This window comes from Glutamicibacter protophormiae, from assembly GCF_016894325.1.
Taxonomy (GTDB): domain Bacteria; phylum Actinomycetota; class Actinomycetes; order Actinomycetales; family Micrococcaceae; genus Glutamicibacter; species Glutamicibacter protophormiae.
Map to the genome: position 1 here is coordinate 339,588 of NZ_CP069806.1, position 224,969 is coordinate 564,556.

Annotated in this window: 225 protein-coding genes, 7 tRNA genes and 2 pseudogenes (2 of these 234 cut by a window edge); 146 read left to right on the forward strand and 88 right to left on the reverse strand. The window is 63.3% G+C overall.

What is annotated here, in order from left to right; all coding sequences use genetic code 11:
• Positions 1-438, reverse strand: partial view of an HNH endonuclease signature motif containing protein gene (locus JQN66_RS01660; RefSeq protein ID WP_204676393.1) — the 5' end (the start) only. Its footprint begins 1,095 nt before the window's first position; only the first 438 of its 1,533 coding nucleotides appear in the window; it begins with the start codon at positions 436-438; its stop codon lies off the left edge, out of view.
• 188 nt (positions 439-626) lie between these two features.
• On the opposite strand from JQN66_RS01660, the gene JQN66_RS01665 reads away from it, so the two are divergent.
• From JQN66_RS01665 to JQN66_RS01675, 3 genes are all read left to right on the forward strand, one after another.
• A tRNA-Ser gene (locus JQN66_RS01665) sits at positions 627-714 on the forward strand.
• A gap of 348 nt (positions 715-1,062) precedes the next feature.
• Positions 1,063-1,428: a VOC family protein gene (locus JQN66_RS01670; protein WP_204676394.1), complete on the forward strand. Its 366-nt coding sequence runs from the start codon at positions 1,063-1,065 to the stop codon at positions 1,426-1,428.
• An 84-nt stretch (positions 1,429-1,512) separates the two neighbouring features.
• Positions 1,513-2,244 carry a response regulator transcription factor gene (locus JQN66_RS01675; RefSeq protein ID WP_204676395.1) on the forward strand — a complete coding sequence of 244 codons (732 nt, stop codon included), beginning with the start codon at positions 1,513-1,515 and terminating at the stop codon, positions 2,242-2,244.
• Between the two features lie 305 nt (positions 2,245-2,549).
• Here JQN66_RS01675 and JQN66_RS01680 read toward each other — a convergent pair whose 3' ends face one another.
• A complete protein-coding gene (locus tag JQN66_RS01680) occupies positions 2,550-3,590 on the reverse strand; it encodes an isopenicillin N synthase family dioxygenase (protein WP_204676396.1) in 1,041 nt (346 codons plus the stop codon).
• A 280-nt stretch (positions 3,591-3,870) separates the two neighbouring features.
• Here JQN66_RS01680 and JQN66_RS01685 point away from each other — a divergent pair, with 280 nt between their 5' ends.
• Together JQN66_RS01685 and JQN66_RS01690 are read left to right on the forward strand one after the other, a co-directional pair.
• The gene (locus tag JQN66_RS01685; protein ID WP_204677445.1) at positions 3,871-4,173 is read left to right on the forward strand and encodes a type II toxin-antitoxin system VapB family antitoxin; all 303 of its coding nucleotides are present in this window, start codon (positions 3,871-3,873) and stop codon (positions 4,171-4,173) included.
• A 43-nt stretch (positions 4,174-4,216) separates the two neighbouring features.
• Complete coding sequence (locus JQN66_RS01690; RefSeq protein ID WP_204676397.1) at positions 4,217-4,846, forward strand: LytR C-terminal domain-containing protein; 630 nt, start codon at positions 4,217-4,219, stop codon at positions 4,844-4,846.
• A 22-nt stretch (positions 4,847-4,868) separates the two neighbouring features.
• On the opposite strand, the gene JQN66_RS01695 is transcribed toward JQN66_RS01690, so the two are convergent.
• On the reverse strand, positions 4,869-5,561 hold the full coding sequence (locus JQN66_RS01695) for a DsbA family oxidoreductase (RefSeq protein WP_204676398.1): 693 nt from the start codon (positions 5,559-5,561) through the stop codon (positions 4,869-4,871).
• Between the two features lie 120 nt (positions 5,562-5,681).
• On the opposite strand from JQN66_RS01695, the gene JQN66_RS01700 reads away from it, so the two are divergent.
• On the forward strand, positions 5,682-6,398 hold the full coding sequence (locus JQN66_RS01700) for a YoaK family protein (protein ID WP_204676399.1): 717 nt from the start codon (positions 5,682-5,684) through the stop codon (positions 6,396-6,398).
• A 15-nt stretch (positions 6,399-6,413) separates the two neighbouring features.
• On the opposite strand, the gene JQN66_RS01705 is transcribed toward JQN66_RS01700, so the two are convergent.
• A complete protein-coding gene (locus tag JQN66_RS01705; protein ID WP_204677446.1) occupies positions 6,414-7,790 on the reverse strand; it encodes an amino acid permease in 1,377 nt (458 codons plus the stop codon).
• Positions 7,791-8,034: 244 nt separating this feature from the next.
• Here JQN66_RS01705 and JQN66_RS01710 point away from each other — a divergent pair, with 244 nt between their 5' ends.
• A complete protein-coding gene (locus JQN66_RS01710; protein WP_188948448.1) occupies positions 8,035-8,598 on the forward strand; it encodes a histidine phosphatase family protein in 564 nt (187 codons plus the stop codon).
• 12 nt (positions 8,599-8,610) lie between these two features.
• Here the strand turns inward: JQN66_RS01710 and JQN66_RS01715 are convergent, their stop codons facing one another.
• The 3 genes from JQN66_RS01715 to aceA all read right to left on the reverse strand — a co-directional run bounded on the left by JQN66_RS01715 (position 8,611) and on the right by aceA (position 12,855).
• Positions 8,611-9,675 (reverse strand): alpha/beta hydrolase, encoded by a 1,065-nt coding sequence (locus tag JQN66_RS01715; RefSeq protein WP_204676400.1) that lies wholly within the window; start codon positions 9,673-9,675, stop codon positions 8,611-8,613.
• A 158-nt stretch (positions 9,676-9,833) separates the two neighbouring features.
• Positions 9,834-11,471: a malate synthase A gene (gene aceB, locus JQN66_RS01720; protein WP_204676401.1), complete on the reverse strand. Its 1,638-nt coding sequence runs from the start codon at positions 11,469-11,471 to the stop codon at positions 9,834-9,836.
• Between the two features lie 79 nt (positions 11,472-11,550).
• On the reverse strand, positions 11,551-12,855 hold the full coding sequence (gene aceA / locus JQN66_RS01725; RefSeq protein WP_188948445.1) for an isocitrate lyase: 1,305 nt from the start codon (positions 12,853-12,855) through the stop codon (positions 11,551-11,553).
• Between the two features lie 862 nt (positions 12,856-13,717).
• Between aceA and JQN66_RS01730 the strand changes: the two genes are divergently transcribed.
• Entirely contained in the window at positions 13,718-15,205 is a 1,488-nt protein-coding gene (locus JQN66_RS01730) for a helix-turn-helix transcriptional regulator (RefSeq protein ID WP_188948444.1), read from the forward strand.
• 209 nt (positions 15,206-15,414) lie between these two features.
• Here JQN66_RS01730 and JQN66_RS01735 read toward each other — a convergent pair whose 3' ends face one another.
• Positions 15,415-16,074, reverse strand: a complete 660-nt coding sequence (locus JQN66_RS01735) for a dTMP kinase (RefSeq protein ID WP_204676402.1) — start codon at positions 16,072-16,074, stop codon at positions 15,415-15,417.
• A gap of 210 nt (positions 16,075-16,284) precedes the next feature.
• Here JQN66_RS01735 and JQN66_RS01740 point away from each other — a divergent pair, with 210 nt between their 5' ends.
• Together JQN66_RS01740 and JQN66_RS01745 are read left to right on the forward strand one after the other, a co-directional pair.
• On the forward strand, positions 16,285-16,683 hold the full coding sequence (locus JQN66_RS01740) for an alkaline phosphatase family protein (protein ID WP_204676403.1): 399 nt from the start codon (positions 16,285-16,287) through the stop codon (positions 16,681-16,683).
• On the forward strand, positions 16,608-17,012 hold the full coding sequence (locus JQN66_RS01745; protein WP_204676404.1) for a hypothetical protein: 405 nt from the start codon (positions 16,608-16,610) through the stop codon (positions 17,010-17,012). Before JQN66_RS01740 ends, JQN66_RS01745 begins: the two co-directional genes overlap by 76 nt.
• Positions 17,013-17,057: 45 nt before the next feature.
• Here the strand turns inward: JQN66_RS01745 and JQN66_RS01750 are convergent, their stop codons facing one another.
• The 5 genes from JQN66_RS01750 to JQN66_RS01770 form a co-directional block, all read right to left on the reverse strand.
• Entirely contained in the window at positions 17,058-17,729 is a 672-nt protein-coding gene (locus tag JQN66_RS01750) for an alpha/beta hydrolase family protein (RefSeq protein ID WP_204676405.1), read from the reverse strand.
• An 18-nt stretch (positions 17,730-17,747) separates the two neighbouring features.
• On the reverse strand, positions 17,748-18,335 hold the full coding sequence (locus tag JQN66_RS01755; protein ID WP_204676406.1) for a hypothetical protein: 588 nt from the start codon (positions 18,333-18,335) through the stop codon (positions 17,748-17,750).
• A 4-nt stretch (positions 18,336-18,339) separates the two neighbouring features.
• Positions 18,340-18,696, reverse strand: a complete 357-nt coding sequence (locus JQN66_RS01760; protein ID WP_188948438.1) for a VOC family protein — start codon at positions 18,694-18,696, stop codon at positions 18,340-18,342.
• 133 nt (positions 18,697-18,829) lie between these two features.
• The gene (locus JQN66_RS01765; RefSeq protein WP_204676407.1) at positions 18,830-21,385 is read right to left on the reverse strand and encodes an ATP-dependent Clp protease ATP-binding subunit; all 2,556 of its coding nucleotides are present in this window, start codon (positions 21,383-21,385) and stop codon (positions 18,830-18,832) included.
• A gap of 123 nt (positions 21,386-21,508) precedes the next feature.
• Positions 21,509-22,186 (reverse strand): response regulator, encoded by a 678-nt coding sequence (locus JQN66_RS01770; protein ID WP_204676408.1) that lies wholly within the window; start codon positions 22,184-22,186, stop codon positions 21,509-21,511.
• A 320-nt stretch (positions 22,187-22,506) separates the two neighbouring features.
• On the opposite strand from JQN66_RS01770, the gene JQN66_RS01775 reads away from it, so the two are divergent.
• Both JQN66_RS01775 and JQN66_RS01780 read left to right on the forward strand, forming a co-directional pair.
• Positions 22,507-23,691 carry a sensor histidine kinase gene (locus JQN66_RS01775; protein ID WP_204676409.1) on the forward strand — a complete coding sequence of 395 codons (1,185 nt, stop codon included), beginning with the start codon at positions 22,507-22,509 and terminating at the stop codon, positions 23,689-23,691.
• 320 nt (positions 23,692-24,011) lie between these two features.
• Positions 24,012-24,656, forward strand: a complete 645-nt coding sequence (locus JQN66_RS01780; RefSeq protein ID WP_239464102.1) for a malonic semialdehyde reductase — start codon at positions 24,012-24,014, stop codon at positions 24,654-24,656.
• Between the two features lie 88 nt (positions 24,657-24,744).
• On the opposite strand, the gene JQN66_RS01785 is transcribed toward JQN66_RS01780, so the two are convergent.
• Entirely contained in the window at positions 24,745-25,968 is a 1,224-nt protein-coding gene (locus JQN66_RS01785) for a hypothetical protein (RefSeq protein ID WP_204676410.1), read from the reverse strand.
• A 309-nt stretch (positions 25,969-26,277) separates the two neighbouring features.
• On the opposite strand from JQN66_RS01785, the gene JQN66_RS01790 reads away from it, so the two are divergent.
• Positions 26,278-27,552, forward strand: coding sequence for an NAD(P)/FAD-dependent oxidoreductase (locus JQN66_RS01790; RefSeq protein ID WP_204676411.1), 1,275 nt, complete (start codon positions 26,278-26,280; stop codon positions 27,550-27,552).
• Positions 27,553-27,648: 96 nt separating this feature from the next.
• Here JQN66_RS01790 and JQN66_RS01795 read toward each other — a convergent pair whose 3' ends face one another.
• Positions 27,649-28,503, reverse strand: coding sequence for an SDR family oxidoreductase (locus JQN66_RS01795; protein ID WP_204676412.1), 855 nt, complete (start codon positions 28,501-28,503; stop codon positions 27,649-27,651).
• 197 nt (positions 28,504-28,700) lie between these two features.
• Here JQN66_RS01795 and JQN66_RS01800 point away from each other — a divergent pair, with 197 nt between their 5' ends.
• From JQN66_RS01800 to JQN66_RS01830, 7 genes and pseudogenes are all read left to right on the forward strand, one after another.
• Positions 28,701-29,117: a LexA family protein gene (locus tag JQN66_RS01800; RefSeq protein ID WP_188948430.1), complete on the forward strand. Its 417-nt coding sequence runs from the start codon at positions 28,701-28,703 to the stop codon at positions 29,115-29,117.
• Positions 29,107-29,373 (forward strand): annotated as a pseudogene (locus tag JQN66_RS01805) (Y-family DNA polymerase); the annotation flags it as partial. The gene JQN66_RS01800 and the pseudogene JQN66_RS01805, both read left to right, overlap by 11 nt.
• Positions 29,374-29,492: 119 nt before the next feature.
• A complete protein-coding gene (locus JQN66_RS01810; RefSeq protein ID WP_239464103.1) occupies positions 29,493-30,638 on the forward strand; it encodes a tyrosine-type recombinase/integrase in 1,146 nt (381 codons plus the stop codon).
• Positions 30,639-30,679: 41 nt separating this feature from the next.
• Positions 30,680-30,970 carry a helix-turn-helix domain-containing protein gene (locus JQN66_RS01815; RefSeq protein WP_338029220.1) on the forward strand — a complete coding sequence of 97 codons (291 nt, stop codon included), beginning with the start codon at positions 30,680-30,682 and terminating at the stop codon, positions 30,968-30,970.
• 2,165 nt (positions 30,971-33,135) lie between these two features.
• Positions 33,136-34,545, forward strand: a complete 1,410-nt coding sequence (locus JQN66_RS01820) for an MFS transporter (RefSeq protein ID WP_239464104.1) — start codon at positions 33,136-33,138, stop codon at positions 34,543-34,545.
• Between the two features lie 208 nt (positions 34,546-34,753).
• Positions 34,754-35,746, forward strand: a complete 993-nt coding sequence (locus JQN66_RS01825) for a DinB/UmuC family translesion DNA polymerase (protein WP_239464105.1) — start codon at positions 34,754-34,756, stop codon at positions 35,744-35,746.
• A gap of 55 nt (positions 35,747-35,801) precedes the next feature.
• Positions 35,802-37,091 carry a glycoside hydrolase family 3 protein gene (locus JQN66_RS01830; protein WP_204676413.1) on the forward strand — a complete coding sequence of 430 codons (1,290 nt, stop codon included), beginning with the start codon at positions 35,802-35,804 and terminating at the stop codon, positions 37,089-37,091.
• A gap of 118 nt (positions 37,092-37,209) precedes the next feature.
• Here the strand turns inward: JQN66_RS01830 and JQN66_RS01835 are convergent, their stop codons facing one another.
• From JQN66_RS01835 to JQN66_RS01855, 5 genes are all read right to left on the reverse strand, one after another.
• Positions 37,210-40,473 carry a S8 family peptidase gene (locus tag JQN66_RS01835; RefSeq protein WP_204676414.1) on the reverse strand — a complete coding sequence of 1,088 codons (3,264 nt, stop codon included), beginning with the start codon at positions 40,471-40,473 and terminating at the stop codon, positions 37,210-37,212.
• A 380-nt stretch (positions 40,474-40,853) separates the two neighbouring features.
• On the reverse strand, positions 40,854-41,342 hold the full coding sequence (locus tag JQN66_RS01840) for an FBP domain-containing protein (protein ID WP_204676415.1): 489 nt from the start codon (positions 41,340-41,342) through the stop codon (positions 40,854-40,856).
• A gap of 383 nt (positions 41,343-41,725) precedes the next feature.
• Complete coding sequence (locus JQN66_RS01845) at positions 41,726-42,550, reverse strand: hydroxymethylpyrimidine/phosphomethylpyrimidine kinase (RefSeq protein WP_204676416.1); 825 nt, start codon at positions 42,548-42,550, stop codon at positions 41,726-41,728.
• 36 nt (positions 42,551-42,586) lie between these two features.
• Positions 42,587-43,201, reverse strand: a complete 615-nt coding sequence (locus JQN66_RS01850) for a hypothetical protein (RefSeq protein WP_204676417.1) — start codon at positions 43,199-43,201, stop codon at positions 42,587-42,589.
• 118 nt (positions 43,202-43,319) lie between these two features.
• On the reverse strand, positions 43,320-44,024 hold the full coding sequence (locus JQN66_RS01855; RefSeq protein WP_204676418.1) for a TetR/AcrR family transcriptional regulator: 705 nt from the start codon (positions 44,022-44,024) through the stop codon (positions 43,320-43,322).
• A gap of 336 nt (positions 44,025-44,360) precedes the next feature.
• Between JQN66_RS01855 and JQN66_RS01860 the strand changes: the two genes are divergently transcribed.
• Genes JQN66_RS01860 through JQN66_RS01870 form a run of 3 tightly spaced genes read left to right on the forward strand, consistent with a single transcriptional unit; the run spans position 44,361 to position 47,388 of the window.
• The gene (locus JQN66_RS01860; RefSeq protein WP_188948422.1) at positions 44,361-45,074 is read left to right on the forward strand and encodes a queuosine precursor transporter; all 714 of its coding nucleotides are present in this window, start codon (positions 44,361-44,363) and stop codon (positions 45,072-45,074) included.
• A gap of 60 nt (positions 45,075-45,134) precedes the next feature.
• Positions 45,135-45,830 carry an ABC transporter ATP-binding protein gene (locus tag JQN66_RS01865; RefSeq protein ID WP_204676419.1) on the forward strand — a complete coding sequence of 232 codons (696 nt, stop codon included), beginning with the start codon at positions 45,135-45,137 and terminating at the stop codon, positions 45,828-45,830.
• Complete coding sequence (locus JQN66_RS01870; RefSeq protein ID WP_204676420.1) at positions 45,820-47,388, forward strand: DUF6297 family protein; 1,569 nt, start codon at positions 45,820-45,822, stop codon at positions 47,386-47,388. The genes JQN66_RS01865 and JQN66_RS01870 overlap by 11 nt, the downstream gene beginning before the upstream one ends.
• Positions 47,389-47,439: 51 nt before the next feature.
• Here JQN66_RS01870 and tgt read toward each other — a convergent pair whose 3' ends face one another.
• Positions 47,440-48,738, reverse strand: a complete 1,299-nt coding sequence (gene tgt / locus JQN66_RS01875; protein ID WP_204676421.1) for a tRNA guanosine(34) transglycosylase Tgt — start codon at positions 48,736-48,738, stop codon at positions 47,440-47,442.
• A gap of 144 nt (positions 48,739-48,882) precedes the next feature.
• Between tgt and JQN66_RS01880 the strand changes: the two genes are divergently transcribed.
• Entirely contained in the window at positions 48,883-49,977 is a 1,095-nt protein-coding gene (locus tag JQN66_RS01880) for an FUSC family protein (RefSeq protein ID WP_239464106.1), read from the forward strand.
• Between the two features lie 2 nt (positions 49,978-49,979).
• Here the strand turns inward: JQN66_RS01880 and JQN66_RS01885 are convergent, their stop codons facing one another.
• On the reverse strand, positions 49,980-50,519 hold the full coding sequence (locus JQN66_RS01885; RefSeq protein ID WP_047118032.1) for an NUDIX hydrolase family protein: 540 nt from the start codon (positions 50,517-50,519) through the stop codon (positions 49,980-49,982).
• Between the two features lie 218 nt (positions 50,520-50,737).
• On the opposite strand from JQN66_RS01885, the gene JQN66_RS01890 reads away from it, so the two are divergent.
• Positions 50,738-52,165, forward strand: a complete 1,428-nt coding sequence (locus JQN66_RS01890; RefSeq protein WP_239464107.1) for an MDR family MFS transporter — start codon at positions 50,738-50,740, stop codon at positions 52,163-52,165.
• Between the two features lie 160 nt (positions 52,166-52,325).
• Complete coding sequence (locus JQN66_RS01895) at positions 52,326-53,102, forward strand: SDR family NAD(P)-dependent oxidoreductase (RefSeq protein ID WP_204676424.1); 777 nt, start codon at positions 52,326-52,328, stop codon at positions 53,100-53,102.
• Positions 53,103-53,126: 24 nt separating this feature from the next.
• On the opposite strand, the gene JQN66_RS01900 is transcribed toward JQN66_RS01895, so the two are convergent.
• From JQN66_RS01900 to JQN66_RS01935, 8 genes are all read right to left on the reverse strand, one after another.
• A complete protein-coding gene (locus JQN66_RS01900) occupies positions 53,127-54,026 on the reverse strand; it encodes a hypothetical protein (RefSeq protein WP_204676425.1) in 900 nt (299 codons plus the stop codon).
• A 76-nt stretch (positions 54,027-54,102) separates the two neighbouring features.
• Positions 54,103-55,116 (reverse strand): pseudouridine synthase, encoded by a 1,014-nt coding sequence (locus tag JQN66_RS01905; RefSeq protein ID WP_204676426.1) that lies wholly within the window; start codon positions 55,114-55,116, stop codon positions 54,103-54,105.
• 45 nt (positions 55,117-55,161) lie between these two features.
• The gene (locus tag JQN66_RS01910; RefSeq protein ID WP_204676427.1) at positions 55,162-55,992 is read right to left on the reverse strand and encodes a DNA-formamidopyrimidine glycosylase family protein; all 831 of its coding nucleotides are present in this window, start codon (positions 55,990-55,992) and stop codon (positions 55,162-55,164) included.
• Between the two features lie 54 nt (positions 55,993-56,046).
• Positions 56,047-60,711, reverse strand: coding sequence for an ATP-dependent helicase (locus tag JQN66_RS01915; RefSeq protein WP_204676428.1), 4,665 nt, complete (start codon positions 60,709-60,711; stop codon positions 56,047-56,049).
• Positions 60,712-60,750: 39 nt separating this feature from the next.
• Positions 60,751-61,044: a transcriptional regulator gene (locus tag JQN66_RS01920; protein ID WP_204676429.1), complete on the reverse strand. Its 294-nt coding sequence runs from the start codon at positions 61,042-61,044 to the stop codon at positions 60,751-60,753.
• Positions 61,037-61,501, reverse strand: coding sequence for a hypothetical protein (locus JQN66_RS01925; RefSeq protein ID WP_204676430.1), 465 nt, complete (start codon positions 61,499-61,501; stop codon positions 61,037-61,039). The genes JQN66_RS01920 and JQN66_RS01925 overlap by 8 nt, the downstream gene beginning before the upstream one ends.
• Positions 61,502-61,513: 12 nt before the next feature.
• Entirely contained in the window at positions 61,514-62,002 is a 489-nt protein-coding gene (locus JQN66_RS01930; protein WP_204676431.1) for a hypothetical protein, read from the reverse strand.
• Between the two features lie 47 nt (positions 62,003-62,049).
• A complete protein-coding gene (locus JQN66_RS01935) occupies positions 62,050-62,508 on the reverse strand; it encodes a 23S rRNA (pseudouridine(1915)-N(3))-methyltransferase RlmH (RefSeq protein ID WP_204676432.1) in 459 nt (152 codons plus the stop codon).
• A gap of 65 nt (positions 62,509-62,573) precedes the next feature.
• Here JQN66_RS01935 and JQN66_RS01940 point away from each other — a divergent pair, with 65 nt between their 5' ends.
• From JQN66_RS01940 to JQN66_RS01955, 4 genes are all read left to right on the forward strand, one after another.
• Positions 62,574-63,260, forward strand: a complete 687-nt coding sequence (locus tag JQN66_RS01940; protein WP_204676433.1) for a phosphatase PAP2 family protein — start codon at positions 62,574-62,576, stop codon at positions 63,258-63,260.
• Positions 63,261-63,684: 424 nt separating this feature from the next.
• On the forward strand, positions 63,685-64,419 hold the full coding sequence (locus JQN66_RS01945; protein WP_204676434.1) for an IclR family transcriptional regulator: 735 nt from the start codon (positions 63,685-63,687) through the stop codon (positions 64,417-64,419).
• Positions 64,416-65,354, forward strand: a complete 939-nt coding sequence (gene hutG / locus JQN66_RS01950; protein ID WP_204676435.1) for a formimidoylglutamase — start codon at positions 64,416-64,418, stop codon at positions 65,352-65,354. Before JQN66_RS01945 ends, hutG begins: the two co-directional genes overlap by 4 nt.
• A 5-nt stretch (positions 65,355-65,359) precedes the next feature.
• Entirely contained in the window at positions 65,360-66,643 is a 1,284-nt protein-coding gene (locus tag JQN66_RS01955) for a sodium/glutamate symporter (protein WP_204676436.1), read from the forward strand.
• 85 nt (positions 66,644-66,728) lie between these two features.
• Here the strand turns inward: JQN66_RS01955 and JQN66_RS01960 are convergent, their stop codons facing one another.
• Positions 66,729-67,700: a D-2-hydroxyacid dehydrogenase family protein gene (locus JQN66_RS01960; protein WP_204676437.1), complete on the reverse strand. Its 972-nt coding sequence runs from the start codon at positions 67,698-67,700 to the stop codon at positions 66,729-66,731.
• A gap of 114 nt (positions 67,701-67,814) precedes the next feature.
• On the opposite strand from JQN66_RS01960, the gene JQN66_RS01965 reads away from it, so the two are divergent.
• Positions 67,815-68,960, forward strand: coding sequence for a hypothetical protein (locus JQN66_RS01965; protein WP_204676438.1), 1,146 nt, complete (start codon positions 67,815-67,817; stop codon positions 68,958-68,960).
• A gap of 78 nt (positions 68,961-69,038) precedes the next feature.
• On the opposite strand, the gene pcaC is transcribed toward JQN66_RS01965, so the two are convergent.
• The 6 genes from pcaC to JQN66_RS01995 form a co-directional block, all read right to left on the reverse strand.
• The gene (gene pcaC, locus JQN66_RS01970; protein WP_204676439.1) at positions 69,039-69,440 is read right to left on the reverse strand and encodes a 4-carboxymuconolactone decarboxylase; all 402 of its coding nucleotides are present in this window, start codon (positions 69,438-69,440) and stop codon (positions 69,039-69,041) included.
• A gap of 15 nt (positions 69,441-69,455) precedes the next feature.
• A complete protein-coding gene (locus JQN66_RS01975) occupies positions 69,456-70,253 on the reverse strand; it encodes an alpha/beta fold hydrolase (protein WP_204676440.1) in 798 nt (265 codons plus the stop codon).
• Positions 70,235-71,638: a lyase family protein gene (locus tag JQN66_RS01980; protein ID WP_204676441.1), complete on the reverse strand. Its 1,404-nt coding sequence runs from the start codon at positions 71,636-71,638 to the stop codon at positions 70,235-70,237. Before JQN66_RS01980 ends, JQN66_RS01975 begins: the two co-directional genes overlap by 19 nt.
• A gap of 123 nt (positions 71,639-71,761) precedes the next feature.
• Complete coding sequence (gene pcaG / locus JQN66_RS01985; protein ID WP_204676442.1) at positions 71,762-72,340, reverse strand: protocatechuate 3,4-dioxygenase subunit alpha; 579 nt, start codon at positions 72,338-72,340, stop codon at positions 71,762-71,764.
• On the reverse strand, positions 72,341-73,174 hold the full coding sequence (gene pcaH / locus JQN66_RS01990; protein ID WP_204676443.1) for a protocatechuate 3,4-dioxygenase subunit beta: 834 nt from the start codon (positions 73,172-73,174) through the stop codon (positions 72,341-72,343).
• Between the two features lie 50 nt (positions 73,175-73,224).
• Complete coding sequence (locus JQN66_RS01995; RefSeq protein ID WP_204676444.1) at positions 73,225-74,421, reverse strand: 4-hydroxybenzoate 3-monooxygenase; 1,197 nt, start codon at positions 74,419-74,421, stop codon at positions 73,225-73,227.
• Between the two features lie 271 nt (positions 74,422-74,692).
• On the opposite strand from JQN66_RS01995, the gene betT reads away from it, so the two are divergent.
• The gene (betT, locus tag JQN66_RS02000) at positions 74,693-76,990 is read left to right on the forward strand and encodes a choline BCCT transporter BetT (protein WP_420870944.1); all 2,298 of its coding nucleotides are present in this window, start codon (positions 74,693-74,695) and stop codon (positions 76,988-76,990) included.
• 106 nt (positions 76,991-77,096) lie between these two features.
• Positions 77,097-77,894 carry an aspartate dehydrogenase domain-containing protein gene (locus tag JQN66_RS02005; RefSeq protein WP_204676445.1) on the forward strand — a complete coding sequence of 266 codons (798 nt, stop codon included), beginning with the start codon at positions 77,097-77,099 and terminating at the stop codon, positions 77,892-77,894.
• On the opposite strand, the gene JQN66_RS02010 is transcribed toward JQN66_RS02005, so the two are convergent.
• Together JQN66_RS02010 and JQN66_RS02015 are read right to left on the reverse strand one after the other, a co-directional pair.
• Positions 77,891-78,640 (reverse strand): IclR family transcriptional regulator, encoded by a 750-nt coding sequence (locus JQN66_RS02010; RefSeq protein WP_204676446.1) that lies wholly within the window; start codon positions 78,638-78,640, stop codon positions 77,891-77,893. The two genes, JQN66_RS02005 and JQN66_RS02010, sit on opposite strands and share 4 nt — an antisense overlap.
• Positions 78,641-78,744: 104 nt before the next feature.
• A complete protein-coding gene (locus tag JQN66_RS02015) occupies positions 78,745-79,938 on the reverse strand; it encodes an MFS transporter (RefSeq protein ID WP_239464108.1) in 1,194 nt (397 codons plus the stop codon).
• Between the two features lie 221 nt (positions 79,939-80,159).
• On the opposite strand from JQN66_RS02015, the gene JQN66_RS02020 reads away from it, so the two are divergent.
• The 6 genes from JQN66_RS02020 to JQN66_RS02045 all read left to right on the forward strand — a co-directional run bounded on the left by JQN66_RS02020 (position 80,160) and on the right by JQN66_RS02045 (position 84,362).
• On the forward strand, positions 80,160-81,365 hold the full coding sequence (locus JQN66_RS02020; RefSeq protein ID WP_204676447.1) for a thiolase family protein: 1,206 nt from the start codon (positions 80,160-80,162) through the stop codon (positions 81,363-81,365).
• Between the two features lie 30 nt (positions 81,366-81,395).
• On the forward strand, positions 81,396-82,067 hold the full coding sequence (locus tag JQN66_RS02025) for a 3-oxoacid CoA-transferase subunit A (RefSeq protein WP_188948391.1): 672 nt from the start codon (positions 81,396-81,398) through the stop codon (positions 82,065-82,067).
• Complete coding sequence (locus tag JQN66_RS02030) at positions 82,067-82,717, forward strand: 3-oxoacid CoA-transferase subunit B (RefSeq protein WP_204676448.1); 651 nt, start codon at positions 82,067-82,069, stop codon at positions 82,715-82,717. The genes JQN66_RS02025 and JQN66_RS02030 overlap by 1 nt, the downstream gene beginning before the upstream one ends.
• 93 nt (positions 82,718-82,810) lie before the next feature.
• Positions 82,811-83,593 (forward strand): IclR family transcriptional regulator domain-containing protein, encoded by a 783-nt coding sequence (locus JQN66_RS02035; protein WP_204676449.1) that lies wholly within the window; start codon positions 82,811-82,813, stop codon positions 83,591-83,593.
• Between the two features lie 10 nt (positions 83,594-83,603).
• Complete coding sequence (locus JQN66_RS02040) at positions 83,604-83,801, forward strand: hypothetical protein (RefSeq protein ID WP_204676450.1); 198 nt, start codon at positions 83,604-83,606, stop codon at positions 83,799-83,801.
• A 42-nt stretch (positions 83,802-83,843) separates the two neighbouring features.
• Positions 83,844-84,362 (forward strand): hypothetical protein, encoded by a 519-nt coding sequence (locus tag JQN66_RS02045; protein WP_204676451.1) that lies wholly within the window; start codon positions 83,844-83,846, stop codon positions 84,360-84,362.
• Between the two features lie 24 nt (positions 84,363-84,386).
• Here the strand turns inward: JQN66_RS02045 and JQN66_RS02050 are convergent, their stop codons facing one another.
• The 3 genes from JQN66_RS02050 to JQN66_RS02060 all read right to left on the reverse strand — a co-directional run bounded on the left by JQN66_RS02050 (position 84,387) and on the right by JQN66_RS02060 (position 87,773).
• Positions 84,387-84,938, reverse strand: coding sequence for a TetR/AcrR family transcriptional regulator (locus JQN66_RS02050; RefSeq protein WP_204676452.1), 552 nt, complete (start codon positions 84,936-84,938; stop codon positions 84,387-84,389).
• A 35-nt stretch (positions 84,939-84,973) separates the two neighbouring features.
• On the reverse strand, positions 84,974-86,197 hold the full coding sequence (locus JQN66_RS02055) for a saccharopine dehydrogenase family protein (protein WP_204676453.1): 1,224 nt from the start codon (positions 86,195-86,197) through the stop codon (positions 84,974-84,976).
• A gap of 67 nt (positions 86,198-86,264) precedes the next feature.
• Complete coding sequence (locus tag JQN66_RS02060) at positions 86,265-87,773, reverse strand: APC family permease (protein ID WP_204676454.1); 1,509 nt, start codon at positions 87,771-87,773, stop codon at positions 86,265-86,267.
• Positions 87,774-88,128: 355 nt separating this feature from the next.
• On the opposite strand from JQN66_RS02060, the gene JQN66_RS02065 reads away from it, so the two are divergent.
• The gene (locus JQN66_RS02065; protein ID WP_204676455.1) at positions 88,129-89,334 is read left to right on the forward strand and encodes a glycerophosphodiester phosphodiesterase family protein; all 1,206 of its coding nucleotides are present in this window, start codon (positions 88,129-88,131) and stop codon (positions 89,332-89,334) included.
• A 53-nt stretch (positions 89,335-89,387) separates the two neighbouring features.
• On the opposite strand, the gene JQN66_RS02070 is transcribed toward JQN66_RS02065, so the two are convergent.
• The 4 genes from JQN66_RS02070 to JQN66_RS02085 are packed head-to-tail and all read right to left on the reverse strand — an operon-like array spanning position 89,388 to position 91,843.
• The gene (locus JQN66_RS02070) at positions 89,388-89,894 is read right to left on the reverse strand and encodes a MogA/MoaB family molybdenum cofactor biosynthesis protein (protein ID WP_204677453.1); all 507 of its coding nucleotides are present in this window, start codon (positions 89,892-89,894) and stop codon (positions 89,388-89,390) included.
• Positions 89,881-90,363, reverse strand: a complete 483-nt coding sequence (gene moaC / locus JQN66_RS02075; protein WP_188948383.1) for a cyclic pyranopterin monophosphate synthase MoaC — start codon at positions 90,361-90,363, stop codon at positions 89,881-89,883. The genes JQN66_RS02070 and moaC overlap by 14 nt, the downstream gene beginning before the upstream one ends.
• The gene (locus JQN66_RS02080; RefSeq protein WP_204676456.1) at positions 90,356-91,588 is read right to left on the reverse strand and encodes a molybdopterin molybdotransferase MoeA; all 1,233 of its coding nucleotides are present in this window, start codon (positions 91,586-91,588) and stop codon (positions 90,356-90,358) included. The genes moaC and JQN66_RS02080 overlap by 8 nt, the downstream gene beginning before the upstream one ends.
• Before the next feature lie 3 nt (positions 91,589-91,591).
• Positions 91,592-91,843: a MoaD/ThiS family protein gene (locus JQN66_RS02085; protein WP_204676457.1), complete on the reverse strand. Its 252-nt coding sequence runs from the start codon at positions 91,841-91,843 to the stop codon at positions 91,592-91,594.
• A gap of 53 nt (positions 91,844-91,896) precedes the next feature.
• Here JQN66_RS02085 and JQN66_RS02090 point away from each other — a divergent pair, with 53 nt between their 5' ends.
• The 4 genes and pseudogenes from JQN66_RS02090 (at position 91,897) to JQN66_RS18660 (ending at position 95,212) form a co-directional block, all read left to right on the forward strand.
• Complete coding sequence (locus JQN66_RS02090; RefSeq protein WP_204676458.1) at positions 91,897-93,063, forward strand: ThiF family adenylyltransferase; 1,167 nt, start codon at positions 91,897-91,899, stop codon at positions 93,061-93,063.
• Positions 93,060-93,467, forward strand: coding sequence for a molybdenum cofactor biosynthesis protein MoaE (locus JQN66_RS02095; protein ID WP_204676459.1), 408 nt, complete (start codon positions 93,060-93,062; stop codon positions 93,465-93,467). Before JQN66_RS02090 ends, JQN66_RS02095 begins: the two co-directional genes overlap by 4 nt.
• Before the next feature lie 813 nt (positions 93,468-94,280).
• Positions 94,281-94,573, forward strand: a pseudogene (locus JQN66_RS18655) (DUF1016 N-terminal domain-containing protein); the annotation flags it as partial.
• Positions 94,574-94,588: 15 nt separating this feature from the next.
• The gene (locus JQN66_RS18660; RefSeq protein WP_338029221.1) at positions 94,589-95,212 is read left to right on the forward strand and encodes a PDDEXK nuclease domain-containing protein; all 624 of its coding nucleotides are present in this window, start codon (positions 94,589-94,591) and stop codon (positions 95,210-95,212) included.
• A 139-nt stretch (positions 95,213-95,351) separates the two neighbouring features.
• Here JQN66_RS18660 and JQN66_RS02105 read toward each other — a convergent pair whose 3' ends face one another.
• Entirely contained in the window at positions 95,352-96,308 is a 957-nt protein-coding gene (locus JQN66_RS02105; protein ID WP_204676460.1) for a helix-turn-helix transcriptional regulator, read from the reverse strand.
• A gap of 91 nt (positions 96,309-96,399) precedes the next feature.
• Between JQN66_RS02105 and JQN66_RS02110 the strand changes: the two genes are divergently transcribed.
• A complete protein-coding gene (locus JQN66_RS02110; RefSeq protein WP_239464109.1) occupies positions 96,400-96,948 on the forward strand; it encodes a DinB family protein in 549 nt (182 codons plus the stop codon).
• Between the two features lie 5 nt (positions 96,949-96,953).
• Here the strand turns inward: JQN66_RS02110 and moaA are convergent, their stop codons facing one another.
• On the reverse strand, positions 96,954-97,994 hold the full coding sequence (moaA, locus tag JQN66_RS02115) for a GTP 3',8-cyclase MoaA (protein WP_204676461.1): 1,041 nt from the start codon (positions 97,992-97,994) through the stop codon (positions 96,954-96,956).
• A 111-nt stretch (positions 97,995-98,105) separates the two neighbouring features.
• On the opposite strand from moaA, the gene modA reads away from it, so the two are divergent.
• From modA to JQN66_RS02155, 7 genes are all read left to right on the forward strand, one after another.
• Positions 98,106-98,906, forward strand: a complete 801-nt coding sequence (gene modA / locus JQN66_RS02120; protein WP_204676462.1) for a molybdate ABC transporter substrate-binding protein — start codon at positions 98,106-98,108, stop codon at positions 98,904-98,906.
• On the forward strand, positions 98,899-99,705 hold the full coding sequence (locus JQN66_RS02125) for an ABC transporter permease (protein ID WP_204676463.1): 807 nt from the start codon (positions 98,899-98,901) through the stop codon (positions 99,703-99,705). Before modA ends, JQN66_RS02125 begins: the two co-directional genes overlap by 8 nt.
• A gap of 28 nt (positions 99,706-99,733) precedes the next feature.
• Positions 99,734-100,504, forward strand: coding sequence for an ATP-binding cassette domain-containing protein (locus tag JQN66_RS02130; RefSeq protein WP_204676464.1), 771 nt, complete (start codon positions 99,734-99,736; stop codon positions 100,502-100,504).
• Positions 100,494-101,741 (forward strand): molybdopterin molybdotransferase MoeA, encoded by a 1,248-nt coding sequence (locus tag JQN66_RS02135; protein WP_204676465.1) that lies wholly within the window; start codon positions 100,494-100,496, stop codon positions 101,739-101,741. Before JQN66_RS02130 ends, JQN66_RS02135 begins: the two co-directional genes overlap by 11 nt.
• Positions 101,738-102,604 carry an NTP transferase domain-containing protein gene (locus tag JQN66_RS02140; RefSeq protein ID WP_239464110.1) on the forward strand — a complete coding sequence of 289 codons (867 nt, stop codon included), beginning with the start codon at positions 101,738-101,740 and terminating at the stop codon, positions 102,602-102,604. The genes JQN66_RS02135 and JQN66_RS02140 overlap by 4 nt, the downstream gene beginning before the upstream one ends.
• A gap of 257 nt (positions 102,605-102,861) precedes the next feature.
• Complete coding sequence (locus JQN66_RS02150) at positions 102,862-104,313, forward strand: HNH endonuclease (protein ID WP_204675546.1); 1,452 nt, start codon at positions 102,862-102,864, stop codon at positions 104,311-104,313.
• Positions 104,314-104,615: 302 nt separating this feature from the next.
• Entirely contained in the window at positions 104,616-104,975 is a 360-nt protein-coding gene (locus JQN66_RS02155; protein ID WP_204676466.1) for a DUF3021 domain-containing protein, read from the forward strand.
• 69 nt (positions 104,976-105,044) lie between these two features.
• Here JQN66_RS02155 and narI read toward each other — a convergent pair whose 3' ends face one another.
• The 4 genes from narI to JQN66_RS02175 are packed head-to-tail and all read right to left on the reverse strand — an operon-like array spanning position 105,045 to position 111,857.
• Positions 105,045-105,812 carry a respiratory nitrate reductase subunit gamma gene (narI, locus tag JQN66_RS02160; protein WP_204676467.1) on the reverse strand — a complete coding sequence of 256 codons (768 nt, stop codon included), beginning with the start codon at positions 105,810-105,812 and terminating at the stop codon, positions 105,045-105,047.
• Positions 105,809-106,507: a nitrate reductase molybdenum cofactor assembly chaperone gene (gene narJ / locus JQN66_RS02165; protein WP_204676468.1), complete on the reverse strand. Its 699-nt coding sequence runs from the start codon at positions 106,505-106,507 to the stop codon at positions 105,809-105,811. The genes narI and narJ overlap by 4 nt, the downstream gene beginning before the upstream one ends.
• A complete protein-coding gene (gene narH, locus JQN66_RS02170) occupies positions 106,504-108,141 on the reverse strand; it encodes a nitrate reductase subunit beta (protein ID WP_204676469.1) in 1,638 nt (545 codons plus the stop codon). Before narH ends, narJ begins: the two co-directional genes overlap by 4 nt.
• A complete protein-coding gene (locus JQN66_RS02175) occupies positions 108,138-111,857 on the reverse strand; it encodes a nitrate reductase subunit alpha (RefSeq protein ID WP_204676470.1) in 3,720 nt (1,239 codons plus the stop codon). The genes narH and JQN66_RS02175 overlap by 4 nt, the downstream gene beginning before the upstream one ends.
• 211 nt (positions 111,858-112,068) lie before the next feature.
• On the opposite strand from JQN66_RS02175, the gene JQN66_RS02180 reads away from it, so the two are divergent.
• The 3 genes from JQN66_RS02180 to JQN66_RS02190 are packed head-to-tail and all read left to right on the forward strand — an operon-like array spanning position 112,069 to position 114,386.
• Positions 112,069-113,301, forward strand: a complete 1,233-nt coding sequence (locus tag JQN66_RS02180) for an MFS transporter (protein WP_204676471.1) — start codon at positions 112,069-112,071, stop codon at positions 113,299-113,301.
• 9 nt (positions 113,302-113,310) lie between these two features.
• Positions 113,311-113,832 (forward strand): NUDIX domain-containing protein, encoded by a 522-nt coding sequence (locus tag JQN66_RS02185; RefSeq protein WP_204676472.1) that lies wholly within the window; start codon positions 113,311-113,313, stop codon positions 113,830-113,832.
• An 11-nt stretch (positions 113,833-113,843) separates the two neighbouring features.
• Entirely contained in the window at positions 113,844-114,386 is a 543-nt protein-coding gene (locus JQN66_RS02190) for a YaeQ family protein (RefSeq protein ID WP_204676473.1), read from the forward strand.
• Here the strand turns inward: JQN66_RS02190 and JQN66_RS02195 are convergent.
• The 3 genes from JQN66_RS02195 to JQN66_RS02205 all read right to left on the reverse strand — a co-directional run bounded on the left by JQN66_RS02195 (position 114,383) and on the right by JQN66_RS02205 (position 118,155).
• Entirely contained in the window at positions 114,383-114,592 is a 210-nt protein-coding gene (locus tag JQN66_RS02195; protein ID WP_188949549.1) for a DUF1653 domain-containing protein, read from the reverse strand. The genes JQN66_RS02190 and JQN66_RS02195 overlap by 4 nt on opposite strands.
• Before the next feature lie 1,696 nt (positions 114,593-116,288).
• A complete protein-coding gene (locus JQN66_RS02200; protein ID WP_188949547.1) occupies positions 116,289-116,549 on the reverse strand; it encodes a GlsB/YeaQ/YmgE family stress response membrane protein in 261 nt (86 codons plus the stop codon).
• A 253-nt stretch (positions 116,550-116,802) separates the two neighbouring features.
• Positions 116,803-118,155, reverse strand: coding sequence for an integrase core domain-containing protein (locus JQN66_RS02205; RefSeq protein ID WP_204675975.1), 1,353 nt, complete (start codon positions 118,153-118,155; stop codon positions 116,803-116,805).
• A gap of 186 nt (positions 118,156-118,341) precedes the next feature.
• Between JQN66_RS02205 and JQN66_RS02210 the strand changes: the two genes are divergently transcribed.
• The 5 genes from JQN66_RS02210 (at position 118,342) to JQN66_RS02230 (ending at position 121,890) form a co-directional block, all read left to right on the forward strand.
• Positions 118,342-118,854, forward strand: coding sequence for a hypothetical protein (locus JQN66_RS02210; protein WP_204676474.1), 513 nt, complete (start codon positions 118,342-118,344; stop codon positions 118,852-118,854).
• A complete protein-coding gene (locus JQN66_RS02215) occupies positions 118,855-120,231 on the forward strand; it encodes an SGNH/GDSL hydrolase family protein (RefSeq protein WP_204676475.1) in 1,377 nt (458 codons plus the stop codon).
• Positions 120,228-120,938: a hypothetical protein gene (locus JQN66_RS02220; RefSeq protein ID WP_204676476.1), complete on the forward strand. Its 711-nt coding sequence runs from the start codon at positions 120,228-120,230 to the stop codon at positions 120,936-120,938. Before JQN66_RS02215 ends, JQN66_RS02220 begins: the two co-directional genes overlap by 4 nt.
• Positions 120,939-121,004: 66 nt before the next feature.
• Entirely contained in the window at positions 121,005-121,487 is a 483-nt protein-coding gene (locus JQN66_RS02225) for a hypothetical protein (protein ID WP_204676477.1), read from the forward strand.
• Complete coding sequence (locus tag JQN66_RS02230) at positions 121,480-121,890, forward strand: hypothetical protein (protein WP_204676478.1); 411 nt, start codon at positions 121,480-121,482, stop codon at positions 121,888-121,890. Before JQN66_RS02225 ends, JQN66_RS02230 begins: the two co-directional genes overlap by 8 nt.
• 61 nt (positions 121,891-121,951) lie before the next feature.
• Here JQN66_RS02230 and JQN66_RS02235 read toward each other — a convergent pair whose 3' ends face one another.
• The gene (locus JQN66_RS02235; RefSeq protein ID WP_204676479.1) at positions 121,952-122,179 is read right to left on the reverse strand and encodes a hypothetical protein; all 228 of its coding nucleotides are present in this window, start codon (positions 122,177-122,179) and stop codon (positions 121,952-121,954) included.
• 161 nt (positions 122,180-122,340) lie between these two features.
• On the opposite strand from JQN66_RS02235, the gene JQN66_RS02240 reads away from it, so the two are divergent.
• From JQN66_RS02240 to JQN66_RS02265, 6 genes are all read left to right on the forward strand, one after another.
• The gene (locus JQN66_RS02240; protein ID WP_204676480.1) at positions 122,341-123,015 is read left to right on the forward strand and encodes a hypothetical protein; all 675 of its coding nucleotides are present in this window, start codon (positions 122,341-122,343) and stop codon (positions 123,013-123,015) included.
• 62 nt (positions 123,016-123,077) lie between these two features.
• Positions 123,078-123,695 carry a hypothetical protein gene (locus JQN66_RS02245; RefSeq protein WP_204676481.1) on the forward strand — a complete coding sequence of 206 codons (618 nt, stop codon included), beginning with the start codon at positions 123,078-123,080 and terminating at the stop codon, positions 123,693-123,695.
• A 57-nt stretch (positions 123,696-123,752) separates the two neighbouring features.
• Positions 123,753-124,610, forward strand: coding sequence for a M23 family metallopeptidase (locus JQN66_RS02250; protein ID WP_204676482.1), 858 nt, complete (start codon positions 123,753-123,755; stop codon positions 124,608-124,610).
• Positions 124,611-124,612: 2 nt separating this feature from the next.
• Positions 124,613-124,951 carry a hypothetical protein gene (locus tag JQN66_RS02255; protein WP_204676483.1) on the forward strand — a complete coding sequence of 113 codons (339 nt, stop codon included), beginning with the start codon at positions 124,613-124,615 and terminating at the stop codon, positions 124,949-124,951.
• Positions 124,952-125,413: 462 nt separating this feature from the next.
• Positions 125,414-125,599 carry a hypothetical protein gene (locus tag JQN66_RS02260; protein WP_204676484.1) on the forward strand — a complete coding sequence of 62 codons (186 nt, stop codon included), beginning with the start codon at positions 125,414-125,416 and terminating at the stop codon, positions 125,597-125,599.
• Positions 125,600-125,984: 385 nt separating this feature from the next.
• Positions 125,985-127,898 (forward strand): hypothetical protein, encoded by a 1,914-nt coding sequence (locus JQN66_RS02265; RefSeq protein ID WP_204676485.1) that lies wholly within the window; start codon positions 125,985-125,987, stop codon positions 127,896-127,898.
• A 120-nt stretch (positions 127,899-128,018) separates the two neighbouring features.
• Here JQN66_RS02265 and JQN66_RS02270 read toward each other — a convergent pair whose 3' ends face one another.
• The 8 genes from JQN66_RS02270 to tadA form a co-directional block, all read right to left on the reverse strand.
• The gene (locus JQN66_RS02270) at positions 128,019-129,326 is read right to left on the reverse strand and encodes an ISL3 family transposase (protein ID WP_204674441.1); all 1,308 of its coding nucleotides are present in this window, start codon (positions 129,324-129,326) and stop codon (positions 128,019-128,021) included.
• A 253-nt stretch (positions 129,327-129,579) separates the two neighbouring features.
• The gene (locus JQN66_RS02275) at positions 129,580-130,155 is read right to left on the reverse strand and encodes a DUF308 domain-containing protein (protein ID WP_204676486.1); all 576 of its coding nucleotides are present in this window, start codon (positions 130,153-130,155) and stop codon (positions 129,580-129,582) included.
• A gap of 531 nt (positions 130,156-130,686) precedes the next feature.
• The gene (locus JQN66_RS18690; RefSeq protein WP_420870946.1) at positions 130,687-130,947 is read right to left on the reverse strand and encodes a helix-turn-helix domain-containing protein; all 261 of its coding nucleotides are present in this window, start codon (positions 130,945-130,947) and stop codon (positions 130,687-130,689) included.
• Between the two features lie 688 nt (positions 130,948-131,635).
• Entirely contained in the window at positions 131,636-131,911 is a 276-nt protein-coding gene (locus JQN66_RS02285) for a MerR family transcriptional regulator (protein WP_204676488.1), read from the reverse strand.
• Positions 131,912-131,980: 69 nt separating this feature from the next.
• The gene (locus JQN66_RS02290) at positions 131,981-132,220 is read right to left on the reverse strand and encodes a hypothetical protein (RefSeq protein WP_204676489.1); all 240 of its coding nucleotides are present in this window, start codon (positions 132,218-132,220) and stop codon (positions 131,981-131,983) included.
• Positions 132,221-132,504: 284 nt separating this feature from the next.
• Positions 132,505-133,641, reverse strand: coding sequence for a site-specific integrase (locus tag JQN66_RS02295; RefSeq protein ID WP_204676490.1), 1,137 nt, complete (start codon positions 133,639-133,641; stop codon positions 132,505-132,507).
• Between the two features lie 119 nt (positions 133,642-133,760).
• Positions 133,761-133,848 (reverse strand) — tRNA-Ser (locus JQN66_RS02300).
• Positions 133,849-133,945: 97 nt separating this feature from the next.
• Positions 133,946-134,419 (reverse strand): tRNA adenosine(34) deaminase TadA, encoded by a 474-nt coding sequence (gene tadA / locus JQN66_RS02305; protein WP_188949545.1) that lies wholly within the window; start codon positions 134,417-134,419, stop codon positions 133,946-133,948.
• Between the two features lie 147 nt (positions 134,420-134,566).
• On the opposite strand from tadA, the gene upp reads away from it, so the two are divergent.
• Positions 134,567-135,214, forward strand: coding sequence for a uracil phosphoribosyltransferase (upp, locus tag JQN66_RS02310; protein ID WP_188949543.1), 648 nt, complete (start codon positions 134,567-134,569; stop codon positions 135,212-135,214).
• 119 nt (positions 135,215-135,333) lie between these two features.
• Here upp and JQN66_RS02315 read toward each other — a convergent pair whose 3' ends face one another.
• A complete protein-coding gene (locus tag JQN66_RS02315; RefSeq protein ID WP_204676491.1) occupies positions 135,334-136,851 on the reverse strand; it encodes a sensor histidine kinase in 1,518 nt (505 codons plus the stop codon).
• Complete coding sequence (locus JQN66_RS02320) at positions 136,848-137,588, reverse strand: response regulator transcription factor (RefSeq protein ID WP_047117977.1); 741 nt, start codon at positions 137,586-137,588, stop codon at positions 136,848-136,850. Before JQN66_RS02320 ends, JQN66_RS02315 begins: the two co-directional genes overlap by 4 nt.
• Positions 137,589-138,205: 617 nt before the next feature.
• On the opposite strand from JQN66_RS02320, the gene JQN66_RS02325 reads away from it, so the two are divergent.
• From JQN66_RS02325 to JQN66_RS02340, 4 genes are all read left to right on the forward strand, one after another.
• Positions 138,206-138,991, forward strand: a complete 786-nt coding sequence (locus tag JQN66_RS02325; protein WP_188949539.1) for a winged helix-turn-helix domain-containing protein — start codon at positions 138,206-138,208, stop codon at positions 138,989-138,991.
• A gap of 93 nt (positions 138,992-139,084) precedes the next feature.
• Positions 139,085-139,609, forward strand: a complete 525-nt coding sequence (locus JQN66_RS02330) for a SixA phosphatase family protein (RefSeq protein ID WP_204676492.1) — start codon at positions 139,085-139,087, stop codon at positions 139,607-139,609.
• Positions 139,610-139,797: 188 nt separating this feature from the next.
• Entirely contained in the window at positions 139,798-140,931 is a 1,134-nt protein-coding gene (locus tag JQN66_RS02335; protein WP_239464111.1) for a DUF1611 domain-containing protein, read from the forward strand.
• Positions 140,932-140,948: 17 nt separating this feature from the next.
• Complete coding sequence (locus JQN66_RS02340; RefSeq protein ID WP_204676493.1) at positions 140,949-142,565, forward strand: ABC transporter ATP-binding protein; 1,617 nt, start codon at positions 140,949-140,951, stop codon at positions 142,563-142,565.
• Here the strand turns inward: JQN66_RS02340 and JQN66_RS02345 are convergent.
• Genes JQN66_RS02345 through JQN66_RS02355 form a run of 3 tightly spaced genes read right to left on the reverse strand, consistent with a single transcriptional unit; the run spans position 142,562 to position 146,463 of the window.
• Positions 142,562-143,170, reverse strand: a complete 609-nt coding sequence (locus tag JQN66_RS02345) for a TetR/AcrR family transcriptional regulator (RefSeq protein ID WP_204676494.1) — start codon at positions 143,168-143,170, stop codon at positions 142,562-142,564. The genes JQN66_RS02340 and JQN66_RS02345 overlap by 4 nt on opposite strands.
• The gene (locus JQN66_RS02350; protein WP_204676495.1) at positions 143,167-145,497 is read right to left on the reverse strand and encodes a YhgE/Pip domain-containing protein; all 2,331 of its coding nucleotides are present in this window, start codon (positions 145,495-145,497) and stop codon (positions 143,167-143,169) included. Before JQN66_RS02350 ends, JQN66_RS02345 begins: the two co-directional genes overlap by 4 nt.
• A gap of 3 nt (positions 145,498-145,500) precedes the next feature.
• On the reverse strand, positions 145,501-146,463 hold the full coding sequence (locus JQN66_RS02355) for a heme ABC exporter ATP-binding protein CcmA (protein WP_204676496.1): 963 nt from the start codon (positions 146,461-146,463) through the stop codon (positions 145,501-145,503).
• A 219-nt stretch (positions 146,464-146,682) separates the two neighbouring features.
• Between JQN66_RS02355 and JQN66_RS02360 the strand changes: the two genes are divergently transcribed.
• The 6 genes from JQN66_RS02360 to JQN66_RS02385 all read left to right on the forward strand — a co-directional run bounded on the left by JQN66_RS02360 (position 146,683) and on the right by JQN66_RS02385 (position 154,822).
• Positions 146,683-148,596: an ExeM/NucH family extracellular endonuclease gene (locus JQN66_RS02360; protein ID WP_204676497.1), complete on the forward strand. Its 1,914-nt coding sequence runs from the start codon at positions 146,683-146,685 to the stop codon at positions 148,594-148,596.
• A 306-nt stretch (positions 148,597-148,902) separates the two neighbouring features.
• The gene (locus tag JQN66_RS02365; RefSeq protein ID WP_239464112.1) at positions 148,903-150,234 is read left to right on the forward strand and encodes an ABC transporter substrate-binding protein; all 1,332 of its coding nucleotides are present in this window, start codon (positions 148,903-148,905) and stop codon (positions 150,232-150,234) included.
• Between the two features lie 63 nt (positions 150,235-150,297).
• Complete coding sequence (locus JQN66_RS02370; protein WP_204676499.1) at positions 150,298-151,428, forward strand: carbohydrate ABC transporter permease; 1,131 nt, start codon at positions 150,298-150,300, stop codon at positions 151,426-151,428.
• Positions 151,421-152,302: a carbohydrate ABC transporter permease gene (locus tag JQN66_RS02375; protein ID WP_204676500.1), complete on the forward strand. Its 882-nt coding sequence runs from the start codon at positions 151,421-151,423 to the stop codon at positions 152,300-152,302. The genes JQN66_RS02370 and JQN66_RS02375 overlap by 8 nt, the downstream gene beginning before the upstream one ends.
• Entirely contained in the window at positions 152,302-153,720 is a 1,419-nt protein-coding gene (locus JQN66_RS02380) for a GH1 family beta-glucosidase (RefSeq protein WP_204676501.1), read from the forward strand. The genes JQN66_RS02375 and JQN66_RS02380 overlap by 1 nt, the downstream gene beginning before the upstream one ends.
• Before the next feature lie 88 nt (positions 153,721-153,808).
• The gene (locus tag JQN66_RS02385) at positions 153,809-154,822 is read left to right on the forward strand and encodes a LacI family DNA-binding transcriptional regulator (protein ID WP_204676502.1); all 1,014 of its coding nucleotides are present in this window, start codon (positions 153,809-153,811) and stop codon (positions 154,820-154,822) included.
• Between the two features lie 81 nt (positions 154,823-154,903).
• Here JQN66_RS02385 and JQN66_RS02390 read toward each other — a convergent pair.
• The 3 genes from JQN66_RS02390 to JQN66_RS02400 all read right to left on the reverse strand — a co-directional run bounded on the left by JQN66_RS02390 (position 154,904) and on the right by JQN66_RS02400 (position 155,786).
• A tRNA-Arg gene (locus JQN66_RS02390) sits at positions 154,904-154,980 on the reverse strand.
• A 90-nt stretch (positions 154,981-155,070) separates the two neighbouring features.
• Positions 155,071-155,655 carry a GNAT family N-acetyltransferase gene (locus tag JQN66_RS02395; RefSeq protein ID WP_239464113.1) on the reverse strand — a complete coding sequence of 195 codons (585 nt, stop codon included), beginning with the start codon at positions 155,653-155,655 and terminating at the stop codon, positions 155,071-155,073.
• A 54-nt stretch (positions 155,656-155,709) separates the two neighbouring features.
• Positions 155,710-155,786 (reverse strand) — tRNA-Arg (locus JQN66_RS02400).
• A gap of 318 nt (positions 155,787-156,104) precedes the next feature.
• On the opposite strand from JQN66_RS02400, the gene JQN66_RS02405 reads away from it, so the two are divergent.
• The gene (locus JQN66_RS02405; protein ID WP_204676503.1) at positions 156,105-157,937 is read left to right on the forward strand and encodes a phosphoenolpyruvate carboxykinase (GTP); all 1,833 of its coding nucleotides are present in this window, start codon (positions 156,105-156,107) and stop codon (positions 157,935-157,937) included.
• An 88-nt stretch (positions 157,938-158,025) separates the two neighbouring features.
• Here the strand turns inward: JQN66_RS02405 and JQN66_RS02410 are convergent, their stop codons facing one another.
• Positions 158,026-159,228: a multidrug effflux MFS transporter gene (locus JQN66_RS02410; protein ID WP_204676504.1), complete on the reverse strand. Its 1,203-nt coding sequence runs from the start codon at positions 159,226-159,228 to the stop codon at positions 158,026-158,028.
• A gap of 146 nt (positions 159,229-159,374) precedes the next feature.
• On the opposite strand from JQN66_RS02410, the gene JQN66_RS02415 reads away from it, so the two are divergent.
• Complete coding sequence (locus JQN66_RS02415; RefSeq protein WP_188949513.1) at positions 159,375-159,902, forward strand: PadR family transcriptional regulator; 528 nt, start codon at positions 159,375-159,377, stop codon at positions 159,900-159,902.
• On the forward strand, positions 159,899-161,011 hold the full coding sequence (locus JQN66_RS02420) for an alpha/beta fold hydrolase (protein ID WP_204676505.1): 1,113 nt from the start codon (positions 159,899-159,901) through the stop codon (positions 161,009-161,011). Before JQN66_RS02415 ends, JQN66_RS02420 begins: the two co-directional genes overlap by 4 nt.
• Positions 161,012-161,091: 80 nt before the next feature.
• Here JQN66_RS02420 and JQN66_RS02425 read toward each other — a convergent pair whose 3' ends face one another.
• The 4 genes from JQN66_RS02425 to JQN66_RS02440 all read right to left on the reverse strand — a co-directional run bounded on the left by JQN66_RS02425 (position 161,092) and on the right by JQN66_RS02440 (position 164,900).
• On the reverse strand, positions 161,092-162,267 hold the full coding sequence (locus tag JQN66_RS02425; protein WP_204676506.1) for a globin domain-containing protein: 1,176 nt from the start codon (positions 162,265-162,267) through the stop codon (positions 161,092-161,094).
• Positions 162,268-162,420: 153 nt separating this feature from the next.
• Complete coding sequence (locus tag JQN66_RS02430; RefSeq protein ID WP_188949506.1) at positions 162,421-162,873, reverse strand: RrF2 family transcriptional regulator; 453 nt, start codon at positions 162,871-162,873, stop codon at positions 162,421-162,423.
• A 113-nt stretch (positions 162,874-162,986) separates the two neighbouring features.
• Positions 162,987-163,457, reverse strand: a complete 471-nt coding sequence (locus tag JQN66_RS02435) for a hypothetical protein (RefSeq protein ID WP_188949505.1) — start codon at positions 163,455-163,457, stop codon at positions 162,987-162,989.
• A gap of 9 nt (positions 163,458-163,466) precedes the next feature.
• Positions 163,467-164,900, reverse strand: a complete 1,434-nt coding sequence (locus JQN66_RS02440) for a phosphomannomutase/phosphoglucomutase (RefSeq protein WP_420870951.1) — start codon at positions 164,898-164,900, stop codon at positions 163,467-163,469.
• A 146-nt stretch (positions 164,901-165,046) separates the two neighbouring features.
• On the opposite strand from JQN66_RS02440, the gene JQN66_RS02445 reads away from it, so the two are divergent.
• From JQN66_RS02445 to JQN66_RS02460, 4 genes are all read left to right on the forward strand, one after another.
• On the forward strand, positions 165,047-167,167 hold the full coding sequence (locus JQN66_RS02445; protein WP_204676508.1) for a RecQ family ATP-dependent DNA helicase: 2,121 nt from the start codon (positions 165,047-165,049) through the stop codon (positions 167,165-167,167).
• Positions 167,168-167,197: 30 nt separating this feature from the next.
• Positions 167,198-168,127, forward strand: a complete 930-nt coding sequence (locus JQN66_RS02450; protein ID WP_204676509.1) for a hypothetical protein — start codon at positions 167,198-167,200, stop codon at positions 168,125-168,127.
• A 122-nt stretch (positions 168,128-168,249) separates the two neighbouring features.
• The gene (locus JQN66_RS02455) at positions 168,250-168,408 is read left to right on the forward strand and encodes a hypothetical protein (protein WP_188949497.1); all 159 of its coding nucleotides are present in this window, start codon (positions 168,250-168,252) and stop codon (positions 168,406-168,408) included.
• Positions 168,409-169,173: 765 nt separating this feature from the next.
• Positions 169,174-169,341, forward strand: coding sequence for a hypothetical protein (locus JQN66_RS02460; protein ID WP_204677693.1), 168 nt, complete (start codon positions 169,174-169,176; stop codon positions 169,339-169,341).
• On the opposite strand, the gene JQN66_RS18695 is transcribed toward JQN66_RS02460, so the two are convergent.
• Complete coding sequence (locus JQN66_RS18695) at positions 169,270-169,527, reverse strand: helix-turn-helix domain-containing protein (protein WP_204676510.1); 258 nt, start codon at positions 169,525-169,527, stop codon at positions 169,270-169,272. The genes JQN66_RS02460 and JQN66_RS18695 overlap by 72 nt on opposite strands.
• Positions 169,528-169,636: 109 nt before the next feature.
• Between JQN66_RS18695 and JQN66_RS02470 the strand changes: the two genes are divergently transcribed.
• From JQN66_RS02470 to JQN66_RS02675, 42 genes are all read left to right on the forward strand, one after another.
• On the forward strand, positions 169,637-169,879 hold the full coding sequence (locus JQN66_RS02470) for a helix-turn-helix domain-containing protein (protein WP_204676511.1): 243 nt from the start codon (positions 169,637-169,639) through the stop codon (positions 169,877-169,879).
• The gene (locus JQN66_RS02475) at positions 169,876-170,112 is read left to right on the forward strand and encodes a MerR family transcriptional regulator (protein ID WP_204676512.1); all 237 of its coding nucleotides are present in this window, start codon (positions 169,876-169,878) and stop codon (positions 170,110-170,112) included. Before JQN66_RS02470 ends, JQN66_RS02475 begins: the two co-directional genes overlap by 4 nt.
• Before the next feature lie 334 nt (positions 170,113-170,446).
• Complete coding sequence (locus JQN66_RS02480; RefSeq protein WP_204676513.1) at positions 170,447-170,644, forward strand: hypothetical protein; 198 nt, start codon at positions 170,447-170,449, stop codon at positions 170,642-170,644.
• Between the two features lie 175 nt (positions 170,645-170,819).
• Positions 170,820-171,650, forward strand: coding sequence for a phage antirepressor (locus JQN66_RS02485; RefSeq protein ID WP_204676514.1), 831 nt, complete (start codon positions 170,820-170,822; stop codon positions 171,648-171,650).
• Positions 171,650-171,928, forward strand: a complete 279-nt coding sequence (locus JQN66_RS02490) for a hypothetical protein (RefSeq protein WP_204676515.1) — start codon at positions 171,650-171,652, stop codon at positions 171,926-171,928. The genes JQN66_RS02485 and JQN66_RS02490 overlap by 1 nt, the downstream gene beginning before the upstream one ends.
• Before the next feature lie 120 nt (positions 171,929-172,048).
• The gene (locus JQN66_RS02495; RefSeq protein ID WP_204676516.1) at positions 172,049-172,390 is read left to right on the forward strand and encodes an ead/Ea22-like family protein; all 342 of its coding nucleotides are present in this window, start codon (positions 172,049-172,051) and stop codon (positions 172,388-172,390) included.
• Positions 172,391-172,572: 182 nt separating this feature from the next.
• Entirely contained in the window at positions 172,573-172,755 is a 183-nt protein-coding gene (locus JQN66_RS02500; RefSeq protein WP_204676517.1) for a hypothetical protein, read from the forward strand.
• Positions 172,756-172,845: 90 nt separating this feature from the next.
• Positions 172,846-173,145, forward strand: a complete 300-nt coding sequence (locus JQN66_RS02505) for a hypothetical protein (protein ID WP_204676518.1) — start codon at positions 172,846-172,848, stop codon at positions 173,143-173,145.
• Positions 173,142-173,363, forward strand: a complete 222-nt coding sequence (locus tag JQN66_RS02510; RefSeq protein ID WP_204676519.1) for a hypothetical protein — start codon at positions 173,142-173,144, stop codon at positions 173,361-173,363. Before JQN66_RS02505 ends, JQN66_RS02510 begins: the two co-directional genes overlap by 4 nt.
• Positions 173,356-173,814: a hypothetical protein gene (locus tag JQN66_RS02515; protein ID WP_204676520.1), complete on the forward strand. Its 459-nt coding sequence runs from the start codon at positions 173,356-173,358 to the stop codon at positions 173,812-173,814. Before JQN66_RS02510 ends, JQN66_RS02515 begins: the two co-directional genes overlap by 8 nt.
• A gap of 263 nt (positions 173,815-174,077) precedes the next feature.
• Positions 174,078-174,914, forward strand: a complete 837-nt coding sequence (locus tag JQN66_RS02520; protein ID WP_204676521.1) for a lambda exonuclease family protein — start codon at positions 174,078-174,080, stop codon at positions 174,912-174,914.
• On the forward strand, positions 174,914-175,507 hold the full coding sequence (locus tag JQN66_RS02525) for a hypothetical protein (protein WP_204676522.1): 594 nt from the start codon (positions 174,914-174,916) through the stop codon (positions 175,505-175,507). The genes JQN66_RS02520 and JQN66_RS02525 overlap by 1 nt, the downstream gene beginning before the upstream one ends.
• Positions 175,508-176,011, forward strand: coding sequence for a single-stranded DNA-binding protein (locus tag JQN66_RS02530; protein WP_204676523.1), 504 nt, complete (start codon positions 175,508-175,510; stop codon positions 176,009-176,011).
• 9 nt (positions 176,012-176,020) lie between these two features.
• Entirely contained in the window at positions 176,021-176,320 is a 300-nt protein-coding gene (locus tag JQN66_RS02535; protein WP_204676524.1) for a hypothetical protein, read from the forward strand.
• A 125-nt stretch (positions 176,321-176,445) separates the two neighbouring features.
• On the forward strand, positions 176,446-177,006 hold the full coding sequence (locus tag JQN66_RS02540; protein WP_204676525.1) for a hypothetical protein: 561 nt from the start codon (positions 176,446-176,448) through the stop codon (positions 177,004-177,006).
• A 160-nt stretch (positions 177,007-177,166) separates the two neighbouring features.
• Complete coding sequence (locus JQN66_RS02545) at positions 177,167-177,613, forward strand: DUF3310 domain-containing protein (protein WP_204676526.1); 447 nt, start codon at positions 177,167-177,169, stop codon at positions 177,611-177,613.
• Entirely contained in the window at positions 177,610-177,954 is a 345-nt protein-coding gene (locus JQN66_RS02550; protein ID WP_204676527.1) for a hypothetical protein, read from the forward strand. The genes JQN66_RS02545 and JQN66_RS02550 overlap by 4 nt, the downstream gene beginning before the upstream one ends.
• Positions 177,955-177,958: 4 nt before the next feature.
• Positions 177,959-178,792: a hypothetical protein gene (locus JQN66_RS02555; protein ID WP_204676528.1), complete on the forward strand. Its 834-nt coding sequence runs from the start codon at positions 177,959-177,961 to the stop codon at positions 178,790-178,792.
• Complete coding sequence (locus JQN66_RS02560) at positions 178,789-179,241, forward strand: hypothetical protein (RefSeq protein ID WP_204676529.1); 453 nt, start codon at positions 178,789-178,791, stop codon at positions 179,239-179,241. The genes JQN66_RS02555 and JQN66_RS02560 overlap by 4 nt, the downstream gene beginning before the upstream one ends.
• Complete coding sequence (locus JQN66_RS02565; RefSeq protein WP_204676530.1) at positions 179,238-179,819, forward strand: hypothetical protein; 582 nt, start codon at positions 179,238-179,240, stop codon at positions 179,817-179,819. Before JQN66_RS02560 ends, JQN66_RS02565 begins: the two co-directional genes overlap by 4 nt.
• Positions 179,816-180,196, forward strand: coding sequence for a RusA family crossover junction endodeoxyribonuclease (locus JQN66_RS02570; protein WP_204676531.1), 381 nt, complete (start codon positions 179,816-179,818; stop codon positions 180,194-180,196). The genes JQN66_RS02565 and JQN66_RS02570 overlap by 4 nt, the downstream gene beginning before the upstream one ends.
• Before the next feature lie 97 nt (positions 180,197-180,293).
• Positions 180,294-180,974, forward strand: a complete 681-nt coding sequence (gene thyX / locus JQN66_RS02575; RefSeq protein ID WP_204676532.1) for an FAD-dependent thymidylate synthase — start codon at positions 180,294-180,296, stop codon at positions 180,972-180,974.
• 247 nt (positions 180,975-181,221) lie between these two features.
• On the forward strand, positions 181,222-181,407 hold the full coding sequence (locus tag JQN66_RS02580) for a hypothetical protein (RefSeq protein ID WP_204676533.1): 186 nt from the start codon (positions 181,222-181,224) through the stop codon (positions 181,405-181,407).
• On the forward strand, positions 181,404-181,619 hold the full coding sequence (locus JQN66_RS02585; protein ID WP_204676534.1) for a hypothetical protein: 216 nt from the start codon (positions 181,404-181,406) through the stop codon (positions 181,617-181,619). The genes JQN66_RS02580 and JQN66_RS02585 overlap by 4 nt, the downstream gene beginning before the upstream one ends.
• A 458-nt stretch (positions 181,620-182,077) precedes the next feature.
• Positions 182,078-182,356: a hypothetical protein gene (locus JQN66_RS02590; protein WP_204676535.1), complete on the forward strand. Its 279-nt coding sequence runs from the start codon at positions 182,078-182,080 to the stop codon at positions 182,354-182,356.
• Complete coding sequence (locus JQN66_RS02595; protein ID WP_204676536.1) at positions 182,353-182,928, forward strand: hypothetical protein; 576 nt, start codon at positions 182,353-182,355, stop codon at positions 182,926-182,928. Before JQN66_RS02590 ends, JQN66_RS02595 begins: the two co-directional genes overlap by 4 nt.
• 570 nt (positions 182,929-183,498) lie before the next feature.
• The gene (locus JQN66_RS02600) at positions 183,499-183,963 is read left to right on the forward strand and encodes an HNH endonuclease signature motif containing protein (RefSeq protein WP_204676537.1); all 465 of its coding nucleotides are present in this window, start codon (positions 183,499-183,501) and stop codon (positions 183,961-183,963) included.
• Between the two features lie 303 nt (positions 183,964-184,266).
• Complete coding sequence (locus JQN66_RS02605; RefSeq protein WP_204676538.1) at positions 184,267-184,488, forward strand: DUF7302 family protein; 222 nt, start codon at positions 184,267-184,269, stop codon at positions 184,486-184,488.
• Between the two features lie 263 nt (positions 184,489-184,751).
• A complete protein-coding gene (locus tag JQN66_RS02610) occupies positions 184,752-185,231 on the forward strand; it encodes a bifunctional DNA primase/polymerase (protein WP_204676539.1) in 480 nt (159 codons plus the stop codon).
• Between the two features lie 36 nt (positions 185,232-185,267).
• A complete protein-coding gene (locus JQN66_RS02615; RefSeq protein WP_204676540.1) occupies positions 185,268-185,633 on the forward strand; it encodes a P27 family phage terminase small subunit in 366 nt (121 codons plus the stop codon).
• A 70-nt stretch (positions 185,634-185,703) separates the two neighbouring features.
• Positions 185,704-187,395 (forward strand): terminase, encoded by a 1,692-nt coding sequence (locus tag JQN66_RS02620; RefSeq protein ID WP_239464114.1) that lies wholly within the window; start codon positions 185,704-185,706, stop codon positions 187,393-187,395.
• Positions 187,389-188,711 carry a phage portal protein gene (locus tag JQN66_RS02625; protein WP_204676542.1) on the forward strand — a complete coding sequence of 441 codons (1,323 nt, stop codon included), beginning with the start codon at positions 187,389-187,391 and terminating at the stop codon, positions 188,709-188,711. The genes JQN66_RS02620 and JQN66_RS02625 overlap by 7 nt, the downstream gene beginning before the upstream one ends.
• Positions 188,695-189,480 carry a VG15 protein gene (locus JQN66_RS02630; protein ID WP_204676543.1) on the forward strand — a complete coding sequence of 262 codons (786 nt, stop codon included), beginning with the start codon at positions 188,695-188,697 and terminating at the stop codon, positions 189,478-189,480. Before JQN66_RS02625 ends, JQN66_RS02630 begins: the two co-directional genes overlap by 17 nt.
• 65 nt (positions 189,481-189,545) lie before the next feature.
• Entirely contained in the window at positions 189,546-190,043 is a 498-nt protein-coding gene (locus JQN66_RS02635; RefSeq protein ID WP_204676544.1) for a hypothetical protein, read from the forward strand.
• A 55-nt stretch (positions 190,044-190,098) separates the two neighbouring features.
• The gene (locus JQN66_RS02640) at positions 190,099-190,998 is read left to right on the forward strand and encodes a major capsid protein (RefSeq protein WP_204676545.1); all 900 of its coding nucleotides are present in this window, start codon (positions 190,099-190,101) and stop codon (positions 190,996-190,998) included.
• 2 nt (positions 190,999-191,000) lie between these two features.
• Entirely contained in the window at positions 191,001-191,459 is a 459-nt protein-coding gene (locus JQN66_RS02645; RefSeq protein WP_204676546.1) for a hypothetical protein, read from the forward strand.
• A gap of 8 nt (positions 191,460-191,467) precedes the next feature.
• Positions 191,468-191,869, forward strand: a complete 402-nt coding sequence (locus JQN66_RS02650; protein ID WP_204676547.1) for a DUF6093 family protein — start codon at positions 191,468-191,470, stop codon at positions 191,867-191,869.
• Positions 191,866-192,246 (forward strand): hypothetical protein, encoded by a 381-nt coding sequence (locus JQN66_RS02655; RefSeq protein WP_204676548.1) that lies wholly within the window; start codon positions 191,866-191,868, stop codon positions 192,244-192,246. The genes JQN66_RS02650 and JQN66_RS02655 overlap by 4 nt, the downstream gene beginning before the upstream one ends.
• 13 nt (positions 192,247-192,259) lie before the next feature.
• Positions 192,260-192,619 carry a hypothetical protein gene (locus JQN66_RS02660; protein WP_204676549.1) on the forward strand — a complete coding sequence of 120 codons (360 nt, stop codon included), beginning with the start codon at positions 192,260-192,262 and terminating at the stop codon, positions 192,617-192,619.
• Positions 192,620-192,692: 73 nt separating this feature from the next.
• Positions 192,693-192,899 (forward strand): hypothetical protein, encoded by a 207-nt coding sequence (locus JQN66_RS02665; protein WP_204676550.1) that lies wholly within the window; start codon positions 192,693-192,695, stop codon positions 192,897-192,899.
• Positions 192,896-193,402: a phage tail tube protein gene (locus tag JQN66_RS02670; protein ID WP_204676551.1), complete on the forward strand. Its 507-nt coding sequence runs from the start codon at positions 192,896-192,898 to the stop codon at positions 193,400-193,402. Before JQN66_RS02665 ends, JQN66_RS02670 begins: the two co-directional genes overlap by 4 nt.
• Before the next feature lie 91 nt (positions 193,403-193,493).
• Positions 193,494-194,048 carry a hypothetical protein gene (locus JQN66_RS02675; RefSeq protein ID WP_204676552.1) on the forward strand — a complete coding sequence of 185 codons (555 nt, stop codon included), beginning with the start codon at positions 193,494-193,496 and terminating at the stop codon, positions 194,046-194,048.
• Positions 194,049-194,323: 275 nt separating this feature from the next.
• Here the strand turns inward: JQN66_RS02675 and JQN66_RS02680 are convergent, their stop codons facing one another.
• The gene (locus tag JQN66_RS02680; RefSeq protein WP_204676553.1) at positions 194,324-194,545 is read right to left on the reverse strand and encodes a hypothetical protein; all 222 of its coding nucleotides are present in this window, start codon (positions 194,543-194,545) and stop codon (positions 194,324-194,326) included.
• Between the two features lie 42 nt (positions 194,546-194,587).
• Here JQN66_RS02680 and JQN66_RS02685 point away from each other — a divergent pair, with 42 nt between their 5' ends.
• From JQN66_RS02685 to JQN66_RS02735, 11 genes are all read left to right on the forward strand, one after another.
• Positions 194,588-198,985: a phage tail tape measure protein gene (locus JQN66_RS02685; RefSeq protein ID WP_204676554.1), complete on the forward strand. Its 4,398-nt coding sequence runs from the start codon at positions 194,588-194,590 to the stop codon at positions 198,983-198,985.
• An 85-nt stretch (positions 198,986-199,070) separates the two neighbouring features.
• On the forward strand, positions 199,071-199,955 hold the full coding sequence (locus JQN66_RS02690; protein ID WP_204676555.1) for a phage tail family protein: 885 nt from the start codon (positions 199,071-199,073) through the stop codon (positions 199,953-199,955).
• Between the two features lie 2 nt (positions 199,956-199,957).
• Positions 199,958-201,091 carry a Gp37-like protein gene (locus JQN66_RS02695; protein WP_204676556.1) on the forward strand — a complete coding sequence of 378 codons (1,134 nt, stop codon included), beginning with the start codon at positions 199,958-199,960 and terminating at the stop codon, positions 201,089-201,091.
• Complete coding sequence (locus tag JQN66_RS02700; RefSeq protein WP_204676557.1) at positions 201,092-202,039, forward strand: hypothetical protein; 948 nt, start codon at positions 201,092-201,094, stop codon at positions 202,037-202,039. It begins immediately after the preceding gene.
• Positions 202,040-202,102: 63 nt separating this feature from the next.
• Positions 202,103-204,190: a glycosyl hydrolase family 28-related protein gene (locus JQN66_RS02705; protein WP_204676558.1), complete on the forward strand. Its 2,088-nt coding sequence runs from the start codon at positions 202,103-202,105 to the stop codon at positions 204,188-204,190.
• A 108-nt stretch (positions 204,191-204,298) separates the two neighbouring features.
• Positions 204,299-204,574, forward strand: a complete 276-nt coding sequence (locus tag JQN66_RS02710; RefSeq protein ID WP_204676559.1) for a hypothetical protein — start codon at positions 204,299-204,301, stop codon at positions 204,572-204,574.
• The gene (locus tag JQN66_RS02715) at positions 204,571-204,774 is read left to right on the forward strand and encodes a DUF7620 family protein (protein WP_204676560.1); all 204 of its coding nucleotides are present in this window, start codon (positions 204,571-204,573) and stop codon (positions 204,772-204,774) included. Before JQN66_RS02710 ends, JQN66_RS02715 begins: the two co-directional genes overlap by 4 nt.
• Complete coding sequence (locus tag JQN66_RS02720; protein WP_204676561.1) at positions 204,771-205,073, forward strand: putative phage holin; 303 nt, start codon at positions 204,771-204,773, stop codon at positions 205,071-205,073. The genes JQN66_RS02715 and JQN66_RS02720 overlap by 4 nt, the downstream gene beginning before the upstream one ends.
• A 73-nt stretch (positions 205,074-205,146) precedes the next feature.
• Positions 205,147-206,040, forward strand: coding sequence for a M15 family metallopeptidase (locus tag JQN66_RS02725; RefSeq protein ID WP_204676562.1), 894 nt, complete (start codon positions 205,147-205,149; stop codon positions 206,038-206,040).
• Entirely contained in the window at positions 206,040-206,237 is a 198-nt protein-coding gene (locus JQN66_RS02730; protein WP_204676563.1) for a hypothetical protein, read from the forward strand. The genes JQN66_RS02725 and JQN66_RS02730 overlap by 1 nt, the downstream gene beginning before the upstream one ends.
• Before the next feature lie 134 nt (positions 206,238-206,371).
• Complete coding sequence (locus JQN66_RS02735; RefSeq protein ID WP_204676564.1) at positions 206,372-207,124, forward strand: helix-turn-helix domain-containing protein; 753 nt, start codon at positions 206,372-206,374, stop codon at positions 207,122-207,124.
• Positions 207,125-207,399: 275 nt separating this feature from the next.
• Here JQN66_RS02735 and JQN66_RS02740 read toward each other — a convergent pair whose 3' ends face one another.
• From JQN66_RS02740 to JQN66_RS02755, 4 genes are all read right to left on the reverse strand, one after another.
• Positions 207,400-208,194: a hypothetical protein gene (locus tag JQN66_RS02740; RefSeq protein WP_204676565.1), complete on the reverse strand. Its 795-nt coding sequence runs from the start codon at positions 208,192-208,194 to the stop codon at positions 207,400-207,402.
• A 64-nt stretch (positions 208,195-208,258) separates the two neighbouring features.
• Positions 208,259-209,440 (reverse strand): tyrosine-type recombinase/integrase, encoded by a 1,182-nt coding sequence (locus JQN66_RS02745; RefSeq protein WP_204676566.1) that lies wholly within the window; start codon positions 209,438-209,440, stop codon positions 208,259-208,261.
• Between the two features lie 84 nt (positions 209,441-209,524).
• Positions 209,525-209,616: transfer RNA gene (locus JQN66_RS02750), tRNA-Ser, on the reverse strand.
• A 63-nt stretch (positions 209,617-209,679) separates the two neighbouring features.
• Complete coding sequence (locus JQN66_RS02755) at positions 209,680-211,770, reverse strand: prolyl oligopeptidase family serine peptidase (protein WP_204676567.1); 2,091 nt, start codon at positions 211,768-211,770, stop codon at positions 209,680-209,682.
• Positions 211,771-211,835: 65 nt separating this feature from the next.
• Between JQN66_RS02755 and JQN66_RS02760 the strand changes: the two genes are divergently transcribed.
• The gene (locus tag JQN66_RS02760) at positions 211,836-213,866 is read left to right on the forward strand and encodes an FAD/NAD(P)-binding protein (RefSeq protein ID WP_204676568.1); all 2,031 of its coding nucleotides are present in this window, start codon (positions 211,836-211,838) and stop codon (positions 213,864-213,866) included.
• 74 nt (positions 213,867-213,940) lie between these two features.
• On the opposite strand, the gene JQN66_RS02765 is transcribed toward JQN66_RS02760, so the two are convergent.
• A tRNA-Ser gene (locus JQN66_RS02765) sits at positions 213,941-214,028 on the reverse strand.
• A 62-nt stretch (positions 214,029-214,090) separates the two neighbouring features.
• Between JQN66_RS02765 and JQN66_RS02770 the strand changes: the two genes are divergently transcribed.
• From JQN66_RS02770 to JQN66_RS02790, 5 genes are all read left to right on the forward strand, one after another.
• Complete coding sequence (locus JQN66_RS02770; protein WP_204677458.1) at positions 214,091-215,068, forward strand: NAD(P)H-quinone oxidoreductase; 978 nt, start codon at positions 214,091-214,093, stop codon at positions 215,066-215,068.
• Positions 215,069-215,180: 112 nt separating this feature from the next.
• Entirely contained in the window at positions 215,181-217,415 is a 2,235-nt protein-coding gene (locus JQN66_RS02775) for a carbon starvation CstA family protein (protein WP_229777443.1), read from the forward strand.
• A 2-nt stretch (positions 217,416-217,417) separates the two neighbouring features.
• Complete coding sequence (locus JQN66_RS02780) at positions 217,418-217,609, forward strand: YbdD/YjiX family protein (protein ID WP_053797362.1); 192 nt, start codon at positions 217,418-217,420, stop codon at positions 217,607-217,609.
• A gap of 152 nt (positions 217,610-217,761) precedes the next feature.
• Positions 217,762-218,211 carry a hypothetical protein gene (locus JQN66_RS02785; protein WP_188949489.1) on the forward strand — a complete coding sequence of 150 codons (450 nt, stop codon included), beginning with the start codon at positions 217,762-217,764 and terminating at the stop codon, positions 218,209-218,211.
• Positions 218,212-218,275: 64 nt separating this feature from the next.
• Complete coding sequence (locus tag JQN66_RS02790) at positions 218,276-219,118, forward strand: aldo/keto reductase (protein ID WP_188949487.1); 843 nt, start codon at positions 218,276-218,278, stop codon at positions 219,116-219,118.
• A 62-nt stretch (positions 219,119-219,180) separates the two neighbouring features.
• Here the strand turns inward: JQN66_RS02790 and JQN66_RS02795 are convergent.
• The 4 genes from JQN66_RS02795 to tmk form a co-directional block, all read right to left on the reverse strand.
• Positions 219,181-219,255 (reverse strand) — tRNA-Thr (locus JQN66_RS02795).
• 82 nt (positions 219,256-219,337) lie between these two features.
• Positions 219,338-220,858 (reverse strand): alpha/beta hydrolase, encoded by a 1,521-nt coding sequence (locus tag JQN66_RS02800; protein ID WP_239464115.1) that lies wholly within the window; start codon positions 220,856-220,858, stop codon positions 219,338-219,340.
• 51 nt (positions 220,859-220,909) lie between these two features.
• On the reverse strand, positions 220,910-222,064 hold the full coding sequence (locus tag JQN66_RS02805) for a DNA polymerase III subunit delta' (RefSeq protein ID WP_204676569.1): 1,155 nt from the start codon (positions 222,062-222,064) through the stop codon (positions 220,910-220,912).
• Positions 222,061-222,714 (reverse strand): dTMP kinase, encoded by a 654-nt coding sequence (gene tmk / locus JQN66_RS02810; RefSeq protein WP_188949484.1) that lies wholly within the window; start codon positions 222,712-222,714, stop codon positions 222,061-222,063. Before tmk ends, JQN66_RS02805 begins: the two co-directional genes overlap by 4 nt.
• A 130-nt stretch (positions 222,715-222,844) precedes the next feature.
• Here tmk and JQN66_RS02815 point away from each other — a divergent pair, with 130 nt between their 5' ends.
• From JQN66_RS02815 to JQN66_RS02825, 3 genes are all read left to right on the forward strand, one after another.
• Positions 222,845-224,002, forward strand: coding sequence for a trans-sulfuration enzyme family protein (locus JQN66_RS02815; RefSeq protein WP_204676570.1), 1,158 nt, complete (start codon positions 222,845-222,847; stop codon positions 224,000-224,002).
• Positions 224,003-224,068: 66 nt separating this feature from the next.
• Positions 224,069-224,386 (forward strand): DUF2516 family protein, encoded by a 318-nt coding sequence (locus JQN66_RS02820; RefSeq protein WP_229777441.1) that lies wholly within the window; start codon positions 224,069-224,071, stop codon positions 224,384-224,386.
• Positions 224,387-224,513: 127 nt separating this feature from the next.
• Positions 224,514-224,969, forward strand: partial view of a phosphoglyceromutase gene (locus JQN66_RS02825; protein WP_188949481.1) — the 5' portion only. The gene runs 288 nt beyond the window's last position; the window shows 456 of its 744 coding nt (coding positions 1-456); its start codon is at positions 224,514-224,516; its stop codon lies beyond the right edge, outside the window.

Consider the following 224,969-nt stretch of genomic DNA (forward strand, 5'->3'; position numbering starts at 1 on the left):
ACGCATGGCAATCGCTGCTTCGGCGATGAAAGAGGACCTGACCGTGATCTCGTCAGCCAAATTGACGCCGTAGTACTTGGCGGAAAGCTGCTGGGCTTGATCGTCACCTTGATCGAGCAGGGACTCTTGGACACCCCGGCTGGTAGCTTCGCGGGCGCACATTTCCAAGGTGTCTGCCATGAGGGATGCTTCGGCTGCATCCAGCATGCTTCGAAGCCGACCGATGATTTCAAGGCGTTTCATTCCGTCTGCTGGCGAATCCGCTGGCGGAAGGTTGTATAAATCCAAGGCTGTCGAAGCGAATTTATTGAAGAACTTATGCTGGTCGAGCTCCCCATCCCACACTCCTCCTGAGCCAAAATTCATTCGAAGGCCAGGAGGATACATTGGTAGACGATGAGCATCATCGTCGCTGTGAAATACCTCTCTTTTGCTCATGTTATTGAGTATCCTCCCTGCCACGGACAGTTTGGAGGAGCCGGTTTCAATGTGGGGAAAGCGCGAAAAAACGCCAAATCTAGAGGATTACGATGTTGAGTGGAGTGAGTTTTGCCGGCGCGCTGCCTTCGATTCGTGATTGAGCGGAAATTTAGATATGCTTGATTCTGCTCCACGGAGCAAAATGAGGAGGATTCGCCTAGCGGCCTATGGCGCACGCCTGGAACGCGTGTTGGGTTAACGCCCTCAGGGGTTCAAATCCCCTATCCTCCGCCATTGGAAAGCCCCCGAGAAATCGGGGGTTTTTTCGTTTAATTCCACTTGCATGTGATCTCAGGAATGCGGGGTTCCCCGAAGCGAACCAGCATGGTCTTGGACTGTCAGCTGGTTTACTGGAACAACCCCTCACCGGCATGCTGACCCGAGCCAAGTGAGTCATCTGCTGGTTTCCATGCGATCCATGATTCTGCCCTGGAATTCCGGGTCTGGACAGCATCCAGAATGAGCATTTTGCCCGATTTGCCGACAACTTCCAGTTTTGGCCGCATTGGCGGGAGATCGGCGTATCATCCGAGGCGAAGGTGGACATCCAAGGTCTGCCGGTGGAGTGGGAAGTCGTGGGCCATGTCCGTAGTCATCAGTGAGATTGCCGTTGATTGCCAAAATCCAATGCTCGTTGCCAAGTTCTGGTGTGAAGTTCTGGGTTTTGAAGTTCGAGAGGAAGCCGTTGGTCTGGTGACCATTGGGCGGTGCGGAGGCGGGCCAAACGAAGTGGTTATCTGTTTCGCGCAGGTGCCGGAGAAAAAGAGCATCAAGAACCGGTTGCATCTTGACCTTAGGCCGAAAGATACTTCGCAACAGGACGAGGTTGACCGAGTGCTGGCGCTGGGGGCGCAATACGCAGACGTCGGTCAGGACGATGACGAGGACTGGGTCGTTCTTTATGACCCGGAAGGTAACGAGTTCTGCGTGCTCTCCGGTAGCATTTAGTCCACGCAGCGGTCTGTAACGTTAGGCCGCCGCGATCGCCTTAACAGGGGATTGGGGAAAAACGTGGTTGGGGAAATAGCAAAGGTGGTCGTCATTGAGTATGACGAGGCCGTGCGTGGAAAGATGACAACACTGCTTCGGCAGATCGGGTTTGCCATACAAGAGGAGTCCAGCGGGCAACGGGGTGTTGCGCTGGCCCAGAGGGCAAAGCCGGATCTCGTTGTCGTCGGCTTTGGCCTGCCCGATATCGACGGGATCGAAACGATACGCCGTGTGAGCGCCAATCTTGATGCGTACGTGTTGGCCGTGATGGACATCAGCGAAGAGATTGAGGTGGTCTTGGCGTTCGATGCGGGAGCGGATGGGTGTTCTCCGAAGCCCCTGCGTGAACGTGAATTCCGTGCCAGAATAGATTCGTTCTCGCGCCGGCAGGCCCGGATCAATCAGATGATCAGCGACAGGCAGGGTTCTGCCGTGAAAGTGCTCAGCCACGGCGCACTGCGACTGGACTCTTCAACGTGGGAAGTTCATCTGGACGGTGTTCCCATTGTCTTGACGGCTACCGAATTCACCCTCCTCCATGTGTTGATGCAGGTTCCGGGCAGGGTGCGGAGCAAGAAAGAGCTTGCCCGAAGGGTCAGTCTCGACAACGACGATCTTGAGCATGGCTATGTTTCCGACTCGGACGTTCGAAGTATTGAGGTGCACATAGCTAACCTCCGACGCAAGCTAGGTGACTCTGCGCGTTCTTCACTGTGGATTGAGACAGTCAGAGGGGTTGGATACAGATTGGTAAATGACCCCGGTTCATACTAGTGATACCTGTAGCCTTTTAAAACTACTCTTTAGACTTTCATATGCTTGATGCAATCTTGAGCTAATTGATAACACAGCTTAAGTGTGATCTTGCACAATGAGTCCCATGGCCGAAGGGCCTAGCGGGAACTATGAAACTGAACGATGGCTGGGTTTTGGGGGAATAGCCAAATCGCCTTGGGGGAGGCGTCGGGTAAGACAGAAAGCTCGCGGAAAACGTGAAGACTTCGATGCGGTGGCGCAATACCCCGTCGAAGTCTTCACGTTTATTTTTGTTTATCCGAGCTCTTCTTGAGCCGCTAAGGCTAGGCTGTGGCCCTGTTCTGGACCAGCTGCGGGTAGTGGATCGCGGCAGTCTGCGGATGGGCGCGCAGCCAACCCTTGAGGACATTGGCCCCGTATGAGGCGAGCATCGGGTTGTGCGGATCGTCGGAGACGCCGCGGGCGTCTGCGGCCAGCTCAGCCGGCAGCTCGACCTTGTCGATGACCGCGTCCAAGCGCGGGGAGTAGAAGAATGGCACCGAGTAGCGGTCAACGTTGGCTGGCGGGGCAATCACTCGGTGGATAGTCGCCATCAGGTAGCCGTCGGTGGCGACTTCGAGCATTTCACCCAGGTTCACGACGAGTGCTCCGGGAGTCGGAGGAACCTCGATCCATGAATCCTGGCCGTAGGGCTGTACCTGCAGCCCGCCAACCTGGTCCTGCAGCAGCAGGGTGACGAAGCCGTAGTCCGCGTGCAGGCCGACGCCCTGGTTTCCTGCCTCCGGCACGATCCCGCCGCCCACGTAGTGCACCAGCTTGCCCATCCAGGCTGGAGCCCCTGAGAACGGCTCGTCGAAGTAGTCCTCGCCAAGGCCCAGGCCCACGGAAATCGCGGAGAGCAGTTCGTGCCCGGTGCGGTTCATCAGCTCGGCCCATTCCATGGCGCGTTCGCGCAGCTGGGGGAAGTCTTCGGGGAACTGGTTGCGGCCCTGCAGATTCAAGTACGGCTTGTCGGCCGGCACTACGGCCAGCGGCTCGCGGTCCGGACCGTAGTCGATCTGTTCACGGGAATCGGCGCGGCCGCGGGTGATCTCGGTGCCCAAGCGGGTGTAGCCGCGGAACTGGGCGCTGTTGCGGTTGTCGAGCGCGATCTTCTCGTCGACCGGCTTCGCGAAGAACTCGGCAACCGTGTCCAGCAGTTCCTGATCCTGGTTGGCGCGTGAGGCGTACCCGACGATCTGGAAGAAGCCGACGCGGTGGGCAGCGTCGAGCAGTGTGGCAACGAACTCGGGATTGAACGTGCCATCGGCATTCCGGGAAGTGGAGATATCAAGGACTGGGATCTCGGTTACTACGTTGTTCATAACCCTAGGGTGCACCCGTTCGGTGGATTGTTACTATCTAAAATTACGCACCGTTCCGCCACGTTTCCGCCGTCGTAACAATCCTTGCCAAGGCCTGTTTCCGAGCGCATAATTTGCGCTTGCGGGGCCCGGTGGATGGATCTGCCTGTGAAGCGGATGCTTGAGGTTCTCGATTCGGCAACGTCCCGTTAGACGTGGATAATGCCCGATTCGGCGCCTGGGCCGGCGAACGCGTCGCTGAATCAGGTAATTTGTTACGCGGTTCCCTATGCTTGAAAGGGTGATTTTCCGAGCCGTGGGCGATTCGCGTCCGTACCCCGAGCACGAGCTGTCCAGCCCCCGCGACTGGAGCGCCGTCCCGCCTTCGCAGGTCAAGCTCGACCAGCTGGTAACCACCAAGTCAACGCTTGATCTGGAGACGTTGCTCTCCGAGGATTCAACGTTTTTCGGCGACCTGTTCCCGCACGTCGTGCGCTACCGGAACGTGCTGTATCTGGAGGACGGGCTGCACCGGGCGCTGCGTTCGGCGCTGCACCACCGGTCGGTGATCCATGCCAGGGTCTTGGATCTCGACGCGGATTAGGTAAGCTGTCGCCACAAAGGGTAGCTGCCTGAAAGTGGGTGCGATGATGCACGAACGCGAGGATCCTGCGACGTTGCGCGGGGCCCACATCGTTGGCGAGCGCGAGCTGAGCTTCGTGTCCAGCGCCCAGGCCAAGCGCACTGCCCGCAGGCGCCAGAACGTCATCTTCTCGATCATGGCCATTGCTGTGCTCGTGGCGTTCATCGCCGCCACGCTGTCCTTCACCGGAGTGCTGAAGATCGGCGGCAGGCCCACGCCGGTGCAGGCCGACGAGCAGCCGGCCGAGCAGATCGCCAACCCGGCCTGCCCCACCTCCATTTTCAACTACCAGGACCCTGCGAGCTTCAAGGTGCGCGTGCTGAACACGACCACCATTTCGGGGCTGGCGGGCAGAACCGCCGAGACGCTGAAGAATCGTGGTTTCCAGATCTCGGCGACCACCTCGGGGCTGGACAGGTACGAGGACAAGGTCGCCGTGGTGCTGGCCGGGCCCCAGGGCTATGCGCAGGCGCTGACCATCCAGCGCCAGGTGCCCGGCTCCGAATTCGTCTACGACGAGATGATGTACGGCACCGAGGTGGACCTGGCGCTGGGCACCGGATTCGAGAACCTGGTCAAGGAGCGCAAGCTGAACACCGCCCCGGGCACGCTGGAGTGCATCGCGCAGCAGTAGCGGGCCGCCGGCCCGGCGGGTGCTAGTTGGCTCCGACGGTTTCGGCGTGGACCTGGGTCAGCGCGTTGGCGAAGACCTCGGCCGGCTGGGCGCCGGAAATTCCGTACTTGCCGTCGAGGATGAAGAACGGCACCCCGGTGACGCCGATCTGGCGCGCCTGGGCGATGTCAGCGTTGACCTCGTCGGCGTAGCTGCCGGCCTCCAGCGCGGAGCGCAGCGCGGCGGCATCCAGCCCGACCTCGGCGGCCAGCTGCAGCAGGGTGTCCACGCTGCCGGTGTCCAGGCCCTTCTCGAAGTGCGCGGAGAGCAGCGCTTCCTTCATTTCGCCGCCCAGCCCCTGCTGCTTGGCATGCTCCAGCACGCGCAGCGCGGTGAAGGAGTTGGCGACCACCAGCTTCCCGAAGTCGTAGTTCAAGCCCTCCTCGGCGGCCTGGGCGGTGACGTGCTGCAGCATGCCCTCAACCTGGGCCGGGTCCATGCCCTTGGCCTTGGCCAGGTAGTCCAGCTCGCTGCCGTCGTAGTGCTCGGGCAGGGTCGGGTCCAGCTGGTAGGCGTGCCAGTAGACGTCGACGTCCTGGGCCAGGCCTGAGGATTCCAGGCCCGATTCGAAGCGGCGCTTGCCGATGAAGCACCATGGGCAGGCGATGTCGGAGAAGATGTCCACGCGCAGGCGCTTGGCGTCGGCGGGATTCTGGGAAGCAGCGGTTTCACTCATGCCCGTTATAACGCGCCGCGGCGCGCGGGCATTCCTTCGGCAGGGCGTTGCCTGCGGCACGGGATAATGGCAGCAGGCGGGAAACCGCAGTCGGGAACGGAAAGGGCGGGGCGGCGTTCGGTGGCCAGAAATCTGGGATGGCGCGGAATTTTCTTCGCGGGGGCGATCACCGCGATGGCGGGGTTCGTCGACGGCGTGGGCTTCATCCACCTCGGCGGCTACTTCCTGTCCTTCATGTCCGGCAACTCGACGCGTTCCTCGGCCGCCCTGCTCACCGGCGACGCCGGCGGCTGGGCCATGGCCATGGGGTTCGTGGGCAGCTTCGTGGGCGGGGTGGTGCTGGCGACCGTGCTCACCGCGCGGGCCGCGCGCTACCGCCGGCCAATCGTGATGTACCTCAGCGGCGCGCTGCTGGTCACCGCCGCGCTGCTCGGTTCGCTGGGCACGCTGGGTTTCGGCGGGGCCTGCCTGTTGGCGGCCTCGATGGGCGCGGTCAACGTCTCCTACACGCGTTCGGGGGAGGTGTCGCTGGGGCTGACCTACATGACCGGCACGCTGGTCAAGCTCGGACAGCACCTGGGCGGCGCGATCCTGGGGCTGCTGACCGGCTCTGACCGCGGCGCGGGGCGGCTGCTGTGGGTCCGCTACGCGGTGCTGTGGGCGATGATCACGCTCGGCTCGCTGGCCGGGGTGTTCGCCTACCTGCACCTGGGCCTGTCCAGCCTGTGGATCGCGGCCGGAGGCATGCTGCTGTGGGCCACGCTGGCCCTGGCCTCGGAACGGCGCACCGCGCAGCAGCCGGAAAACCCCTTCGGGGTGCGCCGCGAGATCCGCTAGCCTGCCGGCGGCCGCCTAGCGGCCGGTGGAGACCGCTTCCGAATCGCGTTCGCGCCCGTCCGCCGAAGGGCCGCCGGAGGTGCCGCGCACCGCGAAGCGGTAGACCACGGCCAGGATGGCCAGCCATGCGGCGCCGGTGTACAGGGCCACGCGGGTCTCGGCGCTCAGCGCCAGCAGCACGACCACGAAGACCATGAACGCCAGCGCGATCCAGGCGGTGGTCGTCCCGCCGGGAACCGCGAACTCGCGCGGGCCCTGTGGCGCGGCCGCGGTGTCCTTCTTCTCGGCCCGGCGCATCGCCAGGTAGGAGGCGAGGATCATGATCCAGACCCACACGGTCGCGAAGGTGGCGATCGAGGCGATGATGGTGAACAGCTGCTCCGGCAGCAGCACGTTGAGCACCACGCCGACCAGCAGCACGATGGTCATGACGACCACTGTCATCCAGGGCACGCCGTTGGAGGAGACCTTCGCGAAGGACTTCGGGGCATGGCCCTCGGCCGACATCGCGAAGAGCATGCGCCCGGCGCCGAAGGTGTCCGCGTTGATAGCGGACACGGCTGCGGTGATCACCACGGCGTTGAGCACGTGGGCCGCGGCAGGGATGCCCAGCGCGTCGAAGATCTGCACGAACGGGCTCGCGCTGCCGTCGATCTGGCGCCAGTCGAAGAGCATCATGACCACTGCCAGCGAGGCCACGTAGAACAGCAGGATGCGCCACGGCACGGTGTTGATCGCGGCAGGCACCGAGCGCGCGGGGTCGTCCGCCTCGCCGGCGGTGATGCCGATGGTCTCGATGCCGCCGAAGGCGAACATCACCACGGCGAAGGACAGCAGCAGCCCGGCGAAACCGTGGGGGAACAGCGTTCCGGCGGCCATCAGGGTGTCGACGCCGGTCGCGGTCTGCGAGTCGGGGGCGTTGAAGCCGAAGATGATCAGCGCGATGCCGCCGCCGATCATCGCGATGATGGCGCTGACCTTGATGATCGCCAGCCAGAACTCGGTCTCGCCGAACACCTTGACCTTCATCAGGTTGATCGAGGCAATCAGCAGCACCACCGCCAGCACCCAGATCCAGGCGGCGACGTCGGGGAACCAGAAGCCCATGTAGACGCCGAAGGCGGTCACGTCGGCGATGGCCACGATGGCCATCTCGAAGGTGAACGTCCACCCGGTGATGAACCCGGCGAAGCGGCCCAGGTAGCGCGAGGCGTAGTGCGCGAACGACCCGGAGACCGGATGCTTCACCGCCATCTCGCCCAGGGCGCGCATGACGATGAAGACGGCGGCGCCGCCGATCATGTAGGCGAACAGCACGGCCGGGCCGGCGGCTTGGATGGCGGCGGACGAGCCGTAGAACAGGCCAGTTCCGATGGCCGAGCCCAGGGCCATGAAGCGGATGTGGCGGGCGGTGAGCCCGCGGGCGAGGGATGCCTTGATTTCGGTCACGGTGAACTGCTTGGATCCTCATTAGGGGGTTGGGGTGCACGTGCTCCGGTGCCGCGGAGGGCCGGCGCAACGTACCAAATCGTACGGGTTCCGGCAAGGAGATGGGGTGAAATTGTGTCTGGGCAAACCCGTGGGATTGCCCACACCCGCCGGGCGCGGGGCACGCGCCGGTGGAAGAATGGTGCGCATGAAGCTGGGATTCGTCCGCCACGGACAGACGCAATGGAACCTCGAAGGCCGCCTGCAGGGAAGCAGCAACATCCCGCTGAACGGCACGGGCCGCGCGCAGGCCGCCGACGCGGTGCAGGTGCTGGCCGGCGGGAACTGGGACGTGGTCGTCTCCTCCCCGCTGGACCGCGCGCGGCAGACCGCGCAGATCATCGCCGACGGGCTGGGCCTTGAGCTGGGCCCGAGCTACGAGCTGCTGGTCGAGCGCGACTACGCGCAGGGCGAGGGCATGATCGAGGCCGAGGCGCTGGAGCGCTGGCCAGGGAAGATCGGCGGCGGCATCGAGCCGCTGGAATCGGTGGTGGCCCGCGGGCGGCGCGCCATCGAGCAGATCATGGAGGATTTCCCCGGGAAGAACGTCGCGGTCGTCTGCCACGGCACGATCATCCGCTACACCCTCTCGGATTTCGCCGGCTACACGCTGGACACCATCCGCAACGGCTCGGTGGCGGTGCTCGGGCAGGACGAAGCCGGCCGGCTGCGCCTTGAACTGGTCAACGACCAGGTGCCCGCCGCCCGCTAGGACGTCGTCCCGCTAGGCGCCCGGCACCACGCGCTGCACGCTGGCGGTCAGCTGCGAGTCGTGCTGTCGGTTCTTGATCGCCGCCAGCCACGAGCCCAGGTCCAGGTAGGCCCGGGTGCGCACCGGCGGCGCGGAGAGGAAGACGTCGTGCAGCGCGTCGGCCAGCCGCACCAGGTGCAGCTCGCGGCCCAAATCGAGGCTGCGCTCGGCGATCTGCTGGACGTTCAGCGCGACGTCGGACTTCGACGCGGCGTCCTGCCAGCGCGGCAGCAGGTAGTCCTTGGCCGAGAGCATCACCAGCACCGGCATCGCCAGGTCCAGGCCCTTCTTGACCTTCGCCTGCGCGTCGAAGACCGCTGAGATGAACCCGGTGGTGATCTTGAAGCCGTTGACCGGGCGCCAGGCCAGGTCGTAGTCCCATTCGCCCTCGAACTGGCTGGAGACCGTGCGGGTGTAGAAGCCCGGGTCGATGCTGGGCAGGAAGCGGTGCGGGTTGCGCGCGCTGGAGGCCTGGAACAGCTTGGACAGGGCAGCGCGCCCCAGCTCGCTGGCCTGGAATTCCAGCCACGGGCTGTTCAGCGCCAGCGCCTCGATCTTGTGCGGGTTCGCGGCCGCGTACAGCGACGCGCTCAGCCCGCCGGTCGAATGCCCCAGCAGCACCACCCGGGTGCCGGGGTGCGCGCTGGTGATGATGCGCAGCGCCGCGTCGAACTCCTCGAAGTACTGCTCCAGGTTGTTGGTGAATCCCGGGGAGGTTTCGGCGGCCATATCACGCTGGGCATCCAGCGGGAGGTTGCGCCCGTAGTGGCGCAGGTCCAGGGCGTAGAAGTCGGCGCCGGCGTCGCTGAGGAACCGCGCCAGCTCGTGCTGGAAGAAGTAGTCGGACCAGCCGTGCACGTAGAGGATCGACAGCCCGCGCAGCGGCGGCGCCAACCGCGGGAGTCGGGAAGGCCGGCGGTGGCGGACCAGCGTGGCGGTGGATCCGTCGAGCAGCGGCAACGTGCGCCGGGTGAATCCCTCGCCCAGGACATCGGGCTCCCACAGGTCCTCGGCCGGGTTTTTAAACTGGAACGCCATGGCTTCAGCCTACCCAGTGGCCAGCGCTTTCAGGGCGCGAAAAACGGCATCCACCCGCGGGAATGGTTACCAACGGATGAATGCCGCAATTCGTGGCCGATTCTACGAGGACGACTTGGAAACGAATCGGCCGGGTCTATGGGGTGGCGCCTGCGCGGCTAGCCTGCCATTTCCAGTACTGGAACCGGCATGTCCAGGTAGCGCAGGTAGGCGTTGCGGGTCATGAAGGTCGGGAAGTCGTCGCGCAGTGCGCAGGCTTCGAAGATCTCCATGGCGGATTCGAAACGGTCTCCCTCGAAGCGCTCCATGCGGTCCATGGTCTCCTCGGCCAGCTCCTGCACCCAGCGGCGGGTGATGATCTCGCCCTTGTCGGTGATGGCCGACTGGTGGATCCACTGCCACAGCTGCGAGCGGGAGATCTCGGCGGTGGCCGAATCCTCCATCAGGTTGCGCAGCACCACGGCGCCGTTGCCGCGCAGCCACGACTCAATGTAGCGGATGCCGATCTCGATGTTGTCGCGGATGCCCTGCTCGGTGATCTTGCCTTCCAGCCCGGCCACGTCCAGCAGCGCGGTGGCGGAAACCTGAACGTCTTCGCGGGTGCGGCCGATCTGGTTGGGGTTGTCGCCCAGCACCTCGGTGTACACCTCGCGGGCCACTGCCACCAGGTCCGGGTGGGCTACCCACGAGCCGTCGAAGCCGTCGGCTGCCTCGCGGGCCTTGTCCTCGCGCACCTTGGCCAGGTTGATCTCGTTGATCGAGGCATCCTTGCGGCTTGGCACGAAGGTGCTCATGCCGCCGATGGCGGTGGCGCCGCGGCGGTGGCAGGCACGCACCAGCTGCTCGGTGTAGGCCCGCATGAACGGTGCGGTCATGGTCACCGAATCGCGGTCCGGGAACACGAAGCGCGGTCCGCGGGAACGGAAGTTCTTGATGATCGAGAAGATGTAGTCCCAGCGGCCGGCGTTCAGGCCCGAGGAGTGCTCACGCAGTTCGTAGAGGATTTCCTCCATCTCGAAGGCCGCGGTGATGCATTCGATGTGCACGGTGGCGCGGATGGTGCCGCGGTCGATGCCCATCATGTCCTGGGCCATGTTGAACACGTCGTTCCACAGGCGTGCCTCCAGGTGGTTCTCCAGCTTCGGCAGGTAGTAGTACGGGCCGCGGCCGGCTGCCATCAGGCGCTTGGCGTTGTGGAAGAAGTGCAGTCCGAAGTCGACCAGCGAAGCGGACATCGGCGCGCCGTTCACCCGCAGGTGCTTCTCCGGCTGGTGCAGTGCGCGGGGGCGGACCACGATGGTCGGCAGCTGCTTCAGGTCGTGGGTGTCCAGCTTGTACTCGCGGCCGTCCGGTGCGGTGAAGTCCAGCTCGTTGTCGAGCACGCGGATCAGGTTCACCTGGTTCTTGATCACGTTCTGCCAGGTCGGGGAGCAGGCGTCCTCCATGTCGGCCAGCCACACGTTGGCGCCGGAGTTCAGTGCGTTGATTGCTGCCTTGCGCTCGATCGGCCCGGTGATCTCCACGCGGCGGTCTTCCAGACCCGGAGCGATCGGGGCGACCTGCCATGAAGCGTCCTCGCGGATGTTCCGGGTTTCTTCCAGGAACTTCGGGTCGCGGCCGTTGGCGATGCGGGCCCGGTTGAGCTGGCGGCTCTGCATCAGCTCGGTGCGGCGGTTCTCGAAACCCTGGTGCAGTGCGGAGAGGAAGTCCAGTGCCTCGCTAGTGAGGATCTGTTCCTGGTAGCGCACTTCGGTGGCGGTGATGGTGATGTTGTTCAGGGTGATCGGGGTGTTCATGACAGCGTCCTTAAAGCTTAAAAATGGTGGTGGTGCCGGCTGACGTCATTGTCAGCCGGCACCATCGACCCGTTAGGGTCTAATGGAATTGGCCTTCTTCGGTGGAACCGACCAGCGCCAGGGTGGAGGCGTTGGGGTTCAGCGTGGTGGAGATGGCATCGAAGTAGCCGGTGCCGACTTCGCGCTGGTGCTTGGTGGCGGTGTAGCCGTCAACCTCGGCAGCGAATTCGCGCTCCTGCAGCTCGACGTAGGCGCTCATGCCGTCCTTCGCGTAGCCCTTGGCCAGATCGAACATCGAGTGGTTCAGTGCGTGGAAGCCGGCCAGGGTGATGAACTGGAAGCTGAAGCCCATGGCACCGAGCTCGCGCTGGAACTTTGCGATGGTTGCGTCGTCCAGGTGCTTCTTCCAGTTGAAGGAAGGGGAGCAGTTGTACGAGAGCATCTGGTCCGGGAAGTCCTTCTTGACTGCCTCGGCGAACTTGCGAGCCAGCTCCAGGTCCGGGGTGCCGGTCTCCATCCAGATCAGATCCGAATAAGGAGCATAGGCCTTGGCACGGGCGATGCATGGCTCGATGCCGTTGCGGACCTTGTAGAAGCCTTCCGGGGTGCGCTCGCCGGTGATGAATTCCTGGTCGCGCTCGTCGACGTCGGAGGTGATCAGGGTTGCCGCCTCGGCGTCGGTGCGGGCGATGACGACGGACGGGGTGCCGGCGACGTCAGCTGCCAGACGTGCTGCGTTCAGGGTACGGATGTGCTGCTGGGTCGGGATCAGGACCTTGCCGCCCAGGTGGCCGCACTTCTTCTCCGAGGCCAGCTGGTCTTCCCAGTGGACGCCCGAAGCGCCGGCGGTGATCATGGACTTCATCAGCTCGTAGGCGTTCAGCGGGCCGCCGAAGCCGGCCTCGGCGTCTGCGACGATCGGGACCATCCAGTCCTCGACGGTCTGGATGCCTTCGGAGAACTCGATCTGGTCTGCACGCTGCAGCGCGTTGTTGATGCGGCGGACAACCTGCGGAACCGAGTTCGCCGGGTACAGCGACTGGTCCGGGTAGGTCTGGCCCGAGAGGTTTGCATCGGCGGCAACCTGCCAGCCGGAAAGGTAGATGGCTCGCAGGCCGGCCTTGACCTGCTGGACTGCCTGGTTGCCCGTCAGTGCGCCCAGTGCGTTGGTGTAGCCGCCGGTCGGGGTTTCCTCGGTGAGCTGCTTCCAGAGCTTCTCGGAACCGCGCTTGGCCAGGGTGTGCTCTTCCTGGACCCGGCCCTGCAGCTTCACGACGTCTGCAGCGGAGTAATCGCGGGTGACGCCTTCCCATCGAGGGTTGGTTGCCCAGTCATTCTCCAGGGCTGCGACGCGGTTTTCGATCGAATTCTCGTTGGTAGTCATGTTGCTGGCTCCTTCGCACAAGCTCGGTGTTCGTTCGGACCGGTGAACCCTGCGGTTTCGATCCGGTGAACTTCTTCGTGACACCAACTATTCCCTGCCTGCAACCCCTCCAACAGAGGTTTTCCGGAATAAGATTCAACGTTTTTCTCTTCTGTGAAATTTGTGCACTTCTTTCATCGATTGTGATCCAAAGCTCGAAAAATGGTTATTTTCCCACGGAACCACACTGAAGAAGTTCCGAAATTCCTCGAAATTCTGGTGTAGCGGAGGTCACAGGTTGGCTCCCCCGCGTTGCGATCCAATTCTTGGCATGCAGGTGAATTGGGGGTTGCCGGGCGAATCTCATGGAAATTCACCGCGGCTGGCGTTCTGCGCTACTCGTCGCGGCGCGCAAAAGGCGCGAGATTGCCGGGGAAGGCCACGAGGTGCCCTGCAGGGTATCGGGCAAGTTCGAGGCGAGTTCGGCGTAGGTGAAAAAGTCGATTTCTTTCAAAACTAGGCTTTTCGGCCGTTGGCACGGCGGTGGGTTGGATAAAGGGCGCCTTACGGCGATGCACCGGGGTGCCGGCGCGTGCGTCGGAACACCGGCTCCGCCTGCGGGGGGAATGCTGGAGTCGTGCTTGAACTTCCTCAGTCCGGGGTTGCCCGGAGTGCCCCGAGGCAGCCGCTTCCCCTGCTGCTATCGGGCCTGCTGATTGAGGCGGCGTCGGCGCCGCGCGGCCGCGGGGGTGCGCAGGCGCAACGGCTGTGCGGCGATAAATTTTCCGATAATTCGTTAACTTGGTGACGACAAGGCGGTGATTTAGGGTCATATGCCGAATTTTGCTGGAAAAAATACAACTTCTTCCCCTATTCTGAGTGTGTGACTGCTACCACATGGAACCGGGATGCCCGTGCTGACGGAACGGGCGGCGCTGAGGCGAACGACGAGCTCGACGTCATCGCACTGGGACGACGCATCCGCTACCTCCGCAAGGAGAAAGGCCTGACGCTTGACGATGTCAGTGCGTTGGTCGAAACTGCGCCAAGCCATCTGTCTCTCGTGGAGAACGGCAAGCGCGAACCGAAGTTGTCGCTGCTGAAATCCCTGGCTTCCGCACTGGGCGTGAGCGTCGACGACCTGCTCGGGGCTGAGCCGCCGTCGCGACGGGCTGCGTTGGAAATCGCATTGGAACGTGCGCAGCGCGGACCGCTTTACGCATCCCTGGGTCTGCCGAAGGTCAGGATTTCCAGCCGCTTGTCCATGGATGTGCTTGAATCGTTGGTCGGACTGCAGCGCGAATTGGAGCACCGCCTCGACGAACAGGCGGCCACTCCGGAGGAAGCCCGCCGGGCCAATACGCAATTGCGCGAAGAAATGCGCCAGCGCAACAACTACTACAAGGAGATCGAGCAGGAAGCAGGACGGATCCTGAAAGCCGCCGGGCACAGCGGCGGCCCGCTGTCGCACCACCGTGCCGCGGACATTGCCGAATACCTGGGATTCAGCCTGCGGTATGTCAGCAACCTTCCCCATTCGACCCGTTCGGTCACCGACCTGAAGAACCGCCGGATCTACCTCACCCAAGCCTCCCGCGTGGACCACGATCCGCGGTCGGTGCTGCTGCAGGCATTGGGCCACTACGTGCTGGGGCACCAGACGCCGGTGGACTATGCGGATTTCCTCTCGCAGCGCGTGGCGACCAACTACTTTGCCGCGGCGCTGATGATGCCGGAAAAGGAGACCACCGATTTTCTTCAGCGGGCCAAGAAAAACAGGGAGATTGCCGTGGAGGACATCCGCGACGCATTCGCGGTTTCCTATGAGTCGGCCGCCCACCGCTTTACCAATTTGGCGACGGAGCACCTGGGGCTTACCTGCCACTTCCAGAAGGTCCACGAGTCCGGGATCCTGCATAAGGCATATGAAAACGACGGGGTGAACTTCCCGGCCGACCATACCGGAGCCATTGAGGGGCAGACTATCTGCCGCTATTGGACCAGCCGTGTGGTGTTCGACGTGGCGGACAAGTTCCGCTCCTTTGAACAGTTCACTGACACGATCAACGGGACCTACTGGTGCACGGCTCGTACGGAGCGCCACTCCTCGGGGATGTATTCCTTGTCCATCGGCGTGCCTTTCGAGCATGTGAAATGGTTCCGCGGACGCGACACCAAGGAACGCTGCCAGTCCAAGTGTCCGGATGAAAACTGCTGCCGCCGTCCGCCGGCGGAGCTGTCTTCCATGTGGTTCGGCAATGCCTGGCCTGCGACGCGCGCGAATACGCACCTGCTCGCGGCCATGCCAACCGGCGCGTTCCCCGGGGTAGACGAAACCGAGGTCTACAGGTTCTTGGAAGAGCAGGCCTGAACCGGGTCGTACGATTGCTGTCCGGCAAATGCCGCCGGAACGGCTGGGCTGCCGCATGCCCGCGATCCGTTCGATCGAACAAGGGATGATGCCCGGTGGCTGGATTTCCGCTGCCGGTCCACCGCCGCACTGCTGTCGATGCCGGGCCGAAAACCGGGAACGAGGCCGGCGCATCGAGCCGGACCCCGAACGATTTGCCTGAGTCTCGGCTAGCTGGGACTCAGGGCCGGGTGACGCGTGAGCGCCGCCGGGTAGCCGGCTAGGAAACGCAACTCAGCAGTAATCTGCCGAATCGATTGCGACCCGTCAATGATGCTCCAGCCGTTGTCCTTGGCCAGCCGCAGATATTCGAGCCTGCTGGACTGCAGGTATTCCAAGGTCTCGAAGTCGTCCTCGCGCGAGGCGATGCGGTTGTAGGCGACCTTCGCCTCGACATCCAGCACCACTACCAGCGACCGCTCTACCGACTTGTGGGCCAGCCACGGCATGAGCAGGCCCAGCGGCTGGCCGCGCACCCTGCGAAGGACCAGTTGGCAGTACAGGTGCCGGTCCATGACGGTCAGGCCATTCAAGCTGCGTGCCCGCAACGAGTTGACTGCCACATTGGCCGTGCGGATGACCGCCTCGATGAAGTCCTGGGTGAAGGTGGGAAAGTCGAGTCCCCAGGCTCTTGAACGCCGTGTCAGCCAGCGCCGTCCCGAAACGTTTGCCGCGAATCGCGCGGTGAATCCGTCGCGTTCCAGACTGCTGGCCAGCGCTTGGGCGGATGTGGTTTTTCCGGCGCCATCGGTCCCCACGATGACCAGGGTACGTCGAATGCTGCCGGCGAGGATTTCCCGGGAAGCATCCTGCGGTGGAACTGGAACCATGGTTCTCCTTGGGGTGTGCGTTACTGCTTCCAACGACCGGCGGTCGCGTAGCGCTCCGCATTTTTCCTGTGGGTTTCATGTGCGGTTCAGCTCGGCGGTTCCGCGGCTTGCGCATCTCCGCGGATCTGCCTGCGGGTGATTTCAGGGAATTTTCCGCAGTTCCGTCTCATCATGCGACGTGAGGGGCTCCGGGTTGTCGAAGGCATCTCCATGAGTCGCACCACGTTCTCGGTCAACGGTCGCGAATACATCCACCAGGGCGACCCTGTCGTCGTCATCTGCATCGACGGCAGCGAGCCTGCCTACCACGAGGAAGCAATCAATGCCGGTCGCATGCCTTGGCTCAAAGAGCAGATTGAAGGCCGCGGCACCTCCTGGGGCGCACACTGCGCCATTCCGACGCTCACCAACCCGAACAACATGTCCATTGCCACAGGTCATCCACCGGCAGTGCATGGCATCTGCGGCACTTACATCCTGGACCCGTCCACCGGCGAAGAGGTTCTGATGAGCGATCCGAAGTTTCAACCGCGATGCCCGGGGCCGCGGATGTCCGCGAAGAGATCTACCGCAACAGCCCTGAGCTGGTCGACATGGTCGCGAACGTGATGTTCACCCGGCGTCCGGACGGTACGCTGCTGCTGGGCGACAGCCATGTGTATGGGAATACGGTGGACCCGTTCCTCGACGAGTGGTGGACAGATCGCCTCGTTGGCGAGATCGGCAAGGTGCTGGGGGCTCCGCTGCAGATCACCCAGCGTTGGCAGGGAGTGTATGCGAGCAGCGCGCTGACGAGCCTGCTGGTTGAGGAACCGGACGAGCAGACCCGCGTGGTGACGGTCACCTCGGGCATCGGCATGACCATGTCCTTCGGCATCGCCGCCGAGAGCATCGACACCATCTGTCCCGAGAACGCCAGCGCAATCGCCGCCGGCTAAACGCCTATTGGGCAGGCAGGAGCCCGTGGCACTGCAGGACGGAACCTAGCTCCGATGGCCCAAGACGGAGCGGATGAAGCGGGTCGTGGCTTCGGCAAGGCCCGCTCCATCCTGCTCCGGAGTGCGCCCCGAGCGGGCCACCTTGAACGAGTGGTCTCCGCCTTCGAACCAGACCAGTTCGGTCTTCTCGTTCAGCCTGGATGCCACATCCGCCATGATCTGCGGATTTGCGAAGGGATCACGGGTGCCTTCGAGGAAAAGCATCGGAACCTGCAACGCGTACAGGTGCTCGTCGCGAAGTTTCTCCTCTTTCTTCGGGGCATGCAGCGGGTAGCCGAGGAAGACCAGGCCCGCGGCGTCCATTCCCTCGGATACGGCCACGGATGCCATGCGTCCGCCGAAGGACTTGCCGGCGGCGAAAATGGGAAGATCGCCGGCGAGGTTTTCCGCGGCCCAATCGCGCACGTGATTCCATGCGGAGACAGCCGTCGGCGCCTTGTCCGGGAACTTCTTGCCGGCATCCATGTACGGGAAGTTGAACCGCAAGACGCTGCAGCCCAATGCGGCGACCGCCTGCGCGTACCCTGACATGAACGGATGGTCCTTGCCTGCGCCCGAGCCGTGGGCCAGGAGCACCAGTGCGGCAGGGTGTTCGGCAGCGTCCAGCAGGGCGCTGATCGCGCCGGATTCGACGGGTATTGAAAGCTCCAAGCTCATGGAACCAGCGTAGACGGCTCAGCCTGCCGCGTTAGCCGCCACCAGTTCCGCCTTGCGGAGCAAGGGGTGCTTGGCAAGTTCCTCGCCCAGCGCGTCCATGATCGCCCGCGCGGAGTCGCCGTTGAAGACGAACACCGGTCCGTCGAAGCGGAAATAGACATCCTCGTGCCAGCCGATGGTGCCGTCGCCCAGCGCGCGGTGCAACGCCAGCACGGTGGCCTCCAGGTCCGCATCGGATTCCTCGGCCAGCCGGGTGCGCAGCAATACGTATTCGCTGGTGCCCAGGGCGGTGCGCTCGCCGTCCACTTCCATCCATGAACCGCGCGCCAGCCCGTTGGCCATCAGCCAGCTGCTGAAGGCGGCGACCAGCTTTTTCATATCCGGGCAGGAGACCTCGAACTGCACATCGCTGGACAGCGGTTCCTCGTGGTCCGAGATCGCGGTGCCCGAAGCGACCACGCGCGCGGTGCACTGCGGCCTGGCGGCGGCTACCTCCAGCAGGGCCTGTTCCTGCTGCTGGCGCAGGCGGACGGTCATCGGCTGCGCGAAATGCACATCGATGCGGTGGCTTGCCGGCTCCGCGGATTTCTTGGAGAAAAGACCCATGGAACTAGTCCCCGTGGGGATCCGACAAGCAGAAGACAATGCCGAACGGGTCGCGCAGCACGCTCCACCCGAAGTCCGGGTCGTCCGTGTGCTCCTCGACCAGGGTGGCCCCGGCCGCCAGCAGCTCAGCGACTTCCTTGGCCCGGTCGGTTTTGGCTTCAAGATCCAGGTGAACCCGGTTCTTGCCGGGGGTCACCTCGTCGACCTGCTGGAATCCAATCCTGGCAGGGAAGCCCGGAACCGAGATCATGGTGAAGCCTGGATACTGCCCCGCGTATTCGCCGTGCAGCACCAGCCGCCACCATGCGGACGCGGCCTGCTCGTCCAGGGTATCGAGAGTGATCATGCCGATGTTCGCCATGAGTACCAACCTACCGGGAGGTGCGGTTCTTGGGTAGGGCAGCGCACCGGCAATTCTCCGGGCGGACAAAAGGCGGCCTGCGGAACCATTGCTGGTTCCCGCAGGCCGCCCCGGGCGGCTGCTGGCGCGGAGGCTAGCTGCCGAAGAAGTCCATGACCTTTTCCTCGGCCGCCGGCGGAGCCTGAGGCGCAACCTGCTTGGCGACCTTCAACTTGCCGTCGGCGTAGTCCACGGCGATGGTGTCGCCGGCGGCGACCGCGTCGTTGATCAGCAGGTCGGCAATCGCGTCCTGCACCTTGCGCTGCACCAGGCGGCGCAGCGGGCGGGCACCGAACTCCGGATCGTAGCCCTCGTCGGCAAGCCAGGCCACCGCGGCGTCGCTGACATCCAGCGAGAGCTCCTGGTCGGCCAGGCGCTCGCCGGTTTCGGCCAGCACCAGCTTGACGATCTGGCCGATCTCCGACTGGCTCAGCTTGCTGAACAGGAGCACCTCGTCCAACCGGTTCAGGAACTCGGGGCGCATGAATTCGCGCACCTTGCCCATCACCTTGGCGCGGATCTCCTCGGCCTCGCTGGCCGCGTTGGCGGAGGTGAAACCGAAGTTGCCGGCCTTGTTGGCCAGGTATTCGCCGCCCAGGTTGCTGGTCATCAGGATCAGCGTGTTGGAGAAGTCCACGGTGCGTCCGGCCGAGTCGGTCAGCCGGCCGTCATCGAGCACCTGCAGCAGCACGTTGAACACGTCCGGGTGGGCCTTCTCGATTTCGTCGAGCAGGATCACCGAGTACGGGTTGCGGCGCACCTTCTCGGTCAGCTGGCCCGGCTGGTCGTGGCCGATGTAGCCCGGAGGGGCGCCGATCAGGCGCGCGACGGTGTGCTTCTCGCCGTATTCGCTCATGTCCACGCGGATCATCGCGTCGGCCGAGCCGAACAGATTGGTGGCCAGTGCCTTGGCCAGCTCGGTCTTGCCCACCCCGGTCGGGCCGAGGAACAGGAACGAGCCGATGGGGCGCTGGGCGGGGGACAGGCCGGTGCGGTTGCGGCGCACGGCGCGGGCCACCGCGGCCACGGCTTCGGACTGGCCGATCACCGAGGCGTGCAGCGACTCTTCCAGCGCGGACAGGCGGGCCTTGTCGTCCCCGGAGATCCGCGAGGTCGGGATGCCGGTGGAGCGGGCGATGACCTCGGAGATCTGGGCCTCGTCCACCACGCGGGTGATGCCGGCGTCGCCGGCCTCCTCCGCGGCGGCGATGCGCTCGGTCAGCGCGGTGATGTGGTCGCGCCAGGCGCTGGCGTCCTCGAAGCGCTCCTCGCCGACGGCCCGGGCCTTGTCGCGCTCGGCATCGACCAGCTCGGAGCGCAGCCCCTGGACGTCCTCGGTGTCGCCGGCCGCGATGGAACGGCGGGCACCGGCGATGTCGATCAGGTCGATCGCCTTGTCCGGCAGGCGGCGGTCGGTCAGGTAGCGGGCCGACAGGCTCACCGCGGCCTTCAGCGCCTCAGGGGTGTACTGCACCTGGTGGTGGTCCTCGTAGGATTCGCGCAGGCCCTCGAGGATCGCCAGCGCGACCTCCTGCGAGGGCTCCTCCACGGTGACCTTGCCGAAGCGGCGGGCCAGCGCGGAGTCCTTCTCCACCTTGCGGAACTCGTCCAGCGTGGTGGCTCCGACCAGGTGCAGTTCGCCGCGCGCCAGACGCGGCTTGAGAATGTTGGCCGCGTCCATGTTGCCGGACTCGCCCGAGCCGGCGCCGACCAGCAGGTGCATCTCGTCGATGAACACGATGGCCTGGCCCTCGGCATCGGCGACCTCTTCCAGCAGGCCGGTCAGGCGCTGCTCGAAGTCGCCGCGGTAGCGGGTGCCGGCGAGCATGCCGGGCAGGTCGATGGAGATCAGCTGGGCGCCGCGGATCTGCTCGGGGACCTCGTCGGCCACGATGGCACGGGCCAGCCCCTCGGCGATGGCGGTCTTGCCCACGCCGGCTTCGCCGATGAGCACCGGATTGTTCTTGGTGCGGCGGGCCAGGATCTCGATGACCTGGGCCAGCTCCTCGTCGCGGCCGATGACCGGGTCGATCTGGCCATCGGCGGCCAACGCGGTGAGGTCGGTGCCGTAGCGCTCCAGCATGGAGACTTCGGACTCCTCGGAATCCTGGTTTTGCCCGGACTGGGCGCGCTGGACCTGTTCCATGGCTGCCTGCTGCAGCGACTGGCCGGTGATCCCGTGCTGGGCCAGCAGGTTGCTGACCGGGGATTCCGGGTTGAAGACGAACGCAAGGAACAGGTGGTCTGGGTCGATGTAGGTCGAACCGTAGTTGCGGGCTACCTGGTAGGCGTCGAAGAGGCTGCGCTGGGCGGCCGAGGAAAGACGCGTCGGCTTCTCCTGCTGCTCCTGGCGCTGCGGGAGGTGGGCGATGGCGTCCTTGGCCAGGGACTCGATGTCCGTGCCCATGGTTTCGAGGTGCGACCGGATCGGTTCGGTGCGCAGCAGCGCGACGAGAAGGTGGAGCGAATCGATTTCGTCGTGGCCGTGCTCATGCGAAATCGACGCGGCGGTAGTGACTGCCTCATGGGTGCGTGCGGAAAGCAGGCGGGTGATATCGATCGGCCGGGCAGCCTGGGCGCGCGAGGAAAGGAACCGGGAGAGGAATTCCTCGAACGAGCCGTTGTCGGGAGAGCCGAAGAATGCTGGCAAGTGAGCCTCCTAGTAGAAACTTGAGCGGTCTATGCTCATGTTCAACGTAATTTAAGCAGATCTATTCCCGACACCCTCCGGAAACGTTCGCGAGGAGGCCCATCTCACCTTGGGCGAAGCCGACTACTGGTCGCGTGGAATCTCGATGAGGCCCATGCGCGTGGCCGTTACCAGCGCCTGGACACGGTCGCGCACTTCGAGCTTGGAAAAGATTTTGGCCATATGCGTTTTTACGGTGGCTTCTGAAATTTTCAATTTTCGGCTGATCTCGGTGTTATTAAGACCCTTCGCCAAGAGGTTCAGAATTTCCACCTCACGCGCAGTGAGGCCGAGATCTTCGATCAGATCGCGGACTTCCTGGCTGGTGTCCCGGTACGCCGATTGAATCGCGGAGACGAGGTCTGAAGAAACTGAGGGGGAAATAGCTGCGGTGCCATTGTGGACAGCATGTATTGCGCTGATGATCTCTGCCGGTTCAGTGTCTTTAACCAAGTAGCCGCCCGCGCCGGCGGCAAGCACAGGCACGAGGTAGTCGTCGGATGAGAACGCCGTGATGGCAAGGATCGCAGGGCTGTTCCTTGCGGCCTTGATTTCCCGTGTAGCTTCGACTCCGTCCATCATGGGCATCTGCAAATCCATCAAAACAACGTCGACTTCATTGTCCCTGCAGAATTCGACAGCTTTTAATCCGTTATCTACAGATTGAAGCGTTACAATTCTCTGATCCGTTGCTAGGATTGTGCCCAAAGCATTCCGAATAAGGGGCTCGTCATCGACGATGAGCACTTTGATCTGTTCCATCAGTTTCCTTAGAAAGTCACTACAGGCCAGCTCCGGACTGCTCACTCGAACTATATAAGAATACTCAAACATGGGGTGTGTTATGAAGGCACTGAAGATGCTCGCAGTTGCGGCACTAGTACTCGCGCCGGTTACTGCAGTTGCAGCTCCGGCATCCGCTGCTACCGCTGGTAGCCAGATTGTTTCAAAGGGTGGCGCTGTCGCTACTCCGGCTGGTTGGGGCACCGACCTGTCGAACTGGTTCTGCAAGAACTACGGCCTGGCCTGCTAGCAACTTCTTCCGCTTGACTTCACCACCTAGCCAGTGAAGGATTCGGCGTATGAAATCAAGGCTTAAAGACACCCTGACCAAGCAGTTTGCTGGTCGGGGTGTCGTCGTTTGGGGCGGCGCTGCAGTGCTGCTGGCGATTTCGGCGACTGAGATCGTCACCATACTTCAAGATGGAATTATTGAAGCACCTGAGAGGGCGATCCGTGGAGCGCTAGCAGGCGTGGTTCTATGCGCGGCGCTGATTATAGGTCGTCGCTGGGTTGGCGCCTCATTAGGTATCTTTATTGCTTCAGCGTTCTTTTTCTTCGGGAATGGGCAACTCCTCGTATGGATGATGCTCTCGTCTGTAGCGTTCTCGGCATTGGCTGCAACTGCTTCATCCAAACATATTCGAGTCTGGTACCTGACGTTCTTCGTGGGTTGGATGGTGCAGTTCATTGCACGTGCCGGTGACGACGGGATCCTAATTCTCCTAGTGGCGCCCTTTGCAGCATTATCTTACGCGCTGACGCGGAGCATCTTCGTTTTGCGCGAACGGAATGCTAAGGCAGTTAAAGACATTGAAGAAGCTGACGATAGAGCGCAGCAAGCCATCGAGGCCGAACGTAAGAATATCGCTCGCGATCTCCACGACATCGTGGCCCACGACATCACTGTGGTCGCAATGCAATCCAAGGCCGCTAAATTTGCCAACGATGGCCAGATGGCTTTGGATGCCATTGATGTGATCGCGAAACTCAGTACGGAAACCCTGCACGACTTGCGCCTGATGCTCAACGTCCTGCGCACCGATGGAACCATGGCAGATCCGGCCGTGAGTGCTACCGACAAGCCCGCGGCGACGACTGTTTATGCAGTCCAGGGCGTCGAACTCTTTTCCCAGCGACTACGTGAGGCGAATTTTGTTGTGTCCTCGCACACCGAAGAAAAAATTTCCGATCTCCCTCGCTCGGCGCAGACTGCGCTGTATCGAGTCATGCAGGAGGCGACGACCAACGTCATCAAGCACGCCTTGCCGGGTGGCGAATGCTCGATCTCACTGACAGCTCACGGCAAGGAAGCAAGACTCAAAATCACTAATCAGATTGCGGATTCGACCATTGGCAAGCACTCCTTGCCACTAGGGGGCAGCGGACTCATTGGTATGGAGGATCGCATGAAGGCATTTGGTGGCAAGTTCAAAGCTTCGGAGCATAATGGTCGCTGGATTTTGACCGCCAGTATCCCGTTCTAGGCCTACCCTCCTACTAAAGTATGATTTCGCAATTCTTGCAGACGCGATAAGTTATAGATGTATCGGTGAAGACCGATCACCGGTTAGGTACTTGGTGGTGTTTTGCGAGTGGCACCACGAAGGACCAAGGGTGATTAGAAGGTACGTTGCGTTACTGAGCGGACGATCTTTCATCGGCGTTGTGCCCCCATCGCACGCCGTTGTTCGCAAGTGACGCAACGTACCTTTTATAATCTAAGGCTTATGCGCATTCTAGTGACAGTGTTCACAAAGCGGCAAGGGCTACGCGGAAATCTTTGTATTCTATTCTCCAAGGAACCGTGTACACCGTGAAAGCGAGCCCCATGACCATTCAAGCTGATTCCAGCATCTACGAAGCACTTTCCATTGATCCGGCTGCTGCCGATCAACTTTTCTTTGAGGCGCGCAGCGCAAATTCATTCAGCGAAGAGCCGGTATCAGACGAAACTCTCGATGCCATCTATGATGCGATGAAGATGGGCCCGACGCTGATGAACAACCAGCCGCTTCGCATTACCTGGGTTAAGTCGGACGAGGCGCGAAAGGCCATCGTCGGCACCATGTCGGGACCAAATGCGCAGAAGGCGCTGTCTGCTCCTGCGCTGGCTGTGTTGTCCTTCGACACCGAGTGGCACGAAGAATTCCCGAATTTCTTCCCGCATGCTCCCGAGCGCAAGGCCATGTTCGAAAATTCCGACGTGCGCACCGCAGTGGGAAACAACAATGCTTGGCTCCAGGCCGGATACTTCATCATGGCCGTGCGTGCCGTCGGCTTGGCTGCGGGCCCAATGGGCGGTTTCGACAAGGCTGCCGTTGACCAGATCATCAACGCGGACAACAACCACAAGTCCTTCCTTGTCGTGAATGTCGGCAAGCCGGGCGAGAACCCCTGGTTCGACCGCCTGCCGCGCCACGCAAGTGAGCTGGCGACCCGAAGCATCTAACGGATGGCCCGGCCAAAGAAGTAAAGGCATGGGGAGCGCGACGCATGCGTCGCGCTCCCCATGCCTTTAATTTTCCTGGCGAAGGGTCCTATTGGGCCTTGCCGCCCTCGGAACTTTCGGAATCCTGACCGCCGTCAAGCACATGGTCGGAAACCTTGGAGAGCGCACGTTCTAGGGCGGAACGCAGGACAACTGGCACGGTGATCTCGTCTTCGATGACCACCAGGCCTTCGCGCTGGAAGTTGCGCAGCAGGCTCTCGACCTGCGGGATGACAACCTCAAGGCTCGGGATCAGGTGGTGCTGTTCTTCCGGCAGGTCGTCGGTGGTTGGGACCTGCAGCGCGAACTCCGTCCGTGGAGGCGTGCTGGATGCTGCGTTGCTCAGCACCCCGGCAGTCATTTCCGCAATGGTCGACTGCCCCGGGGTCTCCAGCGTATTGATCAGCACGTGGGAGAACAGGACTTCCGCGACGAGTTCCTTGACCAGACGTGAGCCGGGACCGGTTGAGCCGAGCAGCGCCTGGGCCAAGGACTCGGTAGGCATAGCGTTCGGCGCCTGGTAGCGCAGCATGGCGGTGCCGATCAGCGCGTCCCAATAGGCCGAAAGGCGCGGGACCTCGGCGAGGCTGGAGACGGTAGTGCCGTCTTCCGGCTCCCAGAGAACTGATCCGACCGCCGCCGGTTCTGCGGCCTCGTCGACGGTGAGCATCAGACCCAGCACGGACGCCGCATCCTGCAGGGTCTGGCCGGTCAGCACACCGGATGGAGAGGTGGGTTTGCCTTCGCCGACCCAGCTGACCAGCTCGCGAGCCGCGTAGACGAACGGCATGGATTCCAGTGCGGCATTTGCCTCGTCGTCTTCGAGGAACGGCGCAATGATCGGGGAATCGCCAGCCATGCGTGAGAGGAACTCGAAGGTCTGCTTGAAGTCATCCACGCTGCCGCCGAAGTTGGCGGTGGTGCCCAGGAACGTCAGGTAGTGCTTGAGGATCGCGGCGCTGGCCTCGGCAACTTCCTTGCCCAGCGACGACAGATGGCCCAGCTGCTCGCCGAGAACTTCCGGGTCAAGCGTCTTCACGTCCACGGACTTGCGCAACTGGGCGTGCACGGTCAACAACGTGGTCAGCCCTTCCAGTGCTGCGCGCGTCTCGCTGGCAGGGCGGCCCTCTTCCTGGAAATGGCGGAAGAGCTGGGACTTGAAAGGCTGCAGATCCTGTCGGACCTCGGATTCGAAGGGAACCGAGCTTGCTCCTTCGCGGCGGGCCGGGTGACCCTGCGACTGCTTTTTCTTGGCTGGTTTGCGTGATGCCATAGGTTTGCTGAATTTCCTTAGCTTGGCAGGAAAGATGATTCCACTCCAGTCTACGCAGGCAATGAAATCCTCTACTCCCAACCGCTCCAATCAGTGGTGTTCCGGGGCGAATCTGCCCATTGTGGGGTAATTGACCGAAATAAATACGGTGTTCGACCAACTTGTCCGTATAAAACGCAGATCACAAGGTGGTGTGTCCGCGCTCACCGTGGATTCCTCAGGACTCGTTGATTTTCACCTTGTTTCACGCGAAAGTGAGTTGCGACGGCCCCGTGTGGAGGGGCTCTGAAAACCATAGGAGTGTGGATCATGGCTGCAGCAGTTCCTGATCATGTAGTAGTTGTCGGTGCAGGTTTCGTTGGTCTGTCGACCGCTTGGTACCTGCAGGAAGCTGGCGTCAAGGTCACCGTCGTGGACCGCGGCGGCGTGGCCTCCGGCTCATCGTGGGGCAACGCCGGCTGGCTGACCCCGGCGCTGACCCTGCCGATTGCCGAACCGTCGGTGTTCTCCAACGGCCTGAAGATGATGCTGGATCCGGCCTCGCCGCTCTACATTCCGTTGAAGGCCGATGGGAAGCTGCTGCGCTTCCTGCTCGGCTTCGCCTGGCACTCGACCCCGAAGAAGTGGGAAGAAGCCATGCGCATCTTCTCCGAGGTGGGCCACACCGGCCTGGACGCCTTCGACGAGATCGCCGAAGACACCTCCGCCGGGCCGGGCACCCGCGAGCTGACCAAGCCGGCCGACCCGTTCCTGACCGGCTTCGTCTCGATGAAGGACCGCGACGCGCTGCTGCATGAGTTCGAGATGATCCACAAGACCGGAGGGCATGTCGACTTCGACCTGCTGTCCGGCGACCAGCTGCGCGGCATCGAGCCGACCCTGTCGGACAACGTTGCCGCAGGCATCGCCATCAAGGGCCAGCGCTACCTGAACCCGCCGAAGTTCATGGATTCGCTGGCAGAGTCCGTCATCGCCCGCGGCGGCGACATCATCGGCGCCTTCAACGTGACCGACGTGCGCGACAACGGCGGCTCGGTCACCGTGATCGGTTCCGAGGGCCGCGCCATCACCGCAGACCACGTGGTGCTGGCAACCGGCGCGTGGATGACCGATCTGGCCGCCAAGTTCGGTGTCAAGGTGGTTGTCCAGGCAGGCCGCGGCTACTCGTTCACCGTCGAGCCGGAGCACATGCCGACCCACCCGATCTACTTCCCGTCCCAGCGCGTGGCCTGCACCCCGCTCGGCGACCGCTTCCGCGTGGCCGGCACCATGGAATTCCGCGACGTCAACCACAAGCTGGAGCCGAAGCGCATCGAGGCCATCGTTGCCGCGGCCGCCCCGGTCTACAAGGGCATCAACTGGGAGAACCGCAAGGAAGAGTGGGTTGGCGGCCGTCCGTGCACCGCCGACGGCCTGCCGCTGGTTGGCCAGACCTCCTCCTCGCGCGTCTCGGTAGGCGGCGGCCACGGCATGTGGGGCGTCGCCCTGGGCCCGCTGACCGGCAAGATCCTGGCTGCCCAGATCACCGGACAGGCCGCACCGGCCATTGCCCGCCACTTCAACCCGCTGCGCAAGGGTTTCTAGCCCGTTTCGGTCCACACCCGGAACGTGAAAAGGCGGACCGGCCTGAACGCACCCCTTGGGGGCGTCCAGGCCGGTCCGTTCACGTTTAACCGCTGTTCAGGGGTGGCGCGTGGATTCCCCGGCCAGCACCGATCGGTAGCCTTCGCGGTATCCGGGGAACGCCAGGGTGAAGCCGGTGGATAGCAGCTTGGAGTTCGCGATCCTGCGGTCCGCGGCGCGCCGGACGGAGGGTTCGGTGGCGGCTGGGGGAGTCGGCAGATCCAACTCCCCGGCCAGGAACGTGAAAACCTCCTCCAGCTGCGCCGGCTCATTGTCGGTCACCAGATACAGCTGTTCGGCGAGGTCGCCCAGGCCCGCCACGTGGACGATGGCCCCGGCCAGGTCGTCGCGGTGGATGCGGTTGGTCCAGTGGGACCCGAAGGGCAGCTGCGCGGTGCCGTTGCGCACCTGCGTGATCAGGTGGTTGCGCCCCGGGCCGTAGATCCCCGAGGCGCGCAGCACCGTCACCGGCAGCCCGGATTCAACCAGCACCTGCTCGGTGCGGGCCAGCACCACCGAGGTTTCGCGGTTGGGCTCGGCGGGCGTGGACTCGTCCACCCAGTCGCCGTTCTCTCCGCCGGAAACCGCCGTGGAGGAGACGTAGATGATGCGCTGGAGTTCCGGGGCCTGCTCCTTGAGCGCGGTGACCAGCTTGCGAGCCACCTGCAGGTAGGCGCGCTCGTAGCCCGGCACATCGCGGCTGGACGGCACCGGGGTGAGCACCACAATCCGGGTTTCCGGTTCGATCCGCGGCCATGGGCCCTCTGCTTGCAGGTCGACGTCCTGGCCGTGCAGCGTCTCGGGCAGCTTGGAGCTGTTCCGGCGCCATCCGGTCACCTCGTGGCCTAGGGCGGCGAAGCGCAGTCCGGCCTCGGTGGCCACGTCTCCGCAGCTGATCAGCAGAATTTTCACGGTACTCCTTGGCTGGAACGGTGCGGGCTCCGGAAGGCCTCGCACTTCCAGCGTAGGCGCAGCGCAGTGGCCGAGCCACTCCGGGCTTCACACAGGGTCGTCGGCAGGGCTCCGGCCAAACAAGGTACAATTCCAATTGTTCGAAAGTTTATGCGAATAAACTGTCCGTGGGATGGACCGAAGCGGGTGAGATAACGGTGGCAGATGCAGAACCGTTCGTGCCGGAAGGCGCCAGCCAGGGACCCGTTCAAGCGGTGTCCGCCATGGGTTTCCCTTCGCCTGCCCGCGACTATTTCGACGGCGGATTCGATTTGAACCGACTGCTGGTCAAGGACCGGGTGTCCACTTTCATCATGCGCGTGGGCGGCGGGTCCATGCAGTCCGCCGGAATCTACGACGGCGATGAGATCATCGTGGACCGCTCGATGCCGGTGCGCCACAACTCCGTAGTGGTCCTGACGCTCAACGGCCAGTTGCTGGTACGCCGCTGGCAGATCGACGGACAGCGGGTCGGCCTGCTGTGCGACGAATCCACGCTACCGGTGCTGCTCGCCGAAGGGGACGACGTGAGCGTCTTCGGAGTGGTCACGAGGTGCCTGCACCATGTCCGGTGACCACGTTGCGCTCGTCGACGTCAACAACTTCTACGTCTCCTGCGAGCGCGTTTTCGACCGTTCGCTGATGAACCGGCCAGTGGTCGTGCTCTCGAACAACGACGGCTGCGTGGTCGCCCGCTCCCAGGAAGCCAAGGACTTGGGCATTGGCACCGGCGAACCGTTCTTCAAGGTGCAGCGCTACATGCAAAGCCACAACCTCGCAGTGCGTTCGAGCAACTACGAACTCTACGGCGACATTTCCGCTCGGGTCATGAACCGTCGACTGTTGTGCGAAATGCAACTCGCAATCATTCTTTGACTCGGCAATAAGCGATCATTCTCATTTGCGAGGGCAGTTTTACCCAGTGTAGTTCAAGTCTTCTCGGTCGGCTATTGACCGTTGATGCATGCGCCCTTACATTGTTGTATGTGGTGCAACATTCAGATGATTTAATGCGGACTCTTCGCGCCGTGTCGGACTCGTCCAATGTGGCGTTTGTGACGCCGGAAGCGACGGTGTTTGAGGCCATGCTTGGTGGTTGGGAAAGCCAACAGCGCAGTCGGGGGCTGCGTTCCACGACTATTGCGACTCGGCGGCGTCTGATCCTGCGGTTGCAGGAGTTTTCTGGAAGGATGCCGTGGGAGTGGAATGCTCAAGATGTCGAAGAGTTTATTTCGGGGCCAGATCAACGGCTCAAGTCGCTTTCAACTATGCGGCACAATCACAATGCTATTAAGACGTTCTGTGCGTATTTGATTGATCCGAATTATGACTGGGTGGAGATTTGTGAAAACCAGTTTGGTAGCCACCCGGTACAGGTTTGTCTGCCCTGGAATACGGTGGCACATAAGGCTCAATATGAGGGGTCTGGAAAACGTCGTCCTCTGTCCTTCGACGAGGTTGAAACCCTATTTGACACGGCCGATGCCAAAGTCGAAGAACTCGCTGCGTCAGGGAAGAAGGGCGCGCTGGCCGCGCTTCGAGACTCTCAGATATTCAAAACAGCTTATGCTTTTGGGCTACGACGAAATGAGTTAGCCCAGTTGGATCTTGCGGATCTGCACTACAATCCCGAAGCTAAACAGTGGGGACGTTATGCGGCTTTGCATGTGCGATGGGGCAAGGCCGCCGGCGGCGGTGCACCTCGACGTCGTACTGTTTTGCTCGTGCCAGAATTCGATTGGTGGGTACCGGGTATGCGGCAGTGGGTTGAACAAGGCCGTGATCGGTTTGATCCAGGAGAACTCGATGCTATTTGGGTTACCGAGCGACGGACTCGCATCTCTGGGGGTTATCTTGATCGCCGATTTGCCGAGCTTCGTGCCGAAGCTGGGTTGCCGGAAGAGCTGACGTTGCACAGTCTGAGGCATTCGTATGTCACGCATTTGATTGAACATGGGTATGCTGACCGCTTCGTGCAGGAACAAGTGGGGCACCAGCACTCGTCTACCACCTCGATTTATACCTCCGTGAGTGGAGATTTCAAGAATAGAATTTTGGCCCAGGCGCTGCGAAAAATTACCGAGGAGGAGGGGTAGGAATGATTGAGCTGCATACTACGTGGAACCTTCGAGCCATTATGGCTTCGAAAGGGCTATTCCAAACGACTGATCTTCGCCCTTTATTGGCCGAGCGAGGCGTTGAGCTGTCGCGGGAGCAAGTGTATCGGTTGGTCACAACGCCACCTCGCCGCATTAGTCTGGAGGTGTTGTCTGCGCTGTGTGATGCGCTGGAGTGTTCTAAGGATGAGTTGATCGTGACGGAGCGGCGTGAAGTCGAAGCGCCGAAGACTGCTGTGGCTGAAGGTAGTAAAGCGCCTATTGGTGATCTGCGTCCGGTGCGGGCCAGGATTAGACGGCCTAAGTACTAACGAAAGCTCCTTATGGATACAGTGACACAAGACATTGTCTTGATTCTGGAGCCTTATGTCCCAGAAATTGCGCCGAGTGTTCTGGCCGCCATGATCGATTCTATTGCGCCGGTCCATCGGACGCGTCGGAGGCTGTTCATCGCGATCAGTAAACGGCCCGGGATTCTGACTGGTGAGGACCCGAACGTGCCCGTGACGGTTCAAGCCTTGACCGCTGCTCTCAGGGAGGCTGGGGCCGTGGCGATTGTGGTGCCGGGATGTGAGAGTTGTGGCCGAAAGATGCAGTTGCCGCATCGAGCTCCTCAAGGAGGTCGCCACTGTTCTCGATGCGAGAAAAATTATCGAGCGAGACCATGTGTTGGCTGCGGGCAACGGCGACCCATCCATAAAAACCTTGATGGACAGTACTTTTGCAGACCGTGTTGGAGGCTCGATCCACGCTCCTTTGGCGTATGCCATCGCTGTCAGGAGACAACCTCTGTTAAGAATGCTTTAGACGGAACGTTGGTCTGCAATCGCTGCTATGAGCGTCCCAAGGCTGATTGTTTCGGCTGTCAACGTCTTCAACCCATAGCCCTACACCTGCAAGGGAAGACGATCTGTCCCAATTGCTACTACGGGATGCGTTATCCTCGGCCTTGCCCAGGCTGTGGTGAACAGAAATTCCTCACCCACATTGTAAACGACCAACTGTGCTGTGCTTCGTGCGCAGGTCAACCCGAAGTTTTAGCATGTCCGGGATGCGGTTCAGTGAAGAACGTGCGCAAGTTCCACCTGTGCATCGAATGCCACCGCCCTGAAACAATCCGAACGATGCTGGCAGATGCCGACGGGGCTGTGCGGCCTGAGCTTCGACCGTTAGAAAAGTATTTATTGGAAGGGCCTGCGCGAGCTGACTCCCTCATGGGGTGGCAATACACCAACCGTGTCAGTGCTGCGGTGCTGCGAGAATTAGCCACCGGGCAGTTGCCCCTAGAATTCGAGGCAATCTTTACCCGATGCGGAGGAAAACAAGGGGCAACGTTCTTACTGAGCCTGCTCGTGACCTCCGGCGTGCTCCCAGACATCGATGTCAATGAGGAACGATACTACCTCTGGTTGACCTCGTGGCTCTCGGAACAGACCAACTCGACTCATCGGTTGTTGCTGCGCCGATACGCGCAATGGGGGCTCTCGACCAAACCCTGGGCAGGGTACGCGATACGACCTACCGATCCCAATAACCGGTTTCACCGGCTCCGATCTCGACTACAGACCTGTGCTGAATACCTTCAATTCGTCGAGGAGCAGGGATATACGACCTTGACCTTGCCCCAACGCGTGCTCGACGCCTACGTTGCTGGCTCAGCGAACCGGCATGATCACATAAGCCACTTCACGCGATGGCTGAAAGACAATGGACTTGCTACAGCTGTCTCATCATATCGTCCAAAAAGAGAACCCGTAAGTTCGATGCCTCCGGATGAACGCTGGGATCTAGCGCGCTGGTTGCTCCGAGATCAAACCCTAGAACCGCAAGACCGTGTCGCAGGACTATTTGTGTTGTTATACGGACAACCACTGACTCGTATTGTCGCCATTCCACGTACTGCGGTGCATTTCAGCAAGCAAGGCGTTTCCGTCACCCTCGCCGATGATCCTATTGAGCTGCCTGAACAACTCGGGCATGCTGTCACGCTGTTATACCAGAACCCACCCAGAACTCACCGGGATATAAATGACACATGGATATTCCCCGGAAGGTGGCCAGGTAGACACCTCACCGCAGGGGCCTTAGGAAGCCGGTTGAATCGATTGGGTATTCCGGTCAATCGTTCTCGAACGGCTGCACTCCTGGAACTTGCCGCTGAAATACCTGTGCCACTCTTATCGGATCTGCTCGGTATCTCCACCGTCTCAGCTGCAGCCTGGGCAACAGCAGCAAACCGCGACTGGTCAACATATCCTGCACTACGCACGAAGGCTTGCCCGGCAAGATATCCGCCACGGAACTGATACAATCCAGGGTATGGCAGGTTCCTCTGCGGCTGCAGCCGCCGTGACGAAGATGCTCCGCTAGCGGCGGAGCACGTAGTCCTTTAATCTTTAGATGCTTCGCCGCTCTACGGCCAGTCCGGAGCGGCGCTTAGTGCTGCCCGGAGTTCTTCTGAACGATGGAGCACGACTTGGTTCCCACTAATCTTTCTTCTCAATCTAAAACCACGGCGGTGCGGGCTTGGGTGACGCTCGCCTGTCTTTCCATGTTGCAATTCTTGATCGCGGTAGATGTGACCGTAGTGAACGTTGCCCTTCCGTCCATCGGTGCCGAGTTCGGTGCCAATGCTAGACAACTGACATGGGTTGTCGTCGGGTACACGATCACCGGTGGCGGTCTATTAATGCTTGGCGGCCGGCTCGGGGACCTACTCGGGCAGCGCCGGTTGTTAATGATCGGCACAACTGTGTTCGGCCTCGCTTCACTGCTGGCGGGACTTGCCCCGACGTATCCTATTCTTGTAACCGCGAGGCTGCTTCAAGGGGCAGGCGAAGCAATGGCTTTGCCAGCCGCAATGGCTGTGATTGTTCTCTTGTTCCCCGAAGGTCGTGGACGATCACGCGCGCTGAGCGTGTGGGCGGCAGTTGCTAGCTGCGGGCTGGTGCTTGGCTTCATTCTCTCCGGAGTCATCACTGAGTTTTTAGGGTGGCGCTGGATCTTCCTTGTATCGGTACCCTTTATCGTGTTCGTCCTCATCGCTTCGGGCATTCTCATCCCGGCAGACCAGCCAAGAAGGCGCATGAAACTCGACCTTCCTGGTTCGGTCCTGTTGACAGCTGCGCCACTTCTGTTGGTATTCGGGATCGTCGAAGCAGGAGAGACTGACGGAATCCCCCGTTGGGCGGCCGTGGTCGTGCTAATCGGAGCTGTGATAGCCGCCTATATGTTTGTTGTCGTTGAACGACGGGCCACGAATCCGCTGATACCCCTGGAGTTCTTCCGCAACCGAACGCGAGTGGGGGCCAATCTTGCGACTGCTCTGCTCAGCGGTGCTTTGTCCACATCGTTTTTGCTGTTCACTTTCTACCTACAGAACCGGCTGGGGCTCAGTCCGTTGACCACAGGACTGACGCTGGTGCCACTAGCGATCTCGCTTGTTGCTGCCGCAACCTTGGTACCTCGATTCCTCGGACGATGGGGCGCGCGATTTTGCGCCGTGACCGGCATCGGGTTTACGGCTCTCGGGATGGTGGCTATCGCCATCGTCACCTACGTAGAGGCTGCGGCTATTGCGATGATTCCAGCTATGGTTCTTATCGCCGTAGGGATGGGTTTTGGGCTAGTCGGACTTCAGTACGCGGCTGTTACTGGAGTGACCGAATCGGATGCCGGTACAGCTTCTGGAGTCCAGCGGGCGGCAGATCAGCTCGGCGGGTCAGCAGGCATCACCCTCTACATCGGTCTCGGCTTTTCTGGAGCTTCTTTCGGAATAGACCCATTTCTGCTCAGTAGTGCGTTTGCCATCATCGGGTTAATCGGGGCAGGACTGATAGCCATGCGGATATCCATGCCGCGTCATGGTGCTGAGGAATACGCCTAGCAACGAAACCATCCGAGTCAGCCCCGTGAAAAATGCTGGGCGCATCGTGACACCGTCTTCTCCGTCTTGGCACAGCGCAGTGATAGGCCCACGACGCGCCCAGCAGGGTATATCCTGCTGTAACGCAATCGACACGATTCAATAGTGAACAAATCGATATTCGCCAGTACCAGTAGAACTGCTTGGCCGTTTCGGCACCTGGCATGAGGTGTATTCCATTGACGAATCATTTGTGGGCCTCGAAGGCAGCCTGGAGCAGGTGCGCACTACCGCCGCGCAGATCCGCTCGTCCATCGACCGCCTGATCGGGGTGCCGGTGTGCGTCGGGGTGTCCTCGACCAAAACGCTGGCCAAGTTCGCCAATCACGTCGCCAAGCACAATATGAACCTCGGCGGGGTCTGCGTGCAGGAGCTCATGGACCCGGAAGTGCTCGGACGGATCAAGTCACTGGTGCCGGCCACGGATGTCTGGGGCGTCGGGCGCAAGACCGGGGCCAAGCTGGCAGGGATGGGCATCGAATCCATTGCGGATCTCGAAGCGGCCGATCCGCAGCTGATCCGGCGCAAGTTCTCGGTGGTCCTGCAGCGCACGGTGTACGAGCTCAACGGGCGGCGGTGCATCGGCCCTGTCGAGGAACGCAGCGACAAGGGGCAGGTCATGTTCACCCGATCCTTCTCCACCCCGGTGCGCACCCGTGAAGCCATGGAAGAAGTCATGTCCATCTACGCGCAGAAGGCCGCCGCGCGCCTTGCGAAGGAAGGCCGCTACGCCTCGCTGCTCACGGTGATGGCCGGGACCAGCCGCTTCGCCAAGGGCGAGGCATCCTTTCCCAGCACCCAGGTGCGGCTTCCCAAGCCCACCCGCGATCCGATCCTGCTCACGCGCCTCGCGGTGGCGGCCATGAACGGGCTGATGCAGACCGGGGTGGACTACGTCCGCGGCGGCGTCATCCTTTCCGGCCTGGGCGACACACCGGGAGAAGCGCAGCTGGACCTCTTCGGCCAGGGCGGGAACGATCCTCAGGACGAACGGGTGAATGTCTCGGGCGTGGTGCAGGACATCTCGGCGCGATTCGGCGCCAAGGCCATCGGGCTGGGCCGCGCCGGCATCGCGCAGGCTCCGTCCTGGTCGATGAAGCGTGAGCATATCTCCCAGCGCTACACCACCGAGTGGGACGAACTGCCGCTGGTGAGGGCATGACATTCCCGGCCCGCAAGCCAAGTTTCCTCGCAGGATCGAGTGGAAGAATGTTCCCATGACACCTCGTGCACGCCAGCTGGCTTCGCTGGGGATGCTCTCCGTCCTGGCCTTGAGCGGATGCAGCACCACGGTACCCGACAGCCAGGCCCCTTCCTCCAGTGCGTCCGCAACCCCTGCGCCGGCGCCTGGCAGCTCCGCGTCCTCAAGCCCGCAGCAGCCGTCCTCGCCGAGTGAACCTTCACGGGAAACTCCGGTGCCCACCACCCCGGGCGCCCAGCCCTCGATGCCCGGCGATGGATCCAGCGTGCGGGACGAAGCCGAAGCCCTGGCCGATGGGATGAGCGTGAAGGAGCAGGCCGCCAGCCTGCTGATGGCGGGTGTTCCGGCCTCCGGCGCCAGCGCGGCGCAGATCGCCGCGCTGCAGGAGCAGGGCATCTCGAATGTCTTCCTGCGAGGGCGCTCGCAGCTTTCGGTTTCGCAAACCGCGGCGCAGGTCCGGAAGATCACCGGCGCCCTGGAACGGAACGTCCCGGGCAAGCTTCCGGTCTGGGTGGCCACCGACCAGGAAGGCGGCTTCGTCCGCGTCCTGCAGGGGCCCGGGTTCACCGAACTTCCCACCGCAGTGAAACAGGGAGCCTGGTCCCAAGCCACGCTGAAATCCAGGATGTCTGCCGTGGGCGCCGAGCTGGCCGAGGCGGGAATCACCGTGAACCTGGCGCCCGTGGCCGATGTGGTTCCTTCCAGCATCGGCGCGGCCAATGATCCGATCGGCTACTTCGGCCGCGAGTACGCGAACAACTCCGCAGATGCCGCGCAGGATGTGCTGACGGTCAACCAAGCGCTGGCGGCCGAAGGCATCCAACCGGTGGTCAAGCACTTCCCGGGGCTGGGACGGGTCACTGCGAATACCGACACGTCACGCTCCGTCACCGACACCTCGACAGGCTCCGAATCCGAGCAGCTCGCGCCCTTCAAGGAGGCGATCGCGCAGGACCTGTCCTGGGTGATGGTTTCCAACGCCCGCTACACGCAGATCGATCAGAAGAACGACGCGCCATTTTCCTCCAAGGTGATCACCGGACTGCTGCGCGAAAAGCTGGGATATGAGGGACTGATCATCTCAGATGACCTGTGCGAGGCGAAACAGGTTTCGAACGTGGCGGTGGGGCAGCGAGCAGTGCGATTCATTGCGGCCGGCGGCACCGTCCCGCTGTGCGTGAATACCGCCGATGCAGTCACGATGGCCGCAGCGCTGGCCAGCGAAGCCGGGAAAGACAAGCAGTTCGCGGCCCAGGTTCGTGAGGCGGCGGTGAAGGTGCTGGAAGAGAAGCTGGACGGCGAATAGGCAGGCGGCGCCCCGGAGAAACGATTCTTAACAGGCGGCGGCCCGGACGACTTCCTACTCGCGAGGAAGCCGTCCGGGCCGGTCTAATTGCTGGGACGCTGGTTTTCAGCCGGTGGTCCTAGCGGATTTTGAGCACCTGGGCGCGTTCGCCCGACTCGTTGTGCAGGTGCAGCAGCAGCGCCTTGGCGTCCTTGGCCTTGCGGTCAACCGAGACTGGCAGGCGCGTGCCGTCCAGATCTGTGAACAAGGTGCCGGTGGCTCCGAAGTCGACCTTCGGAGCGGTCACGTTGAACTTGACCCATCCGGTCTGGTCAACGGGAACCATTGCGCCTTCCTCGTTGGTGTTGTACCAGGAGTAGCTTGCCACGCGGTAGGAAATGTCCGATGACTTCTCGGACAGTCCGAGTGCGGCCAGCGACACCGGCAGGATCGCCGTATTGGTGTCGAAGCTGTTGGTGTCCACGTCCCCCAGCACGCCGTTGACCGGCTGCAGGTCGACCTGCTTGAGAGTCTTCAGATCGTAGGTCGCGGCCAGATCAAGGTCGATCTCGTCGATTGCGGTGGTGAAGGTGACGAAGTCTGCCTTTCCATCATTGTTGGTGTCGATCTCGACATCGAGCTCTGTGCCGCCAGCCAGGTGGGCCCAGTTGGCGTAGGTCGAAATGCCCACGTTCAGCAGGCCGTCGGCAACACCGGTGCGCGGAGCGGTGCTCGAGGCGCCGACATGCTGCAGGTCCATCGATCGTGCGCCTGGAATGGCGTCGAGCGAGGACGGGCCGCGCTTGCTGCTGGCACCCAGTTCAAAGGCACCCATTAGCGAGAAGACCTGGCTCGGGCCTTGGCCTGCAATGACGTCATCACCCTTGAGCGAGAGCTCCAGGCCCGAATCGTGCTTGCCGTTCTTGACCTTCTTGACCTTGGCCGACATATCAGCGGCGAGCTTCGGAGCAGCCTGCACAGGGACGCGCAGGGTTGGCGCGGACTTGCTGGTCAGCTCCACGCGGCCGGTGGCGTCTGCCAGCCAAACGCGGTCGAGGCCCGACTGCTGGGCGTCCATGGTCGGATCCATGGTCTTGGCCCAACGCTTCGGATCAACCTGCAGCGTGACCTTCACCTTGGTGCTCTTGCCCGGTGCGACCGTTACCGACCGGCGGTCGAGGGTGTACGTAGCGCCCGGAATCTGGGTCGCAGGAACATACTTCACCGCGTAGGTCTGGGTCTTCTTGCTGGTGTTCTTCACCGTGATGTCACGGCTGCTCTTGTACTTCTTCTTGCCCTCGAGCTCGATAACGCCGAAGACGACGCTGGTCAGATCCGAGTCCTTGGAAGCGTAGGCATAAGCCGGAGTGGAGATGGCCTTGTCGGCCATGACACGGCCGGCACCCACACGGTTTGGCCCGTAGATATCGCCGTCGGCATCCTTGATGTCGGTGGCGGCGGTGTTCATCACGATGCTCTTGGCCTGGGCCGGAGTCAGATCCGTGTCCTCAAGCACCAGGGCTGCGATGCCGGCAACCAGCGGGGTTGCCATGGAAGTCCCGGACATGACGGCGACGCCGTTGCCGGTGCCCACGCCCACCGAACCGATCTGGGTACCCATTGCAGCGACATCAGGCTTCACGATGCCATTGGAGCCGTGCACGCCGCGCGATGAAGACGAATTCAAGGTATCGAGCACACCGGAAGGGCTGGAAGCTGCACCGGCGAAATCCGGAGACAGGGTGACCTTCAGCGTTCCGGCCTCGGCGGACGGGCGCAGTTTGGTGGCATTGTCCAGGGTGAGCTGGGCTCCGGGAATCGTCGTGTTGCCGGCGATGCCGGCGTCGAAGACATTGGCTTCGGAATCCAGCAGGACTCCGGTGGCACCGGCGGCTTCGGCATTGTTGAAACGGGCTGCGGAACCGCACGGGAATGCGCCGTTTTCGCTCCACTGCAGCCAGACCCACTTGCCGTTCAGCGAACCTGGGGCGAACGCGCTGCAACCGAAGGCATTGGACGACGGAGCCATGACAACTTCACCAGTCAGCTCGGCCGGGTCTGCGGCGGTGTAATTGAAGTTCGACGAGTACTGCCCGGCCACATCACCGGCGACATCTGCCGGCGCTTCGACGCGGATCTTGTCCATGGTGAGCGTCGAGCCGACGGAATTCGCCACGGTCAACGAGCTGCGGGAGTTGCCCGGCGAGCCGCCCACGTCGGTGACATCTCCGGCGTTGCCGGAGGCCACCACGGAGAGGATGCCGGCTTCAGACAGAGCATCGACGATGTCATTTTCCGGATCTTCGACCGGGGAATGGTCCGAACCGAGCGACATGTTCACCACATCGGCGCGGTCGGAGAAGTCTCCGTCGCCATTGGGATCCATTACGTAGTCCAGTGCTTGGCCCACCACTTCGGAGGATCCGGTGCAGCCGAAGACGCGGATGCCGATCAGCTGCGCCTCCGGGGCGGAACCAGGACCGACCTTCATGCCCATGACATCGTCAGCCTTGAGCGTGGAATAGTCGCCGGTGAAGGTGGTGCCGTCCGCGTTGACGCCGTAGCCTGCCGCTGTGCCCGCCACGTGGGACCCGTGCCCGGCGAACTCGCAGTCCAACGGGTTGGGATCCGGATTGGGGATCGGCTGGTAGTCATCGGCATCCGGGTCGGCGTTGTAGTTGTCTCCAACCAAATCCCAGCCGCCGATGAACTTCTTCGGGTCCAAAAGGCCTGAATCCGGAGCGGGAAGACCTTCCGATGCCTGTGCCTGTTTGTAGCCCTCCAGTGTTCCGGGGCCGCCGAAGCTGGCGTGGGTGTAGTCGATGCCGGTGTCCAGCACCGCGATCTTCACCCCCTCGCCGGTCTTATCCAGCGCCGTCCATGATTCCAGGGCGCCGGTGTCGATGACCGATCCGCGATTGGAAGGCTTCTTGGGAACGATGCCGCTGATCTTGGCGACATCCGTGCGCTCGGCCAGTGCCCGGAGCTCGTCTGCGTCGCCGGTCAGTGCCACGCCGCGCAGGGCATTGGATGTCGAATAGATGACTTCGGAATCCGCCTGGGCGGCAAGCTCCTTGCCCTTTTGCTTGACTTCAGAGCGGATCTTCTTGACCTTGGCCGCATCCTTGGACTTGCCGGACTTCTTGACCTCCTGGAAGGCTCCGTCTCCCTCCAGCTGGACGAAGACCGAGACTTCTCCGCTGGCCTTGGCAAGAGGTTTGGAAACCTTGAGGTTTGAAAGGGTATCGCTGCGGGTGATCGACAGTGAAGCCGCCTCATCGCCATCCGCAGGTTGTGGAATATTGACTGCGCTTGCCGGACCGCCGATGGTGACCGCCAATGCCAAAGCAGTGGCCGATCCCAGCAGCAGGCGCGGCAATTTGTCAGTGCGCCGTGTGACCATGATTCTCCTAGCCGAGCTGGACGGCGGAAATGCTCCCGATGCCGGGCGGCCGATACGACAAAGCGGTGCGTGCCATGATGATCGTCCAGGGGTAGACGTCCGCCGAAGCATCAAACCCCTAGTCTGGAATCTTAGGTGACTCACGTCATATATCAAGGCGATGCTGAATAAATATCGCTTACGCCCAGAAGCGGACTAATCCGCATTTCAGATTTAGTGCTCCGGAATTACAACGGAAAACCGCTAACAGGTCAACATGCGCGCGGAAAAAATTTTAGATTATTCCATTCCGGCTCAAGCGGTCTATTACGGAAAATGCCCCGGCGTGGAAGGCGACACCGGCGGAACAAGGCATGTTTCCTTGCTCCGCCGGAGGCTGGCTAGACGCGTTGGATGAAGCTGTTCACGCGTTCATCGAGCTGGATGATGCGCTGCGCAACGACAACCATTGGATCCGGGTTGATGGGATCCTTTGGCGGGGCGATGCGCACATTGGCGGAGCACTCGAAACGGGTGCAGAGCAGGGTGCCCAGCGTGTCCCCGTCGCGACCAGCTTGGCCCGAACGGCGGGTGGTGAACATTCCGACCGCGCACGGCAGGGTGACATCGCGGCACATCTCGCACATGGCCGCGCTGCCCGCTTTGCGCGCGCCGTCGGTGGCACGCAGCAACAAGCCGCGGGTTTCGCCGTCGGCGTTCGTGTAGATCATGTAGCCGCGCTGCGGCATCTTGGGATCGCGCCAACCGAGGTATTCCAGCGACTCCCAGTCGAGGCTGTTGAAGTTTTCCGGCAGGGTGAGTTTTTTGGCTTCCTGGCGGCTGGCGTTGATAAAGCTGGCACGGATGGTTTTTTCGGTCAATGGCTGCATGGTAATTCCTTGGGTATTCCGTCCGATGCCCGGCGGGAACTTCCGGACGGCGCGCAAAAGCGCTGAATGGTGGGGAGGAACAGGTCCCGTCTATGGCGGAAATGACGTAGGCGCAGCAAGGTAATGACTGTCAACGCAGGGGTTGAAGCTTAGCTACTTGCCGGTTGCCCCGTCCGCCGCAGGGACGAACGGGCAGAGCGTCAAAGTGGCGTGCATCGCCGACCGCCCTTTCCCGTGCCCAGGCACGCAACAAATTGAGATTCTTCAACCACTTTAGCAAGCCGCCTCTTTGCCGCAAAGAATACGTGGTCAGACGGTTAACGGCAGGAGCCGAGGGGAACGATGATTCCCCTCGGCTCCTGCAATTCTGCTGACGGGTCGGCCTAGCGGCGGCCGCCCTGCCACAGGGCGTCGAATGGGGTCTTGCCAGCGACGCGGTTGCGGATGCCTTCGGTAACGAAAGCCTTTGCGGTGCGTGCGGCTTCCAGCGGGGTCGCTCCCTTGGCCAGCTCGGAAGTCACGGCGGCGGCTAACGAGCATCCGGCGCCAGAAACGGCGACTTCGCCGATCTTCTTCTCGCGCAGGACTTCGAGGGTCTCGCCGTCGTAGAACACGTCTACTGCGTCTTCGCCGGCAATGCGTACGCCGCCCTTGGCCAGCACCGCGGCGCCGGAGATCTCGTGGATCTTCTTGGCTGCGGCCACCAGGTCCTCTTCAGAGGTGATGGTCAGGCCCGAGAGCTGCTCTGCTTCGAAATGGTTCGGGGTGACGAAAGTAGCCAGCGGCAACAGGTTGGACTTCAGCGCCTCGTCGGTGTCCAGTGCATGGCCCGGTTCCTGGCCCTTGCAGATCAGTACCGGATCGAGCAGGACGTTGTCCCACTTCTGCGACTTCAGCGCCGTGGCAACGGTGTCGATGGTGGCAGGCGATCCCATCATGCCCAGCTTCACGGTGCCGAGCTTGCCCTCGTAGCAGGTCTGGATCGCTTCGAGCTGGTCGGCGATGACCTGCTGATCCACCGGCACGAAGCGGTGGTTCCAGGAATCCTTGGGGTCGAAGGATACGATGCAAGTCAGCGCAACGATGCCGTAGGTTCCCAGTTCCTGGAAGGTCTTCAGGTCGGCCTGGGCGCCGGCGCCGCCGGTGGCTTCGGAACCTGCGATGGTCAGGGTGAGTGCAGGGCCGCTTGCAGTGTTTGTATTAGTCATAGTCCCATGAATGATTGTGTGTACTGGTGATTACTTTTAGCCCTGTTGCCAGAAGCTGAGGTCGGTGGCCTTGGACCAGCCTTCGGCCAACGTTCCCGCGTTTTCGCTGGACGCGACCAATAACAGCCATGGTATACCGTGGCCGTAGGCTGCTCCGGCAAAGTTTGCAAGAATCGCCCGGCGGGCGGTGTCGGGGTCTGTGGGCGCGTACAGGTCGGGATCCGTCAGCAGGCCGAAAGAGGGACCGTAGTGCATTCGTCCGCGGGCAACAGGGCGGTCGAAGTCGGTAACCTCGACAACGTCGTAGTCGTTCATCGGTGCTTCGAACAAGGCGGAGGTGTCGGGCAGCTTCACTACCTGCTCCACATCCTCGGGCTTGCCCGCCAGCAGCGACATTTTCGCGGTTTCCGTCCAGCCGGCGCTCTGCAGGCTTTCCGCGGTCCGCTCGTTGACGGGACCGAGGAAGACCAATCGCTGGGCATCGGCCGGCGCAGTCCAGGGCGCGTCCGGCCAGTATCCGAGGATCTCGACATCCTCGCCGTCATGGTTGACCGATCGAATCTCGCCGGGAGTTGGAAACGTGGCAATGCGATCCCGCAGGAGCGCGTAGGCCTCGGCCCAGACTGGCAATTCGCGTCGTGTTCCGCTCATGTTGTATTGCACTCCTTCGTGGCCAGAGTCGCCGGTTGTCACTTCTGACTTTACGCTCAAAATATGGCGGCACCAGAACGCGAACCGTGAACGGCCTGTGCGATGCGTGAACTCGGTGTCAGGAAGCCTTGGGGACCTTTGATCCGGTGGTCTGTCGGTCCTGATGATCCTGTACCGAACTTCCGGAGTCCATGAGCGCCAGAACATCTGCGAACAGTGAGCGCACGACGGGAAGTCGGCAGAGGACCGCGAACTTCGCGGCCACGGGCGCGGCGTTGTCCATGAGCAGCAGCGAACGCCGTTGGTTGGCCGACTGGTCGTAGGCCCAGACGGAAAACAGTTGCCGCGACAGAAGCGAGAGGAACTTCGGCAGATCACTGCGGATGCCCAGCGGTGGCAGCGGGCGCGCACCGGAAACGGCTTTTTCCCAGAGGGAGAATTCGACGGCCGAAAGTTCATTGTCCACCTGGTCTTGGGATAGCAGAACTTTGAGGAATGCCGGACCGAACTCGTGGTACGGCTGCATGACGCTCAAACCAGAGGTGAAAACTGCCCGGATATTGCTTTCAAGCGTGTTGCCTTCGTCGAGCGCGGAACGGCACCGCTCGAACTGCTCGGTACGCAGATTCAGCAGCAACCGGGCGACGATGTCTTCCTTGGAGGAGAAATAGTAATAGGCATGGGACAGTGAGACCCCAGCTCGTGCCGCTATGGCACGCATGCTGGATGCCTTGTACCCCTCGGCGGCAAAGCAGTCCAGCGCGGTTTGCAGGAGCTTGGCTTGGGTTTCCTGCCCCTTGAGCGTGCGCGGCTGAATGGTCATGGGTCGATTCTAACGAGCTTTTTGAACGCGTTCAAAAATGTCTCGAGTTCATGCGGAAGTAGGGGAGGCCCATCACCCTGCTCCTTCGTACCTCGATTGCATGTTCCAAAGAAGTTCAAGTGAGATGTCTCTTTCTTGAAACTTGAGTCCAAGAATCATTGTTACTATGAAGTAGGTCACTTAGCGGGTCATTCGGGCGCGTGGGATACTTGCTGGGTAAGTGCTAATACAGCGGGACAGCATGCCAAACGCCCAACGCCTCGCGAACCACGCACCGTGGCGAGGCAGCGTCGGGCAATGGCTCTCCTGGCGAACCACTTTGACAAGGAAAAAATCATGGGCGAATCCAACGCCAGAACCACTCTGCCCGCATCATCGAAAGCGGTTTTCGCTGCTGCGGGCTCACCGTACTTCTCCACCGTTCTGACCCTGATGGGCGCGGTGGTCATCCTCTCGAACATCGGCGCTTCCAAGGGAGTCACCCTGGGACCGCTCGTGACCGACGGCGGGTTCTTCCTGTTTCCGCTGGCCTACATCCTCGGCGACGTCATCTCCGAGGTATATGGGCTGAAAGCGGCGCGGCGATCGATCATCACCACCTTCGTGCTCGCATTCTTCGCCGTAGCCTGCTTCTGGATCATGATCCAGCTGCCCGCCGCCGACTTCTACGACGGCCAGGAAGCCCTTGAACGCACGCTCGGACCGATTTGGCAGATCGTCGTCGCCTCGGCCGCCGGTTTCCTGGTCGGCCAGCTAGCCAACTCGTGGGTGCTGGTCAAGCTCAAGGAGCGCACCGGCGAACGCGGGCTGGCCGCGCGCTTGATCGGGTCCAGCGGCGTCGGCGAACTGCTGGACACCATCATCTTCTGCGCCATCGCGGCTCCGGTCATCGGCATCGCCGACGCTCCCACGTTCATCAACTACGTGGTGGTCGGCTTCCTCTACAAGACCGCGGTGGAGATAATTTTCGTCCCGGTCACCTCGCTGGTGATCCGCTGGTTCAAGAAGCGCGAGCCGGGCTACGGGCAGCTGGCGGCCGGGCGAGGTTAATCCTCCAAGTCATCATTCCGAGCGACTCCCCGCCGTCGCCGCCCTCGATACGCTGGGCAGATGGCGACAGAATCAGAGCACCGGACGCACCTGGAAGCCCACGGACTGGTCATCGGCTATCCGGAACAGACGATCTGCGGCCCCATCGACCTGCGGATCGGCATCGGCGACGGGCTGGGAATCATCGGTTCCAACGGCAGCGGCAAATCCACCCTGCTGGCAACGCTGCTCGGACGGACCCCGGCCCAGTCCGGTGAAACGGTATTTCGGGGCCTGCCGCTGGACGAGGATTCGCTGGACTTCCGGCGGACCGTTGCCGTGCAGGTCAGCGACGGTGCATTCTTCGAAGAACTGAGCGTCGCCGAGCACCTGGAAATGGTGGCACGGGGGCACGGAGTGCCCGAATGGGAAGCGAAAGTCGAGAGCGAGCTGGAGTTCTTCGAGCTCACCGCGGTCGCCGACCACCTGCCCGGGGAACTCTCCTCGGGGCAGCGGCGCAAACTGCTGCTGGCCGCGACGCTGATCCGCCCGGCCGGGCTCCTGATCCTCGATGAGCCCGAGCAGCGGCTGGACTTGAGGATCCGGCAGAAGTTTTATGAACGGCTGGCAGGGCTGCGCCGCGACATGGTCAGCATCCTGGCGGTGACGCACGATCCGGCCATGCTGCGGCTTTGCCTGGATAGGGCGCTCCTGCTGGATGGCGACGCCGGGGAACACCTGGAGTCCGAAGACGGAGCGCAGTGGCTTGAGCGCTAGTCCAGATACCTCGACGGCCAGCGATTACGATCCGCGCGACATCCTTCGCCGCGTGCGCTCAGCGCGCAGTTTTTCCGAACGCTTCGACTCGTTCTCCGAGATTTACGTCTGGGCGCTCGCCGCCGTGGTGGCGCTGGCCTATCTGGCCAGCGCCCTCTACGGCGCGATCTTCGTGCTGCTGGGCGAAGGGGTGCCGCACCTTGAGCTGGCCAGCGCGCGCTGGAGCCTGGATGCGGTGGCATTGTTCCTGCTGCCGATGCTGCTGCTGTTGGTCTTCCGGCTCATGCTCTATCTCGGTCCCAACGCCGTGGGGCCCGAGCAGGCCGACTGGTGGCTACCGCTGCCGGTGGACCGCCGGGTGCTGCTGCGCCCGGCCTGGCGCAGGGCGCTGGGCCTGGGCAGCGCGGCCGGTGTTTTCCTCGGGCTGCTGTGGGTGCTCGCCCTCTTCGCACTGGCAGGTACCTGGTCCCCGGCGCTGCTGCTGTCGGTTCTGGGATTTTTCGCCCTGGCCGGGCTCGGTTCTGCGGCTGCGGCCGGGGCGCTTCAAGCAGCAGGGCGCCAGCACGCCGCCCAGAGATTTTGCTCCGCGGGGCTGCGGGTGCTCGCCGCCGGTTATGTGCTGCTGTGGACGGCGCAACTGGTGGGGATGGGAACCGTCGACGCCCGGCTGGTGACCTTGGAACAAGCGCTGCTGGAGGTGGGGCCCTGGATGGTCCTGTGCTGTGGCGCGCTGGCCGTCGCCGTGCCATGCACTCTCCTGGCGTCGCGGCGGCTTGCGGGAGTATCCGGTGCCGCGCTGCGCGAGGGCGGGCTGCACCAGCAGCAGCTTGCCGGAGCCATCATGCAGGCCGATGCGCGTGGTGTGCATCTGGGCGCCGGACGCAAGCGGAACCGCGCCGGCGGCCGGCTTTTCCGCGCACTGCCGGTGTCCGTGGGGATTCTCGCCCTGCGCTGCGTGCGCGGGGGCTATTGGAAGCCTGTGCTGGGGTTCAGCACGGCGGCCCTGGTGCTGCTGCTCAGCGTCCGCACCGCTGCGAACCCGCTGGCATTGGCCGGGGTCCTGGCAATCTTGTTGGTCGTCCTGGGTACCAGTCTTGCCGAGTTGCTGCGACCCGCCGCCACCCAGCCGGAGCTCGGGCTGATGCTCGGGCTGGCCCGTAACCAGATGGAGCGGGCCATGACCGCCGTCGCGGCGGGCCTGTCGCTGCTGGTACTGGGCGTCTGGACTCTCGGGTTGTGGGGCATCGGGGCGCTGGCCCCAGTGGCCTGGTGGTCCTGGGCCGCGGCCGTGTTGCTCGCCGCGCTGGGCCTGGCCTCGGCGGCTTTGGCGCACGCGCGGCGAGCGGAGCGCGATTGGGAAGAAATCTTCGCCGGGGCCTCGAACGAGATGTCCATTGCGGCGGTGCTCATCCAGCAGGCCTGGACGCTGCTGCGCGCGGCGGCTTCCGGCGCTGCGCTGTATTTCCAGGTTCTGGCCCCGGCCGCCGCGGTTCCGTGGGGGATCTGGGCGGTGTGCCTGCTCGGCGCCGCCCCGGCGTTTAAAAAGCTCGCCGGATAGCGAACCTCGGATCCTTCCGAAGTTCGCTATCCGGCGGGTGGTTCGCTGCCCCTACTTGGCAGGCTGCGAGACCGGCTGGCCCTGCGGATCAGGCGCGCCGGCGTAGTAGCTGGCCAGCACCTGCTCCTTGAGCTGGAAGAACGATCCGTCCTCGATCGCCTGGCGGGCGGACTCGACCAGGCCCACGGTGAAGTGCTCATTGTGGATCGAGATCAGCGTGTGGCTGAGCAGCTCCTTGGCCTTGTACAGGTGGTGGATGTAGGCGCGGGAGAAGTTCTGGCAGGCGTAGCATTCGCAGCCGTCCACCAGCGGGGTGAAGTCGCGCTTGTAGCGCGCTCCGGACAGGTTGAAGCGGCCCCACGGGGTGTAGAACGCGGAGTTGCGTGCGACGCGGGTCGGGGAAACGCAGTCGAAGGTGTCCGCGCCGTTCTCGATCGCGGTGAAGATGTCGTCCGGCTCGGAAATGCCCAGCAGGTGCCGCGGCTTGTCCTCCGGCAGCTCCTCGGCGCACCAGCCGACAATGGTTCCCAGATTCTCCTTTTCCAGGGCGCCGCCGATGCCGAAGCCGTCGAAGGCCATGGCACCCAGATCCTGGCAGGCCTTGCGGCGCAGGTCTTCGTACTGCGCGCCCTGGATGACGCCGAACAGCGCCTGGTAGTCCTTGCCTTCGCGGGAATCGGTCAGCGAGAAGTGCTCGGCGATGCAGCGCTCTGCCCATCGGCGGGTGCGCTCCAGGGACTCGACCTGGTAGCCGCGCGAGTTCTGCAGCGTGGTCAGCTCGTCGAAGGCGAACATGATGTCCGCGCCGATCTGGTGCTGCACGCCCATGGAGATTTCAGGGGAGAAGCGGTGCTTGGTGCCGTCGAGGTGGGACTTGAACCAGACGCCGTCTTCGTCCACATTGGCCAGGCGTTCCTTGCCCGGAGCCACAGCATCATCCGGACCCGACTGGTCGACGGACTTCATGTCGATGACCTTCTTGAAGCCCGAACCCAGGCTCATGACCTGGAATCCGCCCGAATCGGTGAAGGTTGGACCTTCCCAGCCCATGAACTTGCCCAGGCCGCCGGCCTCATCGAGGATGTCCGCCCCCGGCTGCAGGTACAGGTGGTAGGCATTGGACAGCACTGCTTGGGCTCCGAGCTGCTTGACGTGCTCGGGGGTCAGCGCCTTGACCGTCGCCTTGGTGCCCACGGCGATGAACGCGGGGGTTTTCACCTCGCCATGCGGCGTGCGGATCACGCCGGTGCGTCCGAGCATCGGGGTTCCGTCGTCAGCGGTGAGCCGGGTCCCGACTGCAAAACCGAATTCTTGCTGGCGCGGATGTGGGGCACTGGGGTCAAAGTTCATATCGGGCACGTACCCAAGTTTGCCGTATTAAACAGCCGGTGAGTAAAACGACAGTGTGATTCGACCCCGAAACCCGGGCTTTCACATGGGAAAGAGCGAATAATGGAGGCTGTCTTGTTGTGTGCAACGCGACGGAAGGAAACTGTGCGCCTGGAGCAATTGAAAGAATCCGCGAAGTCACTGATCACCCTGGGCCCTGCCCGGAAGGATCACTGGATCGGCTTGCGCACCGCCGTCGGCGTTTTTGCTCCCTTGATCTTCCTGATGGCCATCGACCGCCTGGATCTGGTGGTGTTCGCGGTCTTCGGCGCCTTTGCCGGCGTCTACGGCCGGGTGGACGGATACTGGAACCGCCTGCGCATGCAGATCCGTTCGAGCATGCTGCTGTTCGGCGTCATCGCCACGGCGCTGGCCGCCTCCCACTTGTGGATCGCCCACGACCAGCCGGAGCTGAAGCAGTGGCAGATCGTCGGCGCCACCACGCTGGTGGCGGGCATCTGTTCGGTGCTCGCCGGGTTCTTGCGGCTGCGCCCGGCCGGCTCGCTGTTCCACATCTTCGCGTTCGCCGCGATTGCCTCCATTTCCAACCCGGTCCCGGCCTGGCAGGGCCTGCTGGTGGCGGTGCTGACCATGGCGCTGGCGCTGGTGATCGGTGCGGCCGGAGCATTGGGCCAGTGGTCGAGCCTGTGGCAGCGCACCCCGCTGCCGCCGCTGTCGGACAACGTCCGCTCCGCGATCTGGTGGGAAGGGCTGTTCTACATCCTGACCGCGGGCATCGCCGGGGCCCTGGCCAACATCGTGGGCAGCCGGCTGGAGGCCGGGCACAACTACTGGGCCATGGTGGCCGCGGTAGTGCCGCTGGTTGGACACACCACCAAGCTCAGGCTCCACCGCGGCGTCCATCGTGTGCTGGGAACCCTGGTCGGGCTGGTCCTCATGGCGCTGCTGATCGTGCTGAACCCGCCGCTGTGGCTGCTGCTGGCGCTGATCGGCTTCTTCCAGTTCATGGCCGAGATGCTGGTCATGCGCAACTACTTCATGGCGCAGATTTTCGTCACCCCGCTGGCGCTGGTGGGAGTGTCCGTGATGTCGGGACTCTCAACCGCGCTGCTCTACGACCGCATGGTGGAAACCGTGATCGGCTCCCTGGTCGGCATCTTCGGGGTGCTCCTTGGAAGCTGGTTTGGCGGAATCATGCGGCGCCGGGCCGGGATCGACCCGCCAAACCGGGTGAAGTAGCGTTAGATATTCACTCCGACATGGGCTAATGCCTGTCGGAGAATATTTTCGCGACCGCCGGCGAACTCGCCCTGGATGTCGCTGCTCAGCGCTTCGGCCGGGGTGAGCCAGGTCAGCTCCAGCGCGTCCTGGCGCGGTGAGGACTCGCCGCGCACCGGCACGATATAGCACATGGACACCGCATGCTGGCGGTCGTCGGTCAGGCCGGTTTCGCTGGGTGCGGGGAAGTACTCGGCCACCGTGAACGGCACCGGGGAGGCCGGAAGCTGCGGCAGCACCATGGTGCCCAGGTCCTTCTCGATATGCCGGATCAATGCGGCGCGGATCGTCTCGCGGTACATGACGCGCCCGGAGACGAAGGTGCGCAGCATGCGCCCGTCGTTGTCAGCGGTCAGCAGCAGGCCGACCTCGTTGACGTATCCCAGCGGGTCCAGGCGCACCGGAATGGCCTCGACGTACAGCATGGGGAGGCGCTGGCGGGCCTCGTAGAGATCTTCTTCAGAGAGCCATCCAGGGTAGGGATCAGGCGTACGCACGTTCATGGTTCCATCTTGGTACACAAACACCTCTCATGCCATGAATCTCTATCCGTGTTGCGCAACTCACCAATCTGTTGCGGGCGCACCCTAGCGCCTGGCGGGGGTGCTCTGTAAAATTGATTGGGCTATCCCAATCAGAATGATCCTGAGCCTGGGAACCGGCCGCCCTTTCCCACACTTCTCTTGGAAGCAGACCTGCTGTGTCACACGCTCCGGACCGTTTGAGCAAACAGAACTTCACGACGATCGCCGTGCTGATCGTCTCCAGCTTCGTTGTCATCCTGAACGAAACCATCATGAACGTGGCACTGCCCGTGCTGATGGAGGAATTCAACGTCACCGCCGATGCCATCCAGTGGCTCGCCACGATCTTCATGCTGACCATGGCCGTGGTCATCCCGACCACCGGCTTCCTGCTGCAGCGCCTGAGCACCCGCAAGGTCTTCGTGCTGGCCATCGGCCTGTTCACCCTGGGCACAGTGCTGGCCGCGGTGTCGCCCGGCTTCTCCGTGCTGCTGGTCGCCCGCGTCATCCAGGCCAGCGGCACCGCGATCATGATGCCGCTGCTGATGACCACGATCCTCGACCTGGTGCCGCCGGCTCGACGCGGCGTGCTGATGGGCAACGTGTCGATCGTGATCTCGGTGGCCCCGGCCATCGGCCCGACCCTGTCGGGCATCATCCTGCAGTACCTGTCCTGGCGGTTCATGTTCATCGTGATCATCCCGATCGCCGTGGCGGCGCTGCTGATCGGCACTCCGCGCCTGTCCAACGAACCGGGCGACAATTCCGCTCCGCTGTCCATCCCGTCGCTGATCCTGGCCGTGCCGGGCTTCGGCGGCCTGGTCTACGGCCTGAGCGGCCTGTCGTCCGGGGTCACCCCGCTGGGCATCGGAATCCTCGTGGTGTCGGTGCTGTGCCTGACCGCCTTCGTGCTGCTGCAGGTCAAGCTGCAGCAGGGGGACAAGGCCCTGCTGGACCTGCGCTCGCTGACCTACCGCGACTTCACGCTGTCGCTGGCGCTGATGATGTGCGCCATGATTTCGCTGTTCGGCGTGATCATCCTGCTGCCGCTGTTCTTCACCACGGTGCTGGGCATCGAGACGCTGACCACCGGCTTGATCATGCTGCCGGGCGGCCTGCTGATGGGCCTGCTGGCGCCGCTGGTCGGCAAGCTCTACGACAAGGTCGGAGCCCGTCCGCTGATCGTTCCGGGCTCGATCATCCTGCTGGTATCGCTGTTCGGCTATGCGCTGATCCTGAACGCCGCCACCCCGATCTGGCTGCTGGTGCTCATGCACCTGGTCATGAGCCTGGGCCTGGCGTTCATCTTCACCCCGGCGTTCACCACCGCGCTGAACCCGCTGCCGCACCACCTGCACTCCCACGGCTCCGCGCTGCTCTCCACCCTGCAGCAGCTGGCCGGCGCCATGGGCACCGCGCTGATCGTCGGCGTAGTGGCCGCCTCCACCGCCTCCAAGATCGCCGCGGGCACTGATGTCGTCACCGCGACGGTGGAGGGCTTCAAGCCCGGATTCCTGGTCGGCGCCGCATGCAGCATCGGCATCCTGGTCATCGGGTTCCTGCTGGGCGGCAAGAAGCAGGACGCCGAGCAGCCTTCGGAGCCAGCCCCGGCGGCAACCCGTTAGCCCGACCGGATTTCTTCCGGCATCGCCGCGCAGCCCGGCACCCCTGCGGTGCCGGGCTTTTGCGTGCCTGCAGGCTCCCGGGGACCGGGATCCGGTTCTTCACCTTTGCCAATGTGGGCGATAGGCTGACCGGAGATTCACGACTATAAAAGGGGTTTGCATGCAGCTGCAGGATTCGGTCGCACTGGTGACCGGCGGACTGTCCGGATTGGGGCGGGCCACGGCACTGAAACTGGCCGCGCAGGCCAAGCACGTGGTGGTGCTGGATCTGCCACGCGATGACGGGGACGAAACAGCCGCCGCGATCGGCGCGAACGTGCGCTACGCCCCGGCGGACGTCACCAGCCCCGACGACGTGGCAGACGTGATGGAACGCGTGCGCGAACTGGGCCAGCTGCGCGTGCTGGTCAACTGCGCCGGGGTCGCCACCCCGGGCAAGGTGTTGGGGCGCGAGGGCGTGCTGCCGCTGGAGAAGTTCGCCAAGGTGCTGGACATCAACGTCAACGGCACCTTCAACGTGATCCGCCTCGGCGCCGAGCTGATGGCGCACAGCGAATCGCTGGTCGATGCGCAGGGCACCGCCGAGCGCGGGGTCATCGTCAACACCGCTTCGGTGGCGGCCTTCGACGGGCAGATCGGGCAGCCGGCCTACGCCGCGTCCAAGGGCGCCGTCGCCGCGATGACGCTGCCGCTGGCCCGCGAGCTGGCGCAGCACCAGATCCGCGTCATGACCATCGCCCCGGGCATCTTCCAGACGCCGATGATGGCCGGGCTGCCGCAGGCGGCGCAGGATTCGCTCGGCGCGCAGGTGCCGCACCCTTCGCGGCTGGGACGCCCGGAGGAATACGCCGCGCTGGTGGAGCACATCGTGGCCAACCCGATGCTCAACGGGGAGACGATCCGGCTGGACGGCGCCATCCGCATGGCGCCGCGCTAAACCCGCAGCGCGGGCGGGCCGGACTTAGAAATCCAGCGTCCTGCCCGCCTGCACCCGGTGCTCTGCGTGGCTGACCTGGAAACGCCGGTTCTCTGCGCAGACGAACACCACCACCGCCAGGAACACCCACAGCATGCAGACCCACAGCGGGGTGGCGCCCCGCAGCCAGCCCTGGACGGCGGCCGCAGCCATGGCCAGGCCAAAACCGCTGGCGAACGCATGCCGTCCGCGTTCCGAATGGGCGAACACCGCCGCCGGCACCGCGGCGGCCACCGCGACGAGCGACACCGCCAGCGCATGGCCTTGCCCGTTCCAGCCGGCGGCGGCGAAGACCAGCTGCAGCGTGTAGACCAGGGCGAACCCGGCGAAGAAGCCCAGCGGCAGGTCCGTGGCGATGCGCTCCGCCCGGTTGCGGGCGGTATGCCGGTTCAGCTGGTGCACCCCGTACAGCGCGATCCCGGTGGCCGCGCCGGAGACGGACGCGGCGGTCCAGGGCAGGAAGCCGGACGCGAGCGTCAGCGCGCACGCCATCAGGGCCGCGGCGCTCAGCGCGTAGATGCCGGAGGCGCGCTGCCGGCGCGAGGACAGCTGGCCGGGCAGCGCGCTGAAGACCGCGCTGCCGATCAGCGTGATCCCGATGACCGGCCAGATCACCGCATGCACCAGCCCGGTATCCAGCAGGCTGGCCTGGCTGCGGCCGTCCATCCCGGTGCCGAAGGCCAGCGCGGTGGCCAGCAGCAGCATCCCGGACAGCGCGAACAGCCCGGCGCGGGCCTTGTCGAAGGGTTCCACCGCGGGGTTGGGCCGCAGGTCAGGGGGCGTGTAGGGCAGCTCGAAGGCGGGCCTGCGCGCGGATTCGGTGATGGCCCGCTGGGCGGAGCCCACCAGGGTGCGCAGCTGCCTATTGGGCTGTGGCTCGGCCATGGCATACCGTCCTTCGTCTGGCCCTTGCGTGGGTGTGCAACAGCCTAGGATAAATACGCCGACGTGAGAAGGGGCGCTATGCGGCCGGAGCTTCGCGCAGGCGCTGCGCGGAACTGAAGCTGCGCGGGGTCCCGGTGAGCGGATCGATGAAGGAAATGGTGTGCGCCAGCAGCTGCAGGGGCCGGTCGTAGTCATCCGGCGCCAGGTCCCACAGCCGCGGGTAGAAGGCGTCGTTGACGATGCCCAGGCCCAGCGAGGCCAGATGGATGCGCAGCTGGTGGGTCTTGCCCGAGTGCGGTTCCAGGTCCATCAGCGCCACCTCGGTGCCCGCGTGGAAGCCGGCACTGCGGCCGATGGCCTGGACATTGATCAGCGTCTGCGCGTTGGGTTCGCCGTCCTCGACGATCGAGCGCAGCTGGCCCTTGACCTTGGACATGCGGTTCTCATAGGTCATCGGCATGCCGGCCAGCAGGGCGCGCAGTTCTTCGGCGGTGCGCACCTGGTTGTGCTCCCCGTCGGCCTGCAGCACCACGCCGGTCTCCAGGCCCTCGCCGGGGGCCAGCGCCACCACCGCCTTGTAGCGCTTGGCGATCTCGCGGCGCTCGAAGAGCATCTGGTAGGCGCCGCGGGTTTCCGGGTTCACGGCGAAGAGGATCACCCCGGCGGTCGCCCGGTCCAGCCGGTGCATCGGCACCAGGTCGTCGATGCCGGTCTGGTTACGCAGCCTTACCAGCGCGGATTCCTGGATGAACTTGCCGCCCGGGGTGGTCGGCAGGAAATGCGGTTTGTCCACGACGAGCAGGTGCTCGTCCTGGTGCAGGATTCTCGTGTCGAAGGGGATCGGGGTCTCCACCGGCAGCGAGCGGTAGTACCAGATGAACTCGTGCTCGCCCATCGGGGTCTGCCGGTTCAGCGGCACCCCGCCCAGGCCCACGATCTCGCCCTCGTCAAAGCGGCGCAGGATGCCCTCGGGGTCCACGTGCCCGAAGCGTTCGAGCAGATACTGCGACACAGTGTCCCACGAACCAGTGCGCGGCAGGTGCAGACGGGTGGCGTTGACGCCGTTGCGGACGGGGAGGGGAGAAGCCATGGCCATGGCTCCCATTCTTTCACCTTTGCCGGAAGGCCGCTGTCCTCAGGTGTGCCGGGCGGGCTGGCAGGACGGACAGAAGTAGCAGTCGCGTTCCAGGCCCGAATCCTCGGCCGCGATTTTCAGCAGCAGGATTTTCTCGCCGCAGCGCAGGCAGGGCCTGCCGGCGCGCCCATACACCCAGTAGGGCTCGCGGGTCCGCGCCACCCCGGTGGTGACCCGGCGCGGACGGTCCTTGTTGACTTCCAGCAGGCGCTGCGACATCTCGATGACCTTCCCGAGGTTCACGACCTGTCCGATCGGCGTCAGCGGGTGCAGCCGGGTGAGGAACAGGACTTCGCAGCGGTAGACGTTGCCGACCCCCGCCATCAGCCGCTGGTCCAGCAGCGCCTCGCCGATCCCGCGGTGCGGGTGCGCCCGGAAATTCTCGATCGCCAGTGGCGCATCCCAGTCCGTGCCGAGCAGGTCCGGGCCCAGATGGCCGACCAGCTGCGTTTCCTCGGCGGTGGGCACGAGCTTGACCTGGGCGATGTCGAAGCCGACGGCGGTGACGCCGTCGAAGGAAAGCACAATCCGGGCGGTGTGCGCCGGCCGCCGGAAGCGTTCACCCTGCCCGTAGAGATCCCAGCGCCCCTCCATGAGCAGGTGCGAGTGCAGGGTCAGCGGCGGCTGGTTGAACTCCGGATCCGCCGCGGCAGGCGGTTGCAAGTGCATGAGCAGGTGCTTGCCCCGCGGGACCACCTCGGCCACCGCGTACCCGGCCAGGTCCACCGTGGACAGCGACGGGACCCGGAAGTCCGAGCGCAGGATGCTTTTCCCGGCCAGCGCGCGGTGCAGTCTTGCGGTGGCCCGGTAGACGGTATCGCCTTCCGGCATGATGGAGCTCCTTTGCTGTTGCCGGACGCCGGGGAAGGCACCGGGGTGTCCAGGCTACCGCCGGAAGCGGATGCCCTGCGGGGTCGAGTAGAAGCCGGCGCCCAGCAGCGCCGCGGCCGCCGGGTGTTCCTGCACCGGATCGCCGTTGACCGTGGCGATGGCGATCTTGTCCACCGTGGCCCGGCGCAGTGCCGTGACCAGCCGGGCCGCCAGCAGCGCCCAGGCCTCGCCGCTGGGCTCGCCGAAGGCCAGCACGGTGCGCCCGCCGCGTTCAAGGTACAGCACCAGTTCGCCATCCAGCATTCCCACGATGGCCCCTGCCTTGCGCCCGGGGCGGTGCCCGGTCTGCGTGGCCGGCCACGGCAGCGCTGCGCCGTAGGGGTTGGCCGGGTCGGTGGCGGCCAGCACCATGGCTTCGGGCTGGCGGCGCGGGCCATCGGGCAGCACGAAGCCGCGCAGCCGGTCGATGGTGTTGGAGGTGGAGAACTGCGCGGCGCCCAGCTTTTCGATGAAGTAGCCGCGGCGCGCGTGGCCTGCCTCCTCCAGCTTGGACAGCACCCGGTAGAGCTGACCGAAGCCCCCGGGCACCGCCTCGGCGGCCACCGAACCGCGGGTCAGCACCCCGTAGCGTTCAAGCATGATCTCCGCGGTGGCGTGCGCGGCGATGGTCGGATCCTGCACCGGCTCGGGCAAGCGGGCCCAGCGCGCGGAGCCCCGGGTGCTGCGCGTATGCACCCCGCCCTGTTCGCGGGCCATGCGCGTCAGCCCGGAGAGCCGGTTCAGCCTCGCGGCACGGGCCCGCGGGGCGGGCTTGGCGATCTTGTGCGCGGTGCTCCCGCCGGCCAGGTAGCCGCGCACCGGCGCCAGGGTGTCCGGGGAGATGAACCCGGCCCAGAACAGCTGCCAGCAGGCCTCGGTGATCTCCTGCTCGCCCGGCGGGCGCCCCTCGCCGGGATGGATGCGCGCGGCGATCTCCTGCACGAAGTACGCCCCGGTCGGGTCGAAGGATTCGAGCACCCTGCGGGCCAGCGCATCCAGCGGCGCGGGATCCGGGACCGGCAGGCTCAGCGGGGCATGCTCGGCGGTGTGCAGCGAGAGCCAGCCGTCCTTGCCTCCGGCCGCGCCGGCGCCGCAGATGAGCACGTCCCCGGCGCTGGTCAGCTCGTCCAGCCAGGCGCTCTGGTAGCCGGGCAGCCGGGCGGGCAGCACGAAGGACTCCAGCGCGGAGGCCGGGATCTCTGCCCCGGCCAGCTGCATCGCCGCCTCGTAGACCCCCTCGCTGCCCTCCAGCCGGGAGCCGACCTGCTGCCAGGCCGGCAGGAAGCGTGCGAAGGCCGGCTGGTCCACCGGCTCCACCTCGGCGCGCAGGGCCGCCAGCGAACGGGTGCGGATGGTGCGCAGCACCTGCACGTCGCAGTACTCGTCCCCGCCCACGCCTTCGGGGATCAGCTCCACCGGGCGGAAGGCGCCCAGCGCGAGCCGTCCGGCGGCTGTCATGGCATCCAGCACCGGGCGCAGCACCGCCACGCCCAGGCCCAGCGCCCCGGAGATCTCGGTGAGCGTGAACGGGACGTGGGTGCGGGCGTAGCGCGAAACCAGGTCCTCGATGGGCCCGGCGGCGGGCTCCAGGAAGGCGGCGGGGATGCCGGTGGGCAGCGGGGTGCCCAGCGCGTCGCGCAGCTTGGCGGCGTCCTCGATGCCCGCGTAGGCCAGCTGCCCGCCGAGGCGCAGGGCGAACGCGCGCCGGGTGGCGACCAGGGATTCGGCGTGCGCGCGGGCCGCCGCCTCGGCCAGCGGCGCCTGGTCATCGGCGGGGTCGCGCAGGCGCTGCGCCAGCTGCGCGGCGGTCAGCGGGCCCAGCAGGCGCAGCAGGTCCGCGGCCCCTTCCATGCCGCTCAGCCGCCGCTTCGGGTCCAGATGCTGCAATTGGGCGGCCAGCTGCGCGATGACCTGCGAATCAAGGATCTCGCGCACGTCGTTGCGGCCCAGCAGCTCGCCCAGCAGCACCGGGTCCAGGCTCAGCGCCGCGGCCCGGCGTTCGGCCAGCGGGGCGTCGGATTCGTAGAGGAACTGCGCCACGTAGCCGAAGAGCAGCGACTGCGCGAAGGGCGAGGGCAGCTGCGTGGTGACCTCCACCAGCCGGATGGCGCGCGAGGACACCCGGGAGAGGATCCCGGTGAGCGCCGGCAGGTCGTACACGTCGTTGAGGCATTCGCGCACGGTTTCCAGGATGATCGGGAAATCCGGGTAGTTGCGGGCCACATCCAGCAGCTGGCTGGCGCGCTGGCGCTGCTGCCACAAGGGGGTGCGCTTGGTCGGGTTGATGCGCGGCAGCAGCAGCGCGCGGGCCGCGCATTCGCGGAAGCGCGCAGCGAACAGCGCGGAGTTGGCCACCTGCCCGGTGACCACGTCCACGATCTCGTCGGCCTCGAAGGCGAACAGCTCCGCCCCGGGCGGCTCGTCGTCCATGGCCGGGATGCGCAGCACGATCCCGTCGTCGGCCGCCATCGCGGAGGCGTCCAGCCCCCAGCGTTCGCGCACCCGCGCGCCGACGGCCAGCGCCCACGGGGCGTGCACCGCCAGGCCGAAAGGCGAATGCAGGATGACCCGCCAGTCGCCCAGCTCGTCGTGGAAGCGCTCCACCACGAAGGTCTGGTGGTTGGGCACCTGCCCGGTGGCCTCGCGCTGCTCGCCCAGGTAGTTCAGCAGGTTCTGCGCGGCGAAGGGATCCAGCCCGCCGGCGCCCAGGACCGCGGCGGCCTCGGAACGATCGCGGGCCAGCAGGTCGGTGGTGAATTCGCCCAGCGCCGCGCCCAGCTCCACCGGGCGGCCCAGCCCGTCGCCGTGCCAGAAGGGCAGCTTGCCGGGCTGGCCGAAGGCCGGGGTGACCAGCACCCGGTCGTGGGTGATGTCCTCGATGCGCCAGCTCGTGGCGCCCAGCGCGAAGATATCGCCCACCCGGGATTCGTAGACCATCTCCTCGTCCAGCTCGCCCACGCGCTTGGGGGCCTTGTCGTCCTCGGACCCCGCCAGGAAGACGCCGAACAGCCCGCGGTCCGGGATGGTGCCGCCGGAGATCACCGCCAGCCGCTGGGCTCCGGGGCGGGCGGAGAGCACCCCGGCATCCCGGTCCCAGACAATGCGCGGCTTGAGCGTGGCGAACTCGTCCGAGGGATATTTGCCGGTCAGCATGTCCAGCGTGGCCAGGTACACGCTGCGCGGCAGCTGCTGGTACGGGGCTGCGCGCCGGACCGTGTCGAACCAGGCCTCCACTTCTAGGTCCTCCATGGCCACCGCCGCCAGGGTCTGCTGCGCCAGCACGTCCAGCGGGTTGGCAGGGATGGCCATCTTCTCGATTTTGCCGTCGCGCATGCGGGTGACGACCAGCGCGGTGGAGAGCAGGTCGGCGCGGTGCTTGGGGAAGAAGATGCCCTGGGAGACGGATCCGACCTGGTGCCCGGCGCGGCCCACGCGCTGCAGCCCGGAGGAGACGGAATTGGGGGATTCGACCTGGATCACCAGGTCGACCAGCCCCATGTCGATGCCCAGTTCCAGCGAGCTGGTGGCGACCACAGCGCGCAGCCGGCCGAGCTTCAGGTCCTCCTCGATCGCCGCGCGGGCGTCCTTGGACACCGAGCCGTGGTGGGCGCGGGCCAGCAGCGGCGCCTCGGGATCCGCAGCCGCGGTGGAGCCGGCCTGAGCCATCATCACCGCGGGGGAGGAGGACAGCGGGTTTTGAACCGCGAAGCCCTCGCGTTCGGCATAGATTTCATTCAGCCGGCCGGTCAGCCGTTCGGCCAGCCGCCGGGAGTTGGCGAAGATGATGGTCGAGTGGTTCGCCAGCACCAGGTCCACCAGCTGGTTCTCCACGTGCGGCCAGATGCTGGCCGCGGCGGCCGGCGAGGAACCGGGACCCAGGTCGTGGGCGGCCGCCGCGGAGGGCAGGTCGGTCATGTCCTGGACCGGAACCCGCACCTCAAGCTCCCACTGCTTGGTGGATTCCGGCCGCACGGTGTGCACCGGGGCGGATCCGGCCAGGAAGCGCGCGACCTCCTCGGGCGGCTCGACGGTGGCGGACAAGCCGATGCGCTGCGCCGGGGCGGCGAGCAGGGCATCCAGCCGTTCCAGCGACAGCGCCAGATGGGTGCCGCGTTTGGAGTTGGCGATCGCATGGATCTCGTCGATGACGACCGTATGCACCTGGGACAGCGTGGTGCGCGCCTTGCTGGTGAGCATGAGGTACAGCGACTCGGGGGTGGTGATCAGGATGTCCGGGGGATTGCGCAGCAGCTGTCGGCGCTCGGAAGCGGGGGTGTCGCCCGAGCGCACGCCCACCGAAACCGAGGGTTGGGAGAGCCCCAGCTCGTGGGCGGTGGCGCGGATGCCGGCCAGCGGGGAGCGCAGGTTGCGTTCCACGTCCACGCCCAGGGCCTTGAGCGGCGAAATATAGAGCACCTTGGTGCCGGTGCCCGCCGGATGGTCGCTGTCCTGGTCCATTCCGGGCAGGGCAGGGGCATCCAGTTCCGCGTGGTGCAGCCGGTCCAGCGCCCAGAGGAAAGCCGCCAAGGTCTTGCCGGAGCCGGTCGGGGCGATCACCAGCGTGTGGTTTCCCTCGGAGATGGATGTCCAGGCGCCGACCTGTGCGGTGGTCGGCTCGGTGAAGACGTCGGTGAACCACTTCCGGGTGGCCGCGCCGAAGCGGGTAAGGACATCGCTCATGGAATCGATCCTACGTTCTGGCACGGACAGCTGGACGGCTTATTCGCCCTCGGTGATTTTACGCAGCGCCGCCAGATGGCCCACATAGGCCCGGCGGCCTTCCTTGCTCAAGCAGAGGCGCACGTGGCTGCGGCCGAGCTTGGCGAAGCGTTCGACCTCCACATATCCGGCGTCGGTGAGCTGCTTGAGGTGCTTGCTGAGCACCGAATCGGTGATACCCAGGTTCTCGCGCAGGTGGGAAAACTCGGCCCACTGCACCGGAGCAAGGCTGGCACAGATGCGCAGCCGTATCGGGGCATGGATCAGCTCGTTGAAAATTGCTGGGTCAGGCACTGCGCTCTTGCCCGTCGTAAATGCGATTCGTGATCGATTCTCGTCGCATGATTGACAACGTTACCCAGAAAACTGCCAGAAGCGCAGCGAACTTGGCCGCGACGAGCGCGGGGCCTTCAGGGATCCAAAACTGGCTGATCTGAGCGGCAAGCATCAAACCCAGGACCGCGAGCATGTATTTCCCTGAATGCCGGAGCGGAATGCGCGACTTGGGACGTTGACGCCTTTCGACAAAGAACCAGAATCCCAGCGGCACGAAGAGCAGGAGCAACCAGTACCAGAGAACCTGGTCGACGACCCCGAACATCGAAAAGTTCACTGCGCACACCATGGACGCCAAGACCACGAAGTATCGCGGCGGTTCACTTTGCTCTGCGCTCGCGGTGGCTGTGTTGTGCGCGGCCGCCAGCATTGCCGCGGCCTCGGACTTTGAAGACTCGGTTTCTTCCAGGGACATCGAAGCTCCTTTCTATGCCAGTTGTTCTTGGCCTTCCCGAACGCGGTCCTCATCCAGAGCCGACTGCATGCGGGTGAACCCGACCCATAAGATACTGAAGGAAACGATCCACTTCGCACCGATTTCCCATCCGGTCTGGGCCGTCCAGAGAAGGAGGCACTGGATCAGCATCAACGAAGCCAAGAAATGCAGCCCATAGCGCCCGGAACCTTTGAGCGCGGTCCGGGGTTTGGCGCGTCTGCGTTGCCTGGCCCATTGCCAGAGCAGCAGCGGCACAAACAATGCGGAGATCCACAGTAGCGAGGTGCCTGAGGAACCATCTCTGAGGCTGACGAGCGTCGACATGATTGCGACAATACCCAGCCCGAAAATCATCGAGGATTCACTGGTTGCGAGCATCTTTTCTGAGTGCTGGACTGCATCTGACAAAGCCCTGGATGCTTCACTTGAGGGAACAAGTCGAGAATCTTCCGAACCCATCGAAACCTCACTTTCCATCATGGAAAGTCTTTCCCTCCGTTGCTGGAAAGTCAAGAGGATGTGGAAATTTAAATGTGGTGGTACTTTCCGCCTGCCAAGATGTCCTGCGCGCGGTACAGCTGCTCGGTGAGGATCAAGCGCACCAGTTGGTGCGGGAACACCAGCTTGGACAATGACCACGTGAAGTTCGCCCGCGCGTGGACGGTCGGGTCCACGCCGTAGGCGCCGCCGATGATGATCACGACATTGCGGGAGGAATCGATGGGCGTGCGCAGGGTATTGGCCAGCGCGGGGGAATCGACGTTCTTCCCGCGCTCGTCGAGCAGCACGACGAAGTCGCGGTCATCGATCTTGGCCAGGATGCGGGCCGACTCCTCGGTACGCGCCGCATCGTTTTCCCGCGAAGAGTGGGAGAGCAGCTGCCATGAGAGGTCGAAGGGTTTCTTCAACCGCTTCTCATAGCGGGAGATTCCCTCGTCCACCCATGACTCATGCTTCTTGCCGACGGCCAACACCTTGATTGTCATGGTTCCATTCTTCCGCATGGCCGACGGACAGCGAACGCAAGGGGTCTGTGGATACGATGGAGACCATGCGATCTTCATGGTTTTTCCGCCCAGGCCAGCGATCACGCGGCGTGCAGGCGTTGTGGATCGCCTTTGGGCTCATCGTGGCGCTGTTTTATTTCACCCGGCGGATGCTGGTCTCACTCAGGATCGGGGGCTGGTCCACGGACGTTGACCTGCCGGTTGAGCAATGGGTGCTGGCGCACCAGGACCCCGTGTGGCATTCGATTGCCTATGGGCTGTATCTCTGGGGGTCCACGCCCGGCATGACCCTGACCATGGTTGTCCTGACTGCCATCATTTGTTTCTGGTCGCGCAGCTGGTGGCCGTTGGCGACCGTGGCTTTTACCGCCCTGGGTTCGGTGCTGCTGACCATTGTGCTCAAATCGGCACTGCAGGTTGCCCGTCCGAACGGGGTTCCCGGGGGACCTGCGCCTCCGGACTCCTATTCATTCCCGAGCGGCCACACCCTCAACGCAGCGGCCTTGATCGGCATTGCTGCCTACTTGGCCATCGTCTACGGGTTGAGGCGCTACGCCTACCTGCTGGGTGGCATTGCGGTGCTCTTTGTCGCAGCCATGGGCGCATCTCGCATCTACATTTCCCACCATTGGCTATCCGATGTCTTGGTCGGGTTGCTGATCGGCGCAGGTTGGGCCGCTGTCGTGGCCGTACTGCACTACTTCTTCGTTCCATCGAAGAGGATTCGCTGATATTCATAGATCTTTGAACATCTCCATGCAGATGTGACATTAACTTCAAACATACTTCTGACATCGCGGGCCAAGAGTTTGGCCCGCGATGCGCTGTCTTGAGGCGGCTTGCTCGATGTTCCGCACCTTCATGGTTCCGAGACGGCGCCTTCATGCACGTCAGTCCGCGGATCCCCGGGATGCAATGTATTGTTCAACAATCCAATGGAGAATCGAGCCATGGGTTCGGGGGCCAACAGGCGTGCCCCCGCCTGTTCCAGCGACTGAGAATTTACCGCGCTTCTTTCTCATTCGGTGAGAATTCCGATTTGTCCTCATCGCGCGCATGACCGAACAATGGTTCATTGTGCCTGCTTCCGCCCGTTGGCTGAATCGCACCCAAGAAGTTGTTCGCGGCCGTCTCCGGCCTCTCGATGAAGGTGTCATGAACGTAAGGAAAGAGGCTGAATCGCAGACCGCACGGGTTTTGTGGATTCTCTCTGCATTGGCGAAGGTTCCGCAGGCAAGTGTGCGCGAATTGTCCACGGAAACGGGTATTCCGGTGAGCTCGGTGTACCGCCTGCTGGATCACCTGGTGTTCTCCGGATTCGTGCACAAGACCTCCTCCGGGCACTACGGCGCGGGAGCCGCAGCGGTGCAGCTTGCCGAACGCTACTGGGACTCCAGTCTGGACTCCGGAACCGTCACTCCCTACCTGCGCCAGCTGGCCCAGGACACCGGGGAGCTCGCCGCATTCATCGTGGCCCACGGGGCCGAATCGGTGTGTGTTGAATCGATTGATTCATCACAGCTGCTGCGGTGCAGCTACACGGTCGGAACCACCCAGCCGTTGACCCTCGGCGCCTCGGCGACGATGCTGCTGGCCTACATGTCGGCCGAGCAGCGGGCGGCGGTCCTCGACTTCCACGAGGTGGACGACGCGACCCGCCAATACGTCAACAGCGCCTGCGCCACGGCCCGAGCCTCCGGCTATGCGGTCAGCCTCTCCCAGGTCGAAGAGGGTGTCTGGACTGTCAGCGCTCCGGTGACCGACATCGATGGAGACGTGCAAGGGGTGGTGAGCCTGATGGCTCCGGCCCACCGCAGCCTGGAACGGCAAGCCGAACTGATCCAACAAACTTGCAAAACCGCACTGAGCCTGAGTGGAGGAATCAAATGACCTGGAAACAGGCAACCGGCTGGACCGGACGCAACGATGGACCTGGTCCGGAACATTCACGTTGGCACAACACCATCCAGACTTGGACCGACGGAGCCGAGCCCGGGGCCGTGCTGCTGGGCTTCGCCAGCGACGAAGGCGTACGCCGCAACAAGGGTCGGGTGGGTGCGCGCGACGGGGCGCAGGCCCTGCGCGCCGCGCTGTCCTCGATCGCGCTGCACGAACCGATCAGGCTTTACGACGCCGGCGACATCGAGGTTGACGGCGAGGATCTGGAAGCCGGCCAGGACGCGTTCGCGGATGTGCTGGCCCGGCTGCTGCGCGAGGGACACTTCACCGTGGGCCTCGGCGGTGGCCACGAAATCACCTTCGCCAGCTACGCCGGACTGGCCCGCGCCCTGGGCGAGGACTCCAGCTGGAGCCTGGGCATCATGAACATCGACGCGCACTTCGACCTGCGCGAGGCTCCGCTGCCGAGTTCCGGCACCGGTTTTGCGCAGATCGCCAAGGCCCAGGCCGCCGCCGGACGCCCCTTCCGCTACGCCGCCGTGGGCATCAGCGAGGCGGCCAACACCAAGGTGCTTTTCGACCGCGCCGCCGAGCTGGGTGTCGAGGTGCTGCTGGATACCGAATGCCATTGGGGCAACCTGCCGGCGGTGCACGAGTTCATCGCGAACTTCGCGGGCTCGGTGGACCACCTGTACCTGACCATCGACCTGGACGCGCTGCCCGCCAGCGTGGCCCCGGGCGTCAGCGCCCCAGCCGGCTTCGGCGTGAGCCTGGAAGTGGTCCGCGAGATCGTCCTGGCCGCCGCCCGCAGCGGCAAGCTCAAGCACGCGGACATTGCGGAGCTCAACCCTCTCTTTGACATCGATCAGCGCACTGCCCGCACCGGCGCACGCCTGCTCAATGACCTGATCTTGAACCGAGGTTAAGATATATGGAATTACAGTTGTCCTTGGTTCAGACCGCGGCCCTGGCGCTGATCCTGCTGGTCTTCGGCGAATTCGCGCGGCGCCGCGTGGCCTTCCTGGAGAAGTTCTGCATCCCCGCACCCGTCGTCGGCGGTTTCCTTTTCGCCCTGCTGGTGCTGGTCCTGCGCCAGACCGGGACCGTTGAAATCTCGCTTGACACCTCCTTGCAGACCCCGGCGATGATCGCGTTCTTCACCACCATCGGCCTGGCCGGTTCGCTGGCCACCATCAAGAAGGGCGGCAAGCTCCTTCTGGTCTACCTGGTGGCCTGCTGGACGCTGGCCTTCGCGCAGAACATCATCGGCATGGGCATGGCCAAGGTGCTGGGCGTGGATCCGATGCTGGGCATCATGGCCGGAGCGGTCAGCCTCGAAGGCGGCCACGGCGGCGCGGCGGCCTTCGGCCCGACCGCCGAGTCCCTGGGCGTGGAAGGCGCCACCACCGTGGCCATCGCCTCGGCGACCTTCGGCCTGGTGGCAGGCAGCCTGATCGGCGGCATGCTCGCCAGCTTCCTGATGCACCGCCACAAGATCCAGGTGCCTGCCAAGTCCCAGTCCCCGGCCGAAAAGGCCGTCGTGGGCTACGGGGTGAAGAAGCTTGCCGGCGGCGGCGGATTCGCCGGCGGCCCGGCCACCGGCGAGGATCTCGACGAGGCCATCAAGCAGCCGGGCGACGAGATCAGCAACTACTCATCGATCCTTTCCACCGCCACGGTCATCGGCATCATCATGGTGCTGGGCATGCTGCTGGGCGACTGGATCGCGCAGATGACCGGCTTCTCGCTGCCCGCCTACGTGGGCGCCATGATCGCCGCGGTGATCTTCCGCAACCTGAACGACAAGTTCAACTGGGTGAAGATCAACGACGACTCGGCCAACCTGATTTCCCAGCTGACCCTCGGCTTCTTCCTGACCCAGGCCATGATGAGCCTGAAGATCTGGGAACTGGCGAACCTCGCCGGTCCGCTGTCCATCATCCTGCTGGTGCAGCTGGTGTTCATCACCCTGTTCAGCGCGATCGTGGTCTTCCGCATCATGGGCAAGAACTACGACGCCGCCACCATGGTCGCCGGCTTCATGGGCCACGGCCTGGGCGCGACCCCCAACGCCCTGGCCAACATGGATTCCTTCAACGCCAAGTACGGCGTGCGCTCGGAGAAGGCGTTCCTGATCGTGCCGCTGGCCGGCGCGGTGCTCATCGACCTGGTGGCGCTGCCGTGGATCGTATGGTGCATGAACCTGGTGGCCTAGCCGTTTAGGCCGACCCTTCAAACGGCGGTGCTCCCGGAACATCGAGAAGGCGATGTCCCGTGAGCACTGCCGTTTCCGGGGCTTCCTAGTTCAGCACCCGCACCGGCTTGCCCTTCGCCCAGGCCCGGATGTCCGCGGCGGCGTCCTGGTAGAACATGGCGAACTGCTCCACCGTCACGTAGCCGATGTGCGGGGTGGCGATGACCCCGCGGGTTGCCGCCAAGCGGTCGCCTTCCGGCAGCGGCTCCACGTCGAAGACGTCCACCGCGGCCAGGTAGAGCTGCTCGTTCTCCAACGCATCAATGAGCGCATCGGTCTGCACGATGCTGCTGCGCGAGGTGTTCACGAAAATCGCGTCAGGCTTCATCCAGGCCAGCTGCTTGGAGCCCACCACCCCGGTGCTGCGCTCGGAGAGCTTCAGGTGGATGCTCAGCACGTCGCTGGTGGCGAACAGCTCGTGCTCGCTGACCTTGCGCACGCCGACTTCCGCGGCGCGCTCCGCGGTCAGGTTCTGGCTGTAGGCGATGACGTGCATGCCGAAGGCCAGCCCGATCTTCGCCACGCGCGAGCCGAGGTTGCCCAGGCCGTAGACGCCCAGTGTCTTGCCCGACAGCCCGATGCCCAGGGTGCTCTGCCACCTTGTGGGGTGCTCCAGGGGGCGCTGCGCGGAGAAGATTTCCACATCCAGGCGCCGGGCCGCCGCGAGGATCAGCGCCCAGGTATGCTCGGCGGCGTCGGTGGCGATGTATCCGGTGTGGCTGACGAGAATGCCGTGCTCCGCGGCCGCTTCGAGGTCGATGGAGCCGTTGCGCCGCCCGGTGGTCACCAGCAGCTTCAGGTTCGGCAGGGCCTGCAGCCGGGAGCGCGGAAACGGCGTGCGTTCGCGCATCGCGACGATGACGTCGAAGGGCTCAAGCGCGGCGAGCACCGCGGTGTCGTCATGCCCCAGGAATTCGGTGAAGACGCTCAGTTCGGCGTCCAGCTCCTGGGCCAAGGACTGGAAATCGGCGAGCGTGCGGGAGATGTCGTGGTAATCGTCGAGGACGGCAATTCGCATGGCTCAATACTAAGCACCACGGGCGCCGGGATACGAGAGTATTCCTCCGTATTTCCGCTGACCAGCGCGCAGTCTGGCAGACTGGGTGGAAACTTTCCGGGGAAGGGACCCTCCATGGACGTGAATCAGGCGCTGCTGGCCGGGCGGCGCGGGCGCAGGCTGCTGAGCGGCGTCGTGCTGTCCGGGAGCACTTCCCAGGCGCAGCGCCTGATGCGTGCGGTGTCCGACGCGTCCTATGAAGTGGCGCAGCAGCGCGGTGACGGGGTTGCTCGTTTCACCCTGGTCGCCGAAGAAACAATCGCCGAGGCGCAGGATTCCCCCGCAGAGGAAGCCGTGGCATCAATTGCCGAGATTGCGCAGATGATCCGCACCGTGCCCCTGCCCGAGGCGACACCCGAACTGCTTCGCTCCGCGCTGGCGGACAGCGTGGATTGGGCCATGTACTGGCAGCCGCCGGATGCCGAGGACACCCTGCTGGCGGATCCGCGGATCATCGAAGCACTGGAGCGGGTTGCCGAGCATGTCGCATCAACCGGCATCATCCAGGGCTGGATGGCCGCATCAACGCCAGAGAACCAGTGGATGATCACCTGGACGGGCGACGGCACCGAAGGCCAGTGGGAACCGGGGCTGGAACCCGCGCACTCCCAGCTGAAGGCCTGGAACCAAGAGCTCGTGGCGAAGGAGCGCTCCCGCAGGGGCGACCTGCGGGAAGGGGTGGACACGCTGGCCAGCGGGCGCTGGTGGTCGGATCCGCCGGGTGGGCTGTACCGGAGTTTCGGGACCTTCGACAACGGGGCGCCCATCGGCATGCTCTGCGTGGAAGACGGCATGGGTTGGAGCGCGGCGACGGTCCAGCGCCTGCAGGTCGAATGCCGCAAGCCGGTATTCCACATCACCGAGCCGGGCCACTGGGCACAGCTGTGCCGCCGGTACCCGCTGGAGGTCAGCGCCACGATGCGGCGCAACTGGTGTGAAACGACAGGGCGCGACGGGTTCTGGGTCCAGCCAGACTGGCAGGCTGTGGCCGGGGACTACGACGGGGTGCACCTGGGCATCGACGCCTATCTGGCTTGCGCGGGGGAGATCATCGAGGTGGACGCCGGGCGTGCCAGCCTCATTGCGGGGTGGAACCCCGATCAGACGTATTGGTTCACCGATGACGCGCTGCGCGTGGGGGAGAGCCTGGACTGGGAACTGGGTGATGAGGGCTTGCAGCACACCTGGGTGCGCAGCGAGCAGTCAGGCAAGAGCGCATAAGGAGCGGCGCCGTCCCGCGCGACAGCTTGCGGCTGTCTCTGCGCGGGACGGCGCCGCCGTGCTCAGGCGAACCCGGTGCTACCGTGGGTCCTCGTATTCGGCGAGCACCTTCTTGCCGATCTTGAAGGCGACGTTGGCCGCGGGCACCGAGCAGTAGATGGCGCTTTGGAGGAAAACTTCCTTGATCTCGTCCGGGGTCATGCCGTTGCGCAGGGCCGCGTGCACGTGCATTTCCAGCTCCTCCCAGTAGCCGCCGGCGATCATGGCGGTCAGCGTGATGGCGCTGCGTGTGGTGCGCGGCAGGCCGTCGCGGGTCCAGATGGTGCCCCACGCAAAGCGGGTGATCATTTCCTGGAATTCGTTGGTGAAGTCGTTCGAGGTGCTGCTGGCGCGGTCGACGTGCTCGTTGCCGAGCACGTCGCGGCGCACCGACATGCCGGCGTCGTAGGTGTCGCCGGGCAGGCGCTGGGAATCAGTCATGTAGCTGGGCCTTTGCTAGTTGGCGGTGAAGAAGTTGATCAGCTCGCGCGCGGTGGCCGCCGGATCCTCGGCCGGGGCCAGGTGGGCCACGGTGTCGATGATGGCGGCCGCGCCCTTCGGCGCGTGCTCGGCGATGAACTGGGCGTCGGCCGGCGGGCAGACCTGGTCGTGGGCGCCGTTCAGCCCCAGGATCGGATCGGTCATGGCCGCCAGCTGCTCACGCAGGTCGAATCCGGCCAGCGCGCCGCAGGCGTGGGCGTAGGAGAAGCGGTCCGCATCCTGCAGGTTGTGAAGCAAATTGGTGGAGGTCACCGCGTCCTTCTCGATGAAGCCCGGGGCGAACCAGCGCTGCGCGGAGCCGACCACCATGGTCGGGGTGCCGGCCGAAGCCACCAGCTCCGCACGTTCGGTCCAGGCCTCCGGGGTGCCGATCTTCGCCGCCGAGCACACCACGGACAGGCCCTTGAAGGCTCCGGGGTAGTCGTTGGCCAACTGGAGGGCGATGGCCCCTCCCACCGAGACGCCGGCGTAGTACAACGCCGTGTCCTGGCCGATGACCCCGTCGCCGCGCAGCGCGTCGACGGCGTTCATGACGCCCCGGGCCAGTTCGGCCATGGTGAACGGCTCGGTGGACGGCTTGCTTTCGCCGTGGCCGGGCAGGTCCCAGGCAATGAGCTGGAAGTTGTCCTTCAGGTAGGGGACAGCGGGTCCCCACAGGTGCAGCGAGGAGGTGCCCAGCGAGGGGCCCAGGACCAGCGTCGGCAGGGACGCGTCGAGGTGCAGCAGCGAGGGGGTTAGTTGTGGGACAGCCATGATTCCTTCCACAGGGCATAGTCGGCAAGAACGGTATGGGTGAAGCGTACGGCGCTGCCCAGATATCCGGCGGGGTCCAGCAGCCTGTCCAGCTGCGCGTCGGAGAGGTCCGCGTGGGAGATCTCCAGGCGCAGCAGCTGGCGCAGGCCGATGCCGTCGGTGAGCGAACGCAGCACAAGTTTCTGGATGGCGGGTTTGCCGCCGGCGATCACCGGGGCCAGCACGGTGGCGATGCGCTCGGAGAGCACCGCGTCCCCGCCCAGGGCGAGGTTGCGGGCCAGCGCCGGCTCGTTGACGACCATCCCGTTGGCCAGCACGTCGGCGTGCTCTGCGGCGCCCGCGGCCAGGCGCAGCAGTTCGCGCAGCGCAGGCCACTCGGCGTGCCAGCCGCCGTCCGGGCGTTCGTCCGCGGCGGTGCCCGCGGCGGTGAACAGGGTGGAGACCAGGCCCGGGGCGCCCAGCGCCGCGGTGCGCAGCAGCAGCGAATGCACGGGGTTCTGCTTCTGCGGCATGGCGGAGGACCCGCCCTTGCCGGCCTCGCGCGGTTCGGACAGTTCGCCGATTTCCGGACGGGAGGCGGTGAGCACGTCGGTGCCGAAGGTGCCCAGCGCGGCGATCACCGCGCCCAGCGCGGCGCCGGTCTGCAGCAGCGGCACGCGGTTGGTATGCCAGGGAACCTGCGGGTCGGCCAGCTGAAGCTCGGAGGCCAGCCGCGCGGCCAGCTGTGCGCTGTCCGCCGTGCTGTCGGAAGTCGACAGGAACTGCTCCAGCGAGGCCAGCGTGCCCACCGCGCCGCCCCATTGCAGCGGCAGCGCGGCGGCCACCTCCTCGAGCCGGCGGCCGGCGGCGACCAGTGCGGACAGCCAGGATGCGGCCTTCCAGCCGAAGGTGGTGGGCAGCGCATGCTGGGTCAGCGAGCGGGCGATGCACGGGGTCGTCTCGTGTTCGCGGGCCAGCGTCGCCAGCCCGGTGGCGGCCGAACGCAGGCGGTCGAGCAATGCCCCGGTGCCGCGGGCCAGCAGCAGCATCAGCGCGGTGTCGATGATGTCCTGGCTGGTGGCGCCGCGGTGCAGCGCCGCGCCGGAGCCTGCCGGGGCGCCGTCCTCGGCCAGCCGGGCGCGCATCATGCCCAGCAGCGGGATCAGCGCGTTCGCCCCGTCGGGGGTGCGCTGCGCCAGTTCGGCCAGGTCGTAGCGCTCCGCCCGGGCCACTGCGTCCACGGCGGCGGCCTGCGCCGGCGTGCACAACCCGGCGGCCGCCTGCACCCGCACCCAGGCGGCCTCGACATCCAGCATCGCCTGCACGAACGCCGCGTCATCGGCCAGCCGGGCACCGGCCCCGCCGGCCCAGACGGGGTTGAGCACCCCGTAGTCGGCATTAGTCATCGATCAACCTCACTTCGGCACTGCGGCCAAGGGTACTACGTAGGGCGCCCCGCCGGGGCGGGAAGCCGCGGTGCGCGGGCACCTGCAGCTTCCACCCTAGCGGGGCAGTTTCTCTTCTTGTCTTCAGCTTTCGCGCGGGTAGGACAGGAACACGGTTTCGTCCTCGCCCTGCAGGCGGATGTCGAAACGCAGCGAGCCGTCCTCCTCGCGGGCGGCGATCAGCGTCTTGCGGCGGTCCTCGGGCAGCGAGGCCAGCAGCGGGTCATTGGCCAGCGCTTCGGTGTCCTCCGGCAGGTAGATGCGGGTGAACAGGCGGTTGAGCAGGCCGCGGGCGAAGACGGTGAGCATGATGAACGGGGCCTTGCCCTCCTCGGTGGGGCCCGGGTTCACCGTGGTGAAGGTGTAGTGGCCCACGTTGTCCACCGGTACGCGGCCCCAGCCGGTGAAGGTGTAGCCGTCGCGGACCAGCGAACCGTCGGCCGAGGCCACGTTGCCGTGCTCGTCCGCCTGCCAGATTTCCAGCAGCGAGTCCGGGATGACCTCGCCGTTGCCGTCGTAGACCACGCCGTGCAGGCGCACCGCGGCAGGGTGGGCCTGGTTGACCAGTTCGCCGCCCTTCTCGAAGGGCAGCGCGTAGCCGTAGAACGGGCCGATGGTCTGTCCCGGGGTCGGGACGAGCTTCAGTTCAGGTGCCTGTGCCATTTAGTGGTCCCCCTCTTCGTCTTCCATCCAGGTGCGGTTGCTGCCGGTGAGCACGATGTCCCAGTTGTAGCCGGTGGCCCATTCGTGGCTCGTGATCGAGTGGTCGTAGGTCGCGACCAGGCGGTCTCGGGCCTTCTGGTCGGTGATCGCCTGGTAGATCGGGTCCAGGGCGAACAACGGATCGCCCGGGAAGTACATCTGGGTGATCATGCGCTGGGTGAAGTCGGTGCCGAACAGCGAGAAGTGGATGTGCGCCGGGCGCCAGGCGTTGTGGTGGTTCTTCCACGGGTACGGGGCCGGCTTGATGGTGGTGAAGGAGTATTCGCCGTTCGGTCCGGTGATCGCGCGGCCCACGCCGGTGAAGTTCGGGTCGATCGGGGCCGGGTGCTGGTCGCGCTTGTGCACGTAGCGGCCGGCGGCGTTGGCCTGCCAGACCTCGATCAGCTGGCCCGCCACCGGGCGGCCGTCGCCGTCCAGCACCCGGCCGGCCACGACGATGCGCTCGCCGATCGGTTCGCCGTTGTGCTGGATGGTCAGGTCCGATTCCAGGATGTGCACGTCGCGCTGGCCGAAGGCCGGGGAGTGCAGCTCGATGGTTTCCGGGTCGGTGTGGTGCAGGTTCTTGGTCGGGTGGCGCAGCAGCGAGGAACGGTAGGGCACGAAGTCGACCCGCGGCTGGGTTTCCTCCTTGGCCCCGGCCAGCACCTGCTGGCGGTAGGCCTCGTGGATGTCGCGGATTTCGGTGCTGATGTCCTCCTGCGACGCGGTGGACGCGGCGGGATCCAGGACATGGGCGTTCTCGAAGGACTCGTCCGGTGCGGTCTGGGTGCTCATCGGTGGGCTCCTTTCGGGTTTGGTGGGCGGTGTGGTTCTGGAATCGGGAGTTAGGAGTGCGGCCAGCCGGTGTAGGACTCGGCCAGGTACTGCTGCCCGTACCGCGAGGAGGTCACGGTATCGAGTTCTCCCAGGGCACGCTGGGCCATGAACGGATCGGCGTTCACCGGCGTGTGCAGCATGGAGGTCATCCAGTAGGAGAAGTTCTGGGCCTTCCAGACCCGCTTCAGGGCGAGGTCCGAGTAGCCTCCCAGCAGCTTGTCGCTGCCGGTGGAGAAGAACGAGTCGAGAGCTTCGAAAAGCACCTTCACATCGGCGAAGGCCAGGTTCAGGCCCTTGGCCCCGGTGGGCGGCACGGTGTGGCCGGCGTCGCCGATCAGGAACATGCGTCCGTGCGACAGCGGCTGGCGCACGAAGGAGCGGAAGCCCAGCACGGTCTTGTCGAAGATCGGCCCGGTCTTCAGCTCGAAGCCGTCCGGCCCGGCCACGCGCTGGTTCAGCTCGCTCCAGATGCGGTCCTCGCTCCAGTCGTCCACGTTCTCGTTCGGGTCGCACTGGAAGTACATGCGCTGCACGGTTTCGCTGCGCTGCGAGATCAGCGCGAAGCCGTGCGGGGAGTTCGCGTAGATCAGCTCCGGGGAGGACTTCGGGGCTTCGGTGAGGATCCCGAACCAGGCGAAGGGGTAGGTGACCTTGAAATCCTGCTTCACGGAATCCGGCATCTGGCGGCGGGCGAAGGAGCGCGAGCCGTCGGCGCCGACGATCACGTCCGCGTGCACCTCGAACAGCGTGCCCTCGGCGTCGGTGAAGCGGAACTTCGGGGTGCTGGTTTCCAGATCCAGGATCTCGGTGACCTCGCAGTTGAAGCGCACGTCGCCGTTGTCGCGTGCACGGGCCGCGGCCAGGTCCACGAACACCTCGTTCTGGGCGTACAGGGTGACGGTGGCGTCCACCAGCTCGCGGAAGTCCAGCGGGTGGGATTCGCCGTTGAAGCGCAGGTCGATGCCGGAGTGCTCGTCGCCGTGGGTCAGCACGCGGCCCTCGACGCCGGAATCGGTGAGCATGGAGACCGCCTGGGCCTCCAGGATGCCTGCGCGGTGGGTGTTGCGGATGGTTTCGTGGTCGCGCATCTCGATAACGATGTTCTCGATGCCGGACTTGGACAGCAGGTGGGAGAGCATCAAGCCGGCGGGGCCGCCGCCGATGATGCCGACCTTGGTTTTCAGAATACGGGCTGCCTGCGCCATGGGGTTCCTTTATGTGTACTGCCATGTGTTGTGGGAGATGACCGGCCTGCGCGGCCGCGTCGTCAACATGGACGCCGACGATGAATCTTCTACAGCATGACGGTGCCGTGCCTCACACTTCCCCTCCCTTCCCGATGAATGAGAAAAATGGGGTTTCCGCGCGGCTGGCAATCTGCAAGGCGCCGTGGTGGACCCGTTGGCAGCGGTGGTACTTTCGCTACAGTATGCCGGGCCTACCGCGCCGCTTCGCTGATGATTCTGAGGAGCACCAATGTCTGATCCAGAAAAAATGTCTGATCCGGGAAAGCAGCCGTTCACGAAGGGCGGGGAGGACAACGTCGTCATCGAGAGGGAATTGTTCGGGGTGAGCAGGAAGCCCCGGGAAGCGGGCCTCGACGAGCTCAAGGCCCCGATTTCCAGTGCGGAGCTCAGCCGGGGGCCGAAGGACCTGGGCGAGGATCCCGGGCCGAAGGTCAACTGGCGGGTCTTCGCCATCGCCGCTGCGGTCATCGTCGCCTTCTCCCTGTGGGCCATGTTCGCCCCGGGGCACGCGGCCTCCACGATGCACAGCATGGTGTCCTGGATCGCGGAGAACCTGGGCTGGTTCTACGTCATCACGGTCACCCTGGTGGTGGCCTTCGTGCTGTGGGTCGCCTTCTCCAAGGAGGGCAGCGTGCGCCTGGGGCCGGATCATTCGCGGCCCCAGTACAAGCTGGTGACCTGGGTGGCGATGCTCTTCGCGGCGGGCGTGGGCATCGACATGCTCTTCTACTCGGTCACCGGACCGATCACCCAGTACCTCGCCCCGCCGGCGGCCGACCCCGAGTCGGCGGCGGCAGCGCAGGACGCGGTGGTGTGGACGATGTTCCACTACGGCATCGCCGGCTGGTCCATGTATTCGCTGCTGGGCATGGCCATGGGCTACTTCGCCTACCGCTGGGGCATGCCGCTGTCCATCCGCGCGGTGCTCTATCCGCTGCTGGGCAAGCGCGTGCGCGGCGCGGCCGGAGACGTCATCGACATCTTCGCGCTGGTGGGAACCGTCTTCGGCGTGGCAACGTCGATGGGCATCGGCGTGGTGCTGCTGAACGTGGGCTTCTCGATGATCTTCGGGCTGCCCGAAGGGCTGGCGCTGCAGATCGCGCTGGTGCTGGTGGCGGTGCTGATGACCATCGTGGCGTGCACCTCCGGCATGGACAAGGGCATCAGGCTGATCTCCGAGCTGAACATGTGGGCGGCCGGTGCCATGGTGCTCTACATCCTGGTCACCGGCCATACCTCCTTCCTGCTCAACTCCTTCGTGGAGAACATCGGCCGGTTCATCGTCACCCTGCCCGAACGCACGCTGCAGACCTTCGCCTACCAGGACGGGGGAGCCGAATGGATGGGCAGCTGGACGCTGTTCTTCTGGGCCTTCTGGCTGGCCTGGGGCCCGTTCGTCGGATTGTTCCTGGCCCGGATTTCCCGAGGCCGCACGCTGCGCGAATTCGTGATCGCCGCGATCACCGCGCCGGTGCTGTGCGATTTCTTCATCGTCTGCACCTTCGGCAACTCGGCGCTCTGGGAGGTGTTCAACGGGAACCGCGGGTTCGCCGAACTGGCCATGGCGAACCCGGAGCAGGGCTGGTACGAGCTGCTCTCGAAATTCCCCGGAGCGCCCTTCCTGATCGGCCTGGCCACGCTGTCGGGCCTGCTGTTCTACCTGACCAGCGCCAACTCCGGGGCCATGGTGATGTCGAACTTCTCCTCCACCATCAAGGACCCGAGCCAGGACGGCGCCAAGTGGATGCGCATCTTCTGGGCGCTGGTCACCGCGCTTCTCACCATCGCCATGCTGATCGCCGGCGGGGTGACCACCATGGAATACGCGACCCTGATCTTCGCGCTGCCGGTGACCATCATCGCCTACCTGGTGATGGCCTCCTTCTTCAAGGTGCTGCGCATGGAACGCGCGGAACGCGAAGGCCAGGTGCTGCGCCGCCGCTCGACCGCGGCGGACGGCGGCACCGCCCCGGAGAAGACCTGGCGCCAACGGCTGGCCGGGCTGCGCGCCTACCCCTCGGACCGCGCGGTCGGCCAGTACGTGCGCGAGACCCTGCACCCCGCGCTGAAGGACGTGGCCGCGGAATTCACGCAGCTGGGCTACGACGCGCAGCTGTCCTCGCTGGCCGGCGCGGACAGCGGGATCACCGAGTACACGCTGCAGGTCAACATCGAGAGCCACCGCAGCTTCCAGTACCGCACCGCCGCGGTGCAGGCGCCGGTGCCGGCCTTCGGCGGCCGCGCCATGTCGCGCCAGATCGACGTGTACTACCGGCTGGAAGTCTTCACGCACACCGGCTCCGAGGGGTACGACCTGATGGGGCTGAGCCGCCAGCAGATCATCAACGACGTGCTGGACCGCTTCGAGTCGCACCTGGGATTCCTGCAGTACTCCAGCGAAAAGGACTACGCCTCGGTGCTCACCCCGCCGCCGCCTACCACCGGCACGATCCCGCTGGTGGACAACGAGGCGGCCGACGAGCCGGACGAGGGCGCCCCGGGCGATCCGCCGGAGGATCGAAGGTGACAGGATCCGGCCGGCTTAGGCATAACCTCCAGGCTGGCCTAAGCTGGCGGTAACCCGCCAACTGCCTGGCGGATTGGAAACTTGCCGCTCTACTGAATGGATGGTCATGGCACCGGGCACCGCACAGCGTATTGGAGTCCTGGGGCATGGGGCCATCGGTTCCCTGGTGGCCGCCGAGCTCGCGGCCGGCCGCGTGGCAGGGGGCGTGCTGGAAGGCGTCATCCTGCGCCGCGGGCAGGAGCTGCCCTACGCGCAGTTCTCGCTGGATGACGCGCTGGAACGCTGCGATCTGATCGTCGAATGCGCCGGCCAGCAGGCGGTGCGCGACCATGCGGCGGCGATCCTCGACGCCGGGGTCGACCTGCTGCTGATCTCTCTGGGCGCGCTGGCGGACCGGGGCCTCGCCGAGCGGCTGGCCCACGCCGGGCCCGGCCGCCTGTTCTGCAGCCCGGGCGCGGTGGGAGGCCTGGACCTGCTGGCCTCCGGCGCCCACATGGGTGCGTTCTCCGAGGTTCTCATCACCACCCGCAAACTCCCCTCAACGCTGGTCCAGCCGTGGATGGGTGCCGCCCGACGCGCAGGGCTGGAATCCGCCGCCGCGCCTGTCGAGGTCTTTGCCGGGCCGGCCCGGCAGGCGGCGCAGCAGTTCCCCAAGTCACTGAATGTCGCGGCGGCGGTGGCGCTGGCGGTCGGGAACTGGGACGTGGTTTCCGTGCGCCTGCTGGCCGACCCCCTGGCCGAGCTGACCGAGCATACGATCGAAGCCCGCGGCGCCAGCGGCGACTACTGCTTTTCCATCAAGAACCAGCCCTCGGCGCGCAATCCCCGCACCAGCGGCGTGGTGCCCTGGGCGGTGCTGCGCTCGCTCGAGGCCGCGCTCGGAGCGCGCGGCGGGCTGATCTAGCTCTCCGCCGCGTGGCCCAGCGCGCGGGAGATGCCTCGGGCCGCGGTGCGCAACGCCAGCGCGGCGGCGGGCAGCGTCGCGGAACCGCGCGGCACCACCACGGACAGCACCGCCAGCGCGTAGCCCTGCAGGTCCAGGATGGGCGCGGCCACGCCGGTGGTCTCCTCGTCGATGTAGCCGTCCATGGAGGCGAAGCCGTTGCGCCGGATCTCCGCCATTTCGGCGCGGAAGTTCGGGTGGGTGGCCAGCATCAGCTCGCGGTGGCGCTCAAGGAACCCGTGGATGGCCTCCGGCCGGGAGAAGGCCAGCAGCGCCATGCCCATGGAGGTGCGGTGCACCGGCATGCGCCCGGCCACGCTGGCCTGGTTGACCACCGATCCCGGGCGGGAGAGCCGCTCGATGATCAGCACCTCGTCCTCGTGCAGCATCGACAGCTGGGTGTTCTGCCCCAGCAGCTGGTTGATGTCCTCCATGAAGGGCAGGGCCGCCTTGCGCAGGTCCTGGGTGGCGGCGCTGCGGTTCGCCAGTTCCCACAGGCGCAGACCCAGGGTCACCTGGCCGTCCTTGCCGCGGGATAGCAGGCCGTGGGACACCATCTCGTCGAGCAGCCGGTACATGGTCGCCTTGGGAATCTGCGCGCGCCGGGCCAGCGCCAGCACGCTCATCGACGGCGTGTGCTGGTCGAACGCGTCGAGGATGCGGACCAATCGGTCCAGCATCGAATCCCCACTGGGCGAATTGGCCATGGAACCTACTCTAACTGCACGATCCGGCAGGCGGCCGGACGAAGAACGCCGGACCCCTGGAAGGGGATCCGGCGTTGCTCGATTCGAATGGGCGGGGTGCGCCGCTAGGAGCTCTTGGGCTTGGGGATCTGCGCGATGACCAGGACCGCGATCAGCGCCGCACCGCCGTAGAGGAAGAACGCGCCCGGGTAGGCGGTGCCGGCGGCGACCATCAGGCCGGTGACGTAGGGGCCGATGATCGCGCCGAAGCGGCCGATGCCCGAGGCCAGGCCGATGCCGGTGGCCACCATGTCCCGCGGGTACACGTGGCCCGCGTAGACGTACATCAGGCACTGCGAGCTGAAGACGAAGACGCCGGTCACGAACAATACCGCGGTCAGCAGCGCCTGGCTGCCGAAGGGCACGGCCAGCAGGACCAGGAACACCGCGGAAGCGGCGAACCAGAGCAGCGAGACGAGCTTGATTCCCTTGGCATCGGCGGCGTAGGCGCTGATGATGAGTCCGGCGATCGCGCCGAGGTTCAGCACGAAGAGCATGGTCAGCGAGTCGGCCACCGGGTAGCCGGCCGCGCCCATGATCTTCGGCAGCCAGGCGTTCAAGCCGTAGACCAGCACCAGGCCCATGAAGGCCGCGATCCACAGGCCTATGGAGCTGCGCAGGTACTTGGGCTTGAGCACGTCCATGATGGAGGTGCGCTCGCCGGAAGGGGTGACGTCGCTTTCGGGCAGCTTGAACCACAGCAGCGCCAGCAGCACCAGGCCCAGCCCGCCGCCCAGATAGTAGAGGATCGACCAGTGGATTCCGGCGGCCTTGCCTGCCAGCGAGGCCAGCACCGCACCGAGGTGGTAGCCGACCATCGGCAGGTTGTTGGCCAGCGCGCGGCGTCCCACCGGAGCATTTTCCTGCATCAGCGCCAGCGCGACCGGCATGCATCCGCCCAGGCCGAGGCCTGCGATGAAGCGCACCAGCCCCATCAAGGTTGCCGAGGGCATGAGCGGGAAGACGAGGGTGAAGATCGAGAAGACGAGCACCGCGAGCAGCAGCGGACGACGCCGGCCGAAACGGTCGGCCAGCCGCCCCATGAAGGCCGCGCCCACACCCACGCCGATCAGCGAGAAGGTGTTGACCCAGTTCATTTGGTCGACGCTGAAGCCGCCGACCCCCGGATCGGTGAGCACGGGAATGGTCGCGCCCAGGGCGACGATGTCGTAGCCCTCGAAGACCACGATGAAGAAGCAGAGGGCGGCAATCCAGCCACCGAGTTTGACTGGTGTGGTGCCGGCGGGTGTCGTGGCCAAGGGGAGGTCCTTTCGAAAACTACTCGCGATGAATGGTGATCCTCATCATGACCTAGTGAGACTAGCACCTCATTCGTAAAACGCACAAATGTTCACCATGTGAACTTTTGGGGTGGATATTTCCGTGCCAGACCTTGAGGTTGCGGGCAAAGGGCTGGTAAAGTTCTTATTATGAACTTAAGTTCACACAGTGAACTTTTTGAGCGATGGAGCACCGACTGATGCAGCAGGCTTATCTATACGACGCAATCCGCACGCCCTTCGGCAAGATCGGTGGTGCGCTATCCGGGCACCGCCCCGACGACCTGGCCGCCCACGTGGTCCGCGAGCTGGTGGCCCGCTCGTCCGCGCTGGATCCGGCAACCATCGACGAGTCGATCTTCGGCAATGCCAACGGCGCCGGCGAGGAAAACCGCAACGTCGCCCGCATGGCCACCCTGCTGGCCGGCCTGCCCACCACCCTCCCCGGCACCACGATGAACCGGCTGTGCGGCTCCTCGCTGGACGCGGCCATCGCCGCCTCCCGCCAGGTCGCCACCGGGGACGCCGACCTGGTGCTGGTCGGCGGCGTCGAGTCGATGAGCCGCGCGCCCTGGGTGCTGCCCAAGACCGAGCGCCCCTTCCCGATGAGCAACCTCGAGCTGTCCAACACCACCCTGGGCTGGCGCCTGGTCAACCCGGCGATGCCGGGCGAATGGACCGTCTCGCTGGGCGAGGCCACCGAGCAGCTGCGCGAACGCCACCAGATCACCCGCGAGGACCAGGACGAATTCTCCGCCCGCTCGCACCAGCAGGCCGCCGCGGCCTGGGACGCGGGCAAGTACCAGGACCTGGTGGTCCCGGTGCCGCCGGCGAACAAGCGCGGGACGGAAACGAGCCGGGATGAGACCATCCGCGCGGACTCCACCGCGCAGACCCTGGCCGGGCTGCGCACCGTGTTCCGCACCGGCGAGAACGCCACCGTCACCGCCGGCAACGCCTCGCCGATGTCCGACGGCGCCTCGGCCGCCTTCATCGGTTCTGAGCGCGGCGGCCAGCTGCTGGGCGCCAAGCCCATCGCCCGTATCGTCTCCAACGGAGCCTTCGCGCTGGATCCGCAGTTCTTCGGCTTCGCCCCGGTTCAAGCCGCCAACAAGGCAGTCGCCAAGGCCGGACTGACCTGGAAGGACATCGCCGCGGTCGAGCTGAATGAGGCGTTTGCCGCCCAGTCGCTGGCCTGCGTGCGGGCCTGGGAGATCGACGAATCCATCGTCAACGCCTGGGGCGGCGCGATCGCCATCGGCCACCCGCTGGGGGCCTCGGGCCTGCGCATCCTGGGCACCCTGGCCCGCCGCCTGGCCGAATCTGGCCAGCGCTACGGGGTGGCCGCCATCTGCATCGGCGTGGGCCAGGGCCTTGCCGTGGTCCTGGAAAACACCAGCGCCTAACACCACCAGAGAATTCGGAGAACACCAGCAATGGCACCACGCATCGCCACCTCGGCGGCCGACGCGGTCGCGCAGATCACCGACGGCTCCACCGTCCTGATCGGCGGCTTCGGCAACGCCGGGCAGCCCATGGAACTGATCGACGCGCTCATGCAGTGCGGCGCCACCGACCTGACGGTGGTCAACAACAACGCCGGCCAGGCCGACGCCGGCCTGGCGCTGCTGATCAAGGAACGCCGGGTCAAGAAGATCATCTGCTCCTTCCCGCGCCAGTCCGACTCCTGGCACTTCGATGAGGCCTACCGTGCCGGGGAGATCGAGCTGGAGCTGGTCCCGCAGGGCAACCTGGCCGAGCGCATCCGCGCCGCCGGCGCCGGCATCGGCGGCTTCTTCACCCCGACCGGCTACGGCACGCTGCTGGCCGAGGGCAAGGAAACCCGCATCATCGACGGGCGCGGCTACGTGCTGGAATCGCCGATCCACGCGGATTTCGCGCTGATCAAGGCGCTGCGCGCGGACACGCACGGCAACCTGGTCTACCGCAAGACCGCACGCAACTTCGGCCCCATCATGGCCACCGCGGCCGCGCAGGCCATCGTCCAGGTGGACGAGGTCGTGCCGGTGGGCGGCATCGATCCGGAAAACGTGATCACCCCGGGAATCTACGTCGACACCGTGGTGGCGCTGGGAGGCAGCAACTAATGACTACGTACACGCCAGAGAAACTCACCCGCGATGAGATGGCGCAGCAGGTGGCCGCGGACATCCCGGCCGGCGCCTTCGTGAACCTGGGCATCGGCCAGCCGACCAATGTCTCGAACTTCCTCACCGCGGACCAGGGCGTCACCCTGCACACCGAGAACGGCATGCTGGGCATGGGCCCGGTCGCCACCGGCGAGGACATCGACGAGGACCTGATCAACGCCGGCAAGATCCCGGTCACCGAGCTGCCCGGCGCCAGCTTCTTCCACCACGCGGACTCCTTCGCGATGATGCGCGGCGGGCACCTGGACGTCTGCGTGCTCGGCGCCTTCCAGATCTCCGAAGCCGGGGACCTGGCCAACTGGCACACCGGCGCCGAGGGCGCCATCCCGGCGGTGGGCGGCGCCATGGACCTGGCCATCGGCGCCAAGCAGACCTGGGTCATGATGAGCCTGTTCACCAAGGCCGGCGAATCCAAGCTGGTCAAGGAGCTGAGCTATCCGGTCACCGGCCTGGGCTGCGTCTCACGGATCTACACCGAGTCTGCGGTGTTCGAGCTGCGCGATTCAAAAGTGTTCGTCCGCTCCACCCACGGCATCAGCTTCGAGGACCTCGCCTCCCGCATCCCGGTGGCGCTGGAGCGCGCCTAAGCGGATCGGCTCCTGCCCGACCAAGTAGATTAGTGGGGGCGCCCTGTGCGGGCGCCCCCACTGGTATTTTCGACGAATTTCAAAGGATGGCCGATGAGCGAGCAGAGCACGGGCACCGCACCGGTGCAGTCCCTGGCCCGCGGCCTGCAGGTAATCAGCAGCTTCGACGCGGAGCACCCCTCCATGACGCTGTCCGAGGTCGCCGCGCGCACCGGCCTCTCACGGGCCACCGCGCGGCGCTTCCTGCTCACCTTGCAGGAGCTGGGCTACGTCCGGTCGGACGGGAAGTACTTCGAGCTGACCCACAAGGTCCTGCAGCTGGGTTACGCCTACCTGTCCAGCGCCACGCTGCCGCAGCTGATCGAGCCGGTGCTCGAAAGCCTGTCCGCCGCCGTGGGCGAATCCGCTTCCGCCGCGGTGCTGGAAGGCAGCGAGATCATGTACGTGGCCCGCGTGCATACCCGCTCCATCATGCGGGTGGGCATCTCGGTGGGGACCCGGTTCCCGGCCATCCACACCTCCATGGGCCGCGTGCTGCTGGCACACGCCGGCGAAGCCACCATCGAGGCCGCGCTGGCCGGAATCCAAGGGCCGCTGGCCCCGAACACCATCACCGATCCGACCGCGCTGCGCGCCGAGCTGGCGCAGGTCCGCGCCCGGGGCTTCGCCGTGGTGGACCAGGAACTGTCGGTGGGGCTGCGCTCGGTGGCGGTGCCGGTGCACCGCCCGGACGGCACGGTGGCCGCTGCCATGAACGTGTCCATGAGCGTGGGCCCGGCCGGACCGGCCGAGGCCCTGGACGCCGCACAGGCCATCCTGCCGCGGCTGCAGGCCGCCGCGGCCCAGGTGGAACAGGCGCTGGCCGCCCGGAAATAGGAGTCGCACCATGTTCGAAGACACCCTGTGCAAGGTGGAGGCGGTCGGCCGCCAGCTGTGGGATTCGGTGTCCAGGGGCGGGGCCCTGCGCGGGCGGAAGTACCCCTGGCACCTGTGCCTGGTGGCGACGACCTTCTGGGTGGGGGAGATCTACGACCCCGCCGCCGCGGACGGCTCGCAGGTCATCAGCGCCTACGGCGGCTGGTGATACGAGCGCTTCGGCGGCTGCGACGGGGTGATCGAGGACGGCGTGTGCCAGACCGAACCGCGCACCGCGGAGAACGGCTTCTTCCCGACGTCCATGACCCCGAAGCAGAACCCGTTCTACCTGGACCTGCCCTTCGACGACGTGAACAACGACGCCGCGTTCGCGCAGCGCGGCCGGATCCCCTGGGCCGACGACCCGGGGTACGCCGGGAATCTGGAGAACCGGGAGTTCTCCTACATGAAGAACCGCTGGGTGCAGCTGCGCTACAAGGGCAGCACCTGCTACGCGCAGATCCAGGACGCCGGCCCGGCGGAATACGACGACGTCGACTACGTGTTCGGCGACGGGAACACCGGGCCGAAGAGCACCAGGTTCAACGGCGCCGGGATGGACGTCTCCCCGGCGGTGGTCGGCTGCCTGGGCTTCACCGAGCTGAACGGCACCCAGACCGGGGTGTCCTGGCGCTTCGTGGACGACGTGGACGTGCCCGACGGTCCGTGGAAAACCATCGTCACCGGCTCCGGCTACGACTGGAGCAGCGGCGGGCCCGCAGCAAAGTAGGCCCCGAGGAAAGCGTGCCCGTGCTCAGGCCGTCTCGGCCGGGGGCCTGCAGGCCAGCAGCTGCCGCACCAGCTGCTGCACGGTGCCGGCATCCAGGAAGCCGTCCTGGTGCCCGCGGGAAATATCCAGGTGGTAGCTGACCCCGTCGCCGGCCAGCAGCGCGAGCTTGGCCAGCACCGGATCGCCCAGCGCGTCGTTGAGCACCCGGTACCAGAGGTCCCGCCCGCGGCGCAGCGCCGCGGAGGCGTCCTCGTTGCCGCGCTGGGCCAGCCGGGTCGCGGCCACCACCATGCGCTCCAGCGGCGAGTCCTCCTCCATGGAGGAGGCGAAATAGTAGTGCACCGCCTGCGCGGGATCCGTGCCCATCGCCGCCACGTCCGCGTCGATCAGCTCGTTCAGGCGCCGGACCAGTTCGGTGTCCAGCGCCTGGCGCGAGCGGAAGTAGTGCAGCAGCCCCGCCTTGGACAGCCCGCTGCGCTTGGCTGTGGCATCGATCGTCGCCTCGCGGGCGCCGTGCTCGTAGAGCAGCGCCACATAGGCGTCGAGGATGATCTCCTGCTTGGTTGCGGTGCTCATGGGCGCGGCGTCTCCAGGGGCTTGGGGTGTGCAGTTTACTTTTCGACGATACCCCACGGCGAGCCGTAGCCCGCCGGTTCGGCCGCGGCCAGCAGGTCCAGGAACGGTGCTGCAGTGAAGGCCTCCGGGCCCAGGACGCCGGCGCCGGACCAGGTGCCGTTGGCCAGCAGCTCCAGGGCGATGACCGGGTTCACCGCGGTCTGCCAGACCACGGCCTGGGAGTTGTCGCGCGCCATGGTGTCCTCGTTGTCCGCCACGTGGTACAGGTAGCGCGAGCCGGTGCTGCCGTCCTTCAGCGTGCCGGTGACCAGCACGCCGGCGCAGGTCTTGCCCTTCATCAGCGGGCCCAGGGTGGCAGGGTCCGGCAGGCAGGCGGCGACGACGTCGCGCGGGGAGACCTGCACGCCGCGCACCGACACCGGGTCGGTGGAATCCAGGCCCAGCTTGTTCAGGGTCTTGAGCACCTCGATGAACTCGTTGCCCAGCCCGTACTTGAAGTCCACGCGCTGCGCATCCAGCCAGCGCGGCATCATGGTGACTTCCTCGTGCTCCACGTTCACGCATTCGACCTCGCCGATGCCTTCCGGGAATTCGAAGACGGTCGGCTCGGAGAACGGCGCGGTGGTGTACCAGCCGCCCTTGGCCTTGTCGAACAGCACCGGCGGATTCAGGCATTCCTCGATGGTGGTCCAGATGGAGAAGGACGGGGCGAACTCGTAGCCTTCCACGCTCAGGTTGGCGCCGTCGCGCACGCTGAGCTCCTCGATGTCCTCGAAGAGCTCGTCGGCCGCGTAGCGGGCCAGCACGTTGGACAGACCCGGCTCCACGCCGATGCCCACCAGGGCCAGCTGCCCGTCGCGTTCCCAGTGATCGGCCGCGGCGAACTGCTCGTCGCCCAGCATGACGTGGGTCCGGGTGAACGGCTGCTCCGGGTGGCGCTGCGACAGGCTCATGGCCATGTCCAGGTAGGTGGCCCCGGCGGTTTTGCAGGCGGTGAAGATCGGCATCACGAAGCGCGGATCCACGGCGTTGAGCACGTGGGTGGCCCCGGTGGAGCGGATCAGTTCCACGATGGAATCCTCGCTGGACGCGTCGACCTGGGCGGCGGCGTAGCGGGCGTCACCGATCGCCTCGATCAGCTGCTGCGGGCGGGCCGGGTCGTAGTCAGCGATGGTGAGCTTCTCGAAGAAGCTGCGGCGGGAGGCGATGCGGGCCGCGGCGGAGCCGACGCCGCCGGCTCCGATGATCAGGATCTGCATGGGAGGTTGTCCTTTGGGCTGGTAGCAGTATGGAAAGGGAAGATGGCTTGAGCGGTGTGCCGGGCGTCTAGTGCTCCGGAACCAGCACCGGGGTGTCGCGGTTCAGCGAGCGGCCGGCGAAGTAGTCGCGGGAGCCCGGGCGCAGCGCCCACAGCCCCATGACCACCAGGCCCAGGGCCAGCGAGCCGACACCCATCACGAAGGTGCCGCTGATGCCCAGGATGGTGGTGGTGCCGTACTCCGGGTCCAGCATGCTGATGGCCGAGTAGATGAACACCGCGGACATCATCAGCCCGCCGACCAGCGGCATGAGCAGCCGGAAGAACAGGTTGCGCACGGACTGCGTGAGCGTGGAACGGAAGTACCAGATGCAGGCGAAGGAGGTGATCGCGTAGTACAGGGCCACGGCCAGCGAGGTGCTCTCGATGGTGTCGGCCAGGATGTCCCCGGAGATGATGGTCATGCCCACGTAGAACACCAGCGAGGCGGAGCCGGTGAACAGCGTCGAGTACGCCGGGGTCTTGAAGGCCTGGTTGACCACGCCGAAGCGCTTGGGCAGCGCGCCGTAGACGCCCATGGACAGGGTGCCGCGGGCGGTGGGCAGGATGGTGGTCTGGCAGGTGGCCAGCGCGGAGACCGCCACGGCCAGCACCAGCAGCCAGCCCCAGGAGCCCATGGCGTCCAGGCGCAGCGCGAAGAACACGTCGTCGGCGCCGCCCGGGTTGCCCAGCCCCTTGCCGGTGTCGCCGATGCCGGCGAACATCATGGTCAGCACCGTGATGCCGATGTAGGTCACCAGCAGCATGGCGGTGGACAGCAGCGCGGCCAGGCCCGGGGTGGTGCGCGGGTTCTTGGTTTCCTCGGCCAGCGCCAGGCAGGTGTCCCAGCCCCAGTAGATGAAGATCGCGATCAGCACGCCCTGCACGAACCCGGCCGGGTTGTCGGTGGCGAACGGGTTGAACCAGTCCCAGGAGAACTGCAGTCCCAGCTCCGGCATGGTCTGGATCGCGAAGTACAAGCCGATGCAGAACGCGATGATCGCCGCGTACTGCAGCGCCATCAGCAGGTACTGGGTGATCGCCCCGGTCTCCACGTCGCGGTAGGAAATCCAGGTCATCGAGATGATGATCAGCGCGCCGAACGCGGTGACCAAAACCTTGGAATCGGCAATGGACCCGTCGCCGATGAGCAGCAGCAGGTACTTGGAGGCGACCTCGGTCTGGCTGGACATCACGATCACGCCGGCGACCATCACGGCCCAGCCTGCTATCCAGCCGGTTTTCGGACCGAAGGCCTTGGCCGCCCAGGTGAAGGCGGTGCCGCTGTCGGGGATCGCGGTGTTCAGCTCGCGGTAGGCGAAGGCGGTCAGGCACATCGGGATGAACGCGACGATCAGCGCTGCAGGGGTCTGCGCCCCGGCGGCCATGACGATGAAGCCCAGGGTCGCGGCCAGCGAGTACAGCGGCGCGGTGGAGGCCAGCCCGATGACGGTCGACTGCATCAGTCCGAGTTTTCCTGCCGCCAAGCCCTTGGAGGTCAGCTTCGGGGGACTGCTTGTCTGCTGCGTGGTGGTCATGCGGAAAGGTCCTCCCGGAAAGTGCGTCAAGACAGATATTCAACCAACCAACTGGTTGGTCTGCTACATCCTGCCAACTTCAAGGAAGTGAGTCAAGTTACACCCTGAGGTGACGCGCCGCACCACTGGGTGTGGGCGGGGTTACTTTTGAATGATTCAAAAAATTGACGGTGGGCGGGCCGGTACTGCGAGGATCCGGGCCGAGCCCGCCCGAAAGCGCGCCGGCGTTGGTTCGTGTTATCCGGTATAAAAATTTCCCCGATTCTCACCTGCGGTTAATTCCTCCGTGACTGCCTCGTCGCCGGGGTCCGGCACAGTGGTCGGCATCAATGAAACGTACGGGAGGAATAAACCCATGACCTTGCGACCCCTCGCACTCGGCGCCCTGGCCCTTAGCCTGACCGCCGGCATCGCGGTCCCTGCAGCGGCGGCCCCGGTGGGGAATACGGCGGACGAAACCACCCTCATCGGCCACCGCGGGGCCGCCGGCGTGGCTCCCGAAAACACCCTGTCCGCCATCAAGGCCGGCAGCCAGTCGGGCGCCGACTACATCGAGATCGATGTCCAGTTGAGCAAGGACGGCGTGCCGTTCATCTTCCACGACGACACCCCCAGCCGGACCACCAACGCCAAGGACGTGTTCCCTGGCCGGGACAACGACCCGATCACCTCATTCACCTGGGACGAGCTGCAGCAGCTCGACGCCGGTTCCTATTTCTCCGCGGCGTTCGCCGGCGAGAAGATCCCGCACTTCAACAGCGTGCCCGGAGCCCTGACCGGCACCACCGGCGTCTACATCGAAATCAAGTCCCCGGCGAAGTCCCCGGGGGTGGAGCAGCTGGTCGCCAATGCACTCGCCGAGGGCGAGGGCTGGTCGCGGCTGCTGGACCGGGACCGTATCGAGGTGCTCGGCTTCGACGCGGCCTCGAACCGAACCTTCGCCCAGCTGGCGCCCGAGGTGCCGCTGCAGCAGCTGGCCGGCAGCGTGCCGGACGCAGCGACCCTGGAAAACTACGCGCAGTTCGCCGACTCCTTCGGCACCAGCTACCGCACGCTGGACGCCGCCGGCGCGCAGCGCGTGAAGGATGCCGGGCTTCAGCTCGGGGTCTACACGGTGAACTCGACCGAGGCCGCCGAGCAGTCCCTGGACCTGGGCGTCGAGCGCATCACCGGCGACTTCCCGCAGCAGGTGGCGCGCCACCTGTCCGGGCGCAAGCCCTTCCCGTCCAATGACGGACTGGTGATCGCGGAATCGGTGAACGACGTGCCGGGCAACGACCTGCAGCCTCAGACCGGGGAACACGTGGTGCTGGAGAACACCGGGCACCGCACGCTGTCCCTGAATGGCTACCTGGTGCGCGATGCGGCCAACAACGTGATGCGCATTCCGTCCGGCTACCAGGTGGAGCCGGGGCAGCAGCTGCGCCTCTACCCGGGTCCGGGCACCAACAGCTCGCAGGCCGTCTACCTGGGCGGCGGCGTGGCGGTGCTCAACAACGGCGGCGATTCGCTGGCGCTGTGGAACTCCAAAGAACGGCTGATGGACACCTACGCCAACTAGGAGCGCTCGGAAAGCAGCAGGTCCCGGGCGGAAACCCGGGACCTGTCTGTCATTTAGTGGCGCGGACCGTGCCCGTCATCCGCGGCCCGGGAGCCGGAGCGCTGCGCGAGCAGGTGCTCGAGGATCGGCTCCAGCACGGCCAGCCCGTCCTTCACCCCGCCCGAGGAGCCCGGCAGCGTCACCACCAGCGTGTTGCCGGCGAATCCTGCCACCCCGCGGGTGATCACCGCCATGGGCGTGGAGCTTTCGCCTCGGCGGCGGACCGCCTCGATGATTCCCGGCAGCTGCACGTCCAGCAGCGGCGCGACCATTTCCGGGGTCTGGTCATCCGGGGACACCCCGGTGCCCCCGGTGGTCAGCACCACCGACGTGCTGGTGGCGATCTCCGCGTCCACCGCGAAGCGCACGGGCTGCCCGTCGGCGACCACCAGCGGGCCGGTCACCGTGAAGCCGCGCTCGGCCAACCAGCCGGCGAGCACCGGCCCGGTGGTGTCCGCGGCCCGTCCGGCGGCGGCGCTGGTGGAGGCCACGATGACCGAGGCGCGCCTATTCACCTGCATCACGGGTCCAGTCTCCGCTCTTGCCGCCGGACTTGGCCAGCACCTTCACCTCGGTGACCTCGGCGTGCTTGTCCACGGCCTTGACCATGTCATAGAGGGTCAGCGCGGCGACGCTGGCGGCGGTCAGCGCCTCCATCTCCACCCCGGTCACGCCCTTGGTGGTGACCTGCGCGGTGACGAGCACCGCGGACTCCTGCGCCTCGAAGTCCACCGACACCTTGGAGATCGGCAGCGGATGGCACAGCGGGATCAGTTCCCAGGTGCGCTTGGCGGCCATGATGCCGGCGATGCGCGCGGTGCCCAGCGCCTCGCCCTTGGGCAGGTTGCCGGTCATCAGCATCTGCACCACCTCCGGGCGGGTGGTGAACAGCGCCTGCGCGGTGGCCACACGCTTGGTCACGGCCTTGCCGCTGACGTCGACCATGTGGGCGCTGCCGTCCTCGCGCAGGTGGGTGAGTTTCTCAGACATTCATTCTCCAAACATCGATCATGGTTCCGGCGGCAAGGTGCTCGACGCCCACCGGGATGTGCACCAACGCGTCAGCGCGGGCCAGGTCGTGGACCAGGTGAGATCCCGGATCCAGCACCTGCACCGTGCCTCCGTCCAGCAGCGCCCGGCGGACCTGGTGCTTGCCCGCGGGGGAGCGCACTTCCCCGGCCAGCTCGAACTGCTCGGCGACCGGCTCGGGCAGTGCGGCCTGCCGGCGCAGCGCCGGGGCCAGGAACAGTTCCAGCGAGAGCAGCGCGCTGACCGGGTTGCCCGGGAAGCAGAGCACCGGGGTGCCGTCCAGCTGCGCGAAACCCTGCGGGCCGCCGGGCTGCAGTGACACGTGGTGGAAGCTGCCGCCGCGCGGGGCCAGTGCCTCGCGGACTACCTCGTAGGCGCCGGCGCTGATGCCGCCCACGGTGAGGATGAGATCCACCTGCCGGGCCTGCGCCTCCAGCGCGTGGCCCAGCGCCTGCGCGTCGTCGGGCAGCCGCAGGGTGTCCACCTGCGCGCCGTAGCCGCGCAGCGCAGCGGCGAGCATGGGCGAATTCGAATCCGGGATCCGTCCGGCTTCCGAGGTTCCGCCCATCAGCTCGTTGCCGGTGGTGCACACCAGCACCCGCAGCTTCCGGCGCACCGGTACCCCGCGCACGCCGCTGGCGGCCAGCGCGCCGATCAGCGTGGGGGTCAGCCGTGCCCCGGCGTCGGCGACCAGGGCGCCTGCCTGCAGGTCCTGCCCGGCGGGGCGGATGAAACGTCCGGGCTCGGACGGCGTGGTGAAAGTTGCAGTGCCCGTCGGAGTGCCTTCTCCGGGGCGCACCAGCTGCCCGAAGGCACCTTCCGTGGTGGCTTCCACGGGGATGACGGTGTCCGCCCCGGCGGGGATCACTGCGCCGGTCATCACCGGGGAGACGGTGCCGGGCAGCAGCTCGATCTGCCGGTCTCCGGCCGCGGCAGTGAAACCCAGCGGCAGGGCGACCGGGTGCTCGCCGCTCGCGTTGGACAGCTCCGCGCTGCGGGCGGCATAACCGTCCATCTGCGAATTGGTGAAGGCGGGAATGGGCAGGAGCGCGGACACCCCGGCGGCGGTCACCCGCCCAGGCAGATCCGCGGCGTCGACCTGCAGCGTTTCGCAGCCCAGCGCTGCGAGCACCGGGTCCAGCAGCGCGGCGATTTCCGCGCGGTGTTCCTCTAGGTTGCAGGCCATGGGTTATCCGCCGGCGAAGGGCGGCAACACGTCCACGGTCAGCTCGCCAACCGGGCCCAGCTCACCGTCGTCGCGCCTCACCACCCCGTTGATCAGGAAGCTTCCGGCACGCAGGACCTGGGCCATGGGATCGCCGTAGGCCGCGATGAGTTCGGCGCGCAGCTGGGCCAGGGATTCGGCACGCGGCCAGCTCTCCTGTTCGGTGCCCGCCGCGGCCGCCGCGGCGGCGAAGTAGCGTATCGTAATCTGCGACATGACTTCATGCTATCGCCTATCATCCGGCGCGGCCGGGCGCGTAGGATCCGACTATGAGTGATCGCGCGTTTGAGCCCCTGGTCGACCCGGCCCCTGCGCTGAACGACGAGCAGCTGGCCCGGGCCCAGCGCCAGCTTGCCCTGCCCGGATTCGGACCCGTTGCCCAGCGCCGCCTGGCCGCCGCCCGCGTGCTGGTGATCGGCGCCGGAGGACTGGGCAGCGCCAGCATCCCGTACTTGGTCGGCGCCGGGGTGGGCACCGTGGGCATCGTGGATGACGACGTCGTGGAGCTGTCCAACCTGCACCGCCAGATCACCCACACCACCGCGAACATCGGACTGCCCAAGACCGCCTCGCTGGCCGCCGCCGCGCAGGCGTTGGACCCGGGCGTGCAGATCATCGAACACAACCTGCGACTGACTTCCCAGAACGCACTGGAAATCTTCTCCGGCTACGACCTGGTGATCGACGGCAGCGACAACTTCCCGACCCGCTACCTGAGCAATGACGCAGCCCAGCTGACCGGCATCCCGCTGGTCTGGGGCTCCATCCTGCAGCACCACGGGCAGGTGTCCGTCGCCTGGCATGAGCATGGCCCGGGCTACCGAGATCTGTTCCCCGCCCCTCCAGCCCCGGGCACCGTGGCCGACTGCGCCACCGGAGGCGTGCTGCCGGGACTCTGCGGAACCATCGGCTCGCTGCTGGCTACCGAAGCGCTGAAGCTGATCACCGGAATCGGTTCGCCGCTGGTGGGCAGGGTGCTGGTCTACGACGCGCTGGGTGCAAGCACCCGCACCGTGGAGTACTCGCGGGATCCTGCCGCGACACCCGTGACCGGGCTGATCGACTACGAGTTGTTCTGCGCGGGCGGGCTGCAGGAACCGGCGCAGATGTCTCCCGCAGACCTGGTTGCGGCCCTTCACTCCCAGAACCCTCCGGTGCTTCTCGACGTGCGGAACCAGGACGAGCGCGACGAGCTGAGCATTCCCGGCTCGATCTTCCTGCCGCTGCACCAGCTGGAAGCTGCGGTGGATGCGGGGCAGGACTTGCCACAACTGCCCGAAGAACTGACCATATACTGTGCCAAGGGGCCGCGTGCCATCCGCGCCGCCCAGCTGTTGGCGCGTCGGGGCATCACGACCCGCTACGTGCCCGGGGGAGTGCCGGCGGTGGCCGCGCTTGCGCCCGAACTGACTGTCTCGAAAAGAGGAATGGATTGAGCTACGCGCTGATCACCGAGGACGTTATCGATGAAGCCGCCGTGCAGGCTGCCGTGCTCAGCGACACCGCAGGCGCCGTGGTCATGTTCCATGGCGTTATTCGCAACCATGACGGCGGCCAGGCGGTGAATTCCCTGGACTATTCGCACCATCCCGAAGCCCAGAAGTTCCTGGAGAGCATCATTGCCGAAGAAGAAGCGCGCACCGGCCTGAGGCTTGCGGCGGTGCACCGTGTCGGCCCGTTGGCCATCGGGGATGCCGCATTGGTCGCGGCCAGCGCCGCCTCGCACCGCAAGGAAGCATTCGACGCGATCGAGAATCTGGTAGAACGCATCAAGGCGGAGGTGCCGATTTGGAAGCGCCAGCACTTTACCTCCGGTTCTTCCGAGTGGGTCGGCCTGTAGGCGCTCCGTTAGCTGAGCAGCTCTTCGAAAAATCATGTACTTCACCTAGTTCGGGTGGTCGATTCAAGAAGGGCATAGCCCGCGCACGGTCGACATATGCAGGACGTACGCGTGGGCACGACATGTGGACACAGGTCAAGCCCACTTGGCACAATTGAAGCGTCGAAGGCAGTAGCTTTCGAAAGTAGGCCCGGCAGTCCTCCGGAGGTGTGACGAGCCGGGCTAGCGTATTTAACAGTTTTCCTTTGAAAGGATGAGTCCGACTGAGACGCCTTACAACTCATGAGTTGTAAGACATCTCGCTAGACGGATGATCGGTTGGTAGAGCTGGAACTTTCAGTTCAGATCTATTTCTCAGCTTCGCATCTCGTGGATTCAAGAAAACACCCGCCAAAGAGATGGTCTACGCGCGAGCCCCGGGACGTGTCGGTGGACGCACCTCGGTGATGATTGCGAAGCTGGCCGAAGCGGCGATAAAGACGCGCGTCGAAGGGAAGAATGTTGCGCACATCTCCAGGGTTCTTGGTGTCGAGCCTTCCGCATCTAGGATGTTGGTCCATATCGAAGATGAGCGCACAACGTCACCTTTCCATCCAACTTATGTTGCATGCATTGTGTTAGATCGTGGATGGGTTCATTAAATGTCCAGTTGGTGGCTGGACTTTTCCGATGAGCTGTATCTTCGGCATCTATGGTTGATATATGTCCCAAATCGAACGCGATCTTCCTGCTGACTATTCTGATGCTTTATTGACCTTGAAAGAGCTGATCCACGAGGCCCAGCATCGGGCGCAGCGGATGGTCAACACGGCCATGGTCGAACTGTATTGGAATATCGGGCGAATCATTCTTGATCGTCAGGCTGGTCAGCCTTGGGGGAGTAAGGTATTCGACAGTATCGCGCGGGATCTGCGAGTTGATTTCCTCATATGAAGGGGTTCTCGAGAACGAATCTCTACAACATGCGGGCGTTTGCCGAAGCGTGGGGTGTTGAGGATTCAATTGTCCAGTCGGTAACTGGACAATTGAGCTGGACTCACAACGTGGCGCTTCTGAATAAGATTAGTGACCGTGAATTGCGTCAGTGGTATGCGCACCGTGCTGTTCAGCATGGTTGGTCCGTGGCGGTTCTTGAGCACCAAATTCGTACTCGGTTACATACACGCGAAGGCGCGGCTCCTAACAATCTAGAATCTCGTTTACCCAGCCAGGGCAGCGACTTGGCGAAGGAGCTGGCCAAGGATCCCCTGATCTTTGATTTCTTGGGGCTCACAGAAGAGGCACAAGAGCATGCGATTGAAGAAGCCATGACGCTTCGTTTGTCGCAGACCTTAGCCGAATTTGGTGCTGGTTTCGCGTTCGTCGGTAGGCAATACCATCTCGATGTCGATGGCGATGATTTTTATGTTGATCTGTTGTTGTATCACGTGCCATCGGACCGTTATGTCGTCGTTGAGCTGAAGGCTGGGAAGTTCAAACCTGAGCATCTGGGGCAGTTGAATTTCTATGTCGCTGCGGTCAATGACATGTTGAGGCTTCCCCGTCAGGCTCCCACGGTGGGGATCTTAGTTTGTGGGTCCAAGAACGATCGGACTGTACGGTATGCCTTGGATGGTTCGACACAGCCGCTAGCGGTTTCTTCCTACACGTATGATGCGTTGCCTCAGGAGGAGAAAACGACTTTGCCGTCTCCTGAAGCGATTGCGGCCGCGTTGGAGGTCGAAAGAGATCTGGCAGGCGAATAGCATTGATGTTGCAGTGGATCCAGGTAATTGGTCGGATGGCATATTGATTGATATGACCTTCTGAGCAGAAATACGACGATGCCAAGCATATTGCGTGCAACGCCAACAGCCGGAAACCGGCGTCAACTAAGACATCTGTCTACGTTTCAGAACCCTGCAGTAGTCTTGCGGACCAACCATTCAGCAGCTCGCACAGTTCCGCAGGCTGCACGTCGCTGACTTGCGCATCGCATAGCGCCAGCCCGAACGCCACCCAGCGCAGGGCCGAGTCCTCGGTCCGCACCAAACAGCTGTGCTCATCAATCGGTTGAATCTCGAACCACCTGCCGACGCGCGATTCCAGTTCTTCCGCGCTGGCATGCACCCGGGCGCTGACGCGCAGGTTCCCGGCTCCGCGCAGCCCGGCACGGACGAACTGTGCCGCATCGCCGCCCGGGATTTCCCGGGGTGCGAAGCGCAGTGACCGGGGCTGCGCATTTTCCGCCCGATCGACCCGGAAGCTGCGCCAATCCGCACGGTCCAGGTCGTAGGCCACCAAATAGTAGCGGTTGCCCACGTTGACCAGTTTGGCCGGCTCCACCCGTCGCGAACTGGAATTGCCCCGGGCATCGCGGTAGTCGAAGGCAATACGTTCGCGGTCGCGGCATCCCTGGGCGAATACCACCAGCACCTGCGGATCCACCGGTTCCTGCGTTGAATGCTGTGAGTCCAGAGGGACGGTGCTCGCGGCCAGTGCCTGGACCTGCTGCCGCAGCTTGGCCGGGAGCACTGGAACCACCTTGGACAGTGCACGCAGCCCTGCCTCGGCCAGCGCATTCTCGCCTCCGCGGATGGTCGACTGCAGGCCGACGACCAGTGCCACCGCTTCCTCGTCGTCGAGCACCAGCGGAGGCAGCGCCGCACCGGCGGCCAGCTGGTAGCCGCCGCCCACACCGCGTTCGGCCTGCACCGGATAACCCAGCTCGCGCAGCTGGTCCACGTCGCGGCGCAGGGTGCGCAGCGAAACCTCCAGGCGCTGCGCCAGCTCCTCGCCGGACCAGTAGCGCCGGGTCTGCAACAGGGAGAGCAGGCGCAGGGAACGTTGGCTTGTACTCATAAAAAATATTCTGCCCCTATTTAGGACAGAAACTGGCACTTATGGCTCTTATCGTGGATTTATCAGCAGATCAAGAACGAGGAGCAAGACCATGAGCACCACCATGAAGGCCACCGAAACCACGCTCACCGGAGAGCGCGCCGACCTGAACCAGGCCCTGGCCAATGCCCGCCACTTCCTGCGCTTCACCGCCCAAAACCTGACCGACGAGCAGGCAGCAACCCGCACCACCGTCAGCGAGCTGACCCTCGGCGGACTGGTCAAGCACGTGCGCTCCGTGGAACAGGTGTGGCAGCAGTTCATGCTGCACGGCAAGAGCGCCATGGGCTGGGGCGATGCGGACTTCTTCGACATGCCGCCCGAGGCTATGGAGGCCATCGAGGCCGAGTTCAGCATGCAGCCCGGAGAAACGCTGCAGAGCTTGCTGGATTCCTACGCAGAGATCGCGGCCGCGACCGATGCGCTGCTGGCGGACATCGACCTGGACGCCAAGCATGAGCTGCCCAAGGCCCCGTGGTTCGTGGACACCCACTGGTCCGTGCGTCGCGCGCTGCTGCACATCATCGCGGAAACCACCCAGCACGCCGGGCATGCGGACATCATCCGCGAATCCCTGGACGGCCAGAAGACCATGGGGTAGCGGTATTACCCGCCGATATAGGACATCTCGATGCGTTTGCGGTTGCCCGGGGTGAGCGCGGCGCGCAGCTCCGAGTAGTTGTCGTCGCGCTTCCGCCAGCGCCCGGTCAGCGCCTCGGCCAGTTCCTGATCGTCGGCCCCGCCGCGCAGCAGCGCCCGCAGGTCGAACCCGGAGCCGGCGAACAGGCAGGTGTACAGCTGTCCCTCGGCGGAGACCCGGGCGCGCGAGCAGTTCCCGCAGAACGCGTTGGTCACGCTCGAGATCACGCCGATCTCCCCGGCTCCGTCGGCGTAGCGCCAGCGGTTCGCGGTTTCCCCGGGCTCGGTCTTGACCACCGGTTCCAGCGCCCAGCGTTCGTTGATGCGCGAGACGACCTCGCTGGAGGGGACCACCGCATCCAGCTTCCAGCCGTTGGTGGTGCCCACGTCCATGAACTCGATGAAGCGCAGGACCTGTCCTGTCCCGCGGAAGTGCTCGGCCAGCGTGAGGATCTCGTCGTCGTTGACCCCGCGCTTGAGCACGGTGTTGACCTTGACCGGGCCCAGGCCGGCGGACTCGGCCGCGTCGATGGCCTGCAGCACCCGGGAGACCGGGAAGTTCACGTCGTTGATCGCCTTGAAGCGCGCGTCGTCCAGCGAATCCAGCGAGATGGTCACGCGGCGCAGCCCTGCGTCCTTCAGCTGCTGGGCCATCACCGGCAGCGCCGAGCCATTGGTGGTCATCGCCAGGTCCACCGGCTTCCCGTCGGCGGTTTTCAGCTGGGACAGCATGCCCACCAGGTCGACGATGCCGCGGCGCAGCAGCGGCTCCCCGCCGGTCAGCCGCAGCTTGTGCACACCCAGGGACACCGCGACGCGGGCCAGGCGTTCGATCTCCTCGAAGCTGAGCAGCTCGGAGCGCTCGCGGAAGACGAAGTCCCGGCCGAAGATCTCCTTGGGCATGCAGTACACGCAGCGGAAGTTGCAGCGGTCGGTGACCGAGATCCGCAGGTCGTGCAGCGGCCGGCCCCGGGCATCCTTCAGCGCTGCCGCAGGTTGTGCGTTCATCTTCCCAGCGTAGCCCGTCGCGTGCGGTCATAGAACCCCGGCACGGCCTGTCCGGTTGTAGCATGGCAAGCAAGCAGGCATGCAGCCGCCCGCACCCAGCCAAGGAGCCCCATGCGCCGTTCGACACCCGCAGCACTTCGCACCCTCGCCCTGCTCGCCGCCGGAACGCTGGCCCTGGCCGGGTGCGCGGGCCAGCCGGGCGCGCAGGAGGGGGAAGCCGAGGGATCCGCGTCGCCCACCAGCACGCTGACCATCTCCGCGGCCGCCTCGCTGCAGCGCTCCTTCGATGAGATCGCGCAGGAATTCAGCGCCGAGCACCCGGAAACCGCCATCAAGGCCATCTCCTACGACGGCTCCTCCGCGCTGGCCACCCAGATCGTGGAGGGCGCCCCGGTGGACGTCTTCGCCTCCGCGGACGAGAAGAACATGGCAGTCGTGACCGATGCCGGGCTGGGCCAGGACCCTGTCATCTTCGCGACCAACACCCTGGTCATCGCGGTGCCGTCGGGCAACCCGGGCAAGGTTCAGTCCCTGGCGGACCTGGCCGGGGTGACCACGGTGCTGTGCGCCCCGCAGGTGCCGTGCGGCTCGGCCTCCGCCACGCTGCTGGAGAACCAGGGCGTGAGCGTGAAGGCCGCGAGCCAGGAGCAGAACGTCACCGCGGTGCTGCAGAAGGTCATCGCCGGGGAGGCCGACGCCGGCCTGGTCTACGCCACCGACGTCGCCGGGCAAGACAAGGTGGAATCCATCGTGCCGGCCGGCGCGGCCGAGGTCGTCAATTCCTACCCGATCACCGCGCTGGGCGAGCAGCCCGGGGCGCAGGACTTCGTGGACTTCGTGCTGGGCCCCAAGGGGCGGCAGATCCTGGAGGAGCACGGCTTCGGGGATGCCGCGGCGGGCGCCGATGGCTAGCGACACCGGCGTGCGCGCCCCGGGCTTCGCGGTCGCCCCGGCGCTGCTGGGCATCGCCCTGCTGGTCATGCCGCTGGTGGCGCTGGTGGCGCGGGCCAGCTGGGTCAGCTTCTGGCAGGACGTGACCAGCACCGAGGCGCTGGACGCGCTGTGGCTTTCGCTGCGCACCGGGGTCGCCGCGACCGCGGTGTGCGTGGTGCTGGGGGTTCCGCTGGCGGTGCTCATGGCGCGCAGCGCGCCGAAGCCGGCGCAGCTGCTGCGCGCGCTGGTGGCAGTGCCGCTGGTGCTGCCGCCGATGGTCGGCGGCGTGGCGCTGCTCTACCTTTTCGGGCGCACCAGCCCCGTCGGCCAGCTGATCGACTCCCTGTGGGGTGTCACGCTGCCCTTTTCCACCGCCGCGGTGGTGATCGCGCAGAGCTTCGTGGCCCTGCCCTTCCTGGTGCTCTCCGTGGAGGGCTCGCTGCGCTCCCTGGGCGCCGGGTACGAACAGGCCGCCGCAACCCTGGGCGCCGGGCGCTGGATGGTGCTCACCCGCATCACCCTGCCCATGGCCGCCCCGGGCCTGGTCGCCGGGGTGATCCTGTGCTTCGCCCGGGCCATCGGCGAATTCGGCGCGACTGCGCTGTTCGCCGGCAACGCGCCGGGCATCACCCAGACCATGCCGCTGGCCATCTACACCGCGTTCAACGGCGCCGGCGACGGGCGCGACGCCGCCGTGGCGCTGTCCCTGCTGCTGCTGGGCACCGCGGTGCTGGTGCTGGTCTGCGTGCGCGCCTGGCGGCCGGGGGCGCTGAAGTGATCGGCCCTGAAATGAACGGGGCGCTGAAATGACGCTGCTCGCACGACTGCAGGTCCGGCGCTCCGGCTTCACGGTGCGCGCCGAATTCACCGTCGAGTCCGGGGCGGTGCTGGCGCTGATGGGTCCCAGCGGCGCCGGCAAGTCCACGATCGTGCACGCGCTGGCCGGCATCCAGAAGCTGTCCGCCGGACGCATCGAGCTGGACGGCACGGTGCTGGCCGACGAACGCACCCACATGCCCCCGCACCGCCGGCAGATCGGCCTGCTGGGGCAGGACCCGCACCTGTTCCCGCACCTGGACGCGGCGAGGAACATCGCCTTCGGGGCGCGCGCCGGCGGCATGGACAAGGCCGCGGCCGCCAAGGAGGCCGCCCGCTGGCTGCACCGCCTGGGCCTGGAGGAGATTGCCGGGCAGCGCCCTGCGGCCCTGTCCGGGGGCCAGCGCCAGCGCATCGCCCTGGCCCGCGCGTTGGCCGCCGCGCCGCGGGTGCTGCTGATCGACGAGCCCTTCGCCTCGCTGGACGTGGAGGCCGCCGCGGACATGCGCCTGCTGGTGCGCGAGCAGCTGCGGCGCACCGGCATCAGCGCGGTCATCGTCTCCCACTCGGCCGCGGACACCACGGCGCTCGCCGATGAGCTGATGGTGCTCGAACGCGGGGAGCCCACCCACCACGGGCCGGTCGCGCAGGTTTTCGCGCACCCGGACACCCGGTTCATGCGCGCCGTCGTCGCTTCGCTGCCCGCCGAACCGCTGCCCGCCCCGCTTGAACCGTGCAAGGAGGCCGCCGATGGCGCCTGACAACTTTTCGGGTACCGGGCCCGTGAGCCCCGGGGAACACCTGCGCTCGGTGCTTCGGCTGGTCCGCCCGCTGGAGCCGGTGCGGCTCTCGCTGGCCGACCCGGCGAACTTCGCCGCGCTGCACGGCGCGGTGCTGGCGCAGGATGTCGCCGCCGCGCACCCGCTGCCTTTGTGGGAGAACTCCGCGATGGACGGCTATGCGGTGCGCTCCGCGGACACCGCCAACGCCCCGGTGGACCTTCAGGTGCTCGGCGTGGTGCCCGCCGGCAGCGGCGCGGACCCGGTGCTGGGCCCCGGGCAGACCGTGCGCATCATGACCGGCGCCCCGCTGCCCAGCAGCGCGGATGCGGTGGTCCGGGTGGAGGACACCAGCGGCTTCCACGAGACCACCGTGCGCATCAACGTGCCCGTCGCCCCGGGGCGCGATGTGCGCCGGGCGGGGGAGGACCGCGCCGCCGGCGCCCCGGTCGCGCTGGCCGGGGACCCGTTGACCGCCGCCCGGCTCTCCGCGCTGGCCGCCGCCGGGGCCGCATCCCTGCTGGTGCGCACCGCCCCGAAGATCGCGGTGCTGATCACCGGGGCGGAGCTGCGCACCCCGGGCAGCACGCTGTCCCGCGGGCAGATCCCGGAATCCAATTCGCTGCTGCTGGCCGGCCTGCTGGCCGAATCCGGCCTGCCAGCGGCCACCGTCGAGCACTGCCCGGACGACCCGGAGCTGGTCCGCGCGCGGCTGGATGCGCTGGGCGCAAGCCACGACGCGGTCATCTCCACCGGCGGGGTGGGCCCGGGCGAATACGACGTGATGCGCCAGGTGCTGGAGCGGGAGCCGGGGGTGCGCGCGGTGCGCGTGGCCATCCGCCCCGGCGCGCCGCAGTGCGTGGGCCGGCTGCGCGCCGGCGCGCTGGTGTTCGCGCTGCCCGGCAACCCGGTCAGCGCCGCGGTCGGCTTCGAGCTGTTCGTCCGCCCCGCCCTGCGCGCCCTGCAGCGCCATGCGAACCCGCGCCGCCCGGTGCTGCGCAGCACCGTGCTGCGCGGGTGGAAGTCCCCGCCGGGCCGGCTGCAGGTGCTGCCGGTGGTGTTCGACGAGCACGGCGGCTGCGCCCCGGCCGTGGACGCTGCCAGCATCTCCCACTCGGTCGGCGGCTTCGGCGCCGCTCAGGGCTACGCGCTGATCGGCCCGGACACCACGGCGGTCGTCCCGGGCGACACCGTCGACGTGCTCAGGCTGCAGCCATGAGCGCCGGGCAGTTCCAGGCGCTGGTGCTGGCCGGCGGTCGCGGCTCCCGGCTGGGCGGGGCCGACAAGGCCGGCCTGCTGCTGCGCGGGCGCCGCCTGGTGGACCGCGCGGTGGACGCCGCCCGCCGCGCCGGTGCCTCGCGCGTGGTGGTCATCGGCCCGGATTCCGCCGGCACTCTGGCCGACGCGGTGCTGCGCGAGGACCCGCCCTTCGGCGGACCGCTGGCAGCCATCGCCGCCGGCCTGCCCGAGCTCACCGCGCCGTGGACCATGGTGCTGGCCTGCGACCTGCAGCGCCCCGCCGCCGTTGCCTCGGCGCTGGCCGCCGCGCACGCCGCCGCCCTGGCGGAAGGTGCGGCCGGCGACGGCGTGCTGCTGCGCGATGCGGACGGCCGCATCCAATGGCTTGCCGGGATCTACCGCACTAAGGCCCTGCGCGCGGCCTGCGCCGCCTTGGGGGATGGGGTTGCCAACGCACCGGTGCGCCGGGTGCTGGGCGGTTTGGACCTGCAGCAACTGCCGGTGGACAACGACACCAGCAGCGACATCGATACCCCGCAGGCGCTGGAGCGCGCCCGCCAGAAGGAGAGGAACACCATGGGACAGTACCTGCCGCCCGAGGCCCTGGAGGCCTGGCTCACCGCCGCCGCCGCGGAACTTGAGCTCGACGATTCCGCCGTGGACATCGCCACCGTACTCGACGCCGCCAAGCACGTCGCGCACGAGGTCGCCCGCCCGGCCGCCCCGCTGAGCACCTTCCTGCTCGGCCTGGCCGTCGGCAGCGGCAAGGGCGACCTCGCCGGGCTCTCCGCCCAGCTTATCGAGCGCGCCCACCGTTGGGCCGACGAGCACCCGGACGAATAAGCCCACCTGCCGTTTGGCTTTTCTGTGGACGGCTGGCATTGGATGCCCTACGGCCCCGGGCTGCTTTTGCAGCACGGGGCCGTCGTGCGTTTGTCTTGGCCTGCTCGGTTACCCACACCCCGCAACCAACCACCCCCACACCCACCACCCCCCACCTACACTCTGCCCCAACTTTCGAACCACACCCCTAGCGCGCGGGACGCTTTCCAGTCAAAATACTTCTTCACAACCCCGCAAAAACGGCATATAACGAAAGTATGTTCGACTCATACGAAGTAGAGCAAGACTATTTCGAAGTCACCCCCTGGCAGGCAGGGACCTTCGAACAAAACCCCTGCCTGGACCCCTGGGACGCCACCTTCATCAACACCGCCCTGGCCTCCACCGACCCCGCCTTGCAACTACGGGTCCTGGAACAATGCGAACGGTTCAAGTCCTTCTACTCCTCCATCCAAGCCCGCGCCGCCGCCCGCCTGGACGCCCTGACCGGCACCACCCCCGAACACCACCCGCTCAGCATCGAACGCGGCACCGCCCACGCCATCGCCCTGGCCCGCCACCAAACACCCCAAGGCTCCCTGGTCTACCTGCGCCGCATCCGCAACCTCATCCCCGACATGCCCTACCTCTTCTCCCGCTTCGAACACGGCCACCTCGGCGAAGACATGATCCTGGCCATCATGACACCCCTGGACGACTCCACCACCGCCGAACGCACCGAATTCGACCGCTTCTACCAACAACACCCCGACCTCTTCGACGGCGCCAGCACCACCCAAGCCAAAGACACCGCCCAAAAAGCCGTCGACCTCATGCGCGAAACCCCACGCACCGAAGAACTCGAACACGCCACCGCCGAACGCTACCTACGCATCCGCAAAGGCAAGGACTGCATCCACATCAACGGCAAAGTCTCCCCCGAAATCGGCCTCGCCCTGGACGACTTCCTCACCCGCGAAGTCAACAAGGCCCTCGCCGCCGGAGACCCCCGCTCCCGCAGCCAACTACGCGCCGATCTATTCACCCGCGCCATCACCGGCCACCAGCTCGATGAACCCCTGCCGATCACCTTGCACGTCAACCTGGTCATGACCGACCGGGCCCTGTTCCTGCGCACCCCCGACACCGCCAGCCTGCCCGGCTACGGCAGCATCCCGGCCGAATACGCCCGCCAACTCATCGCCGACCTGCAAGCCACCGCCGGCACCACCCCACCCCAGCACATCCAGGAAAACTTCTCCGCCCGCGTGCACGCCTACCCGATGTTCCGCCGCCTGTTCATGGCCCCCAACTCCCAGGACCTGGTTACCATGGACTCCCGCGAACGCAGCTACCAAGGCCAACTACGCCACCTGATCCAACTGCGCGACCAGTTCTGCCGCACCCCCTACTGCACCAACAAACCAGAACACCTGGACCACGTACAACAAGCCGCCAAAGGCGGACGCACCAGCTTCAGCAACGGCGCCTTCAAATGCGCCAGCTGCAACCTCGCCAAGGAAGCCCCCGGCTGGGAAGAAGAGGTCGAATCCAGCGCCCCGCACCGCATCCGCATCCGCCCCACCTCCGGGGTCGAATACGTCTCCTCCAGCCCGCCGACCACCGGCATGGGCCGGCTGAACCGCATGCTCTACCACGGCGAACACCTCATCCCGCCAGTCCCGGTGAAATACCCGCCACCCGATCCCGACGGCATCACCATCTACTAACCCGCTGGCAGCATCACCAACCACGACCACACGGACCACACGGACCGCCGTGTTCTATGGGCAGGCCCCACCCCGCACCCAGGGGTGGAGCCTGCCCACCACCCACGCCCAAAGACATCGCGTCTCGGATTCACATGATGGGCAAGTGCCGCCGAACGAGGTAGTCGGCGCATGGCGTTGATTCATCCGTGATTCGCGGGGGAAGCAGCACCCGAAGAGAGATTCTCAAATCTATAGAATAAGTTGTAGCTGTGGCCTAGGCTGTAGCCATTTCGCCACTACGTCGCACCCTCGCCCTCATAATGATCCCGCTCGTCATCATGGCGATGTTGGGGGTGCTGCTGCTTGCCCAGGGAGATACCGCCAATGCCCGGGGCAGCTTCGCGCTCGGCGTGATCGCAGCGGCGGTCTGCGGCGCTTCCTCGGTCTACCAAGTCAAGGCCTGGAACCTCAAAACGCAGTCAGTGGTCCATTTTGGAATCATGCTGGTCACGGTGTTGCCCGCGATGTATCTCAGCGGCTGGTTCATCTTGGCCAATGCCATGGACTATCTGCAGGTACTCGGGATGTTCCTCATGGTCGGTGCGGTCTTGTGGCTTCTGTTCTATCTGATTTTCGGGGTACTCCAGCCCAAGCGCGCTTCGCAGCAGGCGCGCAACTGACTCACGGCGTGTTAATCAACCGTGCCGGTTCCACCAGAGAGGTGGAACCGGCACGATTTTCTGGCTCGGTTATCGCCTGCGCCGTCCGCGGTTGTCCGGAGGAGTAGTGATCGGATCCCAGCCGCGGCGTACCGGCCGTGCGCCTGCACCCCGGGACTCATCCCGCGAACGGTAGACGATGTACGGGCGGAACAGGTAGGGGATCGGTGCCGAGAATACGTGGACCAGCCGGGTGAACGGCCACAGTGCAAACAACAGCGACGCGGTGATCACGTGGAGCTGGAAGAAGATCGGCACCTGTTCCATCATTTCCGGATGGGGCTGGAAAATGATCATCTGCCGGATCCACGGGGAGATCGATTCGCGGTAGGAATAACCCGACCCGAAGACCTGGTACACCAGCGTCGCCAAGGTGCCGAAGAACAGCGCGGCCCCCAGGAACACATACATGACCTTGTCCATCGGGGTCGTCGCCAGGAAGACCGGCCCCACCGTGCGGCGCCGGTAGATCAGGATCGCCAAGCCAGCCAGCGTCAGGATGGCGGCCGCGGTGCCGAGCCATGTCGCTCCAAGGTGGTACATGTGCTCGTCGATGCCGATGGCGTATAGCCATTCGCGAGGGATCAGCAGGCCGACCACGTGGCCGGCGATCACCATCAGGATGCCCAGATGGAACATCGGCGACCCCCAGCGCAGCAGCCGGCTTTCGTAGGTCTGGCTGGACCGGGTAGTCCAGCCGAACTTGTCGAAGCGGTAGCGCCAGATGTGCCCGACGATGAAGACCACGGCGCAGGCGTAGGGCAGCACCACCCACAACAGAAGCGATCCGGTACTCACGGGTTCCCCCTAGGACTGAATGGTGGAAGGTTTCCAAGGAAAGACAGGCCCACGGTCTCCGTGGGAGGGCCCTCGCTGACCAGCGCCAGCACCCGTTCCCGGGTGGCGGCGTCGACCGGCGGCAGGGACAGCGTGATGGTGCGGACCAGTGGAGCCCAGAGGCTGTCCGTCGCTTCCAGCGCGGCGCGCAGCACCTCGATGCCCTCCACATGGGCCGTCAGCAGCACCTCGGCGATTTCGTCCTCGCTGCGGGCGGAGAATTCCAGCACCGCAGGCAGGTAGTCAGGCAGCTCCTCGGCGTCGAAGTCCCAGCCGGCGGCCCGGTAGGCCTCGATGAAGGTGACCAGTGCGGTGCCGCGCTTGCGGGTGTCCCCGGTGGCGAAGTAGCTCAGGTACAAGCTGCACTTGCGCTTCAAGTCGAAGGTGTCCACGTAGTCGCGCTGCAGCCGGCCGGCCCCGGCCTGCCGGGCGGCATCGATGAACCCGGCGAAGAGCCCGGCGATCTGCGGGGGGACCCGGACCAGATGGGACTCGAGCTCGTCGAGCCGGGCGAACCAGGCATCGTCCGGGTAGTCCAGCAGCAGCGAGGCCAGCATGTGCACCCGGGAGCGTTCGGCACGGCTCATCCGCACCGGATCCAGCCCCCCGGGCAACGGGCGGCGCGGGGTCGCCCGGTTGAACAGCCGCGGAATCATTTCTTCTCCTCGGGCGGGAACAAGCCGTCGGGTTTGCCGTTGCCGTCCCAGTTCAGCAGGTTGACGCGCCCCGGGCTGGACGGCCGGTCCGCGGTCTGCCGGTTCTTCAACGAGTGGAAGTTCTCCACCGCTACCGGGACCGAGGCACCGGAGGAGGAGCCGAACGGTCCGGCGCCTCCCATGCCCGGTCCGTCCTCGAAGTCCAGCGAGCAGCCCATTTCCTCCAGGTCGTGGGCCTGCTCGGCGTGGGCGGCCGGGATGACATAGCGTTCCTCGTATTTCGCGATGGCCAGCAGCCGGTACATCTCCTGGATCTGCGCACCGCTCATGCCCACCGCGTTCGCGATGGATTCATCGTGCACGTCATGCAGGGAGACGCCCCGCATGTAGGAACGCATGGCCGCCAGCTTGCGCAGCGACAGCTCCACCGGCGCCGGATCCCCGGCGGTGAACAGCTCGGCCAGGTAGCCGACCGGTATGCGCAGCTTGTCGATCGCGGCGAAGAGGTTGTTCGCGTCCTCGCCGTCGTTGCCGGTGTTGGTGACCACGTCCACCACCGGGGACAGCGGCGGGATGTACCAGACCATCGGCATGGTGCGGTACTCCGGGTGCAGCGGCAGCGCGACCTCGTAGTCGCGGATCAGCCGCCAGATGGGGCTGGCCTGCGCGGCGGCGATCCAGTCTTCTTCGATGCCCTCGGCTCGGGCGGCCTCGATGACCGCCGGGTCGTTCGGGTCCAGCAGCACGCTGCGCTGGGCGTCGAGCAGCTGGTGCTCGTCTTCCACGCTGGCGGCCGCGGCCACGGCGTCGGCGTCGTAGAGCACCAGGCCCAGGTAGCGAAGCCGGCCCACGCAGGTTTCAGCGCAGACCGTGGGCAGCCCGACCTCGATGCGCGGGTAGCACAGCGTGCACTTCTCGGCCTTGCCGGTGCGGTGGTTGAAGTAGACCTTCTTGTAGGGGCAGCCCGAGACGCACATGCGCCAGCCGCGGCAGGCGTCCTGGTCCACCAGCACGATCCCGTCCTCCGCGCGTTTGTACATCGCGCCCGAGGGGCAGGAGGCCACGCAGGAGGGGTTCAGGCAGTGCTCGCAGATGCGCGGCAGGTAGAACATGAAGGCCTTCTCGTACTCGGCCTTCACCTCTTCGCTCATCTTGGCCAACAGCGGGTCCTGGTCCATGGTCTCCAGCGAGCCGCCCAGGTTGTCGTCCCAGTTCGCGGACCAGGAGATCTTCATGTCCTTGCCGGTCAGCAGCGACTTCGGGGTGGCCACCGGGGTGTGCTCGCCGGCCGGCGAGTTCAGCAGCATGTCGTAGTCGTAGGTCCACGGCTCGTAGTAGTCCTGGATCCCGGGCAGCTTGGGGTTGGAGAAGATGCGCGAGAGCTTGTGCAGGCGCCCGCCGTTGCGCAGCTTCAGCCGGCCGCGCTTGTTCAGCGTCCAGCCGCCGCGCCACTTGCCCTGGTCCTCGTAGGTGCGCGGGTAGCCGACGCCGGGCCGGGTCTCCACGTTGTTGAACCACACGTACTCAACCCCGGACCGGTTGGTCCAGGCCTGCTTGCAGGTCACCGAGCAGGTGTGGCAGCCGATGCACTTGTCCAGGTTCATCACCATGGACATCTGGGCCATGACCTTCATCGGTACTGCACCTCCTGGTTGCGGCGGCGGATCGTGGTGACCTCGTCGCGCTGGTTTCCGGTGGGGCCGAGGTAGTTGAACGCCCAGGCCAGCTGCCCGTAGCCGCCGATCAGGTGGCTGGGCTTCATGAGGATGCGGGTCAGCGAGTTGTGGATGCCGCCGCGCTTGCCGCTGGTTTCAGCGATCGGCACATCCACCGTGCGGTCCTTCGCGTGGTACATGTACACCGTGCCCTCGGGCATGCGGTGCGAGACGATCGCGCGGGCGACCACCACGCCGTTGCGGTTGTAGGACTCGATCCACTCGTTGTCCCGCACCCCGATCTTCGCCGCGTCCTGCGGGGACATCCAGATGGTCGGCCCGCCGCGGGAGAGCGAGAGCATGAACAGGTTGTCCTGGTACTCGGAGTGGATGGACCACTTGGAGTGCGGGGTCAGGTAGCGCACCGCGACCTCCGCGTTGCCGGACTCGTGCGCCCCGACCTCGCCCAGCTGGGCGTCGCCGAACAGCCGGTGCATGTCCAGCGGCGGCCGGTAGATCGGCAGCGTCTCGCCCAGTTCCTGCATCCAGTCGTGGTCGAGGTAGAAGTGCATGCGCCCGGTGAGCGTGTGGAAGGGCTTGAGATGCTCGACATTGATCGCGAACGCGGTGTAGCGCCGCCCGCCGTGCTCCGAGCCGGACCACTCCGGGGAGGTGATGACGCTGCGCGGCTGGACCTGCACGTCCCTGAAGGAGATGCGCGAGCCCTCGTGCTCCTCGGAGAGGAACGCCATCTTCTGCCCGGTGTGCTCCTCCAGCTGCCGGAAGCCGGCCGTGGCCAGCCGCCCGTTGGAGGTGCCGGAGAAGGCCAGGATCATCTCGCAGGCCTTCTGGTCGGTGTCCAGCTTCACCGACCCGTCGCCCGTCGCTCCGTTCAGCCGGCGCAGCGCCTCGATCTCCGGGCCGACCTGGTACTTCACGCCCTTGGTGGCCATGCCGAGCTTTTCGGTCAGTGGTCCCAGGGAGCTCCAGCGCTCGTAGATGTTCGGGTAGTCGCGTTCCACCACTGTCAGCTTGGGCATGGTCAGCCCCGGCACCAGCGGCGCGCCCTGCGGGACCTGCCCCTTGACGGTGGCCATGGCATCCGGGGTATCGTGCTGCAACGGGGTCGCGACCAGGTCCTTGCGCTGGCCCAGGTGGGTCGCGGCGAACTGCCCGAAGCGCTTGGCCATCTGCCCGAACAGCTCGAAGTCGGTTTTGGTCTGCCAGGGCGGGGCGATCGCCGGGTTGAAGGAGTGGATGAACGGGTGCATGTCCGTGGAGGACAGGTCGTACTTCTCGTACCAGGTGGCGGCCGGCAAGACCAGGTCGGAGAACAGCGTGGTGCTGGTCATGCGGAAATCCGCGGTGGCCAGCAAATCCAGCTTGCCCTCCGGCGCCGTCTCGTGCCAGGCCATGTCCACCGGGCGCGAGCCCTGCGGGGTTTGCGGGGCGCGCACCGAGGCGTCGGTGCCCAGCAGGTGCTTGAGGAAGTACTCGTTGCCCTTGCCGGAGGAGCCCAGGATGTTCGCGCGCCAGATGAGCACCACCCGCGGGAAGTTCGCCGGGGAGTCCGGGTCCTCGCAGGCGAAGGCCAGCGAACCGTCGGTGAGCGAATCCACCACATGGGCCGCGGGGTCCTTGCCCGCCGCCTCGGCCTCGTCCACCAGATCCAGCGGGTTGCGGTTGAACGTCGGGTAGTCAGGCATCCAGCCGCGCTTGATCGATTCCACCAGGCAGTCCGCGGTGGTGCGCCCGTCGAACGTGCCGCGCGCCAGCGGGGAGGCCAGCGAGTTCGCCGGCAGCCCGTCGTAGCGCCACTGGTCGGTGGCCAGATACCAGAACGCCGTGCCGATGGTGTGCCGCGGCGGGCGGCTCCAGTCGCCGGCGGAGGCGTACTGCTGGTAGCCGGTGAGCGGACGGACCTTTTCCTGCCCGACGTAGTGCGCCCAGCCGCCGCCGTTCACGCCCTGGGTGCCGGTCATCATGGTCAGCGCCAGGAAGGTGCGGTAGATGGTGTCCGAATGGAACCAGTGGTTGGTGCCCGCGCCCATCAGGATCATCGAGCGGCCCCCGGACTTTTCGGCGGTATCCGCGAACTCGCGGGCGATGCGGATCGCCTGCTGCGGCGGCACCCCGGTATGCTCCTCCTGCCAGGCCGGCGTGCCCACGGTGGAGGCGTCCATGAAGTCCGTTGGCCAGTGTCCGGGCAGGGAATCGCGCCCCACGCCGTACTGGGCGAGCATCAGGTCGAATACGGTGGTCAATTGCTTGCCGGCGATGTGCACCACGGGCACCCCGCGGGAGACCACGCCGGATCCACCGGCGTGCTCCTGGCCGGCTTCGGGGGCCAGATCGAAGCGCGGCAGGCTGATTTCTGCGCTCTGCCCGTCCCAGCTGGCCAGGTCCATGACCGAGAGCATGGGGGTGATGTCTCCCAGATCCAGGTTCCACCGGCCCTTGTCCGCGGCGGAAAAACGGTGCCCCAGGGTGCCGCGCGGGACGCGGGCGGTGCCGCTCGCATCCAGCAGCGCGGGCTTGAACGCGGCATTCTCCTCGTCCTCCAGGCCCAGGTCCGCGGCGGTGAGGAACTTTCCGGGCACCGGGGTGCCGGTGGCCGCGTCGATCTCCACCAGGAACGGGGAATCGGTGAAGCGGCGCATGTAGTCCTCGAAGGGCGCGGTGCGCTTGTCGACGTAGTGCTCCTTGAGGATCACGTGCCCCATGGCCATGCCCAGGGCCCCGTCGGTGCCGGGCTGCAGCGCGACCCACTCGTCGGCGAACTTGGTGTTGTCGGTGTAGTCGGGGGAGACGGACACGACCTTCTGCCCGCGGTAGCGCGCCTCGGCCATGAAGTGGGCGTCCGGGGTGCGCGTGACCGGGACGTTCGAGCCCCACATGATCAGGTATTGCGCGTTCCACCAGTCGGCAGATTCGGGGACGTCGGTCTGGTCGCCGAACACCTGCGGGCTGGCCACCGGGAGGTCGGCGTACCAGTCGTAGAAGGAGAGCATGGTGCCGCCGATGAGGTTCAGGTACCTGGACCCGGCTCCGTGCGAGACCATGGACATCGCCGGGATCGGGGAGAAGCCGGCGATCCGGTCCGGACCATAGTTCTTGACCGAGTAGACCTGGGCCGCCGCGGCGATCTCCAGGGCTTCGTCCCAGGTGGTGCGGATCAGCCCGCCCTTGCCGCGGGCCCTCTTGTAGCTTGCTGCCTTGGCCGGATCCTCGACGATCGAGGCCCAGGCCTCCACCGGATCCGGGTGCGCGGCCTTGGCCTCGCGGTACAGCTTGGCCAGCACGTCGCGGATGTACGGGTAGCGGACCCGGGTGGGGGAGTAGGTGTACCAGCTGAACGCCGCGCCGCGCGGGCAGCCGCGGGGTTCGTACTCGGGGGAGTCGGGGCCGACGGAGGGGTAGTCGGTCTGCTGGGTTTCCCACGTGATGATGCCGTCCTTGACGTACACCTTCCAGGAGCAGGACCCGGTGCAGTTCACCCCGTGGGTGGACCGGACCACCTTGTCGTGCGACCATCGGTCGCGGTAGAAGACGTCTCCTTGGCGCCCTCCGGAAAGGAACATGGCTCGCAGGTCATCGCTGGTTTCGCCGCGGCGCAGAAATCTGCCCATGGAAAGCAGCGAATCGGCGAGAGGACCATCGGTGGCCGGTGGTGTGTGGTGTGGCCGGTCTGTCATTGCAGGGTCTCCCTAACTGTGACTCGTGCCACCAGCTTCGTCCTTAACCCTGAGAGTTTCAAGGGGGTCTTGCGAAAAGGTCCCGGAGCATTTAATGCCAGCCACTGGCGGGAAATTAATCTTCCGCTCTGGCGCGGGGGTGAAACAGCGTTTAGGGTGCACTGTAGAAGCTGTGTGAATAATCCTGATCTTTGCCCCGTGGAGGGTTGAAATGAGCACGAATTCCGCACCATCGACTTCGCCTGCGCACCCCGACCTGCGCGGGCAACTTCCCCAGGTTCTGCTGGCCACGCTGGCCAGCGCCGTCGGCTTCTGGGCGTGGATGCTGATCGCCCCGATCCAGAAGTATTACTCCGAAGGCATGGATCTTTCCGAGGGGCAGATCTCCCTCATGCTGGCTACTCCGGTGCTGGTCGGAGCGCTGGGGCGCATCGTCACCGGGGCGCTGACCGACCGCTTCGGGGCGCGCAAGATGTTCACCGTGGTGCTGCTGGCCTCGGTGCCGGCCGTGCTGCTTGTGGCGCTCGCCGGATCGATCGGAAGCTTTGCGCTGCTGATCGTGGCCGGAACGCTGCTGGGCGTGGCAGGAACCATCTTCGCGGTGGGCGTCCCGTTCTCCAGCGCCTGGTACGAGCCGAAGCGGCGCGGCTTCGCCAACGGCGTGTTCGGCATGGGCATGATCGGCACCGCGGTCTCCGCGTTTTTCACCCCGCGGCTGCTCAGCGGCATCGGCTACTTCGGCACCCACCTGTTCATCGCCGGGCTGCTGGTGGTCATGGCCGCGCTGGTGTGGTTCTTCCTGCGCGAGTCCCCGGCCTGGACGCCGAACGCCCAGCCGCTGGTCCCCAAGGTGACGGGAGCGCTGAAACTGCCGATCACCTGGCAGATGTCCTTCCTCTACGGCATCGTCTTCGGCGGCTTCGTGGCCTTCTCCACCTTCCTGCCCAAGTACCTGACCACCATCTACCCCGACCAGGTGGACCCGGTGGGCGCCGGCACGCGCACCGCGCTGTTCGCCGTGGCCGCGGTGGTCGCCCGGCCGATCGGCGGCGTGCTGGCGGACAAATTCGGGCCGAAGGTCATCGCGCTGGTCTCGTTGGCCGGCATCGTGTCGCTGGCCTACATCGTGGGCCAGCAGCCGGCCGAGGGCATCCTCACCGGAACCGTGTTCATCCTGATGGCTTCCGCCATGGGTCTGGGCATGGGTGCGGTGTTCGCATGGATCGGCCCGTCCACCCCGCCGGAGAAGGTCGGAGCGGTCTCCGGCGTGGTCGCGGCCGCCGGCGGCCTGGGCGGATACTTCCCGCCGCTGGCCATGGGCGCGACCTATCACGCGGAAACCAACTCCTACGCGTTGGGCCTGTGGCTGCTGGTGCTGGTCGGAACCTTCGCGCTGGTCGTCGCCGGCATGCTGCAGGGCGCCAGGGGCAAGGCGGCCACGTAGGCTGGAGGCATGGAAGAGCAAGCGGCGCTGTACAGCGAGCGAGGAACGGTCATCGGGCGGGCCCCGCGGTCCCGGGTCAGGGCGGAGAACCTGCGCCACGGCGCCACCGGGATCGTGGTGTTCAACCCGCAGGGCCGCATCTACGTCCACCAGCGGACCTGGAGCAAGGACCTGTACCCCGGATTGTTCGACTTCACCGCCGGCGGGGTCATCCAGGCCGGGGAGGACCCGTTTGAATCCGCCCGCCGGGAAGCAGGCGAGGAACTCGGGGTGCGCGGAGAGCTGGTCAGCCTGGGCGAGGCGGACTTCGCCGACGAGCATGCCAGATACCGCGCCTTCCGCTACTGGATGATCGCGAACGGCCCGCTGAAGCTCCAGGCGGAGGAGGTGCTGGGCGGGGAATGGTTGGAGGTTTCCGAGCTGATCGCGCAGGTCGCCGCCGAGCCCGGACGCTTCATGCCCGACGCCGTGGCGCTGTTCCTGCCGTGGCTTGCAACCCTGGATGCGCTGCCGCCGAACGCCGGACGGTAAAATCGTGAACCATGGCTATTGGCGCAACTATACGGACCTTTGACATCCAGCTCTCCGACATGGATCGCGGGGTCTACGAGGAGCTATCCCTGCGCGTGGCGCAGCACCCTTCGGAAACCGACGCCTATCTGGTCACCAGGGTGCTGGCCTACTGCCTGGAATTCGAGGAGGGCATCGCCTTCGCCGCGGCCGGGGTGTCCTCGGGGGAGGAACCTGCGGTGCTGGTCAAGGACCTTACCGGCCTGACCACCGCCTGGATCGAGGTCGGCGCGCCGGATGCGCAGCGGCTGCACACCGGCAGCAAGCTGGCCGACCGTGCGGCGGTCTACACCCACCGCGACCCGCAGCGGCTGCTGGCCTCCTGGAGCGGGAAAACCATCCACCGTGCGCAGGAGATCGTGGTGCGTTCCTTCGACTTGAAGTTCATCGACGCGACCGCGGCCGAGCTGACCCGTCGCAACATCATGTCCCTGTCGGTCACCGAGGGCCAGCTGTACCTGGAGCTCAACGGTGCCTCGCTGGAAACCCAGATGCAGGAGCACCAGATCATCTAGGCGATGCGTCGGAAGCGGGGGCCCTTGTAGTCCCCGCGCTCGACGAGATCGTCGAACATCTCCAGCGGCCGGGCCCAGAAGCTGTAGTCGCCGTAGAGGGTGCGGTAGAAGACCAGCTGCTCCTCGGTTTCGCTGTGCCGGCCTACGGCGAGCACCTCGTAGCGCCGGCCCTTGAAGTGCTCGTAGATTCCGGGTTCGATGCTCATACCTTCTATCGTGCCATGTTTCGAAAGCTGTGAGGTAGTTATCGGTTTTGACTTGCCTTTCTGAAGTGCAAACGTTTCTGGCGCGTCGAGGGCGAATGTGCAGCTGGAACGACAGAACGCCTCCCTCAAACCAGTGACCTTCGCTCGAAGGTGGCAAGGTACAAGACTGAAACGAGCCACGTATCAACGAGCCCGAGATCTAGCGTAGAAATTGCTGGAGCGAGTCCCGGCTACTGAAACTGGTGTTCCAACACTGAAGAAAGTAGATAGATCTTCAGAATTACTTCCTTCACTGGCAGCCGCAAAGGGAAGGCAGGGCTGCGCACCTCAAAGTTCAGTTCACATCATACAAGGAACCTTAAGCTGCAATACTATGAGGATCATTTTCGCGGGTCGTCATGCTATTTTGGGCGGCTGCTACCACGCCAGCGTCGGGAATCGCACGCTCGTCGCTCATCCTCAAGACGATGGCTGTGTGCACGGATAACGTACCCTCCCGACCATTGCCTTGCCAGGAAACTATGCGGCGGCTTCAGGGACAACGATCTAAAGGTAATTGGTGGAAACCCAAGGAGATCATGAGGTTCTTCCGATACAGGACGATGTCTTCAAATCTCTCGCTGCCAGCGCTCTTCAGAACGGATGATCGGTCTGGATGCAACCAGTTTGCCGCGTCGAGCACGGGTCGTTGGCTGCCGACATGGTGGACCCTTATCGACGTGGCGTTGCAAAAAAGATGGCGGTCGCAGTGATTGCTAGATGCGATTTGCCGAATGGAACGTTGTTATTAGACCGTTGAGGCGCATGTGGCGGTCCGGCAACAAAGCGGTCGAGCGCATGGAATCGAGACTTCACTGTAGCCGCCTTGAAGCGAAACGGACCATTTTTTCATGTGTGGAGGCGAAGGAGGCGAAGTGACTAACAAGGCCGAGCAGATGCCTCGTCTCTGTGAAATTCGGCAGAGCAGAGAGGCCAATTTCAGGTGTGAAGCCAGTTCTAGGCCGCGAGTAATAGATAACCGAATACTTGGCACCATAAAAGATAAATGAACCGTCCATTAGCACATGTAGCCGTGTGGAGCAGGTGCCAATGTGCTTGCTAGGGATACGTGGCTTCGTGACCGCACAGACGCCCGCGTGCGGACCACAGGCGAGGCGCGGGGCGGCTTCGAGCTTTAAAAATGGCAGCCCGTCAGCATATGGGGGATGCTGACGGGCTCTACTGGCAAACGATCGCACTTGGGGGACGCGATAGATTCGCCAAGCCAGTAGTTGAGTTCAGGATTAGCCGAACCCATCCAGTCTAGAACAGTTAGTTCGATTATCGAAATAATAATTCAAATTCGGCCTGTAAGGTTGCCTGGTTTATGCCGAATCGTCCCGGTTTGCCTATGCGTTTACAGGACATCGCAGATTAGATAAACAACGACCGTGTATTATTTAGGATAGGTTATGTGCTTGATCCTAGGTGGGGCCTTGGGTTTTCGGATCTGATATGGGGAATTGATGATCGGCGCATACCGTTTATCCAAGTCCCGTCGCTACAACAGGGGCGGGATTTGGCGATCCTTCAAGGCGAACTGGCGAATAGTGCGTCCAGAAGGACCCCTTTAAGAGAAAAACTGCGGGAACATGCCGTCCCGTTAAGTAGAACGGGGCCCTACCTCGAAAGGTAAGACCCCGTCCCGTTGTGCAGGTTATGCCCGTTTGCGCGTGATAAAGCCCCAAATAATGAGGACGATCAGCGAACCACCGATGGCCAGCAGCCACGTCGAGAGGTCCCAGAACTCGTTCACTCCGACACCGAATGCCGCGGAACCAATCCAGCCACCAATGACTGCGCCAACTACACCAAGCAGCAATGTGGCGATCCAGCCGCCACCCTGCTCACCTGGCTTGATCGCCTTAGCGATCGCACCGGCGATAAGGCCTAAAACAATCCAACCAATGAAACCCATGACTTCCTCCTAAAGGATCGAGTGACTTCGTTCAGCATCTGGACTGAGATGCACCTTGTGAACAATACAGTACTCGGAGGTAAGTTCGCGCGCAGGCAACGTCTCTGGCAGTGTAATTTCACATGATCCCCAACCTCGCAGGGGTAGTCTGCCGTGAGTCAGAAGTATTTAATTGTGTGATGTCTCGACACATGGGTAACAGTTCTGTATCACCACATCGGTAACACTTGATGTATCGAGACATCGGTAACAGTCACTCCACGTCAGGCATGTTCTGGAACTTCGCCTTCGCGTGCTGCAGGCTCAAATACGTCACCCCCTCGGGGAAGGGGAAACCGTATTTCGCGATCAGCTCGCCATCCATCGAGACCACCATCAACTCCGCCTGCTTCCAGAGGACCTCCACCTTCGTTGAGCGCAGCAGCTTGCCCAGATAGAGCTGGACGCCGGCCACCCGCAAGCACCGGTTCTTGTTCACCCTCATCAGCTGGCTACCGGCAGGTTCCATGCGCTCGGCCCGTAGCGTGGCGCTGAGCTTCACTGGTTCCGGGCTCGCCGCCGCGTCCTTGCCCGCGTCCGGGCCCGCGCCCTCCGGCAGGGCGGCGAAGGCAGCTGCTGCACTGGTGGGGGCAGGTGTGGTGCTCAGCTTCACCCACTCACCCGGCGCCAACGGCTCGGCCACCGCAGTGGCATCCCACGCCTCCTGCGGCGTGCACCGGTCCTCCAAGGACTGATGCCCGCGTTGGGTGTTGTACGCCTGGTCAAAGACATCGATCTGCGCTTGCAGCTCGGCCAGATTCTTGGCGAATGGCTGCTTCTTCAGCCACGTGAACAAGGTCGAATGGAACCGCTCGTTCTTCCCCTGCGTCGTGGGCTTGAACGGTTTACCGGTGATCGTGGCAACGCCCAGACTGTTGGCGTAGGCGACCAGCTCACTGGTCATGCCCCGACGAATCGGATTCAGCGCATCCCCGTTGTCGCTGAGCAACCGCTGCGGCATACCGCGGGCGGCGACGCCCGCCCGGAAGACCTTCACCGCGTCCGCGCCGTTCTCCGTCTTGGCGACCAAGGACGCCACGGCCAGGCGGGAGTGGTCGTCAATAAGCTGGAAGATCACGCATTTGCGTCCGCCTTCCAACACATACTCGGTGGCGTCCAACTGCCAGCAGGCGTTGGGCATCGGATAGCGGAACGACCGAAACGAGGACCGGGGGCGTTTCTGCGGGGCCGGGGTGATCAGACCGCGCTCGCGGAAGATCCTAGCCAACACGGCGACCGACGGGGCTTGCATGCCGAGCTTGAGCATCTTGTCGTGCACGCTGATCGGCCCGTGATCCCACCCGGAATCCTCCAAGGTCTTACGCATGGCCACGGCCTGATCCTTGAGTGTTTCACTAGTGGTATTCGGTGAGGATTTCGGCCGGCGGGAGCGCGGTTCCAACGCGGCGGCTTGCCCTTCGGTGCGGGCCCGTTTCAGGATGTGGTAGAAGGTTTTGCGGCTGATGTCGTGTTCGGTGCAGAACGCGGTGACAGCGCCTCTGGGTGCGTCCTCTGGCCATCGGGCGATGGCAAGGCGTATTGTCGGGTCGACTGGATCATTTTTCACGAATACCAGTCCACCAGCCCGCCCCTTTGGCCTTGTGCCGTGGGGCGGGCTGTGTGGTTTTGCCGGGGTTAAAGATCCGGGTGAAGTGTTACCACTTTAATCGTGGAAGTGTCACCGATGTCCTGATACAGAACTGTCACCGAAGTCCCGATAGAAAACAGGTTTTCTTTTACCCAAGGAGGGTACATGGCAGAGGTAACCGGGAATCTGAAGGACATAACGGGCGGACTCATGGATAGCCGTGAAGGCGTTGTGTGCTTCACACTGAACGCCGGAAACATCAGGGTCAGCAATGACAACGTCATCCCAGACAACACCCGCGAGGCGGTCCCCAACGCATCAGGTGAGTTCAGCATTAATCTGGAACCCACGGACCAGATGGTGATGGATGCCTGGTACACAATTTCCGTGCTCTGGATCCAGCAGCCAGACGGTGGTCATCGGAAGCCGGCCGCGATGACGAGCTACCTGGATCTGAAGATCCGTGTCCCATCCAGCGGCGGCCCGATCGGTGAATTGTGGGATCTGAGCGCTGGGGCTGGTGGCAAGCCGGGCCCGAATAACCGCGTCGTGTGGGTGTCACAGACACCGCCGTCGAAGCCGCGGCCGTTCATGTTGTGGCTGCAACAAGAACCCGGCGAAAGTCCTGATCCGTTTGACCCGAAGAACACCTCGAACCTTCACGAATGGAGGCCTTAAATGGCGTGGGTAGTGATCGCGAACCTCAAGGGTGTTCCTGGTGACGCAGCGGCGCTAGAGCAGATCCAGCAGATCCTTGCCGAACTGGCTCGACTTGCCAAGCAGGACCAGAACAATCTGGTGGCTTTGAGCGACTGGGTCAGGGGCGTGGAGTCCCGGACTCCGGCCGGAATGAACGGCACCGACTACGCGTTGGCTTTTGCCGATGCCGAGTCGAATCTTGCCGGCGGTGCGCTGGCCACTGGGCGGTTCAACTTTGAGATGCCACCGCGAGTCCAGAAGATGCTGGGTGTTGTGGCGCAACCCGTACTCGCGCCGGGGTGGGCGTTTATTTACCCAGACTCGACCGGGCGCATTGCGTGGGGTGTCCGAACCGATGGCACGTTCGTTGCCCACAAATTCGACGGCGGAACCGGGTCCGGCGGGGATCCGGCCGGTATTGCGAACATTGTTGCTGGGATGTCCAGGTCTTTGCGGACGAAGATCGTGACCCCTGGTGATTCCCTGACCGACGGGTACTTCGGAGGTACCGGGGGCCAGCGGTCCGACGCCTGGCCAGCCAAACTGCAGGCCTTGCTCGGCAGTGGCGTGGAGGTCATCAACGCTGCCACGAGCGGGTACTGCGTGGATGAGGAAGCAATCAAAATTGGAGCACTCCCTCTTCCCTTGACGGTGGCCAGCGGTCAGATCCCTGCCTCCGGTCCGGTGGAGGTCACCACCGATGCGGTGATCGGGTGGCGTGAAGCGGGCGTGACCCGAACTTTTGCAGGGAGCTTGGCAGGAGTACCGGGGACTCTGACCCGCACCGAGTCCGATACCGTGTTCACGTTCACCCGCACCACGGCGGGGACGGCAGTCGCTGTTCCGCCTGGGACGGTGTTCGTTTCCAGCTTCGCTGGGTATGACGCGCACACGATGGTCTTGATGATCGGTTTCAACAACGTGGCCTACAACGTCAAGGGCGGAGATGCCACGGTTGCAGAGCATGTCCGCAATGGTATTCGACGCATCGTGAACTGGCATTCGCGCACCATCAAGCAAGTGCTGGTCCTGTCTGTAACCACCGCCGTGCCCTGGACCTCCGGTACCGCGAACTATTCCACGGTAGCCACGATCAATGGTTACCTCGCTGAGGACTGGCGCACCAAGTACTACGACTTACGCCGTTACCTAGTGGATCAGGCGATCTACGATCTGGGCCTCGTCCCGAATACCGCCGACACAGCAGCCATGGCGGCCGACACCCTGCCTCCGTCGATCATGGACCCCGGAGCCGGGGGCACCGGGGATGGCACGCATTATTCCAAAGCAACCGCGGCCCTTGTCGGCCAGCGAGTTTTCGACTACGTCACAACACGAGATTGGGTGAACCAATGACCAATGCACGAGCCCTCGTTTACCAGGGCGTCTTCTCCGATGCGGCGCAGCTGCCGAAAGCCAATCTATTCTATACCTCACCGTTACAGTACGCCTTGTATGACTGGTGCGCGGACGGGTTGGAACTTGGCCCGTTGGCGTCGTGGACGTCGCTGGTTGGCGACCTGACGTTGCCAGCGGATCAAGGCCTGCCGTCCGTGGTGGATTCCGGCGGGTCTCGGGCCGTCAGGTTCGACGGCAGTGATGATCGGATGCGCGTTCAGTTTTCCCGCGCCACCCCGCACACCATTGCTGTCGTGTACCGGCTGACGTCGGTCACACCGGGAGACAGCATCGTGCACGGATACAACGGGGCTTCGACCGGGTCGATTGTCGTCGGTGACCCGTTGAACACCATTGCTGGTTACGCAACGGGGCCGAATACCTGGCTGATCCCGAATCCGTATATTGCTCCGGACACGAATTGGCATGTGGCTTTGTTGTGCATCAACGGGTCCACTTCTACTCTGCGCGTGGATGGGCGCGAAGCCAACGGGCCGCTCCCATCTGGCACACGTGATGGGATCTCGTTGGGGTACTCGTCAGCCGCGGATGGGCATGCCGCGATCGAGTACAAGCGGGTCACGGTGTTTACTGGTGCGGCGACTGCGACACAGCGGGATTCGATTGTGAACACTCTTGCTGCACGCTATGCAATTGGTCAGTAAGGGCGGACAGATGCAATATCAGACCCCTGAGGCGTTTGATGCGTTCGTTTTTTGGAGGTGGGTGTGATGCCTACGCATGTTTTCAAACCGACTCGTAACCCGCCAAGTTGGTGGGACAGGTTGTTGGTTCACCCGTTGGATATGACGGTGGCTGTGGTCGCTGTCCTGTTCGGTGCGTTGGTGGTGTTGTCGTTATTTGTGCCGGAGTTCATTCCGTCGAAGAGCATGGACAAGATGCCGTGGCCGATTGTGATCCTCGTGTCGGGCTTCCTCGGCACAGGCGGGATCCTCTCACTGACCGGGTTGAACTGGTGGGGTGACAACGTGTCCACCGGCTGGGCTGTCGAACAGTTCGGTTGGTGGTTCACCGCAGGAGGATTCGCCACCTACGCACTCAGCGTCTCGTGGCATTACCCTGGCTCACTCTTCTCATGGGGTGTCCCACTCGCCCTCGGCATCGGCTCACTCATCCGAGCGATCTCCATCATCATGATCGAACGAAGCGTACGTGCCACCCTGAAGGAAGTGGAGGAACACAACCATGGGTGAAGCCTCAATCGTTGCAATCATCATTGCTGTGCTGGGGATAGCGGGCGGCGGCGGCTATTGGGGCTACAAGCAATTCAAACGTGAAGCACCCGTGAAGAAACGGGACGCTGATATTGCGGTGGCTGAAAAGTCGCAGCAGATGGCGCTTGCTGTAGCGGAAGAATCCAGGAAAGACGTTGAACGGTTACGCATGGACGTCACCTACGAGCGGGAAGAACGGCAGAAACTCTCCGGCCGTGTCGACTCGTTGGAGACACAGGTTCGTGAGCAGAACCGCACCATCCAACGCTTGCGGGAAGCAGTCCGGACGTTCAACGCAGCATGGGATGACCTTACGCACCGTTGGCAGCACTACCGGTCATCGGAGCACCCGCCAACGCGCCCAAACATCACCATCGAATGATCATTCAGGCGTATCCGTTGGCGAGAATTTCAGGAGCAGACAGATACGCCTGAAAATCGGCTCAGTTTGCTAGTGCAATCTCGCTATCTCCCCAGCGGTGCATTTTTCCGCAGTGTGGGCACTGAGTGCGGTTGTTTTCGAATGAGCCAGAGTTGAAGGAGCCCGCATCGCAAGCGACTCCAGTGGGAAAGAAATTGTCCGTTTCAGGACAGCGCACAACCACGTCGAATACTTCAGTAGAGGCCTTGTAAATCTGTTGTGCTTGCTTAGCTTTTTTGGCCTCGCGCAAGCGTTTTCCTTTGCCCAATTTTGGATTCCAATCTGTTTGTAGTGTTCACCTACTCTATCCGTCCACAAGCGGATTCAGGTTCCTAATTCGTGACATTAAGCCAACCAAGATCAAGCCATCCTTCGAGGTGGCTTTTCTTATGCCTAAAGGAGGCTATTCGCATGAGCGCTTTGCCAGCTGAGTTGAGTACTGGGATGGTGCATGGCCGGTTCATTGTCGCGCTGGTCGACGGCGATGACACGGACCATGAACCGGAGGTGATCCCAGCGACGGGCAGGGTGTCGTTCAAAGCGTCGGTCGGGTATGTTCCGGTTCCGGTGACTGCTGAAGGGCCTGTGACGGTAATGAAGGGCCCCATCGTCGGCGTGCTGGATGATGAGGGGTATTTGTCGACCCCGCACCCTACCACTGGTGAGCCGATGTACCGGGGCGTGAAGCTGTTGGCGACGGATGACCCGGACATGGCCGTCAAGGATTGGACGTGGACGGCTGATTATCGTTTCGATTCGGTGAACGCAACCACCATGACAATCCCCGCGCACAGCTTCGCCCTACCCGGTGGTGCGGTCGTGGACCTAACCACAATGGTGAAGGTCCCATCGTCACCGGGGTACGGTTTGCCGCAGGCTGAGGCGGCGGTGTTGCGCGCCGAGGCGGTGGCCCAGTCGGTACGGGACGACGCAGACGCAGGCCGGTTCGACGGGAAGCCGGGACTGTCCATCGTGAACCACGGAACCAACGCGAACACACCACGCCCCGATTCACCATGGGTTCTATGGCTCGGCACCGTACGCCCGACCAACATGCTCAACTACGACCTATGGGACAACTCGTGACCGGCCTACGCCTCGGTAACGGGCACCCCCTGCCTGGATTGGTCATGCTCGTTGGTGGGGCCGTGAAGCCAGTTCGCGAAGTGAAACCAAAGACGAACTACGCGCAAAATCCTAGCTTCGAAACAAACGAACTGAACTGGGTGAATGCTTCCGGTGGTGTGCGCGCCCAGATCACCACGAACCCCTATGTTGGGTCGAAGTGCTTGCAGGTGACTTTCGCGGCCGCCGGCACGTTCAAATACGTCGGGCAGAACACCATCATCGCACCAGGCAAAAGCTACATCAAGGCCTCGGTGGCGGTACGGCAGATCACCGGAGCCGGATTCGCAAAAATGCGGGTTGGTTACCGCGACCACCCAACCACCGGCGCGCTCACCTATGGGCCGCTATCAGCCAGCATTCCAATCGGTGAGGGCTGGAACGTCCTCACTATCGGGCACTCGATCCCAGCGACCACACAGCACCTCGTCGTGATCGTCTACGCAACAGACACGGCCGAGGGGAGCACGGTTGTCGCAGGGTCATCGTGGGCTATTGACGCGATGAACATCTCCCTCGGAACCACGGATGCCAACACCCCGGAACCAACCTATTTCGACGGCGACACCCCACCCGCCGGCGACTACACCTACTCGTGGGACGGTGCACCGGGAGCATCAACCAGCACCGCCAAACCATAAACCAACCAGCCCCGTCACAGTCCGTGTGGCGGGGCTTCGTCATACCTAGGAGTTTTCATGGGAAATATGGTTTCACCTTTTGAAGGGCGATTCACCCAGAATCACGGAGACAAGGGAGGCTACCCCGGGCACAAGGGCGTGGACATCGCCCCGCCGAAGCCCGGGCAGGTCGGCATGCCAGTCTACGCCGCGTTCGACGGCACCATCCGCGTACTGCACCGCACCGCCAAGCCCGGCAACAAGAACAGCACGTGGGCTAAGGGCCGCACCGGCAACGGCATGCTGGTCTCCAACCCGGACGGTGAAGGAAACGGCTACAACCACATGCGCCCACTGGACCATTTCAGCGTGGGGGACAAGGTCGTCGCGGGGCAGCTACTCGGCTACAACGACCGCTCCGGCAACCAGACCGGCCCGCACCTGCACTTCGAACTGTGGGCGGACTGGAGCAACTCTAACTCGGACTACGCGCCAGAGAAAGCCTTCGCCAAGTTCGGCATTGACGAAGGCTCGGCACCGGAACGTACCAGTATTGCCCCGGTAAAGCCTTCCGGCGGCGGTTCCAAGCCAGCAGCCAAGCCGTCAGTACCGGCGGACGTGGTGAAGAAGCTCAAGGCCATGGGCTACAAGAACCCCGACGCGGGCGACGTCGAGAAGTACCAGGCATGGCACGGACTCGTCCCAGACGGCAACTGGGGCGACCGCACAGAGGCGCAGTACCAGGAAGTCATCCGCGCCCAGAACGCCACCAAAAAAATGCTCGGCGTCCCTGACAACTGGGCCTCCGACGGCTACTGGGGTGCGACCTCGAAGAAGTGGGCCGGCTACACCTCCGGCCGCAACGGGTGGAACAACCCACACGGCTACCTCACCAAAAAGTACATCAACAACCTCAAGAAAGTGAAGGCCTGGTAATCATGGCAAAGCACATTGCAACCGGCGTCCCGACTCAGGTGGCGCACCCATGGCAAGCGACCGCCCGCACAGCTGTGGCGTACCTACTCGCAGCGATTGCGTTCCTTGCCGCTGCCCTGCCGATCCTGCAAGAGGTAATGGGCGACTACCTGCCTGAATCGTGGGTTGCGTGGCTCACGGCTGCGGTAGCGTTCCTCGTTGCCCTTGCCACTCTGATCACCCGACTCATGGCGCTGGCCAAGGCGCAGGGCTTCCTAGCGAAGATCGGTCTCGGCACCGGCGTCGAAAAAGAACCGTTGCCGACTGAAGTTGTGATCGCCTCAGACGGCACCATCGAATAAACAGAACCCGCCCCATCCTCGCATTGAGGGTGGGGCGGTTTTCTGCGTTTAAGTAGGCAGCCCGCCAGCACTTGGGGGACGCTGGCGGGCTCTACTGGCAATCGTTCACACTTGGGGGACGCGAACGATTCGCCTGGGCCAGTAGTTGTGTTCAGGGTTTATCCGAACTGAACAAATCGTATGTCACGAAATCGGATAAGAAAATCATATTGTGACTTGTGTCGATGGTGCTACCTGATTTTTCGCTGAACGGTACCTGCATGGGACGCAAGTGATGTTATTCAAGTGCCGATGCCCTAATGAACAGGTATCATTTAGGTAGGTTATGCGCTTGATCTGAGATGGGGACTTCGGGTTTTTAGGTCAGAAATTGGGGAATTGCTGATCCGCACATACCGTTCTTCCGAACCCCGCCACTGCACTAGTGGCGGGGTTCGATTCTATTTCGGGCACAATGAACTCATGACTGAACGGGATCCACGCTTCGAGCACATGCGCCACTACGAAACGCGGCGGCAACCCTACGTTCAGGTGACCGACTACGAACGCGGAAGATACCACGCACGGGTCATCGGCTGGATCCCCGGGCAAGTGTTCATCGAATACCCGAAACTGATAGTCGACTGCGTAACCACGGGGCAGCTCTAGTTCAAATGGGTTCCCACCGAGAGCGCGGCCAGCTAGTCCGGGATACTTGATTTCGCGGGCTTATCCGCGAGGTAGTATCGATTGGCAAGTCTTGTGGTGACTTCTTTGCGTGCGCTCATTGTCAGTCCCATGATGCTGAGCAGATACCCGTAGAGTCCCAGAATCAAGAGCTGTTGTGCCGGAGGTTTTCTTGTGACGCAACGTAGTATCCGTGCCGGAGGTTTTTTATGAGTCAACGCGAAGTCTTGATTCGTCGTTACATCGTGTGTATAGTTTTCGTCATTAGAAGCTTTCGGCACCCGTAATGAGGGATTGGCTGATAGCTGGGAAGCCCCGGTACGCCGGGGTTTTCTTTCTTAACGATAAGTTCACATACTATTTAAGAGTGACCACGACAACACCAAATGACATCAAGGTAGATGTTGCTCAGGAAGATTTACTGAGAAGAGTCCGATACCTCGTAGATTCGATGAGGATTGCTTCAGATGCCCGCTCTCATTTCGGGGTTTCGGCGGCGTCAAAGCTAATACCGACTGTGGCTATTAAAGAGTGTCTTGAAACCCTCGACTCGTATGCGGACGAACCCGACTACGGGCTTCTTTCCGTGACTCCATCATTCGTGCGCCTGAAGAGAGCAATTCATGGATCGGTCGCGACGAATCTTTCACAGCATGTAGCCATAAAAACGCTCTTGGACTATGCTGATGAGCTTGTTTCGAGGAATTCTGCGACCACCCGCGGTCCGCTCAAAGGATATCTATCGTCACATGCTGTGCAGATGGCTTCAGACTGTTCGCAAGCACTGTCCAAACTTAATGAGGATCAGCTTTATATTTCAGAAGTGAGCGCTTATGTCGAAGACGCAATCGAAGGATCGCCTTCTAACCGTTCGGCATTTAGAAAGCTCCAACGTTCATGCCATGAAGTTATCGCTCTCATTGCTTCTCAAGGGCGGACTCTCAATCTCTTCATAGATCAACTTGAGAAAAAATTAATCACTAGTGGCCATATTCCAAGACGAATTAAAGGTGTAAGCAATTGCCTTAAGCTGAAGGCAGAGAAGCACCAAGTTGCAGTAGTCGTGGATGGGACTTTCTCGACATATGGGCTTGAACGGCATGGATTCCGCTGGATCAAGCCTACGGGGAGAATCTCATGGCTGGAACCTGAATCTAAAGATGCGATCATTCCTCACCAGGCTAATTCCGATCTGATGCGCTTTTGCATGAGACACTGGAAAATTGATCAAGATTCCGAACCATTGGCTGAATGTGGCATTGAATCGCAGGTTCTGATCCTTAAGGTTGACGCTTGGGATAGAGAGCAAGCTCGCCACGAAGCGTTAGATAGGGCCGAAGCATTGGTTGACCTAATTAACGCAGAACATAGAGCAACTGGATACGGTGTCAAAAGAAAAGTAGCAGTATGGCTAGAAGGCCGCAAAAGAGTTGACCAGCTATCGTCTTTCGCGCCGAAAGTTCGGCTAACCCGACTGCTCGATATTTCGAGAAGTCCTAGTGTTGATAGGTCCTTACGGTTTGCAACTCGTGCTGCTAATGAGCGGGCTGGTTCCATGCAAACATTTTTCTCCTGGATCGCACTAGAGTATTTGGGTCGTGGCGGAAACCAAAAACCGCAAACCGTCATATCAGAGAATGTACCTTCTCTCATATCCATTGTTGCTCTCCGCCAGCTGATAACTGAAGCTTTACATCTTCTTCTTCGCGATTCTGGGCTCGATCAGCTTCCGCAGCCTATTGTTGAAGCAACCAAAGACTATAATTCAAGAGCTTCGAAGATTCAACTGGATCGAAATAAGCTCGGGCATTTGCTAATTTCAGACGTGAATAATTGTTCAAACCTCATGAAAGTTTGCAGCATTTCTAAAGAGAGCGCTGTTCAGGCGATCGAGGAATTGGAGGCTTATAAGAAAACGTTGTCAGAATATTCCAGATTGCGATTGACGACTATTCGTCAAATACTGTCTGAAAACTCGAAAATGAAAAACTATGTTCTAAGTATCGTCGTATCAGCCGATGAAACGATGCAGAGAATGAGGTTTGTGCGAAACCAAACCGCCCACACTGCGAGTTCCACAAGCACAGAGCACATGCTGCTTTCCAGCGCTGCTCTTTCGATTATGGATGCGGTTTTCGAAACAATACCTAAATTCTCGGGTAGGCCCGTTGATGGCCTAGATAAGGCAAGAACTACAAGGATTCAGTGGGAGCAGTCACTAGATTCCAGGACGGATTCTACCGAGCTATCTTTCAACCCTAATCTACCCACCATCGTTTGATGGCTTTGCCATCAAGCCATTGCTCACGTGTACGGTGAACGCTCGTAGGCAATTCGGGCCTAGATGCCCGCGGCATCGTGCCGCTCTTCGCGGGCTGATATGACATTCTTTGCTGGCTCTTCAGGATTCAGAGTGTAAACGTGGCCTGAACCCGCCGGTCTCCAATAACGACCGTGCGATATAGTGCGTCAGATTCTTGAACCCTAATGCGATACCTCGCAGATGCTCCAAACGTCCGTTGAGCGCTTCGGTAGGCCCATTCGAACTGCCGACATGGTCAAAGTACGCGAGGATATCCGTCTTCCTCCGACGCAGGGTCCCGCCGAGCTTCTTCAACTCCGGCAGCCCCTTGGGCACCTTCGTACCGATCTCGGCAATCAGTTGCTCCATAGCCCACCGCCCGATCTCGGGTTTCAGTTGCCGGTAGGCATCAACCATCTTCTGATACACGCTCCACACCAGTTGCACCGGCTCATACTCCGGGGCCTTGAACAGATCCTCCAGCTTGGTTTTCTGCTTCTCGGTGGCCAACGACAGCCCTGTGGTCAGTGTGCGCCGGCACTGATACAGCGGGTCGTCCTTGCGTCCTCGCCGCCCATGGTGCTCGCGCTGGACCCGTTGCCGGGTTTGATCCAGGGCTTCGGAGCCGAGTTTGACCACATGGAACGGATCCAGGACCTCTACTGCGTGGGGCAGCTCTTCGGCGGCAGCTGTTTTGAAGCCGGTGAACCCGTCCATCGCGACCACCTCAATGCCCTGCTTCCACTGCTCGTCGCGTTCGGCCAGCCAGGTCTTGAACACCGCTTTGGACCGGCCCTGAACCATGTCGAGCAGTCGCGCGGTGCCGGTGCCGTCGCGCACAGAGGTCAGGTCCACGATGACGGTGACGTATTTGTCGCCGGTGCGGGTGTGCCGCCAGACGTGCTCGTCCACGCCTAACACTTTGACTCCGTCAAACCGTGCAGGATCGCTGATGAGCAGCCGTTGGCCTTCGGCCAGCACCGCTTCGTTGGCGGTATTCCAGGTGACGCCGAGCCCTTCGGCAATTCTGGAAACTGACAGGTGCTGGGTGACGAGCCCGGCCAAAGCCCAGCGCAGCCCGGTCCTGCTGATTTTCTGTCGTGGCGCTACTGCTTGGCTCAGGTCTTCACGCCATACGCGTTGGCAGTGGCCACAGCGGTAGCGGCGGTGCCTGATGACCAGGACGGTGGGCCGCCAGCCGCAGGGTTGGTGGGCGAGTCTGCGAGTGACGGTATCGCGGGGAACTGCGGTGCCACCGCAGATGCGGCACCACGGGTCCGGGGTGGTGACGTGGCAGAGAATCTCGGCTTTCGCCGTGCTGAGGTGCTGCCCGATGGCGGTCAAGCCCAGCTGGTTCAGGCCTGCGAATGTCGTGAGGTCTGGTGCGGTGAAGGTAGGATTGAGCAACGTCGGGGTCTTTCGAAGAAGGTTGTGTAGGAACTTCCATTCTTCGCGAAGGCCTCGACTTTTTCGTGCTTTGGCGACATGCCCGGGATCCGGGGTGTTGGGTTTAGGCGGTTACACTCTGAATTCTGAAGCGCCTCTTTGCTTGGGTGACTATAGCGCAGCTAACTAACGGTCATTACCAGACTATTCTTCTAACCGAATAGCAAACCGCCCCGATCCTTTGTCGATTCGGGGCGGCAGAGGCAGCTATCGGCTACTCGGAGAATGTATCTCCGGTGCAACTAACACTGTCATTGCCGGACTGCTTGGCAACGCTCTTACCATTGATGATAATTTCGCAAGTCACCTTCTGCGACTTCGAGTAATCATCGCTGGTAACCATCAAAGTAGCTGCATCCCATCCTGTAACGGTGGATTCCTTTTCCCAGTTACCGCTAAACGCTTCGTTTGAGGTACCGCTGATAGCGCCGAACATTGCGGTCGCATCGCTTTCGGAAGTCGCCTTGTAAACGATGGTGGCTTCCTTGCTCATCTCAGCGTCAACACTGCTAACAAAGGCCGCGGTCGTAGCGGTGATGATGCCTGCAATAACGATGCTTACGACACCGAGAACAAGGCCAGCGATGGAAGTGCCTTTAGGGCGCATCTTGCGCGTAATGCCAATGATGCCAAATACAACAGCGAGTCCGCCTAGGAAGAAGGACACGATCCCGACCAGGGGGATGAATGAGAAGATCACAGCAACGATGCCGAGGACAAGGGCGGTGATGCCGAAACCGTTCCCCGTCTTGACTGGAATCGGGGCAGGGTGAGCTGGAGGTAAAGTCAATGAGACTCCTTGGGCGATGTGATGATGGTAGGTGCGTGTTTGCACCTAATAGCTGAGTTTATGCGGGGTATCTATAAATTTCTAATCGCCTAATTGTTCCTGGTTACCTGCGCCTCTCGTTGGGTCGGCATCGCAGTTCGAAACAGCTAATAAAGCGTTCCGAGTTAGCGTTGAGGGGCGGAACGGCGAATTCTATCTCCTGCTCTTGTTGGGGCGAGCTGGATATTGAAAGCTTCCTCGGGTGATGAGGATTCAGCCACGAACAGCCCTGGGGGATTCCGTGGGAAGATCTTCGAGCCACGCCAGCAAACGTTCCCCAGTCACCAGTGGTCTCGAATTTGGGTAGTGCGCTATCAGTGTTCCGGCACTAATATGCTTCCGCAGGGTGCTCTCGCTGCATCCTACGAGCATGGAGGCCTCAGTGAGCGTATAGGCAAGCGGACCAAGTTCATGACAGTCGCAACAACTGGACTTGGACACTAGAGGTCTTGACACGGTAGAACCTTTCATGGCGGTGATGCGCGATTATGTTCAGAGCGGGATTCTCTTAGTCTTTGCCGCTTGTACCGGTCGCGGGCGAAGTAACTCTTGGATCTTCCTTATGTCCTCTTCCGAATATCTAAAGCGCCGCCCGAGCCTCATGTGAGGCCATTCAAGGGTGCGGCTCTTTCGCCATACCGTTTCGAGTGAGCACCCGAATATTTCTGCGATATCTTCGGCACTGTACAGTTTCAAATTATTCCTTGGCCTGAGATGAGTTGAACTGTACAAACATACCCGTTCGGGTGGCATGTTAGGGCAAGAATTTTCGTGTCTCCACAAAGCAATGAACTAAGACTAACTTGGGTAGAAAATAGACAAATAAATGACTAACTAAGGCGGACTGTCTCGACAGTATTCGAGATAGGCGATGAGCTGCGAAGCTTCGACAATGGGGCGAGATGACGGGTACAGAGCGACGATGTAGTTGCCTCGGATAAGTTTCCGGATTGTCGTCCCACTTACCCCGATGGCAGCGCCAGCCTCATCTGCGGTATACGCAAGACGGCTCACCTTGTGGCACTCGCAGCAGGAGGGAGTACTGAAGTCTCGATCGTGTTTTGAAGCTCTGCGCAACAATTCTCGCTCTCTCAGCCAAGTATCGTCCCATGGAGAATCGGGTGAGTAAAGCGGAACGAACTCGTTGGCATAGAAATCGTTCCAACGATAAAGCTCTTCACGCAATATCACGGGTCTGCTAGTGGGATATTTGGCGCTCAGCAAGTCATGCCGGATATGGGCACGCAAAATACCGGCTGGCGCACCACACAGCGCTGCCGCGTCAGCGATATTGAGCGCGATCTTGTCAGTCCAGCGGCAAGGGCAACAGTGAGCCATATCGGGTCGTTTCGGCCGGACGCTTGGAACGAGCATTGGCCTCACCTTTCGTCAAAATGCTTCACGTGCGCTGATCGCTTCTTTCTCTAGGCAGTTGGATTGTTCATAGCCCGTCTCGTAGCGGAGGCATTCTCACGTTCTCAGCGAATGGATCAACTTCACCTGTCTCCATTTCTTCGAACGATACTTTGCGCGGAGGGTGCTTGATGTAATCCACGAGCTTGTCGAAGTCCTCCGCTGAGAAGACGATCCGACGGTTCGGGCCACGCGAATGAATGCCAGTTTCCCTGGCGGTACTGCGCACCCATGATTCTGTAAATGATGGGCCAAGGAGCTCAGCTACTTGCGAGGGCGTCATGAACACCGGCTCGAAATCCATATTTTGGTTCCTGTCGTCAGTGGCTTAGCTGCTAGTAGTAGGAACCTACATCAGTTGAGAGATCCGTGACTAGCTGATTCTTTTCAGCGCACGGCGCCACTCGGAGTCGTGCTCACGACTCCGACGCGGACGGTGATCGACAGCTGGCTTTGAAGTGATTAGGTTGAATTGTTCCCGAGTAAAGCGATAAGTTCGAGCAGAAATTTTCTGGCATTCCCATTGTCCGGAGTGGATCTTATTGAACACCATCTGCGTGGATATCTTCAGCTTTTCGGCGACTTCTTTCGGCGTAAAGAACTCTTCTCTCATGGGCACTATCCTCGTTCCTCAGGCAATGAATTGAACCACGCTTTCAGCTCGTCGGTTCCGATCACCGGTCGGCTCGATGGGTATCTGACCGCGATGTTGCCGAGGTTGATATGTGCTCGAAGCGTATCTTTTCCTATGCCGTAAGCTTCCGCAGCTTCTTGCAACGTGTAGGCCTTCTTATTGACGTGACAGGAGCAGCAGCTCAATTCTTGGCTCAAGGTCTCGCTCTCAATTCTTTGGATTGCAGAAAAGCCTTGGTTTTCGAGCCTACGATGATGCTCCGTCTATTCCAAAGAGTCTGCCGCACTTGCATCAGCATCGAATCTAAGATGGCCATAAGTGCCGATGGTTGTTGTGATCGACTCGTGCCCCAAACGATCTTGGATGGTCGGTAAGTCATTGCCAGCTTCAATGAGCATCGATGCGTGAGTGTGGCGTAAGTCGTGAGGTAATGGTCGTGCGTGAAGCCTCGGTTTTTTCCCGCCCTCTTTACTCATGAGTCCGTCCATGGCAGGCTTCCAAACGATCCGTGAGAAATAAGAGCTAGTGATCTGACCGCGAGTAGACGGTACCGTGAAAATCAGGTCGCCGTCAGCGATTCCTTCTAGCCATGGAGTGAACCGTTCAGCGGCTTTCTTGCCGATGGATACGCTGCGAGTGCCCTTGTTCGTCTTGGGGGCTCCCAACGGGGTTCCAACGTCTTTGCCAGCATGACGCTTCCAGGCCTCTCGCACGTCGATAAAGTATCGGCCACGAGTAAAGCGAATGTGCTCCGGGCGAAGCGCTGTGATTTCCCCGAAGCGCAAACCGGTATAAACCTTGAGATCGACCATCCGCTTGTAGGACTCTTCCGGCATGGAGTCAATGACGAGCTGGATTTCTTCGCGAGTCAAGAACACTGGCTCCCTGGTCCTTTTGACTGATTTAGGGGCGCGCACACCTTCGGCTACGTTTGTGGTGATACGAGGGTGATCGCGACGGAGTTCGGTCCGCAGGGAAGCGGAGAGGAGTGCGTGCACGTTCTTTTTGGTCTTAGGCGCACGTTCTAGTTCATCGAACCATGTGCGTACTTGGCTTGCAGTAAGCACGTCGACCGGTGTCTCACCGATGCTGGTTTTAGTGAAGTATATTTTGAGCATCCCGCGGTAGGTATGCAGCGTACCTGGTTCCACTTCGCCACCAAGGTTGTCCAGATGATATTCCACGGCTTCGCGCACGGTTGGAGCCGAAGACATGGAGCGGAGTTTTGCCTGCTCGGCGATCTTGAGACTATTGCCGTTCGCGTCCAGAAACCGTTTGAGGTCTTTCGCCTTGTCTTCGTCATTCTTGTATGTACGCTGTTGGAGGGTTCCGTCCGGTTCCCGCCAGATGACTCGATAACTGTAGCCGTGCTTTAGCTCTCGTCGTTGTACCGTCGCCACTTCTACCTCTATCTTGGGTGGTCCGATCCTTAAGGCAACAAATCCGGGATTTAAGGCAACAAGCCAATTTTAGATAAGAAAAAACCCCGGAATCACAAGGATCCCGGGGTTATTCTACGCGGTGACGGTGGGATTTGAACCCACGGTACGGGGTTACCGTACACAACATTTCGAGTGTTGCACCTTCGGCCGCTCGGACACGTCACCAGACCTGATAACTCTATAACGAACATCTGGCGAATGCCAAAACGAGGGGGCTCTCAACGGGCGCAAGTGGCCCGAAACACAGGTTCCCGGCTGCGCTTCAGCGCTTGGACCTGAAGAAATCGCGCAACAGGCCAGCGCATTCCTGCTCCCTGACGCGGGGATAGACCTCGACCCAGTGGTTCAGCCGCGGTTCGCGCACGATGTCGAACACCGAGCCGCAGGCCCCGGCCTTCTCGTCCCAGGCGCCGAACACCACCCGCGGGATGCGCGCGAGCACGATCGCCCCGGCGCACATGGCGCAGGGTTCCAGCGTGACCACCAGGGTGCAGTCCTCCAGGCGCCAGCCGTCGTCCTCGCCGCGCGCGGCCAGGGCTGACACCGCGTTGCGGATCGCGACGACCTCGGCGTGGGCGGTGGGGTCCTTCAGGGCTTCGCGCTCATTGCGGCCGGTGGACAGCAGCTTCCCGTCGGGGGAGATGACCACGGCGCCGATGGGGACGTCGTCGGTGGCCAGGGCAGCGCGTGCTTCGTCCAGCGCGAGCTCCATCCAGGCTTCGTGTTCACGGTTCATAGTGCTCCCACCATACGTGTTCGCAGGGCCGCGGCCGCGGCTGTGGGGTGGTTTTACTGTTCGCTTGGGCACATAATCCGGATTTCCGGCGGGGTTTTCCCCGGTTTTCCTCGATCAGGCAAAGGCCGGGCTGATAGATTTTGATGCATGCGCGTACAGGTAGTCGACCACCCGTTGGTGGCACACAAGGTCTCCGTTCTTCGTGACAAGAACACCCCGTCCTCGATTTTCCGCCAGCTGACCGATGAACTGGTCACCCTGCTGGCCTATGAGGCCACCCGCGAGGTGAAGACCGAGCAGGTCGAGGTCGTCACTCCGGTCGCCGTCACTACCGGTACCACCATCGCCAAGCCGACCCCGCTGGTCGTCCCGATCCTGCGCGCAGGCTTGGGCATGCTCGAAGGCATGACCCGCTTGGTGCCGACCGCGGAGGTCGGGTTCCTGGGCATGGCCCGCAACGAGGAAACCCTGGACATCATCACCTACGCCGACCGCGTGCCGAACGACCTGGCCGGACGCCAGGTGTTCGTGCTGGACCCGATGCTGGCCACCGGCGGCACCCTGGCCGAGGCCATCAAGTTCATCTTCGAGCGCGGCGCCAGCTCGGTCACCTGCATCTGCCTGATCGCCGCCCCGGAGGGCATCGAGCGCCTGAAGTCGATCCACGGCGGAGACGACCGCGTGCACGTGGTGCTGGCCTCGCTGGACGAGAAGCTGGACGAGAAGTCCTACATCATCCCGGGCCTGGGAGATGCCGGCGACCGCCTGTACGGCGTGACCCCGCCGATCGCCTAATTTTCCGGCTCCGGCGCAACTGAGCCGGGGCATGCAAAGGGGCTGCCCGCACCACTGGTGCGGGCAGCCCCTTTGCGTGTTGTCCGGTTCCCCTTCTGTTGGGGGTCTCCTGCCCCGCGCTAGACCGAGGCCTTGGGGGAGCGGCCCGTCGAGCCGGCGGGTTCCGCGTCCGCATCGATGAGCGGGAGCCTGACCTCGAAGACGGTGTCCCCGGGGACCGAGCGCACCGAGATGCTGCCGCCGTGGGCTTCCACGATGCTCTTGGCGATCGGCAGGCCCAAGCCCGTGGTGCCGTCCGAACCCGAGCGGGCCTTGTCCGCGCGGGTAAAGCGCTCGAAGACCGTGGGCAGGAAATCCGCGTCGATGCCTTCGCCGGTGTCGTGCACCAGCAGCACCGCCTCGTCGGTCTCCGGGTCCTGGCGGACCGTGGTGGTGACGGTGTTGCCCGGGCTGGTGTGCTTGCGGGCGTTGGCCAGCAGGTTGGTGATGACCCTGCGCAGCGAGGAAGAATCCGCGTAGACGAAGGTCTGCGGGTCCTCGCAGTCGAATTCCCAGATGTGGTCGTCCGCGGTGACCTTGAAGTCCTCGGTGATGTCCGCGGTGAGCAGCCCCAGATCCAGCTTGGTGCGGCGGAAGGAATTCTCCTCGTCCAGCCTGGCCAGCAGCAGCAGGTTCTCCACCAGGGAGCCCATGCGGTGGCTCTGCTGCAGCACACGCTCCACGGAGCGCTGCCCGTCGGGGGAGAAGTGCTCGGTCGCGGCGAGCAGCTCGGTGTAGCCGCGGATCGAGGACAGCGGGGTGCGCAGCTCGTGCGAGGCATCGGCGACGAACTGGCGCATCTGCGCCTGCGATTTCTCGCGGGCGGTCAGCGCGGTGGAGACGTTGTCGATCATCGCGTTCAGGGCGTAGCCCACGTTGCCGACCTCGGTGCCCGGGGTCGCATCCTTGTCGTCCACACGCTGGGTCAGCTCGACCTTGCCCGAGTCCAGGTCCGTGTCGGCCACCGAGGCGGCTACTCCGGCCACCCGCTTGAGGGGCGCAAGGGAGCGGCTGATCAGCCAGGAACCGGCCAGGCCCGCCCCGACGATCAGGATCATCGCGATGAACAGGGTCAGCCAGGCCATTTCGCGCAGCGCCATGTCGGTGTCGGACAGCGGCAGGCCGACCACCAGCACGGTATTGGTGCCGGCGTCCTTGACCGCCACCAGGTAGTAGTCGCCGACCGTCAGGTTCGCGCGGCGCGGATGGAAGTCGCCGGTGGTGTGCAGGTCGCTGACCGGCAGCTGCACCATCGGGATGGCGTCCTGCTGGCCCAGCTGCTTGAACTCGCCGGTTTTCTTGTCCAGCACGCCGCCGACGAAGACCAGCCGGTCGAAGCGCGCGGTGAGGGTGCCGGCCGACTGCCCGGGGGCCTCGATCCGGCCGTTGCCGGCCTCCTGCGAATAGTTCAGGGCGCGTTCGGTGGTCAGCTTGAGCTGGTCGCCCAGCTGGTCCATGAGCGTCTGGCGCATGCCGGCGTTGTAGAGCAGCCCGAGCAGCGCGGAGACTGCCGTGACGGACGTGAGAAGGATGATCATCAGCTTGCGCTGCAGCGCATGCGGCGAGCTCACCTTCGGGGTGGTGGCGAACATGCTCATGCAGCGGGCTTCAAAACGTATCCCACGCCGCGCACGGTGTGAATCATCGGTTCGGCGTCGACGTCGATCTTCTTGCGCAGGTAGGAAATGTACAGTTCGACGATGTTCGCCTGGCCGTCGAAGTCGTAGTGCCAGACATTGTCCAGGATCTGCGACTTGGACACCACGCGGCGCGCGTTGTTCATCAGGTAGGAGAGCAGGTCGAACTCGGTGGCGGTCAGCTGGATCTCGCGGCCGGCGCGCGAGACGTCGTGGGAGTCGAGATTCAGCACCAGGTCGCCGACCACCAGTTCGGCGGTGTCCGCGGTGGTGGCGCCGGAGCGCTCGACCAGTCGGTGCAGGCGGATTAGCACCTCTTCGAGGCTGAAGGGCTTGGCGACGTAGTCGTCGGCGCCGGCGCCGAGGCCCTCGATGCGGTCCTCGACGGCGTCCTTGGCGGTCAGGAAGAGCACCGGGACGTCGGGCAGGTGGGTGCGGACCTTGCGCAGCACCTCGGGACCGTCGAAGCCCGGCAGCATCCAGTCCAGGACCAGGACGTCGGGGGTGAAAGAACGTGCGGTGGCGACGGCTTCGGGGCCGTCGTGGGCCATGGTCGCTTCCCACCCGAGCATGCGGGTTCCCATGGCTACCAGTTCGGCGAGCGATGGCTCGTCGTCAACCACCAGGACCTTGATCGGCGTACCGTCCGGGTGGGTGAGTCGTGGGAGCTGGGCGGGAGAGAATCGGGAATCGTTCATGTTTAAGAGCATCCCCTATTGCCTTGGGCTGACTTTATGATTTACCTGTGCAGAAGCTATGTCCGCATGACGATTTTATGCGAGAAATTTGCAATCAGATAGCGCTTAATTTGGTCAAGGGTATGTAACGGCGAATGTTTGAAGCGTGAACATCGAATGTCAATGAATGAATATTCAGACCCTTGCATAGGGTGCGCATACTGCGCATTGATCCGAAAAATCCTGAACATATTGAGTAGTTAAGCGCTTAGATCGCCGTATTTTGCCTAAAGTGGCACACGTCACTTTCGGACACATCCGTCTCACATGGTGGACATGGGTGCTCATTGTTACTTGCAAGTTCCCAATGTTACGAGGAAACTAGAGGTGTGAGTAAGGCGCAGAGCAGAAATGGGAACCCCGGCGAGGCATCGCCGATGGCTTCCATTTGCTGTTGTCGAATGCTCGGCGTCAGCGGTACCGCATCGAATTCCTGAGTTATCGGGATTCGGTCCACGGACAGCCGCTGACGGGAAACCCAACTGCTGCTGGTGGACGAAGGCCGCTGGCAGCGCAAGCAAAACCCGAAGCATCAGCGCCAAATCACTTGGCCTTCGCACACATAGAGGAAAAGCAATATGTCGGCAGGATCCGGATACGTTCACGTTTCAATTCGCAATGCCCAGAACCGGGCAGCAGCGGCACAGCGCGCGGCCGCAGGAAGCTATGCCCCGGCAGGCTATCGCCCGCTGCGTGCAGTGTCCAACGTGCATGAAACCCGGGAACCAATGCATCAGCCGGCCGCCGCACCGGTCCAGTCGGCCGGAGCCCAGAGCACCGACACCTCGGCCCGCGGCTTCGTGCTGTACGTAGGCCTGGATGAGGCCGCAGCCCAGGCCCAGGGCACCTCGCTGGGCAAGCTGGCCACCCAGGTCCGCGCCTTCCTGGCCACCCTGTCGCCGCAGGCCCAGACGCACGCGGCCGTGGCTCTGGCACCGACCAGCGCCCAGGGCGAGCCGATCGACGTCGTGCGCCAGGCGCTGGGCGATCCGACGCTCTCCCGCCGCCCGCGCGCCGAAGCCCGCCCGAGCACCCCGCGCCCGTCCGGCGTGCTGATCGACCTTTCGCGCCGCGAGGTCTACCTGGACGGCGAGACCCTGAACCTGACCTTCAAGGAATTCGAGCTGCTGAACTTCCTGGTGGAGAACGGCACCCGCACCGTGGGCCGCGAGGAGCTGCTGGAAAACCTGTGGCGCAACGCCGACGAGGTGCCCAACGAGCGCACCATCGACGTGCACATCCGCCGCCTGCGTTCCAAGCTGGGCCGCCTGGCCAACACCGTGCGCACCGTGCGCGGCCAGGGCTACCGCTTCTACGAGCACCCCGAGGTCGTCGTCTGGGCGGCACCGGAATACTCCATCTAGTCTTCGGACGCGGCGCCCCGTCACGGGAGCCGCCAAAAGCGCGGCGGGCAAACCATTGGGTTTGCCCGCCGCGCTTGTCTTAAGCTGGGAAACATGAATGCTGCCCAAACCCGCCGACTGATCCTGATGCGCCATGCCAAGGCGGATTATCCGCTGGGCGTGCCCGACCACGAGCGCCCGCTGGCCTCCCGCGGGAACCGCGAAGCCCCCGCCGCCGGAGCCTGGCTTGTGGAGAACAACCTGATCCCCGACTACATCATGTGCTCGGACGCGCTGCGCACCCGGTCGACCTGCGCCTGGGTGCTTTCCGAGCTGGGGGAGAAGGGCCCGACCCCGTACGTCGACTCGCGGGTGTACTCCGCCCCGGTCTCCGCCTTGTGCTCGATCATCAACGAGGTGCCCGATACCGTGACCACGCTGCTGGTCATCGGGCACCAGCCGGTGCTGCAGGAGCTGGCGCTGCGCCTGGCCTCGGCCGACTCCGACGAGGAAGCCGTCTACGAGCTGGCGATGAACTACCCGACGCTGGGCACCACGGTGCTGGAGACCGCCCACCCCTATTCGCACTTGGATGCGCGCGACGCGAAGGTCACCCACTTCGCCGTTCCGCGCCCCTGAACCCCGGGGCATTGCGCGGGCGGGGGCCCTGCGGCCCAAGATGAGAAAACCCTCATGGGATTCTCCTGCCCATCTCATCGGATGTCCACGTTCGGTTAACCCCGGGCGACTTTACTGTAAATAGTCGAGCCGAACGGCCGGCCGCGGGGCGCAGGTTCCCCGTGGAAAGCGAGCAAGGAGAACCCGCCATGGGTATTGCACCAATCATCGAAGAGCACCCAACCCCGTCGGCGGCGCTGTCGAGCGTCCGCCAGGAGCTGGGCGCCCGCACCGTGGCCGCCATCCGCACCGCCTACACCACCCGCTTCGTCGGCGCGCAGCTGCAGCGCAACCCGGGCGACTTCCATCTTCTGGGCGGCGCCGCGCTGGCCCCTGCCGCCGGAGACGTGGTGGTGGCCCGCGTGACCGAGATCGGCCAGCACACCGCGCTGCAGTCCGCCGAGGGCCGCCGCCAGAAGCTGTTCATCGGCCAGCTGGTGCTCGTGGCCTACGGCGACCGCTACGCACCGGACCAGTTCCTGGCCCACGTCCCGCTGGATCTCGGCCCGTGCCAGCTGGTGGCCGGCGGCGGCGTGGCCAGCCGCGTGGAATCCATGCATGCCTCCATCGACGCGGCCACCGAGCTGGAGCCGCTGGGCCTGCTGGCCCACGACGGGCAGGTCGTGAACCTGGCCGACTTCGCCCCGCTGCAGGTGCACACCCCCTCGGCGGGCGCGAGCGCGCAGCCGGCCCGGACCGGCGTGCCGGTCATCGCGGTGCTCGGCACCTCGATGAACTCGGGCAAGTCCACCACCCTGGGCTGCCTGGTCAACGGGCTGACCAACGCGGGGCTGGACGTGGCCGCGGGCAAGGCCACCGGCACCGGTGCCGGCAACGACCCGAACCTCTTCAAGGATGCCGGCGCGGTGTCCGTCGCCGACTTCACCGACTTCGGCTACCCGACCACCTACATGGTCCGCTATGAGCAGGTGCGCGACCTGCTGGTGGCGATGATCCGCGAACAGGCAGCCACCGGCGCCGACGCGGTCGTCATCGAGATCGCCGACGGCCTGTTCCAGGGCGAGACCTCCCGGCTGCTGAACGACCCGGTGTTCTCCCTGCACGTGGACCGCGTGGTCTTCAGCGCCCAGGATGCGCTGGGCGCGTTGGCCGGCGAGCAGATCCTGCGCGCCGCCGGGCTGGACCTGGCCGCGGTCTCCGGGCGCCTGACCGCTTCCCCGCTGGCCGCTGAGGAGGCCCGCGCCAACCTGCGCACCCAGGTCATCGACACCTTCGAGCTGTGCGACCCGCAGGTCGCCACGGCGCTGCTGCCGCGCTCGTAGCCGCGGCACAGGGACTCATGGACAGGGACGCGGACATCCGGATGGGCGAGCGGGCGCGGCGCGGCAAGCTGCCGGCCCTGTGGGCCGCCGGGCGCCGGGCGGCGCTGGCGTGGCTGCTGGGCCTGGGGCTGGCCATGGGTGCGCTCACCGTGCTGCTGGCCTGGCTCACCGGGCGGCTGACCAGCGCGTTCACCGTCGCCGGGCTCTGGACGGTGCTGGGCCTGGCGCTGGCGTTCGGGCTGGGCAAGCTCGCCGAGCGGGTGCTGGCCGAGCAGCTGGGGCAGCACTATGTGGCGCAGCTGCGCGGGGGGCTGCTGAAGCAGTCGCTGACCGCCGACCGCGCCCCGGGGCTGGGCATCACCGTCGCCCGCTCCACCAACGACCTCTCCTCGGTGCGCAACTGGGTGATCCAGGGCGTCGTGCCGCTCATGGCCGGGATCCCGCTGCTGCTCTTCGCGCTGGCCGGGCTGTATCTCAGCGCGCCGCCGCTGGCGCTGGCGCTGCTGATCCCGCTGGTTCTCGAGCTGCTGCTGCTCGGGGCGCTGGCCCCGGGAGCCTACGGCGCGGCCCGCGTGCTGCGCCGGCGCCGCGGGGCACTGGCCTCGCGGATCGCCGAAACCCTGGGCGCGGCCACCGCCGTGCGGGCCGCCGGGGGTGTGGAGCGCGAGGTCGGCCGGCTGCAGGACACGGCCGCGGGCATGGCCGCCGCCGCGGTGCACCGCGCGCGCTTCGCCGGCGCCCTGCGCGCCAGCGCCCTGGCCGTGCCGCTGATGGGCAGCGTGCTGCTGGTGGGCGTGGCGTCCAGCGCGGCGCTGCCGGCCTCGGCCGTCACCAGCGGCCTGCTGCTGCTGGGCATCAGCAGCGCGGTGCTCGGCGAATTCGGGCGCATGGTCGAATACCGGCAGAACTACAAGGCCGCCCGCCGGATCCTGGCCCCGCTGCTGGCCCAGGTATCCGGCAGCGGCCCCGGCGCGGGTGAAGCGACCCGGCTGCCGGCCGGCGCCGTGGGCAACGCCCCCGACGTGGTGCGCCTGCAGCCGGCGCCCGGCCAGGATGGGAAGCGTTGGCCCACGCTGCTGGCCGGCCCGGGCGAGCGCATCGAGGTGGGCGGCGGACGGTCCGCGCAGCAGCTGCTGCACCGGCTGGCCACCACCGGGCTGGCCTCGGATCCCCCGCCCCACGGGGCCTGGGTGGGCGGTCGGAACCTCGGGCTGGTCCCCGAGCGGTCCCGGCGCCGGCTGCTGGGCGCGGCGCTGTCCGGGATGGCGCTGGAGCGCGGGCCGATCGCCCGGGCGTTGCGCTACCGGCGCCCGCAGGGAAGCCTGGACGAGGCGCTGCGGCTGGCGCAGCTGTTCGGGCTGGATGTCGACGAGCTGCCCGAGGCGGAGGCGACCATGCTGCGCCGCGGCGGCGAACCGCTGGACGACGCGCAGCGCGCCGGGCTGCTGCTGGCCCGGGCGCTGCTGGAGGAACCGGCGCTGCTGGTGCTGGACGGGCTGCCCGGGGCGCTCGCGCCGAGCGCGGCCCGCGAGGCCGGCAGGCTGCTGGCCGGCTATCCCGGGGTGCTGCTCTACCGCGGGACGCTGCCCGGGCTGCACCCCACCCGGCGCTGGGAGCCGCAGGAGCGGGGCTAGCCCGCGTCCCGGGACATGGCGCGCAGCCCGTGCACGGTGGCCATCACCGCCAGCGTATTGGTGTCCAGGTCCGTCGGCGCCGCGCTGCCCGACCGCTCGCGCGCGGTGAGCAGGGTGGCGCCGAACATCGCGCGGCCCGAGGCCTGCAGCAGCGGCTCGGGCACCTGCACCGCGCGGCGCAGCGCCGCGGTGATCAGGTCGGTGATGCGCTGCCGGAACTCCTGCACCTGCTCGCCCCACGGGCTTTCGCCGCGCTGCTGCTCGCTGACCCACAGCTGGGCGTAGGACGGGTACTCCTGCACGAAGCCGAAGGCGCGGCGCACCATCGCATCCAGCGCCGCCAGCGGATCCTCCGCTGCCGCATCCCGGCCCAGCTGGTCAAGCAGCTTCTGCGCGCCGAACTCCAGCAGCGCGCCGATCATCTTCTCCTTGGAGCCGAAGTTGTAGTAGACGGTCCCCTTGGACACCCCGGCGGCGCGGGCAATCTCCTCCACCGAGACGGCGTTGACCCCGCGCCGGCCCAGCAGCGCCATCGAGGCGGCGAAGAGCCGCTCCTTGGAATCGGTGGCGCGCACCCGCGGGCGGGCGTCGAACTGCCCGGTCATTCGCCCAGCTCCGGCTGCAGCGTCTTCAGCGTCCAGGTCTTGTGCAGGCGCACCGCCAGCAGGCTGCAGCCCAGGCCCAGCAGCGTGTAGCCGACCAGCACGCCGCCGATGGCGGAGAGCATGCCCAGATCCGCGCCGTACATCAGGTGGCGCATGCCCAGCACCACCGAGCTCATCGGCAGGATCTGGTGCAGCACGTGCAGCGGTGCGGGCAGGGTCTCCCACGGGAAGGTGCCGCCGGCGGTGACCAGCTGCAATACCATCAGCACCAGCACCACGAACTTGCCAGCGGTGCCCAGCAAGGCGTAGATGCCCTGGATCAGCGCGCTGAAGCACAGCGCCGCGAGCAGGAACAGCCCCCAGGTCAGCCACGGGTGGGCGGTGTTCAGGCCGAGCCCGAAGTGCACCACCGCGAACAGCAGGCTGGTCTGCAGCAGCGCCAGCCCCGCGAAGGGCAGCCAGCCGCCGATGGCGATCTTCCAGTCCACGCCGTTGGAGGCCAGCGCGCGGGTGGTGATCGGGCGGACCACCTGGGTCAGGATCAGCACGCCGATGAACGTCGCCAGGGTCATGAAGAACGGGGCCAGCCCCTCGCCGTAGGCATGCGCCTCGGCCTGCTTCTGCTGGGTCACGGCGACAGGGTCGCCGATCACGGTCGCCAGCTGGTCGCTGGTCCGCTCATCCGGGTCCGGGACCTGGCCCACGCCGTCCGCCAGGCCGTTGGACAGCTCGCCCGAGCCGTCCTCCAGCTGGGTGGTGCCCTCGGAGAGTTCGCCGACGCCGTCGGAGAGCTGCACCAGCCCGGAGTGCAGCGCCCCGGAGCCGTCCACCAGCGCCCCGGCGCCGGAATCCAGCTCGCCGGCCCCGGTGGCGGCGCGGGTGGCGCCGTCCAGCGCGTCGTGCTGGCCGCCGGCCAGGGTGGACGCGCCGGAAGCCAGGGTCTTGGCGCCGGCCGCCAGCTCGGAGCCGCCGTCGGCGGCCGTGGAGATGCCGTCCACCAGGGAGGGGACCGCGGCGTTGAGCTTGCCGGTGCCCGCCGAGAGGGTGCCCAGGCCCTGGGCCAGCGCGGCGTTGCCGTCGGCGACCTGCTTCGAGCCGTCGGCCAGCGTATCCAGGCTGGACTGCACGGCGCCCAGTTCGGCGCGGATCTTCGCTGCCTCGTCCTTCACGGACTGGCTCGCGGCCGAATCGTCCACGGCGGCGGAAACGTCCTTGCCGATCGTCGCTGCCTGCTCTTCGCTGAGCACCCCGGAGGCCACCAGCGTATCCAGGCGCTGGGACATGGTCTCTTCGACCTGGCCCAGGCGGTGCTTCGCGTCGGCCTGCAGCTGGTCGATCACCTCGACGGCCCCGTCGGCGGTGGCGGAGAGCTTGGCGTTGCCGTCGGCGACCTGCTTCGAACCGGCGGCCAGCTGGTCCGCGGCCTTCTTGGCGCTGTGCGCGCCGTCGTCCAGCTGCCGCACCGACTCCGGCAGCGCGGCGGTCTTGGACTCCAAGGTGTCCAGCCCGGCGGAGAGCTTCCCGGCGCCGGTGGAGAGCTTGGCGGCGCCGTCGGCGAGCGAGTCCGCGCCGTCGGCGAGCTTGCCCTGCCCGGCGGCCAGCGAGTCCAGGCCGGAGCTCAGCGAACTGGCGCCGTCCTTGAGCGCGAGCGTGCCGTCGGCCAGCTGGGAGCTGCCGTCCACCAATTTGGTAGTGCCGTCGGCCAGGGTGAGCACGCCGTCGCCCAGGGACAGGGTGCCCTCGTAGACTTGCTTGGCGCCGTCGGCTGCCTCGCCCATCGACTGGTGGATGTCCACGAAGCCGGCGATCATGGCGGAGGCGGTTTCGGTGCCGACCTCGTTGGCCACCGAGGTGCGCACCTCGCCGGCCAGGGTCTTGGCGAAGTTGCTGACCATGAAGTTGTTCGCGTCGTTGGTCAGCAGCTCGATGTCCGCCTGGGTGGCGTCCTTGAAGTCGCCCGGGGAGGTCAGCGCCGCGGAGAAGTCCTCCGGCAGGATCATCGCGAAGGCGTAGGTGCCGTCCGCGACCGCCTGCTCGGCCGCGTCGCGGGAATCCAGCTGCGCCCAGCTGAAGGTGCCGTCCTCCTCCAGCGACTCGACCACGGTGTCGCCGACCTGTTTCTTCTCGCCGTCGACGACGGCGCCGTCGTCCAGGTTGACCACGGCGGCGGTGACATTGTCCAGGTTGGACTGGGGGTCCCAGTTGGCGTAGAGGTAGAGCGCGCCGTACAGCAGCGGCACGCAGGTGATGGCAATGAGCGCGAGCTTGGGCAGCGTGCCGCGGCTCATGCGCTTGAGTTCGGAAAGCGCCAGACGCAGTGTCGTCATGGGTTAGTCCTTTGCTTGGCTGGGGTCGCTGGCCGGCTGCGGGGCCGGCGCGGGAGTGTCCTGTGGTTCCGGTTCGGCGGGCTCCGCCGGGATGTCCCCGGCGCCGACGGATTCCCCGGCCTCCGATGGCTCCCCGGCGGGCTCGCCGGGCTCGGGGTGCGGTGCTTCGGCGGTGGGCGCGGCCTGCTCGTCCTGCTCGTCCTGCTCGTCCTGCTCGTCCTGTTCGTCCGGGCTGTCCTGCTCGTCGGGTTCGGCCGGGGCCGGGTCGCCAGGGTCCTCGGAGGTTTCCTCCGGTTCGGCGTCCGGCGCCGGTTCAAGCTCTGGCTCCGGCTCGAATTCCGCGGCAGGTTCGGCCGCCCCGAGATAGGCCACCGGCCCGGCCCAGCTGTCGGGGACCCGGGCCACGGTGGCGATGACCGCGAACTCGCGGTCCGACAGGGCGAAGCGTTCCAGGGCTTCGAGCCACACCGCGTCGTCGCCCGGGTGCCGGTCGGGTGAATCCACGACCAGCAGCCTGGTCTGCGGATTTTCGGCGGCCAGCTGCGTGAGCATCTCGGTCAGGCGCACGGGGTCGACCGCATCGACCCAGTCGCCGGCGATATCGCTGTAGCCGTGCTCCGCCATCCACTTCTTGGGGTTCGGCTTGCGCCACGGCGGCGAGGGGATCAACGAGAGGTCCTCGCTGACCACGTCACGCACCTTCAGATGCGCCTCGGGATCGTTGATGTTCGGGGAATCGACCACCGCGCTGTGCTTGCGCAGGTGGGCCAGCCGGGCGCTGCCGCCCCAGGCCACGACGCCGCCGCCGGGTTTCATCCGGCCCGACAGCAGCAGCGCGAGCGCGGTGCGCGCGCCCTGCGGTTCTCCGGCCACAAGAAGCATTTCCCCGGGCGCGACGCGCAGGGAGGTGGGTGGAACCAGTTCGCTATGGCGTCCCTGGAATGAAATCGAGTCTGCAACAAGCACGTTAACGAGACTAATTGAACTGACCGGTCAGTTCAATTAGTACGAATATCTTTTGCGTCACCCTAGACGTAAAGCGCGTAATGCACTTGGATGATTCATGAGCTGTCACCGAGTGCGCCCGGGAAATTCACGGTGAATTCATGTGCGTCTGGTTAATTCGATGAAGAGCTCGCTGCGCGGCCGCCTGGCCGCGCTCGCCACACCGACGTTGGGAATCACATGCGCAAACGTACCAGCATGGCTCTTGCGGCCGCTGCTCTGGGCGCCAGCCTCGCGGCTGGCGGTATCGTGCCGGCCACGGCCGACGACTCCAGAATCACCTCGATCGAGCAAATCCAGGGAACCACCGACACCTCGCCCTTCGCGGGGAAAAAGGTGACGGTCCGGGGCGTGGTGACCGGGGCCTACGCCGACGGCGGCATCCGCGGCTTCTACCTGCAGACCGCCGGCAGCGGCGCGGAAATCTCGCCGCTGGGCAGCTCCGGCATCTTCGTCTACGCGCCGCGCCAGGTTTCCTCCGTCGCCGTGGGCGACCACGTGGAGGTCGCGGGCACGGTCTCCGAGTACTTCGGTCTGACGCAGATCAGCGCCTCCGGCGTGGCGCCGCTGGCCGAACCGGCAGAAGCCGTCAAGCCGCTGTCGACCCCGCTGCCGGCCTCGGACGCCGACCGCGAGCGCTTCGAATCCATGCTGGTCGACCCGCAGGGGCAGTTCACGGTGTCGGACAACTACTCGCTGAACCAGTACGGCGAGATCACCCTGGCGCAGGGAACCAGCAGCATCGTTCCCGGGGAGCGCACGCTGCGCCAGCCGACCGATGTCTTCGCGCCGGGCAGCGCCCAGGCGCTGCGGCTTGCCGAGGAGAACGAGCAGCGGGCCATCGTGCTGGACGACGGCGCGACGCTGAATTTCTCGACCGCCTCCAATACCTCGGTGCCGCTGCCGTACCTCGATGCGCAGCGCCGGGTCACGGTGGGCGCGGCCGCGGCCTTCACCGATCCGGTGATCATGGACTACCGCTACGACCTGTGGCGGCTGCAGCCGACCGGCCAGGTGACCGGTGCGCAGGATGCGGACATCCCGGTCAGCTTCGAGCAGATCGACAGCAGCAAGCCCCAGGACGTCGGGGGCAATGTCAGCGTCGGCAGCTTCAACGTGCTCAACTACTTCACGACCACCGGCGACAGCCTCGAAGGCTGCACCTACTACAACGACCGCCAGGGGGTTCCGGTGACGGTGCGCGGCGGCTGCGATGCCCGCGGCGCGGCCACCGAGGCGAGTTTCGAACGGCAGCAGGCCAAGATCGTCGCGGCGTTGAACAAGTTCGACGCCGACGTGGTGGTGCTCGAGGAGATCGAGAACTCGGCGCGCTTCGGCCAGGACCGGGACGCCGCGCTGGCGCACCTGGTGGACGAGCTGAATGCCGCGGCCGGGGAGAACCGGTGGAGCTATGCACCGAGCCCCGGCGCCGTCCCGGCCGACGAGGACGTGATCCGCACGGCGATGATCTACCAGCGCGACGCGGTGAAGCCGATCGGCAAGTCCCGGATCCTGGACGACCCTGCCTTCGACAACGCCCGCGACCCGATGGCGCAGGCCTTCCAGCGGGTGGGCGGCAACCAGAAGACCCGTTTCCTGGTGATCGCCAACCACTTCAAGTCCAAGGGATCGGATCCCAAGGACGGCTCGGCCAATGCTGACAAGGGGGACGGCCAGGGGGCGTGGAACGCCGCGCGCGTCGAACAGGCCACCGCGCTGGTGAAGTTCGCCGATTCGCTGAAGAAGACCTCGAACACCGACCAGATTCTGCTGGCCGGCGACTTCAACTCCTATTCTGCCGAGGATCCCATCAAGGTGCTGTCGCAGGCCGGGTATGTCGACCTGGGCGCGGCGGCGGATTCGCGCAGCTACCTGTTTGCCGGGCTGACCGGTTCGCTGGACCACGTCTTCGCCTCGCGGCCGCTGGCGAAGAAGGTGGCGGGCCAGGATATCTGGAACATCAACGCGACCGAATCCATCGGCTACGAGTACAGCCGCTACAACTACAACGTGACCCAGCTGGTCACCGGGAACCAGTACCGCTCTTCGGACCATGATCCGGTGCTGGTGGGCCTGCAGCTGGACAAGAAGTAGCCGGTTCCGGATGCCAGCGGGGCCCGGAACGGCGCAGGCGACATGCCGGCGCGGTTCCGGGCCCCTGCTGGCGGTTCTCCGGCGGCAGCGGAAATTGGGGGTTGACACTTTTCGTTTCCACGGGCAGTCTTAGTGCAGATGAATTGTGAGAGCGCTCACAGAGTGATGGGCGGGCGCTATCGTGACTCATGCTGTATTGAAAACTCCTCGGAGTTTATTTTTTTCCCCAAGTTTGAGAGCGCTCTCACGATTGAGCGGGACGCTCGAAAGTACACTCGCAAGCTCAGCACTCTGAACGGAGTCACCGTGGACATCTCTCGCACATCCCGCATCGCCAAAGCGGCCGCCGTCGCCGGAAGCCTGGCCCTGCTGGCCACCGGTTGCGGCGGCAGCAACAGCGCCGCCGACGAACAGCCGGCATCCGCCGACAACCCGGTCACCCTGACCGTCACCACCTTCGGGACCATGGGGCTTGATGCCCTGTATGCGAAGTACGAATCCCAGAACCCGGGCGTCAAGATCCAGGCAACCAACATCGATACCGGCGGCAACGCACTGACCGACTGGAAGACCAAGCAGGCCGCCGGCGCCGGCCTGCCCGACGTGCAGGCGGTCGAGGAGGGATGGCTCGGGCAGGTCATGGCCGTCTCCGATTCATTCGCCGACCTGCGCGACTACGGTGCGGGCGAGATCTCCAGCCAATGGGTGGACTGGAAGGTCCAGCAGGCCACCGATGACGAAGGCCGAATCATCGGCTACGGCACGGACATCGGCCCCATGGGCCTGTGCTACAGCGCAGACCTCTATAAGAAGGCCGGCCTGCCCAGCGAGCGCGACGCCGTCGCCGAACTCTTCGGAGGGGACAACGCCACCTGGGAGAAGTTCGTCGATGTCGGCAAGGACTATGTCAAGGCATCGGACGAGGCCTTCTACGATCAATCCGGATTCGTGTGGAACTCCATGGTCAACCAGCTCGGCGAGGGCTATTACAAGGCCGACGGAACCTTGAACATCGAAGGCAATACGCAGCTGCGCGAACGCTGGGACCTGCTGGCCGATGCGGCCTCCAACGGGCTGTCTTCCGGGCAGACCCAGTGGGACTGGGGCAAGGGCCAGGCGTTCATCGACGGTTCCTTCGCCACCATGCCGTGTCCGGGCTGGATGCTCGGAGTGGTCAAGGGGCAGATCGAGGGCGCCGGCGGCGATGCGGCCAGCGGCTGGGACTTCGCTGACGTCTTCCCCGGCGGCCCGGCGAACTGGGGCGGGACCTTCCTGACCGTGCCCACGACCTCGGAGCATCCGGCCGAGGCCGCCAAGCTCGCCCAGTGGTTGACCAGCGCTGAATCCCAGGCCGCCGCATTCGAGGAGGCCGGCGCCTTCCCGAGCAGCCTCGAAGCCCAGCAGTCCGAAGCGGTGACCGGCGCCAACGAGCTGACCAAGTTCTTCAACGACGCGCCTATCGGGACGATCCTGGCCAGCCGCGCCGAAGGAGTCAAGGCGCAGTTCAAGGGCCCGAACGACTCGGTCATCCAGGAGCAGGTCTTCGGCCCGGCAACCATCGCGCTGGATTCCGGAACCGATGGCCAGAGCGCGTGGAACGACGCCCTGTCGACCCTGAAAAACCTGGACATCAAGTAACGGCCGATGCAGCCGGGGCCCGGGTCCGCTGACCCGGGCCCCGCGGAAGAAGAGAACATTTTCATGAGCACCTTGACCAACAAGCCTCCCGGTTCCGGCACCGGACACCTCCGGCGGAAGGCGCGCCCCGCGAGCCCGACTCCGGAAAAGCTCCTAGAGGAGCGCCACTCCGGGCCGCAGCGGCGTCGCCACTTGTTCAGCCGGCTGGACTACAAGTACTCGCCGTACCTCTACATCTCGCCCTTTTTCATCCTCTTCGGACTCGTCGGGCTCTTCCCGCTGGTCTACACCTTCGTGGTCTCCATCAACGACTGGGATCTGCTGGGCGGGGCGGGGGACTGGGTGGGGCTGGAGAACTACGCCGCCGAGCTGTCCTCGCCGCTGTTCTGGAACTCCCTGTTCAACACGTTCAGCATCTTCCTGCTGTCGGCCATTCCGCAGCTGGTCATCGCGACATTCATCGCCGCGATGCTGGACCAGAACCTCCGCGCCAAGACCTTCTGGCGGATGAGCGTGCTGGTGCCCTATGTGGTGACCCCGGTGGCGGTCACCCTGATCTTCTCCAATGCCTTCGACGAGAAGTACGGCCTGATCAACAACCTGCTGCAGCTGGTCAACCTGGATCCCGTGGCCTGGAAGACCTCGGTGTTCCCGTCCCATCTGGCCATCGCCGCGATGGTGAACTGGCGCTGGACCGGATACAACGCGCTGATCCTGCTGGCCGCCATGCAGGCGGTTCCCCGGGAGCTGCACGAGTCGGCCGCGATTGACGGCGCGGGTATGCTGCGCAGGTTCTTCTCGATCACCCTGCCCGGCATCCGGCCCACCATGATCTTCGTGATCATCACGGCCACCATCGGCGGCCTGCAGATTTTCACCGAGCCCAAGCTGTTCAACGCCAGCAGCTCGGTGCCGGGCGGACCCGACCGCCAATACCAGACAACCGTGCTGTACCTGTGGGACCTGGCGTTCAACCGCGGGGACTTCGGCCGGGCCTCGGCCGTGGCCTGGATGCTGTTCCTGATCATCATCCTCATCGGCGTCGCCAACTTCCTGCTGTCCGGGAAGATCGCCTCCTCCGGAGAGAAGCGCGCAGGCCGCCGGCCCATGCGCCACGGCAGGAACGCCAAGAGGCCTGGCAAGCCTGCTGGCGGACAGGACATGACAGAAGCCCGGAGGAGAGACCATGGCTAACCCATCCCTTGCCGCGGCACCGCCGCGGCCGCGGCGCAAGCGTAAGCGAAGCTTCACGACCGAGCGCCGGCCCGGGTTCCTGGTCTACGGCATCCTGCTCGCCTTCTTCCTGGGCAGCACCTACCCGCTGTGGTATTCGCTGGTCATCGGGTCCTCGGACCCGGGGGTTTTCGCCTCGGCCTGGCCCCCGCTGCTGCCCGGCGGCCAGTTCTGGCACAACGTAGCCGAGGTGTTCAACACCGTCGACTTCTGGGCGGCGCTGGGCAACAGCCTGGTGGTGTCCTCGGTGATCACGCTGTCGGTCGTGTCCTTCTCCACCTTGGCCGGGTACGCCTTTGCCAAGCTCCGGTTCCGCGGCCGCGAGGGCCTGCTGGTCTTCGTGATCGCGACCCTGGCGGTGCCCACCCAGCTGGGCATCATCCCGCTGTTCATGATGATGAAGGAATTCGGCTGGACCGGATCCCTGGGCGCCATCATGATCCCTACCCTCGTCACCGCGTTCGGCGTCTTCTTCATGCGCCAGTACCTGGTGGACAACATTCCCGACGAATTGATCGAGGCGGCCCGCGTGGACGGGGCCAGCATGATCGGCACGTTCTGGCATGTGGGGGTGCCCGCGGCCCGCCCGGCCATGGCGATCCTGTCGCTGTTCACCTTCATGACAGCCTGGACCGACTACCTGTGGCCCATGCTGGTGGCCCCGCAGAACCCCACGCTGCAGGTGGCGTTGAGCCAGCTGCAATCCGCCCGCTACGTCGACTACACCATCGTGATGGCCGGGGCCCTGATGGCCACCATCCCGCTGCTGGTGCTGTTCGTCGTGGCCGGCAGGCAACTTGTTTCCGGAATCATGGCAGGAGCTGTAAAGGGCTAATGACTCGACACCCATCCCACTCGTTCGCGTGGCCCGAGACCTTCATCTGGGGTTCGGCCACCGCGGCAGCACAGATCGAGGGCGCCGCCCATTCCCACGGAAAGGAGGATTCCATCTGGGATGCCTTCGCCCGCATCCCCGGGGCCATCGCCGGCGGGGAGGACCTGGAAACCGCCGTGGACCACTACCACCGCTACCGCGAAGACGTCGCCCTGATGCGCGAGCTGCACCTGGACTCCTACCGGTTCTCCACCAGCTGGGCCCGGATCGTGCCGGGAGGACGGAGCGTCAACCCGCAGGGGCTGGACTTCTACTCGCGGCTGGTCGATGAGCTGCTGGAACACGGCATCCTGCCGTGGCTGACGCTGTACCACTGGGACCTGCCGCAGGCCCTGGAAGAGCGCGGCGGCTGGGCCAACCGCGACACCGCCTTCCGATTCCTGGACTATGCCGAGGCGGTCCATGCGAAGCTCGGGGACCGGGTCGCCCGCTGGACCACCTTCAACGAGCCCTTGTGCTCGTCGCTGATCGGCTACGCCGCAGGCGAGCACGCCCCGGGCCGGCAGGAGCCGGCCGCGGCGCTGGCCGCGGTGCACCACCAGCACCTGGCCCACGGGCTGGCCACCGCGCGGCTGCGCGACCTGGGAGCGGAGCACCTGGGGATCACCTTGAACCTGACCAACGCGGTGCCCGACAACCCCGCCGATCCGGTGGACCGGGAGGCCGCTCGCCGGATCGACGCCCTGTGGAACCGCATGTACCTGGACCCGATCCTGCGCGGGGGCTATCCGGCAGACCTGCTGGAAGATGTCGGGCACCTCGGGCTGAATGCGGTGATCCAGGACGGCGACGCGGCGCTGATCGCGCAGCCCATCGATTTCCTCGGGGTCAACCACTACCACGACGACAACGTGTCGGGGCATCCGCTGGCAGCCGGCGAACCGCAGGCCCTGGTTCCCACGAACTCGCCGAAAGCCTCCCCGTTCGTGGGCAGCGAGTACGTCACCTTTCCGACCCGCAACCTCCCGCGCACGGCCATGGGCTGGGAAGTGAATCCGCAGGGACTGCGCGTGCTGCTCAACCGGCTGCGGGACGACTATCCGAACCTGCCGCCGCTGTACATCACGGAAAACGGGGCGGCCTACGAGGACGCGGTCACCGCGCGGGGCACGGTGGAGGACCCGGAACGAGAGGAGTATATTTTCAGCCACCTGGACGCGGTGGCCGGGGCGCTCTCCGACGGGGTCGACGTACGGGGCTACTTCCTCTGGTCCCTGCTGGACAACTTCGAATGGGCCTGGGGCTACAACAAGCGGTTCGGCATCATCCACGTGGACTACCGGACGCAGCAGCGCACCATCAAGAACAGCGGCCGGGCCTATGCCGGGCTGATCGCCGCCAACCGTACAATGGCATGACGCCCGGGCCGGGGCGCGGACATCGATTCGTGCCCCGGCCCGCCCAACGCCTAGGATCGTCGAAGCCCCTGGAGTAAAGAGAACAAGCATGTCCGAACCACGCAAGCAGCAGCCGACGCTGGAGCTCGTCGCAGAACGCGCCGGCGTCTCCCGCGCCACGGTTTCCCGCGTCGTCAACGGCTCGGAGAAGGTCAAGCCCGAGGCGATGCGAGCGGTCGAGCAGGCGATCCGCGAACTGAACTACGTGCCCAACCGGGCGGCCCGTTCGCTGGCGCAGGGCCGGACCAACGCCATCGCGCTGGTGGTTCCCGAGAACACCGCGAAGTTCTTCGCCGATCCCTATTTCGCCAAGGTGGTCCAGGGCGCCGCGCAGTATCTGGCGGATACCGAGTTCATGCTGTCGCTGCTGCTGTCCACCGAATCCGATCCGGGGAAAACCACACGCTACCTGCGCGGCGGCAATGTTGACGGCGCGCTGGTACTGTCGCACCACGCAGCCGACCGTTCCTACGCGGACCTCGGCGGGCAGCTCCCGCTGGTGTTCGGCGGCCGGACCATGAGCACCGACCAGAGCGAAATCTACGTGGTCGATATCGACAACATCTCCGCCGCGAAGCAGGCCACCGAAGTGATCATCGAACGCGGCCGCCGGCGCATCGCCACCATCGCCGGCCCGCAGGACATGGGGGCGAGCCTCGATCGCCTGACCGGGTTCACCCAAGCGCTGGCGGAGGCGGGGCTCGAACCGGCGGCGGTGCTGGAAGGCGATTTCACTCCCGACAGCGGACGCGACCTGATGCGGCAGCTGGTCGATTCGGGCACGGACTTCGACGGGGTGTTCGTGGCCAGTGCCCAGATGGCCTTCGGAGCGTTGCAGGCGATGGCGGATGCAGGGCTCGGGGTTCCGCAGGATGTTTCCGTGACCACGGTGGACGATGACGCCTTCGCCCGCAATGCCACCCCGCCGCTGACCACGATTGCCCAGCATCCGGAGCGCCAGGGAGCGATCATGGCCGAGATCCTGATCAAGCGGATCAACGGCGAAAGCGTGCCCGAGTGGAGCATCATGGACACCGAGCTGATTCTGCGCGCATCGCATTAGCCGTCGGATATCCTGCCGCTCCGGCGGGAATACGGGGTACCGGTTAAAAAAGAATTCCCATTCTTTCGAATGGGAATCTATTGGTGCGCCCAAAGGGATTCGAACCCCTGACCTTCTGTTCCGTAGACAGACGCTCTATCCAGCTGAGCTATGGGCGCATATTTACTTGTTTGTCGCCTTGACGACTTGAATAACAATACACGAGATTCGACGGCGGCAAAAATTGAAAAGCCCAAAAGTGCCCGGTGTCACATTGATTCGGCTTCTTGTGCCGCGGCCTCCTGGCCGGACTCGTTTTCCAGGAGGCACTGGTAGAGGTTGTGGTCTTGCCATTCGCCTGCGATCTTCAGGTAGCGCGGCGCCATGCCGATCTGCTCGAAGCCGCATTTTCGCAGCACCGCTTGCGATGCGTGGTTGTGCAGCAGCGTGCCGGCCTCGATGCGGTGCAGGCCCAAGGTCGAGCCGGCGATCTGGCACATGGCGTGCACCGCAAAGGTTGCCAGGCCCCGACCTTGGTGCGCTGCGTCCATCCAGTATCCGAGGCTTGCGCTTTGGAATGGCCCGCGGACAACCCCGGAGAGGGTGAAGCGTCCGATGATGCGGCCCTCCGCAAAGAGCGCCGCCGGGTAGGCCAGCGCCGCCGCAAGGCTGTCGAGTTGGATGTCCAGGCCCCGCCGCTGTCCGGCCGGAGTGAAAAATTCTTCCGGGCGCTCGGGCTCCCAGGGGGCCAGGTGGGCCCGGTTGCGCAGGTAGGCGGCGGCCATTTCCCCGGCATCGCCAGCTTGGAGCAGGCGCAATGCTGCACCGTTGCCTGAAGTCACTGGAAAGTGCACGACACTCCTCGGGAAAGAAAAAAATTCCCACTCATTCGAGTGGGAATTTCAGTATGGTGCGCCCAAAGGGATTCGAACCCCTGACCTTCTGTTCCGTAGACAGACGCTCTATCCAGCTGAGCTATGGGCGCATATTCATTTGTTGTGATCCGCCGTGGCGAACCTCGAATAACTATACAGGTGGTTGCACGTGCGTACAAATCGAGAATTCGAATCCCTGGGAAATGGCAGATGAATGGTTTTATGAAGAAACCAAAAGGGTACCGGTCTACGTGACCTTCGTCACATTAACGCGGGGTGTTGAATTGGCAAACCCCCGGAATTCCGGGGATCTCAACTATTTCAGTTTAGTCCACCTCGAGTCGTGAGGTTTGAGTCACAGGGTTTCGGGAAGTGCCACCCCCTAGCCTTGTTTTATCGCTAGTTCAGCCCAATGGAGGGAATCGATAATGAGCACGAGCTCGGATCAGAACGTAATCGACGCAGCGCCCACTTCGCATGTGAAGCTGGCGGCTTGGGTCGAGGAAGTTGCCGCACTGACGAAGCCGGATCGTGTTTATTGGGTTGACGGATCAGCTGAAGAGAACGACCGCCTGTGCGCCGAGCTCGTTGAAGCCGGCACCCTGGTCAAGCTGACCGACCCGAACTTCCCCAACTCCTACGCCGCATTCTCCGATCCAAAGGACGTTGCCCGCGTAGAAGAGCGCACCTTCATCTGCTCCGAAAAGGAAGAAGATGCGGGCTTCACCAACAACTGGGAAGACCCGAAGGTTATGAAGGAGCGTCTGAACGGCCTGTTCGACGGCTCCATGCGCGGCCGCACCATGTACGTGATTCCTTTCGTCATGGGTCCGTTGGATGCAGAGCAGCCAGCCTACGGTGTAGAGCTCACCGACTCCGCCTACGTTGTCACCTCGATGCGCATCATGGCCAAGATCGGCAATGAAGTACTGCGCAAGATGGAAGCAGAGAACGCTTTCTTCGTTCCAGCGCTGCACTCGATCGGCGCTCCGCTTGAGCCGGGACAGGAAGACGTCGCCTGGCCGTGCAACGAAGACAAGTGGATCGTGCACTTCCCTGAAGAGCGCGCCATCATGTCCTACGGCTCCGGCTACGGCGGAAACGCCCTGCTGGGCAAGAAGTGCTACTCGCTGCGCATCGCGTCGGCCATGGCCCGCGACGAGGGCTGGCTTGCCGAGCACATGCTCATCCTGAAGCTGACCAGCCCGCAGAACAAGTCGTACCACATCGCGGCAGCCTTCCCGTCGGCCTGTGGCAAGACCAACCTGGCGCTGCTGGATCCGACCATCGACGGCTGGAAGACCGAGACCCTGGGCGATGACATCAACTGGATGCGCATCGGCAAGGACGGCGAACTGCGTGGCGTGAACCCGGAGTACGGCCTGTTCGGCGTGGCACCGGGCACCGGCTGGTCCACCAACCCGAACGCCATGCGCGCCATCACCAAGGGCAATTCCATCTTCACGAACGTCGCGCTGACCGACGAAGGCGGCGTGTGGTGGGAAGGCATGACCGACGAGGCTCCTGCGCACCTGGTCGACTGGCTGGGCAACGACTGGACTCCGGAGTCCGGCACCAAGGCCGCTCACCCGAACTCCCGCTTCTGCACCCCGATCGACCAGGTCGACATGCTGTCGCAGGACTACTACTCGCCTAACGGCGTGAAGATCGATGCGATCCTGTTCGGCGGCCGCCGCAAGACCACCATCCCGCTGGTGACCGAGGCCCGCAGCTGGACCAACGGCATCTTCATGGGTTCGACCCTGTCCTCCGAGACCACCGCGGCAGCGGCAGGCGCCGTGGGTCAGGTCCGCCGCGACCCGATGGCCATGCTGCCTTTCATCGGCTACAACGCCGGCGATTACCTCAACCACTGGGACCAGATCTCGGGCAAGCTCAACCCTGAGCAGATGCCGAAGATCTTCCTGGTCAACTGGTTCCGTCGCACCCCCGAGGGCGGCTTCGCCTGGCCTGGCTTCGGCGACAACTCGCGTGTCCTGAAGTGGGCCGTCGAGCGCATCGAAGGCACCGCAGACGCCAAGGAAACCGCCATCGGCTACGTGCCGACCGGCGAAGCCCTTGACCTGACCGGCCTGGAAGGCTTCACCCCGGCCGACGTGGAAACCGCCGTTGAGGTGAACACCGACGAATGGCTGACCGAGGTCGAGAGCATCGAAGAGTGGTACGCCAAGTTCGGAGAGGCTCTGCCGGCTTCGCTGCGCGCCGAGCTTGATGGCCTGAAGGCCCGCCTGAACGCCTAGGTATGACAAGAAAATCCCCGGCTGCCCGCCATCTGCCCTTCGGGGCGGAGAACGGGTTGCCGGGGATTTTTTGCGCCCGCCGGGGTCGCTAGCCCAATTTCGGCTGGTGGAAGCGGTCCGCGGTGTAGACCAGGGCGCCAACTGCCACCGTGGCAGAGACAAGCGCGGTGATCGAGAAGGCAACGGGGGAGTCCTCGCCGCTCAAGCCCACCAGCGGGGTGGCCACCGCGCCGATGAAGAACTGCGCGCAGCCCAGCAACGCGGAGCCGGACCCGGAAACTTCGCGGACTTCGGCCACGGCAAGCCCGGTGGTGTTTCCCATGGTGAAGCCCACCGAGGTCACCATGATGAAGATGACCGCGGCCAGAGCCAGGCTGCGCACCCCGAGCTGTGCCATGACAGCCATGGCGCAGCTGGACACGAGCAGGACGCCCAGCGCGATGCTGATGGTGCGGCGCAGCGGGACGCGGGTGGCGAGCCGGGCAGAGACCAGGCCGGCGGTGATCAAGCCGAGTGAATTGATGCCGAAGCACAGGGCGTATCCCTGCGGACTGAGCCCCATGACGTTTTGGTAGAGGAACGGGGAGGCCGAGACATAGGCCATCATGGCTCCGAAGGCGAAGGCGAACTGGACCATGTAGCCCACGAAGCGCGGCTTGGACAGGGCGATGCGCAGAGGCGCCAGGAAGTTTCCTGTCGAACGCTGGGGCTGCGGGTGGGTTTCCCGATAGATGCCGAAGGACCCCGCCGCCATCAGCAAGGCGATCAGGGAGATGAACCACAGCACCGTGCGGAAGCCTCCGAACTCGCCGAGTACCGAGCCGATCAACGGGGCCACGGCCGGTGCCACTCCGCCGAAGGTCATCAGCAGCGAGAAAATTCGGGCGGTCTGCATGCCCCGGGTGGTGTCCGCGACAATGGCCTTGGAAATCACCAGGCCGGCCGCGCCGCCCAGCCCCTGCAGGGCGCGGGCGATCGTCAGGGTCGTCAGCGTCGGCGCCACGGCGGCGACAATGGAAGCGATGACAAACAGCGCGGTGCCCCAGCGCAGCGGCTTGGCCCGGCCCAACCGGTCCGAGAGCGGGCCCCAGAAGATCTGGCCGAAGGCGATGCCCATCAAGAACGCCGTCAGCGTGAGCTGGATACCGGAGGCCGAGGTGGCGAATTCCCGGGTCATCGCCGGGAATGACGGCAGGTACATGTCGGTGGCCAGCGGGCCGGTGGTTCCGAGCAGGATCAGCAGGGCGAAAAGCGGCGGCGTCAGCCGAGAGCGTTCAGGGGCGTTGGGCATGTGCCAATTCTAGGGATCGTTGCAGATGAACCGGCAAAGATGACTGCGCAGCGCGGGACGAATGGCCCAAGGTCACAATCGGAGAACAGTTTTCACACGCCCGCGCAGGTGGGTGCAAAATCAACTAACTGTGAAAAGATGAAGTCATGGTTTTGGCACGATTGATTCTCGGGCTGCTGTGCTTGTCGCCGATGACCGGCTACGAGCTCAAGAAGCACTTTGATTCCTCTATTAACCACTTCTGGAATGCAGACAAGGCGCAGATTTACCGCACCTTGGCCCAGCTGGTGGACCAGGGGTACGCCACGGTGCGCACCGTCCCGCAATCGAACTACCCGGACCGGCAGGAACACCACATCACCGAGGCCGGCAGGGAAGTGCTGAACCAGTGGCTTTCCAGCGGGGCCGCCCGGTCCCCGGAGCGCGACCCGTTCATGGGGCAGGTCTTCTTCGCCGCGGAGCTGGAGCGGGATGGCATCGAGCAGCTGCTGATCGAACGCCGACAGGCTACCCAGTACGTGCTGGACGACTACCTTTCCCAGCGCGAGGGGATTGATATGCGTGCCGCCGCGGACCGCCGCAGCTTCCTCATGGCCGCGACCTTGGACCATGCAATCAGACAACAGGCCGCCGAGCTGGAATGGCTAGACGCAGTATTGGAGCATTTGCCATGACCTCTGCCAACGACCAGGGAAAGAACCAGACGCCCAAGCCGGCGCGGGATGCGACCGATTATCCCGAGATGCATCCCGCGCGCCGCAAGCCCGAGGACAGCGGCCCCGTGCAGACCCTGGTTTTCCTTCACGGGGGCAACGTGGGCAACTGGAGCTGGGATCCCCAGGTGCTGGCCTTCAGCGACTTCAACATCCTCACCCTGCACCTTCCCTCCTTCGGCGCCCGGTTCGAGGAAAAATGGGAAGGCCTGAACTCCGCGGCGGACGATGTCGCCGCGCTGATCGCGGACGAGGTGTCCGAAGGCGGCGTGCACTTGGTGGGCATGTCCCTGGGCGGAGTCATTGCCCTGCACGTGGCCGCGCGGCACCCGGAACTGGTTGATTCGGTGTTCGTCACCGGTGTGTCCGTCGCGCCGCCGGGAACCGCGGCGAAGGCGGTGCAGCGTATGCAGCTCAAGCTGATCGGCAGCGAGTGGTACTGGAAGTTCCAGGCCGGGGCCTACGGCATGGTGGACAATGAACGCGAGTTGTTCGCCGAGCACGGAGTCAAGCTCAAGCCGGAGAACATGCGTGCGGTCATGGGTGATCTTGACACCGGAGGGCTGCCGGCGGACCTGTCCGCATATTCCGGTCCGGTCCTGCTGCTGGCCGGCGCCAGTGAGCCGAAGTTCGTCCAGCGTTCCTTCCCGGCCATTGGCGAGGCCCTGCCGCAGGCGGCCATCCGCGTCGTGCCCGGCATGCACCACCAGTGGAACATCGAAAATCCGCTGCTGTTCAACTCGGTGCTGCGCCGCTGGATCACCGGACAGCAGCTGCACCAGGTGCTGCGCGAGCCGGTGGAGCCCAAGCTGCGCGGTGCCTCGTTCAAGCGCACCTCCACCCTGGAGGAAATCGACCCGCAGGATGCCGAAGATACCGCCGCCGATGCGGTTCCGGAAACGGTAGCCGAGGCCGGAAAGCCCGGTGCGGAAGCCAAGGCCAAGGGCTTCGCGGAGCGGCTGGATCCGCGCAAGCTGGACCCGAGAAAGCTCGACCTGAAGCACGCGCTGTCCAAGAAGCCCCCGGTGGCCAAGCGGCCCACCGACTCCGACGGCCCCGCCGCCGACTAGTTTTCCGGCAAACAGAACAGCCCGGACTGGACCCCCATATGGCCAGTCCGGGCTGTTCCGGTCTTAGTGGGCTTCGCGCCTTAGGCTGCGAGCCATACGTCCGGTCCGAAGACCTCGTAGTGGATGCGCTCGGCCGGAACACCGGCGGCCAGCGCCTGCGAGCGCACCGCGTGCATGAAAGGCAGCGGGCCGCAGAGGTAGACCTGGCTGTCGGCGGTCAGCGCCTCGGTGAGGTCCATGTAGCCGGCCTTGGCGTCCAGCCCCTCGGGCAGCTCGCCGCGCTCGAACCAGGTGCTGATCTTGGCGTTGGGCAGCTGGCCCAGCGATTCGAGCATCTGCTCGCGCAGCGGCCAGGAAGCGAATTCCTGGTCGGCGTGCAGCACGGTGATCTCGCGGGTGGAGCCCGCGGCGGCCAGGGTCTGCAGGGCCGCGGCGCTCGGGGTGCAGCCGATGCCGGCGGTGGCGATGACCAGCGGGGAGCCCTCGGTGTCGATGACCAGGTCGCCGTACGGGTTGGACAGCTCCACGACGTCCCCGACCTTCAGCGAGTTGTGCAGCACCGGGGTGAACTCGCCGTCCATGTCCAGCTTCACGGTGACGGTGCGGCGCGTGGTGGACTGGACGTCGTTGCTCAGGGTGAACTGGCGGACCTGGCGGATGCCGTCGGTCATCGGCATGCGCATGGAGACGAACTGCCCCGGCTTGGCGACGGTGGCGGCGGTGTCATCGGCTGGTTCGAAGCTGAAGCTGACCGAATCCGCGCCGGTCTCGGTGCGCTCGACGAGCTTCCAGTTGCTGTAGATGGTGGCATTGGCCTGCTGGGCGTAGAGGCCCTTTTCGATCTTGATCAGGGCCTGGGCCATCAGCCAGTACACCTCGGTCCAGGCGTCGGCGATTTCCGGGGTCAGCGCGTCGCCCAGGTCTTCGGCGATGGCTGCGAACAGGTGCTCATAGACGATTCCGTACTGCTCCTCGACGACGCCCAGCGAGGTGTGCTTGTGGGCGATGCGGGCCAGCATGGTCTCCGGGGTGGTTTCCGGGTTGTTCACCAGGTAGGTGGCGAAAACGGCGATGGAACCGGCCAGCGCCTGCTGCTGGGTTCCGTTCTTCTGGTTCGAGCGGGAGAACATGCCATCCAGCAGCTCCGGTCGGGCGGCGAACATGCGCTGGTAGAACTTCGGGGTGATGCTCGAAATTCGTTCTGCGATGATCGGCAGCGTTGCTTCAATGACCGGGCGGGACTGGGTGGACAGCATGGTGTATCTCCTCGGAGAGCGTCTGGTTTATCTTGCATTTGAAATGCAAGATTTATGCTTTAAGTTCTACGCGACGTAGAAACGAATTGCAAGTTGAGCTGCGCCACATCCGGAAAAGCAGGGTTTGACTGGTATTTTTGCGGCGAGGAAAAATTACGCGCTGCGTCGCACAGTGGGGAAGGGCAGCAAGGTGATGGCCGGCGAGGTCTCGCAGATCTCCTGCACGGTCAGCGGATCAAGGGCCGCGTAGAAGGCCTCGCGGGCCGCGCGCAGGGCGCCGCGCAGGCGGCAGCCGCCGGCCAGCGGGCAGTTGCCGCTCGCGTCGTGGTCGGTGCAGTCAACGACGTCTTCGCGCTTGTCCAGCGTGCGCAGCAGGGTGCCGACCGAGGTCTGCAGCCCGGTCTGGGTAATCGAGGCGCCGCCGTTGCGGCCGCGCACGACGTCCAGCACGCCCAGGGTGCGCAATTCCAGGACCGCCTTGGTGACGTGGTTATAGGGCACCGCAACCAGGTCCGCGATCTCTCGGCTGGTCAGCTGGCCCGCTCCGGGCGCGCCCAGCACCATGACGGTCCGCAGGCAGACATCGGCAAAGGCGCTGAGTTTCATGTTCTCCAGTCTACGACGACGCCCTCCGGCCGGTCAGCGGTGTAGCTCACTGTGCTGGGTGGCCGGAAGGCGTGGAAGTTGTCGCGGCAGGCGCCTCCCGTCGCGGGCGCGTGCTAGCGGGCGTTGGACCAGACGGCCTCCGCCGCTTCGGCGGCGGGATCCTCGAAGGTCCACTCGCCGCCCGGCTCGGCCGGCATCACGTAGGGCTGCACGATGGCCAGCGCGGCGCCGGCCTTGTGCTCGGCGACCACGTGGATGGCGTCCTGGTCGTTCTCCTGGAGCAGCACGTCGGAGGCGATGGCGATGGCCTCGAAGTGGGCTCCCTGCTGGCTGAGCACCTGAACCAGATCCGCGGCCATGGCCTCGGTGTCGATGTCGGCGTCCGGGTCCTCGGGGTCGTCGGTCGGCGGGACGGCAATCAGGCGCAGCTCGCCCTCGTCGGAACCGTCCTGCGGCTCCAGGCCGATGGCGAAGGGCAGGAAAACGCCCTGCTCTTCCAGCTGCTCGCGGGCCACGCCCAGCGCGGTGCTCAGCACCTTGTTCAGCGCGTCCTTGACGCCCTCGTCCAGTGATTCGAAGTTCATGGCTTTCCCCTAGTCGGTTGGCTGTTCTTGGCGCACGATCGCCAGTACGGCGTCGCGGATCGGTTCGATGACTTCTGCGCTCGCACCCTCGCCGTTGAAGCGCAGGTACGGTTCGGTGTTCGACGGGCGCAGGTTGATCCACCAGCTGCCGTCGGCGGCCGCGATGGTGGTGCCGTCCATGGTGAAGATCTCGACGGGCTGGCCCTCGAAGTGGGCCACGACCCGGGCGGTCGCCCCGGCCTTGTCCTGGACTTCGGAGTTGATCTCCCCGGTGGCGACGTAGGGCTCGTACTCGGCGCCCAGCTCGGAGAGCGGCAGCTCCTGCCCGCCCAGCGCGGCCAGCACGTGCATGGCGGCCAGCATGCCGGTGTCGGCATTGTAGAAGTCGCGGAAGTAGTAGTGCGCGGAGTGCTCGCCGCCGAAGGCCGCGCCCTGGGTGGCCATCTCCGCCTTGATGAAGGAGTGCCCCACGCGGGTCATCACCGGGGTGCCGCCGGCGCGGGTGACGAACTCAGGCACGGCCTTGGAGGTGATCAGGTTGTGGATGACCACCGGGCTTGCCTCGCCGGCCGCCTGCACGCGGGCGATCTCCCTCACGGCCACCAGCGCGGTGATCGCCGAGGGGGACAGCGGCAGGCCGCGCTCGTCGATGACGAAGCAGCGGTCCGCGTCCCCGTCGAAGGCCAGGCCCAGGTCCGCTCCGTGCTCCAGCACCGCGGCCTGCAGGTCCCTGAGGTTCTCCGGCTCCAGCGGGTTGGCCGGGTGGTTCGGGAAGGTGCCGTCCAGCTCGAAGTACAGCGGCACGATGTCCAGCGGCAGGCCCGGAAGCACCGCGTCGCCGAGCACCGCCGGGGTGGTCAGCCCGCCCATGCCGTTGCCGGCGTCCACCACGATCTTCAGCGGGCGGATGGCGGACAGGTCGACCAGGCTGCGCAGGTAGCCGGAGTAGTCGGCCAGCACGTCGCGGCGGGCGACAGAGCCCTGCGGGGCGTCCCCGGAGACCGGCAGCCCCTCGTCAAGGTACTGCTGGGCCAGGTCGCGGATCTCGAACAGCCCGGTGTCCGAGGAAATCGGCAGCGCGCCGGCCTTGGACATCTTGATGCCGTTGTACTGGGCCGGGTTGTGGCTCGCGGTGAAGACGACGCCGGCGGCATCCAGCTGGCCGGAGGCGAAGTAGAGTTCGTCGGTGGAGATCTGCCCCAGCATCACCACGTTGGCTCCACGGTAGGTCGCGCCGCGCGCGAAGGCCTCGGAGAACTCCGCGGAGGACGGGCGCATGTCGCCGCCCACCAGCACGGTGTCCCCGGACAACCCCAGGATGTCGACGAAGGCCGCGCCGATGGCCTCCACTGCTTCGGCGTTCAGCGACTGTCCGACGATGCCGCGCACGTCGTAGGCCTTGAAGCTCTGGCTCAGGTCAATTTCTTCACTCACAGGATTCAGCCTACCGGCTGGAGCGGCGCGCGGGCCGGTGGATGACGCCGTGGACCATGGGAAATGCCTTACATTCCAGGCGCGCGCCGGGCCGCGGATCCCCAGCGCGGGTGCGGTGCGGGCAATTCGTGGGTTGGAACTGAAATACTGGTGCCATGGATGCCTCACTGCACTCGGACCTGCTGACCTCCGCCACGGCCAAGCTGCGCGCCCTGGTGCGCAACCCGGACGCGCAGTTCCACGACGGCCAGTTCGAAGCGATCAGCGCGCTGGTCGCCCAGCGCCGCCGCGCCCTGGTGGTGCAGCGCACCGGCTGGGGCAAGTCCGCGGTGTACTTCATCGCCTCGCTGCTGCTGCGCGAGCAGGGCTACGGGCCGACGCTGATCGTCTCCCCGCTGTTGGCGCTGATGCGCGACCAGGTGGCCGCCGCCGAACGCGCCGGCGTGCGCGCCGCGGCCATCAACTCCGCGAATGTGCTGGAGTGGCGCGAAATCCTGGACAAGCTGCAGCGCGACGAGATCGACGTGCTGCTGGTTTCCCCGGAACGGCTGAACAACCCCTCCTTCCGCGAACAGCAGCTGCCGATGCTGCTGAACCGGCTGGGCCTGCTGGTGATCGACGAGGCGCACTGCATCTCCGACTGGGGGCACGACTTCCGCCCCGATTACCGCCGCATCCGCGACCTGATCAACCGGCTGCCGGCCGGGCTGCCGGTGCTGGCGACCACCGCGACGGCCAACTCCCGCGTGGTGGAGGACGTGGCCGAGCAGCTGGCCGGGGGAGCGGGCGACGTGTTCACCCTGCGCGGCACGCTGGCCCGCGACTCGCTGCGCCTGGGGGTGCTGCGCCTGCCCTCGCCGCGCATGCAGCTGGCCTGGCTGCTGAGCCACATCGAGGACTTCACCGGTTCGGGCATCATCTACACGCTGACGGTCTCCGCGGCGGAGGACATCGCCCGGATGCTGCGCGAAGCCGGCCACCAGGTGGCCGCCTACACCGGCCGCACCGATCTGGAAGAGCGCGAGCGGCTGGAACAGGCCTTGAAGGCCAACGAGGTCAAGGCCCTGATCGCCACCAGCGCGCTGGGCATGGGATTCGACAAGCCGGACCTGGGGTTCGTCATCCACATCGGCGCGCCCAGCTCGCCGGTGGCCTACTACCAGCAGGTCGGCCGCGCCGGCCGCGGCAGCATCAACGCCGACGTGCTGCTGCTGCCGGGCGCCGACGATGCGGAGATCTGGGAGTACTTCGCCACCAGCTCCATGCCTGACCAGGTGCGCGCCACCGCGGTGCTGGAGGCGCTGGGCCAGGCCGACGGCGCGATGAGCGTGCCGGCGCTGGAAAGCGCGGTGAACCTGCGCCGCTCGCCGCTGGAACTGCTGCTGAAGGTGCTGGCCGTGGACGGCGCCGTGGAACGCGTGGCCGGCGGCTGGATGCGCACCGACCTGCCCTGGTCCTATGATGCGGACCGCTACAAGCGCGTGGCCGCGAGCCGCGTGCACGAGCAGCGGCTCATGATCGACTATGAGAACACCCGCGGCTGCCGCATGGAGTTCCTGACTACGTCCCTGGACGATCCGCGCTCCGCGCCGTGCGGACGCTGCGACAACTGCGCCGGCGCCTGGTACGACGACCATATTCCCGAGGAATCCAAGGACAACGCGCAAAACGCGCTGGGCCGCGCCGGGGTGAGCATCGAGCCGCGCAAGCTCTACCCGTCGGGGCTGAACCGTCTGGGTCACACGCTCAAGGGCAAGATCCCGGAGGACGAGCAGGTCTCGATCGGCCGGGCGCTGGCCCGACTGACCGACCTGGGCTGGGGCAACAGGCTGCGCCAGCTCTTCGCCGATCCCGCCGACCACCCGATCGACAAGGCCATGTTCGAGGCCTGCATCAAGGTGCTGTCGGAATGGAATTGGGACCAGCGCCCGGTGGGGGTGGTGGCCATGCCGTCCTCAACCCGCCCGCAGCTGGTCACCTCTCTCGCCCAGCAGCTGGCCTCCGTGGGGCGCTTGAGGTACCTGGGCCAGCTGGAGTATCGCGGGATGCCGCCGCAGAACGGCCCGGGCGGGAACTCGGCCTTCCGCGTCGCGGCGGTGGCCGATGCCTTTGAGATCCCGGAGCCGCTGGAAGCGCTGCTGGCCGATGCGCCGGGCCCGGTCATGCTGGTTGACGACCTGACCGATTCGCGATGGTCGCTGGCCATGGCCGGCAGGGCTTTGCGCATCGCCGGGGCTCCCGGTGTTTTGCCTTTCACTTTGGGAATCGCTGGGTAAATGTTCAGTTAAACGAAGTACGCTGGATGTATGGATTTTTTCATCTGGCTCATCGTCGTCATCGCCGTGATTGGCCTGGGCTACCTCGGACTGCAGTCGCTTCGCAAGAAGAACTCCGCGGAAGTTGCCCAGGCGGTGACGCGTGAGGCCGCGCAGGCCGCCAACGCGAAATTGGACGATGCCTCGCGCAACGCCATCTATCGCAACCTTGCCAAGGGCGATGTCATGGGCGCGGTGCAGAACTACCGTGCGGTCACCGGAGACACGGTGAAGAACTGCGTTATCGCGGTGCGCAGCCTCGACAAGTATCCGCAGACCGCCCCTGCCAAGGAGCTTCCCGTCAGCGAGGAAGAAATCCAGGCGCTGCGCGAAAAGCTTGAAGCGCAGACCGCCATCGACGAGGGAACCCCGGCCGCGGATTCCAAGGACGCCGAAGTGCTGCCGGTGGCTGGCCCCGTGCCTTCCGAGGATTCCTGGGTGATCCCGCAGGAATGGCATGAACAGTTCGGCTCCGAGTCGGAGCCAAGCGCCACCCACTTCAAGATGGCGTTCGAAGTCGACGGCGAGAAGCGGGAATTCTCCAGCGAGCAGCTGCCTCCCAACGAATACGACCAGCTGTTCTCCATGCTGCGCGACTCGAACTTCTCCGGCGCGGCAAGCGTCCTGCACGGCTACACGGGGCTTCCGCTGGAAGACCTGGAACGGATGATCGCTTCCTCGCCGATGTCCGGAGACAACATCCAGGGCAATGTGGCGGACTTCCGTTTTGAGGGCCAGGGTCCCGACGGACCGGTGCACTTCGACGCGGCTGATCTTCCTGAATCCGAACGCGAAGCGCTGTTCGACGCGATCTCCGACAACGACCTGCAGGGCATGACGGACATCATCGCCCGCCATACCTCGCTGCCCGAAGATATCGTGCAGAACATGCTGCGCACCTTCGTCAAGCGCCAGGACTAGCGCCAGCCTCGCACTGCTGGGAGATCCATGAACGTCCGGGGCGCGCCATTGTGCCGGCGGACATGACTCATTAGTCTGTATTCCACATTTCTCTGCAACGAGTTGTGGAAGGGGGAGCGACCATGTCAGACGAGAAGGAGAACGGTTCCCAGCCGGGCGAGCCGAACGGCGACGACGCACTGCGCAATGAATTGCTCAATGCAGAAGCCGCCAAGAAGCTCAAGCAGGCCGAGGACCAGGTCAAGGAGACCGCCCACGACGTTGAACGCAATCTCAAATAGCTGGTGCTTCGCCAAAACCCCGGGTTTCAGCCCGGGGTTTTCGCGTAGTTGGCGGTGGTGCGCCGCAGGCCGGCGAGGTTGTGAAACCGCCGTGTGGCAAATCCCCTGAAGCGTTCCGAGCAGCTGATTTCTTCAAGCAAATAAGCTTTAAATGCACCTACCCAGCGTACGAGACCCGGCACTACCTAGTTTGCCTTTGGGAACTACCTAGTTTTAGCGATTTGGTCGATATTCCTTGCCTCGGCGCGAAATGAACGGTAATCTCAGAAGTGCGTTAAGCGGTTGACTGGACATTATGGGGATGCTTCTGGTTGCTGGAGCACTTGGTTGGGGGACCGGGTGTTCACCGTGTAGGCCCCGCGGGATTCTCAAGGATTCCGCGGGGCTTAACCATTTAAGTCGGAGAATGCCCTGGATGCGCCGAGGCGCCGCGCCTCCGAAGCCGGGCCAGGGCCTTCGGGCAGAAGCTAGTTAAAAGTAAAACCCCCTAGTCACCTAGGGGGTTTTCGGCGGACACGGGGGGATTTGAACCCCACCCCAAAATCGGCTCGGAATCCGATTCTAGCCCGGAATCATGCGGATATTCAAGCGTTGACCCGGTTTCAAGAACAGCACTAAACAGCACTTGGAAACACTCTGAAATGCTAGGCATCCCCCCAATGGGGGGAGGTTTTCGTGTCACGCGGTGGCCAACTGTCGGCATCTCGTTATAGGCTTGTCGCAACCTCTCATTCGAACATATTTTCGACTAAGTTAGGAACAGTAGTGCCTCAGAGCATCGACCAGACCAACGAGAAAAGCGCCACCGTTTTCACGATGACGCTTTCCCGCCTAACCGCAACTGATGTTGCAGCGCTTTCGCTAGTTACCGGACTCTGCCCCGGTGAACTCTTCGATAGCCTTTCGAAGCACTTCGCCAGGATCCAGATTTAGTTCCTTGCAGATTAGTGCGAAGAGCGGAGCCGGGATGTCGCGCTTGCCGTTGATGTATCGGCTAAGTGAAACCAGTTTGATTCCGGTTCGTTCTGCCAGTTCTTTGACTGGCATTCCAGTTCGACCGCCCGTGACGTCTTGAAGCTGCTGGGCAATCGACTGGGATAGTGGGTTATTTATGTCCATATGGACACTATAGCACCAATTTGGACGTGAGCGCGTCCAGATTGGTGCTTTTTCAATTTATGTCCAAATGGGCTTGCGTGCGTCCAAATGGACGTGTACAGTCATAACCATGAACAACGAAATCGCAGAAAAGATTGCCAACGCAATCAACCGCACAGACGGAGCAACCCGATCCAGCACTGCGCTCGCATCAGGCATCGCCCGCAACACGTTCACCCGCAAGATGAACGGAGGCGGCGTAGACTTCACGGCCTACGAAATCGCCCGCATCGCAATCGCACTCAACATCCACCCAGCAGAACTCCTACCAAAGGAGTTCAAGAGCAAGAACGCTCACAAGGACGCGGCATGACACGACGCACCGCATCCTACGCAACAACTGAAGACCTCGCCGCAGAGTACAACATCAAACCGATCACAGTACAGCGACGAGCAGCAGACGGAACCTGGCCAGCCGGCAAAGTAGGGAACCGATACAGGTTCTCCCCGGAGCAGCAGGAAGAAATCCGCCAGATAGTCCTCGGCAACCGGGGCGACAGGTTCGACAAGAACCGCATCGCGGAAGCACTCCGCAAAATCGCCTAATCAGGCATCACACCACCCTTTGTATTACTTCCCCTTGGGTTCGTCCCTTGGAGTAAGGACTAATTGTCATGCCCAAAATCAGTTTGGCTTTCATGGAGAACAAGGCTCGTGAAGCTGTCCCAGAGCTTCCCCGCAGCGCTTATAAGAAGCTAGGGAAGGTCGCCTACAAGAGGTTCCAGGCTTTCACGTACGAGCCGTCTGAGGCTGAGGTGCTGGAACTTTTCCGCACGATTGTTTACGCCGACCCTACCGGCGATACAGCGGTACGCCACCTAACCAACCCTGCCGAGTGCGACCACCACGCATCAGTAACCCGACGACTAGGAGCAGCAGCATGAGTAAGCACGTTGATATTGATCAGTTGGAACGCGATATGGGCGATGCGTCCAGTGAGTACGTGATGATTCATCACGACGAGCTGATGAACCTTATCCAGCGGGTCAGGTCTGGGGAGCAGTTCAAGCGCCGTATTGATGAGTTTGAGGAATGGTACCGGTCGGTGCCGTTTCATGGCGAAGGGTGGTCGGCGTGAATCCGTTGGAGATGCGTGTCATTGATATTCAGGCTGACCAGTTGGAAGCAGTGCTTGGGGGCCTGCTTCCTGCTGAGTGGCCTGTTGACGGCGACACCCCAGAACTACAGAACAAATAAGAAAAGGCCACTAGTTCGCAGCTAGTGGCCTTCCGTTTACCCCGAAAGGTAATCAAATGAATAACAACAGTGTACAGCCGTTTGAGTTTGACGGCGCGGAGGTTCGCACGATCCTGATTGACGATGAGCCATGGTTCGTCGCTTCGGACATCGCGAAGATCCTCGGATACCGCGACGCGTCAAACATGGCCCGACGTTTGGATGACGACGACAAGGGTACTCGCTCAGTGAGTACCCCCTCCGGTGAACAGCAGATGACGGTTATTACCGAACCTGGCCTTTACGTCGCGGTTCTCGGGTCGCGTGTTGAGGGCGCTAAGAAGTTCAAGCGTTGGGTGACTCGTGAAGTGTTGCCGGCTATTCGCAAGACGGGCTCTTATGGTGTGGCTAAGCCTGCTGAGCTGACTCGTTCGGATCTTGCCCGGATGGTGCTGGAAGCAGAGAACGAGAAGCTGGCACTGAGTTCCAAGCTTGAAGCAATCCAGCCTAAGGCGGATTACGTGGACACGTTCGTTGCTGACGAAGATCTGATTACGTTCCGCACGCTGGCTTCTGACCTTGGTGTTGGTGAGCGTGATCTGCGGGATGCGCTGATTTATTGCGGTTGGATCTACTCGCAGACTAAGTCGCGCTGGTCGAACACTAAAGAGAAGCTGGTGCCGGTCACCAGGTATTCGGCGATGGCGGACAAGAAGCACTACTTCCAAGCTGTCCTGAACCATGACGTGCCCCGTTTTGGTGGCGAGGTCATGCACACGTTGAAGGTTACTGCGCCGGGTGCTGGTGCTGTGACGAAGCTGGTCAACCGTCTGGCTACTCAGTATGGGTCGTTTGCTGACTCGATCATTCCGCTTGAAACCCGTTACAACGAACGAAAGGCGTCCTAATGCGTGTCCCTAGTTGGCTTGAGAAAGTTTGCCAGAAGGTCGTTGACAAGTATGACGATCAGAACGAGCTCAAGAGTCGTTCGCAGGCTTTCAGTGAGCTTGTGAAGACTGACCTTGAGTTGATGCATTTGAAGTTTGATTTGCATGCTCATGGGTTGCATCCGGATGACGTGACTGGTGAGACGTTGCGGGCGGCTTTGGTGGAGATGCGTGATTACTACGATGGTCGTCCGGTTAGTGCGCTTCGGGTGGTTTCGGAGCGTGATGGCCTTGGATGAGCCGATGTCTTTCCGTGACAACGTTTGTGTTGTTGTTGTCGGTGTTGTTTGTGCTGGCGGTTTCGTAGCCCTGATCAATGTGGTCGGGGCTTTACTCATGCTCACAGTAGGGAAAATCTGATGGAACTAAACGAACTACGCAAGACCGCCGAAGCACCCGGCGTCAGGCCCGGTCCGTGGCACGTGTACGACCGAGGGATCGGTTATGAAGTGCACGACGAGAACGACTACGAGCTAACCGGAGGGATGCGCGAGACGTTCGACAAGCCCGACGCCGAGTTCATTGCCACGTTTGACCCGCCGACCGTGCTGGCCCTCCTGTCCCGCCTCGAACAGGCTGAACAGGCCGTCGCAAGAGTGCGGGAGGTGGCAGCCGAGTATCGCCCATCCATCCCGGAAGAAGTCCTGCATGAAGTCATGAAGGACATCCTCCGCGCCCTGGATGGTGATGGGCGTGGCTGAGTTCGAGGAATTGAAGCGGTTGCCTTTCATTATCGACCAGCTAGAGGCGATCCAAGAACTGCACAGGCCGGTTTATGAGGGCGCTGAGGCTGTTGGTTGCTGGCGGTGCGACTGGGAGCAGGACGGCCAGTGGCCATGCAGAACCCGCCGGTTGGCTGACGACGCGCTCGGAGGTGGCCAGCATGGGTGAGTACCGATGGAAAGTCGCCTGCATCAATTGGAGCCAACCCGGCGTGCCGAAAGCTCTTGCATATCTGGTCGACAAAGACGGCTACTCAGTGTTCGGCAGAGTATTCCCCACCCACACCGAAGCCATCCGTTACGCCGACCATCACGCCCGCACCACCAAGAACGGAGACGCGTGATGACACGGCTTATTGAGACAGCTACGGGCGCGCAGATACTTCCGCCAGTGCAAGACCCCCGGAGGCTAACCAGCGCTTTGGAAGCCGCCCATGCTTCGTCTGACGCTGACCTACGCCATACCAGCAGCACACATATGGCAATCGCAAAAAGACTACACATCGAAAGAGATAACAATGAGTAACCTTCCTGGCAACCCGTTTGCGGAACGTGCTGAAAAGGCGGATTACCGGAGCCTCACGCCCGCCACTTTGGCGCTCGCGTACGAGCAGCGCCTGGCCACCCTCGCAACGCTGTTCAACACCCCCGACAACAGCGCGATCCCCGGAGTGGACTACGCCGAAGCCGCACGACAGCTTTCCGAGGGACTGGGAATGAGGGCAGAGAAGTGAGTGAACTGCATCCGGTCATCGCCGGTTACATCGACGGCCTGAAAACCTCCATCGATCGCCTGAGCCTCGACTATGAGGGAAACGAGTTCGCCAAGGGGTATCGGACGGCTCTCGATGACATTGCTGATTACGTCGATGAAGTTGAAGGCGGCCTGATCGAGAGCCGAGCAGTTGAAGCATCAGAATGCAGACGAACTAAGGAGACCCCCAATGCCTGATACCCCACTAAACCCGGACGGCGTACTGCACGCTATGGACACGCTCATGGCCGAGACTGACACTGACGAACGCGCAACCGAATGGGCGCACAAGGTCACTACTCGCGTGCTTGAGGGGTACTTCGCCGTCGCCCAGCCGGTAGCTCAGAAGCTTACCGATGCGGAGTGGCAGGCGTTCCAAGCTATCCCGGATCAGGGTTACTCGCACCGCGCATGGGTGGACGCACGTATCGCAGAACGCGTCGCCGTCGCCCAGCCGGAAGTGAACAGCGTGGAAGAACTCGACCAGTTGCCTCACGAGACAGTTATCCGAGACAGCAAAGATCTTGTTTTCGAGAGGATCGCACTTCCCGGCCAAGAACCTGAGTGGTGGAGCACAACAGAATTTCTCAACGAAACCGAAGTCTCCCTCCCAGCCCGTGTGCTGTACCGCCCGGAGGTGAAGCCATGACCACCCATAAGACCAGATCCTTTGAACGCCCTAAATTGCCTGTGTTCCAAGCGTCCTGCCCGTGTGGTTGGGTAGGCCGCGAATGGTCGTTTGAAGCACCAGTACGGGAAGAACAAACCGAACACAGGTGCGAACAATGAGCCGCTACCCACACCCCTACGAACAGCATTGCGAACCGGACGGTTCATGTGGATGCTGTGAACCTTTAGACCTCGAAAACTCGGGGTCATTTTTTATGCCCGAAAGCGACCAGGAGGCCGACTGTGGCGATCAAGATCTATGACCAGCTAGAGCAGGGCACGCCCGAATGGTTGGAGGCCCGTGCAGGCTTAGTTACCGCTTCCACTATCGGCCAGCTAATCACGAAAGCGAACAAGTCCACGCACGATTACGACTGCCCAAACTGCGGTGCCGGTAGTGGTCAGGCGTGCCAGTCGAAACCTAACAAGGATGGTGAAACCCGGGATCTGAAAACGACGCACAGTGAGCGTGTGGACGTGGCCAAGAATAATCCGGTCACTGAGCTTGTGGTTGCGTCTGGGGATACGGCTGATTCGTTGATGAAGAAGCTGATCGCTGAACGGTTGACCGGATACGTGGAACCGAGTGTCATGAACCGGGCAATGGAACGCGGTGTCATGGATGAACCTTATGCCCGCAACGAGTACGCCAAACAGCAGGGTGTCACCGTTGACGAGGTTGGGTTCATCGTCAATGACGACACCGGCTTCCGACTCGGCTACAGTCCAGACGGGCTCGTTGGGGAGCGCGGTTTGATTGAGATCAAGTCACGCACCCAGCAACGGCAGCTTGAGGTGTTCCTGCGGGATGAAGTCCCAGCCGAGAACATGGCGCAGTTGCAAACCGGCTTGTTCGTCACGGAACGATTCTGGATTGACTACGTGTCCTACTGCGGGGGCATGCCGCTATACATCAAACGCGTCTACCCAGACCCCGAATGGTTCACCGTCATCGCCAAAGCCCTCGGAGCCTTCGAATACGTCGCGCAAGAGATCACCAGCCGATACCTCGAAGCAACCGCCGGCAAACCAGCGGTGGAACGCATCGACCACTTCCAAGAAACGGAGTTCACGTTCTAATGGACATTTCAGCAGCACTCGTTGCCAAGAGTGACCAGCTCAACGCCTCAGACCTGACCGGCGCGCCCGTCGTAGCCACCATCAAGAATGTTCGACCAGGCGACCGAAACAAGCCCGTCATCATCGACCTAGCCGGCATGGACGGCAGGCCTTGGAAACCATCCAAGGGAATGTTGCGTGTGCTGTCTTACCGTTGGGGCACTGAAACCGATGCGTGGATTGGCCGGCTCGTGAAGCTCGTCAACAACCCCGAAGTGATTTATGCCGGCGAAAAGGTTGGCGGTGTTGAAGTCATCGCCATGTCGCACATTGACGCACCGTTCACCATCCCGGTTCGAATTAGTCAGAAGAAGGTCAAGCAGCATCACGTTGACTTGCTGGCTGAGCCGGTCACTGAGCCGTGGGTGGCGCAGTGGCAAGCGATCACCAACGCGTTGGCGCAGGCCGGCTATCAGGGGGATGGCCCGGCGATGCTGGCACATGCTGGGCAGATTGTTGGTGCTCAGTGGGATCATCCGCAGAAGATCAGCGCTGAGGACGCGCAGAAGATCCTCGCAACCGTACGAGAAGACAACAACGAAGAAGGTAAGTAAATGGCTGAGATCGTAGCAACTGGCAATCTGGCGGCTGACGCGGAACTGCGTACCACCCAGTCTGGACGTTCTGTGCTGAACTTCCGCATTGCCGATTCCAAGTCCCGCAAGAACGATCAGGGCGGTTGGGACAAGATTGCTGAGAACTGGTTCAACGTGGCGATCTGGGGTGAGCTGGCCGAGTTCTACGCTAACTTCCTGAAGAAGGGCACTCGCGTAAAGATCACTGGCGAGTTCTACCAGCGGGAGTACGACAAGAAGGACGGCTCAGGTAAGGGTGTTGCGTTGGAGGTTACGGCTTGGGGCGTGAACATCATCCCGAAGCGCGACAACAACGGCAATGGTGGTGGTTTCCAGGCTCCACCGCAGCAGGCACAGCCTCAGCAGGGTGGTGGTTGGAACGCACCCGCGAATGACCCGTGGAGCACTGGTGGGAACCCGGCGCAGGGCAACGGTGGCGGCTGGGGCAACCCACAGCCCGGCAACGACGAACCGCCATTCTAAGGAGTAATCATGAATATCACTAAGGACTTAACCAGAGCGAGCTACTACCGGGGAATCCACATCGAGGGGGTACCAGCGCAGCCGGTCGTCGGATACGCGCACGAAGGCAAGGAATATCTTCCAAGCCGCATCATCATCAAGTGGTCCGACACTAGCGATCCATATCAGGTGGAGGTATGCGGCCCCATTCTCAAAAAGGATGGTACTCATTCAAAGTTGGAAGCGCGTTGCCGATACGCCCTGAATGCCAAGAGTGAGTATAGGAGTATCCCGCCTGCACCGGATTGGTTGCGTGAGCTAATCAAGTAATCAACAAGTTTTCCACAAGCGCCAGTTTCTTATAACTCGGCGCTTTTTTCATGCACAAACACGGGGCTGGTTTCACATCTTGGGGGTGAGGAACCAGCCCCAAACAACAACCAAAGGACAACATCATGCAACCAACCAACAACGAGAAAATCCGGCCATGCCAAGCCTGCAAACGACCAACACGGCCCAACGGCTGGTCACCCGAAGAATACCCAGGAACCGTCACCTACGGCGGACACGGGCACTGCACCAGCTGCAGACGAGCACAGATAGACGCAGAAAAAGACAAAGCAGAACTTGACCGAACCGGTGTACGCCCAACAGTAGAGCAGAACAAGGCCTCGTTGCTCGCGTACTTCGCAGCACGCCGGCCGTACCGTATCGAACTTGGACAAACGAACTTCCCAGATCCTTTACTCACGCACCCGGCACCAAAATGTGGAACCCCCGCAGGCTACAAGAACCATGTGAAACGCAAAGAGAAGATCTGCGACCAGTGCAAGGAATCATTCGCTGAAAAACGGCCAACACGTCGCACACGCGAACTCAAACCGTGCGGAACCTATGCAGCATGGGCGCGTCACAAGCGTCGCGGTGAAGACATTGATTTGGCTTGCGAAGAAGCTTACCTACTTCACCGGAGCGAGCAGAACGCACGCCTCAGAGAGCGTAGGGCAGCCGCATGAACGAGTGCGATAAGTGCTGTCGTGGATCCGCACCGTACTTCATGTGCCGTCGAAGCATGGACTGTATTTGCCACAAGATCCGTGACGAACAAGCCCGGACAACCCCAAACAACCTCCCGTGGGCTGATCACACAGCCAACACAGCAATAGGAAGAACCAAATGAGCACATACAACGTAGGCGATCACGTGATTGTTGACTCGCATACCGGAGCCGAACGAGTCGCCTGCACCATCAGCGAAGTATTACTCGTAGACGAACCAATCCAAAAGGGCATCACACCCCTAGGCACTGGCCCACGTCTCCGATACCGGTCGGGCGCACGAATCATCCGACCCGAAGAAATCCACGGACCATGGCCAGCAACAATCAGCGCAAACACCGACAGTGCCGATCCAGATCCCGTGAACCACCCATCACACTACACAAGCGATCCCAGCGGTATTGAGTGCATCGAAATCACCAGGCACCGCAACTTCAACATCGGCAACGCCATCAAATACTTGTGGCGTGCCGGCATCAAAGACGACACCAAACAGATCGAAGACCTGAAAAAGGCCATCTGGTACATCACCGACGAAATCAACCGACTGGAGCAGAACAAATGACCACGTATCAGGTAGCAGTGAAGCGTGACCATGACGGTGCTGTTGTGGCGCTCATGGACGCATATCTGGCGTACGGGCAATACCCGAATCATGAGGAATCGTTCCTCATCAACACCATCGTCACCACCTACATCGGCGCACCACTATCCTGCGCGCAGATCACCGAAGCGTTGGCGACGTGCCATGACATCCACTACCGGCGCACCACGAAACCCAACCTCATGTACCACGGTGCGGAAGTCATGCCAGAAGACGAGCTCTACACCGACGCTCTAGCCGACTACGAACACGACAACGAAACCACCCTGTACCGAATCATCCAAGAAGCAACAAAGGAGTAAACCAGTGGCACGCAAGGATACGCGACTGTTCGCACGACTCGATCTGGACTACGCAGATCACCCCAAAATCATCGTGCTATCCGATGCCGCATTCAGGGCTCACATCGAGATGATCCTCTACGCCCGCAAGCACATGACAGACGGACGAATCCCTAAGCAAATCGCTAAGCGACTCGGTAGCGAGTCGCTTAGCGAACTCTTAGCGAACGACCCTGAAACACCATCACTCATCGAAAACGAGGACGGTTCCTACACTTTGCACGGCTACGCGGACATGAACGAAACGAAAGCAGAGATAACCGCTAGATCCCGCGCCAATGCTGAGAACGGACGGCGCGGAGGCATCGCAAAAAAGCGAAACGCTAAGCAAACCGCTAGCGAATCGCTAAGCGAACCGCCTAGCGAAAACGTAGCAGAGACAGAGACAGAGACAGAGACAGAGTTAAAAGATAAAGCGAAAGTCGCTGACGCGCCTGTTCGCCCGGAAATCTTGGAACTCCTCGACCACCTCGACCATCAGATAATCGCCAACGGAGCCCGCAAACCAAACCGCACCAAAACCAACCTTGATGCAATGCGCCTACTCGTAGACAGCGACAAGCGCACCGTGGAGGAAGTACATCAGGCGATCGACTGGGCCACCAGCAATAGCTTTTGGAAAACCCATATCCTCAACGCCAAGAAACTCCGAGAAAAGTTCGACACGATGCGCCTCCAAGCCAGCACACCGCAAAATGGCAGCCGACAGACTGAGCGAATGCGTTCAGGCTTCGACGCAATGGCCGGCTACAACCCAACCACTATCGACCCATGGGCAGGAAGAGAGCTAACACAATGACACCCGAAGAACTACGCGCCTGCGTAACCTTCGCCAACGGCATCGACCCACGAGTCCAAATGACCGCACCCAACGCCCAACTTTGGGGGCGCACCGTTGGGCACCGAGAAGCAGCCGAAGTAGTCGCAGCGATTCAGGTGTACTACGAGCGCCCACGCATCAACGGCAAAGAGCATCCGACGATTGACCCCGCATCGGTGCGGCGGATCATCAATGAGGAATACGAGCGCGAGGTTGCTCGGAAGCGTGCCTTGGAGCCACCGCGCAATAAGGTTCCCAATCCGATGAGCTGGAGACAACGCAACCCAGAGGAATGGGATCGACTCATGAGGCAAGGTGCTGAGGATCGATACCACGACCTCATCGCACGCGGAATCAAAGCGGACCCACCCAAGCACATGCAAGCCACTCTCAACGAGGGTGGCTTTACTCATGGAGGCGAGCAATGAGCATCGAGGGGCAACTCGACATCTTCGACCTGCTCGAAGCGCCACAACCAACGCGCCAGCTACCAACAGCACGCCGGCCACCTGAACCACCCGAACACAAAGCAATACGCGACCACATCATGCTCATGGGCGCACCAACCACCGTCCCAGCACCAACCCTTGACCCGCAATACCCAGTGCACTGCGTCTACTGCGGGCAAGAGCAAACAACCTGGATGCATCTCAGCGTCAACCATGGGCTGTTCGACGTTGGACGCGGTTGGACCTGCACCGCAATGGGTCTGACAGCAAATCACGTCACAGCCTATGCACGAATGATCAAAGCCCAACTGGCAGGCAATCAAGCCGGCCAATGCTGTTACAGCGCCGGCGACCTCCACGGCAAAGCGGTCCGCAAACCAACCATCATGCAGCTCGCAGACCACTTGCGTGAACGTATCGACAACGCCCGCAAAACGTGGGGCATCCGGGCAACCCAGTTCGATGAATGGCTAGGGCCCTACCTGCTCGATGAAGGTCTGTTGAAGTATTCGCTGAGCCCTGCGGAATACCCGTGGGAATTCGAAGGAGAGAAATGACCGAGATTTATGTGAAAGCGCCGTGTGATTTCATATCAGCGAATAAGCGCTACCACCACATGCCCAAAGCGAACCTGACGAAGCAATGGCGGCACGCTGGTTTCGTGGCAGCTCGCGGTATGGACCCCATGCCAACCCCTGTGCGGATTGTGGCGCATGTTTTCAAGCCGCGTCGTGGAAGGTTCGATCCTAACAATTTGGCGGATACGACGAAGGCTGTTGTTGACGGATTCGTTGAGGCTGGTCTGTTGGTCGATGACAGTTTCGATCATGTGCAAGGACCAGACCACAGGTACGGCGGGAAAGGCGAACCTGGCATCGTGTTCACGTTCGAACCGATGGAAGCCGTCTGGGAACGCCTACGCAACGCACTCTAGGCGCTTCGGAGTGCCAAGCGCCCAAATACTCATAACCCAAATTCTGAGCCCTTAGAAACGATTCTGAGGGCTTTACTCATACCCGAAAGGCAACACCATGACCGCACCAACCTTCCGAACCCACATGACCACCGAACTCATCAACCACATGGGAACCGAACAAACCATCGTCCAAACCGCCCGAGTCTCAACCCTCGGCACCAACACCCGAGACGCAGAAGCCCAAGGACTCATCCGCTTCCTCATGCGCGAAGGCCACGGAACCCCCTTCGAATCCTGCACACTCACTTTCCGCTTCGAAGTGCCCATCTTCGTATCCAGGCAAATCGTCAAGCACCGAATCAGCAGCATCAACGAAGAATCCGGCCGATACAAGGAACTCGAACCCATCTTCTACGTGCCCGATATTGACCGGAAAGTTGTGCAGGTCGGCAAAACCGGCGACTACAAATTCACCCCAAACCGGTTCAAAAATTGGGCAGGCCGACAGGTAATCAAACTCGCGTCACGCATCGGATGGATGGCATACCGAGTCATGCTCAAAATCGGCATCGCCAAGGAAGTTGCCCGCATGGTTCTCCCAGTGAACATCTACTCCACCATGTACGTCACCATGAACCTCCGCGCATGGCTGAACTTCGTGAAACTGCGCTCCACCATCGGCGAAGGACACCCACAACACGAAATCGCTTTGGTCGGAGATCAGGTAGCCGACAAACTCACCGAACTCTACCCAGTCGTGATGAACCAGTTCAAGGAAAGCCAGGCCATCGTATGACCCGCCGTCCGCAAGGCCACCCAGCACGCACCAACCGGGACGCGTTGCATGTGGAAGTCGAAAAACTCGCAACACGGATCACAAAGCTAGTTCCAGCTATCATCCGCGACCCACGGTTCGACCCAGAAGACGTCACCACAGCCAAAGCCGGATCCATCGCCATGCTCCACCTACTCGCAGTCATGGCCGACCGCCCAACCCCCGCCGAAATCTACGGCCACGGAAAACACGGATACGGAGACACCAAATGAACTTCACTTCCCGCACATACCGGGCAGCCATCAAACGGTCGATTCGCTGGGAAAGCTACTACCGCATGATGGCCAACCGCAGCAACAACATGAGCCTGTGGATCGCCTACCACAATCGACGATTCACCCAAATCGCCCACACCCGTCAGTTACAAGCCCGCAAACGAAAGGAACGGAAATGAGCTCCACGCTTGAGCACCGAAAATTGAACCTAAACGACACCGAAAGCGGCAACAACCCAGACATCTTCCACCTCTACTGCGCCGACCCAGACCGTGCCTTATGCGGTGAAGACCTATCCAAAGTGGAAGAAACCGATGGCTCCAACGAGCAAGATTGCGTCGTCTGCGAGGACCTCGATACCACCCACGAATGCGAAAGTTGCGGGCTGTAGAGATGATCTACCGCATTGAAGAGTCGCAGCACGGCACACACTGCCTCATGCTCGGCACCATGCTCATCGCACAAGCCACCGACCGCCAAGCACTCGAAAGAGTGCGAGCCGGCCTCGAACACCGCCACCCAGACAGGAAACAACCATGAGCCCCGCACTCGCAATCATCTGCTGCGTCGTAGCCACCGCCATCATCTTCACCGCACTACTCGCATACGCCTGCACCAAAGCCTCAACAAGGCCATACCCACGTAAACCCGAAAACAAGGATCTGACATGAGCGCCTGTTTTTGCCATAACCACATGGGCGGTCAGAAAGCCAAATATCGAACCAGAGACCAAGCACTAAAACAAGCCATATGGCACGCACGCAAAGGGCGAGGCGGCACATTCACCATCGTCACCTGCAAAACCGACCCAGCCATTTTCCATGTCATATCAAGCAGAGAGGCCAAAAAATGAACATCACCGCCAAAGAACTCTCAGGCCAACACATCGGCAAAACCGTGACACTCGAAGTTCGCAGATTCCCCCACATGGACTTCAGCCCAAAACGCGAACTCACCGGCATGATTACCAACATCGAACACGACAGCGAGCTAATCGAAGACCGCGCAATCTGCGAATCAACAAACCGCGTCGGAGCAATCCCTAACACAGTCCAAATCACCATCGACAACCGAGAAACGTTTCGATTCGAATACAACCGCATCATCACCATCCAGGAGGGGCAGTGAGCTTAGCTTCACTCGCACAACAGCTCTGCGAACCGCACCTAACCATGCACGCAGGACGCATCGGCAAAGCACAAGCACTACTCACCGAACTACGAGAACACATCTCACACGGCACACACGAAGGCGGAGGCAACGGAACCAAACAACGCATCCTCGTCAACGCCCAAGCACTCGACCTACTCAACACCATCACCACCGAAGCCCGCACCGCATACACCGACAGATACGGACAACCAGCACCAACACTCGAAACCTGCATCAACACCATCGGCAAAGGAGACCACCCACCAGACTGGCAACACTACTTCGAACAGCAATACCAACGCTTCATCACAAGCATCGAAGCAACCATGCGCCCAAAGAAACTTCGGCGACTCGATAACATCGTTTGCCCATCGTGTCAGCAGGCAACCTTCGGCAACGAACGCGAAACATGTTTGTACCTCGACTGCTACACAGGCCCAGACCGCGAACTACGACACCCAAGCGAATGGACAGTCACATGCCAAGCATGCCAAGCAACCTGGGCGCACAAAGACATGAAATGGCTCATTGTTGCACTGGCCCAATAATGTGTTAATCTGGTATCACTCCGGCAGAAGTGTCGGAATTTACAGGAGCAACCCACACGGGAAGCTCCTTTTTTTGTACCCAAAACAGGTACGACCCCCGGACGCTGGCCAAACCGGGCGAACAAGCCAGCACCACCAGTCGGACCGCCGCACTCTTACGGAACCGACAACCCCGCCCAGACCTGCGACCCCAAACGCAGCGTGGGCACGCGCTACCAGGCAAGACCTCGCCGGCTCACGACCGAGTAGCGCACGACCCTCACGGGTTGCCGGACCCCTTGACGCTCTGAACAAGGGAGTTCTGAACGGCGCACTGACGAGTGCACCAGAGCAGCACCACGCGCCCTGCCATGGTCATCCCATGGCCGCCTCTGGTGCACCAAACTTACACAACCCAACCAAGGGGGAGCGGTACGGCTGCCGACCGTACCAACGCCGCCCGCGTCAGAACCGGACAACTGACGCGGGTAGCAACAACAAAACTACATAGAATCCTCGGGTAGCTCCCGAGGCCAGAAAGCCCCTGACGTTCTCCTACGTCGGGGGCTTTCGTGTACCTAGGAGAAACAAATGGCGCGCACCGCAGAGCAACGCTTCTGGTCCAAAGTAGACAAGACCACCGAATGCTGGAACTGGACAGCATCCAAGGACGGTACCGGGTATGGAAAGTTCTGGTCGATAGACCGACTAACCCCAGCGCACCGATACTCCTTCACGCTCGCACACGGCACCATACCCGAGGGCCAACTCATCGACCACATCTGCCACAACAAAGCATGCGTCAAGCCAGCACACCTCCGACTAGCAGACGCCAAGCAGAACCAGCAACACCGCAGAGGTGCCCAAACCAACAACACTTCAAGCGGCATGCGCGGAGTCACCTGGCACAAAGGTGACAAGCGCTGGCAGGCGCAGCTTGCCCACGAGGGTAAGTACATCTACTGCGGTCAGTACCTGACCGTCGGCGAGGCGGAAGATGCAGTGAGGGCCAAACGCCGTGAGCTATTCACCCACAGCGACATGGACAGGCTGTGACGCTATGGCTTGGTCAACAAGTGACAGGCGCTTCCGCCTACCCCGCAACTGGTCAACCATCCGCAACGAAGTCAAACGCAGAGCCAACGGACAATGCCAAGCCGAACACCACCACCCACAATGCACAGGCAAAGGCACAGACGCTGATCACATTGTCCAAGGCGACAACCACACGCTAGACAACCTGCAATGGTTATCCGAACCATGCCACCGAGCCAAAACAGCTCAAGAGACACGCGAACGCAACAAACGCAACGCACAACTCAAACGCAGACCCCAAGAACAACACCCAGGAGCACTCCGATGACCAGCATTAAGCTACACAAAGACCTCGGCGGCAACACCAAGGGTGATACCATCGAAGTTACCCCAGCAACCGCCGCATACCTCATCAACACCGGCAACGCTGAAGCAGTTGAGAGCACCAAAGACACCCCAAAGCGCGGACGAAAGACGGCTACCAAAGCCGACACCCAGCAGGTGGGGGATGCCTCCCCTGAGCAATCTGACCAAACCGCTGGATAGCAATTCCGATTCTGCGTGCGCTTCTTCTGGCTTTTTTGGTCATTCTGACCAGTTCCTCAGGTTTCCTTGATCATAATGCTCAGTTCGGCTGATTGATGATTTTGACGCTCGCTTACTTCCCTTTATTCATGCGGAATAAGTGTGACACGTGCTAGAATTGAAGCATGGAATCACGGACTTGCCAGGGGTGCGGTCAGAGCATGAAGCTCTACCGGGAGGGCGCTAAAACGTGCTCGCCTAAGTGCCGCAAACGCGTCTCCCGCATGGCTAAATCGGGTGCTTTCCCTGCTGAAATGACTGAAAAGCTCCGTTGGATTCGCCGCACCGCGACTAAGCGGCCTGTTACCGTCTCCGGGCTTTCAGCTTCTTCAACCAACGCTGAAACGTGGTCTTCGTTCGCCGAGGCATCCGCTTCTACTGCTGGCGTGAGCATGGGTTATGTCCTGGGTGATGGTGTTGGTTGCATCGACTTGGATCACTGCATTACTGGCGGTGTTGTCGCTGATTGGGCACGCCGAATTCTTGACCAGTGCCCACCGACGTTCATTGAAGTTTCGCAGTCCGGCACGGGGCTTCACATCTTCGGACTTCTGCCGGAAGGGGCTGGCCGGAACATTCGCCGTAATGGTACTGCTGTTGAGTTCTACTCCACTGGCCGTTACATCGCCGTCACTGGCAACAAGTTTGAGGATTCGCCGTCTGTTCTGGCTGATCTTTCGGAGGTTGTTGCCTCCATCGTTTAGTGCCCCTTGGTGGGCGCGAGAGCGTCCCAGGAGGACATGATGAAGGTTTCTGCACCCCGTGGCCTGGAAGCTAAAGGCAAGCGGATCTGGAAGGAAGTCACCAAGAATTACGAGCTTCGCACTGACGAGCTGGATATTCTTGAGGATATTTGCCGGGAGTCTGATCTGATTGATCGGCTTGAGAAAGATCTGGAAGGCGCGGAACTCATGGTGCGCGGCTCTCAGGGGCAGGATGTGGCTAACCCACTAGTGTCTGAAGTTCGCCAGCATAGGGCCACTAAGAAGTCTTTGTGGGCTTCGTTGAAGCTTCCTGATGAGGGCAACGTTACTTCCATTGCTGGCAACCAGCAGCGCGATGCTGCTAATGCACGTTGGGCCATTCCTCATGGCCAGAGCGCGTAGCGCGGGTCCGGCTCTCATAACTTCTGCCGATACTGAGCTTGAGGAAATTAAGCGTTGGTATCGGCATTTTTTGGAGAATACTGCACCTCCTTCTGATCTTGAGTGGGAGCCGGTGCGAATTGGTCCGACGTGGCAGTGGGATAACGGTTGGGTGTTGCCTCAGGCTTCGCTTGGTTGGGATTTCATGGCGTGGTGCGGTCGCTGGTTGCGTGCGAAAAATGGTGGCCCTTGGAAGTTTACTGCTGAGCAGGCGCGCTTCCTGATCTGGTTCTTCGCGTTGGAATCGAATGGCGATTTCCTTTATCACTCAGCAGTTCTTCAGCGTTTGAAGGGCTGGGGCAAGGATCCTGTCGCGGCGACGTTGGCCATTGGCTCCTTGTGCGCTCCGACAGTGTTTGATCACTGGGAGGGAGACAGGCCTGTTGGCCGGGATAATCCGAATGCTTGGGTTCAGTTGTTGGCTGTTTCGCAGTTGCAGACGCAGAACACGATGAAGCTGTTTCCTTCTTTGGTTTCGCCCGAGGCGCGTCAGCGTTATGGGATCCAGATTGGTAAGCGCAACGTGTGGGCTATGGGTGATGAGCGGCAGATTGAGGCTGTCACGAACTCGGTGATGGCTATTGAGGGTGGTCGTCCGACGCTGATTGTTCGTAACGAGACGCAGAACTGGAACTCTTCTAACGGTGGCCATGACATGGCTGGTGCGATTGAGGGTAACGCTGCGAAGTCCGCGAAGGATTCGCCGGCACGCATCCTTGATATTTGCAACGCGTATCGTCCGGGAGAAGATTCGGTCGGGCAGCGTGCCCGCGAAGCATATGAGTCCACTGTGGGCGATGAGGCGCAGTTCAATGAGTTCGGTTTGATGTATGACTCGTTGGAGGCCCCTGAGAAGGCTCCGCTGACGTTGGATGCTGCGCCGGGTGTTGTCCGCGCTGTTCGTGGCGACGCGGTGTGGCTTGATGCTGAGGGGCGAATCAAAAAGTCCATCGCGAATCCGACGAACACGCCTTCTGAGTCGCGTCGTAAGTGGTACAACCAGATCACCGCTGCTGAGGATTCGTGGACTGAGCCTGCTGAGTGGGATCCTCTTGCTGATCCTGAAATGGTGATGGAGCCGGGCGAGGAAGTCACGTTGTTCTTGGACTGTTCGAAGTCTGATGATGCTACGGCATTGATGGGTTGCCGGCTGTCTGACGGGCATGTGTTCACTGTTCAGATGTGGCAGCGCCCTCCTGGTAAGCGCGGTGATGGTTGGTTGGCTCCGCGTGAGGAAGTGGACGCGAAGGTCACTGAGATGCATGACCGTTACCGGGTTGTGGGTTTCTTTGGGGACCCGTCGCACACTTTGGACGACGAGACGATGGACCGTTATTGGGATCCGTTGTTCACAGAGTGGGACATGCGTTATCGGCGTCAATACCGGGTGTGGGCTTCTGGGTCGGCCGGGTCGAAGTCGAAGCACTCTCATTCGTGCATGTTTGATATGTCGGCGCGGGATAACGCTAAGCAGTTCGCTAACGCTGTCGCGTACACGCTCGAAGAGATCAAGTCAGCGTCGTTCACTCATGACGGAGATGCTCGTTTGCGTCGGCATGTGCTGAATTCTCGTCGTTATCCGGTGCAGGGTTTCGTTTCCATTTCTAAGGACTCTCGCGAGTCGAAAAACAAGATCGATCTAGCTATTTGCATGGTTGGTGCGCGGATGGTTCGCCGGCTCGTGCTGACGCAACAGAAGAAGGGAGGCGGGCGCATATGGTGATGTCGAAAGAGGCTGTGAGGACGCTCGCGACGGAGGTTCTGCTTCCCGCGCAGTCTCAGGAACGTAACGAGCTGGACCGTATTGATGGTTGGTTGCGTTGGAAGCCTGAGGCTATTGATCTTCCGTCGTATGCTTCGACTGAGCATAAGGCGTTGCGTCAGTTGTCTGAGACTCCGTGGTTGTCGTTGGTGGTGACTACGGTGGCGCAGCAGCTGGTGTGTGAGTCGGTGCGTTCTACTGAGGTTGAGGATTCTTCGCCGATGTGGGGGCCGTGGCAGCGTAATCGTTTCTCGTCGCGTCAGCGTGCGATTCATCGTGCTGCGCTGGGGTATGGGTACGCCTATAACTTGGTGTTGCCTGGGGATACTGGTGCTGTGATGCGTGGTTATTCGCCGCGTGACATGTACTGCTCTTATCAGGATCCTGCGGTGGATGAGTACCCGTCGTATGCGGTGTGGAAGCGGGACAAGTTCGTTTACGTGTTGGACGAGGTTGCGAAATACACGCTGTTGCAGGGTGATCGTGGGCTTGAGTATGTCACTCACGATATTCACGACGTTGGTGTGACTCCTGCGGTCCGCTACTCGAACCAGATCGATCTAGAAGGCCGCACTCCTGGTGAGGTTGAGCCGTTCATTGATGTGGCTCGTCGTATCAATAAGACGGCCTATGATCGGATGTTGACGCAGCATTTCAACTCGTGGAAGGTTCGCACGGCGACGAACATTGATCGTCCAGCTGATCAGGCTGAGGCTGAGCGAGCGAAGATGATCTTGCGTCAGAATGACATTCTTGTTGGCGAAGGTGATACGCAGTTCGGTTCGTTGCCGGAAACCCCGTTGGATGGGTTCATCAACTCGCACAAGGCTGACATTGAGACGCTGGCTGCGGTTTCACAGACTCCCGCGCATGCTTTGACTGGGCAGATGATCAACTTGTCTGCGGATGCGATTACTGAAGCTCGCGCCATGCTTGATTTGAAAGCTGGTGAGCGGAAGCTCGGCTTCGGTGATTCTCATTGCCAGTCGTTGCGTCTGGCGGCGCACATTGAGGGTCGTGAGCGCGATGCTGCTGATTTCTCGCTAACGATTCAATGGGCTGATCTTGAGTCTCGTTCCATGTCTCAGGCGGCTGACGCGCTGGGCAAGATGGCCACGATGCTCGGGGTTCCAGTGGAGATGCTTTGGGACAAGATCCCGAACGTCACTGTTGATGAGGCGAAGATGTGGTTGCAGTACAAGAAGGACAACCCTTCTGCTGATGACCAGATCGCTTCGGCTCTACGCTCGCAGGCTGACAATGGCGCTAACGGCTGAGGGGGCGGCGCTGACGGCTTCTAACCAGCGTCAGCAGTTGGCGTTAGCTGTGCGTGCTGTTGGTGCGTCTAAGCCGATTTGGGAGCGCGTACTATCTTCGCAGTCGGTGTGGTTGGCGGCGCAACTGGAAATTCTGCGCCGATACCATTCGCAGTCTCAAGATCTTACTGAAGCGTATGTGGAGGCTTACCGCGAAGCTGAAGGGGTTGCGTCGGCTCCGATTGAACGTATCGCTTTCCCGTTGCAGGAGATGACTTCTGTTGCGTTGGTCGGCGGACCTTATGAGGTGAAGAACTTCATCGGTAAGGGCGCGTCGGCTGATGTGGCGATGGGCAATGGGTTCAATAAGTTCTCTGGCCTGTTGCGCCGTCAGGTGCTCTCTGGTGGGCGCATGATGATCGATGCCACCACAGCCGGGGACAGTAACGCGATTGGCTGGCGGAGAGTCACAGACGGTAACCCGTGCGCGTTTTGCGCGATGCTAGCTAGTCGCGGCCCGGTGTATAGGTCCGCTGAGAAAGCTTCGGCTGTTGCCGGCTCAGGCTTGCGGTATCACCGGCATTGCGGTTGCACAGCTGAGATCGTGTACGGCGAATGGAAACCTACCGACTTAGAGCAGAAGTTCATCGATTCCTACGATTCGGCAGCTCGTGAGGCGGACCGTGAAGACGGTGTGCGCACGCAAGACACCGTGTTGTGGCGGATGCGCCGTGACGGGGAATTCCGTGACTCCGCTTCCATCCGAAACAAGTCTTCCGAATCCGAATAGGGTTCGGCTGTATCGCGCCCTTGGTGGTGCACCAAATTACTACTAGCCCCAGGAGGGCAACAATCATGTCTGAGCAGGTCAACGAGAATCCTGAAGCAACTGAGGTTGAGGATCCACAGGTTGAAGCCCCGGAGGCTGAGACTGAGGAAGAAACCGAAACTGAGGAAGACGGCGGCTTTGACTCGCAGCGAGCTTTGGCGAAGATCGCCAAGCTGAATAGCGAGAACAAGAATCTTCGCGCAGCCAAGAAAGCTGCTGAGGCGAAGAACGCCGAGAACGGCGATAAGGCGCAGCGTGCGGAGGCCCTGGAGGCTGAGAATCTGCGTTTGCGTGTTGCCGTGAAGCATGGTCTGCCTGAGTCGCTGGTGAAGCGTCTGAGCGGTTCCACTGAGGAAGAAATGCTTCAGGATGCCGAAGAACTGATGAAGTTGTTCGGTTCGAAGGCTCCGCCGTCGAATCAGCCGAAGCCGCGCCTGCGTGGTGGCGGTGATCCAACGGTTGAGCCGGATGGACTCGATGACCCAGACAAGTTCGCTGAAAAGATGTTCAAGCAGCGCTACTAAGCACCTCCCAAGACGGGCGGTGCTTTTCCATTTAAACCAATAGGAGGGCCAGGTAATGGCACATACTCTTTACACTCCAGAGCAGGCCGCGAAGGCTACCTTGTCCTCGCTGCGCTGGCTGACTAACCTGCCTCGCACCGTTCGTCAGGACTTCTCTCAGGAGTTCGTCGCTGGTCGTGGTCAGACCGTCAACGTGCTGGGTCCGATCAGCGCTGGTGATGCGCATGATTACACCCCGGCGAACCGTTCCGCTCGTGATGCGATTCAGTTCAACGACATCGAGCAGACTTGGTTCCCGGTCAAGCTGGATACCCAGATCTACAACGCTGTCCGCCTGCCGGATGACTGGGCAACTTTCACCCTGACTGATCTGACGAAGCAGGTTCTGATTCCTCAGGCCGAGTCCGTGGTGGACAAGCTGGCTGTACCGCTGGTCGCTCAGATGTCCGCAATCGTCACCGATGCGAAGATCCCTACCGTGGACCCTGATGGCTCGAACATCATGCAGGTGCTGATCAAGGCCCGCCAGGTGCTCAACGAGCGTCACATCCCATCCGATCAGCGTTTCTTCGCTGTCGGCGCGGACATTGAAGCTGCGATCCTGTCCCTGCCGCAGTTGCAGAAGGTCAACGAGTCTGGCACTTCGGAGGTCCTGCGCAACGCGACTATCGGTCGCCTGTTCGGGTTCACCATCGTTGCTGATCCAGCTCTGCCGGCTGATTTCGGTATCGCGTACCACCGTGACGCCTTTGCTCACGTGACCCGCCCATCGCGTCAGCCTGAGGGTGCTGCGAAGTCGGCTACCGTGGCGCAGGATGGTTACGCTCTGCGTTGGATCCAGCACTACAACCCGATCCAGCTCGAAGACCAGTCTGTGGTTGACACCTTCTACGGTGCGACCACTCTGGACAAGAACCGTGCTGTCTCGGTGTCGCTGACCGAAGTAACCCCGTAGCCATGGCTGCGCCGGTTGCATTAGCGACGGTGCAGGAACTCGCTGACTGGATTGGCGCGCCGATTGAAGCTAACACTGCTGAATATCGGCGCGCTGAACAGTGCTTGCGTATTGCTTCGGCTCTGGTTCGTACTGAGACGGGGCGAACGTGGCTAAACCCAGACGGTGAGCTTCTAACCGTTGATGAAAACGCTGCCATGGTCACCTTGTATTGTGCTGGCCGTGTGTTCGATAACCGTGAGGGCATGACCCGTGAAGGCATCGATGACTGGTCTGGTTCGTTCAAGGTTGATGAGGCTGGCGCTTATCTGACGGCCACTGAGAAGCGTATGTTGTCGCATCTTGGTGGTTCCACGTTTGGTGGTTTGAGCACTATCTCTACGACTCGTGGCGAGTGCCCGCCGAACACTGGTGGGTGGGTTCCTACTGATACGCCGAACGTGTTCTTCCCCTGGTATTAGGAGGCTTGATGCGTGCTGCGGTAGCTACTCGTCGGGGTCAACGTCGTGCTGAAATGTTGATGACTGACAGGGCGCGGGTCACTGAGGTTGTTGGGGAAGCTACTGACCCGGTGACTGGTGAGGTGACTGAGGTTGTTGAGGTTCGGTATGACGGGCCTTGCAAAATTAACTCAGATCAGGCGCAGGGCAATGAGCCTTCGGCGGGTGGGCACAAGTATCTTGTGGTCACTTATCAGGTTCATTTCCCTATCGGGTCAAACGCTAAAGCGGGGTTCGGTTCTGGCACTCAGGTGATGATTGCTGAGTCTCGCAACTCGGATTTGGTTGGTCGAGTATTGCGTCTGACAGAGCCGGATCTCAGGTCATTCAACACCGCTGACCGTTGGAATGCTGAGTTGGTGATCTCGTGAGCGGCGCAGACGAGTTGAGGAAGTTCGCTGCGGATCTTGGCAAGGTGGCCGGCAAAGCCGTTGATGATATTGAGCCTGTCATGAAAAAGGGTGCTCAAAACATCAAGGAAGACCTGCAAAGCCAAGTTGAGGGTACGTCTTGGCAAGGTCTTCGCAACGCGATTTCTTATGACCGTATCGGTGGCATTGGCTCCTTGGGCTACGAGATCGGACCCGACAAGGGTAGGCGTGGCGGTGGACTAGGAAACCTTTGGTATTTCGGTGGTTCTCGTGGCGGTGGCTACGGTGACCTCGAAGGCCCATTAGCTGCCGAGACTCCGAACCTTGAGCGTGAGCTTGGCAGGGTTGTGGATGGGTGGGGTGATGCGCTTGAGTAGTCATTCTGAGTTCATGGCTTTGCTTGCCACCTTGCCGAGCAAGGCGCCGGTTCATAAGGGAACTGTGCCGGCTAACCCTACTTTCCCGTATGTGTTGGTGACTCGCGTGATCCCGTATGCGTCTGAGCGGTCGTTGAATCGTACTGTTCATGCGCGCACGAATCGGTGGTTACTGACCATTGCGGGGTTGAACGATACGTCGGTGGGGATTATCGCTGAGCAGTGCCAGCAGGTGCTTGAGGGCGCTCGTGTGGGCGGGCAACGGTTGGAAGAGATTCCGAACCGGATCGGTATTGAACCTGACCTTGACGTGACCCTCACTGGTGGTGCGCATCCGTTGTTCACTAAGCAAGAGTGGCGTGTCATGTCCTAACTGTATAAACCATTTTTCGTAAGACCTCATGTTCGCATGGGGTCTTTTTTCATGCTCGAAAGGCGGTTCTGTCATGGCGTTTGTGCGCGTCAAAGACAAGGACACCGGTCATGAGTTCGACGTTCCAGAAACGGACTGGCGGATCAAGGCTGGAATTTTTACCCCTGTTCGTGAAGGTCGTGTCGTTCCGTATCCGATGCGTCCGAAATACTACGTCGCATCAAAAGGTGTGACTTCTAAGCCGTCGTCGGCGGCAGAAAAGAAGGAGGGCTCCAAGTGAGCGAAATTCCATCGACCCCGGCAGACGGTAATGTCTGCGTGCTCGTTGTGCCAGCTATTGCCGATCTGGAAGCTGTGCCTGTCGCATCGCTGACCGGTGCTGGTGTGGTTGACATTTCCTGCTACTTGACTGGTGATGGTTACAATCCGTCGTTGGATCAGCAGGTCATTGCTGATGAGCGCCTGTGCTCGACTGAGACTTTCGAGCAGCCGGGCCGTGCTCAGCGTGGGCTAGAAACCACGTACATTGACAACACGAATGCTCCGAACGAGGCGACCGATAACAAGGCCAAGGAAACCCTGGTGCCTTATTCGACTCATGTGATCGCGGTTCGTCGTGGCATTGCGTGGGATACTGCTCCGGCTGCTGATCAGACGTGGACTTTCTCGCCGATCAAGGCTGGCCTGCACAACGATCTGCCGCCTGAAGCTAACTCGGTGTTGAAGACCCAGCAGAAGCAGTTCATCACTGGTCGTACGGTGACTTCCAAGCTGGTGGCTTAGTTCTTCCTGTCCCGTGCCATCTTGACAGGGTGTGGCGCGGGGCAGGTTCTAAACCCTTGTTACCTGTCCCAATAGTTTTTAGGAGCCTACGTTGGCTGAGAAGAAGAAGTTTGAGATCAAGCGTCCGACCCGCACCGTCTCGGTCTGCTTGGATGGCGACCTGACTGCGGAGTACGAGAAGGTCTTGGCGGAGTTGCAGGAAGCTCGTCGGGCGAAGATCGCTGATGCTCGGCTGAATAGCCCGATCACTCGCTTAGAGACTCGTCAGGGCGAGCTGTACGCAGAGCAGGAAGAAAGCACGCTCGTGTTTACCCTGCGCGGGCTTCCACGCCATGTGTGGGATCAGCTGAAGACAGACAATCCTCCACGCAAAGACAACGATCTTGACGAGCAGTACGGCTTTGATTCCGAGAAGCTTTTCGACGCGGCGATGAAGGCCGAAGGTTGCGTCGTTGAAGTGACCCAGGGCGGAGAAGTTGTCGAGTTCACCACGGATAACTGGGATGAAATCAGTGGTGATCTGACCGATGGGCAGTGGGGCGATTTCGTTGAGGCGTTGTCGTTGCTGAACTCCGGCAAGCAGTTCGTCCCTTTTTCGCCAGCCGGATACAAGAAGATCCAGGCTTCCGCCGCGAAGTCGAAGTAGCCCGGCAGCTAGGGATCTCGCATCGGCGTTTTCTCGGCTGGGATGGTGAGGGTTCGGAGTGGTCTGAGGGCGAGCAGGATAAGATGCTCGCCCTCAAGATGTACGAGGACACGATGCTTTGCCCATTGTGTGGCGGGCCGAAATCTGAATGTTTGGATCCCGAAAATGAGATGGCATTCAAAGTGGATCCTCCGACTCGATGCCATAAGACGACGGCGATCATGCGGTACATGGAGGGCGATGGGCAGTGGGATAAGAGGCCGTATAACAGGGCCCTACTTATCGGCGCTCACCGTTGATTCCTTCGGCTTCTCACGGCCGAGCCCGATGCCGACGATGAATGTGATGAACCCGGCCAGCGCTACAACGACGCTGATGCTCATGAGGGTTTGGCCTTCACCGTATCCGCCTGCCAGAGCGAACGCGATTCCGAATACGAGCATCGCCAGTCCGGTGATGCGCGCATTGTGACCTTTTTTCGAGACGAATTTACTCATGCCTCCGATCCTATCGGGGGTTTCTGCTTTTAAGGAGCCTCCATGACTCGTACCGTCAAGCTTGAAGTCACCGCAGATGTAAAAGGCTTAGTGGCTGGCGCTCGCACTGGCGCTAAGGCACTGAATGATCTGGCTGCCGGCGCTAAGCGTTACGGCCCGGTCATGGATACCGAGGCGAAGAAGGCCCATGCGGCGTTCTTGTCTACTGGCAAAGCGGCACATCGTGCGGCAAATCAGCAGGGTTATTTGTATGACTCTACTGGCAAGTTGACTGATGCTTTCGGGCGGACGGTTTCGAAAACGCAAGCGGCAAAGCTTGGGTTGAAAGAGGTTAGCGATCAGGCTCGTTATGCGTCTGAGCACGCTGACAAGCTGGCTGAATCTTGGCAAACCGTTGGACAAGGGATGACCGTCGCTGGCGGGCTAATGGTTGCTGGCACTGGTTTGGCTGTGAAGAAGTTCGCGGACTTTGATAAGCAGATGTCGTCGGTTCAGGCGGCTACGCATGAGACTGAGCAGAACATGGGGTTGCTGCGTCAGGCCGCTATTGATGCTGGCGCTGATACGGCGTTCTCGGCTGTTGAGGCTGCGCAGGGCATCGAGGAGCTAGCCAAGGCTGGTGTGAGCGTTACCGATGTTCTCAACGGCGGTTTGAACGGTGCGCTGTCGTTGGCTGCTGCTGGCGAGCTTGAGGTTGGCAAGGCCGCTGAAATCGCTAGCTCGGCGATGACGCAGTTCAAGCTGTCCGGTGATCAAATCCCACACCTTGCTGACCTTCTGGCGGCTGGTGCTGGTAAGGCGCAGGGTGGCGTTGAAGACCTCGGCATGGCCCTGAATCAGTCGGGCCTTGTGGCTGCTTCTACTGGCCTGACCATTGAAGAAACCGTTGGTGGTCTGACTGCGTTCGCGTCTGCCGGCCTGTTGGGTTCCGATGCGGGTACGTCGTTCAAGACGATGTTGCAGCGCCTTACGCCGCAGTCGAAGGAAGCTCAGAAGCAGTTCGACGCGTTGGGTATTTCTGCGTATGACGCGAACGGTGAGTTCGTGGGCTTGGCTGACTTTGCTGGCCAGTTGCAGACGAAGATGGCTGGCCTGACCCCTGAAGCCAGGAATGCGGCAATGGGGATCATGTTCGGTTCCGATGCTGTGCGCGCTTCGACTGTGCTGTTCGAGCAGGGTGCTGAGGGTGTTCAGAAGTGGATCGATCAGGTCAACGATGCTGGTTATGCCGCTGATACTGCGGCGATCATGCAGAACAACCTTGCCGGCGATCTTGAGAAGCTGGGCGGCGCGTTCGATACCGTCTTCATCCAGTCCGGCGGCGCGGCGAACGATGCGTTGCGCGGTCTGGTGCAGACGGCTGAGAGCGTTGTCGACGCTATCGGCAGGATCCCAGCCCCGATCCTCGGCGCTGGGGCTGTCATTGGTGGCCTAGCGGGCACCGCCGCGCTGGTCGGCGGAGGGCTTATCACTGTCCTGCCGAAGATCCGCGATACCCGAGATGCACTGAATGACTTGTTCCCGGCTGGCAGTAAGGCTGAGGCTGGGCTGAGCAAGGCCAAGTCCGGCATGGCTAGCCTCGCCAAGGGTGCGACTGTCGCCGCGGGCATCTTGGCGGTTGGTGTGGGCATCGGCAAGCTCGCCGAAATGTCCTACACCGGCAACATCATCGAAGGCACCGGGCATGTCGCTGACGGGTTGCAGGACATCATTAGTCGCGGCCCCGAAGCTGCGACCGCTCTCGATCAGATGTTCAAGGGTCGAGATGGGGAAGGCCTAACCCAAAGCATCCAAGGCATTGATGATGCCATTTACGAGCTGTTCTCGGATGGTGCCGGGCAGAAGTTTGACCGATGGGGTCAGGGAATTGTTAACTCAATGACCGGGATCAAGGGCACGGTAAAGATCGCCGAGGAAGCTTTCGGCGGTATCGACGCCGAGCTGGCGAACTTAGTCAATTCTGGCAACGCTGATGGCGCTGCTCAGGCTATGAATGCGATTCAGGAAAAGCTTCAGTCTGCCGGTGTTGAAGCTGAGGAATCGGCCTACCTGTTCCCGCAGTACGCGGATGCTTTGAATCGGGTAGAGGCCGAATCGAAGGTTGCTGCTGCTGGTTCTGACGTGCTGGCTGGTGCTCTTGGCGGTGTAGGTGCTGAGGCCGAGGAAGTCGCGGCTTCACTGGACGATATTCTCGCTAGCTTGTTTGAACTTGGGCGGGAGACGCGGACAACGATTGAGGCTGAGGACGCTCTGACCACCTCGCTGTCGGCTTTGAATAAGTCGGTTGGTGAGAACGGTAAGAAGTTCGAGGGTAACTCGAAGGCCGCGATGGAGAACCGTGAAGCGCTGATCGGTGTTGCCGCGGACATGGAATCGCTGATCGATGCTCAGGCCCGTGGTGGCGCTTCTGCTGGTGAGATTCAGTCCACGATGCAGACGACGTATGACGCGATGATGAAAGCGACTGGCGGTTCTGAGGAACTTGTCCGGTCGCTGTTGTCTATCCCTCCGGGCGTGAATGTGAAGACGTGGATGGAGGAGACTGCACGGGAGATCGCTGAGGGTACTGCTGATGCGATTGAGGCGATTCCTGGTTATAAGAAGGTCGGCATTGCTGTCTCTGAGGATGGTACTGCTGGTCAGGTGCAGTCTCGTATCAATGAGGTGACGGGTAAGACTGAGTACATTTTCGTTACTGAGGATGGCACGGTCGCTCAGGTTCAGGCGGGTATTGCGAGCATCAACGGCAAGGACGTTCCTGTTTACGTCGGTGATGACGGGACCGTGTATAGCACACAGGGCAAGATCGACGGGATCAAGGGTAAAGATGTAACGATCTTTGCTGATGCCGAGACGCGTGACGCTATTTCGAAGTTGGATGCTGCGGCTCGTGATCGTTATTCAACGATTCATACGCGTGTGGTGACGACCAAGGAAACTCACGAGACTACTGGTCCTGGTGGTCGTGGTGGTATTACTCGTGCTTCGGGTGGTTCGGTGTTTGGTCCTGGTACTGAGACTTCGGATTCGATTCCGGCGTGGTTGTCTACGAATGAGCACGTACTTAGTGCGCGTGAGGTTCGTGGGCTGGGCGGTCACGGTTCAGTTGAACGGTTGCGTGCTATGGCTCGTAACGGTCAAGCGCCCGCGTTCGCTACTGGTGGTGCTGTCGGGCGGGCTGAGAAGAAGGTGGAGCGTCTTCAGCGTCAGTATTCCCGAATGCCCGGGGACAAGAAAAACCGTAACCGCAAGCTGGATCTCAAGGATGAACTGGACGCCGCGAAGAAGGAATTGAAAGCCGTCAAGGCTTCAACGAAAGCTTCGGAAAAAGCGGCCAAGGAAGCCAAGAAGAAGGCGGAGGAAGCTCGTAAGGCTGAGCGGGAACGACAGGGCCGACTTTCGGAGGCCCGGTTCGATCTGCGACGGGACTTGAAGCGCGGCGACATTACCGACTCGTTCACTAGCGGATCGGGCATGTCCGTGGTTGACCGTTTGTTTGAGCAGTCGTTCAACAAGGACCTGTCGAAGACTCAGCGTGGCCGCCTGCGGTCGCTCGCGTACAAGACAGAATCCGAATTGCTCCGCTTGGAGAAGCAGTCCGACAAGCTCGCGTCGTCGCTGGACAAGGCGACGAACAAGCGGGACGAACTGTTGTCAGTGAAGAACAACGTCGCTTCGACTGTGCGGGGCGGATTCTCGTTGCAGGACTCGTTGGACACGGTGAACGCGTCGTCGTTCAAGAAGACCACTGCGAAGTCGCTACTCGGCTCCGTGCAGGCTCGCGCCGGTCAGATGAAGGCGTTCGGGGTCAAGGTCGAGAAGCTTCGTAAGAAGGGCTACTCGGCAGCGATCATCGAAGAAGTCGTGTCCTACGGCATCGACGGCGGTACCGAACTCGCTGACATCCTCTTGTCCGCAACGGGGGCTGAGAAGAACGCGTTCAACTCGGCGTACAAGTCCATGGACAAGTACGCGGCAGACGCGGGTGAATCAGTCACCAACGCCATGTACAAGGGCGGTATCGACGCAGCTGAAGGCCTCGTGAAGGGTCTTGAATCCCAGCAGAAGAAGGTTGACGGGGCGTTCTACAAGCTCGGCAAATCAGCTGAGGGAGCGTTCAAGAAATCTCTTGGGATCAAGTCTCCCTCGCGGGTGATGAAAGCGGCGGGCATCAACGTGGGCGAAGGCGCGGAGCTGGGCATCTTGTCGAAGGTTGGCGACGTCCAGTCAGCGGCAGAAAAGCTCATGTCCCCGCCGGCTCTCACCGTTCCGCCGTCGTATGAGGTTTCCCGTTATGCGCAGGCTCAACAGCCTCGCACCACGGAAAACCATTACCATATCGACGCGAAACCGGGCCTTGCATACGAGTACGCGAAGGACGTAGCTAATCAGACCTCCACCCGGGTGGGGGACAAGATGGCCGCGTACGGAATCAACTAAATAGAGAGGGGGTGGTTGTGTGCTCGGCCTCGTGTACGCCACACCACCGCTACCGGTACCGGCGCCTTCCAATCCGTGGGAGTCCATGAAGATCACGTGGACAGACTACAAGGGTGACGCGTGGCAACTGTGTGGGCAGTCGGGCGTGAAGTTGCGTCCTGGTGTCCGCGGGTTCACGTTGCCGCCGATCACACACCACTCCCTTTCGTCGCCAGCCCTGCACGGGTCAACCTACCAGGGCTGGCGAGCGAGTGAACGGGAAGTGTTCTGGCCGATCACGGTCTTCAACGACACGTCCGCCGAAGCGTGGATCAAACATGACCGGGATTTCTGGGATGGCATGCACCCAGATCGTGAAGGTGTCTGGACGGTGGAAACCCCCGAGGGTAGCGTCCGCACCATGCGGTTGCGGGTGGTCTCCGATGGGGATCACAGCATGGAGTACATGCCGACCCTGTACGGCTGGCAACAGTACGAGGTGTACCTGACCGCGTACGACCCGTTCTGGTATGGCGAACCGGTCTCCCAATCGTGGGGCACTTCGGAGCCGGTGCAGTTCTTCAACGGGCCGGCCAAGGCTCCGGTCTTCAACATCATGTCCGCCGCCGCACTTGATTCGGCGACCATGACGAACGAGGGCAGTGTGGACGCGTGGCCGGTCTGGGAGATCGAGGGGCAAGTAACCTCGTTCGCGGTCGGGGTCGGTGGCCGGCAGGTCATCGGTAACTTTGTCATCCCCGAAGGACAACGCCTCTACATCGACTCTGACCCGACCAAGCGCGAGGTGCTGCTCGGCACCCCGCTTCCTGAGGGTGGTGTGGCCGATGACGCGGTGGACATGTACTCCCAGCTTGCGTCGTGGGACTTCGCGCCCATCCCGCCGGGGGAGTCCCGGCCGCTGGATCTGTCCCTGTCGGGGACGGGCACGGTGAAGGTCACGATCAACCCGCGCTATTTGAGGGCATGGTGAGCATGGACATTCCACGGATTTTCGTGCTGGACAAAAACTTCAAACGCCTCGGTGAAATCGGTGCACCAACCGAGATGACCGCGACCCCCCGGCACATGCTGGCCGGCACCGGGTCGATCACCCTTCCGGCCAGCCACCGCATGGCCGGGAAGCTCGTGGACGCTGACAACACGGTGGGGCCGCGGATCCTGATTGAGCACCGCGGGGCGGAATTACTCTCCGGCTGGGTCGGTTCCGTACGTGGTTTCGGACCCGCGCATTCGGCGCAGCTGACCGTGCAGGTGGACGGGTACTTCAACCTGCTCTACGACATCCTCGCTTGGCCCAACCCCACCGGTGGCATCGGCTCGCAAGGCGGAGACCAGGGTTTCTACCGGGCGACTGGGCCGGCGGAGACGGTGGCGAAGAACCTGATCGCCGCGAACTGCGCCCGCCTCGGCCTTCCAGTCGAGGTGGAACCGTCGATGGGTCGTGGGGCAACGATCACGATCGAAGCGCGGTTCACCTCTTTGGCGGACGTGTTGTTGGAGAAGCTGGAAGCCGCGGGCCTCGGCCTGCGCGTAGTCCAAGCTGCGGCAGGCTACCGGGTGGAGGCGTACGTGCCTACGGTGTGGGGGCGCACGCTGACGGAGACCTCCGGCTCGGTGATCGACTGGGCCTGGGCGAAGCACCCGGCCAAGGCCTCCCGTGTGCTGGTCGGCGGTTCCGGTGCCCGCGAGCTACGCGCCTTCCGGCAAGTCACCAACACGGCCATCGAGTCCGGTACCCGCCGGATCCGTGAGCACTACACCGACGGCCTGGAAACAACCGATAGCTCGGAGCTGGACAAGGCCGGGCAAGAATACCTTGCCGTCAACGGGCCAGCCCTCGGCCTGTCCGTGAGCCTGCAGGAATCCAAGCACCTCAAATACGGAGGCACTAAGGGCCTGCACGTCGGGGACAAGGTCTCCCTTGAAGTCGGGCCCGGGCTGGTCATCGAAGACGTGCTGCGGGAAGCACCACTGACATGGACCAAAGATCAAGGCGTGGTCATCAGTCAGCAGGTTGGCGACGAGAACCCCGACCCCACCTTGAAGATGGTGCAACGCATCGCCAACCTCGGCAAGCAACTTCGAACTTTGAAAGCAGGTAAGTAAATGGCTATCACTTCCGTGGGTTACGACGGCACCGTAGACGAAGCCCAGTGGGCGTCCATGGTCTCCAAAGTTGGAGGGTACGAATACGGCATCGACAAGGCTGGTGACTTCGCCGTCACCCAGTCCGCCGGCACCCGCATGATCAGCATCGCCGCAGGCCTTGCCTGGGGGCGCGGGGTCATGGATATTTCCGACGCGGCCGCAGTGATCCAGCTCGATGCGGTGACTACCGGCGCCAGGTACGATCTTGTCGCCATCCGGCGTTCGTGGGGTCCAGCGAACGGAGGCCCGTCAGAACTGGTCATCATCAAGGGAACCAGCGCCAAAGCAATTCCAGCCGGCCGTCTTGCCACTCCAGGCATTACCGATGACCAGCCAATCGCACTGGTGCGTGTGCAGGCTGGTTCGGCGAGCATCCCGGAGATCATCGACCTGCGCGTGTGGGGACGCAATGGAGGGCAGCTGTACGCGTTGCATGACATGGTGCGTTCATACCTGACTTCACTGGGCACGGAAGTTAATATCAACGGTGCACTGTGGCAGTATGTCCCGGCATCAAACGACACGGCCGCATGGCAGAAGTACGGGCAACGCGGGGACACCGGCATCGTCACGGTCACAACGGGGTTCGCATCAGGGTGGGGCGGTTCTGGCGCGGAAATCAAGTACTCGGTCCGCGACGGGCTATGTCAGCTGTACGCAAAGTTTTACCGCACCGGGGGCGAGCTTGAGGTGCCGGTGAACGGCAACATCCCGAACGTTCACGTGCTCACGCTGCCGGTCCCGGCCCGACCTCGGATGCTGTCCGGGGGCCATTCTGGGGCATCAGGTGTGGGGCTCGCAGCAGCTATCGGAACGACCGGAAATGTAGATCTCACGTGGGTGTCACCCAACGAGCGCATCCTCAAAGGTCGTGACTACTCCATTGCCGCGACCTACCACGTTTAGGAAACCAACCACACTTAAGGACCCCTCGTTCGGGGTCCTTCCTTAGTTTAAGGAGGAGGCACTGTGTCGTACCCATATCAGGGACTTTTCGCGATCGACCCGGGCAACCCGTCGAATGTTGCACTGAATGCTGATGTACTGATTTTTGACCCGAACGACCCAGCACGCACCCCGCTACCTTTGACGGATTCCGAGGGGCTTACCCTGCTGAATCCTTTGTCCACGAACGACAAGGGATTCATTGGAATGTTCTATGCTCCGCTGGACCAAATCGGCTGGTCTGCCGGTGAACTGGTCGGGCTGGAACAGTCTTTTACCGGGTTGCGTGACTTGGCCTTGGCCGCGTCGGACAGCTCGGCTGCGTCAGCGACGGAGGCAGGCATCTCCCGGCAGGAGGCCACCGAGGCGCGGGAAGCCGCCGAGCGGGCCGCGAACATGGTGGACATTCCAGCCGCCGACGCGGTCGCAGAAATGGTTAACACCCCAGGCTCGCTTCCACGTCAGGCAATGGACGAGAACTATGCTCGTCGTGGCGAACTGTTCGTGAACGTGCGTGACTTTGGGGCGGTAGGCGACGGAGTCACCGATGACTCGGCAGCGTTCAACGCGGCGATGGAAGCGGCCAGAGACAAGTCCTCGTTCGGCGGCTGTACCGTTACCGCACTTCCAGCCGGCGATTTCCGGGGCAAGCTTGTTCGCATTCACAGCGACACGACCGTGGACTTGAACTTTTCCACCTTCCGGCACACGGGCGGCTCGGGCTATATCATGTTCTGCTCCTACAGCGGCGGAGCAGCCGGCTATGGGTCAGGTGGTTCTGATATCACCTTGCGGAACATCAAATTCCAGGGTGATTTCTCCACGGGGCGCGGTTGCTCAAACGTGTTCCATCACGTGGACCGGCTTACCTTCGACCACGTGACCTTCACCGAGGCGTTGGGCACTAGCGGGCACCCTGCTGACATCATGGGCTGCCGGTCTGTGCGCATGTTCGACTGCGCAGGGTTCGGGCGGTATGAAGTGGCAGGGCGTGCCTACGTGGAAATGTTCCAGATCGATCACTCGGCACGCTCGAACGCTGGTGCCGAACTACCCGAAGCCGACACGGCGTGGGATGGCCTGCCGTGCTATGACGTGGTCATGGAGCGGTGCAAGTCTGAACCGCTGATTATCGGCTCCACCACGCATCTGGCTCCACGGCTGATCGGGTCGCATTCCCGGATCGCGAATCTGCTGCACGACAAGATCGTCCTGCGGGATATTTCCGTGACCGACACCGGCCCGACAGGATCGGATGGGAACTACCGTGGCGGGGTGCACTTCACCCACACCAAAGGCCTGCTGATCGACGGATACACATTCACCAACACCCGGCCTGAAGCCAGTGCGGCATTGGGTATCGAGTCCGTCGATACGACCTACCCGCTGTCCAGTGTCGCCTCGGCTTCGCCAGTCGCTGACACCGCGCTGGGATCGGTAGCCTGCGGGGATGTCGTCGTGAAGAACTTCCGAGCTTACGGGGCCAACCACGAGCTGGCCAGTTCACTGATCCTGGTTGCCGGCAAGGCAGGAGCCCCCGTGAAGAGCGTATCCATCGAGGGGCAGGCAGTCGGCTTCCATTCCGGGAGCACTACGGCACTTGACCAGGGCGCGACCATTGTCGACATGAACCGTGTGGAAAGCGCGGACATTCGCGTTAGTGGCGAGAAGGTGTCCCGTCTGGTGAACGTCACCAATTCGGGGGTGGTCACCGTGGAGATGCAAGGCAAGGAGATCATGCACTCAGCCATCCGCGCATCGAGCGTGGAAGTGCTGAACTTGCCGAAGGCGACGCTTGTGGAAACAGTGGTGGCAGGCTACCTGACGGCGGTGAACGTCCTTAACATCACGGCACAGATGGTGCGCACGAAGAACGTCCCAACCCCGCCGTACACCGGGGCATACAACATCACCGGGTGCACCAATGTCAAGACCAGCGGGAACACTGGAATCCGGGCGGTGGGTGGCGGTGTGAACACGTTCTTCAATTTCTACGGTGGCACCACGAAAGCCACCGCAGAGAACACTCAGGGCACCGGTTTTGTGAACGTGGTTTCGATCAACGCGAATTCCACGGTCACGGAAGTAGGGACACAGACCTATGCGACCTGATACGGGCAATATCCCTTGGGCGGCGGTAGGTGCGCCTGTTTTTTGGAGGTGGGTGTGATGCCTACGCATGTTTTCAAACCGACCCGGAACCCGCCAAGGCGGTGCTGAATGGATCAGATCCCTTGGGCGGCGATAGGTGCACTCACACCATCCGGGATGCTCATGCTGGCGGTGTGGTTGATCCTGACTGGTCGTATCGTGCCGAAGTCCACCTATGAGGTGATGGTGAAGGCGCGGGATGACTGGCAATCGACGGCGCAGAAGAAGCAGGAGATCATTCACACGTTGGCTGAGACGGTGCGGGAGCAGTCGGTGGTGTCTCAAACTGCGGCGAAGGTCATGACCGCGGTTCAGGAAGCGAACCAGGCTGGTGATACGCCGTGAGTCTCTGGAAGCGCCGGCAGCAAGTCGAAGCGGAAGCACGGGAAGCGATGGCCGCGAAAATCGAAGCCGACATCGAGTTATCTGCCGTCAAACAAACGCAACGCGAAGTGTCCAAACAATCGGAAACACTCCGCGAAATCAACCGCACCAACCACTTTTCAGAAGGCCTCACCAAGGCATTCCGAGGAAGGCCAGCATGACAATCCAACCACTCACGGGCATTCTCATGTCCATTGCCTTACTGGAAACGCTGATTGTGATGATCGGGTGGCACGGTTTGACGGGTGGCACGTGGACACGGTTTCCTGCTGGTCGGGTGCTCATGGGCTTGCTGGCGGTCATGTCGGCGATCCTCACCCTCGCGTCGTTCTCTGGGTTCTTCCCAGCGTTTCCCGGCAGGCCGTGGGTGTACATCGGCCTCTACACGTTGCTGATAGGTGTGCTCGGCTGGCTCGGCTGGACGATCTTCAGAGAGCAACAGAAACACAACAAGGACTAGCCGCACCGGCTGGTCCATATTTTTGCCCCGTCACAGTCCGTGTGGCGGGGCTTCGTCATACCTAGGAGCTGTCATGGCTATTTCTCGCAACGGCTGGGACGTGTACTCGTCCGGCTCAAATCAGAATCTCGTCAACTTCCCATGGATCACCGGCAAGGTTCGCGGCGGTGACCACTACGTAGTGTTGGACTACATCGCCAAACGATGGAACGATGAAGTTGAAACCATCCGCAAGGACTGGTCATGGGGCTACGCAAACCGTCCCGTACGTGGCGCATCGGTCATCTCCGAACACGCGACCGGAACCGCCGTGGACTTCAACGCGCCACTTCACCCGCTCGGCAAGAAAAACACCTTCAGTGCAGCGGATCAGGCGAAGATCCGGCAGATCATGAAGGACGTGTCCCATGCCGCCCGCTGGGGTGGTGAATGGTCGCGCCCTGATGATATGCACGTTGAGCTTACCGGCGGTAACACGCTGATTGGGCGTGTAGCTGACCAGATCCGGGCTGGTGAACTTCCTGGCCTTAGTGGCGATGTAAAGCCCGCAGGTAAGCCTTCCAAGCCCGCCACCAAGCCGAAGCCTTCGGTGGACAAGTCCGGCGCATGGCCCGAGAAACCGTTGAAAGTCACCGACAAGCACACCGCCGAATCGGACGCTGCATGGCGTGAACTCATGGCAGCCATCGGCTACAAGGACAAGGATCTCGGGAAGAACCTTCTCGCGTGGCTGTCCGAGCTGAAGGATCCACGTACCGGCAAGGGTTACTACGACCTGACCAAGTGGGTCAACGACGGTGTGGTGGGCTCCGAGGGCGTGAAAGCTCTACAGCGCAAGCTCTATGACACCAAGGGCGACGACGGCAAGCGCCTCTACAACGGCAAGGCAGACGGCAAACGCCAGGCAATGACCGTAAACGCCGAAATCGAATACCTCAACCTCAAACAGAACAGGGGAATCAAGTAATGGCAAATCGTACTGTAGGTCCAGTGACCGGTGCAGCAGCAGGAGCGGCCGCACTCACCACAATCATTTTCTGGATCCTCACCGGATTCGGCATCGATGCACCCGGCGAAGTGCAGGGCGCTGTAACCACCCTGCTCGTCATCATCGCCGGCTGGCTCGTGCCATCGAAGGAACCCGGCGACCACGTAGCCGAATAGTAGTAAATCCGCTCATCTCATACCACGAGGTGAGCGGATTTTCTGCGTTAACACGATAGAATAGAAAGATAAAGCCCCCGCAAGTGCTGGTAACACTTCGGAGGCGCGACCGAAGACTAAGAAGGAGTCTCGATATGGACAATGTTAGCACCCTCGAAATAAAAGGGTTCACTCCCTACGCTCAAATCCCACGATGGATCCTACGAGCAGGAGACAAGCTCTCACACGGCGCAGTCCGCCTCTACGGCGTGATCATGACCTACGCGGACAACTCCACCCGCGCCGCATTCCCAAGCCGGGAGAAGCTAGCCGAAGACCTCGGGGTGACACCTCGATCCATTAGCACCTACACCAAAGAGCTCGAAGACTTCAAGGCACTCGAAGTCACCCGCCGACGCAACAAGAAAACCGGCAACTTTTACGCAAACCACTACGTTCTAGTTTTCACCGAACCGGGTGCAGAAATTTGCACCCCGCCAGATGAAGCAGATGACCCTATAACTAGACCCACTACTAAACTAGATCCACCGTCTTTCACGTCCGAAGATGAATCTTCGAACGATATAAAAGAGTTGCACGCGCAAACAAGTTTGCCGCATGACACCAAAGGCTCAATCACTCCAAAGCAAAGATACGAGCTTAGGTCAGTGATCAAAGAAGTAGGCGTACAACTCAAGAACGGTAAGAAGTTCTACGACGACGACGTACAAGACACCTGGTGGACATTCATCGGCATGATGGAAGACGCATTCAAAGACGACTTCGACAACACCGGAATGGCAGACCTACTCCATAACGGAAAATGGACAGTCAGCGCCAAAGTAGCCGACCCCTACGAAGCCGGCAAAGAACTGAACAAGATCATCGCCACCAGCTACACCACGTAGACACAACTAGCGCGCCGCCAAATAAGTGATAGTAAGGAATTCCCTTACTATCACTTAGAAAACAAGTGATAGTAAGCAAAAGACCCCCACTCAAAACGAGTGGGGGTCTATTTGCCGTTAAGGCACAATAAGAGCATGGACACCTACGGAAACCCAGGCCCCTACCAAGACCCCAAAATCCGGGAATGGTGGGACAAACTCGAAGTAAACACAGACGACGAATAACAAACCCGCCCCGCACGCATTTGTGCGGGGCGGTTGTCTCAACTTAGAAGCTACTCAGTTTCACGCAACACATTGTGAATCAAACCAAAATCGCGCAACTCCCAAATACTCTCCGGAAGAACATTGTCATAATTGATCTTCCCAATAGTCTCCTTCGAATACTCAGCCTGCAAAACCTTCTGCCCCTCAGTCACCTGACCATAAGAATCCTGCATATCCATCCCACCCATAACCAGGACTTCTTCGTACTTGGCCGGCGCATGCTCACTCACAGCCCGCAAAATATCGATAGTGTCATTCTGAGCGCCACGCTGAATAAGACGCATGCTCATGTTGTCAGCAATCGGGAAATCAGCAGTGATCCGCCCGCCCTTCTGCGTCACCACAAGCCCCTCAACATCAGCCGCCTCAGCAATCAAACGCAACGGGTCATTCTTCGCAGCTTCCTCAGCAGCTCGCTTCTCATCTTCAGCCTTCTGCGCTTCCTCCGCTGCCTTGGCTTCCTCAGCGGCGCGCTTATCTTCCTCGGCCTTCTGAGAAGCCTGCGCCTCCTGGGCTTCCTGCTCAGACTTAGCCTTCTCAGCGTCGGCCTTAGACTGAGCCTCGGCGTTAGCGGCTTCTTCCTCAGCCTTAGCCGACTCCTTAGCGGCCGCTTCAGAAGCCTTCTCCGATGCCTTCGCCTGACGTTCAGCTTCCTGCTCAGCCCGGATCTCATCCATGCCCTCAGGGTCAGCAATGTTGATCGCAATACCAAGGATGATGAACCCTGCGATGATGCCACCGACCCAGACGAGGATCTTCTTCCAACTCATTTTCTTCTTCGGCTGGGCTGGCTGTTCAGACATAGGAATTCCTTCTCATGAATTGCGTGTGTGATTACTACCGAGTGTAGATGATCAGTGCGACAAGTTACGCTTCGATTGCCTCATCGATGATCGCTTCACCCTCAATCTCTTTCGGCTTCCCGGCGAGCGCGGTTTCCACCATTGCAGCAGCACGGAAGTGAGCATCTGGCACAAGGTGCCCATAGGTTTTCGTGGTGGTGGTGATCGACTCATGCCCTAACCGGTCTGCCAGCTCGAACAGGTTCATTCCTCCGGCTATCATCATGGATGCGTGCGAGTGGCGGATGTCGTGGATCCTTGGCCGGCGTTCGATCTTCAGCGGGTCAAGTTCATCCGCCTTGGCAAGTTTTATCGCTCCATACCAAGCGTCCAGCCATTGCCTGTGCTGCGGGAATACCGTGGTGTCCGGGGAGATGCTGAACACTCGCTGTCCCGCGCTGGTGGACTCTACGCGTTCACGGATAGCGGCGACCGTGGACGGTGCGAGAGCCACAGTTCTACGTGCTTTCTTTGTCTTGGGTGCGCCGATGCTCCAACCGTCTTCTACCTCCTGGAATGACTTTGTGATGCGCACAGACGGGATCTCAGCGTCCAGCTGGAAGTCTGACGGGGTGAGCGCAGTTGCTTCGCCCAGGCGCAGTCCTGAGCCGATCAGCAGGAGCCACATTGGTTTATGCCAGCGGGGCGTGTGGTCGATGATCTTGTTGATCTGTTCCATGGTTAGGAACATTGCCTTGTCTTCGGTCGCGTCATCCTTGGGCAGTAGCCGGCCGTTGCATGGATTGTCGGGGCGGAGGCGGCGGCGCACAGCGGAGTTCATCGCGGCATGGATGAATCCGTGGACGTTGGCGATGGTTTTCGGTGAGCAACCTTTTTTCAGCATGTACTTGATCCAGCGGATCATGTCGTCTTCGGTGACTTGATCGACTGGCAGGTGCGAGATGGGTTCGAAGTGGTTCTTGATGTAGCCCTTGTACCGTTTGATGGTGTAGTCGCGGACGTTGATCAGGCGCTCAATGTGGCCGCGTGCAACTTCCTCGAATGTGGGGGACTGGGAGGACTGGCGGAGTAATGCGCGCTCTGCCTGCTTGGTGTCTTCGCCTACTGCTTCGAGTAGTGCTTTCCATTTATCGGCTTCACCCTGAGTCTTGAATGACATGCGGGTTCTCTTGCCCTTGTCAGTCCATTCGACCCGGTAGCTGGTGATTTTGCCGTCTTTGTTTTTGCGTGGTTCGACGCTTGCCATGAATCGACTCTACCTATCCTTGGGGGGATTTTCGCCGATAATGGGGGGAAGCCCGGAAACTTAGTTGAGTTTCCGGGCTTCTCGTGGCGGACACGGGGGGATTTGAACCCCCGGTCGAGTTTAACCCCGACCCTTCATTAGCAGTGAAGTCCATTCGGCCGCTCTGGCACGTGTCCATCCGCTGTTTCCAGCAGAATTAAGCCTACCCGAAGATGGGCGCGTGTTCCAAAACGAGGCTCCTACCTGACTTGGCGCCACAGGAATTCGTAGCTGGTCGCCAGCATTTTTGCCGTGGACTCGTTGTCCGTCGACCCAGCATGGCCGCCACCGGATGGTTCGTGGTAACGCACATTCTCGATACCCAGATCCATCATCTTGGCCGCCATGACCCTGGCCTGCGACGGCCCCACGCGGTCATCCGAGGTCGTCGTCCAGATCAGCGACGCCGGGTAGTCGTCATTAGCGTGCGGCTGGTCGGAGAGCCGGTGCACCGGGGAGAAGGTTCGCAGGAACTTCCAATCCTCCGCGACCTCGGGATCGCCGTATTCGGCAATCCAGGAATGGCCGGCAGCCAGCTGGGTGTAGCGCTGCATGTCCAGCAACGGGACCCCGCAGGAGATCGCGCCGAACAGCTGCGGGTATCCGGTGATCATGTTGCCCATGAGCAGCCCGCCGTTCGAGCGTCCGGTAGCCGCCAGATGCGCCCGCTGGGTCACTCCGCGGGCCACCAGGTCCTCGGCGATGGCCGCGAAGTCCTCGTAAGCGCGGTGGCGATTTTCGCGCAGCGCAGCGCGGTGCCAGTCCGGGCCGTATTCTCCGCCGCCGCGGATGTTGGCCATGACGTAGACCGGTCGGCGGCCGGCCGCGGTGCTGCGGCTGAGCCAGCCGGCGCCCATGGCCGGTGCATAGCCGGGAGTCATGCTGTGCTGGAATCCGCCGTATCCGTCCATGAGCACCGGGTTCTTCCCGTCCAGCGGCATCTCCCGAGCAGATACCTGGAAATACGGCACCCTGGTGCCGTCGGCGGACCGGGTGAAATGCTGGGTGACTTCGAAGCCCGATGCGTCGAAACGTTCGGGCGAGGTCTTGACGACGCCCTGTCCGCCTGTCACGGTGCCGCGCAGCAGCGTGGTCGGGGTGGTGAAGCCGGTAACGGTCATCCAGTAATCGTCCGGGTGCTCGGCATCCTCGTCGTCCACTGCTGCCACCGAGACGCTGAGCATCGGGTCTTCCAGCGGGAGGGTCGACTGATCAAAATTCTTGATCAGATCGATGACGCGGACCTCTGCGGCCACGTCCTTCAAGACCGTCAGCAGCAGGAAGTTCGCGGTGAAGCTCAGCGACTGCAGCGAGGTTGCGGGATCCGGGGTGAACAGCAGCCGCTCCAGCGCACCGTCCTCCAGGAACGCATCCAGCTTGGCCAGCGCCAGCGAACCGGCGGGAATCACCTGGTCCTGGTGAGTCCAGTCGGTCTGCGGGGCCAGAAGCAGCCACTCGCGATGCAGGCTGACCTCCACATCGGTGGGCACATCGATGGTCCGATGCTCCGCGCCGTGCAGCACCCCGGTGCGCGAATTGTAGAAGTCGATGGCATCGGTGGTGATGATCCGCTCGAATCCCGGGGTGGAGTCGAAGTAGCCGAAGGCGGCCACGTGCCCCAGATCCACCTCGTAGACGACCTCGGCGGCTTCCAGATCCGCCCCGCGGGCAAGCCGGCGCAGGGTGCTGGCGTAGGTGGAGCGTGTAGTGTTCGCCTCGGTGGTGGCGGAGCCGACCAGCAGGGTGTCCGCATCGATCCACGAAACGTTGGTCTTGGCCACCGGCAGGTCGAATCCGTCCTCAGGGAAGCTGAGGGTTTCCAGATCGAACTCGCGTACCCGCACCTGGTCGCCGCCGTCGGGGCTGAGCCGGATCAGGGCGCGGCGATGCGGCTCGCCCTGCGCGGGGCGCAGCAGCTGCGAGCCGGCGAAGTGCCACTGCCTGCCTTCCTGCTCGGCGTAGGCGTCGAGGTCCAGCAGGGTCTCCCACCGTGGCGACTCGCTGAGGTAGGAATCCCAGGTGGTGCGGCGCCACAGGCCCAGGCGGTGTTCGGCGTCTCGCCAGAAGTTGTAGTAGTGGTTCCCGCGCTTGGTGACCATCGGGATGCGGTCCTGGGAATCCAGCACGGTCTTGATGCCGTGGACGGTGCCGTCGAACTCGGCATCGCACAATTCGGCGTCGGTTCGCTCGGTTTGCCGGCGGACCCAGTCCAGGGCGGCTTCGTCGTGGATTCCCTCCAGCCATGAGTAGGTGTCGGGCAGATGGGCGGCGGTGGCGGCGCGGTCAGTCATGCTCACAGTCTAAGGCGCGGTGCGGGGCGGCCGCCGGAGGGTAATACCCTAGGAGTGTGAGCACCTTGACGCAGAACCCCCGACCCGAGTTCAGCCTGGCCATCGTCGGAGCCGGGCCGCGCGGCACCAGTGTTGTCGAGCGCCTGGCGGCGCTGGCCCTGCGGCTTCCCGACGCGGCGGTGCGGGTGCGTGTGACAGTCTTCGATTCCTGCCGCCCGGGCTCGGGCCACGTCTGGGACCCCAGGCAGTCGGATCACTTCCTGATGAACACCCCGGCTTCTTTCCCCACGGTCGCCCCGGAACGGCGTGGTAGCGAGCCCGGGCTGAGCTTCCGCCAGTTCGTCGACGCCCAGGGAGACGGAAAACGGATGAGCGAAGCCCATGCTGCGCAGCTGCACGAAATCCAGGATGGCACCTATCCCGCCCGGGCGCTCTACGGTGAATACCTGGAGCACGTGTACGACAGCAGCGCAGCGGTGCTCGCCGCCCACCCGGGTTTCGAGATTTCCCATGTTCAGGCCGAGGTCGTTGCCGTGCGCCCCGAAGCGAACGGCTACCGCGTGGAATTCCGCCGCGGCCCGTTGGGACAGGGCGCGGCGGAAAGCCTGGAAGCCGACGGTGTGGTGCTGGCGCTGGGGCACCAGAGCGCGGAACTGAACCCGTGGCAGAAGCAGCTGCAGCGCTCGGCGGCCCAGTCCGGCGCCACCTACCTGCCGCCGAACGTCCCCGCAGACCTGGACTACTCGCAGTTCGCCGCCGGCCAGCCCGCGCTGGTCAGGGGGCTGGGGCTGAACTTCTTCGACGGCATGGCGGAGCTGACCGCCGGCCGCGGAGGCATCTTCCGTGAGGTCAGCGACGAGCCGGGCCTCCGGTTCGAGTACGTGGCCTCCGGGCGCGAACCCCAGCTGGTTGTCGCTTCGCGCCGCGGGACGCCGTACTGGGGCAAGCCTGTGGTGGACCAATTCATCCCGGAAGAGATCAGCCTGCACTACTTCGACGCGGGGGAGCTGATCGGCAAGCTGGCCGAGTCGCGCGCCGGAAACCCGGAGGCGGCGCTGGTCTTCTCCCGCCACATCTGGCCGAGACTGCACCGCGACATCCTGCTGGCCTATTACCGGCAGTGCGCCGTGAACTGCGACGGCCGCTGGGATGTCCCGGCCGTCGACTTCATCCGCTCGCTCGAAGCGATCCTGGACGCAGAGCACCACGAGGGCAGCCAGGTCTGGCTGGGCAAGCTGCGCGAATTCATCGCAGGCTTCCCGGAGATCGAATGGCTGGATGTGCCAGCCCTGGCCCGGCCCTTCGACGAGGTGGGCTTCGAATCCAGCGAGCAATTCCAGCAAGCGGTGCGCGACTACATGCAGGACAACGCCCGGCGCAGCGCCGGCGGACTGGAAGATCCGCTCTCCCGAGCCATCATGACCATGAACCTGGGCCGCATGGTCATCAAGGACCTGGTGGCCATGGGAATCCTTGACGAGCAGTCCCGCATCGAGGAGGTGCAGGCGCATTTCGAGCCGCTGGTCGAAGGACTGTCCTCCGGCCCGCCGCTGCAGCGCATCGAGCAGCTGCTGGCGCTCTCGCGCGCCGGACTGGTGACCTTCGTCGGGCCGGAACCCGAGTTCGGTTTCGATGAGGTCAATGGCCAGTTCACCGCCTCGTCGCCGTGGGTGGACTCCGAGGTGCACACGGCGCGGACGCTGTGCGAGGCGATGATGCCGGCAAACCGGGTCCTGCAGAACGACACCCCGCTGATCACCCAGCTGTTGGCCGAGCATGTGGCCCGGGTGCACACCTGGAACAACGCCGAGGGCGAGGTGCTGCCGGGCAGCGGCTTCGACGTGGTGGGACAGCCCTACCGGCTGGTCAACAGCGAGGGGATGGCGCACCGGGGGATCTTCGTGTTGGGCCTGCAGCTCTCGTCGGTGCAATGGGGCACGGCCATTGCCGCCCAGGCCGGGAAGACCGAGAGTCCTGCAGCCAGAACCCTGCAGGACGCGCAGCATGTGGTCAACGAGGTCGCACGGCTCGTGGGGCTTCCCTACAATGAGCTGCAACTGGAGCATGGGGCACCCGCACACGAGATGCAGCCGTAGCGGTTGGGGGAACCGGCGGGCATGAAAAAACCTCCGGAACTCGGGAAACCGAGAACCGGAGGTTTCTACTCACGCGGATGGTATGGGATTTGAACCCATGAGACGGGGTTGCCGCCTACTGGTTTTCAAGACCAGCTCCTTCGGCCGCTCGGACAACCATCCAACCCGAAAAATTATACGGCATGAATAGCTAGGGACAGGAATTGGCAACGATGAAGGACGTTATGAAGGCCTATATTTACCGCGAAGCCGGAGGCCCGGAAGTGATCGAAGTCCAGCAGCGCGAAGCGCCTGCCGCGGGCCCCGGAGAGGTGCTGATCAAGACCGCGGCGTTCGGGCTCAACCGGGCCGATGTCCAGCAACGCCGGGGAGTCTACCCGCCGCCGCCCGGTGCCAGCGACATTCCCGGTCTGGAGGTTTCCGGAACCATTGCCGCACTGGGCGAGGGGGTCACCGGATGGAACCTCGGGGACAGGGTCGCCGCGCTGCTGGCCGGCGGCGGCTACGCCCAGTACGTCAACGTCGCCCAAGAGCTGCTGATCCGCATTCCGGAAGACCTTTCCTTCACCGACGCGGCAGCGCTTCCCGAAGTGGCCGCCACCGTAGTCTCCAACCTGTTCCTGGAAGGCGGGCTGCGCCAGGGGCAGAGCCTGCTGGTCCACGGCGGTGCCGGAGGCATCGGCTCCATGGCGATCCAGCTGGCCAAAGCCGCCGGTGCCACCGTCTACGTCACCGCCTCCTCGGCCGAGAAGCTGGAATACTGCGCGCGGCTGGGCGCGGACGCGGGAATCAACTATAAGGACGAGGACATCCTGGAACGCGTCAAGGAGCTGACCTCCGGCCGCGGGGTGGACCTGATCCTGGACGTCGTGGGCGCCAAATACCTGCAGCTGAACCTCAAGGCGCTCGCCGTCGGGGGCCGGCTGGTGGTGATCGGCCTCCAGCAGGGTGCCAAGGCGGAGCTGAATCTGGGACTGCTGCTGGCCAAGCGCGCCAGGATCATCGGCACCACGCTGCGGGCGCGGCCGCTACCTGAGAAATCCGAAATCATCCGGGAAACCGTACGGCGCGTGCTGCCACTGCTGTCGGCAGGCAAGCTCGAGCTGAACGTCTCCAAAACCTACGATTTCTCCGAACTGGCTAGGGCCCATGAGTATTTCGACTCCGGAGCGCATACCGGAAAAATTGTCATAAAAGTTTGATTTATCCCCATCGGATGGGCGTAGAGTGACAGGCGTATCCCCAATATCGTGACCTGCGGCATGGTCGCGGGTCACGTGCATCACTTGTCCCCATACGAGGAGGTTGCTCCGAGTGAGTACCCAGAACACCCTGCCGCCGGCCGGTGTGGACCCGGAGATCGCCGAACAGGAAGAGAAAAAGTGGACCCCGCTGCGCATCGCGGTATGGGTTGCCATTGCCCTGATCGGCGGCATCGCCTGGTCCATGCTGGCGTTCTCCCGCGGCGAGACCATTAACGCCATCTGGTTCGTCTTCGCCGCGGTGGCGACCTACCTGATCGCCTACCGCTTCTACTCGAAGTTCATCGAGCGCAAGATCGCCAAGCCCAACGACTTCCGCGCGACCCCGGCCGAAAGCATCAACAACGGGCGCGACTACGTGCCCACCGACCGGCGCGTGCTCTTCGGACACCACTTCGCCGCCATCGCCGGCGCCGGACCGCTGGTCGGCCCGATCCTGGCGGCCCAGATGGGCTACCTGCCGGGCACCATCTGGATCATCGTCGGCGTGGTGCTGGCCGGAGCGGTCCAAGACTACCTGGTCATGTTCTTCTCCATGCGCCGCGGAGGCCGTTCGCTGGGCCAGATGGCCCGCGAGGAACTTGGCCTGATCGGCGGCACCGCCGCATTGATCGCCACCCTGGCCATCATGATCATCATCACCGCCATCCTGGCGCTCGTGGTGGTCAACGCCCTGGGCGAATCCGCGTGGGGCGTCTACTCGGTCGGCCTGACCATCCCGATTGCGCTGTTCATGGGCGTCTATCTGCGCTTCATCCGACCGGGCAAGGTCTTGGAAGTGTCGATCATCGGCTTCGCACTGCTGATGTTCGCCATCATCTCCGGACGCTGGATCGCCGAGTCGCCCTGGGGCGCCGAGCTCTTCCATCTGGATCGCACCACCATCGCCTGGGCCATCATCATCTACGGCTTCATCGCCGCGGTGCTGCCGGTCTGGCTGCTGCTGGCCCCGCGCGACTACCTGTCGACCTTCATGAAGATCGGCGTGATCTTGCTGCTGGCCGTGGCGATCCTGGTGGTCCAGCCGCAGATCAGCGTCCCGGCCGTGTCCGAGTTCGCCTCGCGCAACGACGGACCGGTGGTGGCCGGGCATCTGTTCCCGTTCCTGTTCGTGACGATCGCCTGCGGCGCGCTCTCCGGCTTCCACGCCCTGATCTCCTCGGGCACCACCCCGAAGCTGGTCGAGAAGGAAAAGCAGACCCGCTTCCTGGGCTACGGCGGCATGCTGATGGAATCAATGGTGGCCATCATGGCGCTGGTCGCGGCGATCTCCATCGACCGCGGCGTGTACTTCGCGATGAACGCCTCCTCGGCGGCCACCGGCGGCACCGTGGAAACCGCGGTGGCCTTCGTGAACTCGCTGGGCCTGGCCGGGGTGAGCCTGGAACCGGGCACGCTGACCGAGCTGGCGAACAACGTCGGCGAGAACAGCGTGGTCTCGCGCACCGGCGGTGCGCCGACGCTGGCCGTGGGCATCGCCCACATCATGCACCAATGGTTCGGCGGCACCGCGATGATGGGCTTCTGGTACCACTTCGCGATCATGTTCGAGGCGCTGTTCATCCTGACCGCCGTTGACGCCGGTACCCGTGTGGCCCGCTTCATGCTGCAGGACACCATCGGCAACTTCATCCCGAAGTTCAAGGACAACTCGTGGCGCCCGGGCGTCTGGGTGTGTACCGCCATCATGGTGGCCGGCTGGGGATACATCCTGATCCTCGGCGTGACCGACCCGCTGGGCGGCATCAACACGTTCTTCCCGCTGTTCGGCATCTCCAACCAGCTGCTGGCCGCCATCGCGCTGGCGGTGGTCATGGCCATCATGGCCAAGCGCAACCAGTTCAAGTACCTGTGGGTGGTGGTGCTGCCGCTGGCCTTCGCCGTGGTGGTCACGTTCGTCGCCAGCTGGCAGAAGATCTTCTCCCCGGACGTGAAGGTCGGCTACTTCGCCAACCACTTCGCGTACAAGGACGCGCTGGCCGCCGGGGAGACCTCGCTGGGCTCGGCCAAGACCGTCGAAGCCATGGAAGCGGTGGTCCGCAATACCGGCGTCCAGGGCTGGCTGTCGGTGATCTTCCTGATCCTGACCGCCGTGGTCATCACCTCGGCGATTGTCGCCACGGTGAAGGCCAAGATCAACGGCGGAGGCGAGGACAACGAGGATCCGGTGGTCGAATCCAGGATGTACGCCCCGTCGGGACTGATTTCCAGCCCTGCCGAGAAGGAGCTGGCGGCGGCCTGGAAGCAGGTTGCCCCGGAGCACCGGATCCACCGGGGCGGTCACTAGCGATGGCCGGCCTGCGTGAACGCCTGGGCCAGGCGAAGCGGTTCGTCGACGGGGTGCTGGGAGCCGACAAGTACCAGCACTACCTGGAGCACCACGCGCGGACCCATCCGGGGCAGACCCCGATGACCGAGCGGGCGTTCTGGAAGGACTACTCCGACTGGCAGGACAAGAACCCGCAGGGACGCTGCTGCTGACGCGGCGCGGATACCCGCGGAGAACGGGCAACCACCCTGTGGTTGCCCGTTCTTCCGTTGCGGGCCGATGAAGTCCACTTCGATACTCCACGCGGCGGTACTGCCCGGTAGGCTTGGTACTGACTTGAAACGACGACCTGCAAAGTAGAGCGATGGCATTCTTCTCACGTTTGCGCGCACAGCGTGCGGCAAACCGCGAATTGGGCGAGGGCGTCTGGCGCCGCGCCCACGATCGCTTCACCCGCTCCCTGGACCGGATTTTCCAGGTGCTCGAAGGCATCAACGACGTCGAGATCTACAACCAGCTGGTGGCACCGGCCAACGAGATGGCCGAACTGCTGCCCGTGGTGCGCCAGCTGTGCACCGACGCCCAGCGGATCACCCCCAGCGACGACGAAGCCATTCCGCAGTCCACCGCCGGCGTGCACCGCTCGCTGACCAAGTCGGCCAACGACCTGGCGACCACCGCGCAGGTGATCGCCATGATGCGCATGCAGGCCGAAGCCGGTTCGCCGATCAACATCCTGTCGGTCGAGCACCGCGCGCAGATCGTGAAAGATGACGTCAACCAGGCTGCGCAGCTGCTGGCATCACTCAAGTAACGCCGCCTTACGAATTTCCTGAAAGCACCTGCGGGTGCGGCTTGGGATGCACTAGATTGGGTGCATGACCCAAACTGTTCCAGAACTGACATTCCACGACGGAAACACCATCGACCAGCTTGGCTACGGCGTGTGGCAGGTGCCGGACGCTGAAGCCGAGATCGTGGTCGGCAAGGCCATCGATGCGGGCTACCGCCACATCGACACCGCCAAGATCTACGGCAACGAAGAAGGCGTCGGCCGCGCCATTGCCTCGGCCGGCATTCCGCGCGAAGAGCTGTTCATCACCACCAAGGTATGGAACGCCGACCAGGGCTACGAGAACACCCTGGCCGCCGCCGATGCCTCCTTGCAGCGCCTCGGCCTGGACTATGTCGACCTGTACCTGATCCATTGGCTGCAGCCCAAGCGCGGCACCTATGTGGACACCTGGAAGGCCTTGATCCAGCTGCAGAAGGATGGCAAGGCCAAGTCCATCGGCGTCTGCAACTTCACCGTCGAGGCACTGGAAGAGCTCTACGCCGAGACCGGCGTGCGCCCGGTGATCAACCAGGTGGAGACCCACCCGTACTTCCCGCAGTCAGAACTGCGCGCCTACGAGGCGCAGCACGGCATCCTGCACGAGTCCTGGTCCCCGCTGGGCCAGGGCGGCGACCTCCTGACCGACCCGGTGCTGGTGAAGATCGCCGAGAAGCACAGTGCTTCCGTGGCGCAGGTGGTCATCGCCTGGCACCTGGCCCTGGGCAACGTGGTGATCCCGAAGTCCGTGACCGAGTCGCGCATCATCGAGAACTTCGCTTCGCTGGAGCTCACCCTGGACGACGAGGATCTGGCCGAGATCAACAGCCTGGACCGCGGGGCCGAAGGCCGCATCGCCGCCGACCCGGCCACCGCAGACTTCGCCTAGACCCTGATGCGGATGCGAAAAGGTCCTTGGTTTCAACTGAAACCAAGGACCTTTTCTTCACATGGAGCCCCCTGCCGGATTTGAACCGGCGACCTGCTCTTTACGAGGGAGCTGCTCTACCCCTGAGCTAAGGAGGCCTGCACCTGCAAGCAGGCACTGTGTAACTTTATCCAAGTAGAACTCGCAACGTCAAAACGACAGGCGAATTCGGGCCAATAATTAGCAGACGGTATCCGCTTCGGGGACCTTGCCGTCGATCAGGTAGCCGTCGACAGCATCGGTGATGCACTGGTTGGAGCGTCCGTAGGCGGTGTGGCCGTGGCCCTCGTAGGTCAGCAGGGTGGCGTTCTCCAGCTGCTCGGCCAGCGACTGCGACCAGGCGTAGGGGGTGGCCGGATCGCCGGTCGTGCCGACCACCAGGATCTCGTTGGACCCGGGGGCATCCAGCGACTCGGGCTGGCCGGTGGCCTTGTAGCTCCACTTGTCGCAGGTGATGTCTCCGTAGGCGAGGTACTTGCCGATCGTCGGGGAGGCCTCTTCAAGCGCCTTGGCCTCCGCGTCCATGGCCTGCTCGCTGGCGTCCATCGGGCGGTCCAGGCAGTTGATCGCGGTGAACGCATCGGATGAGTTGGACCCGTAGCTGCCGTCCTCTTGGCGGTCGGCGGACAGGTCGGAGAAGTACAGGATCTGATCCACGTCGCCCTGCATGGCCGCGGCCATGCCCTGGGTCAGGTACGGCCAGTTCATGTCGTCATACAGCGGGATGATGAAGCCGTTGATGAAGTCGATGATCGGCACGGAGCGCCCGTCCGAGGACTGCAGCGGCTGCTCTTCGAGGCGCGCGAAGAAGTCCTGCAGCTGGGTCTTCGCCTCGTCGAGATTTCCGGTGAACGGGCAGTTCTCGCCCTCCAAGCAGTTCTGCAGCCAGGCGTCGATCTCGCCCTCGAAGCCTTCGGCCTGGGCCAGGGTCAGCTGCTGCGCGGTGGCCAGCGGGTCCATGGCGCCGTCCAGCACGAACCGGCCGACCTTCTGCGGGAAGAGGTCGGCGTAGGTGGAGCCGAGGAAGGTGCCGTAGGAGTAGCCCAGGTAGTCCAGCTGCGTGTCGCCGAGCACGGCGCGGATGATGTCCATGTCCTTGGCCGCGGAGACGGTGTCCACGTGGCCCAGCAGGTCGCCGGTGTTCTGTGCGCAGTCCTTGGCATAGTCCTCGGTGCCGGCCTCGACCTCCTGGCGGTCCGCCGGGTCCCAGGCCTTGAGGTTCTCCTGACGGCTCTCGTCGATTTCCTCATCGGTCTGGCAGGTCACCGGGGTGCTCGCACCCACGCCGCGGGGATCGAAGCCGATGATGTTGTAGGCGCGCTGCAGGTCGTTGCTGAGCATCAGCTGCACCGAGTCGGTAACCAGGTCCAGCCCCGAACCGCCCGGGCCGCCGGGGTTGACCAGCAGGTTGCCCTGCGCGCCGTCGACGGCGCGGCGGTTCAGCGCCAGGGTGATGCTGTCTTCTTCCGGCGCGGAGTAATCCAGCGGGACCTTGATGTCCGCGCATTCGATGGTGCTGCCGCACTTCTCCCAATCGATCTGCTGGGTGTAGTACTTCTGAAGCGCCGGGACCTCGGTCTTCGCGGCGTCGGCGGCGGCGCCTGCGCCGTCCTCGCCGGAAGTCGGCGCGCAGGCGGTCAATGCCAGGGCGAGCGCGGCGGCCAAGGCTGTCAGGCGGTACATGGTGCGTCGTGCGGGCAAGATGGTGGTCTCCTTGGGGTGGAAGCGCCGTCCGGGCAGCGGGTGGGGAGGCTAGCGGCGGCCGGGGTTCTGCAGCAGCCGGGTCATGAGGGCCTCGAGCGCCATGAGCTGGTTGACGTTGGCGGCGATGCGCCGGCGGGCTTCGTCGATCGCGTCGATCTGCGACAGGGTCTTCTCGCGGCTCTGGTGCGCGGCGAAGGCATTGAGCTTTTCGCGCAGGTGCTCGTTGACCAGCTCGACCCGGGTATCCAGCTGCAGGCTGAGCACGTCGCGGAAGAAGGTGGTCAGATCGGTCAGGGTGCGGTCGATGGCGTCGAAGCTGGCGCGGCGGGCGAAGCGCTTGGCGTTCTCCTCCAGCTCGCGGAACTGCCCGCGCAGCCCGGCGGGGATGTTCTCCTCCTCGCCCAGCCCGTTGGCCTTGCGCAGCTCGGAGACCTTGTGCTGCAGGTCGGCGCCGGTGATGTGCTCGGCGCGTTCGGCGGAGAGCTTCGAGATCTCCGCGGCGGCCTCCATGGCCTGCGGCAGGGTGGTCACGCGCAGGGGCAGGGTGACGACCTTCTCACGCTGGATGCGGGCCTGCTCGTCGCGGGCCAGCAGGCGGGCCACGCCGATGTGCGACTGTGAGGCGCGGGCGGCGAAGCGCGCCAGTTCAGCATCCAGCCCGTCGCGGCGGACCAGCAGCTGGGCGACGTCCTCGGTGGAGGGGATGGACAGGTTCACCGCGCGGCAGCGCGAGCGGATGGTGACCAGCACGTCGGCCGGGGAAGGAGCGCACAGGATCCAGATCATGTTCGCCGGCGGTTCCTCGATGGCCTTGAGCATCACGTTGCCGCTGCGCTCCGACATGCGGTCGGCGTCTTCGATGATGATGATGCGCCACCGGGCCTGGGAGGCCTTGTCCTGGGCCTGGGTGATGATCTCCCGGACGTCGCGGACCTGGTACTCGAACTTCTCGGTTGAGATGAAGGCGACATCCGGGTGCTTGCCCGAAACGACGCTGACGCAGGTGGGGCAGGTGCCGCAGCCGGCGGGGGACGCGGTGCACTGCAGCGCCGCGGCAAAGGCGCGCGCGGCGGTGGTGCGTCCGGAACCCGGGGGACCGGTGAACAGCCAGGCATGGGTGGGTTCACCCTGGTCGACCTGCTCGGTCAGCGTGGTGATGACGCGCTGCTGCCCGGCCAGGTCAGCGAAGACCGGGCGGATCACAGCAGGCCCTCCAGATGCGCGGTGATCTGCTCCTGCAGCTGCTCGATGCCCTGGTTGGCATCGATCACCAGGTAGCGTTCGGGCGCCTGGGCGGCCAGGTCGGCGAAGGCGGAGCGGATGCGCTCGTGGAAGTCGTCCGGCTCGGATTCCAGCCGGTCCGATTCCTCGACGCCGCCGGTGCCGGCAATGCGCCGGGAACGGCCGTCGGCTGCGGAGATGTCCAGCAGGATGGTGGCATCCGGCTGCAGGCCTCCGGTGGCGAAGCTGTTGATGGAAGCCACCGCGTCCACGCCCAGTCCGCGTCCCACGCCCTGGTAGGCCAGGGAGGAATCGACAAAACGGTCGCAGACCACGTGGGTGCCGGCTTCCAGCGCCGGGACGATGACCTGCTGGACATGGGCCGCGCGGGCCGCCGCGTACATCAGGGCTTCGGTGCGCGCGTCGATCTCGCCGTGGCCGTGCTCCAGCACCAAGGTGCGCAGCTTCTCGCTGATCTGGGTGCCGCCGGGTTCGCGGGTGGTCAGCACGGTGGCGTTGCGCTCCTTGAGCCACTGGCTGGTGCGCTGGACCTGGGTGGACTTGCCGGCGCCGTCGCCGCCTTCGAAAACGATGAACAGACCGCGGGCAGGGGCAGACGAATCGATACTCACCCCACTAGCCTAACGAACCTCGCTGAGATCTCCCTTTGCGCCGTTCGCCTTGCCCATAGATTCCCGTTCCCGAGGACATGAAATGAAACGCATCCGGGAACACGGAAACCGCAGGCGTAATCTGGAGAATATGACCAACCCCGCAGAATCCGCCGCCCCTGCCGCCTCCTGGGATCCCAAGACCCTGATCGTTGCCGGGGGACGCCCGGCCCACGGGTTCGATGCCCCGGTCAACCACCCGGTGACCTTCACCTCCACCTACCATTCGCAGGGCATCGCCGCCGCGGGGGAAAAGGTCTATGCACGCTTCTCGAACCCCACCTGGGATCCCTTCGAGCAGGTGCTCGGCGGTCTGGAGCGTTCCACGCTGCCGGCGCTGGTGTTCTCCTCGGGCATGGCTGCGATCGCCGCGGCGCTGAGCCTGGTTCCCGAGGGCGGGACCATGGTGCTGCCGGCCCACTCCTACAACGGCACCCTCGGCCTGGCCAGGGAACTGGAAGCGGCCGGGCGCTTCACCCTGCGCCCGGTGGATGTCGCCGACACCGATCAGGTGCTCGCGGCCCTGCAGGGCGCGGATGTGCTGTGGCTGGAATCTCCCACGAACCCGATGCTGGAGGTCGCCGACCTGCCGGCGCTGCTGGCCGCCGCCAAGGCGCAGGACGTGCTGGGCATCGTGGACAACACCTTCGCCACCCCGCTGCTCCAGCGGCCGCTGGAATTGGGCGCGGATCTGGTGGTGCATTCGGTGACCAAATACCTTTCGGGGCATTCGGACGTCATCATGGGCGCGCTGGTCACCCGCGACGAAGCGCTGCGCACCCGTCTGCACGGCTACCGCACCCTGCATGGCGCGATCGCCTCGCCGATGGATGTCTTCCTGGCTTTGCGCGGGGTGCGCACCATGGCGGTTCGTCTGGAGCGGTCGCAGGCCAACAGCCAAATCCTCGCCGAACGCCTGGCGGCGCACCCGAAGGTCAGCGTGGTGCGTTATCCGGGCCTGGAGCAGGATCCCGGCCATGCACGGGCCAGCGAGCTGATGGACGGCTACGGTTCGGTCATCGCCTTTGAAGCCGGTGCCACGGCAGGGGACGCGGATGCGGTGGTCGCGGGCTTCAGCTTGATCACCGCCGCCACCTCGCTGGGCGGGGTTGAAACACTGGCCGAACGCCGCGCCCGCCACGCCTCGGAACCGGCCACGGTGCCGCCGAACCTGATCCGCCTTTCGGTGGGCATCGAGGACGTGGAAGACCTGTGGAACGACCTGTCCCGGGCGCTGGAAGGGATCTAGCCGAGGTCGGCAATCGGCCGCGTGGCATGCTGGGCGTGAAGCGCACGTCGCAGGTAAGGTGAAAACATGCAATTCATGAATCTTGCGGTCCTGATCGAGGCCTACATGCTGCGCGCCCTGGGGATCGCGATCCTGGTACTGGCGGTCTGGGCAGTGGTCGATTGCCTGCGCCACCCGGCAGACCGCTTCGCCCAGGAGGGCAAGCGCACCAAGGGCTTCTGGACCGCGCTGACCGTCGGCAGCGCCGTGGTTGCTGCGTTGTCGGTGCTCAGCTCGGGCAGCGGCGGATTCCTCCAGCTGATCGGCGCCTGCGTTGCCTGCGTCTACCTGGCCGATGTCAAGCCCGCGGTGAGCGGCAAGGGCGGCGGCTGGTACAACTACTAGCCTGGTTCGCCGGCGAAGTTTTCGACTCAACCCGGGTCGCAGCATGTAATACATGTCGCGGCCCGGGTTTTGCGTTCGCGGGTAACGTTCAGCAGGAGTTGCCCCGGGATTGGATAAGATGGAAAGCATGAGTCACACTTTGATCTTGCTTCGCCACGGACAGAGCGAATGGAACGAAAAGAACCTTTTCACCGGTTGGTACGACGTATCGCTGACCGAAAAGGGTCGCGCAGAGGCCGCCCGCGGCGGCCAGCTGCTGACCGAGGCAGGCTACAAGCCTGAGGTTCTGCACACTTCGCTGCTGACCCGCGCCATCGTCACCGCGAACCTGGCGCTGGAAGCCGCCGGCCGTTCGTGGATCCCGGTCAACCGCGACTGGCGCCTGAACGAGCGCCACTACGGTGCGCTGCAGGGCAAGGACAAGGCCCAGACCCTCGCCGAATTCGGCGAGGACCAGTTCATGCAGTGGCGCCGCAGCTACGACACCCCGCCTCCAGCGCTGGCCGACGACTCGGAGTTCAGCCAGATCGGCGACGAGCGCTACGCAGCCCTGGGTGATGACGCGCCACGCACCGAATGCCTC

What these genes read in the sequence shown, in the direction of transcription:
- JQN66_RS01670 (WP_204676394.1), top strand. Translation starts at nt 1,063, where the DNA reads ATGTCCGTAGTCATCAGTGAGATTGCCGTTGATTGCCAAAATCCAATG.
- JQN66_RS01680 (WP_204676396.1), bottom strand. Translation starts at nt 3,590, where the DNA reads ATGAACAACGTAGTAACCGAGATCCCAGTCCTTGATATCTCCACTTCC.
- JQN66_RS01690 (WP_204676397.1), top strand. Translation starts at nt 4,217, where the DNA reads ATGATGCACGAACGCGAGGATCCTGCGACGTTGCGCGGGGCCCACATC.
- JQN66_RS01695 (WP_204676398.1), bottom strand. Translation starts at nt 5,561, where the DNA reads ATGAGTGAAACCGCTGCTTCCCAGAATCCCGCCGACGCCAAGCGCCTG.
- JQN66_RS01705 (WP_204677446.1), bottom strand. Translation starts at nt 7,790, where the DNA reads ATGGCCCTGGGCTCGGCCATCGGAACTGGCCTGTTCTACGGCTCGTCC.
- JQN66_RS01710 (WP_188948448.1), top strand. Translation starts at nt 8,035, where the DNA reads ATGAAGCTGGGATTCGTCCGCCACGGACAGACGCAATGGAACCTCGAA.
- JQN66_RS01715 (WP_204676400.1), bottom strand. Translation starts at nt 9,675, where the DNA reads ATGGCGTTCCAGTTTAAAAACCCGGCCGAGGACCTGTGGGAGCCCGAT.
- aceB (WP_204676401.1), bottom strand. Translation starts at nt 11,471, where the DNA reads ATGAACACCCCGATCACCCTGAACAACATCACCATCACCGCCACCGAA.
- aceA (WP_188948445.1), bottom strand. Translation starts at nt 12,855, where the DNA reads ATGACTACCAACGAGAATTCGATCGAAAACCGCGTCGCAGCCCTGGAG.
- JQN66_RS01735 (WP_204676402.1), bottom strand. Translation starts at nt 16,074, where the DNA reads ATGGTTCCAGTTCCACCGCAGGATGCTTCCCGGGAAATCCTCGCCGGC.
- JQN66_RS01740 (WP_204676403.1), top strand. Translation starts at nt 16,285, where the DNA reads ATGAGTCGCACCACGTTCTCGGTCAACGGTCGCGAATACATCCACCAG.
- JQN66_RS01745 (WP_204676404.1), top strand. Translation starts at nt 16,608, where the DNA reads ATGCCCGGGGCCGCGGATGTCCGCGAAGAGATCTACCGCAACAGCCCT.
- JQN66_RS01750 (WP_204676405.1), bottom strand. Translation starts at nt 17,729, where the DNA reads ATGAGCTTGGAGCTTTCAATACCCGTCGAATCCGGCGCGATCAGCGCC.
- JQN66_RS01755 (WP_204676406.1), bottom strand. Translation starts at nt 18,335, where the DNA reads ATGGGTCTTTTCTCCAAGAAATCCGCGGAGCCGGCAAGCCACCGCATC.
- JQN66_RS01760 (WP_188948438.1), bottom strand. Translation starts at nt 18,696, where the DNA reads ATGGCGAACATCGGCATGATCACTCTCGATACCCTGGACGAGCAGGCC.
- JQN66_RS01770 (WP_204676408.1), bottom strand. Translation starts at nt 22,186, where the DNA reads ATGGAACAGATCAAAGTGCTCATCGTCGATGACGAGCCCCTTATTCGG.
- JQN66_RS01775 (WP_204676409.1), top strand. Translation starts at nt 22,507, where the DNA reads ATGAAATCAAGGCTTAAAGACACCCTGACCAAGCAGTTTGCTGGTCGG.
- JQN66_RS01785 (WP_204676410.1), bottom strand. Translation starts at nt 25,968, where the DNA reads ATGGCATCACGCAAACCAGCCAAGAAAAAGCAGTCGCAGGGTCACCCG.
- JQN66_RS01790 (WP_204676411.1), top strand. Translation starts at nt 26,278, where the DNA reads ATGGCTGCAGCAGTTCCTGATCATGTAGTAGTTGTCGGTGCAGGTTTC.
- JQN66_RS01815 (WP_338029220.1), top strand. Translation starts at nt 30,680, where the DNA reads ATGGCTTCGAAAGGGCTATTCCAAACGACTGATCTTCGCCCTTTATTG.
- JQN66_RS01830 (WP_204676413.1), top strand. Translation starts at nt 35,802, where the DNA reads ATGACACCTCGTGCACGCCAGCTGGCTTCGCTGGGGATGCTCTCCGTC.
- JQN66_RS01835 (WP_204676414.1), bottom strand. Translation starts at nt 40,473, where the DNA reads ATGGTCACACGGCGCACTGACAAATTGCCGCGCCTGCTGCTGGGATCG.
- JQN66_RS01840 (WP_204676415.1), bottom strand. Translation starts at nt 41,342, where the DNA reads ATGCAGCCATTGACCGAAAAAACCATCCGTGCCAGCTTTATCAACGCC.
- JQN66_RS01845 (WP_204676416.1), bottom strand. Translation starts at nt 42,550, where the DNA reads ATGACTAATACAAACACTGCAAGCGGCCCTGCACTCACCCTGACCATC.
- JQN66_RS01850 (WP_204676417.1), bottom strand. Translation starts at nt 43,201, where the DNA reads ATGAGCGGAACACGACGCGAATTGCCAGTCTGGGCCGAGGCCTACGCG.
- JQN66_RS01855 (WP_204676418.1), bottom strand. Translation starts at nt 44,024, where the DNA reads ATGACCATTCAGCCGCGCACGCTCAAGGGGCAGGAAACCCAAGCCAAG.
- JQN66_RS01860 (WP_188948422.1), top strand. Translation starts at nt 44,361, where the DNA reads ATGGGCGAATCCAACGCCAGAACCACTCTGCCCGCATCATCGAAAGCG.
- JQN66_RS01865 (WP_204676419.1), top strand. Translation starts at nt 45,135, where the DNA reads ATGGCGACAGAATCAGAGCACCGGACGCACCTGGAAGCCCACGGACTG.
- tgt (WP_204676421.1), bottom strand. Translation starts at nt 48,738, where the DNA reads ATGAACTTTGACCCCAGTGCCCCACATCCGCGCCAGCAAGAATTCGGT.
- JQN66_RS01885 (WP_047118032.1), bottom strand. Translation starts at nt 50,519, where the DNA reads ATGAACGTGCGTACGCCTGATCCCTACCCTGGATGGCTCTCTGAAGAA.
- JQN66_RS01895 (WP_204676424.1), top strand. Translation starts at nt 52,326, where the DNA reads ATGCAGCTGCAGGATTCGGTCGCACTGGTGACCGGCGGACTGTCCGGA.
- JQN66_RS01900 (WP_204676425.1), bottom strand. Translation starts at nt 54,026, where the DNA reads ATGGCCGAGCCACAGCCCAATAGGCAGCTGCGCACCCTGGTGGGCTCC.
- JQN66_RS01905 (WP_204676426.1), bottom strand. Translation starts at nt 55,116, where the DNA reads ATGGCTTCTCCCCTCCCCGTCCGCAACGGCGTCAACGCCACCCGTCTG.
- JQN66_RS01910 (WP_204676427.1), bottom strand. Translation starts at nt 55,992, where the DNA reads ATGCCGGAAGGCGATACCGTCTACCGGGCCACCGCAAGACTGCACCGC.
- JQN66_RS01915 (WP_204676428.1), bottom strand. Translation starts at nt 60,711, where the DNA reads ATGAGCGATGTCCTTACCCGCTTCGGCGCGGCCACCCGGAAGTGGTTC.
- JQN66_RS01925 (WP_204676430.1), bottom strand. Translation starts at nt 61,501, where the DNA reads ATGTCCCTGGAAGAAACCGAGTCTTCAAAGTCCGAGGCCGCGGCAATG.
- JQN66_RS01930 (WP_204676431.1), bottom strand. Translation starts at nt 62,002, where the DNA reads ATGATGGAAAGTGAGGTTTCGATGGGTTCGGAAGATTCTCGACTTGTT.
- JQN66_RS01935 (WP_204676432.1), bottom strand. Translation starts at nt 62,508, where the DNA reads ATGACAATCAAGGTGTTGGCCGTCGGCAAGAAGCATGAGTCATGGGTG.
- JQN66_RS01940 (WP_204676433.1), top strand. Translation starts at nt 62,574, where the DNA reads ATGCGATCTTCATGGTTTTTCCGCCCAGGCCAGCGATCACGCGGCGTG.
- JQN66_RS01945 (WP_204676434.1), top strand. Translation starts at nt 63,685, where the DNA reads ATGAACGTAAGGAAAGAGGCTGAATCGCAGACCGCACGGGTTTTGTGG.
- hutG (WP_204676435.1), top strand. Translation starts at nt 64,416, where the DNA reads ATGACCTGGAAACAGGCAACCGGCTGGACCGGACGCAACGATGGACCT.
- JQN66_RS01955 (WP_204676436.1), top strand. Translation starts at nt 65,360, where the DNA reads ATGGAATTACAGTTGTCCTTGGTTCAGACCGCGGCCCTGGCGCTGATC.
- JQN66_RS01960 (WP_204676437.1), bottom strand. Translation starts at nt 67,700, where the DNA reads ATGCGAATTGCCGTCCTCGACGATTACCACGACATCTCCCGCACGCTC.
- JQN66_RS01965 (WP_204676438.1), top strand. Translation starts at nt 67,815, where the DNA reads ATGGACGTGAATCAGGCGCTGCTGGCCGGGCGGCGCGGGCGCAGGCTG.
- pcaC (WP_204676439.1), bottom strand. Translation starts at nt 69,440, where the DNA reads ATGACTGATTCCCAGCGCCTGCCCGGCGACACCTACGACGCCGGCATG.
- JQN66_RS01975 (WP_204676440.1), bottom strand. Translation starts at nt 70,253, where the DNA reads ATGGCTGTCCCACAACTAACCCCCTCGCTGCTGCACCTCGACGCGTCC.
- JQN66_RS01980 (WP_204676441.1), bottom strand. Translation starts at nt 71,638, where the DNA reads ATGACTAATGCCGACTACGGGGTGCTCAACCCCGTCTGGGCCGGCGGG.
- pcaG (WP_204676442.1), bottom strand. Translation starts at nt 72,340, where the DNA reads ATGGCACAGGCACCTGAACTGAAGCTCGTCCCGACCCCGGGACAGACC.
- pcaH (WP_204676443.1), bottom strand. Translation starts at nt 73,174, where the DNA reads ATGAGCACCCAGACCGCACCGGACGAGTCCTTCGAGAACGCCCATGTC.
- JQN66_RS01995 (WP_204676444.1), bottom strand. Translation starts at nt 74,421, where the DNA reads ATGGCGCAGGCAGCCCGTATTCTGAAAACCAAGGTCGGCATCATCGGC.
- betT (WP_420870944.1), top strand. Translation starts at nt 74,693, where the DNA reads ATGTCTGATCCAGAAAAAATGTCTGATCCGGGAAAGCAGCCGTTCACG.
- JQN66_RS02005 (WP_204676445.1), top strand. Translation starts at nt 77,097, where the DNA reads ATGGCACCGGGCACCGCACAGCGTATTGGAGTCCTGGGGCATGGGGCC.
- JQN66_RS02010 (WP_204676446.1), bottom strand. Translation starts at nt 78,640, where the DNA reads ATGGCCAATTCGCCCAGTGGGGATTCGATGCTGGACCGATTGGTCCGC.
- JQN66_RS02020 (WP_204676447.1), top strand. Translation starts at nt 80,160, where the DNA reads ATGCAGCAGGCTTATCTATACGACGCAATCCGCACGCCCTTCGGCAAG.
- JQN66_RS02025 (WP_188948391.1), top strand. Translation starts at nt 81,396, where the DNA reads ATGGCACCACGCATCGCCACCTCGGCGGCCGACGCGGTCGCGCAGATC.
- JQN66_RS02030 (WP_204676448.1), top strand. Translation starts at nt 82,067, where the DNA reads ATGACTACGTACACGCCAGAGAAACTCACCCGCGATGAGATGGCGCAG.
- JQN66_RS02035 (WP_204676449.1), top strand. Translation starts at nt 82,811, where the DNA reads ATGAGCGAGCAGAGCACGGGCACCGCACCGGTGCAGTCCCTGGCCCGC.
- JQN66_RS02040 (WP_204676450.1), top strand. Translation starts at nt 83,604, where the DNA reads ATGTTCGAAGACACCCTGTGCAAGGTGGAGGCGGTCGGCCGCCAGCTG.
- JQN66_RS02050 (WP_204676452.1), bottom strand. Translation starts at nt 84,938, where the DNA reads ATGAGCACCGCAACCAAGCAGGAGATCATCCTCGACGCCTATGTGGCG.
- JQN66_RS02055 (WP_204676453.1), bottom strand. Translation starts at nt 86,197, where the DNA reads ATGCAGATCCTGATCATCGGAGCCGGCGGCGTCGGCTCCGCCGCGGCC.
- JQN66_RS02060 (WP_204676454.1), bottom strand. Translation starts at nt 87,773, where the DNA reads ATGACCACCACGCAGCAGACAAGCAGTCCCCCGAAGCTGACCTCCAAG.
- JQN66_RS02065 (WP_204676455.1), top strand. Translation starts at nt 88,129, where the DNA reads ATGACCTTGCGACCCCTCGCACTCGGCGCCCTGGCCCTTAGCCTGACC.
- JQN66_RS02070 (WP_204677453.1), bottom strand. Translation starts at nt 89,894, where the DNA reads ATGCAGGTGAATAGGCGCGCCTCGGTCATCGTGGCCTCCACCAGCGCC.
- moaC (WP_188948383.1), bottom strand. Translation starts at nt 90,363, where the DNA reads ATGTCTGAGAAACTCACCCACCTGCGCGAGGACGGCAGCGCCCACATG.
- JQN66_RS02080 (WP_204676456.1), bottom strand. Translation starts at nt 91,588, where the DNA reads ATGGCCTGCAACCTAGAGGAACACCGCGCGGAAATCGCCGCGCTGCTG.
- JQN66_RS02085 (WP_204676457.1), bottom strand. Translation starts at nt 91,843, where the DNA reads ATGTCGCAGATTACGATACGCTACTTCGCCGCCGCGGCGGCCGCGGCG.
- JQN66_RS02090 (WP_204676458.1), top strand. Translation starts at nt 91,897, where the DNA reads ATGAGTGATCGCGCGTTTGAGCCCCTGGTCGACCCGGCCCCTGCGCTG.
- JQN66_RS02105 (WP_204676460.1), bottom strand. Translation starts at nt 96,308, where the DNA reads ATGAGTACAAGCCAACGTTCCCTGCGCCTGCTCTCCCTGTTGCAGACC.
- JQN66_RS02110 (WP_239464109.1), top strand. Translation starts at nt 96,400, where the DNA reads ATGAGCACCACCATGAAGGCCACCGAAACCACGCTCACCGGAGAGCGC.
- moaA (WP_204676461.1), bottom strand. Translation starts at nt 97,994, where the DNA reads ATGAACGCACAACCTGCGGCAGCGCTGAAGGATGCCCGGGGCCGGCCG.
- modA (WP_204676462.1), top strand. Translation starts at nt 98,106, where the DNA reads ATGCGCCGTTCGACACCCGCAGCACTTCGCACCCTCGCCCTGCTCGCC.
- JQN66_RS02125 (WP_204676463.1), top strand. Translation starts at nt 98,899, where the DNA reads ATGGCTAGCGACACCGGCGTGCGCGCCCCGGGCTTCGCGGTCGCCCCG.
- JQN66_RS02130 (WP_204676464.1), top strand. Translation starts at nt 99,734, where the DNA reads ATGACGCTGCTCGCACGACTGCAGGTCCGGCGCTCCGGCTTCACGGTG.
- JQN66_RS02135 (WP_204676465.1), top strand. Translation starts at nt 100,494, where the DNA reads ATGGCGCCTGACAACTTTTCGGGTACCGGGCCCGTGAGCCCCGGGGAA.
- JQN66_RS02140 (WP_239464110.1), top strand. Translation starts at nt 101,738, where the DNA reads ATGAGCGCCGGGCAGTTCCAGGCGCTGGTGCTGGCCGGCGGTCGCGGC.
- JQN66_RS02150 (WP_204675546.1), top strand. Translation starts at nt 102,862, where the DNA reads ATGTTCGACTCATACGAAGTAGAGCAAGACTATTTCGAAGTCACCCCC.
- JQN66_RS02155 (WP_204676466.1), top strand. Translation starts at nt 104,616, where the DNA reads ATGATCCCGCTCGTCATCATGGCGATGTTGGGGGTGCTGCTGCTTGCC.
- narJ (WP_204676468.1), bottom strand. Translation starts at nt 106,507, where the DNA reads ATGATTCCGCGGCTGTTCAACCGGGCGACCCCGCGCCGCCCGTTGCCC.
- narH (WP_204676469.1), bottom strand. Translation starts at nt 108,141, where the DNA reads ATGAAGGTCATGGCCCAGATGTCCATGGTGATGAACCTGGACAAGTGC.
- JQN66_RS02175 (WP_204676470.1), bottom strand. Translation starts at nt 111,857, where the DNA reads ATGACAGACCGGCCACACCACACACCACCGGCCACCGATGGTCCTCTC.
- JQN66_RS02180 (WP_204676471.1), top strand. Translation starts at nt 112,069, where the DNA reads ATGAGCACGAATTCCGCACCATCGACTTCGCCTGCGCACCCCGACCTG.
- JQN66_RS02185 (WP_204676472.1), top strand. Translation starts at nt 113,311, where the DNA reads ATGGAAGAGCAAGCGGCGCTGTACAGCGAGCGAGGAACGGTCATCGGG.
- JQN66_RS02190 (WP_204676473.1), top strand. Translation starts at nt 113,844, where the DNA reads ATGGCTATTGGCGCAACTATACGGACCTTTGACATCCAGCTCTCCGAC.
- JQN66_RS02195 (WP_188949549.1), bottom strand. Translation starts at nt 114,592, where the DNA reads ATGAGCATCGAACCCGGAATCTACGAGCACTTCAAGGGCCGGCGCTAC.
- JQN66_RS02200 (WP_188949547.1), bottom strand. Translation starts at nt 116,549, where the DNA reads ATGGGTTTCATTGGTTGGATTGTTTTAGGCCTTATCGCCGGTGCGATC.
- JQN66_RS02210 (WP_204676474.1), top strand. Translation starts at nt 118,342, where the DNA reads ATGGCAGAGGTAACCGGGAATCTGAAGGACATAACGGGCGGACTCATG.
- JQN66_RS02215 (WP_204676475.1), top strand. Translation starts at nt 118,855, where the DNA reads ATGGCGTGGGTAGTGATCGCGAACCTCAAGGGTGTTCCTGGTGACGCA.
- JQN66_RS02220 (WP_204676476.1), top strand. Translation starts at nt 120,228, where the DNA reads ATGACCAATGCACGAGCCCTCGTTTACCAGGGCGTCTTCTCCGATGCG.
- JQN66_RS02225 (WP_204676477.1), top strand. Translation starts at nt 121,005, where the DNA reads ATGCCTACGCATGTTTTCAAACCGACTCGTAACCCGCCAAGTTGGTGG.
- JQN66_RS02230 (WP_204676478.1), top strand. Translation starts at nt 121,480, where the DNA reads ATGGGTGAAGCCTCAATCGTTGCAATCATCATTGCTGTGCTGGGGATA.
- JQN66_RS02240 (WP_204676480.1), top strand. Translation starts at nt 122,341, where the DNA reads ATGAGCGCTTTGCCAGCTGAGTTGAGTACTGGGATGGTGCATGGCCGG.
- JQN66_RS02250 (WP_204676482.1), top strand. Translation starts at nt 123,753, where the DNA reads ATGGGAAATATGGTTTCACCTTTTGAAGGGCGATTCACCCAGAATCAC.
- JQN66_RS02255 (WP_204676483.1), top strand. Translation starts at nt 124,613, where the DNA reads ATGGCAAAGCACATTGCAACCGGCGTCCCGACTCAGGTGGCGCACCCA.
- JQN66_RS02260 (WP_204676484.1), top strand. Translation starts at nt 125,414, where the DNA reads ATGACTGAACGGGATCCACGCTTCGAGCACATGCGCCACTACGAAACG.
- JQN66_RS18690 (WP_420870946.1), bottom strand. Translation starts at nt 130,947, where the DNA reads ATGCCACCCGAACGGGTATGTTTGTACAGTTCAACTCATCTCAGGCCA.
- JQN66_RS02285 (WP_204676488.1), bottom strand. Translation starts at nt 131,911, where the DNA reads ATGGATTTCGAGCCGGTGTTCATGACGCCCTCGCAAGTAGCTGAGCTC.
- JQN66_RS02290 (WP_204676489.1), bottom strand. Translation starts at nt 132,220, where the DNA reads ATGAGAGAAGAGTTCTTTACGCCGAAAGAAGTCGCCGAAAAGCTGAAG.
- tadA (WP_188949545.1), bottom strand. Translation starts at nt 134,419, where the DNA reads ATGAACCGTGAACACGAAGCCTGGATGGAGCTCGCGCTGGACGAAGCA.
- upp (WP_188949543.1), top strand. Translation starts at nt 134,567, where the DNA reads ATGCGCGTACAGGTAGTCGACCACCCGTTGGTGGCACACAAGGTCTCC.
- JQN66_RS02315 (WP_204676491.1), bottom strand. Translation starts at nt 136,851, where the DNA reads ATGAGCATGTTCGCCACCACCCCGAAGGTGAGCTCGCCGCATGCGCTG.
- JQN66_RS02320 (WP_047117977.1), bottom strand. Translation starts at nt 137,588, where the DNA reads ATGAACGATTCCCGATTCTCTCCCGCCCAGCTCCCACGACTCACCCAC.
- JQN66_RS02325 (WP_188949539.1), top strand. Translation starts at nt 138,206, where the DNA reads ATGTCGGCAGGATCCGGATACGTTCACGTTTCAATTCGCAATGCCCAG.
- JQN66_RS02330 (WP_204676492.1), top strand. Translation starts at nt 139,085, where the DNA reads ATGAATGCTGCCCAAACCCGCCGACTGATCCTGATGCGCCATGCCAAG.
- JQN66_RS02335 (WP_239464111.1), top strand. Translation starts at nt 139,798, where the DNA reads ATGGGTATTGCACCAATCATCGAAGAGCACCCAACCCCGTCGGCGGCG.
- JQN66_RS02340 (WP_204676493.1), top strand. Translation starts at nt 140,949, where the DNA reads ATGGACAGGGACGCGGACATCCGGATGGGCGAGCGGGCGCGGCGCGGC.
- JQN66_RS02345 (WP_204676494.1), bottom strand. Translation starts at nt 143,170, where the DNA reads ATGACCGGGCAGTTCGACGCCCGCCCGCGGGTGCGCGCCACCGATTCC.
- JQN66_RS02350 (WP_204676495.1), bottom strand. Translation starts at nt 145,497, where the DNA reads ATGACGACACTGCGTCTGGCGCTTTCCGAACTCAAGCGCATGAGCCGC.
- JQN66_RS02360 (WP_204676497.1), top strand. Translation starts at nt 146,683, where the DNA reads ATGCGCAAACGTACCAGCATGGCTCTTGCGGCCGCTGCTCTGGGCGCC.
- JQN66_RS02370 (WP_204676499.1), top strand. Translation starts at nt 150,298, where the DNA reads ATGAGCACCTTGACCAACAAGCCTCCCGGTTCCGGCACCGGACACCTC.
- JQN66_RS02375 (WP_204676500.1), top strand. Translation starts at nt 151,421, where the DNA reads ATGGCTAACCCATCCCTTGCCGCGGCACCGCCGCGGCCGCGGCGCAAG.
- JQN66_RS02380 (WP_204676501.1), top strand. Translation starts at nt 152,302, where the DNA reads ATGACTCGACACCCATCCCACTCGTTCGCGTGGCCCGAGACCTTCATC.
- JQN66_RS02385 (WP_204676502.1), top strand. Translation starts at nt 153,809, where the DNA reads ATGTCCGAACCACGCAAGCAGCAGCCGACGCTGGAGCTCGTCGCAGAA.
- JQN66_RS02405 (WP_204676503.1), top strand. Translation starts at nt 156,105, where the DNA reads ATGAGCACGAGCTCGGATCAGAACGTAATCGACGCAGCGCCCACTTCG.
- JQN66_RS02410 (WP_204676504.1), bottom strand. Translation starts at nt 159,228, where the DNA reads ATGCCCAACGCCCCTGAACGCTCTCGGCTGACGCCGCCGCTTTTCGCC.
- JQN66_RS02415 (WP_188949513.1), top strand. Translation starts at nt 159,375, where the DNA reads ATGGTTTTGGCACGATTGATTCTCGGGCTGCTGTGCTTGTCGCCGATG.
- JQN66_RS02420 (WP_204676505.1), top strand. Translation starts at nt 159,899, where the DNA reads ATGACCTCTGCCAACGACCAGGGAAAGAACCAGACGCCCAAGCCGGCG.
- JQN66_RS02425 (WP_204676506.1), bottom strand. Translation starts at nt 162,267, where the DNA reads ATGCTGTCCACCCAGTCCCGCCCGGTCATTGAAGCAACGCTGCCGATC.
- JQN66_RS02430 (WP_188949506.1), bottom strand. Translation starts at nt 162,873, where the DNA reads ATGAAACTCAGCGCCTTTGCCGATGTCTGCCTGCGGACCGTCATGGTG.
- JQN66_RS02435 (WP_188949505.1), bottom strand. Translation starts at nt 163,457, where the DNA reads ATGAACTTCGAATCACTGGACGAGGGCGTCAAGGACGCGCTGAACAAG.
- JQN66_RS02445 (WP_204676508.1), top strand. Translation starts at nt 165,047, where the DNA reads ATGGATGCCTCACTGCACTCGGACCTGCTGACCTCCGCCACGGCCAAG.
- JQN66_RS02450 (WP_204676509.1), top strand. Translation starts at nt 167,198, where the DNA reads ATGGATTTTTTCATCTGGCTCATCGTCGTCATCGCCGTGATTGGCCTG.
- JQN66_RS02455 (WP_188949497.1), top strand. Translation starts at nt 168,250, where the DNA reads ATGTCAGACGAGAAGGAGAACGGTTCCCAGCCGGGCGAGCCGAACGGC.
- JQN66_RS18695 (WP_204676510.1), bottom strand. Translation starts at nt 169,527, where the DNA reads ATGGACATAAATAACCCACTATCCCAGTCGATTGCCCAGCAGCTTCAA.
- JQN66_RS02470 (WP_204676511.1), top strand. Translation starts at nt 169,637, where the DNA reads ATGAACAACGAAATCGCAGAAAAGATTGCCAACGCAATCAACCGCACA.
- JQN66_RS02475 (WP_204676512.1), top strand. Translation starts at nt 169,876, where the DNA reads ATGACACGACGCACCGCATCCTACGCAACAACTGAAGACCTCGCCGCA.
- JQN66_RS02480 (WP_204676513.1), top strand. Translation starts at nt 170,447, where the DNA reads ATGAGTAAGCACGTTGATATTGATCAGTTGGAACGCGATATGGGCGAT.
- JQN66_RS02485 (WP_204676514.1), top strand. Translation starts at nt 170,820, where the DNA reads ATGAATAACAACAGTGTACAGCCGTTTGAGTTTGACGGCGCGGAGGTT.
- JQN66_RS02490 (WP_204676515.1), top strand. Translation starts at nt 171,650, where the DNA reads ATGCGTGTCCCTAGTTGGCTTGAGAAAGTTTGCCAGAAGGTCGTTGAC.
- JQN66_RS02495 (WP_204676516.1), top strand. Translation starts at nt 172,049, where the DNA reads ATGGAACTAAACGAACTACGCAAGACCGCCGAAGCACCCGGCGTCAGG.
- JQN66_RS02500 (WP_204676517.1), top strand. Translation starts at nt 172,573, where the DNA reads ATGGGTGAGTACCGATGGAAAGTCGCCTGCATCAATTGGAGCCAACCC.
- JQN66_RS02505 (WP_204676518.1), top strand. Translation starts at nt 172,846, where the DNA reads ATGCTTCGTCTGACGCTGACCTACGCCATACCAGCAGCACACATATGG.
- JQN66_RS02515 (WP_204676520.1), top strand. Translation starts at nt 173,356, where the DNA reads ATGCCTGATACCCCACTAAACCCGGACGGCGTACTGCACGCTATGGAC.
- JQN66_RS02525 (WP_204676522.1), top strand. Translation starts at nt 174,914, where the DNA reads ATGGACATTTCAGCAGCACTCGTTGCCAAGAGTGACCAGCTCAACGCC.
- JQN66_RS02530 (WP_204676523.1), top strand. Translation starts at nt 175,508, where the DNA reads ATGGCTGAGATCGTAGCAACTGGCAATCTGGCGGCTGACGCGGAACTG.
- JQN66_RS02535 (WP_204676524.1), top strand. Translation starts at nt 176,021, where the DNA reads ATGAATATCACTAAGGACTTAACCAGAGCGAGCTACTACCGGGGAATC.
- JQN66_RS02540 (WP_204676525.1), top strand. Translation starts at nt 176,446, where the DNA reads ATGCAACCAACCAACAACGAGAAAATCCGGCCATGCCAAGCCTGCAAA.
- JQN66_RS02545 (WP_204676526.1), top strand. Translation starts at nt 177,167, where the DNA reads ATGAGCACATACAACGTAGGCGATCACGTGATTGTTGACTCGCATACC.
- JQN66_RS02550 (WP_204676527.1), top strand. Translation starts at nt 177,610, where the DNA reads ATGACCACGTATCAGGTAGCAGTGAAGCGTGACCATGACGGTGCTGTT.
- JQN66_RS02560 (WP_204676529.1), top strand. Translation starts at nt 178,789, where the DNA reads ATGACACCCGAAGAACTACGCGCCTGCGTAACCTTCGCCAACGGCATC.
- JQN66_RS02565 (WP_204676530.1), top strand. Translation starts at nt 179,238, where the DNA reads ATGAGCATCGAGGGGCAACTCGACATCTTCGACCTGCTCGAAGCGCCA.
- JQN66_RS02570 (WP_204676531.1), top strand. Translation starts at nt 179,816, where the DNA reads ATGACCGAGATTTATGTGAAAGCGCCGTGTGATTTCATATCAGCGAAT.
- thyX (WP_204676532.1), top strand. Translation starts at nt 180,294, where the DNA reads ATGACCGCACCAACCTTCCGAACCCACATGACCACCGAACTCATCAAC.
- JQN66_RS02580 (WP_204676533.1), top strand. Translation starts at nt 181,222, where the DNA reads ATGAACTTCACTTCCCGCACATACCGGGCAGCCATCAAACGGTCGATT.
- JQN66_RS02585 (WP_204676534.1), top strand. Translation starts at nt 181,404, where the DNA reads ATGAGCTCCACGCTTGAGCACCGAAAATTGAACCTAAACGACACCGAA.
- JQN66_RS02590 (WP_204676535.1), top strand. Translation starts at nt 182,078, where the DNA reads ATGAACATCACCGCCAAAGAACTCTCAGGCCAACACATCGGCAAAACC.
- JQN66_RS02600 (WP_204676537.1), top strand. Translation starts at nt 183,499, where the DNA reads ATGGCGCGCACCGCAGAGCAACGCTTCTGGTCCAAAGTAGACAAGACC.
- JQN66_RS02605 (WP_204676538.1), top strand. Translation starts at nt 184,267, where the DNA reads ATGACCAGCATTAAGCTACACAAAGACCTCGGCGGCAACACCAAGGGT.
- JQN66_RS02610 (WP_204676539.1), top strand. Translation starts at nt 184,752, where the DNA reads ATGGCTAAATCGGGTGCTTTCCCTGCTGAAATGACTGAAAAGCTCCGT.
- JQN66_RS02615 (WP_204676540.1), top strand. Translation starts at nt 185,268, where the DNA reads ATGATGAAGGTTTCTGCACCCCGTGGCCTGGAAGCTAAAGGCAAGCGG.
- JQN66_RS02625 (WP_204676542.1), top strand. Translation starts at nt 187,389, where the DNA reads ATGGTGATGTCGAAAGAGGCTGTGAGGACGCTCGCGACGGAGGTTCTG.
- JQN66_RS02630 (WP_204676543.1), top strand. Translation starts at nt 188,695, where the DNA reads ATGGCGCTAACGGCTGAGGGGGCGGCGCTGACGGCTTCTAACCAGCGT.
- JQN66_RS02635 (WP_204676544.1), top strand. Translation starts at nt 189,546, where the DNA reads ATGTCTGAGCAGGTCAACGAGAATCCTGAAGCAACTGAGGTTGAGGAT.
- JQN66_RS02640 (WP_204676545.1), top strand. Translation starts at nt 190,099, where the DNA reads ATGGCACATACTCTTTACACTCCAGAGCAGGCCGCGAAGGCTACCTTG.
- JQN66_RS02645 (WP_204676546.1), top strand. Translation starts at nt 191,001, where the DNA reads ATGGCTGCGCCGGTTGCATTAGCGACGGTGCAGGAACTCGCTGACTGG.
- JQN66_RS02650 (WP_204676547.1), top strand. Translation starts at nt 191,468, where the DNA reads ATGCGTGCTGCGGTAGCTACTCGTCGGGGTCAACGTCGTGCTGAAATG.
- JQN66_RS02660 (WP_204676549.1), top strand. Translation starts at nt 192,260, where the DNA reads ATGGCTTTGCTTGCCACCTTGCCGAGCAAGGCGCCGGTTCATAAGGGA.
- JQN66_RS02665 (WP_204676550.1), top strand. Translation starts at nt 192,693, where the DNA reads ATGGCGTTTGTGCGCGTCAAAGACAAGGACACCGGTCATGAGTTCGAC.
- JQN66_RS02680 (WP_204676553.1), bottom strand. Translation starts at nt 194,545, where the DNA reads ATGAGTAAATTCGTCTCGAAAAAAGGTCACAATGCGCGCATCACCGGA.
- JQN66_RS02685 (WP_204676554.1), top strand. Translation starts at nt 194,588, where the DNA reads ATGACTCGTACCGTCAAGCTTGAAGTCACCGCAGATGTAAAAGGCTTA.
- JQN66_RS02690 (WP_204676555.1), top strand. Translation starts at nt 199,071, where the DNA reads ATGAAGATCACGTGGACAGACTACAAGGGTGACGCGTGGCAACTGTGT.
- JQN66_RS02695 (WP_204676556.1), top strand. Translation starts at nt 199,958, where the DNA reads ATGGACATTCCACGGATTTTCGTGCTGGACAAAAACTTCAAACGCCTC.
- JQN66_RS02700 (WP_204676557.1), top strand. Translation starts at nt 201,092, where the DNA reads ATGGCTATCACTTCCGTGGGTTACGACGGCACCGTAGACGAAGCCCAG.
- JQN66_RS02710 (WP_204676559.1), top strand. Translation starts at nt 204,299, where the DNA reads ATGGATCAGATCCCTTGGGCGGCGATAGGTGCACTCACACCATCCGGG.
- JQN66_RS02720 (WP_204676561.1), top strand. Translation starts at nt 204,771, where the DNA reads ATGACAATCCAACCACTCACGGGCATTCTCATGTCCATTGCCTTACTG.
- JQN66_RS02725 (WP_204676562.1), top strand. Translation starts at nt 205,147, where the DNA reads ATGGCTATTTCTCGCAACGGCTGGGACGTGTACTCGTCCGGCTCAAAT.
- JQN66_RS02730 (WP_204676563.1), top strand. Translation starts at nt 206,040, where the DNA reads ATGGCAAATCGTACTGTAGGTCCAGTGACCGGTGCAGCAGCAGGAGCG.
- JQN66_RS02735 (WP_204676564.1), top strand. Translation starts at nt 206,372, where the DNA reads ATGGACAATGTTAGCACCCTCGAAATAAAAGGGTTCACTCCCTACGCT.
- JQN66_RS02740 (WP_204676565.1), bottom strand. Translation starts at nt 208,194, where the DNA reads ATGTCTGAACAGCCAGCCCAGCCGAAGAAGAAAATGAGTTGGAAGAAG.
- JQN66_RS02745 (WP_204676566.1), bottom strand. Translation starts at nt 209,440, where the DNA reads ATGGCAAGCGTCGAACCACGCAAAAACAAAGACGGCAAAATCACCAGC.
- JQN66_RS02755 (WP_204676567.1), bottom strand. Translation starts at nt 211,770, where the DNA reads ATGACTGACCGCGCCGCCACCGCCGCCCATCTGCCCGACACCTACTCA.
- JQN66_RS02770 (WP_204677458.1), top strand. Translation starts at nt 214,091, where the DNA reads ATGAAGGCCTATATTTACCGCGAAGCCGGAGGCCCGGAAGTGATCGAA.
- JQN66_RS02780 (WP_053797362.1), top strand. Translation starts at nt 217,418, where the DNA reads ATGGCCGGCCTGCGTGAACGCCTGGGCCAGGCGAAGCGGTTCGTCGAC.
- JQN66_RS02785 (WP_188949489.1), top strand. Translation starts at nt 217,762, where the DNA reads ATGGCATTCTTCTCACGTTTGCGCGCACAGCGTGCGGCAAACCGCGAA.
- JQN66_RS02790 (WP_188949487.1), top strand. Translation starts at nt 218,276, where the DNA reads ATGACCCAAACTGTTCCAGAACTGACATTCCACGACGGAAACACCATC.
- JQN66_RS02815 (WP_204676570.1), top strand. Translation starts at nt 222,845, where the DNA reads ATGACCAACCCCGCAGAATCCGCCGCCCCTGCCGCCTCCTGGGATCCC.
- JQN66_RS02820 (WP_229777441.1), top strand. Translation starts at nt 224,069, where the DNA reads ATGCAATTCATGAATCTTGCGGTCCTGATCGAGGCCTACATGCTGCGC.